Annotated in this window: 198 protein-coding genes and 6 pseudogenes; 44 read left to right on the top strand and 160 right to left on the bottom strand. The window is 55.0% G+C overall.

Annotation, left to right across the window (positions count from 1 at the left end):
* The first annotated feature begins 31 nt into the window (after window positions 1-31).
* The 6 genes from FHS18_RS15650 to FHS18_RS15625 all read left to right on the top strand — a co-directional run bounded on the left by FHS18_RS15650 (window position 32) and on the right by FHS18_RS15625 (window position 6,439).
* Window positions 32-1,207, top strand: coding sequence for a winged helix-turn-helix domain-containing protein (locus FHS18_RS15650; protein ID WP_183601000.1), 1,176 nt, complete (start codon window positions 32-34; stop codon window positions 1,205-1,207).
* A gap of 265 nt (window positions 1,208-1,472) precedes the next feature.
* A complete protein-coding gene (locus FHS18_RS15645) occupies window positions 1,473-2,246 on the top strand; it encodes an ABC-2 family transporter protein (RefSeq protein WP_183600999.1) in 774 nt (257 codons plus the stop codon).
* Window positions 2,243-3,037, top strand: coding sequence for an ABC transporter permease (locus tag FHS18_RS15640; protein WP_183600998.1), 795 nt, complete (start codon window positions 2,243-2,245; stop codon window positions 3,035-3,037). Before FHS18_RS15645 ends, FHS18_RS15640 begins: the two co-directional genes overlap by 4 nt.
* 35 nt (window positions 3,038-3,072) lie before the next feature.
* The gene (locus tag FHS18_RS15635; protein ID WP_183600997.1) at window positions 3,073-4,050 is read left to right on the top strand and encodes an ABC transporter ATP-binding protein; all 978 of its coding nucleotides are present in this window, start codon (window positions 3,073-3,075) and stop codon (window positions 4,048-4,050) included.
* 229 nt (window positions 4,051-4,279) lie between these two features.
* Window positions 4,280-5,404: a permease gene (locus FHS18_RS15630; RefSeq protein ID WP_183600996.1), complete on the top strand. Its 1,125-nt coding sequence runs from the start codon at window positions 4,280-4,282 to the stop codon at window positions 5,402-5,404.
* Window positions 5,405-5,446: 42 nt separating this feature from the next.
* Window positions 5,447-6,439: a TIGR03943 family putative permease subunit gene (locus tag FHS18_RS15625; protein WP_183600995.1), complete on the top strand. Its 993-nt coding sequence runs from the start codon at window positions 5,447-5,449 to the stop codon at window positions 6,437-6,439.
* A gap of 135 nt (window positions 6,440-6,574) precedes the next feature.
* On the opposite strand, the gene FHS18_RS15620 is transcribed toward FHS18_RS15625, so the two are convergent.
* The 16 genes from FHS18_RS15620 to FHS18_RS15545 form a co-directional block, all read right to left on the bottom strand.
* Window positions 6,575-8,623: a methyl-accepting chemotaxis protein gene (locus FHS18_RS15620; protein ID WP_183600994.1), complete on the bottom strand. Its 2,049-nt coding sequence runs from the start codon at window positions 8,621-8,623 to the stop codon at window positions 6,575-6,577.
* Window positions 8,624-8,847: 224 nt separating this feature from the next.
* On the bottom strand, window positions 8,848-9,417 hold the full coding sequence (locus FHS18_RS15615; protein WP_183600993.1) for a beta-class carbonic anhydrase: 570 nt from the start codon (window positions 9,415-9,417) through the stop codon (window positions 8,848-8,850).
* 123 nt (window positions 9,418-9,540) lie between these two features.
* Window positions 9,541-10,272: a LutC/YkgG family protein gene (locus tag FHS18_RS15610; RefSeq protein ID WP_183600992.1), complete on the bottom strand. Its 732-nt coding sequence runs from the start codon at window positions 10,270-10,272 to the stop codon at window positions 9,541-9,543.
* The gene (locus FHS18_RS15605; RefSeq protein WP_183600991.1) at window positions 10,265-11,776 is read right to left on the bottom strand and encodes a LutB/LldF family L-lactate oxidation iron-sulfur protein; all 1,512 of its coding nucleotides are present in this window, start codon (window positions 11,774-11,776) and stop codon (window positions 10,265-10,267) included. The genes FHS18_RS15610 and FHS18_RS15605 overlap by 8 nt, the downstream gene beginning before the upstream one ends.
* A complete protein-coding gene (locus FHS18_RS15600) occupies window positions 11,773-12,501 on the bottom strand; it encodes a (Fe-S)-binding protein (RefSeq protein WP_183600990.1) in 729 nt (242 codons plus the stop codon). Before FHS18_RS15600 ends, FHS18_RS15605 begins: the two co-directional genes overlap by 4 nt.
* Window positions 12,502-12,517: 16 nt before the next feature.
* Window positions 12,518-13,285, bottom strand: coding sequence for a DeoR/GlpR family DNA-binding transcription regulator (locus tag FHS18_RS15595; RefSeq protein WP_183600989.1), 768 nt, complete (start codon window positions 13,283-13,285; stop codon window positions 12,518-12,520).
* Between the two features lie 19 nt (window positions 13,286-13,304).
* Entirely contained in the window at window positions 13,305-14,783 is a 1,479-nt protein-coding gene (locus FHS18_RS15590) for a rhamnulokinase (protein ID WP_183600988.1), read from the bottom strand.
* A gap of 24 nt (window positions 14,784-14,807) precedes the next feature.
* Entirely contained in the window at window positions 14,808-16,070 is a 1,263-nt protein-coding gene (gene rhaA / locus FHS18_RS15585) for an L-rhamnose isomerase (protein WP_221401341.1), read from the bottom strand.
* An 18-nt stretch (window positions 16,071-16,088) separates the two neighbouring features.
* Window positions 16,089-18,158, bottom strand: coding sequence for a bifunctional aldolase/short-chain dehydrogenase (locus FHS18_RS15580; protein ID WP_183600987.1), 2,070 nt, complete (start codon window positions 18,156-18,158; stop codon window positions 16,089-16,091).
* A 655-nt stretch (window positions 18,159-18,813) separates the two neighbouring features.
* On the bottom strand, window positions 18,814-20,073 hold the full coding sequence (locus FHS18_RS15575; protein ID WP_183600986.1) for a hypothetical protein: 1,260 nt from the start codon (window positions 20,071-20,073) through the stop codon (window positions 18,814-18,816).
* Between the two features lie 9 nt (window positions 20,074-20,082).
* Window positions 20,083-20,949, bottom strand: coding sequence for a hypothetical protein (locus tag FHS18_RS15570; RefSeq protein ID WP_183600985.1), 867 nt, complete (start codon window positions 20,947-20,949; stop codon window positions 20,083-20,085).
* Entirely contained in the window at window positions 20,946-21,635 is a 690-nt protein-coding gene (locus FHS18_RS15565) for an ATP-binding cassette domain-containing protein (protein WP_183601170.1), read from the bottom strand. The genes FHS18_RS15570 and FHS18_RS15565 overlap by 4 nt, the downstream gene beginning before the upstream one ends.
* A 16-nt stretch (window positions 21,636-21,651) precedes the next feature.
* Window positions 21,652-22,050, bottom strand: coding sequence for a GntR family transcriptional regulator (locus FHS18_RS15560; RefSeq protein WP_183600984.1), 399 nt, complete (start codon window positions 22,048-22,050; stop codon window positions 21,652-21,654).
* 213 nt (window positions 22,051-22,263) lie between these two features.
* Entirely contained in the window at window positions 22,264-23,142 is an 879-nt protein-coding gene (locus FHS18_RS15555) for a DUF4261 domain-containing protein (RefSeq protein WP_183600983.1), read from the bottom strand.
* A gap of 24 nt (window positions 23,143-23,166) precedes the next feature.
* A complete protein-coding gene (locus tag FHS18_RS15550; protein ID WP_183600982.1) occupies window positions 23,167-24,051 on the bottom strand; it encodes a cyclic di-GMP-binding domain-containing protein, MshE-related in 885 nt (294 codons plus the stop codon).
* Window positions 24,051-24,431, bottom strand: a complete 381-nt coding sequence (locus FHS18_RS15545) for a response regulator (protein ID WP_183600981.1) — start codon at window positions 24,429-24,431, stop codon at window positions 24,051-24,053. Before FHS18_RS15545 ends, FHS18_RS15550 begins: the two co-directional genes overlap by 1 nt.
* Window positions 24,432-24,606: 175 nt before the next feature.
* Between FHS18_RS15545 and asnA the strand changes: the two genes are divergently transcribed.
* The gene (asnA, locus tag FHS18_RS15540) at window positions 24,607-25,620 is read left to right on the top strand and encodes an aspartate--ammonia ligase (RefSeq protein WP_183600980.1); all 1,014 of its coding nucleotides are present in this window, start codon (window positions 24,607-24,609) and stop codon (window positions 25,618-25,620) included.
* A gap of 62 nt (window positions 25,621-25,682) precedes the next feature.
* Here the strand turns inward: asnA and FHS18_RS15535 are convergent, their stop codons facing one another.
* A complete protein-coding gene (locus tag FHS18_RS15535) occupies window positions 25,683-26,537 on the bottom strand; it encodes a manganese catalase family protein (protein WP_183600979.1) in 855 nt (284 codons plus the stop codon).
* Between the two features lie 201 nt (window positions 26,538-26,738).
* Between FHS18_RS15535 and FHS18_RS15530 the strand changes: the two genes are divergently transcribed.
* A complete protein-coding gene (locus FHS18_RS15530; RefSeq protein ID WP_343060547.1) occupies window positions 26,739-28,025 on the top strand; it encodes an MFS transporter in 1,287 nt (428 codons plus the stop codon).
* A gap of 68 nt (window positions 28,026-28,093) precedes the next feature.
* Window positions 28,094-29,515 carry an amino acid permease gene (locus tag FHS18_RS15525; protein ID WP_183600978.1) on the top strand — a complete coding sequence of 474 codons (1,422 nt, stop codon included), beginning with the start codon at window positions 28,094-28,096 and terminating at the stop codon, window positions 29,513-29,515.
* Here FHS18_RS15525 and FHS18_RS15520 read toward each other — a convergent pair.
* Both FHS18_RS15520 and FHS18_RS15515 read right to left on the bottom strand, forming a co-directional pair.
* Complete coding sequence (locus FHS18_RS15520; RefSeq protein WP_183600977.1) at window positions 29,456-30,091, bottom strand: LysE family transporter; 636 nt, start codon at window positions 30,089-30,091, stop codon at window positions 29,456-29,458. The two genes, FHS18_RS15525 and FHS18_RS15520, sit on opposite strands and share 60 nt — an antisense overlap.
* Window positions 30,092-30,233: 142 nt before the next feature.
* Complete coding sequence (locus FHS18_RS15515) at window positions 30,234-31,331, bottom strand: aminotransferase class I/II-fold pyridoxal phosphate-dependent enzyme (protein ID WP_183600976.1); 1,098 nt, start codon at window positions 31,329-31,331, stop codon at window positions 30,234-30,236.
* Window positions 31,332-31,418: 87 nt separating this feature from the next.
* On the opposite strand from FHS18_RS15515, the gene FHS18_RS15510 reads away from it, so the two are divergent.
* Window positions 31,419-31,928 carry a DUF3231 family protein gene (locus FHS18_RS15510; RefSeq protein ID WP_183600975.1) on the top strand — a complete coding sequence of 170 codons (510 nt, stop codon included), beginning with the start codon at window positions 31,419-31,421 and terminating at the stop codon, window positions 31,926-31,928.
* A gap of 50 nt (window positions 31,929-31,978) precedes the next feature.
* Here the strand turns inward: FHS18_RS15510 and FHS18_RS15505 are convergent, their stop codons facing one another.
* The 3 genes from FHS18_RS15505 to FHS18_RS15495 form a co-directional block, all read right to left on the bottom strand.
* Window positions 31,979-32,497, bottom strand: coding sequence for a DUF3231 family protein (locus tag FHS18_RS15505; protein WP_183600974.1), 519 nt, complete (start codon window positions 32,495-32,497; stop codon window positions 31,979-31,981).
* Window positions 32,498-32,634: 137 nt separating this feature from the next.
* Complete coding sequence (locus FHS18_RS15500; protein ID WP_183600973.1) at window positions 32,635-33,276, bottom strand: LysE family transporter; 642 nt, start codon at window positions 33,274-33,276, stop codon at window positions 32,635-32,637.
* Between the two features lie 112 nt (window positions 33,277-33,388).
* Window positions 33,389-34,159 carry an AraC family transcriptional regulator gene (locus tag FHS18_RS15495; protein WP_246427677.1) on the bottom strand — a complete coding sequence of 257 codons (771 nt, stop codon included), beginning with the start codon at window positions 34,157-34,159 and terminating at the stop codon, window positions 33,389-33,391.
* A gap of 178 nt (window positions 34,160-34,337) precedes the next feature.
* On the opposite strand from FHS18_RS15495, the gene FHS18_RS15490 reads away from it, so the two are divergent.
* The gene (locus FHS18_RS15490) at window positions 34,338-35,141 is read left to right on the top strand and encodes a phytanoyl-CoA dioxygenase family protein (protein ID WP_183600972.1); all 804 of its coding nucleotides are present in this window, start codon (window positions 34,338-34,340) and stop codon (window positions 35,139-35,141) included.
* The gene (locus FHS18_RS15485; protein ID WP_246427676.1) at window positions 35,119-35,994 is read left to right on the top strand and encodes a sugar phosphate isomerase/epimerase family protein; all 876 of its coding nucleotides are present in this window, start codon (window positions 35,119-35,121) and stop codon (window positions 35,992-35,994) included. Before FHS18_RS15490 ends, FHS18_RS15485 begins: the two co-directional genes overlap by 23 nt.
* 78 nt (window positions 35,995-36,072) lie before the next feature.
* Here FHS18_RS15485 and FHS18_RS15480 read toward each other — a convergent pair whose 3' ends face one another.
* Together FHS18_RS15480 and FHS18_RS15475 are read right to left on the bottom strand one after the other, a co-directional pair.
* Window positions 36,073-36,315, bottom strand: a complete 243-nt coding sequence (locus tag FHS18_RS15480) for a diguanylate cyclase domain-containing protein (protein ID WP_343060555.1) — start codon at window positions 36,313-36,315, stop codon at window positions 36,073-36,075.
* A 19-nt stretch (window positions 36,316-36,334) separates the two neighbouring features.
* Window positions 36,335-36,922, bottom strand: coding sequence for a biliverdin-producing heme oxygenase (locus FHS18_RS15475; protein ID WP_183600971.1), 588 nt, complete (start codon window positions 36,920-36,922; stop codon window positions 36,335-36,337).
* A 225-nt stretch (window positions 36,923-37,147) separates the two neighbouring features.
* Here FHS18_RS15475 and FHS18_RS15470 point away from each other — a divergent pair, with 225 nt between their 5' ends.
* The 6 genes from FHS18_RS15470 to FHS18_RS15445 all read left to right on the top strand — a co-directional run bounded on the left by FHS18_RS15470 (window position 37,148) and on the right by FHS18_RS15445 (window position 42,606).
* The gene (locus tag FHS18_RS15470; protein WP_183600970.1) at window positions 37,148-37,396 is read left to right on the top strand and encodes a hypothetical protein; all 249 of its coding nucleotides are present in this window, start codon (window positions 37,148-37,150) and stop codon (window positions 37,394-37,396) included.
* Window positions 37,384-38,484, top strand: a complete 1,101-nt coding sequence (locus tag FHS18_RS15465; RefSeq protein WP_343060546.1) for a GerAB/ArcD/ProY family transporter — start codon at window positions 37,384-37,386, stop codon at window positions 38,482-38,484. The genes FHS18_RS15470 and FHS18_RS15465 overlap by 13 nt, the downstream gene beginning before the upstream one ends.
* Window positions 38,484-39,887, top strand: a complete 1,404-nt coding sequence (locus FHS18_RS15460; RefSeq protein ID WP_183600968.1) for a spore germination protein — start codon at window positions 38,484-38,486, stop codon at window positions 39,885-39,887. Before FHS18_RS15465 ends, FHS18_RS15460 begins: the two co-directional genes overlap by 1 nt.
* Window positions 39,788-41,089: a Ger(x)C family spore germination protein gene (locus FHS18_RS15455; RefSeq protein WP_343060545.1), complete on the top strand. Its 1,302-nt coding sequence runs from the start codon at window positions 39,788-39,790 to the stop codon at window positions 41,087-41,089. Before FHS18_RS15460 ends, FHS18_RS15455 begins: the two co-directional genes overlap by 100 nt.
* Window positions 41,090-41,177: 88 nt before the next feature.
* Window positions 41,178-42,278: a mechanosensitive ion channel family protein gene (locus FHS18_RS15450; protein WP_246427673.1), complete on the top strand. Its 1,101-nt coding sequence runs from the start codon at window positions 41,178-41,180 to the stop codon at window positions 42,276-42,278.
* A 133-nt stretch (window positions 42,279-42,411) separates the two neighbouring features.
* Window positions 42,412-42,606, top strand: a complete 195-nt coding sequence (locus FHS18_RS15445) for an asparagine synthase (protein WP_183600965.1) — start codon at window positions 42,412-42,414, stop codon at window positions 42,604-42,606.
* A 132-nt stretch (window positions 42,607-42,738) separates the two neighbouring features.
* Here FHS18_RS15445 and FHS18_RS15440 read toward each other — a convergent pair whose 3' ends face one another.
* The 6 genes from FHS18_RS15440 to FHS18_RS15415 form a co-directional block, all read right to left on the bottom strand.
* Window positions 42,739-43,755 (bottom strand): NAD-dependent epimerase/dehydratase family protein, encoded by a 1,017-nt coding sequence (locus tag FHS18_RS15440; RefSeq protein ID WP_183600964.1) that lies wholly within the window; start codon window positions 43,753-43,755, stop codon window positions 42,739-42,741.
* A 168-nt stretch (window positions 43,756-43,923) separates the two neighbouring features.
* Entirely contained in the window at window positions 43,924-44,106 is a 183-nt protein-coding gene (locus FHS18_RS15435) for a hypothetical protein (RefSeq protein WP_183600963.1), read from the bottom strand.
* A 106-nt stretch (window positions 44,107-44,212) separates the two neighbouring features.
* On the bottom strand, window positions 44,213-45,130 hold the full coding sequence (locus FHS18_RS15430; RefSeq protein WP_183600962.1) for an aldo/keto reductase: 918 nt from the start codon (window positions 45,128-45,130) through the stop codon (window positions 44,213-44,215).
* Between the two features lie 203 nt (window positions 45,131-45,333).
* A complete protein-coding gene (locus tag FHS18_RS15425) occupies window positions 45,334-45,735 on the bottom strand; it encodes a rhodanese-like domain-containing protein (RefSeq protein ID WP_183600961.1) in 402 nt (133 codons plus the stop codon).
* Between the two features lie 46 nt (window positions 45,736-45,781).
* The gene (locus tag FHS18_RS15420) at window positions 45,782-46,171 is read right to left on the bottom strand and encodes a rhodanese-like domain-containing protein (protein ID WP_183600960.1); all 390 of its coding nucleotides are present in this window, start codon (window positions 46,169-46,171) and stop codon (window positions 45,782-45,784) included.
* 262 nt (window positions 46,172-46,433) lie between these two features.
* On the bottom strand, window positions 46,434-49,166 hold the full coding sequence (locus FHS18_RS15415) for a glycoside hydrolase family 78 protein (protein WP_343060544.1): 2,733 nt from the start codon (window positions 49,164-49,166) through the stop codon (window positions 46,434-46,436).
* A gap of 184 nt (window positions 49,167-49,350) precedes the next feature.
* Between FHS18_RS15415 and FHS18_RS15410 the strand changes: the two genes are divergently transcribed.
* The gene (locus FHS18_RS15410; RefSeq protein WP_183600959.1) at window positions 49,351-50,271 is read left to right on the top strand and encodes an AraC family transcriptional regulator; all 921 of its coding nucleotides are present in this window, start codon (window positions 49,351-49,353) and stop codon (window positions 50,269-50,271) included.
* 25 nt (window positions 50,272-50,296) lie between these two features.
* On the opposite strand, the gene FHS18_RS15405 is transcribed toward FHS18_RS15410, so the two are convergent.
* The 8 genes from FHS18_RS15405 to FHS18_RS15370 all read right to left on the bottom strand — a co-directional run bounded on the left by FHS18_RS15405 (window position 50,297) and on the right by FHS18_RS15370 (window position 59,080).
* Entirely contained in the window at window positions 50,297-52,927 is a 2,631-nt protein-coding gene (locus tag FHS18_RS15405; RefSeq protein ID WP_221401338.1) for a putative bifunctional diguanylate cyclase/phosphodiesterase, read from the bottom strand.
* A 307-nt stretch (window positions 52,928-53,234) separates the two neighbouring features.
* Entirely contained in the window at window positions 53,235-54,143 is a 909-nt protein-coding gene (locus FHS18_RS15400) for an ATP-dependent DNA ligase (RefSeq protein ID WP_183600957.1), read from the bottom strand.
* Between the two features lie 131 nt (window positions 54,144-54,274).
* Window positions 54,275-55,210, bottom strand: coding sequence for an ABC transporter permease (locus tag FHS18_RS15395; protein ID WP_183600956.1), 936 nt, complete (start codon window positions 55,208-55,210; stop codon window positions 54,275-54,277).
* Window positions 55,203-56,132, bottom strand: coding sequence for an ABC transporter ATP-binding protein (locus tag FHS18_RS15390; protein WP_183600955.1), 930 nt, complete (start codon window positions 56,130-56,132; stop codon window positions 55,203-55,205). Before FHS18_RS15390 ends, FHS18_RS15395 begins: the two co-directional genes overlap by 8 nt.
* A gap of 33 nt (window positions 56,133-56,165) precedes the next feature.
* Window positions 56,166-57,242 (bottom strand): DUF4097 family beta strand repeat-containing protein, encoded by a 1,077-nt coding sequence (locus FHS18_RS15385; RefSeq protein WP_183600954.1) that lies wholly within the window; start codon window positions 57,240-57,242, stop codon window positions 56,166-56,168.
* Window positions 57,243-57,244: 2 nt separating this feature from the next.
* Complete coding sequence (locus tag FHS18_RS15380) at window positions 57,245-57,988, bottom strand: hypothetical protein (protein WP_183600953.1); 744 nt, start codon at window positions 57,986-57,988, stop codon at window positions 57,245-57,247.
* Window positions 57,989-58,702, bottom strand: coding sequence for an ATP-binding cassette domain-containing protein (locus tag FHS18_RS15375; RefSeq protein WP_183600952.1), 714 nt, complete (start codon window positions 58,700-58,702; stop codon window positions 57,989-57,991).
* Between the two features lie 3 nt (window positions 58,703-58,705).
* Complete coding sequence (locus tag FHS18_RS15370) at window positions 58,706-59,080, bottom strand: GntR family transcriptional regulator (protein ID WP_246427672.1); 375 nt, start codon at window positions 59,078-59,080, stop codon at window positions 58,706-58,708.
* Window positions 59,081-59,293: 213 nt separating this feature from the next.
* Between FHS18_RS15370 and FHS18_RS15365 the strand changes: the two genes are divergently transcribed.
* Window positions 59,294-60,844 carry a GGDEF domain-containing protein gene (locus FHS18_RS15365; RefSeq protein ID WP_183600951.1) on the top strand — a complete coding sequence of 517 codons (1,551 nt, stop codon included), beginning with the start codon at window positions 59,294-59,296 and terminating at the stop codon, window positions 60,842-60,844.
* Between the two features lie 43 nt (window positions 60,845-60,887).
* Here FHS18_RS15365 and FHS18_RS15360 read toward each other — a convergent pair whose 3' ends face one another.
* The 7 genes from FHS18_RS15360 to FHS18_RS15330 form a co-directional block, all read right to left on the bottom strand.
* Entirely contained in the window at window positions 60,888-62,960 is a 2,073-nt protein-coding gene (locus FHS18_RS15360; RefSeq protein WP_183600950.1) for an alpha-glucuronidase family glycosyl hydrolase, read from the bottom strand.
* Complete coding sequence (locus FHS18_RS15355) at window positions 62,957-63,973, bottom strand: endo-1,4-beta-xylanase (protein WP_183600949.1); 1,017 nt, start codon at window positions 63,971-63,973, stop codon at window positions 62,957-62,959. Before FHS18_RS15355 ends, FHS18_RS15360 begins: the two co-directional genes overlap by 4 nt.
* Before the next feature lie 74 nt (window positions 63,974-64,047).
* Window positions 64,048-64,896, bottom strand: a complete 849-nt coding sequence (locus tag FHS18_RS15350) for a carbohydrate ABC transporter permease (RefSeq protein ID WP_246427695.1) — start codon at window positions 64,894-64,896, stop codon at window positions 64,048-64,050.
* A 147-nt stretch (window positions 64,897-65,043) separates the two neighbouring features.
* Window positions 65,044-66,015 (bottom strand): ABC transporter permease, encoded by a 972-nt coding sequence (locus FHS18_RS15345; protein WP_183600948.1) that lies wholly within the window; start codon window positions 66,013-66,015, stop codon window positions 65,044-65,046.
* Window positions 66,016-66,187: 172 nt separating this feature from the next.
* A complete protein-coding gene (locus tag FHS18_RS15340; protein WP_409348552.1) occupies window positions 66,188-67,894 on the bottom strand; it encodes an ABC transporter substrate-binding protein in 1,707 nt (568 codons plus the stop codon).
* A gap of 730 nt (window positions 67,895-68,624) precedes the next feature.
* Window positions 68,625-70,376: a sensor histidine kinase gene (locus FHS18_RS15335; RefSeq protein ID WP_183600947.1), complete on the bottom strand. Its 1,752-nt coding sequence runs from the start codon at window positions 70,374-70,376 to the stop codon at window positions 68,625-68,627.
* Between the two features lie 30 nt (window positions 70,377-70,406).
* Complete coding sequence (locus FHS18_RS15330; RefSeq protein ID WP_183600946.1) at window positions 70,407-71,981, bottom strand: response regulator transcription factor; 1,575 nt, start codon at window positions 71,979-71,981, stop codon at window positions 70,407-70,409.
* 195 nt (window positions 71,982-72,176) lie between these two features.
* Here FHS18_RS15330 and FHS18_RS15325 point away from each other — a divergent pair, with 195 nt between their 5' ends.
* Window positions 72,177-73,634, top strand: a complete 1,458-nt coding sequence (locus FHS18_RS15325; RefSeq protein WP_183600945.1) for a sensor histidine kinase — start codon at window positions 72,177-72,179, stop codon at window positions 73,632-73,634.
* Between the two features lie 69 nt (window positions 73,635-73,703).
* On the opposite strand, the gene FHS18_RS15320 is transcribed toward FHS18_RS15325, so the two are convergent.
* The 3 genes from FHS18_RS15320 to FHS18_RS15310 form a co-directional block, all read right to left on the bottom strand.
* Window positions 73,704-74,348, bottom strand: coding sequence for an EcsC family protein (locus FHS18_RS15320; RefSeq protein ID WP_221401337.1), 645 nt, complete (start codon window positions 74,346-74,348; stop codon window positions 73,704-73,706).
* A gap of 187 nt (window positions 74,349-74,535) precedes the next feature.
* Entirely contained in the window at window positions 74,536-75,093 is a 558-nt protein-coding gene (locus tag FHS18_RS15315) for a helix-turn-helix domain-containing protein (RefSeq protein ID WP_183600944.1), read from the bottom strand.
* Between the two features lie 159 nt (window positions 75,094-75,252).
* Window positions 75,253-76,377: a Gfo/Idh/MocA family protein gene (locus tag FHS18_RS15310; protein WP_183600943.1), complete on the bottom strand. Its 1,125-nt coding sequence runs from the start codon at window positions 76,375-76,377 to the stop codon at window positions 75,253-75,255.
* Between the two features lie 241 nt (window positions 76,378-76,618).
* Here FHS18_RS15310 and FHS18_RS15305 point away from each other — a divergent pair, with 241 nt between their 5' ends.
* Both FHS18_RS15305 and FHS18_RS15300 read left to right on the top strand, forming a co-directional pair.
* A complete protein-coding gene (locus tag FHS18_RS15305; RefSeq protein WP_183600942.1) occupies window positions 76,619-76,915 on the top strand; it encodes a LapA family protein in 297 nt (98 codons plus the stop codon).
* A gap of 186 nt (window positions 76,916-77,101) precedes the next feature.
* Window positions 77,102-77,290: a hypothetical protein gene (locus tag FHS18_RS15300; RefSeq protein ID WP_183601183.1), complete on the top strand. Its 189-nt coding sequence runs from the start codon at window positions 77,102-77,104 to the stop codon at window positions 77,288-77,290.
* 65 nt (window positions 77,291-77,355) lie between these two features.
* On the opposite strand, the gene FHS18_RS15295 is transcribed toward FHS18_RS15300, so the two are convergent.
* The 25 genes and pseudogenes from FHS18_RS15295 to FHS18_RS15185 all read right to left on the bottom strand — a co-directional run bounded on the left by FHS18_RS15295 (window position 77,356) and on the right by FHS18_RS15185 (window position 113,625).
* Window positions 77,356-77,928 (bottom strand): YiiX/YebB-like N1pC/P60 family cysteine hydrolase, encoded by a 573-nt coding sequence (locus FHS18_RS15295; protein WP_183600941.1) that lies wholly within the window; start codon window positions 77,926-77,928, stop codon window positions 77,356-77,358.
* Window positions 77,929-77,951: 23 nt separating this feature from the next.
* Window positions 77,952-78,848 carry an aldo/keto reductase gene (locus FHS18_RS15290; RefSeq protein WP_183600940.1) on the bottom strand — a complete coding sequence of 299 codons (897 nt, stop codon included), beginning with the start codon at window positions 78,846-78,848 and terminating at the stop codon, window positions 77,952-77,954.
* A gap of 194 nt (window positions 78,849-79,042) precedes the next feature.
* Window positions 79,043-79,198, bottom strand: coding sequence for a hypothetical protein (locus tag FHS18_RS15285; RefSeq protein ID WP_183600939.1), 156 nt, complete (start codon window positions 79,196-79,198; stop codon window positions 79,043-79,045).
* Between the two features lie 97 nt (window positions 79,199-79,295).
* The gene (locus tag FHS18_RS15280; RefSeq protein ID WP_183600938.1) at window positions 79,296-82,292 is read right to left on the bottom strand and encodes a family 78 glycoside hydrolase catalytic domain; all 2,997 of its coding nucleotides are present in this window, start codon (window positions 82,290-82,292) and stop codon (window positions 79,296-79,298) included.
* A 25-nt stretch (window positions 82,293-82,317) separates the two neighbouring features.
* Entirely contained in the window at window positions 82,318-84,981 is a 2,664-nt protein-coding gene (locus FHS18_RS15275; protein WP_183600937.1) for an alpha-L-rhamnosidase, read from the bottom strand.
* Between the two features lie 52 nt (window positions 84,982-85,033).
* Window positions 85,034-86,434 (bottom strand): glycoside hydrolase family 2 TIM barrel-domain containing protein, encoded by a 1,401-nt coding sequence (locus tag FHS18_RS35395; protein WP_425497310.1) that lies wholly within the window; start codon window positions 86,432-86,434, stop codon window positions 85,034-85,036.
* 354 nt (window positions 86,435-86,788) lie between these two features.
* Window positions 86,789-87,151 (bottom strand): annotated as a pseudogene (locus tag FHS18_RS35390) (hypothetical protein); the annotation flags it as partial.
* 66 nt (window positions 87,152-87,217) lie between these two features.
* Window positions 87,218-87,640 (bottom strand): annotated as a pseudogene (locus tag FHS18_RS35385) (glycosyl hydrolase 2 galactose-binding domain-containing protein); the annotation flags it as partial.
* 329 nt (window positions 87,641-87,969) lie between these two features.
* Window positions 87,970-89,877, bottom strand: a complete 1,908-nt coding sequence (locus tag FHS18_RS15265) for a DUF2961 domain-containing protein (protein ID WP_183600935.1) — start codon at window positions 89,875-89,877, stop codon at window positions 87,970-87,972.
* A gap of 129 nt (window positions 89,878-90,006) precedes the next feature.
* Complete coding sequence (locus FHS18_RS15260) at window positions 90,007-94,533, bottom strand: chitobiase/beta-hexosaminidase C-terminal domain-containing protein (protein WP_221401336.1); 4,527 nt, start codon at window positions 94,531-94,533, stop codon at window positions 90,007-90,009.
* Between the two features lie 219 nt (window positions 94,534-94,752).
* On the bottom strand, window positions 94,753-96,087 hold the full coding sequence (locus FHS18_RS15255) for a glycoside hydrolase family 140 protein (protein ID WP_246427671.1): 1,335 nt from the start codon (window positions 96,085-96,087) through the stop codon (window positions 94,753-94,755).
* 169 nt (window positions 96,088-96,256) lie between these two features.
* Window positions 96,257-98,038, bottom strand: coding sequence for an extracellular solute-binding protein (locus FHS18_RS15250; protein WP_183600934.1), 1,782 nt, complete (start codon window positions 98,036-98,038; stop codon window positions 96,257-96,259).
* Window positions 98,039-98,135: 97 nt separating this feature from the next.
* Complete coding sequence (locus tag FHS18_RS15245) at window positions 98,136-99,062, bottom strand: carbohydrate ABC transporter permease (RefSeq protein ID WP_183600933.1); 927 nt, start codon at window positions 99,060-99,062, stop codon at window positions 98,136-98,138.
* 20 nt (window positions 99,063-99,082) lie between these two features.
* On the bottom strand, window positions 99,083-100,036 hold the full coding sequence (locus FHS18_RS15240; RefSeq protein ID WP_183600932.1) for an ABC transporter permease: 954 nt from the start codon (window positions 100,034-100,036) through the stop codon (window positions 99,083-99,085).
* A 1,132-nt stretch (window positions 100,037-101,168) separates the two neighbouring features.
* Window positions 101,169-102,980 carry a sensor histidine kinase gene (locus tag FHS18_RS15235; RefSeq protein ID WP_183600931.1) on the bottom strand — a complete coding sequence of 604 codons (1,812 nt, stop codon included), beginning with the start codon at window positions 102,978-102,980 and terminating at the stop codon, window positions 101,169-101,171.
* Entirely contained in the window at window positions 102,977-104,599 is a 1,623-nt protein-coding gene (locus FHS18_RS15230) for a response regulator (RefSeq protein WP_183600930.1), read from the bottom strand. The genes FHS18_RS15235 and FHS18_RS15230 overlap by 4 nt, the downstream gene beginning before the upstream one ends.
* 76 nt (window positions 104,600-104,675) lie before the next feature.
* On the bottom strand, window positions 104,676-104,825 hold the full coding sequence (locus FHS18_RS15225; protein WP_183600929.1) for a hypothetical protein: 150 nt from the start codon (window positions 104,823-104,825) through the stop codon (window positions 104,676-104,678).
* Between the two features lie 51 nt (window positions 104,826-104,876).
* On the bottom strand, window positions 104,877-105,830 hold the full coding sequence (locus FHS18_RS15220; protein ID WP_246427670.1) for a phosphotriesterase family protein: 954 nt from the start codon (window positions 105,828-105,830) through the stop codon (window positions 104,877-104,879).
* Between the two features lie 20 nt (window positions 105,831-105,850).
* Window positions 105,851-107,644, bottom strand: coding sequence for an L-fucose isomerase (locus tag FHS18_RS15215; protein WP_183600928.1), 1,794 nt, complete (start codon window positions 107,642-107,644; stop codon window positions 105,851-105,853).
* Between the two features lie 21 nt (window positions 107,645-107,665).
* Complete coding sequence (locus FHS18_RS15210) at window positions 107,666-108,517, bottom strand: sugar phosphate isomerase/epimerase family protein (RefSeq protein ID WP_183600927.1); 852 nt, start codon at window positions 108,515-108,517, stop codon at window positions 107,666-107,668.
* Window positions 108,514-109,458, bottom strand: coding sequence for a phosphoglycerate dehydrogenase (locus FHS18_RS15205; protein WP_221401335.1), 945 nt, complete (start codon window positions 109,456-109,458; stop codon window positions 108,514-108,516). Before FHS18_RS15205 ends, FHS18_RS15210 begins: the two co-directional genes overlap by 4 nt.
* A 24-nt stretch (window positions 109,459-109,482) precedes the next feature.
* Window positions 109,483-110,061: a glucose-6-phosphate isomerase gene (locus FHS18_RS15200; RefSeq protein WP_183600926.1), complete on the bottom strand. Its 579-nt coding sequence runs from the start codon at window positions 110,059-110,061 to the stop codon at window positions 109,483-109,485.
* A gap of 14 nt (window positions 110,062-110,075) precedes the next feature.
* On the bottom strand, window positions 110,076-111,032 hold the full coding sequence (locus FHS18_RS15195; RefSeq protein WP_246427669.1) for a shikimate dehydrogenase family protein: 957 nt from the start codon (window positions 111,030-111,032) through the stop codon (window positions 110,076-110,078).
* 19 nt (window positions 111,033-111,051) lie between these two features.
* Complete coding sequence (locus tag FHS18_RS15190) at window positions 111,052-112,560, bottom strand: xylulokinase (RefSeq protein ID WP_183600925.1); 1,509 nt, start codon at window positions 112,558-112,560, stop codon at window positions 111,052-111,054.
* Window positions 112,561-112,578: 18 nt separating this feature from the next.
* Window positions 112,579-113,625, bottom strand: coding sequence for an alcohol dehydrogenase catalytic domain-containing protein (locus FHS18_RS15185; protein ID WP_221401334.1), 1,047 nt, complete (start codon window positions 113,623-113,625; stop codon window positions 112,579-112,581).
* Between the two features lie 191 nt (window positions 113,626-113,816).
* Between FHS18_RS15185 and FHS18_RS15180 the strand changes: the two genes are divergently transcribed.
* The gene (locus FHS18_RS15180; protein WP_183600924.1) at window positions 113,817-114,614 is read left to right on the top strand and encodes a DeoR/GlpR family DNA-binding transcription regulator; all 798 of its coding nucleotides are present in this window, start codon (window positions 113,817-113,819) and stop codon (window positions 114,612-114,614) included.
* Window positions 114,615-114,745: 131 nt separating this feature from the next.
* On the opposite strand, the gene FHS18_RS15175 is transcribed toward FHS18_RS15180, so the two are convergent.
* Window positions 114,746-115,768, bottom strand: a complete 1,023-nt coding sequence (locus tag FHS18_RS15175; RefSeq protein WP_183600923.1) for a Gfo/Idh/MocA family oxidoreductase — start codon at window positions 115,766-115,768, stop codon at window positions 114,746-114,748.
* Window positions 115,769-116,706: 938 nt separating this feature from the next.
* Here FHS18_RS15175 and FHS18_RS15170 point away from each other — a divergent pair.
* Window positions 116,707-118,095, top strand: a complete 1,389-nt coding sequence (locus tag FHS18_RS15170; RefSeq protein WP_343060553.1) for an RtcB family protein — start codon at window positions 116,707-116,709, stop codon at window positions 118,093-118,095.
* Between the two features lie 136 nt (window positions 118,096-118,231).
* A complete protein-coding gene (locus FHS18_RS15165) occupies window positions 118,232-119,488 on the top strand; it encodes a polysaccharide deacetylase family protein (protein WP_183600922.1) in 1,257 nt (418 codons plus the stop codon).
* 76 nt (window positions 119,489-119,564) lie between these two features.
* Here FHS18_RS15165 and FHS18_RS15160 read toward each other — a convergent pair whose 3' ends face one another.
* The 9 genes from FHS18_RS15160 to FHS18_RS15120 form a co-directional block, all read right to left on the bottom strand.
* Complete coding sequence (locus tag FHS18_RS15160; RefSeq protein ID WP_183600921.1) at window positions 119,565-120,641, bottom strand: hypothetical protein; 1,077 nt, start codon at window positions 120,639-120,641, stop codon at window positions 119,565-119,567.
* Between the two features lie 140 nt (window positions 120,642-120,781).
* Window positions 120,782-121,456, bottom strand: a complete 675-nt coding sequence (locus FHS18_RS15155) for a suppressor of fused domain protein (RefSeq protein ID WP_246427667.1) — start codon at window positions 121,454-121,456, stop codon at window positions 120,782-120,784.
* A 169-nt stretch (window positions 121,457-121,625) separates the two neighbouring features.
* Window positions 121,626-121,805 carry a hypothetical protein gene (locus FHS18_RS15150; protein WP_183600920.1) on the bottom strand — a complete coding sequence of 60 codons (180 nt, stop codon included), beginning with the start codon at window positions 121,803-121,805 and terminating at the stop codon, window positions 121,626-121,628.
* Window positions 121,806-121,960: 155 nt separating this feature from the next.
* Complete coding sequence (locus FHS18_RS15145) at window positions 121,961-122,725, bottom strand: hypothetical protein (protein WP_221401333.1); 765 nt, start codon at window positions 122,723-122,725, stop codon at window positions 121,961-121,963.
* An 11-nt stretch (window positions 122,726-122,736) separates the two neighbouring features.
* The gene (locus FHS18_RS15140; RefSeq protein WP_183600918.1) at window positions 122,737-123,660 is read right to left on the bottom strand and encodes an ABC transporter ATP-binding protein; all 924 of its coding nucleotides are present in this window, start codon (window positions 123,658-123,660) and stop codon (window positions 122,737-122,739) included.
* Window positions 123,657-123,863, bottom strand: a complete 207-nt coding sequence (locus FHS18_RS15135) for a PLD nuclease N-terminal domain-containing protein (protein ID WP_409348550.1) — start codon at window positions 123,861-123,863, stop codon at window positions 123,657-123,659. The genes FHS18_RS15140 and FHS18_RS15135 overlap by 4 nt, the downstream gene beginning before the upstream one ends.
* 186 nt (window positions 123,864-124,049) lie before the next feature.
* A complete protein-coding gene (locus FHS18_RS15130; RefSeq protein ID WP_183600917.1) occupies window positions 124,050-124,247 on the bottom strand; it encodes a hypothetical protein in 198 nt (65 codons plus the stop codon).
* 144 nt (window positions 124,248-124,391) lie between these two features.
* Window positions 124,392-125,888, bottom strand: a complete 1,497-nt coding sequence (locus tag FHS18_RS15125) for a UxaA family hydrolase (RefSeq protein WP_183600916.1) — start codon at window positions 125,886-125,888, stop codon at window positions 124,392-124,394.
* Window positions 125,881-127,380: a tagaturonate reductase gene (locus tag FHS18_RS15120; protein WP_246427666.1), complete on the bottom strand. Its 1,500-nt coding sequence runs from the start codon at window positions 127,378-127,380 to the stop codon at window positions 125,881-125,883. Before FHS18_RS15120 ends, FHS18_RS15125 begins: the two co-directional genes overlap by 8 nt.
* Window positions 127,381-127,774: 394 nt before the next feature.
* On the opposite strand from FHS18_RS15120, the pseudogene FHS18_RS35380 reads away from it, so the two are divergent.
* A pseudogene (locus FHS18_RS35380) lies at window positions 127,775-128,298 on the top strand (transposase); the annotation flags it as partial.
* A gap of 324 nt (window positions 128,299-128,622) precedes the next feature.
* On the opposite strand, the gene FHS18_RS15110 reads toward FHS18_RS35380, so the two are convergent.
* The 5 genes from FHS18_RS15110 to FHS18_RS15090 are packed head-to-tail and all read right to left on the bottom strand — an operon-like array spanning window position 128,623 to window position 130,990.
* Window positions 128,623-128,922: a spore coat protein gene (locus FHS18_RS15110; protein ID WP_183600915.1), complete on the bottom strand. Its 300-nt coding sequence runs from the start codon at window positions 128,920-128,922 to the stop codon at window positions 128,623-128,625.
* Window positions 128,919-129,128, bottom strand: a complete 210-nt coding sequence (locus FHS18_RS15105; protein WP_183600914.1) for a hypothetical protein — start codon at window positions 129,126-129,128, stop codon at window positions 128,919-128,921. The genes FHS18_RS15110 and FHS18_RS15105 overlap by 4 nt, the downstream gene beginning before the upstream one ends.
* A 43-nt stretch (window positions 129,129-129,171) precedes the next feature.
* A complete protein-coding gene (locus FHS18_RS15100) occupies window positions 129,172-130,308 on the bottom strand; it encodes a zinc-dependent alcohol dehydrogenase (protein ID WP_183600913.1) in 1,137 nt (378 codons plus the stop codon).
* Window positions 130,305-130,691 (bottom strand): spore coat protein, encoded by a 387-nt coding sequence (locus FHS18_RS15095; protein ID WP_183601150.1) that lies wholly within the window; start codon window positions 130,689-130,691, stop codon window positions 130,305-130,307. Before FHS18_RS15095 ends, FHS18_RS15100 begins: the two co-directional genes overlap by 4 nt.
* Before the next feature lie 50 nt (window positions 130,692-130,741).
* Window positions 130,742-130,990, bottom strand: a complete 249-nt coding sequence (locus tag FHS18_RS15090; RefSeq protein ID WP_183600912.1) for a spore gernimation protein GerQ — start codon at window positions 130,988-130,990, stop codon at window positions 130,742-130,744.
* A 171-nt stretch (window positions 130,991-131,161) separates the two neighbouring features.
* Here FHS18_RS15090 and FHS18_RS15085 point away from each other — a divergent pair, with 171 nt between their 5' ends.
* Complete coding sequence (locus tag FHS18_RS15085) at window positions 131,162-132,037, top strand: AraC family transcriptional regulator (RefSeq protein ID WP_343060543.1); 876 nt, start codon at window positions 131,162-131,164, stop codon at window positions 132,035-132,037.
* A gap of 107 nt (window positions 132,038-132,144) precedes the next feature.
* On the opposite strand, the gene FHS18_RS34385 is transcribed toward FHS18_RS15085, so the two are convergent.
* The gene (locus tag FHS18_RS34385) at window positions 132,145-132,336 is read right to left on the bottom strand and encodes a hypothetical protein (RefSeq protein ID WP_246427664.1); all 192 of its coding nucleotides are present in this window, start codon (window positions 132,334-132,336) and stop codon (window positions 132,145-132,147) included.
* 20 nt (window positions 132,337-132,356) lie between these two features.
* Window positions 132,357-133,145, bottom strand: a complete 789-nt coding sequence (locus FHS18_RS15080; protein WP_246427663.1) for an MFS transporter — start codon at window positions 133,143-133,145, stop codon at window positions 132,357-132,359.
* Window positions 133,146-133,149: 4 nt separating this feature from the next.
* On the opposite strand from FHS18_RS15080, the gene FHS18_RS15075 reads away from it, so the two are divergent.
* The 4 genes from FHS18_RS15075 to FHS18_RS15060 all read left to right on the top strand — a co-directional run bounded on the left by FHS18_RS15075 (window position 133,150) and on the right by FHS18_RS15060 (window position 136,064).
* Window positions 133,150-133,347 carry a MarR family winged helix-turn-helix transcriptional regulator gene (locus tag FHS18_RS15075; protein WP_183600911.1) on the top strand — a complete coding sequence of 66 codons (198 nt, stop codon included), beginning with the start codon at window positions 133,150-133,152 and terminating at the stop codon, window positions 133,345-133,347.
* Between the two features lie 71 nt (window positions 133,348-133,418).
* Window positions 133,419-134,618, top strand: coding sequence for an ROK family protein (locus tag FHS18_RS15070; RefSeq protein ID WP_183600910.1), 1,200 nt, complete (start codon window positions 133,419-133,421; stop codon window positions 134,616-134,618).
* Between the two features lie 272 nt (window positions 134,619-134,890).
* Complete coding sequence (locus FHS18_RS15065) at window positions 134,891-135,517, top strand: chromate transporter (RefSeq protein WP_183600909.1); 627 nt, start codon at window positions 134,891-134,893, stop codon at window positions 135,515-135,517.
* Window positions 135,518-135,527: 10 nt separating this feature from the next.
* On the top strand, window positions 135,528-136,064 hold the full coding sequence (locus FHS18_RS15060; protein WP_183600908.1) for a chromate transporter: 537 nt from the start codon (window positions 135,528-135,530) through the stop codon (window positions 136,062-136,064).
* A gap of 98 nt (window positions 136,065-136,162) precedes the next feature.
* Here FHS18_RS15060 and sdaAA read toward each other — a convergent pair whose 3' ends face one another.
* Both sdaAA and sdaAB read right to left on the bottom strand, forming a co-directional pair.
* Window positions 136,163-137,038, bottom strand: coding sequence for an L-serine ammonia-lyase, iron-sulfur-dependent, subunit alpha (gene sdaAA, locus FHS18_RS15055; RefSeq protein ID WP_183600907.1), 876 nt, complete (start codon window positions 137,036-137,038; stop codon window positions 136,163-136,165).
* Between the two features lie 22 nt (window positions 137,039-137,060).
* Window positions 137,061-137,615, bottom strand: a complete 555-nt coding sequence (sdaAB, locus tag FHS18_RS15050; protein ID WP_343060542.1) for an L-serine ammonia-lyase, iron-sulfur-dependent subunit beta — start codon at window positions 137,613-137,615, stop codon at window positions 137,061-137,063.
* Between sdaAB and FHS18_RS15045 the strand changes: the two genes are divergently transcribed.
* The 3 genes from FHS18_RS15045 to FHS18_RS15035 are packed head-to-tail and all read left to right on the top strand — an operon-like array spanning window position 137,571 to window position 142,061.
* On the top strand, window positions 137,571-138,443 hold the full coding sequence (locus tag FHS18_RS15045; protein ID WP_183601182.1) for a CdaR family protein: 873 nt from the start codon (window positions 137,571-137,573) through the stop codon (window positions 138,441-138,443). The genes sdaAB and FHS18_RS15045 overlap by 45 nt on opposite strands.
* Before the next feature lie 38 nt (window positions 138,444-138,481).
* Window positions 138,482-140,230, top strand: a complete 1,749-nt coding sequence (locus tag FHS18_RS15040; RefSeq protein ID WP_183601148.1) for an ABC transporter ATP-binding protein — start codon at window positions 138,482-138,484, stop codon at window positions 140,228-140,230.
* The gene (locus FHS18_RS15035; protein ID WP_183600905.1) at window positions 140,214-142,061 is read left to right on the top strand and encodes an ABC transporter ATP-binding protein; all 1,848 of its coding nucleotides are present in this window, start codon (window positions 140,214-140,216) and stop codon (window positions 142,059-142,061) included. Before FHS18_RS15040 ends, FHS18_RS15035 begins: the two co-directional genes overlap by 17 nt.
* A 78-nt stretch (window positions 142,062-142,139) precedes the next feature.
* Here the strand turns inward: FHS18_RS15035 and cysI are convergent, their stop codons facing one another.
* The 4 genes from cysI to FHS18_RS15015 all read right to left on the bottom strand — a co-directional run bounded on the left by cysI (window position 142,140) and on the right by FHS18_RS15015 (window position 146,956).
* Window positions 142,140-143,858 (bottom strand): assimilatory sulfite reductase (NADPH) hemoprotein subunit, encoded by a 1,719-nt coding sequence (cysI, locus tag FHS18_RS15030; protein ID WP_183600904.1) that lies wholly within the window; start codon window positions 143,856-143,858, stop codon window positions 142,140-142,142.
* 27 nt (window positions 143,859-143,885) lie between these two features.
* On the bottom strand, window positions 143,886-145,703 hold the full coding sequence (locus FHS18_RS15025) for an assimilatory sulfite reductase (NADPH) flavoprotein subunit (protein WP_183600903.1): 1,818 nt from the start codon (window positions 145,701-145,703) through the stop codon (window positions 143,886-143,888).
* A gap of 236 nt (window positions 145,704-145,939) precedes the next feature.
* Window positions 145,940-146,251 carry a hypothetical protein gene (locus FHS18_RS15020; RefSeq protein WP_183600902.1) on the bottom strand — a complete coding sequence of 104 codons (312 nt, stop codon included), beginning with the start codon at window positions 146,249-146,251 and terminating at the stop codon, window positions 145,940-145,942.
* A 264-nt stretch (window positions 146,252-146,515) separates the two neighbouring features.
* The gene (locus FHS18_RS15015; RefSeq protein ID WP_183600901.1) at window positions 146,516-146,956 is read right to left on the bottom strand and encodes a hypothetical protein; all 441 of its coding nucleotides are present in this window, start codon (window positions 146,954-146,956) and stop codon (window positions 146,516-146,518) included.
* Window positions 146,957-147,130: 174 nt separating this feature from the next.
* Between FHS18_RS15015 and FHS18_RS15010 the strand changes: the two genes are divergently transcribed.
* Window positions 147,131-147,916 (top strand): SDR family NAD(P)-dependent oxidoreductase, encoded by a 786-nt coding sequence (locus tag FHS18_RS15010; RefSeq protein WP_183600900.1) that lies wholly within the window; start codon window positions 147,131-147,133, stop codon window positions 147,914-147,916.
* Between the two features lie 373 nt (window positions 147,917-148,289).
* Window positions 148,290-149,261 carry a phage baseplate protein gene (locus tag FHS18_RS15005; protein WP_409348554.1) on the top strand — a complete coding sequence of 324 codons (972 nt, stop codon included), beginning with the start codon at window positions 148,290-148,292 and terminating at the stop codon, window positions 149,259-149,261.
* 67 nt (window positions 149,262-149,328) lie between these two features.
* On the opposite strand, the gene FHS18_RS15000 is transcribed toward FHS18_RS15005, so the two are convergent.
* From FHS18_RS15000 to essC, 11 genes are all read right to left on the bottom strand, one after another.
* Complete coding sequence (locus FHS18_RS15000) at window positions 149,329-150,075, bottom strand: hypothetical protein (RefSeq protein ID WP_183600898.1); 747 nt, start codon at window positions 150,073-150,075, stop codon at window positions 149,329-149,331.
* A 20-nt stretch (window positions 150,076-150,095) separates the two neighbouring features.
* Entirely contained in the window at window positions 150,096-152,042 is a 1,947-nt protein-coding gene (locus FHS18_RS14995; protein WP_183600897.1) for a serine/threonine-protein kinase, read from the bottom strand.
* Window positions 152,032-152,418, bottom strand: a complete 387-nt coding sequence (locus FHS18_RS14990; RefSeq protein ID WP_183600896.1) for an EsaB/YukD family protein — start codon at window positions 152,416-152,418, stop codon at window positions 152,032-152,034. The genes FHS18_RS14995 and FHS18_RS14990 overlap by 11 nt, the downstream gene beginning before the upstream one ends.
* On the bottom strand, window positions 152,411-153,241 hold the full coding sequence (locus tag FHS18_RS14985) for a PP2C family serine/threonine-protein phosphatase (RefSeq protein WP_183600895.1): 831 nt from the start codon (window positions 153,239-153,241) through the stop codon (window positions 152,411-152,413). The genes FHS18_RS14990 and FHS18_RS14985 overlap by 8 nt, the downstream gene beginning before the upstream one ends.
* A gap of 11 nt (window positions 153,242-153,252) precedes the next feature.
* Window positions 153,253-154,005, bottom strand: a complete 753-nt coding sequence (locus FHS18_RS14980) for a VWA domain-containing protein (protein WP_183600894.1) — start codon at window positions 154,003-154,005, stop codon at window positions 153,253-153,255.
* Between the two features lie 96 nt (window positions 154,006-154,101).
* Complete coding sequence (locus FHS18_RS14975) at window positions 154,102-154,377, bottom strand: WXG100 family type VII secretion target (RefSeq protein ID WP_183600893.1); 276 nt, start codon at window positions 154,375-154,377, stop codon at window positions 154,102-154,104.
* Between the two features lie 218 nt (window positions 154,378-154,595).
* The gene (locus FHS18_RS14970; protein ID WP_183600892.1) at window positions 154,596-155,138 is read right to left on the bottom strand and encodes a DUF5381 family protein; all 543 of its coding nucleotides are present in this window, start codon (window positions 155,136-155,138) and stop codon (window positions 154,596-154,598) included.
* Window positions 155,135-155,941, bottom strand: coding sequence for a hypothetical protein (locus FHS18_RS14965; RefSeq protein ID WP_183600891.1), 807 nt, complete (start codon window positions 155,939-155,941; stop codon window positions 155,135-155,137). Before FHS18_RS14965 ends, FHS18_RS14970 begins: the two co-directional genes overlap by 4 nt.
* Before the next feature lie 14 nt (window positions 155,942-155,955).
* Window positions 155,956-157,170 carry a glycine zipper domain-containing protein gene (locus FHS18_RS14960; protein ID WP_183600890.1) on the bottom strand — a complete coding sequence of 405 codons (1,215 nt, stop codon included), beginning with the start codon at window positions 157,168-157,170 and terminating at the stop codon, window positions 155,956-155,958.
* Window positions 157,171-157,205: 35 nt separating this feature from the next.
* The gene (locus FHS18_RS14955; protein ID WP_183600889.1) at window positions 157,206-157,520 is read right to left on the bottom strand and encodes a WXG100 family type VII secretion target; all 315 of its coding nucleotides are present in this window, start codon (window positions 157,518-157,520) and stop codon (window positions 157,206-157,208) included.
* Window positions 157,521-157,524: 4 nt separating this feature from the next.
* Complete coding sequence (gene essC / locus FHS18_RS14950; RefSeq protein WP_183600888.1) at window positions 157,525-161,517, bottom strand: type VII secretion protein EssC; 3,993 nt, start codon at window positions 161,515-161,517, stop codon at window positions 157,525-157,527.
* 431 nt (window positions 161,518-161,948) lie between these two features.
* On the opposite strand from essC, the gene FHS18_RS14945 reads away from it, so the two are divergent.
* Entirely contained in the window at window positions 161,949-163,364 is a 1,416-nt protein-coding gene (locus FHS18_RS14945; protein WP_183600887.1) for an arsenic transporter, read from the top strand.
* Between the two features lie 80 nt (window positions 163,365-163,444).
* Here FHS18_RS14945 and FHS18_RS14940 read toward each other — a convergent pair whose 3' ends face one another.
* From FHS18_RS14940 to FHS18_RS14920, 5 genes are all read right to left on the bottom strand, one after another.
* Window positions 163,445-164,425, bottom strand: a complete 981-nt coding sequence (locus tag FHS18_RS14940; RefSeq protein ID WP_183600886.1) for an aldo/keto reductase — start codon at window positions 164,423-164,425, stop codon at window positions 163,445-163,447.
* 135 nt (window positions 164,426-164,560) lie between these two features.
* The gene (locus FHS18_RS14935; RefSeq protein WP_183600885.1) at window positions 164,561-165,709 is read right to left on the bottom strand and encodes a glycoside hydrolase family 88 protein; all 1,149 of its coding nucleotides are present in this window, start codon (window positions 165,707-165,709) and stop codon (window positions 164,561-164,563) included.
* Window positions 165,710-165,716: 7 nt separating this feature from the next.
* The gene (locus tag FHS18_RS14930; protein ID WP_281378770.1) at window positions 165,717-166,289 is read right to left on the bottom strand and encodes a carbohydrate ABC transporter permease; all 573 of its coding nucleotides are present in this window, start codon (window positions 166,287-166,289) and stop codon (window positions 165,717-165,719) included.
* Between the two features lie 26 nt (window positions 166,290-166,315).
* The gene (locus FHS18_RS14925; protein WP_183600883.1) at window positions 166,316-167,344 is read right to left on the bottom strand and encodes a Gfo/Idh/MocA family protein; all 1,029 of its coding nucleotides are present in this window, start codon (window positions 167,342-167,344) and stop codon (window positions 166,316-166,318) included.
* A gap of 36 nt (window positions 167,345-167,380) precedes the next feature.
* Entirely contained in the window at window positions 167,381-168,226 is an 846-nt protein-coding gene (locus tag FHS18_RS14920; protein ID WP_183600882.1) for a sugar phosphate isomerase/epimerase family protein, read from the bottom strand.
* Between the two features lie 173 nt (window positions 168,227-168,399).
* Here FHS18_RS14920 and FHS18_RS14915 point away from each other — a divergent pair, with 173 nt between their 5' ends.
* The gene (locus FHS18_RS14915) at window positions 168,400-169,317 is read left to right on the top strand and encodes a helix-turn-helix transcriptional regulator (RefSeq protein WP_183600881.1); all 918 of its coding nucleotides are present in this window, start codon (window positions 168,400-168,402) and stop codon (window positions 169,315-169,317) included.
* A gap of 102 nt (window positions 169,318-169,419) precedes the next feature.
* On the opposite strand, the gene FHS18_RS14910 is transcribed toward FHS18_RS14915, so the two are convergent.
* The 5 genes from FHS18_RS14910 to FHS18_RS14890 form a co-directional block, all read right to left on the bottom strand.
* Entirely contained in the window at window positions 169,420-170,652 is a 1,233-nt protein-coding gene (locus tag FHS18_RS14910; RefSeq protein WP_183600880.1) for a cation:proton antiporter, read from the bottom strand.
* 372 nt (window positions 170,653-171,024) lie between these two features.
* Window positions 171,025-172,584: a glycine betaine uptake BCCT transporter gene (locus FHS18_RS14905; RefSeq protein ID WP_183600879.1), complete on the bottom strand. Its 1,560-nt coding sequence runs from the start codon at window positions 172,582-172,584 to the stop codon at window positions 171,025-171,027.
* Between the two features lie 160 nt (window positions 172,585-172,744).
* Window positions 172,745-173,608: a glycine betaine ABC transporter substrate-binding protein gene (locus FHS18_RS14900; protein WP_183600878.1), complete on the bottom strand. Its 864-nt coding sequence runs from the start codon at window positions 173,606-173,608 to the stop codon at window positions 172,745-172,747.
* 13 nt (window positions 173,609-173,621) lie between these two features.
* Entirely contained in the window at window positions 173,622-174,455 is an 834-nt protein-coding gene (locus tag FHS18_RS14895) for an ABC transporter permease (RefSeq protein WP_183600877.1), read from the bottom strand.
* Window positions 174,452-175,651: a betaine/proline/choline family ABC transporter ATP-binding protein gene (locus FHS18_RS14890; protein ID WP_183600876.1), complete on the bottom strand. Its 1,200-nt coding sequence runs from the start codon at window positions 175,649-175,651 to the stop codon at window positions 174,452-174,454. The genes FHS18_RS14895 and FHS18_RS14890 overlap by 4 nt, the downstream gene beginning before the upstream one ends.
* A gap of 233 nt (window positions 175,652-175,884) precedes the next feature.
* Between FHS18_RS14890 and FHS18_RS14885 the strand changes: the two genes are divergently transcribed.
* Complete coding sequence (locus FHS18_RS14885) at window positions 175,885-176,445, top strand: GbsR/MarR family transcriptional regulator (protein WP_183600875.1); 561 nt, start codon at window positions 175,885-175,887, stop codon at window positions 176,443-176,445.
* Between the two features lie 90 nt (window positions 176,446-176,535).
* Here FHS18_RS14885 and FHS18_RS14880 read toward each other — a convergent pair.
* The 19 genes and pseudogenes from FHS18_RS14880 to FHS18_RS14790 form a co-directional block, all read right to left on the bottom strand.
* Window positions 176,536-177,395, bottom strand: a pseudogene (locus FHS18_RS14880) (Cof-type HAD-IIB family hydrolase).
* Between the two features lie 111 nt (window positions 177,396-177,506).
* The gene (gene ndk / locus FHS18_RS14875) at window positions 177,507-177,908 is read right to left on the bottom strand and encodes a nucleoside-diphosphate kinase (protein ID WP_183600873.1); all 402 of its coding nucleotides are present in this window, start codon (window positions 177,906-177,908) and stop codon (window positions 177,507-177,509) included.
* Between the two features lie 76 nt (window positions 177,909-177,984).
* Complete coding sequence (locus FHS18_RS14870; RefSeq protein ID WP_183600872.1) at window positions 177,985-179,109, bottom strand: PAS domain-containing sensor histidine kinase; 1,125 nt, start codon at window positions 179,107-179,109, stop codon at window positions 177,985-177,987.
* Window positions 179,102-179,755: a response regulator gene (locus FHS18_RS14865; protein ID WP_183600871.1), complete on the bottom strand. Its 654-nt coding sequence runs from the start codon at window positions 179,753-179,755 to the stop codon at window positions 179,102-179,104. The genes FHS18_RS14870 and FHS18_RS14865 overlap by 8 nt, the downstream gene beginning before the upstream one ends.
* 34 nt (window positions 179,756-179,789) lie before the next feature.
* Window positions 179,790-180,248 carry a hypothetical protein gene (locus FHS18_RS14860; RefSeq protein WP_183600870.1) on the bottom strand — a complete coding sequence of 153 codons (459 nt, stop codon included), beginning with the start codon at window positions 180,246-180,248 and terminating at the stop codon, window positions 179,790-179,792.
* 135 nt (window positions 180,249-180,383) lie between these two features.
* Entirely contained in the window at window positions 180,384-181,100 is a 717-nt protein-coding gene (locus FHS18_RS14855; protein ID WP_409348551.1) for a Crp/Fnr family transcriptional regulator, read from the bottom strand.
* A gap of 209 nt (window positions 181,101-181,309) precedes the next feature.
* A complete protein-coding gene (gene pflA / locus FHS18_RS14850; protein ID WP_183600869.1) occupies window positions 181,310-182,041 on the bottom strand; it encodes a pyruvate formate-lyase-activating protein in 732 nt (243 codons plus the stop codon).
* A 36-nt stretch (window positions 182,042-182,077) separates the two neighbouring features.
* Entirely contained in the window at window positions 182,078-184,348 is a 2,271-nt protein-coding gene (gene pflB, locus FHS18_RS14845; RefSeq protein WP_281378756.1) for a formate C-acetyltransferase, read from the bottom strand.
* A gap of 33 nt (window positions 184,349-184,381) precedes the next feature.
* Entirely contained in the window at window positions 184,382-185,059 is a 678-nt protein-coding gene (gene mobA, locus FHS18_RS14840) for a molybdenum cofactor guanylyltransferase (protein WP_183600868.1), read from the bottom strand.
* 172 nt (window positions 185,060-185,231) lie between these two features.
* Entirely contained in the window at window positions 185,232-187,838 is a 2,607-nt protein-coding gene (gene adhE, locus FHS18_RS14835; protein ID WP_183600867.1) for a bifunctional acetaldehyde-CoA/alcohol dehydrogenase, read from the bottom strand.
* Between the two features lie 343 nt (window positions 187,839-188,181).
* Window positions 188,182-188,802 carry a hemerythrin domain-containing protein gene (locus FHS18_RS14830; protein ID WP_246427661.1) on the bottom strand — a complete coding sequence of 207 codons (621 nt, stop codon included), beginning with the start codon at window positions 188,800-188,802 and terminating at the stop codon, window positions 188,182-188,184.
* A gap of 70 nt (window positions 188,803-188,872) precedes the next feature.
* Window positions 188,873-189,355, bottom strand: a complete 483-nt coding sequence (locus tag FHS18_RS14825; protein ID WP_183600866.1) for a hemerythrin domain-containing protein — start codon at window positions 189,353-189,355, stop codon at window positions 188,873-188,875.
* Window positions 189,356-189,502: 147 nt separating this feature from the next.
* The gene (gene nirD / locus FHS18_RS14820; RefSeq protein WP_183600865.1) at window positions 189,503-189,835 is read right to left on the bottom strand and encodes a nitrite reductase small subunit NirD; all 333 of its coding nucleotides are present in this window, start codon (window positions 189,833-189,835) and stop codon (window positions 189,503-189,505) included.
* A gap of 23 nt (window positions 189,836-189,858) precedes the next feature.
* Window positions 189,859-192,315, bottom strand: coding sequence for a nitrite reductase large subunit NirB (gene nirB / locus FHS18_RS14815; protein ID WP_183600864.1), 2,457 nt, complete (start codon window positions 192,313-192,315; stop codon window positions 189,859-189,861).
* Between the two features lie 110 nt (window positions 192,316-192,425).
* Window positions 192,426-192,581 (bottom strand): hypothetical protein, encoded by a 156-nt coding sequence (locus tag FHS18_RS14810; RefSeq protein WP_183600863.1) that lies wholly within the window; start codon window positions 192,579-192,581, stop codon window positions 192,426-192,428.
* Window positions 192,577-192,869 (bottom strand): annotated as a pseudogene (locus FHS18_RS14805) (QcrA and Rieske domain-containing protein); the annotation flags it as partial. The gene FHS18_RS14810 and the pseudogene FHS18_RS14805, both read right to left, overlap by 5 nt.
* An 81-nt stretch (window positions 192,870-192,950) precedes the next feature.
* Window positions 192,951-193,991 (bottom strand): hypothetical protein, encoded by a 1,041-nt coding sequence (locus tag FHS18_RS14800; RefSeq protein ID WP_183600861.1) that lies wholly within the window; start codon window positions 193,989-193,991, stop codon window positions 192,951-192,953.
* Between the two features lie 125 nt (window positions 193,992-194,116).
* Window positions 194,117-194,482 (bottom strand): DUF3147 family protein, encoded by a 366-nt coding sequence (locus tag FHS18_RS14795; protein WP_183600860.1) that lies wholly within the window; start codon window positions 194,480-194,482, stop codon window positions 194,117-194,119.
* A 16-nt stretch (window positions 194,483-194,498) separates the two neighbouring features.
* Window positions 194,499-194,861, bottom strand: a complete 363-nt coding sequence (locus FHS18_RS14790; RefSeq protein ID WP_183600859.1) for a DUF3147 family protein — start codon at window positions 194,859-194,861, stop codon at window positions 194,499-194,501.
* A gap of 241 nt (window positions 194,862-195,102) precedes the next feature.
* Here FHS18_RS14790 and FHS18_RS14785 point away from each other — a divergent pair, with 241 nt between their 5' ends.
* Window positions 195,103-196,437 carry an MFS transporter gene (locus FHS18_RS14785; RefSeq protein ID WP_183600858.1) on the top strand — a complete coding sequence of 445 codons (1,335 nt, stop codon included), beginning with the start codon at window positions 195,103-195,105 and terminating at the stop codon, window positions 196,435-196,437.
* Between the two features lie 142 nt (window positions 196,438-196,579).
* On the opposite strand, the gene FHS18_RS14780 is transcribed toward FHS18_RS14785, so the two are convergent.
* The 7 genes from FHS18_RS14780 to FHS18_RS14750 are packed head-to-tail and all read right to left on the bottom strand — an operon-like array spanning window position 196,580 to window position 203,066.
* Window positions 196,580-198,106: a nitrate/nitrite transporter gene (locus FHS18_RS14780; protein ID WP_183600857.1), complete on the bottom strand. Its 1,527-nt coding sequence runs from the start codon at window positions 198,104-198,106 to the stop codon at window positions 196,580-196,582.
* A gap of 42 nt (window positions 198,107-198,148) precedes the next feature.
* Window positions 198,149-198,508, bottom strand: a complete 360-nt coding sequence (locus FHS18_RS14775; protein ID WP_183600856.1) for a group I truncated hemoglobin — start codon at window positions 198,506-198,508, stop codon at window positions 198,149-198,151.
* A gap of 24 nt (window positions 198,509-198,532) precedes the next feature.
* The gene (locus tag FHS18_RS14770) at window positions 198,533-198,718 is read right to left on the bottom strand and encodes a hypothetical protein (RefSeq protein WP_183600855.1); all 186 of its coding nucleotides are present in this window, start codon (window positions 198,716-198,718) and stop codon (window positions 198,533-198,535) included.
* Between the two features lie 7 nt (window positions 198,719-198,725).
* Complete coding sequence (locus FHS18_RS14765; RefSeq protein ID WP_183600854.1) at window positions 198,726-199,235, bottom strand: QcrA and Rieske domain-containing protein; 510 nt, start codon at window positions 199,233-199,235, stop codon at window positions 198,726-198,728.
* Window positions 199,219-199,800, bottom strand: coding sequence for a 4Fe-4S dicluster domain-containing protein (locus FHS18_RS14760; RefSeq protein WP_183600853.1), 582 nt, complete (start codon window positions 199,798-199,800; stop codon window positions 199,219-199,221). The genes FHS18_RS14765 and FHS18_RS14760 overlap by 17 nt, the downstream gene beginning before the upstream one ends.
* Window positions 199,778-201,922 (bottom strand): formate dehydrogenase subunit alpha, encoded by a 2,145-nt coding sequence (gene fdhF / locus FHS18_RS14755; RefSeq protein WP_183601144.1) that lies wholly within the window; start codon window positions 201,920-201,922, stop codon window positions 199,778-199,780. The genes FHS18_RS14760 and fdhF overlap by 23 nt, the downstream gene beginning before the upstream one ends.
* A 7-nt stretch (window positions 201,923-201,929) precedes the next feature.
* Window positions 201,930-203,066 carry a hypothetical protein gene (locus FHS18_RS14750; protein ID WP_183600852.1) on the bottom strand — a complete coding sequence of 379 codons (1,137 nt, stop codon included), beginning with the start codon at window positions 203,064-203,066 and terminating at the stop codon, window positions 201,930-201,932.
* Between the two features lie 116 nt (window positions 203,067-203,182).
* Between FHS18_RS14750 and FHS18_RS14745 the strand changes: the two genes are divergently transcribed.
* Complete coding sequence (locus tag FHS18_RS14745; protein ID WP_183600851.1) at window positions 203,183-203,971, top strand: Mrp/NBP35 family ATP-binding protein; 789 nt, start codon at window positions 203,183-203,185, stop codon at window positions 203,969-203,971.
* A gap of 100 nt (window positions 203,972-204,071) precedes the next feature.
* On the opposite strand, the gene hmpA is transcribed toward FHS18_RS14745, so the two are convergent.
* From hmpA to FHS18_RS14720, 5 genes are all read right to left on the bottom strand, one after another.
* Complete coding sequence (gene hmpA, locus FHS18_RS14740; protein WP_343060541.1) at window positions 204,072-205,364, bottom strand: NO-inducible flavohemoprotein; 1,293 nt, start codon at window positions 205,362-205,364, stop codon at window positions 204,072-204,074.
* A 90-nt stretch (window positions 205,365-205,454) separates the two neighbouring features.
* On the bottom strand, window positions 205,455-206,735 hold the full coding sequence (gene ric / locus FHS18_RS14735) for an iron-sulfur cluster repair di-iron protein (protein WP_183600849.1): 1,281 nt from the start codon (window positions 206,733-206,735) through the stop codon (window positions 205,455-205,457).
* A gap of 205 nt (window positions 206,736-206,940) precedes the next feature.
* Window positions 206,941-208,407 (bottom strand): S-layer homology domain-containing protein, encoded by a 1,467-nt coding sequence (locus FHS18_RS14730; RefSeq protein ID WP_183600848.1) that lies wholly within the window; start codon window positions 208,405-208,407, stop codon window positions 206,941-206,943.
* A 141-nt stretch (window positions 208,408-208,548) separates the two neighbouring features.
* Complete coding sequence (locus FHS18_RS14725; RefSeq protein WP_183600847.1) at window positions 208,549-209,250, bottom strand: response regulator transcription factor; 702 nt, start codon at window positions 209,248-209,250, stop codon at window positions 208,549-208,551.
* 7 nt (window positions 209,251-209,257) lie between these two features.
* Window positions 209,258-210,736, bottom strand: coding sequence for a sensor histidine kinase (locus FHS18_RS14720; protein WP_183600846.1), 1,479 nt, complete (start codon window positions 210,734-210,736; stop codon window positions 209,258-209,260).
* Window positions 210,737-210,963: 227 nt separating this feature from the next.
* Between FHS18_RS14720 and FHS18_RS34380 the strand changes: the two genes are divergently transcribed.
* Together FHS18_RS34380 and FHS18_RS34375 are read left to right on the top strand one after the other, a co-directional pair.
* Window positions 210,964-211,695 (top strand): PDC sensor domain-containing protein, encoded by a 732-nt coding sequence (locus FHS18_RS34380; protein WP_246427660.1) that lies wholly within the window; start codon window positions 210,964-210,966, stop codon window positions 211,693-211,695.
* Between the two features lie 14 nt (window positions 211,696-211,709).
* Window positions 211,710-213,017, top strand: a complete 1,308-nt coding sequence (locus FHS18_RS34375; RefSeq protein WP_343060540.1) for a methyl-accepting chemotaxis protein — start codon at window positions 211,710-211,712, stop codon at window positions 213,015-213,017.
* Between the two features lie 51 nt (window positions 213,018-213,068).
* On the opposite strand, the gene FHS18_RS14710 is transcribed toward FHS18_RS34375, so the two are convergent.
* The 12 genes and pseudogenes from FHS18_RS14710 to FHS18_RS14655 form a co-directional block, all read right to left on the bottom strand.
* Window positions 213,069-213,215: a helix-turn-helix domain-containing protein gene (locus FHS18_RS14710; RefSeq protein ID WP_183600845.1), complete on the bottom strand. Its 147-nt coding sequence runs from the start codon at window positions 213,213-213,215 to the stop codon at window positions 213,069-213,071.
* Window positions 213,216-213,234: 19 nt separating this feature from the next.
* Window positions 213,235-213,450, bottom strand: a pseudogene (locus FHS18_RS34930) (GntR family transcriptional regulator); the annotation flags it as partial.
* 256 nt (window positions 213,451-213,706) lie between these two features.
* Window positions 213,707-215,233: an ABC transporter substrate-binding protein gene (locus tag FHS18_RS14700; RefSeq protein WP_183600844.1), complete on the bottom strand. Its 1,527-nt coding sequence runs from the start codon at window positions 215,231-215,233 to the stop codon at window positions 213,707-213,709.
* A 104-nt stretch (window positions 215,234-215,337) separates the two neighbouring features.
* Window positions 215,338-216,936: a response regulator gene (locus tag FHS18_RS14695; RefSeq protein WP_183600843.1), complete on the bottom strand. Its 1,599-nt coding sequence runs from the start codon at window positions 216,934-216,936 to the stop codon at window positions 215,338-215,340.
* Window positions 216,937-218,703, bottom strand: a complete 1,767-nt coding sequence (locus tag FHS18_RS14690; protein WP_343060539.1) for a sensor histidine kinase — start codon at window positions 218,701-218,703, stop codon at window positions 216,937-216,939. It lies immediately after the preceding gene.
* 522 nt (window positions 218,704-219,225) lie between these two features.
* Window positions 219,226-222,117, bottom strand: a complete 2,892-nt coding sequence (locus tag FHS18_RS14685; protein WP_183600842.1) for an alpha-L-rhamnosidase — start codon at window positions 222,115-222,117, stop codon at window positions 219,226-219,228.
* Window positions 222,118-222,147: 30 nt separating this feature from the next.
* Window positions 222,148-223,413, bottom strand: coding sequence for a family 1 glycosylhydrolase (locus tag FHS18_RS35165; RefSeq protein WP_183600841.1), 1,266 nt, complete (start codon window positions 223,411-223,413; stop codon window positions 222,148-222,150).
* An 18-nt stretch (window positions 223,414-223,431) separates the two neighbouring features.
* The gene (locus FHS18_RS14675; protein ID WP_183600840.1) at window positions 223,432-226,272 is read right to left on the bottom strand and encodes an alpha-L-rhamnosidase; all 2,841 of its coding nucleotides are present in this window, start codon (window positions 226,270-226,272) and stop codon (window positions 223,432-223,434) included.
* 30 nt (window positions 226,273-226,302) lie between these two features.
* Complete coding sequence (locus FHS18_RS14670) at window positions 226,303-227,193, bottom strand: carbohydrate ABC transporter permease (protein ID WP_183600839.1); 891 nt, start codon at window positions 227,191-227,193, stop codon at window positions 226,303-226,305.
* Window positions 227,194-227,208: 15 nt separating this feature from the next.
* A complete protein-coding gene (locus FHS18_RS14665; protein ID WP_246427659.1) occupies window positions 227,209-228,177 on the bottom strand; it encodes an ABC transporter permease in 969 nt (322 codons plus the stop codon).
* A gap of 292 nt (window positions 228,178-228,469) precedes the next feature.
* On the bottom strand, window positions 228,470-229,540 hold the full coding sequence (locus FHS18_RS14660) for a Gfo/Idh/MocA family protein (protein WP_183600838.1): 1,071 nt from the start codon (window positions 229,538-229,540) through the stop codon (window positions 228,470-228,472).
* Window positions 229,541-229,575: 35 nt separating this feature from the next.
* Complete coding sequence (locus FHS18_RS14655; RefSeq protein ID WP_183600837.1) at window positions 229,576-230,367, bottom strand: sugar phosphate isomerase/epimerase family protein; 792 nt, start codon at window positions 230,365-230,367, stop codon at window positions 229,576-229,578.
* Between the last annotated feature and the right edge of the window lie 319 nt (window positions 230,368-230,686).

Genomic DNA, 230,686 nt, shown 5'->3' with positions numbered 1-230,686 from the left:
CGTCCTACGTCATAATCGAGGTGATCTTCCTATGTCCGCCATTGCCATCACGAAGCAGCAAGCCAGGCAGTTCCTCTTGTTCTATCAAGGGCTTACGCCCCACGCCTCTTTCACCGGCAAAAAAGGCATTATGACCTTCATTAAGCGCGTCGGATGCATCCAATTCGATCCGCTCAATGTTGTCGGCATGAATCCGGAGCTCGTGCTGCAGTCCCGGATCGCGCATTTTGACCGCAAGCAGTTGTACGAGCTGATCTATCAAGATCGGCAGCTATTCGATTATTGGGACAAAATGATGTCCATACTGCCGATGTCGGATTGGCCGTATTTCGCCAGAATGCGTGGGCAATATCGACGTTGGTGCGAAGCTAATCCCGAAGTAACCGAGCGCGTTCGGCAGGAAATCGCAAACCGCGGGGCGTTATGCTCCGGCGACCTGGATGATAACGAGAAAGTGAATTGGGCATGGGGGCCGACGCGGTTATCCCGTGCCGCATTGGAAGGGATGTATCATGGAGGCCAACTCGTCATCGCCAGCAAAATCGGCACCCGCAAGTATTATGATCTTGCGGAGCGGGTCATCCCTAAGTTGCTGCACACGCAGCCTGATCCGTTCGAGACGGTCGAGCAGTATTACGAGTGGTATGTGCTTCGCCGGATCGGCAGCGTCGGCCTGCTCTGGAATCGGCCAAGCGACGCGTGGCTCGGTATCCCGGGCATGAAGACAGCCGAGCGGCATCGAGCATTCGCCGGCTTGCTCGCCAAGCAGCTGATCATGGAGGTTACCGTCGAGGGGCTCGCGGCTCCTCTCTATATCCGTACGAGCGATGTCGAGCTGTTACATTCATCACTCGCCCTGGCTGCGCCGGCACCTCATGCCAGCATAATTGCCCCGCTCGACAATTTGCTGTGGGATCGCAAGCTGATCCAGGCCATTTTCGATTTTGAATACCGATGGGAAGTCTATAAACCTGCAGCGGAGCGGCAATACGGTTATTACGTGCTGCCCGTCGTATACGGAGACCGGATGGTTGCCCGATTCGATCCGGTCAAGCAGAAGAAGCAGGCGCCGCTCGCCATTCACAATTGGTGGTGGGAAGCAGGCATTGAGCCGGATGACGAGATGAAGCGGACGATCATCGACAGCTTGGAGCGCCTCGCCGCCATGCTCGGTACAAGCTATGACCCGGACGCCTTTGTCTACTGACGGCAATACGCATCACTTTCACCCCTCCGGAACGCCAAAAAAAAGCTGTCACGCAAGCCGTGACAGCTTCTTCATGTTTAAAACAAAAAAATCGACTTCCTCAAATACGAAGTCGTAACCTAATTTTAGATAAATTCTAAGCTAGAGACGTGTGTCCTCGCCTTTCATAATAGTAGTATACCCCCCGGTAAAGAAACAGTCTAGTCTTTTTCCCAAATTTTCCTTATCCTAGTTGAGCCGCTACTAATATCGCAGGAGGTGCTTCGTGTTCTCCCTTACGATTGCCCGCAAAACCTATGCCCAGAACCTGCAATACCGCAGCGCAAATCTGATGCGGACGGCTGCCAGCATCATCATCGGTTACGTCTATGCCTGCATATGGCTAGGCGTTAGCGACCGGGAGGCGCTCGGAGAATATGGCGCTGCCGGCATGCTCAGCTATATCGCCTTCAACCAAGCGTGCCTGTGGACCGTCTTCACAACGAACAGCCTCGGCATCGACGCGTTGGTGCGAACCGGCCAGATCTCGGTGGAACTGATGCGCCCGCTCCACTTCTTCCGCTACATGGCCAGCAAGGAATGGGGCAAAATCGGGTATCAGTTCCTCTTCTGCTCCGTCCCCATCTACCTCGTTTACTGGCTGTTGCTGCACATCCGGCTGCCTGAACATCCCTTAACTTGGGCCTACACCTTGCTCGCCCTCTTCCTCGGCGCTTACATCTCCTTATGCATGAGCTTCATGATCGGAATCGTCGCACTATGGACGACGGAGTCGCGCTGGCTATGGCAGCTGAATTGGTCGGTCAATGTGCTGCTGTCCGGCTTCTTCATCCCGATTGAATGGCTGCCGGGGTGGCTGAAGCATATGAGCCAATACTCGCCCTATCCGAGCATTCACTACATCCCGACGCGACTGTATATGGAGCTTAGCGGGCCTGCGACGATCCTCATTTCACTCGGCTGGGCAATTGTGCTGACGCTGCTCTGCTTCGGATTAACGCGCGTGCTGCGTCGGCATCTGGAGGTGCAAGGCGGATGAACTGGATTCGGCTGTATATTCGGCTAGCCGGCGCAAGCTTCCGGGCGCAGATGCAGTACAAATTCAACTTTGCCTTCTCGTCGCTCATGGCCTTCGGCATGTTCGGCATTGAGTTCCTGACCGTCGGTACCGTCATCTACAAATTCGGCGGCGTCGGCGGCTGGGGCGTCTATGAAGTCGGCTACCTGTTCGCGCTTATGATGTTCAACCGGGCGCTGTACCGCATGTTCGCTTCCGAGATTAACGGCTTCGAGAAATATCTCGTCGAAGGATTGCTCGATCAGCTGCTGCTCCGCCCCGTGCCCGTGCTGCTCGTCCTGATGACGCGGCAATTCCGTCCGATGCTCGGCGAGCTGTTCTTAGGCGGTACGATCCTGACGCTAAGCCTGCAGCAGCTCGATGCAGCCGGCCAGATCGTCTGGTACACGGCCTTAGCCAAGTCGTTCGCAGCCATCCTAAGCGGAGCGATCTTTACCTTCTCGTTCGGCGTGCTGACGGCAACCGTCGGATTCTGGACGCATCGCATCGATGACCTGCGACGCATCACCGACGACGCAACGACGAACGCCTGTTATTATCCGCTCACCATTTATCCCGGCTGGATGCGCATGATGCTGCTTACCGTGCTTCCGATGGGCTTTACTAGTTACGTTCCCGCACTCCACATCATTCGAGGAGAGATCGGCGTATGGGTGCTGCCGGCGACCCTGCTCTTTGCCCTTCTCCTATTGATGGGAGCGCTGCGATTCTGGCGGTTCGGCATCGCCCATTACCAGAGCACGGGAACCTAGACGCGAAATTCCGAATACGACCGGGAGGGCTTCAATTGATAATCGTAAGCAACGTGAGCAAGACCTTTAAGATTCCTATCGCCAAGGAAGGCCGTTTCAAAGGCATCCGAACGTTATTTTCGCGGGAATATCGCGCCGTTCAAGCCGTGCGCCATCTGCAGATGCGCATTGAACCCGGGGAGTTCGTCGGCTACATCGGACCTAATGGCGCAGGCAAATCGACCACGATCAAAATGCTCAGCGGCATCCTGCATCCGACCTCCGGCGAAATCCTGATCGGCGGCGCCAATCCGCAGAGGCAGCGCGAGCAGGTCGTTCGCAAGCTTGGCGTCGTGTTCGGACAACGCACCCAGCTGTGGTGGGACCTGCCCGTCTCGGACTCGTTCGATATTTTGGCCTCGATGTACAAATTGGATGCCCGTACGTATAACGAGCAGATGCGCACGCTGACTGGTGTGCTCGGACTTGATGAATTCATCGACACGCCAGTACGCAAGTTGTCGCTCGGGCAACGGATGCGCGGCGATCTCGCGGCTGCCCTCCTGCACAATCCGGACATTCTGTTCCTCGATGAACCGACGATTGGGTTAGATGTCGTCGCAAAGAAGCAAATTCGCGCCTATCTCAAGCACTTGAACACGGAATGGGGCAAAACGATCCTGCTGACGACGCACGATATAGACGATATTGAGCAATTGTGCTCCCGGGTCATCGTCATTAATCACGGCCAGTCGATCTACGACGGCAGTCTCGATACGCTGCGGGATCGGATCGGCTTGCCTTCTATTATGAAGATTGCCTTCAACGGCATCATCGAGCCGCCTGCTGAAGAAGAGCTGGCCTCCCTCCCCTTTACGATCACGGAACGGCGGGACCAGATCCTGACCATTACATGCAACCGTAACGAAGTGACCGCCATGACGGTGCTGCGCCATGTCAGCGAATGGGGCGATGTGCAGGACGTGCATATGGAGGAGCCGGATTTCGAGGACGTCATACATCGGATCTATTAGCAGGAAAGCCAAGCCCTGCCGCTGAGCGGTGGACTTGGCTTTCTTCGTGCTTCTGTTACGTACGTTTAATGATGCCTACCCCGTCCGGAACGCGTACCATCAGACGTTTATGAACAATGTTTGACGGTTCGCGTTTTACCCGTTTTAGATTTTGACAGGGCTTGTCCGCACCCTCTATAATCAAGTTGACTCATTTCGTAATTATTACTAATTTGAAGGGGGTGCATGTTTGACTAGCCCGCTTGGTCGATTGGCGCTGAATACGGTCACCGTTGCGCTGATCATTGGTCTGTTCGCCGTGTTAACCGGCCATGAGCCGTGGTCGTTCCGCAGCTTCGCGATGACGAGTGAACATTGGCAAAGCTTGAAGACCGTCGCGGTCAGCATCTTTCTCGAGGCGCTCCCCTTCCTGCTGCTAGGCGCGTTCGTCTCCTCCATCCTGCATCTCTATGTGTCGGAACAGACGCTGCGGCGATTCCTGCCGCGCAATCCGGTGCTAGGCGTCATCTACGCCTGCGCGCTCGGCATCGTGCTACCCATCTGCGAATGCGGCATGATTCCGATCGTAAGAAGGCTGATCCAGAAAGGGCTGCCCGTCTACGTCGGCATCACCTATATTCTGGCCGCTCCGATCATTAATCCTGTCACGTATGCGGCAACCGCGCTTGCTTTCCGCAGCGATCCGTCGATGGCCTGGCAGCGTCTGACATTCGCGTTCTTCGTCGCAGCCGTTATCGGGCTGCTGCTCTATGTCTCGACCCGCAAAAAACCGTCCGCTTATTCGGGTACGAGTCTGCTGCTTCCGGACGCGCGGCACGAGCCGTCAAACCGCGCCTTCCACTCGTCGCATCCGACGGAATTAGCCTCTCATCATCACGCGCATTCAGCCGACGAATCGCTTCATGCGCATGGACGCGAAGAGAGCCATGACCACTCGCAAGATTCACATGCGCGGAAGCTGGTCCGCGTATTGACGCATACGGCCGACGACTTCTTCACCATGGGCAAATATTTGCTGCTCGGCGCCGTTGCGACCGCATGTCTGCAGACGTTCGTTACGCGGGAGGAGCTCGTATCGCTCAGCGGAGGAGATATCGGAGCCCATGCGTTCATGATGGTATTTGCCTATGTGATCTCGCTATGCTCGACATCGGATGCCTTCATCGCCGTATCGTTCATGAGTACGTTCCCGAAGAGCTCGCTGCTCGCCTTCCTTGTCTTCGGCCCGATGGTCGATTTCAAGAATACGCTCATGATGCTGGCCGTGTTCCGGTCACGCTTCGTCTTTCAGCTGATCGCGCTTATTGCAGCGGTTGTATTCGTATCGTCATTGGTGCTATATCGGACCCTATGACCCGCTTAATGGACTTTCGTTTCGGAAAGGAGCATCTCTGCCATGCACTCGCATTCGGACCGCCGGATGGCGATTCACCCGATCCTTCGCGCCATGATCCTGATCGGGATCGCCGTCTATGTGGCCTACCTGCACACATCCGGCTATTTGTCGCTCTACATCGCGCCGCGAATGGCGCTCTACGTGAAGCTTGGCGCACTGGCGCTCTATGTGCTTGCCGTCGCGCAGCTGTATGAAGCCTATCGCCTCTGGATAGAGGCTCGAACGCCTGATTGCGGCTGCGAGCAGCCATCACGCCGGCCAATCATGAAACAAGTCATGACCTATAGTCTCTTCATCGTTCCCCTCATCGCTGCATTCGCCTCACCGAGCACGATGATCGGAAGCGTGATGGCCGCCAACAAGGGTTTCACGCTCAGCGCAGCAGAAGCGCTCCGCCTGCCGGAAGGAAGCGTAACGCAGGCCGCCATCGCGACTGCGGTAGTCGTGACGGAAGATAACTCTGGCTCCGGGCAAGTACCAACTGAGACGGATGGAGCTGGTTCAACGATTTCCTCGTCCAACGACCTGAATTACGGGAAGCCCGCCAATCCGCTCGATGCCTTGTTTCCAGCCGATGAATATACGCAGAGCTATGCCAACCTGGGCAAGAAGCTATATCAGCAGGACGGCATAACCGTAGAAGAAAAAGGTTATATGGAGACGCTGACTGCGGTAGATCTTTACCTGGATCGTTTTATTGGCAAGGAGCTTACGCTCGAAGGTTTCGTCTATCGCGATGGGACGCTGACAGACGACCAATTCATCCTCGGCCGCTTCACGCTGCAATGCTGCGCAGCCGACGCGATGCCATATGGCGTCATGATTGAATCATCGGACGGGATGAACTACGAGAACGATACTTGGCTGCGCATGACCGGCACGATCAGCCGCACTTCCTACCACGGTAACGATGTCGTACTTCTGGAAGCCAGCGAGATGGAACAGATCGAGCCTGCCCAAGATCCTTACGTGTATCCGAACTACGATTTTTGATCGCACGGATGGCGTCTACGCCGTATGCCCTTCGCTTGGCAGGAGGCTGAAGCACATTCGGAACTCCCTTCATCATGCTAACAAAACAAGCCTTTGCCTGATTCCTGACGGATCCAGTCAAAGGCTTGTTCCTTGTTATACCTTGAATTGATTGATGACTTCCTCGAGATCCTTCGTTAGCTGCATCAGGGCGGCCGACGAAGCCTTCACGTTCTCCGCGACGGCAAGTTGACTGCCCGCGGATTGCTGGACCTGCGCCGTCTTGCCGTAGGCTTCTTGCGCCAAATGGCTCATCTCGTCGCTGCTGGCGGACAGCTGCTCGGAACCGGCCGACATCTGTTCCGATGAGCTGGAGATCTCCAGCATTCGCTCATTCACGCTTTGAATTTCGCCCACGATATGCTGGAATGCCGCACCGACATGCTTCATCGTGTCGGTCCCGCTCTGCACGTCGGTAAGCCCTCTGTTCATCGCCACGACCACGGATGCCGTATCCTGCTTGATCTCCGTGATGATCTCGGTAATCATCTCTGCGGAGCGCTTCGACTGATCGGCCAGCTTGCCGATCTCGGCAGCGACCACGCCGAAGCCCCGGCCATGCTCGCCGGCTCGCGATGCTTCTATACCGGCATTGAGCGCCAGCAGATTCGTCTGTTTCGTAATGCCCGCAATGACGTTAATGATCTCCCCGATACGGTCGGAATGGTTCTCCATCCGGCCGACGGCAACGGACACTTCCTTCACCGACGCGTTAATGACATTCATGTTGCTGATCGCTTCGCCGACGACGCTCCTGCCTTGGTCGGCACGGATGGACATATCGCGCGTAATCACGGCTACTTCGGAAGCCGACTCTGCGATCCGCTGCACGCCGACGTTCAGCTCATTGAGCGAGGTGGCGCTGTCCACGGTACTCTTCAATTGAAGCTGCGCTCCCTCGGACATGAGCGTAATATCGGATACGACCACATTCGCTGCGCCGCGAGCAAGTTCGGCATCGCGACCGAGTCCTTCCGCCGTAGAGGATACGATCATCGACTTCGCTCCGACTTCTTGAATCGTATTCTTGATGCTGACCGACATGCGGTTGAAGTTAGCCGCGAGCGTGCCGAATTCATCCTTGCTCGTAAGTTCGAGTTTGTGCGTGAAGTCTCCGTCCGCCATGTGCATCGCGATATCATTGATTTTCTTAATGTTGCGCGTCATGTAGCGAATGAAGAGGTACAAGATTGCCGCAAGAATCAGGATGACGGCAACGCCGATCGCAATCGAGGAATAGACCTGATTATTCAATTCCCCCATCAGCTCCGACATGGGCGCAACCAGGCTGACATACAGGTTCGTATTCGGAATTTGGTGATAGAATACCCCTAGATCCCCTTCACTGCCAGCCAGAATGCCCATCCCCCGGCCGGAAGCCAGAATCGCACTAATCTTCTCCATGGAATCCTTGGCATCCGCTTCGGCCATATCCCGCGTCGTCTGACCATTGCCGGAGGCGATGATCTGTCCGTTCTGATCGATCAATGCCGCATACCCGGTCTTGGCGACCGACGTTTCCTTAATCAGGTTCGTCACAGTCGTCAAGTCCATATCGGAGTTGGTAACCCCGATCATCTTGCCCTCGGCGTTATAGATCGGCGCGGCAGCCGTCAAGGTATAGATGTCTAACCCCTCGTCGTAGAAAATATCCGCGAACAAGAACGGCTGATCCGTGTTTCTCGCTCCGGCGTACCACGGTTGGCTAGGGTAATCGTATTCGGCGGTGTTGTATTCCTGCGTAGTTGCGATGCTGCCTCCATCCCGATAAGCGTATGCGGAAAAATATGGTTGGCCTTGTCGATACACATTCGGCTCGAGCCACATGCCGACCCCGAACGTATTCGGATCGGATTCGATGAATTGGCGTGACAACGTTTCGTAGAAACTTAAATCGTATTGCTGCAATTGCAGTCCTTCCACGATTCGAGCAAAATTCACCGCTGTATGCGCTGGCTTCAGGATATCCTGCTCCAGCATCCCTGACACTGCTTTCGTCTTCTCGGTCATAATCTCTTCGATATCCTTATCCATCGTATCATGCAGGACGAGATTCGAATGGGTAACCAACCCGGCCATGCCGATGACGAGCAATGGGACGATGAGAAAATAAGCGGTTCTGCCAATGCTCTTAAATTGAAACATCTATCCTGTCACCTCTTCTTGTCTAGGTAGTATGAGCTCATGGGAAGACGGGTCACGTGTCGCCATCCGAATACTACTTATGCCTAATGATAGAGTTATCGGATAACAACAGACGAGACTGCACAGTTATATTTTGGGGATACCTTGGAGCTGGCAGCAAAATAAAAAGCCCTCCACCATTGAAAGTGAAAGGCTCTGCTATGCAGCTTGCAGTAGGAAACGATTTATTTGTCCTCGCGGTAATCTTGCACGATAACCTCAAGTTCGCCTGTTTCCGGATGGATGACGAATCCATGTACGGGCACGTCTTGCGGGAACAATGGATGCTTGCGGATCATCTTGACGCTGTGCATGACGCCTTCTTCCGGATTCTCGAAGCCGCGGAGGAAGCGATTCATCTCGATGCCTGAATTCTCAAGCGTCTCGATTGCCTTCGGGTCGATGCCGCGGTCGATGAATTTGTTCACCAACCCTTCGGTGTTGAGCTTCGTCATGCCGCAGCCGTGATGGCCGATGACGAGTACCTCGCGCGCGCCAAGCTCATAGACGGCGACCAGAATACTGCGCATCGCGCTGCCGAACGGTTGGGTCAGTACGGCGCCGGCATTCTTGATGAACTTGGCGTCCCCGTTCTTGAAGCCGAGTGCCTTCGGCAGCAATTCGATCAGGCGTGTATCCATACAGGTCAACACGGCGGCCTTCTTATCGGGGAACTTATCGGTCAGATACGTCTCATATTGCTTTTGCTCTACGAAATTGCGATTAAACGATAGAATTTCAGGTACGATAGACATGGTATGGTTCCTCCTAGGCGTTAATTTTTTATCTAATAGTTTATCACGAATGCGAGCAAGTTCATAGAAAAAAACGTTCCACCTCGTAAGTGGAACGTCTTCATGTACGCGATCACACCCGTGCTAGCTCTCCTTATAGATGAGCGCGTAGACGACGCCCGGCCCGTGAACGCCGATCGTCAGGTCATTCTCGATATCGGCCGAACGGCTCGGACCGGAGATGAAATGGATGCCCGCCGGGAGATTCTCGCGGCCCATCGTGTCGAAGTCGGGCAAGATCTCGCCAAGGCGCGTCTTCAGCCGGCTCTCCGGAATGAGCACGAACAGTACGGTCGGCAGCAAACTGACGGAACGCCCTTTGGTTTTGTCGGACAGCACGGTCACCGATCCGGTATATGCAGCCGCGTAGTCCGCTCTGACGATACCGAAGTCCGCTTCCGCAGCCTTGGCCTTCCAGTTCACGTCCTCTTCGCTGTTCCATACCCGAATGCTTGCCTCCGGGAGCGCTTCCTCAAGCGCCAGGCTTGCCAGCTCCTCCTGATCCTGACGGACAATGTACGCGGCGCTCATTTCATTCGCCTTGCTCACGATGAAGCTGCGGACTTCATCCAGACCGGATAGATGGAAAGCATGGCCGCCAGCTGCCTTGTAATTGTTAATGAACTGCTCGATCTTCTCTTCCAGCGTCCAATTGAAATCTAGCCAGAATTCCGGCGCGCCGCGGAACGGCTGGACCGGCTTGCTCAGGACGCGCGGCCGATTCAGCTTGCCGGCGATCTCATCCATGAACGCCTGCTGCCTGGTCTTCGAGGCTGCTTCCAGACGTTGCAGCAGCTCTTGATGCGTTTCAGCCATGTCCGTTACCTCCTTGGCGTTTCTGCTGGAACGCTTCCATCCGCGCTTTCATCGCAGGGTCCATTGCAGGTGTGTCTTGCTTCACTTCTTGCTGCAGCTTATCCCATTGATCCCGGAATGACTTACTCGGCAAGCTCGGCAGAACGCGATACGTATTCCAGCCTTTAAGCGGACCGATCTTCAGGCGGATTCCCCCGTCACGCGCAACCAGCTTCGTCCCGAGCTGACCTAGCTTAATCGCGGTAATCAGCCGCTTCGATTTGCCGGCAACGGCCGCGAAGCCTTTCATGCCGATCGTCTCCATCTTGTTGTCGTAACCGGCTTCTACTTTGCGTCTGCGCAAGAAGACAAGCATATCGTGAAGCGGAATTTTCACTGGGCAAGCTTCATAGCACGCCCCGCATAGACTCGAAGCGTTCGCGATGTCATCCCATTCGCCTACATTGCTCTGCAGCGATGGCGTGAGCACCGCTCCGATCGGACCGCTATACGTACCGCCGTACGCATGGCCGCCGATATGGCGATAAACTGGGCATGCATTCAAGCATGCTCCGCAACGGATACAGTTGAGCAGCTCCTGGAACTCCGGATTGCCCAGCTGATTGGAGCGTCCGTTGTCGACGATGATAATATGCATCTCTTCTGGACCGTCGGCATCTGCCGAACGTTTGGGTCCGGTAATGCCGGACATGTAGACCGTCAACTTCTGCCCGGTCGCCGAACGCGGCAGCAAGGTTGCCATCACCTCTAGGTCCGTCCAGGAGGGAATGATCCGCTCCATGCCCATTAAAGTAATCTGCGTCTTCGGTACGGTCGTGACCATCCGCGCGTTGCCTTCGTTCTCGAATAACACCATCGAGCCCGTCTCCGCGATCGCGAAGTTACAGCCCGTCATGCCGATATCCGCTTCGAGGAATTTCTCCCGCAGCTTCTTCCGCACGAAGCCCGCGAGAATCGTCGTATCCGGCGCGAGTTCTTCGCCCGCTTCCTTGGAGAGCAGATCCGCGATCTGATAGCGGTTCTTATGAATCGCCGGAATGATGATATGCGAAGGCGTCTCGCCCGCCAGCTGAATGATGTATTCGCCTAAATCCGTCTCGATCGCCTCGATGCCGACTCCTTCGAGCGCATGATTCAGATGCAGCTCTTCGGAGACCATCGATTTCGACTTGACGACCGACTTGGCCGATTTGCTCTGGGCAATCTGCAGCGAGATCTGAACGGCTTCGGCACCGGTCTGTGCAAAATGAACATGAACGCCGTTCGCCCGCGCATTGTTAGTGAACTCGTTCAAATAATAGTCGAGATGAGCGATCGTATGCAGACGGATCTGACGGCCGCGTTCGCGCCAGTCATCCCAATTGCCGTGCTGCTCGGCGGCTTGAATCTTGCCGGAGCGAAGACGCTCTGTCGTAAACTTGACCGCTTTGCGCAGGAATTCATCGTTCAGCGCCAGATCGGCGCGTTCTTTGACGCTTGAAGCTTGACCACGGGCTGCACTCATGCTTCCTTCACCCCTTCATACAGCAGCTCGGCCAAATGCATGACGCGGACCGGCTCGTTGCGGTATCTCAAATTGCCGGCAATGTTCATGAGGCACGCCATATCGAGGCCGACAAGCACTTCCGCTTCCGACTCCTTGATATGATCGACTTTCTCGCTGACCATCGCGCCGGAGATATCCGCCATTTTCACCGCGAACGTACCGCCGAATCCGCAGCAGTCGTTGGCGAAAGGAAGCGGCTTGAATTGCAAGCCGCGCACATGCTTCAGCAGCTCCATCGGTTCATCCTTGACGCCGAGCAGTCTGCTGCCGTGACAGGACGGATGATACGTTACCTTATAAGGGAAGGATGCCCCCAAATCGGTAACGCCAAGCACTTGTACGAGAAATTGCGTAAATTCGAATGCCTTGCTCTGCAGCTGTTCCGCTTTCTTCAGGTAGGCCGGATCATCCTTGAACAGATCCGGGTAATGGTGAATCATATACGTGCAGGAGCCGGATGGGCAGACAACGAAATCGCTGTCGTCGAAGGCATCCAGTATCGTTCTTGCAGTGGCGCGGGCTTCATCCCAATATCCGCTGTTGTAGGCAGGCTGTCCGCAGCAGGTTTGCACCCGCGGAAATTCAAGATGAACTCCGTATCGCGCAAGAAGCCGAACCATCGCTTCGCCGACACGCGGGTAGAAGGCATCGCTTAAGCAAGTAATGAACAATGAAACTTTCATGATGAAACCTCGCTTCCTATACGAGCGTTAATGACTGGCACCGCTGGGAGATGCGATCCCGCAGCCGGGCATCCAGCCGCTCGTCGCTGATGACATGATCAATCTGCGACCAATCCCCCACATGGGCAAAAGCTTGAACGCCGAACTTGCTTGCATCCGCCAGCAGAATCGTCTGATCGGCGATCTTCAGCATATTCTGCTTGATACGCGCCTGCGATTCATTCGATTCGCTGATCCCCCGGTCAGGGTGGACTCCTTTGCAGGAGACGAACAGTTTATTAACATAATACGTCTCGAGCGCTCTCTCCGCCAGAGGACCAACGAACGATAGCGATTGCTGCGCAAGCGATCCTCCGGTTGAGATAACGTCGATTTTATCTTTCGAGGCGAGCGTGACAGCTACTCGAATGGAATTCGTCAGCACGGTAAGCGGAATATCCGGTAAGCTGCGCGCCATATACCAAGCCGTCGTGCTGGCATCCAGCAGAATCCGATCCTTCGGCTCAATCAGCTGCACCGCCGCTTCCGCGATCTGCTTCTTATGCTCCACGTTCTGGATCTCGCGCTCCGCATACGAAACTTCCACCTGCGCGACCGGCTGATCCTTCACGCTCACGGCGCCGCCATGCGATCTTCGAAGCCGGCCGAGCGTCTCCAGCCGGTCCAGATCCCGGCGGATCGTCTCCTCCGTCACCTGGCATAGGCTGCTAAGTTCAGCAACCCGGATACTTCCACGCTCGTTCACCAGTTGCACGATTCGCTCGTACCGCTCCGCGATCAACATGTCTCTCGCCTCTTTTCGATCAATTGGATGAACTACCGGTTACTTGGAGGAATCGACGGTAAGCGTCGTCCCACGCCGCAACGTCTTCAGGCTTGTAATCCGTTACCGGGAAAGAGTCGCGAATGATGCGCCGCGCTTCCCATATATCTTGAATCTCGCCCTGCGCGATCCACTGGACCGCCAGGTTGCCAAGCGCGCTGCCCTCTGCAGGGCCGGCCCATACCGGCTTGCCAAGCGCATTCGCCGTCCATTGGCACAGCAGCGTGTTATGAATGCCGCCGCCTACCATATGAAGGCCGCTGAACGTCTGGCCGGAGATCCGCTCCGTCAATTCCAGCACGTTCCGGTACGTGAAGGCCAGGCTTTCCAGGATACAGCGGATGATCTCACCCGGCTGTTCCGGAACGGCTTGCCCAGTTCTGACGCAATAGTCTTTGACCCGCTCCGGCATATCGCCAGGAGCCAGGAAACTCGGATCGTCCGGATTGATGAACGATGCGAACGACTTGGCTTCGCCGGCGAGCCCGACCAATTCAGGGAACGAATAGCTCTTGCCTTCGCGTTCCCACTCTCTGCGGCATTCTTGCAGAATCCACAGGCCCATAATATTTTTCAGCAGACGGAACGTGCCTCCGAAGCCGCCTTCGTTCGTGAAATTAAGCCGCTGCGCTTCTTCGTTAATGATCGGCTGGTCGATCTCGGTGCCGAGCAGCGACCACGTGCCGCAGCTTAAGTAAGCGAAAGACTTCTCGAGCGCAGGCACGGCAACGACCGCAGAGCCTGTATCGTGTTCGGCAACGGCGTACACCGGAATCGGGCCAACGCCTAACTCTTCCTGAACGGATGGCTGCAAGCGGCCTGCGAGCGCGCCCGGTTCCAACACTTCGCCGAACCACTCCACCGGCAGTCCGAGCCTCGCGATCAGCTCCGCATCCCATTGTCTGGTGGTCGGATTATACAGCTGCGTCGTCGTAGCATTGGAGAATTCGTTATATTTCTCACCTGTCAGGAAGTAGCGCAGCAAATCCGGAATCATCAGGAAATGAGCGGCTGCCCCAAGTTCCGGCGACTGATTCTGCTTGCGGGCGTACAGCTGATAGATCGTGTTAAAGGTCAAGAACTGAATCCCGGTCCGCGCGAAAATTTCTTCGGCCGGAATCTCCGCGAACAACTGCTCCATCTTGCCTTCCGTTGCGCGGTCGCGATAATGGAGCGGATTGCCGAGCAAGCTGCCGTCCTCCGCGATGAAGCCGTAATCCACGGCCCAGGAATCGATGCCGATGCTGCTCAGCTCGGCTCCGTTATGCTTGGCTTTGAGCAGACCCTGCTTGATCTCGTGATACAGGCGGAGGAGATCCCAATAAAGGCGATCTCCCACCTGCACGGGGTCATTCGGGAAGCGGTGAAGCTCCTCCGTCGTAATCTTGCCGTTAACCAGCTTGCCGAGAATCGCTCTGCCGCTGCTAGCGCCAAGATCGAATGCGAGTATATCAGACAAACGAATGTCCCCCTCGTCCTCTAATTAGCCGCGCGGCAGCAGAACTTCCTGCTCGTAGGCTTTGACATCGGCGATCCATTGCTCGCGCACCGGCACGCCTTTGGATGCGCAGTAGTAATCCCAGATCGCGCCGAACGGATACGATTTGAACTCTTCCGTAAGTGCCAGACGAGTCGTGTAATCCCCTTCAAGCTCGGCCTTCTTAAGCGCTTCGATCGGTTCGAGCATCGCGCGCAGCAGCGCCTTGATCGTGTTGCGCGTACCGACGACCCATGCCGCGACGCGGTTGATGCTGGCGTCGAAGAAATCGAGGCCGATGTGCGTTACGCCCAGCAGGTCGTGGCGGACCAGCTCGCGGCCGATCTCGATCAGCTCGTCGTCCATAATGACGACATGGTCGCTGTCCCAACGCATCGGACGGCTGACGTGGAGCAGAATGCCGCTTGTGAACAAGGCCAGCGAAGACAGTTTGTTCGAGATGACTTCCGTCGGGTGGAAATGGCCGGCATCCAGACAGATCAGCTTGTCGTTCTGTACGCCGTAGCCCATGTAGAACTCGTGCGAACCGACAACGTACGCCTCGGAACCGAGTCCGAACAGCTTGCTCTCGACGGCGTCCAGATTGTGCGCCGGATTAAGTTCTTCCGCGAATACTTCATCGAGCGAAGCCTTCAGACGTTTGCGCGGCGTCATGCGGTCGACCGGGTTGTCCTTGAATCCGTCCGGAACCCAGACGTTCGTAACGCAAGTCTGGCCGAGCTGTTCGCCGAAGTAAGCGCCGATCTTACGGGACGCTTTGCAATGATCAATCCAGAACTTGCGAATCTCCGGATCCGGATGGCTCAGCGTGAAGCCGTCCTTGGATTTCTCATGCGAGAAGCAAGTTGGGTTGAAGTCAAGGCCAAGACCCTGCTCTTTCGCCCAAGTCACCCAGCGCTCATAGTGCTTCGGTTCGATCTGATCGAGCTCTACGCGCTCGTCGGTATCGGTATAGATGGCATGAAGATTCACTTTATGTTTGCCCGGGATCAAAGAGAACGCTTTCTCCAGATCGGAGCGAAGCTCCTCCGGCGTTCTTGCCGCACCTGGGTAGTTGCCTGTAACGGAGATACCGCCCGTCAATTCCTGATCGCCATTAAGAAAGCCCTTAACGTCATCGCCTTGCCAGCAATGCATGGAGACCTTAATGGTCTCCAGCTGCTTGAGCACGGCATCCGTATCGATTCCATGTTGCGCGTACAGCGCCTTCGCTGCTTCATACGCTTGTTTCACATTCGCCTCGATCATGCCTGATATCCCCCTTAATTAGCGCGTGAACGCCGCCGGCACGCCGCCGTCGATTGTCAACATGCAACCTGTCGTCTTATCCGATTTGGAAGAAGCGAAGAACGCGATGCCTTCGGCAATATCCCTCGGGTAGATGTTCACGAGCAATGTCGTACGCTTACGGTAGTATTCTTCCAATTGATCCGGTTCGATGCCGTAGGCTGCAGCACGCTCATTGCGCCATGATCCGTTCCAGATCGCCGAGCCTTGCAGAATCGCGTCAGGCAGAATCGTGTTGACGCGGATGCCGAATTCGCCGCCTTCAGCCGCGATGCAGCGGGCCAGGTGTGCTTCGAGCGCTTTGGCTGCGCTGTATGCGGAAGCATTCTTGCCTGCGTACACGGAGTTTTTCGAACCGATGAATACCATGTTTCCGCCGATGCCTTGTTGTTTCATCTGCTTGAACGCTTCGCGCGCTACGAGGAAGTAGCCCGTGCCGAGCACGTTAATGTTCAGGTTCCATTCTTTGAGCGATGTTTCATCGAACGGGCTCGAAGTCGCAAGGCCGGCATTGTTCACGATAATGTCGACGCCGCCGTAAGTAAGCGCAACCTCTTGATAAGCGTTCTGTACCGCTTGTTCGTCCGTTACATCCATTTTTACAGCAAATGCGCGATTCTCGCCATACTTCTCGTTAATTTCGGCCGCAACTTTCTGCGCGCCTTCGAGATTCAGGTCGGCCAGGACAACGTGCGCGCCTTCGGATACCAGACGACGAGCCGTTTCGGAACCGATACCGCCGGCGCCGCCCGTGATGAAAGCGACTTTGCGGGTAAACTCGGCTTCAGCCGGTGCAAGCGACAGCTTGTAAAGCTCAAGCGGCCAGTACTCCACGTTGTACGATTCGTTCTCGCTAAGCGATACGAATTCGCCGAGTGCCGTTGCGCCGCGCATTACCGCGATTGCGCGGTGGTAAAGCGCGCCGCTGACTTGCGAAAGCGCCCAGCTCTTGCCCGTGTTCACCATACCAACGCCTGGGATGAGGATGACGCGCGGCGCTGCTTCGAACATCACGTCGCCTTCATGCTTGTTGCGTTCAAAGTAAGCTTTGTACTGTTCTTTGTAAGCGGCAACGCCTTCAATTAACTTCGCTTTCAGACCTTCGATATCCTCTGCGTTCGGCGTCCAGTCGATGTAGAGCGGCACAACTTTCGTATGCACGAGGTGGTCCGGGCAAGCTGCGCCTACTTGCGACAGCTCGGCAGCGTCTGCGCCGCCGACGAATGCCAGTACATCGGCTTGATCGTCGAAGGAAAGGATCATTTTCTTCGCATCGGATACGGCACCGCGAATGGTCGGCATGACTTGCGCTGCGATTTGACGGCGAACATCTGCTGGAAGCGCCGCATGTTTCACGCCGCCGAACAATGTTGCTTCATTCACGCGAGCTTCGATGAACGCTTCTGCTTCCGTGATGATCTTAATCGTTTGTTCGTAGCAAGCTTCGGACGTCTCGCCCCATGTGACGAGACCATGTTTTTCCATCAGGACGAGCTCGGCGTTCGGGTTCGCGAATACACCTTCTGCGATCATCTTCGACAGCGTGAATCCAGGGCGTACATAAGGGACCCATACGAAACGGTCGCCGAAAATCTCTCTTGCCAGCTCTTTGCCGTTGTCTGCACAGCAGAGGCTGATGATCGCGTCCGGATGCGTGTGGTCTACATGCTTGAACGGAAGAAACGCATGGAGCAAAGTCTCGATCGAAGCGCGCGGATGCTTGCTGTCGATCATACAGTTGCCGAGGTAAGCGACCATCTCTTCATCGGTCATCGCTTCGCGTTCGATCAGCGGACGGATATCGTCCATGCGCAGGCCGGTGAAGTTGCCCGCTTTCATCGTGCCGAGGTCGGAACCGCTGCCTTTCACGTACATAACCTCTACTTCGCGTCCGCGGAAGTCCGTTACCGTTGTTTTGGTGGACGTGTTGCCGCCATAGATATTACAAACGCTGCGGTCTGCGCCGATCAGGTTGGAACGATAGACCAGCTGATCCAGACCGTTCGTGAATTGTTCCGCTGCCGAGGAAACCCATAAGCTCTTTACCATTTGTTTACCTCCGAATATTTTTGTTTTTGTTTGATGAGTAGATAATATCACGTTTATTTGGATTTGAATAGTAGTTTTTTAAAACCTCCCCCTTCCCCCTCCATTGGAGGGGAACCAGAGGGCAACCGCCCTCTGGACGCCCGTAAGAGGCGAGGTTCGGAACGCGGCCGTCTTCGATCTGTCCTTTCGGCGAGGGACCGCTTTTTTACTAGCAAACTAGCCGTATGTCTGATGGACATACGGCTAGTTTGCTAGTAAAAAGCTCTGTTTTTGCGCTTCTTTCGCGGCTTTGATGCCTTGGGAGCAGACTTGATGGGATATCGCACCAATGAGGTAAGTGTGCTGACCCTCGCTTGACGTCCACCTTGTGGACACGCTTACACATTTTTAGGCTTAGTGGAGACTCATGCTTTAGTCGATTTAGCTGACAACGTGAATGACAGATGTTTCGTTCTGTAATTAAGACTGTTCATATACGGGAATTCTGCTTTTTCATTTTGGATCCATCTTTGTTTTATGTTTGTTTTGTTTTTGTTTCTGTTTTTACAAAGATTATAAAACAAAAAGCCACCAAACCCGAATAAGGAGAATTCCGGACTTGGTGGCTTTATGGCTTTGCGGTTGATATGAAGCGATTGATGCGGTGACTGACATTTTACTTCAGCGTATACACGAGTTTATCCGCACGGAACTTGCGACTGCTAAACATCTCTGCTAAATCCTCATCGCCTTTTGTCTTCAACTTACCCCGGTACAGCACTTTGCCGCTTGGTAAATCTGCGATGACAAGCTGCAGTTCCAGCTTCGTCTCCGATCCAGCGAGGAAAGCAAGATTATTGCCATATGCCGAGATTAGGGAAACCTGATCGCCGCCATGCATCTGATTGGATAACGTATAGCCAGGTTTCATTGCTGCCGTCTCCACGTCACATGAGGTGACGATCAGTTTATCGCCATTTTGCTGTAATTGATAAACGCTTCGTCCGTCAAAGGCATATGTCGCATCCGGCTGGTTTTTCCAAATCGTCGACAGCTTCTCCGGAAGCGGCTCCGCAGTTCCGGTTCGCATATCGTAACGTAATAAGTTTGCTTTGTGGAACGGCTGTATCGAAATAGAACTATTCTGAAGGTTTTCTTCGTATTTCGATTCCGTGACTTGCAAAAGAACAAACGGATTCGGCCCCCTAACGCCGTGATCCGATATCTTTTGTGCACTGATCTGCACCCTGTCCTGACTTGCGGGCAGAAGCTTAACGACACTGCTCTGCATGGCTTTGCCTGATTCCAGATCAATGCTTATTGTCCATAGTTCCGGAATATTCTCCTGAATCACATCGCTAGTTGTACCGTTAACTGCAATGCTTATCCGTCCGTCCAATAGCTGTACTTCAAGCACGGTAATCCAAAAATAGGCTGAGGCGTCCGAAAGCTCATGCCGATAATCTCGCGTTCGATTCGTATTTCGGTCCAACACTTCAACAACCAGTTCGTATCGATACTTCATCTCCTTCTTATCGAATATTTTGTTCAACTGCGTATAAGCAAGCGCATTATCATCAGCGTATACATTCGAAGCATTCTGTTTGCCTCTCATGAATCCGGACTCCGATTCCAACAACTTTCTAGCATCAGGGTCCAGATATCTCTGATACTGCGACTCATCCAGCGTTGTGTACAATGCACTTCTCTTCGCCACATATTCAGTGCCACTCAAACCGATCATTACCCTGTCATCACTGCGACCGGGCTTGCTGTATTCAGCGTCTAGTTCCCAACCTTCCGCCGCAGACTCGTCCCCTTCTACCTTCTCGAAATAAAAATCCGGCCATGGTACCCTGTTCGCTTGCAAGTAATAGGCGCTAACGCTGAATGCGATGAAGATTATTAATAAGACCGATCCTATGTATCGTTTCATTGCGCCCTCCTATACCGTAATTTTGTGCTTCATCAGATAGAGGCTGAGCCACACGGACAGAGCGCCGACGACAGCTACTAACCCGCTCTGAAGCGTAATCAGTTCCCATGGATATAAAGCCATCCAATACACATCGATAATCGCCGGCAGGAACAGTAACAATCCGATAATGGCCGGCAGGAACAGTAACAATCCGATAATGGCCAAATAGACTAGCATTCCGGCTATGCCTCTAACGATCTTGTAACTCCGTTCCAGCAATACGCATGCATATAGCACCGCGACTCCTGCCATTCCGAACCCATAGTACAGCAAGAAATCCTTCCAGTTGAACGGCAGCACCAGCGTCAGTAATTCAATTTCGGAAGCCAGCTCCACCGCCGTGACCGACTCTCGCAGTTCGTACGGCACAGACGCCGCAAAGGCAGCGGACAAGAGCGGCAGGATCGCCATTTGGAAGGCGACTAGACTGAAGACAAGTAACAGAACAGTCGTCAGTTTGGCAAAATACAGATCGCTTCGGGCAGAAGGCAGCATGAGCAGCCGATAGATGAACATGTTTTTGCCCAGCCAATCCCGATACCACAGAAACAGCGTATAGAGTAACAGAACAACGATGCCGAGTACGATTGGCGCAGTGAACAGCATATTGTCCATCATCACGTCGTTAAAGCTAATTCGTCCGATTTTCTGCACGAATGTCGCAACGCTCATTTGCTGCTCCTCCAGATAATTGCGCTTCACGAATGCAACCCTATTCCGAGTTAAGTACACCACTATTGCGAGCTGCATCACAAGCGTCAGCCCCATCAGCGCGGCAAGCGGCTTCCATGCCCGGCCAAGCTCCATATGGACTAGCTTCAAGTAACGGTTCATGCCTGGTACACCTCCCTCATCACGTCCAGTACCGACTTGCCCTCGCGCTGCCGGATGTCTTCGCAGTAGAATTCTTTGGCAATCACGCCTTGATCTAACATAACCACCTTGTCGATCAAATGCTCGACATCCTGAATCTCGTGCGTCGTGAACAGGACGCCGCGATCCTCGATCAGTTCGCTCGCGAAGACGCTGGCAATATGCTCCCTGCTGAATAGATCGATGCCCGAGAACGGCTCATCCATCAGCACGTAATCCGCGTTAAGGCCAAGACCGAGCACGAGATTGAGCTTCGCCGCGGTACCTTTGGACAGCGAACCTACGCGTGATGCCGGGTCTAGCTTGAAGAAGGCGAGCAGCTCTTCGCCCCGCGCGGCTTCCCAGCTCCGGTAGAAATCCTGCATGAACGTCATACACGCTCGCACCGTCATGCCCGGCGGCATCGTCAGCGTATCCGGGATGAATGCCACCTTCTCATACATCCCATGGTGGAACGCTGCGCCATCGACTTCGACTCGCCCGCCCGACAGCGGGGTCAATCCCATGATTGCCCTGAGCAGCGTGGATTTGCCGGAGCCGTTCGTACCGACCAGACACGTAATCTCGCCCCGACGTGCTTCCATGCTGATATCCCGAAGCACCTGTTTGCGGCCAAAACGCTTGCGTACGTGTTCCACTCGAATCATCGCCTCGTCCATATCGTTATTCACCTTCCTTAGGGGCTTCGTATGCAGCCCTTACGATCTCGACAAGCTCGTCTGTAGGCAGTTGTATGGGGCGAATGGTGGCAACGAATGCCTCTACCGCTTCACGGACAAGCTCAGCCCGGATTGCCCCCAACAGCTGGGCATCATGCGTGACCCGACTCGGGGAATTGCCTTCGGTTATGATCAAACGCTGCTCCTCCATTTCCTTGTACGCTTTCTGCGCCGTGTTCGGGTTAATTTGCAGCAGAGCAGCCAGCTCCCTACGTGAAGGGATCGTCTGGCCAGCCTCTAGTCTGCCGGTTGCGATCAGTTCCTTAAAGTGACGCACGACCTGCAGATAGACCGGGTCTCGGTTGTTGAATGCGGCGATAGGGGGAAATATTCCCGCTTGCATAGCTACCATCTCCAGATTGTGGTGTGTGTACTATGTGGTTCATACACCTGTAGTGTACTATAGGTTTAATACACCTATATGTCAACCATATTGTGGAAAAATTGGGACGCAAGAAGCATAACCGCGTTGTCGCCTAAACATAAAAAGGACTTGCGCTCAATTCGCAAGTCCCTTGGCACCAACCTATTTGATTCCTAGTGCCGTTATCCCACTTTAGCCTTCCCGGATCGCGTATTGCCCTGGAACAATATCAATCACGTTCCGCTTCGGCTCCATTAAAGCGATATCGCGGCTGCATGTCCAACGTTCGCCGCCAAGCCCTTCCAGCGTGCCGCCGTCTGGAATGACATCCCCGTTCGCGTAGAGTTCGTCCCCATATGCATAGAGTCGTTTGGCCATCTCGGTTACTTCAGCTCCCTTATATTGCACTTGCAAATCGGGTAGCCCGATCGAAGCGAGGCCGAGCGTATCCATAACGATCTCCGACTCTGCCCCTTCCATTCGGAATAACCGCACATTCAGGATACCGAGCAGAATATCGTAGTCGGCAGCTCCGGGGTTGTTCGACAAATAGTCTTCGCGAGCAATGAACTGTTCGCTCAGCCGAAAGTGAACCGCTTTGCAGTCGCATGCCTCCACGATCGCATGGAGCGCCTTCTGGAACAGCTTCATCCGCAGTTTGTAATCCATGCCTGCAGCCATCAGGTCGGTAACGAGCATGCAGGTTTTGCAACCATCGACGGTGCTATGCGCCTCCTGCCAACGCCACGATTGGGACAAGGATGCTTCGAATCCCCGCTCCTCGTGCACCTGGTCGTACGGCAGCATGATCGCAATTTGTGCCGGAAGCTCTCCTTCGGCGAAGCTGACCTTGTAGTCCCGGAAGAAGAAAAGCTGCAGATGATCCTTATTGACCATGTCTACGTCGCCGCATTCCGTTCTAAGACGTTCTAAGATCCGTTCGGACGGGATCGTAGGATGTTGCTCGAATAGCAGCTCCACGCCGAAGTTCCGGGCAAACATGTGCTTCAGTTCATCTTCCTGTTCGCCAGCCGCATCCATGATGTCCGGATACATGTCCACATTAGCCATTCGTTCGAGTCTCCTTCCGCCGCATTATCCTCTTGGCGCTACGATCAGCTCGAATGAGCCCTCCGACATGTATACGGTGATCAGATAGGAAGTAGCTAGCGCAGGCAGCGCCGCCCGATGTTCGATCTGCTGGGGTTTCAACCCAAGTTCGATGCCCTGATTCGACATGCTCACGAGAAACAAGCCATTGTGCAAGTTCAAGAATTCACCCACGGAAGCCTCTGCCAACTCGCCAGGAGCTTGGATCTCCTCTTGCGCGTAGGCAGACGCGGTTCGCAGGAACGCGCCTTCGTTCATCGACAGCGCCGTGAACAACGTAACCGTACCTTCGATATTTTGCGAGACGAGCCACTCGGACTGATACCCCTGGGGTACCGCATTCACCTCCAGATAGAGCATCGGATCGATGAAACGGATCATGTTCTTCGCGAACAGGGACAAATATTCGCGGAACCATGGTTGATCGATCGAGGCGTCCAGCTTCAGCACGGCGGCGATGAGCTCTTCGATGTTGCCGTTCTTGATCGCCTCGAACTGATCGTCTGAGAGCAGATGATCCGCTTTATATTGCTCTAGCGCCGCCGTGAATTGATCCAGCGTTATCGCGCCTTGATCGATAAGCGCTTGCCCCAGAACGAGATGGCCTTCTTTCTGCATGCCGAGCAGCTGCTCCAACTGCTCTTCGGTCATATAGCCCCGTTCGACCGCGATCTCGCCGAAGCGCTTGTCCATTCGGGCTTGCAGCTGATGGACCTCTTCCGCCCTGGCCGCGCTCATATAGCCTGCATTGACGGAGAGAACGCCAAGCTTCACGCGGGTGTTCTCAAGCTGCTCCATCGCCTCTTGCAGCTGAATGAGCGACACGATGTTACGATTGAGCAGATAATGGCCGAAATATTGCGTGAACATTAGGCTCCTCCTCCCGCGCTAGCCTTCTCCATCACGCGCGCAATCGCGTCTTGCGACAGCGGTTTCTGGATAAAATCGTAGGCGCCTGCCTTAATCGCTTCTTTCAGATTGGATTGCGTCCCGACGGAGGAAGCCATAACGACCTTCGTCTCCGGCAATGCGGCAATAATTTCGCGCAACGCTTCGATCCCCGTCTTCACGGGCATGACGATATCCATAAATACGATTTGCGGATGCCGCTCCAGACTAATGGCAACGGCTTGCTCGCCGTCATGAGCTTCATGAATGTCCGCGTAACCCAGTTCTTCCAACGCCCCGCGAAGCTTCTTGCGGATTAAGACCGAATCGTCGCAGATCAGTATGGTGAGTTCCTTCTTCATCGTGTCAGCCCTTTCGTTAACCCCGGTATATGTCATAGTTTGCGTCTTTTTCCTCCATTTCATGAATGGCTGAAAGTCGCCACTTAGGAACACATGAACCCTGAGCTTAATAAGATACTGGGGTAACGAGGCTAAAGCCTAATATTCCGATGGTTATTGGAGGACGAAATTTAACATGTCGACGAATGTGATAATCCCTGCGAGCTACGAAACGAAGTTAAGCCCGATCCAGACTGAGCGCGCGATCCAGGCTGTGAAGACGACGTTCGAGCAAGCACTTGCCGGTGCTCTTCAATTAGAGAAGGTGTCTGCCCCTATCCTGCTGAAGAACGGCAACGGGATCAACGATAATTTGAATGGCATCGAACGTATCGTTGCCTTCGATTCGCCTGCTATCGACGATGCTGAACTTGAGATCGTGCAATCGCTGGCCAAGTGGAAAAGAATGGCGCTCGCCCGTTACGGTTTCCCGGTAGGGCAAGGATTATTTACCGATATGAGAGCCATACGCAGAGATGAAATTCTCGATAACCTGCATTCCCTTTATGTAGACCAATGGGACTGGGAGAAGGTCATCACTTACGATCAACGGACGCTGAATACCTTGAAAACGGAAGTATTGAAGATTTACGCCGCGATCCGCCAAACGGAAGCGCAGCTGAATGCGAGCTATCCGGAACTTACTCCTGTCCTCCCGGAACGGATTCAATTCATTACGACGCAAGAGCTCGAGCATCTCTATCCGGAGTTGTCGCCCAAAGAACGCGAAGATGCCATTGCCAAGCAATATGGCGCCGTCTTCGTCATGCAGATTGGCGGATTGCTCCGATCGGGCGAGAAGCACGACGGCCGTTCGCCCGATTACGACGATTGGAAGTTGAACGGGGATATCATCCTTTGGTACCCGGTCTTGAATCGTGCGTTCGAAGTTTCGTCGATGGGCATCCGCGTCGATAAAAAAAGCCTGCTGTCGCAGCTTAAGGAAGCCGGCGAGGAAGAACGCCAGTCGCTCGAATTCCACCAGGCCATTCTGAACGGGTTGGTTCCGTATTCGATCGGCGGAGGGATCGGTCAATCCCGCCTTTGCATGTTCCTGCTTCAGAAGGCCCATATTGGCGAAGTTCAAGCTTCCGTCTGGAATGAACGTATCGTGAGTGCCTGCCAAGAGGCGAATATTCGGCTTCTCTAAATGATGCCATAAAAACAAGCAGGCCCGCGAGGGACCTGCTTGTTTTGTTCCAGCTTCGCCAATTATCGGAACATATCCGAGATGCCGGGACTATGCTCGTTCGGCAGTTCCGGATTATAAGGAATCGGATAGCCTGCGGGAGGCGGAATAACCTGCAGCTCGCCGCCGTTGCGGCTCGGCGATTGGCCGCTGTAAATCTCGGCAATGCGCGTCTCGTCCAGCCGGAAATTGAATTGCGCATTATGGAAGCCCATATCGACGTATTTGCGGCATTCCGGATATTTGTTGATGTCGTAATTCGGAACCGGGAACAATTTGCCCCACTCGACGCCGAGTTTCTCCAGCGCCTTGGCGAACGCATTTTGATGCGCGTTATCGCGCACGATAAGGAACGCGAGCGTTTCGCGGAACGCTTTGTTGGAGCTCATCTCGTATATGCGCGATTTCTGAAGCACGCCCGTGGATTCTAGCACCAAGTTGTCCAACAGATCCGCGATCAAGTTACCGTGCGCATAGACATAGCTGCCTTGCCATGGCAAACCGGCCGCATCCACCGGCAGCGAGCTTTGAGCGCCTACGATAAAGTGGTGCGGATTCGCATGGCGGACGGATTCATCCAGCGGCGCGTCATCCATGCCGCTTGCGCCGGGCAGTTCCTCGCCGGTACCGGTAAGCAGCTGATTGATCGTATTCTGGACGAGCTCCACGTGGCTGATTTCTTCAAGGAACACGCCACGGATCAAGTCGCGGAATTCTTCCGCTTTGCCACGGAAATTGCTGCTCTGGAAAAAAAACTGCATCATGGTCCGCATCTCGCCGAAGCGGCCTCCAAGCGCCTCTTGAAGCACCTTGGCCGCAGCCGGGTCTGGCTTGTCCGGCACGATCATGTTAATCAGATCCGCTTTGTAAAAGTACATGTGACTCCTCCTATGTAAATGCATTTAGCGTGACGGTATATTTTGTCTGTGCAATCACCGACTTATCCAATCGAGATAAAAAACTGCCACTGCGCTGACGCACATAATGTGACCCCTCAATCGCCATTCTAGATACAGCGCCAGTTCAGTCTGTACAACAGAACTTCAGCGACGCATGTTATGCACAAGAGGAGGATCGACGTGACCTTGCGAAAAATCGCGGCTATTGCGGCGCTGGCTTCGGTACCATTAATGATGACGCTAGGTAATTCCATGCTCATCCCTATCCTGCCCGAGCTAGCCAAGCAGCTTGGCGTTAAGTCATTCCAGATCAGTCTTATCATCACGGTCTATTCCGTCATTGCGATCATTCTGATCCCGATCGCCGGTTACTTGTCCGATCGCTTCGGACGCAAGAAGGTCATCATTCCTTCTTTGATCATTGCGGCGATTGGCGGTGGGATCTCTGCTTTCTTTGCCTCTTCCGGCGACGGATCCTATATGATGGTTATCGTTGGACGGTTCGTTCAGGGCATTGGGGCCGCGGGTTGCTTCCCGATTATTTTCCCGTTAACCGGCGACTTGTTCCAGGACGAGAAAGAAGCCAGCAGCGTGCTCGGCTTGGTGGAAACATCGAATACATTCGGCAAAGTGCTCAGCCCGATACTTGGGTCGGCCATTGCCCTATGGGCGTGGTACATGCCTTTCTATGCGATCCCGGTCTTGAGCATTGTATCCTGCTTACTGATTTTGTTCTTCATACACGTACCTAAGACAGAGAATCAGACGGAAGAACCTGTCAAATTCGCCGCGTTCTGGAGCGGAATTAAAAAGATCTTCAAACAAGAAGGCAAATGGCTGTCAGCCGTATTCGTTTCCGGCGGCGCGGGCATGTTCGCCATCTTTACCACCTTATTTTATTTGTCCGAGCAATTGGAGACGCAATATCACTACAAAGGCATCATTAAAGGTTTGTTGCTGGCAATCCCGCTTACCGCCTTATGTCTTGCTTCCTATCTGTCGGGCAAATTCATCGGGGAGAAAAAGAACGTCATGAAATGGCTATCGGTCACCGGCATGGTGATGTTGGCCGTTTCTTCTTTGGCGTGCGCGATGTTCTCGCCGGATAGCTTGGTCATGTGGTTCGTCTGGATCGGTATCGGGTCCATCGGCATTGGCGTTGTTCTACCGTGTATGGACGCGCTGATTACGGAAGGCATCGAGAAGGAAGAGCGGGGTACGGTTACGTCGCTATATAGCAGCATGCGGTTTATCGGAGTAGCGGCAGGACCTCCGGCTGCAGCGCTATTGATGGATAGCGGCAGCGGTCCGGTGTTCTGGACGGTTGCGGCCGTCTCCGTCGTGACTTTGATTTCGATCCTATGGCTTATTCGCCCCAAAGCGTCGGATGAAGGCAAAGGGAATCCGAACCGCAGCGAATTCAAACCGCAAAAATCCGGCGCCCGAACGAGTAAAGCGACGAGCTAACGGATATGACAAAGGCCACGAGCAGCCCGTGGCCTTTGCTTTTACCTATTGCCCAAGGAGGAATCAGCATGGCGCAAGCAGCAGAGAAGAATAAGCAACAGGACAAGCAGATGAAATGGTGGCAGCTATCCCTTCTCGGCGTTGCCTTTACGATCGGTACCGGTTATTTTCTCGGATCGGGACTTGCTATCCAGATCGGCGGTCCGGCCGTACTTATCGCTTTCTTGGTAGCGGCAATCGGCACCTACTTCGTCTTCGAGGTTCTGGCCAAAATGACGGCCAGCGAACCGCTTGAAGGCTCCTTCCGCTCGTATGCGAAGAAAGCATTCGGACGCTGGGCCGGTTTCAGCAGCGGTTGGGTATACTGGGCGTCTGAGCTGCTTATTATGGGGAGTCAGCTGTCCGCGCTTTCTTTGTTCACGCGTTTGTGGTTCCCTAAAATTCCGATGTGGACGCTCGCCTCGGTATATGCCGCATTGGGGCTCATTATCGTCCTGCTGGGCAACAAGGGATTCCAACGATTCGAGAATATCTTCGCTGTTATTAAAGTGTCAGCGATTGTCGCTTTTATCGGCATAGCAGGCGCGGTACTAATGGGCTGGATTAACTTCGACCAGAACCCGCAGCCACTGCCGAATACATGGGGAGAACTGATCCCGACTGGCATGATGGGCTTGTGGTCCTGTTTGTTATTCGCTTTCTATGCATTCGGCGGTATCGAGATAATGGGAATTATGGCTACGCAGCTCGATCAACCGAAGAAAGCGCCGATGGCGGGCAAAATCATGCTTTCCGTGCTGACGCTCATTTATTTGGCGTCATTGAGTCTTGCCATGCTGCTCCAGCCCTGGAAACAGCTCAACGGCGAGAAAAGCCCGTATCTCGTGACATTAACCGAGCTGCATATTCCGTACATTCCCAATATTTTCAATGGAGTCCTGATCATCGCCGGCTTCTCCACCATGACGGCTTCCTTGTTCGCCATTACGACGATGCTCGTCACGTTGTCCAAGGACGGTGACGCCCCGCGCTTCCTCAGTAAGGAGAAGATGAAGCGTCCGTTATGGGCGATAGGACTGACCGCGGCAGGCTTGGTCGCTTCCATCGTATTTTCGCTGCTCATGCCGGGCAAAATTTATGAATACGTCACGACGGCCGCAGGATTGATGCTGTTGTACAACTGGATGTTCATTCTCGTTACCGCCGGCAAACTGCTCGATCTGACGGCATTCGGGAAGACCAAACAATTTGCCGGCATCGGCATTCTGTTGCTTGCCATTAGCGGTTCGTTATTTCATCACACCAGCCGGCCCGGTTTCTTCATCAGCCTCGGTTTCATCGTTGTAATCGCTGCCGTTACGCTCATTATGAAACATATTTGGAGCAAATCCGGCAATGACGGAGGCAACCAAATTCACCGAGCCTCCTTCTCATCGGGCAAGCAGGAGACGAAAAGCCTCAATGGCAAAGTACGCGCCAAAACCGACTAAAGAAATGCCGGAGATGAGCGCAATGATCTTCATGAAAGTGTCGGATAGAATTTTCCGGAAGAACCCGGCAAGACCGGACATCGTGATATCCCAGCATAAGACGCCGCAAATAATAGCCATGCTATAGACAAGCAGTTGATCTCCGCTGCTCTTGGCCGCTGCTTCTGCCAGAACCGACCCATAGATTCCGATCCAGAACAGGATCGTCAGCGGATTGGCAAGCGACATGAAGAAGCCGGTCGTCCATGCTTTCAGCAGCGGCGTCTCATTCATGTCGCCATTGGCCTGTATATGCAGATTGCGTATGCCGATCAGACTTTCAACGCCGGTATAGATAAGCACGAAGGCGCCGAACAGCCAGAGGAAGCTCTTCACGAATGGAACACTCATGAAATGGACGAATCCCATAAACACAAGCAGCATATAGATTAAATCCGCCGCTAACGCCCCCAGTGCCAAGAACCAGGCCGGCATAAACCCCCGTTTGATCCCGGTGTTCAATACAGCCGCGTTAATCGGGCCGATCGGTGCGGATAAGGTGATACCGAGTAGAAAAAAGCTGAGCAGCATACTCATGCGACAATCCTCCCATTATGATCACTACCTATATCAGATACTTGTACTACTCTATTCAGCGAGTCGGGCATGTACCACTCGATAGATCAAAAAACCGACCAAGATATCCGGTCGGTTTGCTGTCTTTCCTCGAAGGGTTATATTAAGCATGCCGCATAATGTCTTGGAGAAAGTTACGCGTCTCCGCAAGACCTTCGCGAAGCACCTCCGGCTTGCCTGCGCAGCCAATCCGCACATATCCCTCCATATGAAAGCAAGAGCCGGGGGTGAGCAATACGCCGGTTTGATCGAGCAGCCGTTTGCAAAAATCTTCAGTCGGTATCGGAAGCTCAAGCCGCAGAAGCGCCGCAGTTCCCGCTTCCGGCGGAATATAGGACACATGCGGAGAATCTGCTGTCCATGCGGACAAGTAAGGCACATTCTTGCGCAGCAGCTCTCTGCCTCGCTCCAGTAGCAAAGGCAGATGGTTCAACGCTTGCTCAGCCAATGTTTCATGCAGAACGCCGCAACTGATCGTCATGTAATCATGTGCCTTTTTGCATGCGGCGATGACCTCGGGCGGCGCCGCAATCCAGCCGATTCGAAGACCGGCAAGAGACAATCCTTTGGACAAACTGGACGTAGCGATTCCTCTCTCATACGCATCATAGATGGAGGGCACTGTCAACTTATCCTCCGTCCAGATGTGCAGGCACACCTCGTCGCATAGAATATATGCCCCGACGCCCCTTGCAATCTGCGCGATCTGTTCGAGCAGCCCCTGCTTAAGCAAGGTTCCTGTCGGATTGTTCGGATTGTTCAACGCGATCAGCTTCGTATCGGGTCGTATAAGCCTTCTAAGCTCATCCAGATCGGGAATGAATTGGTCCTCCGGACGTAACGGAATCAGATCGACTTTAGCACCTAACGCAGTCGGGTATTCATCGCCCGGGTTCAACATGGCCATCAGGATCAGGTGGTTCGCGCTTACCGCTCCATTCATCATGAGGATCTGGTCCGCGTTCCCTCTCCCGTACTGCTGAGCGGCCGCTTGCCTGAGCGTATAGGAGCCTAGGCTGTCCCCATAGGATAATGTCGTATGAAGCAGCTCTTCCAGCAGCGCATTCCGCTTGTTCTCTCCTCCAAGCCGCAGCAGCTCGTTTAATGTCATGCAATCGACGCACGTGTCAGCGAGATTATAGCGTGCTTGCTTGGAGAACTTGTCCATCCAGGCTTCGACAGCAAATAACGGCAGGTCCATGCATGTGCCTCGCTTTCCTTGATGGTTTCATTTGAGATTTAGTGGCAATACTGAGTGCTGACTTTATGTAGCGAAGGAGTGTAAGGAATGGGAGTATTGGATGGATATCCAAAGGATGAACCGATGCATTACGGGGAAATTTTTAACGTATGGGCATTCTCGGCCAAAAAGAAAGGCATTCGCTCCGTTTATCAGGCTTACATGTATCATGCCGGCGATCATGAATTGCAGCGATTAGTCGATAATTTGCATCGTCAAGCGGAAACGGAAGTGAAGGAATGTGACACAATCCTTCTTCATAATGGGTTCGTACCCTCTCCGGACTTGCCGGAGCGTCCTCCCGCTCAATGGGATGAGATACCCGTTGGCGCTAGATTCACCGATCATGAGATTGCAGCCCTGGTAGCCCAGGATATATCGACCGGACTTGTCCTATGCAGCCAAATCATCGGGATGTCGATACGCGTGGATATCGCCGCGCTCTTCTCCAAGTATTACGCGCTTCATCTCGCTTCAGCTTCGGCGATGCTCACCTTGATGAAAGAAAAAGGCTGGCTCCCGCTCCCGCCGCTGCAGCTTCAGCGTCCGGAGCATTAAGCCGTGAAAAGAGGAAGACAGCCCTTGAACAGGCTGTCTGTATCCGTGCGTTATACGTGAGCAAGCTCTGGGCGATGGATCTGAAGGGGAGGCGGCACCAGCCATCCCTTTTCCTTCGTAATTTGCAGCAGTTTAACCCCAGTAGCTGTTTTCGTTGCATGATACTTGGCGAACAGAGCGCCGATATCTTCGCGAATGGAGATACCCATCGACGTGCTGCAGGCTACAAGGCTAGCCGCCAGCGCTGCGGAAGTCATGGCCGCAATCTCAGGGTCCGTGAAGCGCGCGCCGACCGGAATCTCCTCCAGCTTCGCTTCCGGACGCTCAGGCAGGCTCGGCGATGGGGCAATGTTATTCGCGAGCAAAATTTGGTCAAGCTCCTTGACCTCGAGCTTCGCTTGCTGAATCACGTCGTCAAGCACATCGCGCAAATCTTTGTCGCCGGTATGAAATTTTAACGCTTGCGTAGAAGAGATGCTGCCTTTGGCAGACATAGATGCCTGCCATATGCTGTATACTTCGCCAAAATGTAAAGGCTCGTCCTTCGGATTGCCGCTTAATACGCCCATTCCCGATTTCCTCCTCTGGTCTGAATCCATATTCACTTGCAGTGAACGAGTAATAATATCTCCTGCAGGCATATGGCGCATTCCGCAAGGCTCTGCACAGATTTTCCCAAGCACATGAGGAATGGAAATGGGCTAGATCAAATCCCTTCGATCATAGCGGTAATACCCTGGTAACCGAAATAAACTCCGAATCCGATCAACGACAAACCCGAGAACACGGAGATCCCCGTTAAGCTTCGTTTGTTCAAGAAGCGCCGCATCCCTGTCGTTAAGGTCGCGAAGAAGATGTCCCATAGGGCTAGTCCCAAGAAAATCATACTGCTGTACAGCAATAAATGCGTCGTACCGTATGAAGTGGCCGTCTTCGCGAGGATCGATCCGTAGATGCCTAGCCAGAACAAGATCGACAACGGACTCGAGATCGATAACAGGAATCCCGACAGGAAGCTGCGCCACAATGCTTCCTTGCGGCGGGTTCGGTATTCCACGTCCACTTTGTTCGCAGAGGTAATGCTCTCGATTCCCGAATAGATCAAGATGATAGCGCCGAACAGCCATAAGTAGATTTGGATAATCGGGATGTTCAGGAATTTGGCTATTCCCAAGTAAATGAGCACCATGAAGATACCGTCCGCGATCATCGAGCCCGTCCCCACGATCCAGGCATGCCAGAATCCGTTCTTGATCCCCTTGTCCAACCGGGCCGAGTTAACGGGACCGATCGGGGCCGCCAACGTTAGCCCGAGGAAGATATAGCTGACTAGCAGTTGAACACTCAAATTGGATCACTCCCGCATCATAAGCATAGACTTGTACACTTTATGAGCGAAGGACGTATTTTAGTATCTTTGACCTGCTTATGTTGAGCGATCCACTGTCCTTGATAGCTGCTTATTGCTCCCTCTTAATTGCGGTCGGGCTTACGCCATATTGCCTGCGGAACAGAGCCGCGAAATGATTATAGCTATGGAAGCCCACATCATAAGCCGCTTCCGTCGCCGTTCTGCCCGCATGCTTCATTAGCAGCACGGCCTGCTCGACCCGCATGTTGTTCAGCGTATCGATAATCGATCTGCCAGTCTCGGCCTTGAACAGATGGGACAGCCGCGAGGCGGACAGACCGACTCTTGCGGCAAGCTCTTCGATCTGGACCGGTTCCTTCATCTGCGCGGACAACAGGCGGATCGTGTGGCTGACGCGCGGATCGAGCCGGTCCGCCAGCTGCTCGGCCATGAGCAGCAGCAAGCCGCTTAGCTGATTGTTGCACAGCTCTTGCCATAACGCGCCTTGTGTCCGAAAGTCAAGCAATAACGTCTTAAAGCCGCGAAGCACCCTTCGTTGCAACGAACCGACAGGCAGCCGGCAGATCAGCACATCTTCGGCAGGCAGCAGACTCGTCTCCGGCAGCCGACGAAAGTGCGACCACATAAAGTGCCAACTCTGCCCTTTGGCGGTGCCGTATGTATGAGGCACGTCCTTGCGTAGCAGCACGAGTTCTCCTGCCCGCAGCCGCTTCTCCACTCCCGGCGTCTGGCAGTATCCCTCCCCTTCTAGCGTGTAGAACAGCAGCCAATCCTCCATCCCGCCCAGTCGATTGACCTTATACGTTTCCGTCTCGCGAAAATGCCCGGCCACGACTCCGTTATTATGTGCATGCGACAAATCGCTTCCTCCCCCACAGTTAACCTATTGCCCTAACCATAGCCCTTTGCGCCTATATTGTCTATACCGACAGCAGAATCCAACCAGTATTGAGCAAATATGTGACTTCTTCTTATCACGTTCAACCCTTACACTTAAAGTAATTCGCAGGTTAATCCATCGATAAGGGGCGATTGAATTGGTACAGTCACGCAAACGATTAACGGATGAGCAAATGAAGCAATTCGAAACCGAAGGATATTTGATCGTACGAAGCGTGTGGACGCCTTCGGAGATCGCCGAGATCAAAGCGGAATTCGAAACGATCAGCAAGAGCGTCATCCCCGGCTTCTTCGAACCGGATCTGGCCGAGGATGTAACCGACCCGCTGCGGCGATACCCACGCGTCATGCATCCGCACCGCTTCAATGCATTGAGCAAGAGATATATGCTGCATCCCGAAGTCATCGCCATTATGGAGGACCTCTATGGCGAGGAAGTTTTGGCCGCACAGAGCATGTTCTATTACAAACCGCCAGGTGCCCGCGGCCAAGCGCTTCATCAGGATAATTTTTATTTGAAAGTGGAGCCGGGGAACTGCATCGCGGCTTGGGCGGCCATTGACGAATGCGACGAGGACAACGGCTGCATGCTGCTTGTGCCGAAGACGAACGTATATGATATCGTCTGCCCGGAGGTGTCGGATTCGAAGGAGTCCTTCACGACGCATTATGTGAAGCCGCCTAAAGAAGAGAAGCCGATAGCGGCGATCATGGCGCCGGGCGACATCCTCTTCTTCAATGGCAATCTCATTCACGGCTCCTATCGGAACAAGACGAAGGACCGTTTCCGCCGCTCCTTCATTTCTCACTACGCCAATGTAAGCGCGACCAAGATTTCGCATTGGTATAATCCATTGTATCGTGCAGACGGTTTTGAATTGACCTTGGAGAGCAATCCGGAGGGAGGTCCATGCGGCATTGAGACACCAGCCTATCACTAACGACGAGCAGCGTCTGCAGGTCCATATGTCCTGGTGGGGCATGACGGGCATCGCGGCGGATGGGAGACCGCTCGACGAAGAAGAGAAGTTTCAATGGATCGCCGGCGCCGGATTCGATGGCATCGATGCCTTCATCCCCGAGCCGGGCGAATCCGAACAGCGATGGCGTCATCTGTTGGAAAAGTATCGGCTGGCGCTCAGCGTGAATGTCTATCCGACTTCCGCTCAGACGATGAGACGCGAGATGGAACGCGCCGCAGCGTACGGCGGAATCAGCGCGGTCAATGTGCAGGTACTTACCCCGTTCCTGACCGGCAATCCAGCTGTTCAACTGCTATCCGAGCTTGCTTCGATGGCGGAGGAATATCGCATTCCCGTCAATATCGAGACGCATCGCGGCACCATTACGCAGGACCTTATCCGGACGGCATCCTATGCCGAGCAAATTTCTCATTTGCGCTTAACAGCCGACCTCTCGCACTATGTGCTGGCAGGCGAGATGCTGAATGTGTCTGAGGAAGCCCAATCCTATATCAATCCGTTGTTAGGCCGGACGGACTGCATCCACGCCCGCCTCTCTAACGGAGAACAAATTCAAGTCGATATTGGTCCGAACGGTTCGCATCCCATGCTGCAGCAATACGGCAGTTGGTGGAAGGAAGCGATGCGCAAGTGGCGGCTCACCCACCAAGAAGGCGGCAGCTTCCTCTTCATCCCTGAGCTCGGCCCTCCGCCCTATGCGATCACGACCGATGAGCCGACGGGACGGAAGACCGAAATTTCCGACCGTCCGCATCAAGCGTTATTCCTGAAAGATTACGCCCGCCAATTATGGCAACAAAGCGAATTGTGACATAAAAAATATCCGCACAACGAACAGGGATCCCGCGCTACCAGGGATCCCTGTTTTTTAGTTGGACATTTCATTCATTTAGATGGACACGACCCTATTCCTGCCGGATCGTTTTGCTTTCCGCAGCGCTTTCTCGGCAGCATGGATGAGATCCGCAGACCCATACGTCAGATTCGGCAGCAGGGTTGCCGTACCGAGACTAACCGTGACGTAATCGCTGTCGCCGGCGCCGCTCAGCGGAATTTGCATCGCTTGGATGCCCGATCGCAGCAGTTCGGCATGCGCGTTGGCCTGTTCGAACGTATAGCCTTTTCCTTGTATCTGGATGTCTTCCTCGTCATTATTCGGAGGCGTTCACCCACTGATCCAGGAGAATAAAAGTTTCCTTCGCCGCCTCGATCGTCTGGCTCGCGGCTTCATCAGAACCAGCCGTTTGTTCGACCAACGCTCTGAACTCGCCCCAACGTACGCGTACTTCTTCCCCGTAGCTGTTAAAGTAACGTCCGTTCAACTCTGTCTCAATCGGAAGGAATTTCTTCAGTTGCTTCGTGATAACCTGACCGCCCAATGTCGAGCCTTCGATCACATACAGATAACCAAGCGCTCGAGGGAAAGTTGATACGTCCGGCAATGCCCTGCTCCTTGGCAGCTGCGCGATCTGCTGCTCCGACAGTCCCAATTGACGCAAATCCTGCTCGATCAGAGGCGCTTTCCTGCGCAGGTCGAAATCAAAGCCGTTCGTTTCCCATCCCGGGAGCTGCGCAATGGCTTCTTCCACTGGCGCGATGAATCCGTAAAACTTCTGCAAATAAGTGATGTAGCCTTCTAGCGTCATCGTTTTGTCCATCATGCTCGCGGCATACGGATTCTTCTCGATCTGAATATGATACGGCGCGGTTTGTTCCTTCAAGTCTTGAAGCACATTCATAGGTTCCCTAGCTCCTTCCTAATAGGCAGACGGATGGATGCGAGGCCGCATAGCATCCCTCTTATGTTTAATCTATTACTCTATCATACCGCTTGCTGGCATTGTATGACAAATGCCTCACGTCTCGCAGCTGCTCCATCATTCGACATCGCCGACAGATCGATGCATATTTCTGTAACGGGATGCGCATTTTACCAAATAACCCTTTTCGAAAGGAGCATGCGCATGACAGCATTAGGGACCTTCGTACTCGCACTGACCGGAATACTGCTCATGGCCATGCTAGACACCTTGGTATATCAGGAATCATTGTTCCGTGCGCTTATGGGGTTGCTCCCCGATTCTACCCGCGGTCCGTTGGCCATGATCATTGCCGCTCTTCTCATCGCCCTGTGGGCTGATCTGAAGCAAACCGGCTGGATGAAGAAGGCGATGGCTCGACTGTCAGGATGGAAGAATGCGTGGAAGCCTTGAATGCGTCCAAACTCAGCCCCATTCATATCTATACAATTCAGCTCGTCTTCTTGCTCGGAACCTCGATTATATTCGGCACGCCCAAGTCGGTCCCCGATACTTGGCTGATCGACCTGATCTCGCTCCTGCCAGCGGCACTGCTATGCTGTCTCTATGCGGGGCTGGTCGATGCGAGCCATGAGCAAGGACTATACCCCCTGCTGGAAAAAGCTTGGGGGCGATACGCCGGCAAGCTGCTGACGCTGTGCTATGCTCTCTATTTTCTCTATATCGCGTCGCGCAATATCCGGGACATGACCGAGCTTGTCATGACGACGCTGCTTCGCTTTACGCCTAACGGCCTGCCGGTCGTCATGTTCGCCTTGCTGGTCGCTTATGCAGCCGCAGGCGGCTTGCCGGCTATCGGAAGGTTGTCCGTCATGATCGCGGCTCTCGTCATCCTGTTCTTCTTGACCTTGGCCTGGATGTTGTACTTCAGCCAATCCATCGATTTCGAACGGCTGCTGCCTTTCTTGTCCCAAGGGTTCGGCAAGGTCCTTCAAGCGTCGGCGAGCCAATCGATCTGGGTGCCCTATGGGGAGTTGATCGTGTTTCTTGTTTTCGTCCCCCATCTAGGGGCGAAGCGGGAATATCGCCGGATCAGCCTGATTTCGCTCGTTAGCGCCTGCGCAATCTTGACCATGTCGGACATCTTGCAGACGACGACGCTCGGGATGGAGAATATCAAGTTTTCCGTATTCGCTTTACTGGACGCCGCGCGTATGATCGATATATTTCATTTTATTACCCGCATGGATGCCCTTGTGGCGCTCATCATTATCTTCGGCGTCCTGCTCAAATGCGCGATCTTCCTCTATGCTGCGGTCAAAGGGGCATCCCGCGTGTTCCCAACCCAAGCCAAACACCTTCACTTGTCGTTTGCCCTGTTAGCCGGCGCCTTCTCCATGATGGTCTCGCACAACGGCGCCGAACATGTGGCCGAGGGACTTAAGTACGTGATCTACGGGCTCCATATTCCGCTGCAGTTTCTTCTTCCGCTCGGAACCCTGTTGCTTATCTGGATTCGTTATCCGAAAGGAGAACGTTAATGGAAAAGTCGAACGCATCGCATAGTGCCGCAAGCAAGATCGCCCGCATGAAAGAATCGTTGGAGCTGCAGTTCGGCCATTCGGATGACCTTGCTCTCTACCCCCTTCGGGTTGCCGGCCAAGAGGGACTCCTGTGCTTTCTCACCACGATGACCCGGTCGACCTCGATGATGGATAACGTCGTGAAGCCGTTGGTCATTCAGGACCTCTCCGGCATATCGCGGGAAGAGGATGATCTGATGACGCACATTCGCAAGCATGTGCTAGCCGGGTTAACGACACAACTGACGGATCGTTCTGAAGGCTTAGCCCAGAAGCTAGGCCTCGGCTTTGCGGCAATCGTGCTAGAAGGCGAGCCTAACCTCCTGCTTATCGATGTCAAAGACCTGGAAGTTCGCGCGGTATCGGAACCAACGACCCAGAACGTTGTCCGGGGGCCGAAGGAAGGGTTCACCGAATCCGCGACGACGAATATGAGTCTCATCCGCAGACGCATCATCAACGACAAACTTCGCTTCGAGAAATATGAGCTTGGCGAACAGACCCGAACGGAAGTCTATCTGACTTACGTTGAAGGCGAAGCTGATGAACGAATGCTAGATGCGGTAAGGCAGCGCTTGAACGCATGCAGTCTGGTCAGCTTGTTCGATTCCGGCAGTCTCGAGTCATTGTTAAGCCCTGAAGGCATTCAGCTCTTCCCGACGGTCTATAATAGCGAGCGCCCGGATGCGATCTGTTCGCTTCTGCTGGACCAACGGATTGGGGTTATCGTCAGCGGCAGCCCTTTCGTTCTGATCACGCCTGCGCTGCTGCACGATTTCTTCCAAAGTCCCGAAGATCGCTATCAATGGTTTGTGCTCAGCCACTTCGTGCGTACCATTCGATACATCGCGTTTTTCTTTTCCATATGCATGCCGGCATTGTATGTGGCCATTACCAGCTATCATCAAGAGTTGATACCAACGATGCTGCTCACCAGCATTGCCGCTCAACGGGAAGGGATCCCTTTCCCTGCCGTGATCGAGATTTTCCTGATGGAGCTGTCGTTCGAATTGCTCCGTGAAGCGAGTACGCGCATGCCGCGGATCGTCGGTCCATCCATTGCGATCGCCGGGGCGCTGGTGCTCGGAGAAGCGGCCGTTCAGGCCGGAATCGTCTCCAATATCAATGTTATCGTCGTCTCATTGGCTGCCATCTCGAGTTATGTGGCGCCGATCTATTCGTTTGCCTCGAACATTCGTTTATCGCGATATGCGCTCATCGTATTCGGTGCCTGTCTAGGATTATATGGGGTTATTGCGGGATGTGCCTTCCTCATGATTCATCTCTCCCGCATCGAAACGTACGGCATCCCTTATGTGTTCTCACGTTACCAACGAGCGAGGAACAAGACGACATGTTGAGATTCATTCCTTTAATACAACTCTTACGGACGCTCCTCCTCGCGGGAATGTGCGTTCCTCTTGCAGGATGCTGGGATATGATCGAAGTCAGCCGCTCCACCCTCATTACCGGGTTAGCCATCGATAAAGACGGCAAGAAGAACGATATCGTGACGTTCGAGGTGTTGAATACCTCGGAAGCGCAGCCGCACAACCAGAGCGGCGGAGCGCCCACTACGTTATACACGAGCGAAGGTGATAGCGTGGCGGATCTGGAGCGATTAAACGAGAAGCTTGAGCGGCAGATCGTCACCTCCCACAATCAGATCATCTTGATCGATGAGGATATTGCCAGGGAAGGCTTGAGCCAATACATCGATATTCTGCAACGCTCCAGATATGTACGCGAAGACGTCACTTTGCTAATCACGCATGATGTTCCGGCCTCCCGCCTGCTGAAGGTCGTCTACCCGGGGAATATGTATGCGAGCTTGAAGATCCGCTCCCAAGTCGAGAACTACCATGAGAGGTGGGGCGGCGTTCCGATCAGCCAATTGTTCAATTACACGCAAGCGACGTTGACGGAAGGCAATTCGCTGATTCTAGGCGCAATTACCGCGACAGGCGATCCGCAAGTAAGCCAGAATATGGATAGCGTCAAATCGCTTGTCCCCAAGTCCACGATCCTAATCACCGGGTCCGCGGTCTTCCGGGAAGACAAATTGATCGGCTTTATCGGGGCGAACGACACTCGTTACGTGAACATGATCCGCAATCAGCTAAGCAATACCTCCTTCGCCGTGCCTATTGCGGACGGGAAGAGCGCGGCCATCCGGTACAAGCATTGGGACACCGAACTGAGCGTCGTCATGAACGGCGATGTCCCGCATGTTAAGATCCACCTCTCTGGAGAAGGACAAATCGCCAGCATCCTCGGCGATGTGCCGCTTGATGAAGTAACCGGGTTTCAGCAGGTAGAGCAGGCGGCCGATCGATATCTCGCCGATCAGGTTCAAGCGACGGTCAACAAGATCCAGACCAAGTTCGGCGTCGATGTATTCGGTTTCGGCCAGCATCTGTACCGGCATCACTACCGCCAATACTTGCCGTTCAAGAAAGACTGGAACTCGGCCTTCGTTCGAGCCAAGGTCGACGTAACGGCATCGGTTCGGATTACGAACTCGGATCTGAAGACGTCGCGATTGAAGAAGGAGCCCTCCTGAACATTCATGCCGCAGGTAGTCTGTGGTTCGGCCACTCCAGCGTATGTTATAATGAATGTTCATTTTGCACGGTGGAGGTGGATTTGTTTTGGATTTTCGGAATTGGCTGAGCGATCTGGCGGCTAAGGTCCAGTGGTGGGATTTGCTCATCGCATTGGGCATTGCGGCGGTGTTCCTCATCTGCCGCAAAATTTTCGTCAAATACGTATTCAAGTTTCTTATACGTAAATTTCAGCGATATCAAAGCCTTGCCGCATGGATGCAAGCTTTCGAGAAGCCGCTCAGCTACGGGTTTGTCATCTTAGGCGTTTACTTCGGCTTGAAATACGCGCTGCCCTTGAAATGGGAGCTCGACTTGCAATTGATCCATTTGCTCCGCAGCGGCATCGTGATCCTGATCGGCTGGGGCATCTACAATGTATCCGCCGCTTCTTCTACCCTGCTCGAGCAGATCAGCCGACGGTTCGGGCTGGATGCCTCCAGTATGCTGATTCCCTTCTTGTCCAAGACGCTGCGGTTCGTCATTGTGCTCCTCATCGTGACTATCGTAGGGTCCGAATGGGGATTCAGCATCAACGGGGTCGTCGCCGGCATGGGACTTGGCAGCTTAGCGATCGCGCTTGCAGCCAAGGAGACGCTCGGCAATATGTTCGGCGGTATCGTCATCATCTTGGAGAAGCCCTTCGCGAAGGGGGAATGGATCTTGACGCCAAGCGTTGAAGGCATCGTCGAGGACATTACGTTCCGGAGCACGCAGGTGCGGACCTTCGCCGATTCGGTCGTCACGGTTCCGAATTCGATCGTGGCCAATCAGCCCATCACGAACTGGAGCCGAATGGGCAAGCGGCGCGTTTCCTTTAATCTGAAGGTGGCTATGGATTCCGACCGCATCAAGCTCGAGCGGGCCATTGCCCGACTGGAAGACCGGCTGACGACGGACGATCAGATCGACCCTGCCATGATTATGGTTCGATTCAATGAATTTCAAGAAGGCAGTTTAGGCATTTTCTTTTACTTTTTCACCAAAACAACGGTATGGAAAGAATATTTGGCTATACGGCAGGAACTGAATTTTGCCATCATGCAAATTCTTGAAGAGGAAGGCATCCGGCTGGCCTACCCGGTTCAGCAGCTGTTCGTGGAGACAAGTTCCGAAGCGGAGAAGCTGAAGGAAGCCGGCATTTTTTGAAACAGGCAGGTAAAATTCACGCCGTTCGCAAGAACAACCCAATTCGAATGTCGCATGAAATGGCGTCCTTGCAGCGATAATAAGCCTCGTAGTTCAATTCACATCACTGCACACGAGAGGGGCTAAGAACACGATGAGAGAAGGACTTATTCCTACCGTTCTAGGCACGGCGGTTACGGCAACTGGTGCAGCCATGCTCGGTAAAAGCCGCAATCGTCAACTTGCAACCGCCATTCTGGGCTTCGGAGCGGCTCACATCGTTCTCGGCGCGATTGATCTGGTCGAGCATCGCAAAGAGCAGCAACAGCAGCGGCAGGATCTGTATTGAACGACAAGATGAACTAGGATCGCAAGATCCGTTCTGACACTGGCATGAAACAACACCAGCCCGGACCGCTTGCCGCGATCCGGGCTGGTTGCTATTCACATGGAATGGATTGCGCGCCTGAAGGCACACTAATTAAGACGAGATTGCGCGAAGGGCCGATTGCAGGCTCTCGATCACTTTGTCGCACCATTGGTCGAATTCCGGATCTTCGGTCTGGAGCTCGGGATGGGCCAGAATATGTTGGATCGTTTCTTTGATCCCTTGGTCAAGCCTTGTCGTCGCGACAAACTCAGGAACGAGACGCTTCAGCTTCGAATTATCGAATACGACCGAATTCGCTTTGTCCCCGAGCAATCCGCCCCGGTAATCCTGCGTGCTGCAAGCAGCGAGGAATTCGGATGCGACATATACCGCTTGAAGCTTCACGCCAAGCGCATCGGCAATAATCTCGTAGATTTGATTCCACGTGACCGACTCGTCGGACGTAATATGTACGGACTCCCCGATCGCATGGATATTGCCCATCAGGCCGATGAACCCTTTGGCGAAATCCCGGTTGTGCGTCATCGTCCACAAGGACGTGCCATCACCATGAATGATAACCGGCTTATTGGCCAGCATCCGCCGCGCTACCTGCCACGTCCCCTTGTTGCCATGAACGCCGAGCGGGATGGAGCGTTCGTCATAGGTATGGCTTGGTCTGACGATCGTGATCGGGAAGCCGTTATCGCGGTATTGGCGGATCAGATATTCTTCGCAAGCGATTTTGTTTCTCGAATAACCCCAGTACGGATTGGATAAAGGCGTCCCTTCCGTAATCCTGTAGTCCGATAACGGCGTCTGATAAGCAGATGCCGAGCTGATGAACATGAATTGTTTCGTGCGGCCTTGGAACAAGCGGTAATCCCGCTCCAGCTGCGCCGGTTCGAAAGCGATGAAGTCGGCCACGACATCGAAGTTGTGCCCCTCGATCAAACTGGCGACCTGCGCTTCATCGTTAATATCCGCTTGAATGATTTTCACGTTCGCGGGAAGTCCCGCATTCTTGTTCCCCCGGTTGAGCAGATAGAGCTCATGACCGGCCTCGGCCAGCTGCCTCGTTATTGCTGCACTGATCGTTCCCGTTCCTCCAATAAAAAGCGCTTTCACAAAACCACCTCCAGGAGTATGAAAAAAGAAGAGCACGCTGCTTCTATACGATACCACGGCGCGTCCATGTAGAAAAGCCTTGTGCAATTTCCTATCAGGGAGAACGCGCACCTACGAATAATGAACAAAAGCTGCAACCGGTCATCAGCTGCAGCTCCTGCTTATGCATTACGTGGTGTATTTTTCGATAATGTCGTCCAATTCGGTCGCATGCTCTTGGCTCGCCGCTTGAATCTCCTTGTCGACCTTGTTCAAGCCTTGGATCTCGGCAGCGGCCTGAGCTTGCTGATTCAACTGCTCTTCGGCTTGTCCGAGGCCAGTCGCCTCTTGATGGTTTCTACTGGATGTCATCGTTATTTCCTCCTTCGCTTCATCGCATGCGGCTGTAACAATCCGCCCCAGTTACGATTCGCATTCGGTTGTGGAAATATACGACTTCCCCGCATTCCTTCAAAGGTTAAGGCAGCACATTGCCCGCCGCGCGGAAGATCTCGTACCATTCTTGGCGAGTGAGCGTGATCTCGCTTGCCTTGGCGCATTCGAGCAGACGCTCCAGGCTCATCGTTCCGGTCACCGGCTGCATGCGCGCCGGATGGCGGAGCAGCCAAGCCATCGCGATCGTAGTATTGCTGACGTCATATTTGGCCGCAATCTCGTCGATTTTCTGATTAAGCTCCGGGAACTTGTCGCTACCGAGGAACACGCCTTCGAAGAAGCCGTACTGGAATGGCGACCATGGCTGAATCGTAATATCGTGCAAGCGACAGAAATCGAGAATGCTGCCATCGCGGTTCACTGCCGATTCATTCGCCATGTTGACGTTGAAGCCTTGGGTGATCATCGTCGCGTTCGTAATGCTCAGTTGGAGCTGGTTGGCGACGAGCGGCTGCTTTACGTATTTTTTGAGCAGCTGGATTTGCATCGGATTCTGGTTAGATACGCCGAAGTGGCGGACCTTGCCCGATCGCTCCAGCAGATCGAACGCTTCCGCTACCTCTTCCGGTTCGACCAGCGTATCCGGACGGTGGAGCAGCAGAATATCGAGATAATCCGTCTTCAGACGCTTCAGAATGCCGTCCACGGAATCGAGAATATGCTCTTTCGAGAAATCGAACATGCCCGTACGAATGCCGCATTTGGACTGTAGAATCATCTTCTCGCGGATATCCGCGTTCATGTTGATCGCGTCCGCGAAAATCTCTTCGCACGCGCCTCCGCCATAAATATCGGCATGATCGAAGAAATTCGCGCCCGCTTCCATCGAACCGCGGACGAACCGTTCCGCCTCCGCCCGTTCTAGTCCGTTAATCCGCATGCAGCCGACGGCGATTACCGGCACATCGAGATTGCTGGTGCCCAGCTTTATTGTACGCATGATGAAAGTCCTCCCTATAGGCTTGTATGTATCGGTTACCACCCGCATTGTCTCACACGATTGATATCGATTTCAAGGCAGAATGATGACAAATTTACCAAGACCGCGCCAGATACCGCCGCCTTGCACAATAAAAAAAGCGAACACACCATAGGCGCGCTCGCTGCTTGATTCTCTTATTCCAGCTGAGCCGCTAACGTAAATTAGCAGACGCAGCATGATGGACAAACTTCATGGTTGCGGGCTTCCCGACCATAGTAGGCAAAGGAAATCGACCGGAACCCTTTCTTGCGCAAGAAACGCGAAGCCGCGTAGACTTCCGTGCGGTTCGCCCCGATCACCACGAGCGGACGGCTGCTGACCAAATGCCGCTTCCAAAAGGTGCTGAGACGTCCCAGCGACAAGTTAACCGCAGCATGATGATGTCCTTGCTCGAATTCCAGATAGTCCCTGACATCTAGCAATTGAACGTCCCCTGCGGAGGGTGAGGCCATGCTGTTAAGCTCCTCATACCCGATCTGACGCAACCCCCGAACCGGTACGAATCTGCGATAGGCCCATACGACGAGCCATAACGCCAGCAAACCTACAATTAAATTCATCATGAACGCTTCTCCTTCCGTTCGATCGGATTGGACTTGCGACTTGTTGCTACCACTTACTGAGTTTACCGCGCCATCCGCCAATGCCACCCTTCAGATGGGTAAGCCTAGCGTAGCCTTTGCTTCGGAGAACCCGCGCTGCACGCTTGCTTCTCGCGCCGCTCCTGCAGTACAGATAGACGCTGCGATCTTCCGGTATCTCATCCAGCCGCTTATTGAGCGCAGACAGCGGAATGTTCTTGGCACCCGGAATATAGCCGTCCTTGAATTCATGCGCTTCGCGGACATCAATAAGCACAGCGTCGCCGGATGAGGCAAGCGATTCCCGGAACGCCTCTTCGCCGAGCGTCTTAAGTCCTCGAACCGGTCCGAACTGCAAGTAGAGCAGCCAAATAATCAAGAGTACGATTGCTACATCAATAATAGAATTAAACGTCATTTGCGGGCCTCCATATGCATCTTGCGCGAATCTGCTACGAGTAAGAGTATAACCGATCATGCGTCAGATCGCGAACCGGTATTTCTCTCCCTGCTAGCGGACAAGAACGGCATAACCGACAACATTTTAATATTAGTGAGTTACTTAATTTTTGTCAACAAATCTGGTTCGACTGGCAATTCGTACAGTAACTTCATGCGAATAGCCTATGCGGCATTCGCATAGGCTTATCAACCGATCGTGCATGCACATTCTTCTTCAGCTAAGCAGTAGGCGTATCGACAAGTTCGGCAGTTGCGGCATCAACCTGGAAGGAATAGCGGCCGGACCCTAGTGCCAAGATCACTCCACCCTCTTGCTCCGTAGCCGACAATACGCCGGACCCTGCGTCAACGGTTAATCTGCCGGACTGCTGTGCCAGCTTCACGCCAGTAAGCGCAGCGCCGCGCAGTATAGCGGTTGCGGTCGTGTTCGGCGGCACTTCGAATTCATAGTGAACCGAGCCGTCCTTCTCCTTGCGCCATTCGCTGCGTATCGTGCCATACACCGACTCGTAGGAGGCCTTGGCGAATTCGAGCTGGGAGTCCGGACGCGGACGGAATAGAATACGCTTATAGGCGGGCTGCGCTTCATCCATGTCCAGACCCGCAACGGCCCGGTACAGCCAATCGCCTACCGCGCCATAGGCATAGTGATTGTAAGAGTTCATATCGTCGCTCCAGAATGAGCCATCCGGCTTGATTCCGTCCCAATGCTCCCAGATCGTCGTCGCCCCTTGGCGGACCGAGTACAGCCACGACGGGTATTCTTCCTGCTGCACCAGTTTCACGGCGATATCATGCAAGCCATTCTCCGTCAGCACATGAGTCAGATACGGCGTCCCGACGAAACCTGTCGTCAAATGATTCTTCTGTTCTTCCACATATTCGGCGAGCGTGCGCGCCAGTCGCTCACGGACATCGCCTTCGACGAGACCGAACATGAGCGGGAGCACTTGACCGGTCTGGGTATGCGCGGCAAGCCGTCCGCTCGGCGTCAGGAATTCGCGCGTGAAGGCGGCGACGATATTACGATACAGCTCCCCGTATTCCGCCGCATCGTTCGTACGCCCGAGCACCTCGGCCGTCTTCACGAACAGGCCGGTCGAATACGCGTAGAAGCACGTCGCGATCAAATCTCTCGGCGTTGCCCCGATATAGCTGCCGTCCTTCGCGTCCAGACCGAGCCAATCGCCGAAGTGGAATCCCGTATTCCATAGGTACGGGTCTGATCCCTGCTCGCGAATATAGTCGACCCAACCCTTCATGCTCCCATACTGCTCTTCGAGCACGCGCTTGTCGCCGTAGCATTGATACACCACCCATGGACAAATAACGGCAGCATCGCCCCATGCCGCAGAGGAGAAGGAATTATCGTCCAGTATATGCGGCACCACGAACGGAACTCCCCCGTCCTCGCGTTGATCGGCTTTCAGATCCCGCAGCCATTTGGCAAAGAAAGGCGCAACGCCGTAATTAAAAGCAGCCGTTCGGATGAACACCTGCGCATCGCCGGTCCACCCAAGCCGCTCATCCCGTTGCGGGCAATCGGTCGGTATGTCGAGGAAATTGCCGCGCTGACCCCAGACGATATTCTCCTGCAGCTTGTTCAGCAACGGATGCGAGCATTCGAACGATCCCGTCGTCGGCATATCCGAGTGAATGACATGGCCGGTGAAACGGTCAAGCGCCAGCGGCGTATCTTGCGGCCATCCGCTTACCCTTACATAACGGAAGCCTTGGAACGAGAACCGGGGTTCATAGCTCTCCCCGCCGCCGCGGCATATATATTCCACCGTCTGTTTGGCGCTTCGCAGATTGCCGGTATAGAAGTTGCCTTCTCGATCGAGTACCTCAGCGTGTTCCAGCTTAATGACCGTTCCTGCCGGAAGATCGAGGCGAAGATGAAGCCGCCCTACCATATTCTGCCCCATGTCGATCACGGTATCGCCCGCTGGCGTCTGCAGCAATTCGATCGGCGCGATCCGCTCCGTGATGCGTACAGGTTCATTCTCCTGCATGACCAGCATATCGAACGGATGCTGCAAGATCGCAGTGTCCTTCCAACTACTGGAATCGAAATCCCCCTGGCTCCAACCGCTCAGTTCGAGTCTCGCATCGTACCGCTCGCCATGATAGATTTCGGCCATCTGAATCGGTCCCTTAGCTGCCTGCCACGTATCGTCACTCGCCAGAATCTCGCTCGATCCGTCCGTATATTCGATATGCAGCTGGAGCAGGAGCGCTCTCGTATCTCCGTAGACCTTTACCTGATTGTTGAAACCGATATTCCCCTTATACCAGCCGTTCGCCAGCATCGCGCCGATCGCGTTCTTCTCCCCCGCTCGCAGCTGCCGCGTGACTTCATAGGCTTGCACCTGCAGACGGTGGCGGTAGCTGGTCCATCCCGGCGCGTATTGCAAGTCCCCTACACGCTCGCCATTGAGCTCAAGTTCATAGAAACCTAGGCTCGTCGCGTATATGGTCGCCTTGGCAACGGCCGATGCGACCGGGAATGCTTTGTGCAGCATGAACGCCTCTTCCGAATCCGGATCAATGGCATTGGGGTCCGGCGTAATCCAGGAAGCTTGCCAATCCGAGATGGCTAGCAGCCCCATCTCAAAGTAAGCCGTCTCGCTCCACTTGGACTCACGCCCCTTGTTGTCCCAGATGCGAATGCGATAGTAGTAGCGCTGCCCCGATTGCAGTTCAGGTCCTTCGTATTCCGCCAATATCGACTGTTCGGAATCGATCCGCCCCGTATCCCAGAGCAAACGATCCTCCTCCAGCGCCGCGGCTGATGCCGCCAGCTGAATCTGATAAGCGGTCTGCAGCACGTAAGGCGCATCGGAATCCAGCTTCCAGCTGAATCGCGGCTTGCCGCAGCCGAGACCGATCGGATTTTGTTCGTATTCGCACCGAATCTGTTTCATGGCAAGTTCCGGTTGGTTCATCATGCAATCCCCCTGTTCGGACATGTACGAGATAAGCGCATTTCGGCGTTCTCTACTCTTATTGTAGAAGCAGACGCTCATTCGTTTGGCGGGTGATTCGGACATTATTATAGGTGGATCTAGACATAAAGAAAGCGATTTCGTACAGTATCAGTAGGAATTCATCCGAATGGGAAAGGAGGACTGGATGAACATGAAGCGTCCCCCGATGATCATGACCGGTCATGATTTATTCGAAGCGGATATGCCCATCTTCGTCAATCGGGCCTATGAATCGTTTGACCTTAGGGAGCATGCGCACGATTTCATTGAAATCACGTACGTCAGCGAAGGCGAAGGCATGCACTATATCGATGGCGAAGCCGTTCCCGTCCAGCAAGGGGCCATCTGGTATATCCCCGAAGGACGTAGCCATGTCTTTCGGCCGCGGACGACGAAGAAGGACCGGCCGTTGATCGTCTACAACTGTTTGTTCAAGACGGCGTATCTCACCGAGCTTGGCGCTTCGATTCCGTCCTTCCAAGCGATCGCTGCCCAGTACGCGGCTCAAAGTCTGCAATTCTTCGAGGTGAAAGATACGCGTGGAGAATTCCACGCGCTCTTCCGTGAACTGTTCCGCGAATATAGCAGGCGTACCGAAGGCTTCCTTGCCATTATCACCGCTCTTCTTGTACGCATCGTTACCGGACTGCACCGGCAACGCGGACATCAACGAGTAGCTGATGGCGCTTCTCCGCCGAGCTTGCTGTCGCTTGAAGAGTCGATTGCTTATATCGACCGCCATTATGCCACGGAACTGCGCCTGCCTGATATTGCCGCGCAAGCCAGTTTGAGCGAACGGCAATTCAGCCGGTTGTTCCGCAAGCAGACCGGCATGAGCTTCACCGCTTATGTTCAGAATGCCCGCATGGAAGAAGCATGCCGTCTGCTGGCCGCAAGCCGGCTGTCCGTATCGGACGTCGCCGCTCAAATCGGATACGCGGACATGAAATATTTTCACCAGCTGTTCAAGCGGAAGACCGGCGTTACGCCGCGTGCTTACCGGGGCGCTTCATCACCGAACGGCAATCTGCCGCAACAACGCCAAGAAGCACCATTCCCCGATTGAGGAAATGGTGCTTCTGTCACTTTCTCTAGTCGCGCTTGCCATTGCGAACGGTCAGTTGCTTCGCGAAGTCGTCCAGCGGAACGGGTCTGCTGAACAGGTAGCCCTGCATCTCTTCGCACCCCATCTGCTGCAGCAGTTTCATCTCCTCTTCCGTCTCGATCCCCTCTGCCACAACCCCGAGCGACAGGCTGTGCGCCATCTGGATCATCGACTGGACGATGGCCGCCTTGCCGGCATCCGTGCTCATCGGCGATACGAACGACTTGTCGATCTTAATGCGGTCCGGGAGCACCCGGTGCAGCTGCCCGAAGGACGAATAGCCTGTCCCGAAGTCATCAATGGCGATACTGATGCCCATATCCTTAATCGTCGTGAGCCTTTGCATCGCTTGGTCCTCGTCCCGGATCAGGAACGCCTCCGTAATCTCCAGCTCCAGCTTCTCCGGCGGGAATCCCGTCTTCTCAAGCATCGCCTTCAGTTTCTCGATCAAGTCAGGTTCCTCCAACTGCCGCGGGGACAAATTGACCGCGATCGTAAGTTCAGGATAACCCAGCTTATGCAGCTGATCCATGGCCAAGAATGCTTGCTCCAGCACCCACTCGCCGATCGGCACGATCTGTCCGGTTTCTTCCGCAACCGGGATGAACCGGTCCGGCGGCACGATGCCCCGTTCGGTATGGTTCCAGCGGATCAACGCCTCAGCGCCGGTAATCGCGCCGGTCGCGCTGCTTACCTTCGGCTGGAACAGCAGCATGAACTCGTTGTGGGCGATCGCGTGATGAAGCGCATGCTCCAGCTGCAACCGATCAAGCGACTTGCGGTCTAACATTGCGGTATAGACGGCCGGCTGATGACCGCCTTTTTCCTTCGCATGATACATCGCCGCATCCGCCTGCCTCAGAACCATATCGATCGTCATGGCCGGATCGTTGCAGATTGCGATGCCGATGCTCGTCTTCACGAAGATCTCATGCGAATGCAAATAAATCGGCTTGCTCAGCGCCTCGAGCACATTGCCGGCAGCGGATTCCACCTCGCCCATTTCATCGAAACGCACGATAATAACGAACTCATCCCCGCCCAGTCGGTAGATGCCTTGATCCGGCAATGCGTTAGTCAAGCGCTGCCCGACCTCCAGCAGCAGCTGGTCGCCCGCGTGATGGCCCATCGAATCGTTCACCTGCTTGAAGCGGTCCAAGTCGAGCAGCAGCACGGCAATTCCCCTGCTGGCAGCAGCGCCTCTCAGCTCGCTAAGCAATTGCTGCATATCCACGTTAAAATGGAGGCGATTCGGCAGATTCGTCAGCATATCATAATGCGCCAGTCGATGCAGCTGCTCGGTCTGTTTCTGCAGTCGTTCATTCATGACCTGCGTTTCGTGGAACATGGCAAGCAGCTCGCCGGACATGGTCTGGAAGTTGGCGACCAGCCACCGCATCTCAACGAACGGCGACGTCGGCCAAGGAATATTTTTCTCGCGTCTTAGCCGTTCCGGCAACCCCTTGGTCATCGTGGCAAGCTTGTACAGCATGAAGAGCAAGTAGCGGGAAAGCAGCAGATTCGCTACTGCAGACAGTACAATGAACGCAATAACGATCGCATAGGTTAACGCTTGAATCTTCCGTTGGTCGATCATGCCCGATTCCGTCGGCTGCTCGATGACAAGATGCAGTTCACGCGGTCCGAGCGGTCCCCTATAGACGAAACTCGATTCATTCCATTCATTCGTCATGACCAATTTGGAGCCTTTAGCCGGCTGCCACATATAAAAGGACGGCCCTTCCTTCCCCCAACGCCCTGCTTGCAATTTGCTCCATTGCTGGCCGACGGGCTCCGTTTTGTCCGTGGTGTAGACGATATGCCCAGAGGCGTCGAGAATATAAATTCGGACGCCATGCAGTTCACTCATTCGCTGCATGCCGGGTTTCATCGGAGTCGGAATCGATAATTCATTCGGCAATGGTTCCATCGATTGCCACTGAATGTAATCATGACGCAAATTCTGATGAATCGTCGTGAGCTTCATTTCGTAGTTCTGCGTTACGTAGTTGCGATTGTGTATGCTGTAGATAAAGATGAAAATCATGAACGGGCACACGACCATAAGCATGCTGGTATGGAAAGCAAGCCGGTTAAGCGAAAGCTGGCCCCGTTCTCTTCCCTTAATCCCGGCAAGACGATGCAGCGGCAAATAGAACACGATAATCTCTGCGATAAGACTGTTGAAAGACGTATTAAGCACATATTTGAACAAGAAGACGAGCCAGCTGAGGCCCAATTCCCCGCTGTCCATGTAGAACGGTACTGCGATAATAATCCATCCGGGAATTAACCAGAACAGTAAATTGCTTAACAACAAATACGGGACCTTCATCTTGCGATATAGACCTGTAAACAAAATCATTAGGATCGCTAGAAAATATAAAAAATTGTTCCCGAACACAAATATAGTGGTCATGTACACGGCAATGGTAAGGAGTGCCGCCCGCTTCGTGCCGAATAGCAGCAGCGCAATATACAGAAACAACGAATCGAATAAATAATGGAGACCAAAACCGAGGGGAAGCGTGTATATGTTCGTTAACAAGGCGCAGATATACAGCACAATAGCCGCAAGAATAGGGCGTATTCTGCTAAGTAAGTGTTGAGTTGTCATCAGGATCGTTCCTATCTGGTTGAAGTGACTTCTCGTGTTGAATATAAGATACCGTTCGTAAATTCGACATTGAGAATCATTTTTCGACATGGCATTCTTATATTCCTGCTTGCCCTTGATGGATTTCATCTAAATTTAGGACTCCTGCATGTTTCTTGTGCGCAAAAATAGCCCGCAAGCCATGGATGTTGATCATCCGTGCCGCGAGCCTTCTCCTTGCTTAACGGGCTTAACCGCCTAGTGCCTGCTGACGCGGGATCCAGCGATACCCAGCCATGCCGGCCCCACGTTCACTCCTTCCATAACCTTAATACGACCAGGAACAGTCCTCCACCCGCTTATCGAAGCGAAAACCGATGAACTCCGTATCTCCCAGCTGATGCGTATCGGAACGGTCCCGATATTGAATGGTGCACACAAGTAACGGTTCCAGCCATTGCGTGCGCCCGTCCGATGAAGTATGCAGGGGATGGGCAAGCGCCAGGAATTCCTTTCTGGCTGCTTCACTGATCCCCGATTCGACTATGCCAACCGGCTTGTTGCGGACCGTTCGAAAATGCAGCCCAATAACAAGCCCGAACCGGGGCTCCGTGCGATAGCCGAGAATGATCGCGTCAATGCGCTTGGCATGCTTGATCTTAATCCAATCTTGCGAGACGGTGTTCACCTTGTAGCAGGACGACGCGCGCTTGGCGACGATGCCCTCCATCTCCTGCTCCCGCGTCCATGCATAGAGCGCCCGGCCTTGCTCTGCGATATAAGCAGACGGCACGATCACGTTAGAGACGGTCAGCATAAGTTGCAGCCGCGCTTTGCGCTCCAATAACGGTTCCTTCAGATGCTCTATCGTCGAGCGCAGCACATCGAAGACGACGAAAGTTGCCGGATGCGTAGTGAGCGCCGATCGGATTTTCATAGCGTCGCTTAACCGGCACCGATAGGCAAAATCATCGAACGCCGAGCGGCTCCCGCGCAAACATACGCCTTCACAATCAAGCACGGCCGTATGTCCGCCGATGGCGGCGGCTGCTTCGCGCAGTTCCGGGAACTTGTCCGTCACCAATCGGCCGCTGCGCGTATAAGCCTCTAGCCGATCCCCTTGCTTGTGCAGCAGCAAACGGATGCCGTCCCACTTGGGTTCGAACAGGAATTCGATGTCGTCGAACGGTTCTTCACCGCTTGTAAGAAGCATCGGCTTGATGGGCGAGAATAGCATGGGCGGCTCTCACACCTTTCTGACTGCAATCGTGTTATTAGGATCGACGGATATGGGAATATCATAACATCGGATACGCAAAAAAAGCCCCGCAAGGGAGCTTTTTCAAGAAGAAACAATGGCGCTATACGTTAAGCTGCTACGTCTCTGCGCGTGAATACGAGCCATGAGACCAGATTGAAGAGAATGAAATACAACGCCAGCACGATAACGGAGAATGACAGCGTCATGCCATCTTGATAAGGCCGCCCGCTCAAATACTGGGACAGATCGAGATTCGCGAAGAGCAAGTACTTGCTCCATTCATAGCGCTGCAGCAGCTCGAGCACGATCGTGCCGGCGAACAGCGAGAAGATCGAGATTCCGATCGCCATGGCGCTGCTGCGGAAAGCGGATGAGATCATGAACGCCATCGTGACGAATATAATCGTAGATACGCCGTTCAGAAGATAGGTCTGCCACAGATTGGCTACCATACTTTTCTCCACGACGACCCCCTCGCCATTCACGGTCAAGAGCGGCAGATCGATCGCCTTGAATTGATAGAGCAGACCATTCACGAGCACCGAGACGACGAAGAGGATAATAAGCAGCCCGAAACCGAACAGGATCATCGATAGATACTTGGAAATCAGAATCTTCAGACGGCTAGCGGGGCGAATGAGCAACAACTTGATCGTCCCGGCCGTGAATTCCCCGGCTAAGCTATCTCCGGCGACGATGACCGTGAATAACGTAATTAAGATGAAGAGCGAGGCCGAACCGTTGATGCCGTCCCACATCGTGCCCGGCTCCGGCCGAATGTCATGGGTGAGACGATAATCGATAATCGCAAGCTGATCTTTGTAGTAGACCTGCGATTCCGGATCAAGCTCAGGGTCGCTCAATACCGCTTGCATGTCCTGCTGCTGCTCGATAACATCGTTACGCCAGCTGGCGTCCGAACTGTCATAATACCATTCGACGAAACTGCCCACCAAGACAGCCGCGATCATGAAACCGACCATCACCCATGTCCGCCAGCGGCGGTACAGCTTCATATTCTCGTTGCGGATCAAATTAACCAACCTGCTCACCTCCAGTAATCTGCAAGAACCTGTCTTCCAGCGATTGGCGAACAGCCCTGACGCCATAAATCTGAATATCTTGACGCATCAAATGAGCGAGGATAGCCGGAATCTGATCCCGCACGGCTGTCACCAGCAACCCTTCATCGGTCATCTCCACGCCTTGCACGCCTACGATCGCTTTGATTTCTCCCAACGCTTGTTCTGCCGGCGTCGCTTCGATCAAATAGGTCTGCGCCTGTTCGTTCCCGCCGATGAAATCGCCGATCGGTTTCACGTCGACCAGCTTGCCGTGCATCAAGATCGCGACGCTGTCGCACATCAGCTCCATCTCCGACAACAGATGGCTGGAGACGATAACCGTAATGCCTTCGGTTCGCGTCAGATGGCGCAAATAATCACGCAGCTCTCGGATGCCCGCAGGGTCGAGGCCGTTCGTCGGTTCGTCCAAGATAAGCAGCGACGGGCGATGGAGCAGTGCTTGGGCGACGCCAAGCCGCTGCCGCATGCCGAGCGAATATTTGCGCACCTTATCGTGAATGCGGTCTTCCAGCTTGACCAAGGCGATGACCTCATCGATCCGTTCCTTCGTTACGCCCGGCACCATCCTCGCAAAGTGAATGAGGTTCTGATAGCCGGTCAGAAACTTGTACATCTCCGGATTCTCGACAATCGCGCCTACGTGGCGGATCGCCTGCTCGAACTCGGTCTTAATGTTCTTCCCTTTAATCCTGATCTCGCCTTCGCTGATCGCCATCAACCCGACCATCATCCGAATGGTCGTCGTCTTGCCCGCGCCGTTCGGACCGAGGAACCCGAAGATCTCGCCTTGCGGCACTTCAAAAGTCAAGTTGTCGATAAGCGTCTTGCGGCCCACGCGCTTCGTCACCTGACGAAGACTTACGATCGGCTCATTAGCCATGTACCTCATCCCCCTAGTTAGATGGTCGATTGCCTATTCATTCGAAGCATGGTGAACGATAATGTTCGCCGCTACCGCACGGACTTCGACACGCTGCGACCCATCGCCAACCTTGCTTGTCATGCGTTCCTTATTCCCTTCTGTCTGCTCGCTCCCGGCAAGCGTCGTAATGATGCCGCCGTCCTGCGTCTCCAGCCAGAGCGCATAACCGATCTCGGCTGCCAGCAGGACCGTAATTTCTCCATCGTCAGCCTTCACTCGCATATCACTGCGTACGCCGTCGAGCAGCAGATCGGTGGCGAGCGACGTCATCGCCGCGGACCCGGCAATATCATGCAAGTTCACATAACCGTATCTCGAGTCGCTCGTTACGTCGCCATCGACGCGCTTAACGACCGACTGACCATTGACGGTCCTCAAGTCCAGATCGCCGGTAATCCCCTCGATCATCGCATCGCTGAAGTCGGTAGTCAGATCGATATCGCCTGTAATCCGGGTCAACAATACATTGCCGGAGTACGAACTCAAGTCAAGCTTGCCGCTCGTGTCCGATATTTCGAGCATGCCGCTCTTGGATACGGCTTCGATGTCGCTCTTCACGCCTTGTACGGAGACAATGCCGTATTCGCTGTTCACCTGCAGCTTCAGCCCTTCCGGAAGGAGCAGCTCATAATCCACCTGAACGGCGACCGAATCGACAGGTTTGCCGTCAGCCGATAACGTGAATGTCAGCTTGCCATCCTTCACCGATTGCTCGACCTGCACAGCCTTGCTCTTTAGATCCGCCGCTTCTTGCGTGGAGCCCGTAGCCGTGATCGCGGCCTTCAGTTCGATCATTCGTCCCGCCGCACGTCTTATTTCGACCTTGCCGGACGTATGCGACAGTTCGATGCCTGTAATCGTCTTACTGTCTAACTTCAGCTGCCGCTCGGATTGCGCCGTCATGGCGCGATGCGCGTCTTCATACTCATTCGTCCGCTGTTCATTCACGAACTGCCTTCCGACGCTCTCGAAGATTTCGAACTTCCTCACCGAGATGTCTACGACAAGACCGGCGAGGAGAACGGCGATTACGGCGATAAGCAGCATTTTTTGGGCCTGCGTTGTCATCCTCACACCTCCACGACCTTCTGGAATATATAGCCGTTCAGCCATGTAAGGACGATCGTGAAGAGCAGCAGCACCAGGAACGGGCCGCTATGCAAGTACAACACATCGTAATTCTCGCCCCCGAAGTAGACGTCCGGCAGCCATAGCAGCAGCTGGGATAGAAGCGGACTTACGCGGAGAACCAGCCTTAATGCAGCCAGGAAAGCACCGGTGACGACCAGCCATTTGAACCGATGAACGAGTTGGCCGCACAGGTAAGCGAACTGGATCAGGACGAGCACGAAGCAGACGAGCAGCGTGTAGATCCAGAAGCTGTTGGCCGTCAGGTTGAGAAACAGCGGGAATGATTCGAATATCTCCGCGCTCTCCTTGAATTCCGGCCAGATGGCGTGCAGCAGGATGATGGCGAAGCTTATTCCCGTAACAGCCAGCGTTAGCATCAAGGCGGTAAGGACCGCCGACAATTTGGCGACCAGTACAGCCCATCCCCTGATTGGCAAGGACAGGAGCAAATAGATTGAGTTCGTCCGCCATTCACTATGCAGTTGATAGTACCCCGTCCCGACCGCAAGCATGGAGACGAACAAGAAAGGCATGAACAAGGAGGTGATGAAGACGACGTCGTCATCCCATACGTTGGTTTTGGAGAGAATGAAGAAATGAAGAATAACGATGATGAGCGCGCATACGCCGAACACCGGTGCGATGCTCCTGCATTCCTTCCCATATAACCTGCGGAAAGCCATCTACGTATACACCTTCTCCCATATATTCTCGAGCGAGCATCCGTAGGTCGAACGGAGATTCTCTGCGGAATCGAACAGTTTCACGCGACCTTGATGCAGAAAAATAACATCGTCGAACATCGGTTCCGACTCGCTGACCGTGTGAGTCGATAACAGAATCGTCTGTTCCTCGGACTGAAACTCCGAGATGATGGAGCGGATAATCTTCGCCCTCGACGGAGGATCGATGCCGGAGAACGGTTCATCGAGCAGAATGAGCGGGACATTGCGGGCGAAAGCCGTAATCAGTTTCAACCTTGCGCGCATGCCCTTCGATAGATTGCGCATCTTCTGCTTGCCGTCAAGCTCGAGCGTTTCCATTAATGCCGCAGCTTTGTCCGCCTGCCAGTCGCTATAGAAACCGGAGAGGAAGCGCAGCGTCTCCGCGACCGTCATCCAGCCGTAGAGATGGTCAATCTCGGGCAGATAGGCGATATGCTTCTTGTTGTGCACGTCCGGCGTTCTCCCGGCGACTTGAATCATGCCGGAAGTGGGATAGATCAAGCCGGCGATCATCTTCATCAGCGTCGACTTGCCGCTACCGTTCGGGCCCAGTAAGCCGACGATGGTACCTGTACGGATTTGAAGATCAATATCGGTGAGCGCCTGTTTGAGCAAATAACGTTTATGTATAGCGGTGAGCTCGATCATGTATGGATTGCCGTCCGTCTGCACGAATTACCCCTCCTCCTCTTGGTACAGGTGCCGGCGCAGCATGCGCTCGGTCTCTTCCGGCTCTATGCCGAGCCCCTGCATCTCCTCTATGAATTGCCGCACGGCAGCCTGCGCCATCTCGGATCGAATATGGACGAGCAGCGCCGGATCTTTACGTATGAATGTGCCTTGTCCCCGCAATGTTTCCGTCAGTCCTTCCCGCTCCATCTCTTGATAAGCCCGCTGCACCGTATTCGGATTGACCTTGGATATCTGGGCTTGCTCCTTATGCGAAGGTATCTTATCCCCTGGCGACAGTTCGCCTCTGGCGAGCGCCTTCTTCACTTCATCCACCATTTGCGAATAAATCGGTTTGGGGCTGTTAAAATCCAGCTGCAATATGCCACCTCCCTTACTCCATTGAACCAGTGCACTATCTCACTAGTGCACTTAAACCATATAATCCTTCTCTCCGTTTGTCAATACGCATTGAAGTAGCTTCTCGGGACGTCAATAAATACCAATTGGAAATTGATTTACAATCGGTCTATTTCTCACCTATAATATCGGGTAATTAGACCTATAATTTAGTCATCAAGAAGGAAGTCGCATATGCCTTTGTTAGCATGGAGAAAGCCCCTTCAAGTTATTATCACCCTCTATATCTGCGTGACCATCTTGCTCATGCTGCAATATCCGACAAATCTCACCCTCAAGACGATTCTTCTCTTCATCCCTACCGTATTCGCGGTTGCGCTGAACGTCCTAACCGTCCGATACAAGCAAGGCAACTTTCGAAAATTCTGGATGTTCATTATGCTGGGATCTGCCAGTTATTCCTTGGCCAACCTGATCTATTACGCTAGCGTCTGGTTCAATTTACCCAGCGGGATCACGTATGGGGCGGACCTGCTGTGGAATATGCAGACGATTATGTTTTTCATGGCCCTCGTCCTGCTGCTGCTCCAAGAGAAAAACCATTTCCGAGGCATTCGTTTTATGTTGGACTCGGTCATTATGATGGTCATTCTAGTGACGCTCAGCTTGAAATTCATCATTATTCCGAATATCCAGCTGATGCTGACGAATATGACGATGCTCGGCGTCATTACGAATGTCATCTATCCGTTGTCGGACCTGGGCATCTTATTCTGCATCCTCCATGCGGTATACAGCTATCGGATCGTGACTAGGTACGAAACGACGGTTCTCGCCTACATTTTGACCGGCATGGTCATGTTCGTCGTCGCCGATGCCTTCTATATGTACCAACTGGCGGTCGGCACCTTCATCGCCGGCGGATGGCTGGACCTGATCTGGGATATCGGCATCTTGCTGATCGGTTTTGCGGGCTTGTACTCCTTCGATCGCCCTCGCGGAGAAACATCGTCGAGATCCGCTGGCTCTTCGACCCAGCTTAGGCGAAACAAAAGCGAAATGTATAATTTTAAGCGGGCCATTCTGCCGTATACCGGCTTTTTCTTCATGGTGGGACTGCTCGTCTACGAATATAAGCTGCACCGCGACCAACTGTTCATTGGCGTGCTCATCGCCCTGCTGCTCATGCTGCTCCGTCAAGTTGCGGTCATCAACGAGAACCGCATGCTCATGTCCAAACTTCAGTTGGCACTCGGTCATACCGACCATATGGCCAACCATGATGAGCTGACCGCATTGCCGAATAGAAGGATGTTCATCCGCCAGCTTGATCATGCCGTCGAAGCAGCCTCCGCGTCTGGCGAACAGCTTGCCGTCATCTTTATCGATGTCGATCATTTCAAATCCGTGAATGACCGCTATGGACATGGTATTGGGGACCGGCTCATCTATGAGGTATCCAGGCGGCTTAGCCGAGCTGTCAAAGGGCAGCAGGCGCTCGTATCGCGATTGAGCGGGGATGAATTTACGGTCATGCTGCGTTATGTTACGAACAGCGGGCTAGAGGAAGTGCTTGCGAGCATTGTCACCGAGCTGGCTGCTCCTTTTGAGCTGGCTCAACATTCGGTCCATGTGTCTGGAAGTGTTGGGGCGGCCAGCTATCCGCTGCTCGGGCGCACAAGAGAGGAACTGCTGCGCCATGCAGATGCTGCCATGTATTTGTCCAAGAGTCTCGGCGGCAATCAGTATCAGGTGTATTGCGGAGCCATTATAACGGAAAAATAAATAACGGCCTCTCTCGTTCCGTATGGCGAGAGAGGCCGGTTTGTTAATAGATTTTCCTTCCCCGCTCATCCGCTATGCCGGATTTGCGGTAGAAGTAGGTGTTGATGACATCGCGCCAGTGAGTAGCGTGTGCAGCCTGTTCCTCATGCCGGGATTGCACGCGGGCATAGGTCTCCGAATCGATGAATCCTTCGAGGCCAGTCCACGCTTGGAGCAATTGAGCGGCTGCTTCTGCGCCTTCGAAATGCGTATCGTAGATATGCTGAATGATCGTTTTCCCACTGTGAAGCCGATGCTCGTACGGCACATGATGGAAGAATAGCAGCAGCTCATCCGGGCATGCTGTGACCGACTCATAGCCGGAACGATGAGGCTCGCGATACTGCGCCGTATAGCCGGTGCCGTTTGCTGTCGTACGATTCACGCCGATTCCCGACCTGTCCGCAAAGTGATAGGTCCCCCATCGCGAATATTCATAACCGTCGACGTCCGGACCGTAATGCGTATGCGGCGTCACCATCCAGCCGACGCCGAGCGGCGCCGTGTAACTTTCGTAGATCGGCCACGAGCTCATCAGCATCTGATGGATTACGGTCCGCGCTTGCTCCGACGAGCCGAACGTCAGCTTAGTCCATTCGTCTGCAATCTCCTCGGAGGTGAGCTGCGGATTCCAAGCCAGTCGGCCATAGCCGTATAAGTTCGCCTGCGCTAGCGGATGCCCCGTCCAGAAAGCATCGTCGCCAATATTGGATACACTCGCGATACCGCCAAGCGGCCGGTTATGCAGCTGTCCACTGACGGCACGACTTACGGTTGAGCCCTCGCCTTGGGCATACGTTTCGAACGACAAGGCTTCCTTCCATTGCGGGACGAGATAACAGAGATGCCGCTGCTGTCCCGTATATTCTTGAGCCGCCTGGAATTCAATGATCTGATTCGTGCGGGGCATCGCCCCGAGCAGCGGCGAGACCGGCTCCCGAACCTGGAAGTCCATCGGTCCGTTCTTGATCTGCAGCACGACATTGTCCCGGAATCGCCCATCGAGCGGGGTAAAATGGTCGTAGGCCGCCTTCGCCCGATCCGTACTCCTGTCTCGCCAATCCTGCGTGCAGTTGTAAACGAAGCAGCGCCAGACGACGATCCCGCCATGCGGAGCAAGCGCATCCGCGAGCATGTTCGCGCCGTCGGCATGGTCCCGCCCGTAAGTGAACGGGCCTGGGCGATGCTCGGAATCGGCCTTGACGAGGAAGCCGCCGAAATCCGGTAACATGGCATACAGCTCTTCGGCGCGTGCAGCCCACCAGTTGCGAACATCATTTTCGAGCGGGTCAGCTGTCCTCAGCTCGCCAAGCTCAACCGGGCTCGCGAAGTTGACGCTTAAATACAGCTTGATGGCATAAGCCCTGAAGATAGCTGCGATTCGCGCCATCTCCGGCATCATGTGCCGTTGGATAAACGTCGTCTCGACGGCGTGGACGTTCACATTATTGATCGAGATGCCGTTGACGCCCACCGACGCGAGCAGCCGGGCATAGTCCCGCACGCGGCTCAGATCTGCATGGATCCGGCCTTGCTCATAGAAGATGGAATTGCCCGCATAGCCGCGTTCGATCGAGCCGTCGGCGTTATCCCATTGATTCATGAGCCGTAGCGGGTTCGCCGGCCGTTCGACGAGCTGAAGCATGCTAACGTCTTCCCCGGCTAGCAATAGACGGATCACATGAAAAGTCCCATACAACAATCCGGCTGGCGAACCGCCAGTCACGGTCAGTCGACCTGTTTCTTGACCGATACTCGTTGCCGATAACCGATATCCTTCTTCGCCGAGTAACGCTTCTTCGTTTGGATTGAAATCGCTCGTATCCGATACGGTCAATCGAATGCCTGCTCCCAGCTCAGCACTGCTCGCTACGACTGGCGTTATCCCGAATCTCGCTTCCGCGAGCTTCTTCAGTTCATCAACAGCCGTCGCAGCAGCCGGATGGGAAGTCAGCGTCAGATCCGTGATAACAATATGAGACAGCAGCTTCTCATAGCATCCTTTAAGTTCGGTGGACAGTTCCATCCGATTCAATCCTTCAACTTGCAGCCAAGCCTGATAACCATGTCCGTTCATGGGCGGACCTCCCCTTCTGCCCCGGCTGCCCGCAGCACGCGCCAATAAGCTTCCTTCGGCTGATGGTTGGCATCGAACAGCATCGGCCAGTTTTTGCGCTCGCGCACCGGGAAGTAGTCCAGCCAGGTGTAGTCGTCCGCGGCCCCCCAGAAAGTCACCGAAGTCAGTACGTCGCGGTATTCGCGGAACAAGCGGAAGATCTCTTCGTACCGCTCAGCTTGCAGCTCCAGCATCTCCGCTGTAGGAGCCGTAAGATCGGTTCTGCGGTCATCGAAGGCGAACATCGACAGGTCGAGCTCCGTAATTTGCAGCTTAAGCCCAAGCGATGCATAGCGCTCGAAGGCTTCTCGAATCTCGTCGATCGGCGGACCGTACAGATTCCAGTGCCCTTGCAGTCCGATCCCATGGATCGGCGTCCCCTGTGCAAGTAGCGATTGCACGAGCTTGAAGATTTTCTCCCGCTTCGCCGGGTTCGTCTCGTTGTAGTCATTATAGAACAGCAGCGCATTCGGGTCCGCTTCATGCGCATATTCGAACGCCTTGGCAATGAATGACTCTCCGGTAATCTCGAGCCACTTGCTCGAACGCAACAGCTCGGGACCCTCATCCGCAATAACTTCATTCACGACATCCCAGCAGTAGACATCGGACTTGTATCGGCCAACCACGGTCTGAATGTGACCGCGCATCCGAGCCAGCAGCGTATCATGGTCAGCTGCGCCATCGCCTTGCTCGAATACCCAGTTCGGCGTCTGGTTATGCCACACCAGCGTATGCCCGCGCAGCTTCATCCCATGCTCCCGCGCAAAAGCAGCAATACGGTCCGCTTGCTCGAACGTGTAACGATCCTCATCCGGATGGACGAGCTCGAACTTCATTTCATTCTCAGCGGTGATACTGTTATATTGATCTGCAAGCAGCTTCTGCTGCGACTCAATCGTGCGCACGTTCACCGCTGCGCCAATCAAAAAATCGCCAGCAAATGCTTCACGAAGCTTCGGTAGATTCATCATGGTAAATGCCTCCCTATCAAGATTAAGAAAGGGGCTGCATTCCTGCACGCCCCTTTGCATGATTTGCCTTGTTCTTAGCCTTTTACGCCGCCTACCGTCATCCCTTTGACAAAATACTTCTGCAGGAACGGGTACACCAGAATGATCGGCACGCTGGCCACGATCGTCATCGTTGCGCGAATCGAGAACGGCGTCACCATGTTCGCATTGGCATTATCCGCATTGGCGAACGCATCCCCCGCGCTCTTGGCGCTCATGGACGCATTGGAGTTCTGCAAAATTTTCTGCAGCTCATATTGAAGCGTGCTGAGCTTAATCTCCGACGAGTTGTACAAGAAAACGTCGAACCAGGAATTCCACTGCCAGACTGCCGTGAACAGCGCTACCGTTGCGAGCACCGGAAGCGAGAGCGGCAGCACGATCTTGGCGAATGTCGTAAAGTCGCCGGCGCCGTCGATCCGGGCCGACTCAAGAATACTCTCCGGCAATCCTTCGATGAACGAGCGGATGATAATCAGATTGAACACCCCGATAATGCCGGGAATGATGTAGACCCAGAAGCTGTTGATCATGCCAAGGTCGCGGATCAACAGGAAGTTCGGGATCAGACCGCCGTTGAAATACATGGTCAGAATAAAGGCGATCGTAATGAACTTGCGCAGCACGAAGTCCGGACGGCTGATCGTGTAAGCGACCATCGCCGAGCAGAAGACCGTTACGATGGTGCCGATCACCGTACGCATGATCGAGATGAACGTCGCGCCGAGAATGGTCGCTTCGTTGAACACATAGCTGTAGTTCTGCAGCGTGAATTCCCTTGGCCAGAGATAGATGCCGCCTCGGATCGAATCGGTCGCGTTGTTCAGGGAGACGGCGAGCGTATTCACGAACGGATATAAGGTGACTACCATCAGCAGCAGCATAAAGATGATGTTGCACGTATCGAATACTCGGTCGCCGAGGGAGCCGTAACGGCCTCCCCCGCGCAAGCGGCGCTTCTTGCCTTCCGTGCTTGCGGTATTGCTTGTCATGATGTTCGCCATGCTAGCGGACCTCCTTTGTCAGACGAATTAGAACAGCCTGGATTCTCCCATCCGCTTGGCTGTGTAGTTGGCGGCGAACAGCAGAATGAAGCTGATCACGGTCTTGAACATGCCGGCGGCAACCGAGAGGGAGAAGTTGCCCATTGCGATGCCATATTTGAGGACGAAGATGTCCAGATTTTCCGAGTAATCCACGTTCATCCCGTTACCGAGCAAATACTGCGGCTCAAAGCCAGATTCCAGCAAGTACCCGATGTTCATGATCAGCAGTACGATGATGACTGGTTTAATGCCGGGAAGCGTGATATGCCAGATCCGCTGGATGCGGCCTGCGCCATCGATCTCCGCGGCCTCATACTGGGCCGGGTCGATCATCGTCATCGCGGCCAGGTACACGATCGTGTTCCAGCCGACGTTCTTCCATACTTCACTCAGTCCGTTAATGCCCCAAAAATATTCCGGAATCCCAAGGAACAGAATCGGTTCCTTGATTACGCCCAGCCACATCAGGAGTTCATTGACGATGCCGTTATCCGGCGAAAGAGCGGTCGCGATAATGTTCGCGGCGACAACCCAGGAGATGAAATGCGGTAAATAGCTGACCGTCTGCACGAGGCGTTTGAACAGTACGAACCGCAGCTCGTTCAGCAGCAGGGCAAGGACAATCGCGGTAACGAATCCGAGCACCAGATTGATCGTGCTCATCGCCAGCGTGTTGCGCAGCACCTGAATGAATTTCTCGTCTTGGAACAGCATCTTGAAGTGCTCGAAGCCTACCCATTTTTGGTCGGAGAACGATTTGGCCGGCTTGAAGTCCTGGAATGCGATCGTCCAGCCCCACAGCGGCAAGTATTTGAAGATGAACAGCCAGATTAGGAACGGAGCCGACATCAGCAGAAGCACTCGCTGCTGAACCAGCTTTTTGAAGAATAACGGTATGTGCGACGTCTGCGGTTTAGGCGTAGTCGTTTGAATGCCTGGTGATGCTTCTTTTGCCATTATGTTCTCTCCCTTCTCTCTCTAGGTCAGCGGTTTGCGTGCATGGTCGCAAGACCAGGAAGCCGCATGGACCGACCAATCTGATGGCTTACAGCTGCTTGAAGGTATAGGAAAGGCCGGCCCGGTCGCTTCATGCGCCGTCCGGCCTCTCCTAGCTAGCGCCTACTTGCCGTTACTTCGTTTGCGCAAGCTCAATGCGTTTCTTCACTTCATCCGTCGTCCACTTCTCATAAGCGGCGGTATCCAGCTTGCTGAATTGATCCAGATATTCGGTCCACATCGACTCGAATTCTTCCGGCTTCGCCAGTACCAGCTTAGGGAAGTATTTCTTCGTCAGCTCGTCCTTCTTCGTCTCCCAGATTTGGGCGTCGGATCCTTGCTCCTTGGAGAAGCTCCATGCCGGGAACCACGGACGGTCATCCGGAGCGGCGAACAGGTCCGCATACGTCTTCGCGCCGTATTTCTCGAGAATCGTCTTGTCGCCTTCGGTCAGCGACATCTGGAACACTTCCGCCTGGCGGCCAGGCGCTACCGAGTTACCGTCAGGCAGCGAGGAGCCGTTGCCGTATTTCGGCCAGTTCCACTCGAAGTATTTGAACCCGAACGTTTCGCGGAACGATTCGTCGATCTTCGCGATCTGCTCTTCCGTGCGGTAGAAGCGGCCGTTCTCGTCCACTTCATACGTCTCGCCTTTGATACCCCAGTTGGACAAAATCTGATTCTCGTCCGTCAGCAAGTTGTCCAGGAATTGCATGATGCGCTCCGGATCCTTGGCGCTGACCGTAATGCCGATGCCGCGGTTGCTCGTGAAGCCCGGAGGATCGAGGTATTGATCCTTCGTGTTCGCGTCGAACGTCACCGGAAGCGGGAAGTAGCGCAGATCGTCGTTGCCCGCATCTTTCAGCGCGTTCGTCGCATTGCCGACTTGCCAGCCGTAATCGAAGAATCCGACGACTTTGCCGCTGGTCAGCTTGGCCAGGTATTGGTCGTAGTTATCGACGAAGGACGACTTGTCGAACAGCCCTTGCGCGTTCACGTCGTTCAGCTTCTGCAGCCATTTCTTCGTCGAATCTTTGTCCGCGTACACTTTCGCGTCGAACGTGCTCATGTCGATCGTGACGTTGCCGTCGTTCGGGAAACCGGCCAGATGCATCGGCGGGTTGCTCGTCGCGAAGAAGCGCCAGTCGTGCGTCAGCGAGATGAAGCCGGTCAGGTTCTCGTCCTTATGCTTCTCCACGTAGTTCTTGACCATATCGAAGTACTCGTCGAGCGTTTTGATCTTCGGATAACCGGCTTCCTTCAGCACGCGGCGCTGTACCCAGAATGCGCCTTGGTCGATGGATGGGCTTGGAATATATTCGCCGACGACGTTGGAGAACGGAATGAAGTAAATGTTGCCGTCGGCTGCTTTCATTTGGTTCATATATGGGCCGTATACGCGCTTGATGTTCGGGCCGAATTTATCAATAAGGTCGTTAAGCGGGATGAACGCGCCTGCGTCGATGACTTTGTCGATCGCCGCATCCGGGATCAGCAGATCCGGATAATCGTTGGAAGCGATCATCGTTCCGATCTTCGTGTTAATGTCGCCGACCAGATGTTCCATCTTGAAGTTTACGCCTGTCTGTTCCTCGAGCAGTTTACCGATTGTCGTTTCGTTGGAGTTGATGTCCTTGGCAGCGCCTGCTGCGTTGAAGACGCTGAACGTGACTTTCTCTTGTACCTTCGATTGTTCCGTTGTGGTCGCGGCTTGATTGCCGTTGCCCCCCGAATTCGTTCCCGCCTCCGTGTTGTTGTTCGTGCCGGAATTATTGGAGCAGGCCGTCACGGCCGTCATGGCCACGATCATTGCGGTAAGCAGAAGTCTCTTTTTCTTGATCAAGCTTGTGTTCCCCTTTCCGAATGTAATCCCTTACATTTCTTAGTATAGATAGGATTGGCGACTTCGCTAACCCAACAAACTTTAGTTTCTACTCCAATAATTATAGATTGTGGGCCTCGCTTTTCTACTCCCGGGGAGTAGAGCCAAAGGGCTGGCGCCCTCTGGACACCCAGGAACCAAGGGCTTCGCCCTCTGGACACCTAAAGGACCAAGGGCTTCGCCCTCTGGACACCCAGGAACCAAGGGCTTCGCCCTCGGAACACCCTAAGGACCAAGGGCTTCGCCCTTGGAACACCCTAAGGACCAAGGGCTTCGCCCTTGGAACACCCTATTTCGGCTACACCAAACCCTTTACTTCGCCTCCCCCTTCCCCCTCCATCGGAGGAGAACCAGAGGGCAACCGCCCTCTGGACACCCGTAAGCAGCGTGACTCGGTACGCGGCCGTCTTCGATGTGTCCTTTCGTGGTATGCCCGCTTTTGTCTGTGCAGCATATCGCATGGTGTAGAACACGCGATCTGCTGCAATAGACAAAGCTCTGCTTTCGGGCTTCGTTCGTTACTTTGTTGCCTTGGGGTGGTGACTTGGTGCGTTTGCGCTTGTTGCGCTTCCCTGTGCTGACTCTCGCTTGACGTCCACTTTGTGGACACGCTTACTTCAACCTTTTATTTGGCCTGCGGCCAAAGCAAAAGGGATTGCCTGTCTTAGCAATCCCTGAATGATTATTTTCATTGTTCGATTTCGATCGGTATGCCTAACGTAATGCGCGTTCCTGCTCCCGGTGCACTTGCTACTTGGAATTCGAAGCGCTCGCCGTAATACAGCTTCATTCGATAGAGGACGTTCTGCACCCCGATGCGCTCGCCCATCGCTTCCTCCTGCTTAAGATAGCGGAGCAGCTGCGCGACCTTGTCCTCGTGCATGCCTGCACCGTTGTCTTCGATGACGAAGTGGAGCATGTCGCCTTCGCGTGTGATGGCGATGGCGATTCGGCCTCCGCTCTTGAGCGATTCGATGCCGTGTATGCTCGCGTTCTCGACGAACGGCAGGAACGTCAGCTTCGGCAGCGTAATTCCGTATACTTCCGGCGATACGTTGATGTCGTAGCGCAGCTTGTCCTCGAACCGGTACTTCTGAATTTCGAGGAAGCAGACCACCAGCTCGAGCTCTTCTTTGACCGTGACCCGGTCTTTGTTCCAGGTAAGGGAGTTACGGAAGATTTTGGCCATATTATGGATGATCTTGGCCGTCTCCTTCTCCTCCTTCATCAAGCTGCGCATCCGGATCGTCTCCAGCGCATTGAACAGGAAGTGCGGGTTAATCTGGCTTTGCAGCGCATTCAGCTGCGCCTGCCGCCGTTCGAGCTCGAGCGATTTGCGCTGAATATCCGCCACGTACACATCGTCGATCAAACTCTTGATCGTAAAAGTCATCCGGTTGAACTGGGCGGCCAGCTGGCCGATCTCGTCCCTGGCCTCGACATGCGGGATCGGCTCGAAGCTTTGCGTCTGCACCCGCTTCATCTGCTTCAAGATTTGAATGATCCGCGCATTGACCGAACGCGTCGTCCAGACGATGATCAAGGTCGGGAGGAGAATGATCGCGAAAGCCGACCATACAATGAAGTTACGGGACTTCTGCACTTCGCGCAGCACTTCGTGTTCCGCAACCGTCGCCACGATCCGCCAGCCGTTCAGCAAATTAATATACGCGTAGTCCGCTTGGACGACGATCGTATCCTTTGGCATCGCAGACGGATCGAATTGTACCTGCTCCGTAGCCCAGGTCGATGCCGGATCGGTGCTGAAGGCGACCTCATTCCGTGGATTCAACAGATACAAGTTGCCTTGAAAATTGACGTTCGTAAAAATTTTCCGCACCGCATCCGTCCGCAGATCCACCTTCAGCACCTTATTGTCCGCCTTATGCGAGGAGTAATAATCCATCTCGCGAATGATGCTGAACGTATCGAGCAGTTCCGGATTCGCGCCCGTCTGCACGAGAAGCGGTTGAGACAGCTTGCTGCTCGCGGCAAGCCGGTACCAATTGGAGCGCTTCACCTCATCGGACATGAACGCAATGCCTCCGGAATAGAGCAAGGTTGTATTGTCGACATAAATCGTGACCGCTTGCACGGAGTGATACACGGGCGTGAAACTGTTCAAGATACGGCGCAAATAGGAATCGTACGCTTCGATATAATCCGCGGGATTTTCGTATTTGGCCTCGATAATTTCATTGAGCAGATGGTCGGTATAGAAACCGGATGAGATGGTGACCGCATCCTCTACCTCGGAACGGAATTCGTTCTTAACCTGCTCCACGCTGCGCTCGATCTCGGCCATCCGCTGCGCCTTGACGTTGCTTGCCGTCACACTATAGAAGATATAATCCGTTATGATCAGCGGCGCGAATACCGCAAGACAGAAGACGATCAGCATCTTATTGCGAAGTCGTACATTGTCGAGTCCCAAGTTCATGTCGGCTGCGTCCCTTCGACTAACGTATGGTTACCGCAGCAGTGTCGCACGGTATTCGCTCGGGGTCATCTGCTCGAGTTTCTCGAACTGGGTGACAAAATAGTCCGAGTTGCTGAAGCCGACGCGCTCGGCAATTTCATAAATGCGGCAATCGGTCTGGCGGAGAAGACGCTTGGCCTCGTCAATCCGCAACCGCAGGACGTAGTCGTTGAAATATACGCCGTACGTCTTCTTGAACAACTGGCCCAAGTAAACCGAATTGACGAAAAAAGCGGCCGCAATCGATTTCAGGCTGATCGAGTTGCTCGCATAGTGGGCATCGACATACGCTTTCACCTTCTGGATATTCCCGCGCCCTTGATCCTGCCGCAAAGCGCCCAGGCATTCGGCCGCTTCGTTGCCGAACTGTCCGAACAACTGCCTAAGCGCGCCGAGCGTCACATTCTGGTCTTGCCACTGGGCAATGACGGGAAGCGTGGGCAGCGTCCGTTCGTCGCCGCCCATCCGCTTGATGATCGAGGCCGCTCCAAGCACGCATTGATGGATCGCCGCCTTAACCGCTTCCGGAGCGAACCGCTGCTCGGCGAACGACTGGAAGATCGCGTCGCCCGCTGTCGCGAGCCCCTCGCGATCGCGTTCTTCGAGCCGAAGCAGCCAGGCTTTGAACAAGCTTTCGTCCAAATGCGTATAAGCGAGCGACTGCGACTGAATTCGCTCGTACGTAACGGTTTTCGCCTGGTCTGCCTGGAACTTGTAGGTCAGCGTTTCTTTGGCGCTGATATAGGATTCCTTCAGGTCAATCAGTTGCGCGACCTGTTTGCCGGCATAGACGAACACCGTCTGGCCCAGTCGTTCGCTTAGGTTCGCTTGGAGCTTCCGGACGTACCATTCGATATCGCCGTTCCAGGCGGTCAGATCGGACCCGGCAATGAAACCGTATCTTCCGTGGTGCTCATACAGATACGGCGGACGTTTCAGCCCAAGGCTGTCCTGTATGGTAAGAGCAATGAGGTTTCGTTCTTCTCCCGAAGCTGTAATCGTGTCTTGTCCGGTCAATGTGAGCAGCCGGTCATTCAGCTCCACGAATACATACCGAGCGCCTCGCGAGCTATCCAAGCCAGCTGCTGCTGCCCATTCCGCAGTCTGATGCGAATCCGCTTCTCCGCGGATGAGGCTTTCGATCATCCGCTGGTTGCCCCGCTCGATCTGCTCGGTACGCTGCCCGATCGCTCCTTCGATTTTTTGGCCGACGCGGAGCAGTATCTCGGTCAATTCATCCTGATCGATCGGCTTCAGGATGAATTCGTGTACGCCGTACCGGCAAGCCTGTTGGGCATAGCTAAAATCGTTGTATCCGCTTACAATAATAAACGCCGTATCCGGCAATTCTTCTTTCACCAGACGAATCAGCTCCAGCCCGTCCAGCACCGGCATCCGGATATCGGTAATGACCAAGTCCGGCCGCTCGGCGCGAATGATCGCCCACGCATCTTCGCCATTATCGGCTTCAGCCGCAACCACATAGCCGCAAGCCTCCCAGTCGATCAGACTGCACAACCCTTTGCGCACGTATGGCTCATCGTCGACCAGCATTACTTTCAGCATTCGTCACCCTCCTTGCATTCCTATCGCTAGCATCGGATTTTTACCATTGTAAACGCTATATCGACTAGCCGTAAAGAGTCTACAGACCAAGCAAGTTTAAAAAATTAATCTCCCTTTTATCTTTATTTCAGCTTCCTTTCAGCTTTGACATCCAATATGAGGGTATTCGCGCATATTGGGAGGTCTTGGAGATCCTTGACGATTCGACTACGGATTACATTATGGTATATGGGTCTTCTCATTCTCGTGCTCGTCATTCTTTGTTCCGCGTTATACAGCTACGTCCGTTATACGACCGGTCAAGATATTAAGAATACGATCGACCGTACCGTTCAAGACATTCATATTACGCAATCGGTCGACTTCTGGAGAAGCCTGCAGATCAATCTGTCCCCTCGCATCGAGAACAAACAGGTCATCATTCAAGTCGTCGACTATATTACCGGACAGGTCCGATATACCAGCAATTTGGCCGATTCCGGCTACAACTTGGCTTATCCGGAACCAGACAGCAATCTTCAAGCCGCTTACAGCAAAGTAGATATTAACGGTTCACCGTTTAAGGTGCTTAGCGTTCCGATTACGTTGAAAGATAACAGCCTAGTCGGCTTGCTACAGGTCGGCGTCTACACGGGCAAAGAAGAACAAATCCTCGGCAATCTCAGGCTGATCTTGGTGCTGGCCTCCGTGAGCGTGCTCTTGATCGCGTTCTTGCTCGGCCTGTACGTTTCGCGGCAAGCGCTCAAGCCGTTGCACCGTGTCACAGTCGCCTCAACCCGGATTGAAGGCGGGCAAGATCTAGGCATCCGGATTCCGCGCGGCAAAGCGCAAGACGAGATCGGTACGCTGACCGATACGCTCAACGGCATGTTGTCACGGCTTCAGCAAGCCTACCTGGACATGAATCAATCGTACGACACGCAGCGCCGCTTCGTCGCCGATGCTTCGCATGAACTGCGAACGCCGTTAACGACGGTTCGCGGCAACAGTGATTTGCTGAAGAAACTTTGGGTTAAGCTGTCGGCTGACCGGGTGGAGCAGCATCATATCGACTTATCGCTGGAAGCCATTCAAGATATCTCGGATGAATCGGAACGTATGACGCGCCTCATTACGGATCTGCTTGCGCTCGCAAGGGGCGATGCCGGGCAGATCGTCGTGAAATCGCCCGTGGAACTGTACCCTATCGTTGCCGAAGCGGCCAGAAAAGCGGCACTCCTGCCAAGAACGGCAGGATGGAAGAACGAGCTGGATATTTTCCGTACCATCGTCATTGAAGCCGACCGTGCTTACCTCCAGCAGCTGCTGCTGATCCTCATCGAGAATGCCTTCAAGTACACCCCTTCCGGAGAAGTCCGATTATCGGGGGTCCGGCGTGACCACGCTGTAGGTATTAAGGTGCAAGATACGGGAATCGGCATTAGCGAGGCGGAGCTGCCCCATATCTTCGACCGATTCTATCGGGCCGATGTCTCAAGGGGACGGACGGCAGGATATGGACTGGGACTCTCCATTGCCAAATGGATCATCGATGAGCATCATGCCTCCGTTGAGGTCTATTCGAAGGAAAACGAGGGATCGACGTTCATCGTGTGGTTTCCTATTGCGGACCAATCGCTCACGGTACGGGTTGAAGAAGATGATAGGGAATAATTTAATGCTTTAGCAACAAAGAAGAGGTGTCCCCTATTAACATAGGGACACCTCTCTTACATTTGAAACTTACACTGGCACGCCGTCCGGACTTCCTTGGAGGAACAGATTTTTGGCTACTTTACCGATTGTGGCCGTGGATATCCCATCCGCCGTTCCCCCGATGATACCGCCAGCTAGCGGAATCATTTTCCCCAGATTAATAACGCCCTTTGTACCGAATTTCGTCAGCAGGCGGAAGCCCACTTTTTGATTGATCTTGGTAATGACCGTTCCGGAGATGCGATGGATGGCTGCCTGCGTTAATTTTTGGCCGACAACGATACCTACGTCTTTGATAATATCTTTTAACCCGTTCCCGCATAAACACATAAATACAAAGGTTTTTACTTTATCGTCACGCAGATCGTATCCGCCCATATGCGCGATCGCGGCAATCATTCTCAGCTGTACATACAGCACGCTGGCCAGATTCGCCGGTATGGCTACGGGAAGCGTGACCAAGCCGCCCAGTCCCGTCAAAAAACCGGATGTAGCGGATTTCGAAATCTGCCAGTTGATGAGCGAGTTTGCCGCTTCTTCCAAAGAAGACGATTTGCGCATGTAGTTTTCTGCAAGCTCTTGCGCAGTTTCCGCGCCTGGCAGACCGTTGACTGCTTTTTCATAAGCCCAATCTAACGCTTTGGTAATTACCTCTTGATTCATCTTTGCCATGATCCCTGTCCTTCCTGATGTTGAATTGAGAATTATGTACTAGGTCGTTATTCGCGGATAACATCCGAATTCCTTCTTCATTTAAGAAATTATGGATAATGAATAGATCTTTTGAACCAACTTAATTCAATCCGTTCGTCCTTGAAGTGAAAAAGAGGCAGCCATCCGTCGGCCCCCCCTCTCCTACCTATAAAAGCACGTCGCTGCGCTCATCGTGTACGAGCACCAGTTCATTCGTCAGATGCTCATACACTTCTACCCAATCCCGCTCGACGAGAATCTCGCTGAGCTCTTCATCGCCCAGCTTCCCTTCGCGGCGCAGCTGAATGAGTTCGATCAGCTGATCTAGCGTAGTCGCTTCGCCGAACTCCATGCGGTTCTGCTCGCCCAAAAACCGTCCTCTTACATGTTGCGATGCATTCGCCATGCGCATGACGTCGAACTGCATGGCCAAGAACAGCATCATTTCCTCGAGCGCCTCCCCGTACGTTCTCGGTTGCGCAGATTCAACATTCCGCTGCATGATCCCTATTTGCTGGACAAGGTCCAGAATCGTTTTCTCCGAACCGGACAGCTTCTCGTCCGTCCAATATTTCAATTCGGAAGCCGGGATCTCCCAGCTGCCGCGCTTGCCGCGCCGATTGCCCTTCAGCTTACCCGTAGCCAGCCAGCGGTAGACGGTCCCCGCATCCTGCTTCAGGATCATCGCCGCTTCTTCGACCGTGAACAAATTTTCACTGAGCATAGTACACACTCCCTTCACGATGAACATCCGATTACTAGAGTCTATGAAGGGTTGATAGATTTCATGAACGGCAGCAGCAAATAAAAAATCACCGCCCGGCAGTGGACGGTGACTCCTTATCGTCGTTCTTCGAGAACGTTGTCTTTCGCAACCTGCTTCTTACATCGCCAAGTCCTGCGGAGCGTTGGCAGCAGTAGCTTTCACATCCGCAGGCAACTCGACCGATACTTCCCGCTTCGACTCGGCCGAACGCAGAATACCGTCGATAATCGCCTGCTGGATGACGATCTCGTCGCCCGGAATCGGCGCCGGCCGGTTGTCGCGGACCGCTTCGGCGAAGTCGCGGACTTTCTCGTCGAACAGATTGAGATTGTGCCCGATCAGCGGCACTTCGGTCGCAGTGTGTCCGCCGAACTCATCATGGAACAGCGTCATTGCGCCGATTTTGCCATCCCAGACGCCGGACCAAGGCCCCGTTCCATGAGGGAGCACCTTCAATCCCGCATCCGTGCCGAGGAACATCGTCGCCCCCAGCGAATCCATATGCATCGCCCAGGAAATCTTGAACTGGAGCACCATGTCATTCTCGAATCGGACCATCGCCGCGCCGAAGTCTTCCACCTCGAATTGGTGCGCTTCCTGGTGATAGAGCGGATTGCGGCCAAAATGGTTCGTCGTAAACGCCGAAACCGCGACCGGTCTCGGATAGCCCATCGTATTGAGCGCCATATCGAGCGAATAACAGCCGATATCGGCCATGGCCCCTGCACCGGCAAGGTCCTTGCGGATGAAAGTCCCGCCCGGCATGCCTCGTCTGCGTCCGCCGCCGGTCTCTACATAGTAGACATCCCCCAGCCGGCCGCTCTGCACGATGCGCTGCAGCAGTTTCATGTTCGGATCGTAACGTGGTTGGAAGCCGATCGACAGCATACGTCCGGACGTCTCGGCCGCTGCCACCATCTCCAGTCCCTCTTGCAGCGTAACCGACATCGGCTTCTCCAGCAGCACATGTTTGCCCGCGCGAAGCGCATCCACCGAAGTCCGGCAATGCGACGCGTTCGGCGTACAGATGCTGACGCCATCCAGCTCCAGCTTCAACAGCTCGTCAGGATGATCGAACGGCTGCGTATCCGTCAGACCATGCTTCTCTATGAATTGCGCGGCACGACCGGGAATAATATCCGCGACGGCAACAATCTCGACGAACGGGAGTTTGCGATACGCGGCCGCATGAGCACCGGCGATTCCTCCGCTGCCGATAATGCCTACTTTGATAGTCTTCATAAACCATGCTCCTTTGCCGAAAGTTTAGGCGTTTCTTCAATCGCGTAGAGCTGCTTCTTTACCTGAATACAACGTATCACAAGCCCCTGCCTCAAAAATAGGTGCGAACCCGCCATTCATACTGCGACATTGCGCCAATGTAAACGCTGTTAACCGGATGAAGCGGCCCTTTTGCGATGTTTGCCCCCGTGGCTTTTGGTGTATCATGGATATAGCTTTGAATAGAAGAAGGAGGAATCCTATGAGAACGCAATGGTCCATTATACTATCCTTATTGTTTGCCCTAGTCATCGCGATCTTCGCGGTCGTGAACGTCGAATCCGTTCCCGTGGATTACGTCTTCGGGCACGCGAACTTCCCGCTTATTCTCGTCATCCTCGGTTCTTCGCTGCTGGGTGGTTTTGCGGTCGGCATATTCGGAATCGTGCGCCAATACAAGCTGACGAGGCGGATCCGCAGCCTAGAGAAACAGCTAAGCCAATCGGAGAACGCCTCCAACATCCCGCCGGAACTAGTCGATGATCACCTGAACCCGTGACCGGCGAATCAGTGTCGTGACCATGGATTCAGAATGCCGGCCCTTGTGGCAGCTTTGAGTACACCTTAAGCCTCATTTTCGCCCGCTACCCTCTCAATTCATGGGACAAGCAACGAACGTTATACGCACAAGTACATGAAACGTTCAAGCGAGTCAGCCATCATGAATAAGGGAGCGGGATTGACGATGACGATTGTAGATCTGAGGAAGAAAATGGAGCTCGTCGCTTACTTGGGGTTCGATGAGATAAAAAAAATGTGGGTGTATTCGTTCAAAGATATTTACGAGCGTACGCGCACGTTCGGCGTGCTTGCCGGCCAACTGAAGGTCATCGAGCTGCTGACCCTGCAAGGTCTGAACCTGTGCAAGCAGTAGGCGGCTTGGCTCATCCACTATAAATAACGGCAGCCCGTCGGGGGCTGCCGTTTCTTCGTTTGGCTTCATATAAGCTTATACAACAGTTCCACGTCCGGGTCCTCGCCGATATGCTTCGGCAGGACGAAGCCGCCGCTGCTGCCGAAGGCGATGTTGTTCTGCGCGAAACATTCCGCGACATATTCGGAGCAGATGTAGGCATCGTCCTCATCCCGCTTGCCGAGTCCGGTCGTTAGGCGCAGCGCGATCTTGGACAGATCCTCGGTATCGTATCGCTTGCCCATCAAGTCCAGCGCGCGATGCATGAGCCGATCCTTCGCATCTTTGGTGCTGTCTTCTTGCTCAAGCTGCCTGTTCATGACGCGATGCCTCCCGATGTAGACGTCCCCGTTATAAGGCTTGCCGGAATTGTCGTAGTCCGCGATATAAGAGGACAACGGCACCATTCTCACCCCGACGTCCTCCACGCTCTCCAAGACCATAAGCCGCTCATGAATCCACATCACGAAAGCCGCATGGCTGAAAGAATAATCGGATATGCGGCGGATAAGCTGGCTGATCACGTAATTGCCGCTGCAGAACAGCAGATCGCCATTGTGTATGCAGCCACGGACCTCTTCATAGCGAGAACGTTCCATCCTTGTCTCCTCCTCGAACCCGCTCAGCCTTTGCCGAACCAGTCCGCGCCAGCCTTCGCCTGCCATTGCGCCCGAATCGCCTCATATTGCTCGGCGGGCAGCAAGCCCTGCTCGAGCAGCTTGGCATTCTCGAGCCATCGCTCCGGCTTGGCCGTTCCGACAATGGCCGTATGCACGCCCGGAACCGTCAACGTGAACCGAAGCGCGATCGCGATCGATACTTGCACATCGCCGCGGAGGAAGTCGTAGTCCAGCTGCCGCAGCCGCTCCCAATAAGGGACATGGTAATCCGAGGCCGGCTTGGCGCCCGTCTTCCAGGCCGCATTGGCGATCGGACGTTTGACCGTAACGCCCATGCCGCGCTCCAGCGCATCCGGCAGCGTCAATGTAATCGCCTCTTGGTCGGCGATGTTGAGCGAGGTTTCGAGGGAATCGAATGCGCCGCATTGCACGGCATACCGCGCTGCGAGATGATCGCCGCTATATCCGATGAAGCGCGTCTTCCCCTTCTCCTTGGCCCGCTTGAGCACGTCGATCACATCGCCTTGGCGCAGCAGCTCCTCGGAGCAGCTATGCAGATGAATGACGTCGACATAGTCGGTCTTAAGTCGGCTTAAGCTGCGGTCGATACTGGCCTCCAGCATAGCGGGATCCCAGTCCGGTTGATCGAATCCTGAAGCATGGCCGCATTTGGTGAACAAGTAATAATCGTCTCGGCGATGGGAGACCGTTCTGCCGATCAATTCCTCGCTCGTCGCATAGCATTCCGCCGTATCGATGACATTCAAGCCCGCGTCGAGCGCGCTGCCGAGCAGCTTGTCCACTTCCGCCGCCGTAGCTCCCTCGAAGCCGATCTCGGCTCCGCCGAAACCCAGTACGCTAACGTTCATGCCGGTCTTGCCATACTGTCTCTTCTCCATAATGCCGCCTCGCTTTCATGATTGTTAGCCATCCACCAACTTCCATTATAGGACGATCGCTTCCTCCGGTGAAGAAGTGAACTCGAACGCTATTGCTACACTCGGGTATAGTAACTATCGGCGAAAAAGCAAACGCCGATCCAAGGAAGATCGGCGTTCGTTATTTAACTTCGCATGAGTCCGAAACGGTGCCATTAATGAAGCAGACCTAGTCGGCGCGCCTGCTCTTCGGTCAGGATGAACTCCTCATTGGGCCACATTTCGTCATCGTCGGTGCGGCCGAACATGGCCATCACGTCGGTCCAGATTTCACGTTCGATCGCTTCGGTTACGGTAATGATTACCTTCATCGCTGCCATCTCCCTTCAGAGCGTCATACTTCTATTGTACCCTTCGAATAGGATGGACAAACCGCAATGGACTGCCGGTCGGAATCGGCCGAAGGATTCATGAAGAGCCGATTCGTTCCACCTTCGTCGTACCGTTCCACCCTTCCGGCAGCTCGATATCCAGCTCCAGGTCCGCCGGAAGACGAACATGCAGGTCCAATGCCGAGTCGCCGATAATACGCCACGCAACCTCCACTTGCCCGCCCTGCGGGAGCGGCACGCACCCTCGCGCCCAGGCCAACCCCGACGGTTGGGGAGCGACGACGACGCGCTTCCAGCCTTCCGCACCGCTGCGGACGCCAAGCACATTCGCGCCGAGAAAATAGCCCGGGGCTGCCGACCAAGCGTGACAATGGCTGCGCGTCAGCTGGTCCGGATTAGCTCGGTTCTCCGCGAAATTCGGATACATCTCCCAACAGGTCGTCGCGTCATGCTCGACCATCTGCCCGTAGTGCTTCCTCATATCTTGAACCATCAACTCATGCTGCCCTAGCTTCACCAGCGCCTCGTAATAGAAGAACGACATGAACGGGCTGCCGATCTGGACGAACGATGGCGGAGGGGCGATGATATACCGCTCGAGCGTTAGCGCCCGATCGCCGGCCGCTATGCCGCACAGATAGGCGACTACTTGCGTCTGCATGCTGAGAACGTCCGATGCGCGGCCATCCGCATGAATGCAGTCCAAGTAAGCTTGCTCGGTTTCCGACCACAGATGTTCATTAATGGCCGCCCGCAGCCGTTCTCCCTCCTCGGCAAAAGAAACGCCTTCTTCCGCTGACCCGGCTATGCGTGCCAGTTCCGATGCCGAATGGAGCGTGCTGACCAGGATGGCGTTCTGATGCGTGACCACGCCATCGCCTGGCTGATCGATCGGCGCCCAATCCAGCAGGTTCCAGCCCTTCATATGGAGCAGCCCTCTGTCATCCAGCTTGCCCAAGTAATGCGTCAGCGTGAACTTAACATGCGGCCAGATCGACTTGGCGAACTCGCGGTCTCCGGTATGCTCCACATACTCGGCGCAAGCCTTCGCCCAGAAGAAAGTCCAATTCGGGATCACGCTGCTCCATCCGCTCGGCACCTGGTCGGCATAGAACGGCGATTGTTCCCGGGAACCGGGCACCAGCTGCAGACAGCGCTTCACGATGTCCGTCGCGCCGAACACGTAGTAATTAACAAGCGCTTCATTGCGGCTGTCGCCTACCCAGAACGTTTGCTCATAAGCCGGGCAATCGACGAACGTATCCTCCATGCATAAGCGGGTCGTGTGCTTGCTGATCTCCCAGATCCGATCCAAGAGCGGATCCGAGCATTGGAATCTACCGATTTCCGCAATCGGATAATTGCTCTGCAGCATGCGCACGCCATGCAGCTTCACCGGCCGCGCGGCGCCTCGCACCGTCACCATCAGGTACCGGAAGCCACGCCGAACCGCCGACGTATAGGACTGCCGGCCTTCCTTGCAGCGATAGCGGAGGGTATTATCAAGCCCATAGGTATCTTGCCGGAAGCCGCTTGCCATGTATTCGAAACCGTAGCAATCGACGATCGTGCCTGCGGGAGCGTCCAGCTCCAGCTCAATGTAACCGGACAGCTCACGGCCAAAATCGATGATGAGTTCCGTGTCCTTGCCTTCATAGCTTGGCACCGTCCCCGCAAGAGCGTTCGGCATCACCGCTTGCTGCAGCTCGTAGGGAACCGGTCGTTCCTGCCGGCTGCGATGCCATACCGACAAGGCGAATACCGAATCTCGTCCGACGAGTTCCGTCGGGAAATCCCGCAGCAGATGCGCGAAGGAGGCAAGCTCTGCGGCCGTAGCCACTTGCTGAAGCTGCTTATAATCGTCATATCCGGCAAAAGCTTGCTCATCCAGCTCCCGGCTTCCATGGAATCCGACATAATCCATGAGCGGCGAAGTATTATCTTGATGATCGATCCATTCGAACGTCGCGAACGGTCCGATACCCGCGAATGGAGACGCATCATGTTGGGATGATTCCAACTTGGTCGGCGAACAGATCTCCACGTTAACGTCCGCATCGATGCCAAGATGAAGCCCTTGGCCGTGCTCCGAGCCAGCGAGCTGCAGCCAGAGCAGATTGTCGCCCTGCTTGAAGCTCACGTTCCAATACCGTTCCGGGCTGACGCCATCCATTTCGCCCACACGGCATAGGTTCCCATTGAGTCCAAGCTGAATAAGGGGCGAATAGCCGTTCGGAAACCCGATCGTTCCCCTTCCGTCCCGATCCGCCCGTATGACGGCGTACACATAACCGACATACCCCATCGGATTCGCATGACGGATGCTGTCCGGGGCCATAAAAGCCCGTACATCCAAATAAAACGTATGTGCCACCGGCTCCACGGCATGAAGCGAACGAATACGGACAGGCCACATCGGCTCTTCCGTCAGCGGCGGCAATTCGGAAGGGACTACCGTTGTCCAAGGCTCCATCCCGGGTTCGCCCAGCTCCCGGGCTTCAAGCCAGCTGCCTTGAAGGCAGCTTACGATCGTCCAGGCTTCATCCCAGCGCTCGGCATCAACGCGTTCCGTGAATGCGAGCTGGCACGACATGCGCGAAGCATGCCGCTCGTAACCCTCATGAATTGAAGTGCGCCAATTCCGGTCCGTCCCGATCGTGAACGCCGGATTACCATCTTGGAAAACATCGAGCTGCGCCAGCAATCCCGGACGCCCGAGCGTGTAAGAGAACGTGGCGACGCCAAAATGCATGACAAGGACGGCGATCGTATTCGTAGCGCCGGCCCTCAGCAGATAGCCAACCTCATGCTTATCGCAGCTTTGTTCGAACGTCCACGAACGGTTCGGTCCTCTGCCCAAGCGAACTCCGTTCACGTAGACGATATATCTGGAATCGGCCGTGATGGACAACGCCGCCGATTCGAAACCCTCTTCCGGCATCGTAAAATCGCGGCGGAAGCATCGCCATTCATTGCGGCTGCTCTCCTCCAGGCCGCCCCATATCCAGCGCGCTTGCCATTGCACGCCGGAAGGTTTGGCAAGTCCTGCGTTGTGCTGCAAATTCCCGTTCATTCGCAATCGTCTCCCTGTCACAAAGTCACCAATCAACGACAATTACTTGATGGCCGAATGCCAGCTTTTGATCATGCAACATGTCGGAACTGCCATGCGCGGTAATCCGGAGGCTGCCCTTCACTTGTTCGGGAATCGTAATATCGAGAACCAGTCGTCCCTCTTCCTTGCGCCAAGCGGCTCGAATAGTTCCTCTTACCGTGTCGATCGACGCTTCCGCCGCTTGAAGACCATCCGGAATCGACGGCTGGATGAGGATCTCTTCATAGCCCGGCGACAGCGGCCGAATGCCGGCCAACCGCGTATAGAAGGAGGCTCCGATTCCTCCGAACATCGCATGATCGTGCGAATGCATCCCGCCTTTGAAGCTCCACTGTTCCCACAGCGTCGTCGCGCCGTTCGCGATCTGATAACCGAAACTCGGATACGCCGTCCGCGTCAACATCGCATACGCAAGGTTGATCTGCCCGTGATCCGCCAAGACATCCATCAGGTATCGCGTGCCGTAGATACCCGTATCCAGATAGCCGCCCTTGGCTGCGACTGCTTGCACGAGCCCCGCCACGGCTTGCGCGGTCTGATCTTCCGGTACCATGCCAAGGGCGAGCGGCATGAGCTGCGCCGTCTGGGAACCGTTCCCGTATATGCCTTCTCCACGGTAGAACCGTGCATGGAATGCCCGATTAATCTCCTCCGCCAATACCCCGTACCGCTGCCGTTCATCTTCCTTGCCGAGTACGCCAGCTGCTTTGGATACCGTTAACGCCTGCTGATAATAGAGGGACGTATTAACGATCTCGACCTCTCGAAAATACTGCTCCCAGCCGTCCTCGTTCGGCGCGCACCAATCGCCGAAACCTTCCTTCACGATTCCGTCCGGCCACGCGGCCTTCAGATGATCAATGTAGGCTTGCATCGACTCATAATGCTCGCGAAGCGGTTCCGCATCGCCGTAATACCAATACAAATGCCACGGCAGCGTTATTTTGTCGCCAGCCCAGTCGGGGTTCGTCATGCTGTCTTGAATGTCGCGCAGCCATTTGCGGTAATACAGCCGCATATCGAAATTATGGATCGCAGCTTCCTCGACGACGGCTGAATCCATCAAACACGGCGTCCGCTCGTCGCGCTGGCAGCAATCGGTCGGAATACTGACGAAATTGTTCAGCATCGACCATCGGATATTGCGCTGAATCTGGTTCAGCAGTTCGTCCGAGCTTGCGAAATGACCGGCCTCCCTCACGTCAGCATGGATCGGAACCGCTTTCAGGTCAAGCAGTTCGCCAGTCCCGCTCGCTTCCACATACCGGAAGCCGTGATACGTGAACCGCGGCTCATACGTCTCGATCCCTTGCCCGTTCAAAACGTAGCAATCCTTGGCATGCGCGTTCCGGTTCGTCCACGGATCGATCCTTCCCTCGTCATCGACCAGCTCGCTGTAGCGGAGCGTCAATCGGCTTCCTGCCGCGCCTTGGACGGTCGCGCTTACCCATCCGGCGATATTTTGGCCGAAATCATAAATCGTTCGATCGGCGAAGGCAAAACTGCGCACGGGAGCCAGCCTGTCATGCGGCCTGACCGGCGGTTGCATGTTCGGTTCAAGAAGACCTTGCGGAGACTCCGCCTCTGTCGCGTTCGTCCATCCTTCCGCCGAATAGGAGCTCGTGTCCCAACCGGGATCGTTAAGGCGCGCATCGTACAGCTCCCCGTCATAGATATCGTTCAGGAGCAGCGGACTGCCTGCCGTCTGCCAGGATGAATCGCTCACGATCTGCCGCCGCGTACCGTCGGTCAGCGTCAAGTCCAGCTGCAGGATGAAGGCTTTATCCCGCTTCCACTTCCAGCCCCAACGGGAGTAATTCATGTTATAGCCATTGCCGAGCCACAGGCCTATCGCATTGCCGCCTTGATTCAGCAGTCCGGTCACGTCATACGTGTCGTATAGCATCGTCCGCTCATATGGCGTATTCGCCGGCGCAAGCACCCGGTCATCCGCTTGGCGGCCATTGAGGCGAAGCTCGTACCAGCCCAAAGCGTAAACGCGAAGCGCTGCATGCTTCACCTCGGACGCAAGCCGAAACGTCGTGCGGAATCTCGGGCTGTCGGCCGGCACCGGCTTGTCGCACAGCGACAGTTCGCGTTCGCTAAGCCGAAGGCCGCTGCCGGAGGGATGGATCGACCCTGCGGTGAACTGCAACGTCGACGGATCGTAGAAGCGGTTCACGTATAACGCGCGCCCCTGCACGTCGTATACGCGAAGATCGCGGATGACCGCCGCTTCGCCTTCTTCATTCCTGAACCCTATCGTGCCTGCTCGTATTGCGCCGGCATCGGCGGACAAGACTAGCCTCTCGCCGATGTAAAGGCAAACTTCCGTACCGCTCCAAACAAGCCGAATGGCATGCGCGGCGGGAGCGAGCGCAAGCTCTGGTGCCGGCGCTCGTTCCAACTCCGTATGAATGCCATGCTCGATTAAGTTGAAAGTCACCTCTTGTTGATCCGAATCCAGATGGCAGGCGCAATAGCGGCCGCTGCCTTGAACGCCGATCAACAGGCTCGTGCCCTTCGATTCGATGACGACGCTGGCTTCCACGGTATAATTTTTCCATTCGAGATGGTCAGGCGCAGGCCTCGTTATCCACTTCGCTGCCCAGCCGCCGAAATGACGTTCTTCGTTGCGTGTGGTCAAGATGAATGTCCCTCCCATTTAAACGTAGCACTTTCTTGCCGCGCGATATACTTCATGATTGCGCCAGTGTAATCCGGGCCGTGTTCCAGCCTCCCAGCGTAAGTCCTGCCATAGATTGTCCGCTGCCTGCCTCGAACCCGATCACCCGCTCTTCTCCGGGATACAAGCCGAAGTCGTTGTCGGCCAAGTAACAGTCCCAATCCTCCGGAAACCCTTCGATGATGACTCGTATCGCCGGGTACGGTCCGATATTGCGAACCTTGATCGTACCCCCGGTCTCTTGCTGCTCCATCGTGCCGATCAGTTGCGTAAGAGGCAGCTGACGCATCGGTGACGAAGGCAAGTTCGCGTATCGTTCGAATGCTTGCACCGCCAGCTCGCCGGGATATTCGTTGTCGTTATGGGTATGCGCCTGCTCGAACGCAAGCAATTCTTCCGTCTTGGGCTGCGCGTTGAACCAGTACCACTGGCCGGCGATCAGCTTGCCCTGCTGTGCATGCAACGAGACGGCAAGCAGGAACGGTTCGATCTCGGATGCGGCGGGCAGCTTCACGGATATGGAATCAAGCGCAGTCAGACGATTGGCCTCTATCGTAATCCCGTCGTACTCCTGCGACCACAGCTTCTTAAACCGGCTGTCATACAGCACCGCGCGAGCTTTGGCTTGCTGGAGGGGCTCCAGCGTATCGTTCGCGATATGCAGCGAGGCCGTGAACGTCTCGCCTGCATGCCATCCGTTCATCTTCTCGTAGAAGGCGAACACGGATTGCGGCCTGGATGTCTGCATCGCCCGATAATAGGACAGCTTGGGCGTGCCGTAATAATCGACGACGGCCCAGGAATGGCCGGGGAACAGATCGGTGAATTTGTAGTACCAGAATCCGGATGCCGTCTCTCCCGCTCCGGCGCGCTGCATCTCCGCGGTGTACCGGATCGACTCGCCTTGCGAGGTTTGCGAATACGCGATGTAATCGTCCCAGTTCCGGATCGGGCCGTAAGCGCCGTAACGCATCACTTTGATCGGATCCTTCAGGCTGAATTGGTGAAAATGCGCTTTCCAGCCCCGGCTCTCTTCGGTCGGCGGGAACTCGCCAAGCGCTTCCTCCGGCATATACTTCAAGATGCTGGAGCGATTCGTCATGCTAGGGATGCCATATTCCCCGACCATAACGGAAGGCATCGCGCGAGTTGAAGCGTCGAGCGGCTCTCCCCCGTGATAGACGTTCCAATTATGCACGCTCCCGCCCCACGGATCGGTCCGATGGAAGGGGCGCGACGGATCGAATTGCCGGCAGCGTCGTCCGGCGAGGAACAGCCCCTCGTCCGCGCCGCCATGCGGCCCGTTCTCGTTGCCTCCGCCCCACATGATCAGCGACGGATGGTTGCGGAGCCGCTTCACCGTCTGCGTTACTTGCGTGTCGATGACGGACAAATCGGTATAAGGGGCATCCATCGGTCCCCAGCAGAACGGGAACTCCTGATAGACCATAATGCCTTTCTCATCGCATATCCGGTAAAAGAAATCCGGTTCGATGATACCGCCGCCCCAAGCGCGGAGCATCTGAACGTTGGCGCGGCGGGCAAGCTCCAGCAGCCGCTCATATTTGGCTTCCTGCTGCTCGAGCATCGGGTCCGGCCAGCACCAATTCGCTCCCTTGACGAACATCGGCACGCCGTTAATGACGAACTGCCAACGGTAGTCTGCCTCCGGCGCCGACACGGACAGCGGCCGCATCTCGATCGTGCGGATGCCGAAACTCAGCTCCGCGGCGTCCAGCCTTTCCTGCATGACCGGCTGTTCCCGATCATCTTGCTCCTCTTCGGCTAACCGGCTCAACTCAAGCGTCATCGTGTAGAGAGACGGGTCCCCGTAACCGAGCGGCCACCATAAGGCGGGACTAGGAACCGCCACTTCCGTTCGCCATACGCTAGGTCCGCAGCCGATTTCCATCACATTGCGGAACCGAAGCGCCTCTTCGTCCGTTCCCGCCCCTTTGCGGTCAATTTCGCCCGTTACGAGCACCTTGATCGGCTGCGCGAGCTGGCTATTTATGGTGTACTGAACCAGCAATCTTGCTTCTTCGGCTTCGATATTCCGCGTGACCACGTAAGGGTCGATAATCGAAATCAGTAGCTCCGCAGACAGCCACACATCCTTCCATATCCCCATCGAGATGAGATGCCCGTAATGCCAGCCGAATCCCGGACTGCCCTTAAGCAGTCCATTCCAGGATTGCGGCGCCGGGTCGATACGGACGACAAGCTCATTCACGCTTCCAAATAGAATCAGGTTGGTCACGTCATGCTCAGGACCGCCGAACATACCCTTGTGGTGGCCGAGCGACATCCCGTTCAGGAACACCGTTCCGGAGTAGTCAATCCCGTCGAACCGGAGCGTTAGCCGCTGCCCCTGCCATGCCGAAGGAACTTCGAACGTCTTGGCGAACCACCAGTCCCGGCGCTCGGCGCGCGTGCGGCGAAACCAGACCGGCAGCTCCTTAGGCTCGCCGTGCGTATCCAACTCGTCGATCGTGTTCGTATCCCACAATGGATCTTCCAGCTCGCCAAGCGTGACCAACGCGCGCTGCACCGTCGTCGGCACTTGCACCTCATGCCAGCCGCTCCGGTCGTATCCCGGTTCATACCAGCGTTCCGCCATGCCCGGACTATTCGTCGCCTTGCGACCGAACCAGCCTGTCGCCGGCGCGGGGTCGCCAGGGAACGCCGGGTCGCAATCGATCATCCGCCATGCGCCCGATAGACTAATCCTCTGCTTGTTCACGGCTGCCGTATCTGAGCCTGCTTCCGTCGGCGCGGCCTGTACGTCCCTGACCGGAAGGCGGCTCTCCGCCTCCAACATTGAATTGCCATGCAGGGTAGAGCGGGCGTAGGCTTCGTCTTGCAGCTCATCGAGGTACCGGACGCCATCATTCGTGCGATAGTACGTAACGTCTCCCATGCTGATACCTTCTCTCTTTTATTTGTAAGTTAGCGGATCGAATAGACCCAGTAATAGAACTCGTTCCAGGCACGCGTCTCGCCGCAAGGTACATACGCCAGACGGATCACGAGATCCCGTTTGCCAGCCGTATACTGCGGCGGAATGTCGAATTCGTCCTCCAACCAGCGTTTGTACGGATTGCGGTCGGCCGCATACCAGTCCCGCTCCTCCACAAGCATGCCATCGACATACACGCGAGCGCGCTGTCTGCCGGTGATCTGGTCCGACCTTCGCCGCAGCCGCACGCCGCGATTATCCGGATCGACGCTGATGACGAATTCGCTCCACCCTTCCGTCTCATGGCCGACGTCTTGCACGAGCAGCTGATCCTCACGCCCCTCGTAATAGCTCGCGAGCGTGTAGCAGCCGCGGCTGCCTGAGCTGCGGTAACGATGAATGCCTTCCGAAGCTCGGTTGCCGATATCCAGCTCATCCGTCAGCGCCATGCCGGGAGCATCGATGCCGTAATAGAACAGCAAGCCCGAATGGCGAATGTACTGGTTGTTGAACTCGCCGGACTCGATGCCGAATACGAGCTCCGTCCGGAACGGATACCAATCGCCGGCGCACATGCGGACCATCGACCACGGATTGTCGGGAAGCCCGTCATAGGCGCTCGCCGGATTCATCTCCGGGGGCGTCGGGAACCCCCACCCGTAGCACACCCAGCTCTCCGAGCCGTCGCTTTCCACTTGCGGCGTGCCGTTCCCGTCGATATAGACGCGCACATCCCCTTCGCAGCTAATGACGCCGGGCTCGCGGGTGACGCCGGTGATCGTCCCTGCGACGAGATGGCCGCTGCCGGTCAATCGGCCGATGATGCTGTCGGAAGCGTGCGTCGCCTGAGGCGGATAATAGGGCGAAGCGCGGAAATATCCCGTCTTTCCTTCTTCGAATGCGGCATTATAATCGGTCGTTATATGTGTCTCCCAATAGGGTAACGACACGCTGTCGTCACCCCGATTGATCAGCTCGATTCTCGCCTGCTTCCAGTACGGCATCGGGAAATAGCAATAGAATTGGCCGCTCGCCAATCTGCCGTGTGACAGGACGCCAACGGCATTAAGCCCAAGTTCATTGCCGAAGAAAATGCCGATCGGACACTCCACATCCGGCGTCTGATGATCATCCCACGTTGCCCGGATCCACAGCTGCCGAAGCCCATGCTCGCTCGCGGGCGCCAGTTCAGCCAGAATCGATACAACGCTCCCTTGCCCGGACTGTTCCAGCACGATCGCCGAGTCCCCCGGTGCAATCTCCAATTTCTCGGCACGGCATGCCGTTGCATGTACAAATGGTTTCGGATCGGAGCCGACTGCCCCCCACATCTGCAATACGCGATCATAATCTTCTTTCCCGGTGAAGGTCTCGATGCCTTCGGACGTCGGATAAGCGTGGTAGACGACGTGGCCCCAACCGCCATCCCCTTTGGCATGGCCTTTCAGTCGGATATCGGTCGTAATCTTGCACGATCGCCTATAAGGCATCGGCACGAAGCTGCGGACGACTCGGATCGGCCCCCTCCCGTTATCCTCCGGTCCCAGGTACGCATCGGCAAGCGGCTGAACGAATGGTGCCTTGTTACCGAATTCCGATGGTTTGATCACGAACGAAGGATCGCGCTCCCCGTCAAAATAAAAGCGGAACGTCGGCTCCTCGCTGTCCGGATACCGATGCTGCACGAAATTGTAGATGCAGCCGGGTCCGTCGACATCGAAGATGACCCATTCTTCGCGGTCCTGATAGAGCCACCAGTCCCAATCCGCATTGAAGCCTTGCTTGTCGATGCTTCCTTCGTAATGAACTTGCACGCCATCCCGCAGAATCGGCAATAAATCGAATCGTTCCAGATTGGCAAGCCCTCTCGGCTGAATCGCCGATATTCGTTCGGACACGAACAACACTCCATTCCCAATCGCCGGCAATACGGCGTATCTGTGTGGTAACTCCGTATGACAAAGCGGATCAAACGCGCCGGTTGGCGCGTTTGATCCCGAATCCCTAATCGATCGGTCGCTTACCGCTTAATTCAATTTGGCGATATTCGCTGCGTCCACGAACGCCGTGCTATCCCCTGTCGTTGCCGTTCCGACGAACGCGATCGTCAAGCTTCTGCCCGAAGGTACTTCGAACGGCTCCGTGGCGTAAGTCTGGAACTCGACCGTATCCGGCGCGAAAGTTCCGATCACCGCGTCGCCTGCACGCACTTCAATCGTCTGCAAGCTGTTATATCCGCCGCGCTTCGCGGCTTGGAAGCTGATGGTATACGTGCCTTTCGGGAAGAACAGCGTCTGGCTGAACTGCCCGATCTTGCCGTCTTTATTCTGGAGAAGCCCCGTCTGCTCGCCTTCCGGCGCAGGAGCGGCACCGAACGCGCTGCCGTTGCGCTGCACGCCCGCGTTGGCATTGAACACCCAGCCGTCCGTCATGTTGCCGCGAACGGAGGTCACCTTCGGCGACTCGAATCCCGCATTCGCGAGGATAGGCGCAGCCTGCGGCACCGGATCTCCGATCGTAACCTGGTCAATGAAAGCGGTATTGTCGCCGCTCGTCGTCGTGGCCACGAAACGGAGCGTATGCTGCCCGGCTTCCACCGTGAACGCATCGGTCGTATAAGCGGCATAAGTAGAGGTCCCCGGAGCGAATGATCCGATGAGGGTATCGTCGATCAAGACATCGAACTGCTGCTGGCCGCCGAAATCCCTGCGGGCCGCTTGGAACGTTATCGCGAATGTGCCGTCCGGAAGATCCAGCGTTCGGCTGATCGTTCCCTGTCCTCCGTTCGTATTCAAGTAAGCGGCCTGCATGCCCGAAGGCGCCGGCTTCTGTCCGAACACGCTGCCGTTGCGGACGATGCCCGAATACGTGTTGAACGACCAACCTTCCGCCGTTCCGCCGATCTTAACGCCGTTAGCCGCCGTGACGGCAGGAGATTCAAAGCTGCCGTTCGGTATCACGGGACCCGTGGGAGCCGTATAAGGCACGATCGTTACGGCATCGATGAAGGCCGTATTATCGCCGGTCGTCGTAGCCGCCTTGAAGCGGATCGTATGCTTGCTTGGCTTCGCGATCGTAAATCCGTCCGTCTTATACGATTGGTAAGCGCCCGAATCAGGCGTGTACGCGCCAAGCAGCTGGTCATCGAGATAGACGTAGAAGGACTGCTGCCCGCCGAAGCTGGTACGCTTCGCCGATTGGAATTGCAAGGCATAAGCGCCGGCCGGGAATACGAGCGACTGGCTGATCACGCCTGCAATCCCTCCATTCGTCTGCAGCAGTGCCGATTGCGTGCCTTCCGGGGCGTCGGAAGCGCCGAACGCGCTGCCATTGCGCTGTATGCCTGCCCGCTCATTGAACGTCCAGCCGTCTCCGCTGCCGATGACGCCGCTTGTGTTCGTAATGGTCGGCGCTTCGAATCCGGCATTGGCGAGCTGCGGGAATTCCGGTATCGTTATTCGTTCGATCGTTACGGCATCGATGTAGGCAGCGCCCTCTCCGGAAGATGCCGCCGCAACGAACTTCACGTCATAGCTGCCGGTCTCGACCGTGAAGAATTCCGTTTGATACGAGCCGTAAACGGATGCTTGCGGCGAATAGGTCCCGACGAGCTGCTCGCCGACATAAACTTCGAAGCTCTGAGGCTGGGCAGCGTCTTTGTTGGCCGCCCGGAAACCGATGGCATAAGTCCCTGCCGGGAATTCGACGGTCTGGCTGAACTGGCCCGGCTCGCCGTCGGTCGACTGAAGCAATCCGGCCTGCACCCCGAACGGCGCGGACGGCTGGCCAAGCGGGCTGCTATTGCGGAGCGCGCCTGAGGCTGCGCTGAACGTCCAGCCTGACGTAACGCCGGTGACTAAACGATCTTCATCGGTCGCTGCAGGCGATTCGAAGCTGGCGTTCGCGATATGCGGCGCCTCATCCGGCTTCGGCAGCGTAATGCGTACATCATCGATGAAAGCCGTGTTATCGCCGGTCGTGGTCGTAGCCGCGAACGTAATCGTATGGCGTCCGCCATCGGTCGCGAACGGTTCGGTGCGATAAGTCGCATATTCGCCTGAGGTCGGCGCGTAAGAACCGATGACCATGTCGTCGAAATAAACGTCGAACGTCTGCGTGCCTCCGAAGCTCGTGCGCTTCGCGGCTTTGAATTCCATTTGATACGTGCCCGGCTTAAAGTTGATCGACTGGCTCAACACGCCGGATACGCCGCCGTCGGTCTTCACATACCCCGTCTGTACGCCTTGCGGAGCTGGCGTCGCCTGGAACGGGCCGTTATTGTGCTGCACGCCCGTGCGGCTGTTGAATACCCAGCCGTTCGTCATCGGACCCGGTTTGGCCGATGTCGTGGCCGGTTTCTCGAACCCAGCGTTGTAGAACGTGACGACCGGCATTTCCTCCGGAATGTCGAAGCTTACGAAGCAGCGTTTGTCCGCGCCCGGATTCGGATCCCCGAAGAACTCCGCGCTGCAAGTGACGCCGTTCTCGAAAACGCCGTAATTGAACAGGCCGTCCGCGCCGAACGCCACGATCGCTTCGCCTTCGAAGTAGCACTCTCCGCCTTCATACATGCAGAACTCGTAGCCGTCCGGCGCATTGCTCACGTCGTTGATCTGATACAACGCCGATTGGTAACCGGATGGTTTCATCCCTTGCTTGAACGCCTTGGCCTTATAGAGCGCAAGCGATGCGTTCTTCAGGATGATCGGCCGCGTATAGAGCGGGGATGATTCGGTCGGCGTGCTGCCATCCGTCGTATAGCGAATCTGCGCGCCTGCGGTCGCGGTTTCGAGCGACAGCGCTTCAGCCGATGGATAGACGCCGGACTTCAAGCTGAAGGTCGGTACTTCCACTTTGTTCGGAACCGATTTCGGCAGAACCTTGACTAGAACGACGCCATAGCTGGAAGGATCGCTATTGCTGGTTGCCCGAATCGCGATATAGCGCTCGTCATCTACTTGCGGCGCGTGATACGCGCCTGTGTTTTTGTTGATGGCACCGTTGTTCTTGCCGACGATGCTCCATGTAACGCCGCCGGTGTTGTCGATCACCTCGGAGGTGAGCTGTACCTTATCGCCGGACTTCACGGTTGGATTGAGCGGAGCGACAGCTACCTGCGTCTCCGGCGCATCGGTGGTATAGACCGCGACGTTATAGTTACCGTCGATCCCCGCGTCGCGGAAATCCGTATCCGCCGCGAAGCTCGCCGTTACCCGAGGAAGCAGGCCGTTGCCTTCTTTGACCACGTTGTCTTGGAAGTTCAGCTTGCGGAACGTCTTGCCGATGTTCAAACTTCCGAAGTCGAACGTGACATCCTTCGCCGCTCCTGCCTTCGTCTCGAGCAGAATCGTGTATTCGCCATCCGCCGAGCGGAATGCCGCCGCCCGCACGTCAGGAGAATCCGTATCGACTTCAAGCACTTGGCTATGCTCCGGTATGTACCGATTCAACATCCCGGTAATGTAGAACGTCTTCCGGACATCCAGTCCGAGCACGACGGAATCCCACATCGTATAGACGCCGTTCGTGCCGCCGTAAGGGTCCGGGCTCCACACGCCGTTCAGCTGCCAGACGAGCGCGGATTTCACGCCGCTGTTCGCCGCTTGGATTACGGAATTCGCGTAGCCCGCGTCCCAATTGCTCGCGTTGTCGTCCGCCCAACCGAATTCCGTCAAGTGAACGGGCTTGGTTCCGACGTATGCTTTGCGGTCGGCGAACGCTTTGCCCAATCCTTCGTATGACTCGCCGTACACATGGAAGCTGTAGCCGTCGATAACGTCATCGGCATGGTCCTTCATGTATTGCGTCCAACCGAGCGCGCCGGTTTCTTCCGGTCCCCAGATCTCGATCTGTTCCCGCAGTCCATCGGTCGACAGCCGCTGGCTGACCTTACGGACCATCTCGGCGTAATAGGCCTGCTGATCGCCTGGCGCTTCGAAATCCCAGCTTCCGTTCGGCTCGTTATAGAAGGTCAAATACTTGACATTATCATAGCCGCGTTCATGGATCAGTTCCTGCAGCAATGCCGAAGTCGAAGCCGCATACGCATCCAGGTCCGCCGGCGCGCTCGTCCAGGGGTCAACGCCCGGAATGTTGAACCAGTCGTGAACCTTAGATCCGATTTTCCAACCCATATTCAATTCGATCTCGGTACCGGCTTCCTTGAAAGCGTCCAAATATTGATAGAAGGCCAGCATCTCGGAACTGTCCCAGGTGTAGACGCCCTTCTGCGGTTCCATCCAATCGATCTGGAACCAGACGCGCGCCACCTTGGGCTCGACGGTGTTGATCCGCTTCCGGTCGATTTCGAAATGCGCTTGCGTGTAGCCTTGCCGTGTCGTCCCGTCCATCAAGCCCGTCGGGATGACATTGACGCCTACGCCGAGGAAGTCTTCTTGGATGATGTGGTTCGGGTTCATGCTGACGGTTACCGATTGCGCCGCTGCCGGCTCCGGCGTCTCCGCCGATACGCCTCCCGCAGGCAATGCCATCGCGGAGGCCAGCATGAATGCTGTCATGCCTGCCGCGGTCGATCGCTTCCATATATTCTTCATTCCCGCCGCTCCTTTGCCATCGATTCAAGTTGAAGCGCTGCCTTTATCCCTCGTTCCCCCTGGCTCCGACCACCTCCTCCATCTAACTCCATCGTAAAAGAACGTAAGCGCTTACGGTATGAAAGATCTACCGATTCGATTGAACTGTTTACGACAGTCGGTTAACTCGTAACCAAGTTGCCTTGAACAAATTTAGGAAAAGGTTGAACGCCCCTGCCACTACTCGCAGAAGTTCATCGCCAGCACCCAGTCTTGCCCTCTGCCGCTTGTCGGCGGCCGGAAATTGGCGGTGCCTTCTTCCGCGTAATCGCCGGCTTCCCGATAAATTCCCGTACGCGGATCATACCAGGCTGCAGCCATTCGTTCCCCGCAGAAGATATCCGCCGAGACCGTAATTTCCACGCCATTGGGCGAATAGACCAACGCGCAGCGTTCTCCTTTCATGGCGACCATACGATTCGCCCCTTCGAGGTTGGAAGCAAGCACACTGTCATCCGGCGCCATTCCGCATTCGGAGTATGCTTCCATCAATGCTCGCAAATGCTGCATTTGCGCAGCGCCTGGACGGTGAAGCGCCTCCTGCCAGCCATAGAGAAACTCGGCGCCCCCTCCTTCCCTGGTCATGGACCACACGCTGTGATGGCCATAGGTATGGCCCAGCGCACCGGAGAATACGGCATAATAAGCGGCACGTCTGACGTCTGACGCGTCAAAATATCCATTGCGTGGATCGAACCCGATAGGAATATCCTCGTAGCAAGGCTCGCCATCCAGCGTCGGTTTCGCTGGCATCAACCGATAATCCGCTTGCACGCGAGCATAATTCGTAATTTCCCGCTCCCCATGCCCGGATTGGATCATGTTGAAATCCAGCCATGCCTCCCGGTGCACATTCAGCGAGGAAGACCGGGCCCCTGCCGGATGGAAGCTCATCAGATGCGCGCCGCCATCCCCTTCTTTCAACCCCTCCGCCATGCCGCGGATGATGGCAAAGTGCTCGTATTCCTCCATCGGCCGGTCGCCGCCCAGCACCCAGATGATATTCGGGCAATCGCGATAACGCGCTCCGAGCCACTTCCCGTATTGACGTGCGTTAGACGGCGTGAAAATGACCGGTCCCTTGCCATGCTTCACGTTGAATTTATCGCCCCAGGTCGGCAGCAGCGCGACATAGATCCCTAGCTCAGCTGCCTGTTCTATGATGTAATCCATGTGATCCCAATACGAGTAGCCTGACGTATCCGGGAGGGACGGATCGTACGCTCCCGCATCATTCATGAGCAGCGGCGTGCGGCCGTACGCGTTGCCTTCCTCCAAGCCATCGAGCTCTGCCAGCGCCACCGCTTGCACGACATTGAAACCAAGGCTTTCACGCTGCCGCAAATAATGTTCGGCTTCCTCGCGCAACAGCTTGTGGAACAACTCCCACGCCGTATCGCCGAGCCAAAAGAATGGCTGTCCGTCCGCCGTCGTTAACCTGCGGCCGTCTGCGCTTACCCGCAGCAGCTGCATGTTTTCTTGCATATGCGAGTCGCCTCGTTCATTCCCGTTCATTTCCAATCCTCCTGTTCGATTCGATCGGCTTCGAGCAGCTTGATACAAGAAGAGCCAAAGCGCGGATACGCTTTGGCCCGTTGAACTTGATTCCTTGCTGCTAAATCCTGGCTTGCCTGTTGTTAGCTCCTTGCTTGTATGAGCTTCTGACACCTTGCTTGCCTGCTGCTTACAGTCCGTGAGCCGTTCTCAGCTTCGTGACTTCTTCGTTGTAGAATTTCGTGAACTCGTCGGCGCCGGCTTTCTTGAACGCCTCGATCGCTTCCTTCTTGTTCTTCGCGAATTCCGCGTCGTCCTTGGACAGAATGATCTTCGCCGCTTGGCGCGCAGCCAGTTCTTTGAGCGAAGCCTCGGTCTTCTTCAGATCCTCGGTCAGCGTCACGCCAGGAACCGTGTTGCGCTTCAAGATCTCGTCGTCGGACATGCCGTCCATCCACGTCGTGAACGTGGTCAACTTGCCTTCGTCGATCTGTTTCTTGAACACCTCACCCGAATAGCTCGCGCCGTAATGGGAGGAGAAATCTTTCTCGAGCGGCGTCGCCGCCTTCGCAAGCGCCTCCTCGGAGGAGAACAGGTCAAGCGGCTGGCCGTCGTTCGGATTGACGACGCCGTTGCCAAGGCCGATGATGTTGCGGTCGAGCGACAGGCCGGTCGATTCGAAGTCGAGCCCCCCGCCGGCTTTGAGCGCGAGCGTCTCTTCCGTCAGCGTCGGCTTGCCGTCCACCACGGTCCATTGGCCGCCTTCAACACCGTTATACATCGTTCTTGCGCCTTCGTACGAATAGATGTAGTTCAAGAATTCCATCGCTTTCTCCGGATGCTTCGAGCTCTTGGAGATGCTGTACGATTTGTCCTGCCAGCCGAGCGGGCGAACCTCGCCCGTCCAAGCCATCTTGCCGGCCGGCACGACGATATAGCCTTTGCCGTCGTTCGCATGTTGGGTGTTAAAGTCGCCCATCGCCCATGTAGCCGGGCCGACGACGATCTGGCCTGCCGTTGCTTTGGCCATATAATCATTGTTCTTCATCGTCAGCGAATCCGGGTCGAGCAGTCCCTTGCGGTTCGCCTTATTATAGAAGTCCATCGCCGTCCAGAAGTTCGACGACTCATCCGTCAACGTGCTGATGAACGTGCTGTCGCCGACTTGCGCAGCCGTAAGATCGCTCGTCGCGCCGGACGACTTCGTGAAGACGATCGGCGGAATAAGATAAGGCCACAGCCCCCAGTCCTGCCACATCGAGACGCCGTATACTTTCTTGCCGTCGTCCGTGGTCGGATGCTTCTGCACGATTTGTTCCACCGCGCCGAGAAGATCATCCATCGTATCGAGCGCCGGCGTGCCGATCTCCTTATACCAGTCCCAACGAATCGTTGCCCCGATCGTCACCGGCGGAATCGCCGTACCCGGCTTCGGCTGCACTTGCGGCGGGAGGAAATAAAGCTTGCCCGTGCCGTTGCTCCAATTCTTCTTGCTATAGTCCACGACCGTGCCGATATTGGCCGTAATGTCTTGGCCATATTGGGTCAGCAGATCGTCCATCGGTATGATCAGCTCGCCGTCGATCAGCTGCTTCTGAAACTTGTTTACGTCCGAGCGGACGATATCAGGAAGATCGCCGCCGGCCAGCAAGACGTTGAATTTGTTCTCGTCGGCTTCTACGTATTCGATCTTGACCCCGATCTTGTCCGCGATCGCCTTGGCGACGACGCTGTCCTGGTACTTGTTCCATTTGGTCCCCGGCTCCATGACGAGAACGCGAAGCGTGACCAGTTCTTTGGCGGCTTCCGTATCGGTGTTCGTGCCCGCATTCGTCGACGACTCGGCCGTCGTATTCCCACTTGTATTCTTGGAGCCTTCATTGGTGTTCGCGGCATTGTTCGAACAAGCCGACAGCAGCGAGGCGACGACCACCGTGGCGATCGCAAGGTTCGGTAATGCTTTCTTTCTCATTCCATACCCCTCCTAAGATAGTAGAAGCTATAATTATCGGCGATAATAGCCGGATAATCCAGTAGATTGTAGGTATTCGCGTGCCGGTAAGGCGCTGTTAGCCTTTGACCGCGCCAAGCATGATGCCTTTGACAAAATAGCGCTGCAACAGCGGGTACACCAGCACGATCGGGAGCGTCACGAGCATCGTAATCGTCATCCGAATCGATTGCGGGGTCAGCGTGCGGACCAGATCGCCCCGAGACAGCTGATCGGTCGTCATATTGGATAAGTTGCTGGACTGGTTCAGCAGGTTGTAGAGCACCAGCTGAAGCGTCTGCAACTTCGGATTCTCGACGAGAAAGTAGTTATCGAACCACGTATTCCACTGCCCGACGGCCGCGAATACCGCGATGGTCGCAATGATCGGCATGGAGAGCGGGAAGATGACGCTCGTGAAAATTTTGAAGTACCCCGCGCCGTCGATCTTCGCCGATTCCTCGAGCGACACCGGCAGCTGCTCGATGAACGTCTTGATCAGGATGACGTTGAAGCCGACGAGCGCGCTCGGCAGGATGTAGAGGAGGAAATTGTTTTGCAGCCCATAGGCCTTCATCGTCAAGTACCAAGGAATGAAGCCGGCGTTGAAGTACATCGTGACCAGCACGAAGCGGTAAATCCACTTGCGGTAAGGCAGTTCGTCCTTGGTGATCAAATAAGCGAAGAACGAACAGCAGCATACGGTGAGCACGGTGCCGAGCACGGTACGGGACAAGCTGACCAGCGCCGCATCCATAATGCCAGGCAGCGCGATCGTCGTGCGGTACGACTCCAGCGAGAAACCGGCCGGCCAGAGGAAGACGCCCTTCTGCGCCTCGATCGAATCGCTGATGGAGTAGATGAAGATGTAATAGAACGGATAGATCGTGACGATGACGAGCACCGACAAGATGAAGTAGTTGCAGGCATTGAAGGCCAGATTCTTCCAATCGAGGCTTCGTTTGCGGGATGCCCCCGATTGGCTTGCGATGGTTCGGGTACTCATAGGGATGCTCCTTTCTCGCTTTATACGATGCCCTGTCCGCGGAATTTCTTCGACAGGAAGTTGACCGTGAACAACAGGATGATGCTGATGACCGATTTGAAAATCCCTACGGCCGTCGAGTATGAATAATCGCCGGTTACAAGCCCGAGCCGGTATACGTACAGATCGAGCACCTCGATCCGGTCGGCGATCATGACGTTGCTGAAGACGAGATATTGCTCGAAGCCTGCCGACAACAGATTGCTGACGGAGAGCAGCAGCAGTACGATGAACGTGGGCATAATGCTCGGCACCGTGATGTGCCAGATCGTACGCAGCCGGCCTGCCCCGTCGACGCGCGCGGCATCATACTGCTCGCTGTCAATGCTGACGATCGCCGCCAGATAGATAATGGCGCTCCAACCGACCGACTTCCATAGCAGGAGCAGCGTCTGCACGGTCCATACCCGGTCGTAGTTGCCGAGCACGTTGACCGGCGTATCGCTTAAGCCCAGTTTGAAGAGGATCGAATTGACGGCTCCCTCCGTGCTGAACATGCTGAACGCCAGCGAGAACACGATGATCCAGCTGATGTAATGCGGCAGCGTCGAGGTCGTCTGCACGAGCCGCTTGAACCATTCGCTCTTGACCTCGGACACCATAATGGCGAATAGCATCGGAATCGGCGCCGTCGCGATCGACAGCAGGCTGAGCGCGAGCGTGTTGATTAATACCGGTCCCATCCGGGGATCGCTGAACATCGTCCGGAAGTTCTCCAGGCCGATGAATTCCGTGTTGCTGAGCGGGATCCCGGGCCGATAGTCGAAGAACGCGTAGATCCAACCGAATAACGGCACGTAGCTGAAAGCAAATGCGAGAATGACGAACGGCAGCGCCATGAGCAGCAGCTTGATGCCGTCTTTGCGGTAAAGTTTGGATTTGCGCGCAGCCTTGCGGGCTGCTTTGCGTTTGGTTGCGGGTTCGGTAAATTCCATGGCTTTTCTCCTTTATCCGTTGTGCTTGCTCTCTCCTTATGGCTTAATGATAGCGCTTTATCGCAGGCGGCCGAATGAACGATCTTATGACTTAATTGAAAAAAACGATGGGCGCATCGTGGCGCGATTGAACGATTTTACGATTAGGTTGAAACAAAGGGCTCCGCCCTTTTGAAACCCCTTTTACTCGCCTCCCCCACACCTCCATCGGAGGGGATGCAAGGGCCTCGGCCCAGCCTATGCTTCCGAAGTGAGTTTTCCTTTGGAAAACTCTGAGCACACCCGAAATTGGCGTGACTCGTAACGCGGCCATCGTTGATGTGTTCTTTCGATGTGGGCTTGCGTTGTCCGCTGTGGATTGATGGATTCAATCCGCTGAGGACAAAGCTCTTGTTCGAGCTTCGTTCGTGACGGGTTGCCTTGGGGAGCAGACCTGTAGTTACGCAGCGTTATGTATGCTTCCAGCGATTCCTCGCGTTGTCCGCTTGCGCGGACAAACTTACGTTTTTTCACGAGCGTAAACGTCATGTCCTGCAAATGAAAAAAGGACAGCCTTGGCGGCTGTCCTTCAGAGTGTCGAGAAAGTCCTATGGACTTTCCGACACTCTTATTTTTATAGGGTGGTTCTCATCTTTTTAAGGATAAAATCGTTTTAAACAGCTCTGAGAGCCAAGTTATCGAACTACATTGGGGTCTGTTTTCGGTGTCTCGGAAAAACAGGGGGGTTCGACAGCCTGGCGTTACAGGGTCTTATCCCTGTTGCTTGACGGCCGCCTTGCCCCAGACGAAGGTGTACCGGTTGGCATTGGCTTCAATCTTGGTTCCATCGACGAAGTAATGCATTCGCAAGGACAGTTGGTCCTTGGTATATTTTTTGTTTTTGAAATTTTGAGTAGGGTTACCTCAAACGGAGAGGTCGCATGATTCTGGAGAAGCGTAAGCGTTCGCCTTTGTGAGCGGATTCCTACCTTCACCCATTTCATTCAGGGAATCCGGGAACAACAGCGATCGGAAGAACATGCGACCACGCAGTGGATGCGGTAACCAAAATATTGCATTTGAACAAAGAGGTGTCCCAACGTCATCTATTTGATGACTTTTGGGACACCCCCGTCAATTCGTATTTAGCTTTTCAAGAAGAATGAATCGATGGCAATCTTACGACAACCTCTGCCCCTTTGGCACGAGGTACGAAGTGAAGGCCATAATCCGGGCCGAAATACAGCTGAATCCGTTTGTTCACGTTGGCGAGGCCGATGCCGCTGCCCCCGCTTGACGATTCCGTGCCTTCGCCGGATTGCAGCTTGCGGTTCAGCTCTTCCAACTGCTCGGGATCGAGTCCTGCGCCCGAGTCCGTCACCTGGATAACCAGCTGCTCGCCCTTGACCTGCGCGCGGATGCCGATGAAGATGGCATGGTCTTCGACCTGGCGGCCGGAAGCGATGGAGTTCTCGACCAACGGCTGCAAGATGAATCGCGGCACCCGGCAGTCCCAGGACGGCTCGTCCACGTCGATGTCGAATTGAATGCTGTTATTGAAGCGCATATTCGTAATGGTCATGTAATGCTGCAGATAGCTGATTTCGTCGCGCAGCGAGCACATCGGGTCCTTGCTCGAGAACACCGGCCTAAGTATGTTGCCGAGCGCGACGATCGTATCGACGATATTGTCCGCCTTCATCATCGAGGCCATCCACCGGACCATGTTGAGCGTGTTGTACAGGAAATGCGGATTGATCTGGTATTGAAGCGACTCAATCTCCAGCTCCCGCTTCTGCTCCTGCATCTTATTGTTCTTCTCGAGCAGGTCGACGATGCTGAGCGACATCTCGTTGAATCGCCGGATGACCGTACCGAATTCGTTGTTCGGCACCTGATCGAAGGTGACGCCGAGCTCCCCGCGGCTCATATCCTTCATTTTGCCGGCCAGCAGATGGAGCGGACGCACCATCTTGTTCAACCAGAACGCCGAGATGATGAAGATGACGAGCAGGCTGAGCAGGAACACGACCGCAATCGTACGCTGCACTTTATAGATCTGCGCGGAGTAAACGTCGAGCGGGATCTCCTTCATCACGTACCAATCCGTCCCTTGAAGCTTATAATAGACGACCTGCACCCGCTCGTTGCCCTTGTTCATGTCGCGGCTTCCATACGTCTGCCCATCGGCGGGATCGGGCATATACAAGCTTGGCGATCCGATACGCGCCGTGCTGCTCCCGGACAGAATGATGCCGTCCCCGTCCGCGATATACATCTCGCCGTCATTGGCATCGAGCGAAGTCGCGTAGATGGAAGCCAAATACCGTTCGTCGATGTTGAAAATAAGCGTCGCGCTTATTCGCGGGTCATAGATCGCTCGCGTGCCGCGCATGACGCTGATGACTGCCCCGTCCTTCTCGCCTGACATATACGGATTGAAGAACGACTTTTTCATCCGGCCTGCGACGATATATTCCGGATAGGCAGCCACCGTCCGCTCGTACAGCTCCGAATCGAAGAAACTCTTCTTCCACTCCTCAACCGGCTGCACCAGGGTCGTATCCCCGCTTCCGCCGATCGCCCCGTGATTCTCCGCGGTAATGTAGATGGAATGCACGTAGTTGTAATTATCGATGAACAGCTTGATCCGCGAATGCAGCGTGTTCTGATAGCTCAGGAATTCCAGTTGGCTCTTATCGGTCAAATTGAGCAGCAGCTGCTGCACCTGCTCGTCGTTCAAGAACAGCTTCTCCAGGCGGTCCACGTCGGCGATGAGTCCCTGGATATTATGGTCGATCTGCTGAAACTGCTGGAAGAGCAGCCGTTCGTTCTGGTCCTTGACCGTGCCGAGCATGAACGAATAGATGTAGTAGGAACCGGCCGACAGGACGACCAGGCTGATGACCATGAAGGAGATGATCAGCTGCGTCCGCATGCTGCGGAATCGGGACCATCCTTTCATTCGTCCACCTTGGCCCCTAGCATCCACTGCCTGCGGAATTCATTGGGATTAAGGCCCGTCATCTTTTTGAACACCTTGCTGAAGTAGGTATATTCCGGCGAGAAACCGACCTGCACCGCGATATCGTACGATTTCATCTGCGTGCTGATGAGCAGCTCCTTCGCCCGTTCGATGCGATACCGGTTCAAGTAATCGACGAACGTGATCTGCAGTTCTTTTTTGAACAAATTGCTCAAGTAGCTGAAACTTAAATTGACGTGGTCGGCTACCGTCTGCAAGCTGATGTTCTCATGATAATGCCGCTTCATATATTGCAGCGCCTTCGACACCTCGTCGCTCATATGCAGCCGATGGTGCGCTTCCTCCGCGATTTCGGACAGGAACACCTGCACCTGCTGCAGCATATCCGGCAAGCTGTCGCATTGTTCCAGCTGCTCGGTGATGTTGAGGAGCAGCGCCTTCTCGCTCTGATTGTCTTCGTAGACATTCGTGCTCACCCATTGCACGAACTGATACACGAGCGTCTCGACCGTCTTCCGATTCTCGCCGAGAGCGCTCGCGAAGTAATCGAGGTAACGCTCGTATTCCTTCTGTTTGGCAGGCAGCAGCATCGCTTTAATCGAGGTACAAGCGCGCAACTCCGCCAGCTGAGCGTGAAGTCCGGTCAAATCCGTTTTATCATCACCGGCAAAAATCTGACCCGCGCCGGTCCAGAATTTGCGGGCAAGCGCGCGCTCCGCATCCGCATACATCCTTGGAAGCGCTTTATATCCGCTGTGAACGCCGCTCATGCCGAAGGACACCGAGCCGCTGAAATACGTCTGCATCACTTCTTGGATATGGTGCAGGATCGCGGCCGTATCCTGACCGATCGTTTGCTCGGAGTGGACGTCGTCATAATGCAACAGCAGCAAATAGCGGGTCTCGTCGATGTAGAACGCCTCTCCGCGCTTATGCACCGACGTGATTTCGCTCAATATATTCAGCATCGTCATTTTGATCAGATGGCCATGCTCATCTTTGAACTTGCGCTTCACCTGATGGATATGGTCTACCTCCATCAGGCAGGCCACGAGGCGGGCCGGCGATAACTTCAGGCCGCTCTGCGAGACGAAGGATTGGAATTCGGCCGGACTTAAGATGCCGTAGAACAGAAAGTCCTTTAGCATTTTTTCCTTGATCAAATCCAAATCGCGCGAGGCGAGCGGCGTCCCCTCAGCGGACACCGGCCGGCCTCCCTGCTGCTGGAGTTCTTCCTTCAGAGCGCTCAGCACCCCTTCGATCTCCGGCTCGGTCATCGTCAGCTTCAGAATGTAATTCGAGACGCCGAGTCCCATCGCTTTGCGCGCCAGTTCGAATTCCTCCAGACAAGACAGGACGACGATTCGGGTCGATTTGTTCTGATTCCGAATCCGTTCGATGAGCTGCATCCCGTCCATCTTCGGCATCCGGATATCGGTTATGACCACATCCGGCTTCTCGCGCTGGTAGTGCTCCCAAGCGGCTTGCCCATCCGGCAGGTCGGCTACCACTTCCATATCGAATTTCGCCCAATCGACCGAATTTTTGAGCCCGATCCGGACGAGCATCTCGTCTTCCACAATCGCTACCTTATACATTCATGCCCCTCCGTTCCTTCTGCAAGCTGATGACGGCCAAGAGATGCACATCGCAGTTACGTGTCGTAAGCATCGGCTAATATGGTATGCCTACTTCCATTCTCCCCAGTTGCCGGTCATCCGTCAACGAGTATGTTGCGCCGGCGGAACGCTCTTCCACGACTTCGCCGCTCAATGACGCATACTCAATCTCATGATTGTGAACGCAAACCAATGCGCTGATCATGACGCAAAAGCCGCCCCTCGGCTTCAATGCCAAGTGGACGGCTATTCCCTCTTATTTGCCCAGCACGAATGCTTGTGCTGGATTGTCGATCATCATCTTGCGAATCTGCTTCTCCGTCGCGCCGAACTCGCGCAGCATCGGCAGGAAGACCATCGCCATATGCGTCAGGCCGATCGCGCCGCCGTAGGATCTCAGCCGAGCCCGTGTCGTGTCGAGTCCGAGCAGCAGCCGGTCTTCATGCCCGCTCTCCAGCATGCCGCTGATCCACTTGGCTTCCGCCTCATCGCTGTGGTATTTGTAACGGCCGATCGTATCATATTCCAGATAAATGCCGCGATCCGCCAGCTTACGGTGCACCTCGGGACGGTCGAGTTTCCTGTCGAGATGACAAATAACGATCTTCTCCGGCGCGATGCCGTGGCTCTCGTAATAATCGCACAGCCATTCCGCTTGCTCGGCCGACTCGATATGGCAGAGCAGCGTGGCGCCTGTCGCCTTCGCGGCGTCGGCCGCCGCTTCGAACCACCTTTTGTCGGGATCGCGCATCCGCTCCGCATCAACCGCCGTCTTGATGATCCCCGCTTTGCCTGTGATGCGCTGGCCGGGATCCGACGCGTCGGTACCAACGAACATGCCCGTCGTCAATTCGCTGGTGAACACGTCGCGAAGCTCCTCCGTCGTATACCGGTGAATCCAGTGCCCCTCATCGTATAACAACAGCTTGTGGAAGCCGGTCGAGGCGACGATATGAATCCCCGTCTCTTCCGAAGCGCGGATCAGCTCCGACTCCATTCGTCCGCTGCCGAGCGGCTGCGCATCTATGATCGCTTCTCCGCCCGCTTCGCGGAAGGCGAGCAATTCTTGCACCGTAAGCGCATAATCGTCGATGCGCAGATCCGGATTCACGGTTGCCGGATGACCTTGCGCAAGGAACAGATGTTCATGACTGTGGCAGAATCCTAGCTTCTCTTGGGGCAGCAGGCCCCTTACCGTCTGAATGTTCAAAGCCGCACTCCCCCTTATGTTTATGAATACAACGGACCATAGGCGGCGCAGGCCCGGAAGTCGGCGCCTTCGAGATCCTTCGTGCCGAATGCGCTCCACGCGCTCGGGCGGAAGATCCGCCTTGCGCTTACGTTATGCATATGGACCGGAATGCGCAGCATGCTGGCCAGCGTGATTAGATCCGCCCCGATATGGCCGCAACTGACGGCGCAGTGGTTCGATCCCCAATGCTCCATTACCGAGTAGACGTCGTCGAAGACCGGATCTCCGGGAACGAGGCTTGGCGCGAACCAGGTCGTTGGCCATGCCGGCGTCGTGCGGGCGTCCAGTTTGTCATGCACCTTATCCGGCAATTCGATCGTATAGCCTTCCGCCAGTTGCAGCACCGGACCGATCCCCTCGACCAGATTCAGCCGCACCATCGTCGCCGGCATCCCGCCTTTGGTGACGAAGTCCGTCGAGTGTCCGCCGCCCGCGAACTGGTCCATATACGTCGGACGCCAGGAAGTCGCCGCCAAACAGCGGTCGATCTCCTCCTCCGTAATCTCCCAATGCGGCTTCATCGCGGGCAAACCGTCTTGCCCTGCCTGTTCCCCGGTGCCATCGAGCGCTGCGGGACCCGAATTGATCAGATGCAGGATGCCCGCGGCGGCGTGGCCCTCGAGCCGATAGCCGGTGACCCGCTGAACGGATTCGGGGCTCCAGTAGGTTCGAACGTCAGCGAAGATCTGCGCCGTGTTCGTCAAATAGTGGCCCAGCAGCATCGTTACCGCGTTCAGATTATCATTCTCCGTTGCCACGATGTACGGCTCCCGCGAGCCGTTCCAATCGAAGGAGCTATTCAGCACCGCCTCGAGGAAATCCGCGCTCGGCCGATGATCCGTCCACTCCCGCTGCCCTTGGAACCCGGCGGCGATCGCGTTGTTGCCGTAAGCTTCCTCCTCGTATCCCATGGCGGCGAGCTTCGGATTGCCGATCATCAGATCGCGGACGATGAGCGTCATCTTCACAACGGTCTCCCAATCCTGCGACTTCTGATCGTCCGGAATCCGCATATCGATCGGATTCGGGTCAGGTCCGACGACGCATTTCTCGCGAACCCAAGCCAACGCCTGCTCGAATTCCGCGGCGTCGTATATCCCGTTATCGATACGCCGCGATACCTCGGTCATATCGACGTACGCGTTCTTCATCCCCAGATACTTCTGGAAGAAGCGATCGTCAACGATACAGCCCGCGATCCCCATCGATACCGAGCCGATCGACAGATACGACTTCCCGCGCAGCAGCGCCACGGCAAGTCCGGCGCGGCCGAACGCGAGCAGCTTCGCCTGTACGTCTTCCGGGATGGATGTGTCATCGATGTCTTGCACGTCCCGCCCATAAATTTTGAACGCCGGCAGCCCTTTCTGATTATGGGCGGCATGAAGCGCCCCCATATAGACCGCGCCCGGGCGCTCGGTGCCGTTGAAGCCCCAGATCGCATGCGGCAAGACCGGATTCGTCTCCATCGTCTCGAGCGGGTAACACCAGCCGAGCGCGACGGTTATGATGACGCCGACCCCTTCCTTCGCAAAACGATCGGCGCATTCGGCAGCCTCCCGGAAGCCGGAAATACAAGTCTCGTTCACGATGCATGCCACCGGAGATCCGTCCGGATAGCGCAGATGCTCCGTCAGCAGCTGAGCGGTATGAAGCGCGAGCTGCATCGTATTTTCGTTCAACGCCGCCTTGACGAGCTTGCGCCGGTCAATGATGGGCCGGATGCCGATCTTGGGAAATCCCGCCGCATACCGATGTGTCTGATCCGCCATTCTACTGTCCTCCCGGTATCTTCACGATTGTAAGCCGTATTTGCGCATGAGTCCACGTATATAAGCGACGCCTTCGCGCACGAGCGTATCGCCGTCCGGAGCAAGCTGGCGCCATACCCACGTCTTCATGTTATCCGTCGTATCGACGAAAGACTCGAGTGCCGCGTACCCCCGATAATCCAGCTCGCCGAGCGCTTTGAAGATCGAATTCCAGTCGACAAGGCCCGTTCCCGGTATCCCGCGGTCATTCTCGCACAGATGGTAATGGATGAGGTCGCCTCCCGCCGCCTTGGTCGCCCCGTAGAAACTTTTCTCTTCGATGTTCATATGGTACGTATCCAGATGGAGGCGGATATTCGGCTCGCCGATCATCCGTTTGAGCGCCAGCGCCTGCTCGCATGTATTGATCAGATTCGATTCATAACGGTTCACCGGCTCAAGTCCGATGAGCACGCCGTATTCCTGTCCGATCTTCGCCGCTTCCCGAAGCCCTTCGGCCGCCAATTCCCACTCGCGGGCCGTAGGCCGGTCGTTCGTCTCCTTCACATGTTCCGCATAAACAACCCCTGAGAAGCTCGTAAGCCCCATCGCCGCCGTCGCCCGCACGCAATCCTTCAAGTATGCGATCCCGTTCGCGCGAACGTCCGCATCCGGACTCGTAATATCGGTTCCCCGGAGCAGCACCGTGGAGGTGACCGCATCCAATCCCGCATCCGCGAGCCTTTTCTTGACCGCGGCGGGATCGAAACGGTCCAAGGTCATCAGCGGAATTTCGATAAAATCAAGTTCCAGTCCCGCCGTCCGGTCGATCAAACCTATCGTCGCATCGCTCCATTCCGAGCACCAGGCGTACGCATGTATGCCAAGTTTCATCGTGATCCTCCTTCGCACAAATAGTGGATGACGCGCTCCGACGCCATCAGTCCCATATTGTCGATCGCCTGTACCGTGGAAGCGGCGCAATGCGAGCCGATCACGATATTATCCAGCGACAACAGGCCCTTGTTCTCGGGCGGCTCCTGCTCGAAGACGTCCACGCCCGCTCCCCATATCCGGCCTTGCCGCATGGCGTCAAGCAATGCCCGTTCGTCGATCAAGCCGCCTCGAGCGGTATTGACGAGCACGGCCGTCTCCTTCATCAGCGCGAATTCCCGTTCGCCGATCATATGGCGCGTCGAAGGCAGCAACGGAACGTGCAGCGTGATGAAATCCGCCTCGCGCAGCAGTTCATCCAAGCTGGCGGTATACTTCACCCCGTGCTCAGCGGCAAAATCCGTGTCTTGTTGCGCGTCGTAAGCGATGACGTTCATCTTGAATCCCGCCGCCCGGCGGACGACGGCCTTCCCGATATTGCCAAGGCCCACTAAGCCGAGCGTTCTGCCGTACACGTCCACCGTCGTGATTTTCTTCCAATCGCTCTGGCGGCAGGCGCGGTCGATCGGCACCATTTTGCGGGCGGCGGCCAAAAGCAGCGCGAACGTATAATCCGCGACCGCCTCCGTATTCGCTCCGGCCGTCGTCGTGACGGCAATCCCGCGGCTTGCCGCATATTCCATATCGATGTTGTCCGTCCCAACCCCGTACTTGGCGATCAGCTTGAGATTTCCCGCCTCCGCGAGCACGTCGCGATCCAGCGGATCCACGCCCACGATGACGGCATCCGCGTCCCGGATCAGCGCCCGCATCTCCTCCCGCTCCAGAATGCGGCCATGCGGGTTGAACACGACCGTCAGCCCGCTTGCGCGCAGCAGCTCGATCGGCGCGGCGCTATGCTTGCCGAAGGAACGCGGCGTGACCAGCACTTTCATAGCCATGAACCGTCACCTCCTGCTCCACTCTTAGGTCCAATGCGGATTGTCGATGATCGCAGGCGCGCCATCGCGTTCGACGACGATTTTGCGAAAGCCCTTCGTCTCGATCGAGCCGTAGTCGTGACCCGCATCCGAACGGAAGACGTAGAAGGTGATGAGCGGTTCGGTTCCCGTATTGATGCTGCGGTGGGCATACCCGCCCGGCACGTAGACCGCCTTCCCGGGCGTGAACGGCTCCCCGATCCAATCGCCTGCTTCGTTCTCCATGAGCATGAAACCTCTTCCACCAATGCAATAATAGACCTCCGCCGTATCGCGGATCGTATGGTAATGGCCTTTGGTCATGTAATATTCGTCGCCGACCTTGCCCGGGTACACGATGCTCGTGCCGAATGCGAGGCTGCCTTCGGATTCCTTCACGCCCAGATCGTAGAATTCATAGAGCAGCGGATCGCCCCCTTCCAGCATTGCCGCTTGCGCCTTGCCATCCGCATACATCCCTTTCATGTTGGATAGATGCCGCTTGAGCGACGGCGCCGTATCCGACAATCCGTTATTGAGGCTAAAATAAACCGAGAATGGGTTGGTCCCCAATGCGTGCGTCATACGTTTGCTTCCCCCTATGATTGAATTTGCCCTTGCTGCAAACGCAGCGCGATATCGGCAAGCCGCCTAAACGCCGGCGGGTCGATGCGGAGATGGAACACGTCTTCGATCACCTGCGTCCAGCCATGCAGAAAATAGACCCAGCCGTCCTCCACATGAAGATGACGGGCTTCCTTCTGACGGTTCGCCTGATGCATGAACCGCAGGTCGCCGCGATAGTTCAGTTCCCAGACGAGGCTGCCCGCCGGAAACTTGGCCGCATCCGTCAGCGGTGAACCCGGCCGATCCTTCCCGAGTCCGGTCGCGTTCACGATCAGCGAGCGCTCCGGCAGTGAAGCCAGCACGGCGCCGTTCTCCTCCGGCGTCGGACAAAGAACGTATTCGAAGACGACCGGCGTATCGATTCGGCTCAGCAGCGCCTGCGCGGAAGCCAGTCGTCCTTCGCTGCGATTGCTGATGACGATTCGCCTAGGCACGTTCCCGCCGTGCGACTTCCGGGTCAGGTAGGAACTGATCGCAAGCGCGCTGCCGCCGGCTCCCATCAGGAACGCATCGCCTCGACCCTCCCAGTATCTCTCCGGAATAAAAGCCTCCATCGCCAGCCCGCTCGAGATCGGATCCTTCGCGCGCCCGACCAGCTTTCCGTCTGCCTTGGAGATCGACGATAGCTCCTCGAACATGACCGCGTAATCGTCCAACTCGTCGAACAGATCCTTCGCGGCATGGTACAGATCGATTTTGTGCGTCGTCACGAGCGCGCCGAGCGAATGGGGATCCTGTTTGATGAACGATACGGCATCGCGGTACACCTGCGGATCCGCGTGAATCGGCAGATCCATGCCGCGAATGCGGACATCGCCCAGCTGCAGCGCTTCCGCCCATAATGGAAACAACCGCATAATCGAGGATTGCCCGGTCGTCACGCCGATGAAATAAAAAGTCGGTTTATCGTTCGGCTCGTAAGCCATCATTGATCATCCCTTTCTTCGTTCACGATTGATTCATACGGCCATATAATTGAGCCATTCCTTCCACGGCTATCCGGTAACGAGCAGCATGTCTCTCGTATTCCGCTCCGCAGGTTGTATCGGGCAGGAATGTACGGTCATAGCTTACGAACGATTCGGCTGCGCCTGCCAGATCATCGAACAAGCCGATGCCATACCCGGCAATTGCGGCATTCGCGGTCAGCGCGCTGTCTCCGTGCGTCAACGTCCGGAGTTCAATGCCTAGCACATCGGCCTTAATGCGGTTGAACAGTTCCCCTTTGGCGCCTCCGCCAACGACCGTCGCTTGCGTAAGATCGACGCGTCCCGCCAGCCGACCCAGAATTTGCACATAGTGCTTGTATTCATAGGCGATCGCTTCCATGATGGCCCGGTACATCGCTCCTTGGCCATGCGCCCAATTAAGCCCCGCCCAACTGCCGCGTAGCTCCGGGGTGTTCGGGCAAGTACGACCGTTAAAATGCGGAATGAACAATAGGTCGTCGCAGCCGGCCGGCACCTCTTCGGCAAGCGCATTCAGCTGGTCGAACGTAATGTCGGCGGAACCGACAAGCCTGCGGTACCAGGCGAGGCATTCCCCTCCTCCGTTCACATAAGCGAGCGGAGCCCACAAGTCCGGCAGCACCGAACGGGCGTAGATCAATGTTTTCGACTCCGTATCCGGCGTGTAGCCGTTCACCGCGCAAGAGAGCACGGAAGCCGTACCGGCGATATCGAGCAGACGGCCGGGCCGCACCATTCCCGCGCCGAAGGCAGCCGCTGCCGTGTCGCCGCAACCGGCTACGATCGGCACCCCTTCCGGCAGCCCGCTTAAATCCGCATAGGGGCGCTTCAACCGACCGATCACTTCCCAGGGAGGAACGATTCGCGGCAGCTTGCTTTTATCCATGCCGAATGCACGCATCAATTCTTCGGACCAAGCTAACCGTTCCACGTCCGCGAAGCCCGAGAAATGCAGATGCGTATGGTCAATGAAAGCCTCCTTTGCTTTCAAGCCCGCCAGCTTTCCGGCGACGTAAGCGCTCGGCACGACGAATTTGCCGATCCGCTCGAACATCTCCGGTCGCTCGCGTTTCCACCATAGCTTCTTCGGACCGTGCGCATAAGTGACGGGGCAGCCCGTGATCCGAATAATGGCTTCCTCGCCCCAAGCCTTCATGCCAGGCATCTCGCTCTCGCAGCGGGCATCGAGCCACGAATCGTAAGACGTGACCGGATTCCAGTCCCGGTCGATCCCGATTACGCCCGCCATCTGGCCCGCTAATCCGATGGCCGCGACTTGCGACCTCGGCACGGTTGACTGGTCCATTGCGCAGCGGATGCCTTCCAGCACGGATTGGAACATCTCGTCCGGACTTTGCTTCACTACGCCTCCGGCCCGGCGAATAAGCGTCGATGGCTGGAACGACGTTGCGATTATTGTCCCTTGCTCGTCTATAACGGCCGCCTTCGTGCCCTGCGTGCCGATATCCGCGCTAATGAAGTATAGCAATGCCTATTCCCGCCCTTCTTACCCGGTTGTCAGCAGCGTCTTGATCCCTTGACCGCCGCTTGCCGCAGCCAGCGCTTGATCGATTTGGTCCAGCCGGAAGCGTCCTGTGATGAGCGGTTCGACCTTTAGCATGCCGCTGGCGATGAACTGCAGCGTTTTGCGAAAATGATGATTGTTCGCTTTCGTCGAGCCCGTCGCGATCAGCTGCTTATAATGGATCAGATTCGTATTGATGGCCACTTGCTCGCTAGCCTTAGGAAGTCCGCCGAAAAAATTGATCCGTCCGTTCATCGCCGTCAGTTGAACGGCCAGCTGCTGCGCTTCCGGTGACGGATTGGCCGTGACGCACACGTCAACGCCGCTTCCGTCCGTCTCCGCATAAATCGCCTCCGTCAATCCCTCAAGCGGGAGCGTCCGCAGCTCCGGGTCGATATCCCTGCACAACCGAAGGCGTTCCGCGGATCGGTTCGTAACGAAGACCTTGCCCGCTCCCGCCCGCTTGGCTAGCTGCGCATACATGATCCCGATCGTGCCGGCCCCGATGATGAGCACATTGTCGCCCAGAGCAATGGGACATTGCAGTATACCGTTGTACACGCACGATAACGGCTCGATCAGCGCCGCTTCCTCGAAGCCCACATGGTCGGGCAGGCGCACGATGTTACCCGAACGGACCGCCTTCTCCGGGATCTTCACGTATTCGGCGAATCCGCCGTCCAGCTGCACGCCGAGCGCCTCATAGTTCGGGCATAGATGCACGTCGCCCTTCACGCACTGACCGCATATGCCGCAGCCCATATTAGGCGCGATCGCGACGCGGTCTCCTGACCGGTAGCCTTCGACGCGCTCGCCAACCGCCGCGATGACGCCGCTGATTTCATGGCCGAGCGAACGCGGCGTGTTCGGTCCGATGCCGGGATAGCCATTGTTGATCATCCTCAAGTCGGTTCCGCATATTCCGACTGCCTTCACCTGCACGAGAACCTCATCGGCGGATAGGTCCGGGATCGGCGTGCGCTCTACTCGCACGTCGCCGGCCCCGTACATTTTCACAGCCTCCATCATCGGTTCTTCACCTCGCTTCTTCCCCATGGATTGCAATGTTGTTTTCTATCCTGTCACGATACTATGCCATGGCAAGGTCGTTTCCAATGAACTATTTTTCGATTTAGTTGCCATGTTGTTCTCAAATAACAACAAATGATATAATTCGATTACAACTGCTAGTCGATTGCGAGAAGGAAAGGAAGCTTCTTATGACCGATAGAAATACGGAGATCTTGTTCGCGGAAGAACGGCGGGCTGATATCGTGCGATGGATTAACGAGAAGAAGAAGGTGCTCGTGCCCGAACTCATCGAGCATTACAAGGTGTCGCCGGCCACCATTCGCGGCGATCTGCGGGATCTGGAAGCGTCGGGCTTGATTAAGCGGACGCATGGCGGGGCCATCCCGGGCGATGCCGCGAAGGCCGGATTCGAGCCTGACGCCGCCGCGAAGAACGTGTCGCATCTGGCCCAGAAACGCGCGATTGCGGCAGCCGCCGCCGAACTCGTGGAAAACGGCGATATTATTATTCTGGATACCGGCACGACGACGCTCGAGCTTGCGAAGCTGCTGAAGGACCGGAACAATGTGACCGCCATTGTGAACGACTTGGAGGTCGCCTTATGTCTGGAGCAATTCGACGGGGTCCAAGTGATCGTGATCGGCGGGACGCTGCGCAAGAAGTTCCATTGCACGGTAGGTCCGTTCGCCACGAATTTGCTGGCTGAGCTGAACGTGGATAAGGTATTCCTCGGCACGAACGCATTCAGCGCGCAGAAGGGCTGCACGACGCCGGACATCAATCAAGCGGAGATAAAGAAGATGATGCTCCGCATTGCGACGCAAGTGTACATCCTGTGCGACAGCAGCAAAATCGGCCATAACTCGTTCGTTCCGTTCGCCGGCCCGCAAGATATCGATACGATCATAACGGACAGCCACATCAGCCAGCGCCTGCTCGAAGAGCTGACGGACTCTGGGCTCGATGTTCGTCTGGCCGGGGTTTAACGTGAGGTTGTAAAGCCGACACACGCCTGCGATTCGCGAGCATTCAAGACGCGATATGTCGGGAGTTCGGCGAACACGAACAAGCTTAGCAAACGGATTGACGATCCGTTCGCTAAGCTTGTTGCGGTTACTTACGCTTTCAGTTTGACGACCTCGCCACTTGTCAAAGATCGGTTGCCGGCCTCAACTACTTTCACCGCCATCTTCCCGTCATGTCCGCTTACGCTAGGCGGCCGATCCTCCAGAATGCACGCGATAAAATCCGTATCCTCGGCGAGGTACGCCTCCTTGAACAAGGATCGCCAGCTGTTCATGAACGGCCTTGTCAGCGTCTTGCTCCTATTGGCCGTAACGATCGTCCGCTCATGCGTCTGCCCTAGGAAAATGACCCCTTCCGTCCCCAGAATTTCGACCCGGCTGTCATATCCGTACTGGACCCCCATCGCCCCGTCAATGCTGCCCGTCTTCCCGTCCTGGAATTTGACCGTCATGGTGACGTTGTCGTAGAAGTCGGGATACGTCTCCCGGATATCCGGGCAGCGATAATTACCGCCAGCGGCGTACAATTCCGTTATCTCCGAGCCAGCGAACCAGCGGAGCGCATCGATGTCATGGCTGCTCACTTCGGCAAGCGGCCCGTTGCTCTTCTTCAGATCATACATCCACGGCTGCGGCGTACTCGGCCCTCTCGTAAGCGACTTGACCAGTACGACATCCCCGATTGCCCCATCTTCAATGACGCGTTTCGCTTCCCGGAAGCTCTCGTCGAATCGCCGCATGAAAGCCAGCTGCAGCTTCACTTCCGCCTGCGCGCAAGCTGCGATCATATCGTCGCATTCCCGTTCGTCCATGGCCATCGGCTTCTCGCACAGGACGTGTTTCCCCGCCCTTGCCGCCGCCACGACGATCTCCCGATGATAGACCGTCGGCGTCACGACGACGACCGCATGGATGCGATCATCCGCTAATGCCTCTCGATAGTCCGTGTATACCCGTTCAATCCCCAGCTCTCTGGCCGCTTCCTCTGCGGCTGCACGATTCGGATCCACGATCGCCACTAGCTGCGCATACGGAACGCTCTTCCTGTAATTCACGGCATGAATGCGTCCGGCTCTACCCGCTCCGATAATACAAACTCCGACTTCGCTCCCCATCTTAGCGCCCTCCCATTATTCATTATCGTATGTTATTGTATTCTGTTATTTATTATCATGTCAACAACAAATGATAGTTCAATCGATCATACGAGAGTGTTAATCTCCTTCTCCCTGGGTATTGAATGACGCTTGTCTTTTTCCGTTACTTGTTTGTTCATGTTTTCCCCCTTGTAATAGAGGTTTTGCGCGGAGCGCGTGGGGTTCGCCCTCCCCGGACGGACGAAATTGGATTTTGGTACGTATAAAGATCACTAAGTTGCCCGCTTCAACTAGATAAGAAAATAGCTAACTAAGCGGAGATAACGAAACGATATGCGCGAATCAAAACTGGAGAGCGGCAGTCGGCCGAAAAGAAGGTACGTAACGCGGGCCGACGTGGCAGCATGCGTCGAAAGTGCGCCGCAGTCATGCGACTGGGATGAGAACACGTGTGTTAACAAGTATATTGATTAAAAGTATTTGTAGTTTGCTCTAAGCTCTTATCGATTTAAGTCTTTACTCACTCTCTCTCTCTCGCCACTTAGATGCATTAAAGCATCTATGCAACAACGCTGTAATGCAAAAACGTCTAATCGTACCTGTGCACCTTCCTTTTGTATCTGCGACGGCAGCGATCATAATAGCGAGTCCGATGCAAGTTCGGAGCCGATCCCATATACATTCGAAATCCTCACGGTCCTACACGCGTACCAATCCACTTCAGGACAAAACAGCTCCGCGATGCTATAGTGGAAGTATTGAACATAAAAGGAGTGATGTGTCATGTCATGCATCTCTATATATAGCCCTACTGCTGTTAAGTCTCTAACGCTTATCAAATCGATAAAGGATGGACGTATCTGAACAATAACAACCCTGTACCCGTTCGCTTTTTCGCCAACGAAGCAATCAAGTTCGAGAAAAATGCGATCGAGGAATTAAATCGATTGCTTACCGTGAACGAATCCTTACAGCAACTGCAATCGCATGTGCCCGATTATTTTGCGAACAAGCATGCCGCCATTCAAGAAGTGGCGATCACGCCCGACTTTCACAAAGGCAGCGGGATTCCGATCGGCACGACTATGTTTACGCAAGGATTCGTCATCCCTCAAGCAGTCGGGAACGACATCAACTGCGGCATGCGTCTTTACACGACTTCCCTGAACGAAGACGATATTCGCCGTAACCTGAAGAAGCTGGAATCCGATGTCCGCCACATTTTCTTCGAGGGCGGACGCGACATTCCGATGACGAGACTCCAGCGGGAGGCCATTCTTAAAGAAGGGCTGATCGGCATTCTGGATAGCCAGTCTTCGCTTGGCGGCAAGGGATTGTGGAGTTTCTACGATTCGAAGCAGCAAGCTGAGGACATTGCGAAGGTCAATCGAATGGGCTCCTTTTTAACCGATGAGGTCATTGGACTCGATCGTTACCTCGGCAACGAACAGATTTCGTACGACAGCCAAATCGGCTCGATCGGCGGAGGCAATCATTTCGTGGAAATTCAGAAGGTCGTGAGGGTACGGGACCATCAGATCGCGGGCCAATGGGGGCTGAAGCAAGGTCAGATCGTCGTGATGATCCATACGGGCTCTGTCTCGATCGGGCATCACGCGGGCCTGAACATTCGGGAAATGCTGAAAGAAATCTACCCTGCGTCGCTCAAACATCCGGAAAACGGCATCTATGTACTGCCGCAAGCCGAACAATTTCAAGCGGAATGGAATCGTTATTGGTCCCTCCTCCATAATGCGGCTAACTTCGCGTTCGCTAATCGGCTGTTCTTAGGGTTAATGCTGCAAAAGGCCCTGAATGGAGTAGCCGCGGATTTTGAATATAAACTTCTGTACGACGCCCCCCACAATTTCGTATGGCAGGAGTCCATCGATGGCGTTGACGGTTTCATCCATCGCAAAGGGTCCTGCACGGCCAAATCCGCCGAACAGATGCAGCATACGCCTTTCCAATACACGGGAGAGCCTGTCTTTATTCCGGGTTCGATGGGAGCGAAGAGCTTTATCCTGGCAGGCCTCGGGAACAGGGAAAGCCTATATAGCGCAAGCCACGGTGCGGGCAGGAAGCTCTCTCGCGGCGATACGCTCAAGGTCGATGAAGCGAAGTTCAAGAAATTCGTATCCCGGTTCAACATCGTAACGCCGATCGATCCCTGTCGACACGATATCAAATCCCGGCAAGACATTCTGAAGAAGTGGGAAGACGAACTGAAGAAAGATGCTCCATACGCGTATAAAGACATCAATCCCATCATTGAAACGCACGAGACCCACGGCATGGCTCGTGTCATTGCGGAAGTAGAACCTATCCTGACCATTAAAGGTTAACCAATCGCTATGCCTCCTCTTTTGGAGGCATTTTTTTGTTTTCGTTTTCAAATTTTTCATGCCAAATCTTGCAACTTTATGCTGTCATGCGTCGTCTAACATTGGAACTCATTTACATAAAGGATTGGTTATACAAATGATACCCGTGCGCTTGCGAGACCAGAACAATCTCCCGCTCCATACACAAATACATCCGAAACCAACGCTAACTATAAAGTCCAAAATCAGTCTAATTCTCGCTATTCTGCTGCTCGTGTTGTTCCCATACGGCCATGAAGCGATCGCGATTCAGACCTACTTTAACGGGTGGGAAGCTGAGCTGCACCACCGGCCTTTCGAGCGATCCGGAAGCCTCTACCTCTCGCTTGACGATGCGGTTTCCCGCTTCGGGCTAGAGCTGGAGACGTTGCCGGGAGGCGTAACGCTTCACGCCAACGAGGCATTGCCGGCGGAATCGAAGGCGTTAAATTTCAAGCAGGCGGAACTCATCCAGCGCAAAAACACGCTCTATTTTCCCGTCGATAAGCTGATCGGCTTCGGTAATTATTCGGTGAACTGGAATCCGCTCACGCACCGGCTGAGTATCGCCAATAACGGTGAGCGCTATAGGACGGAGAAGGACGCGCTGCCGATTCTGATGTACCATCATTTTCAGACGAATCAGAACGCTTCTACCATCGTCCATCCGAACATGCTGGAGAAGCAGCTCGCCGCGCTGTCGGAGAACGGGTATATGACGTTGTCTGCCGCGGAAGCGCAAGCGTATCTGGAGGGGAAGCGGCTCTTCCCGCTGAAGCCCGTCTATCTCACATTCGATGACGGCTACGAAAGCAACTATGCGCTGGCCTACCCGCTGCTGCAGAAATATAACGTCAAGGCGACGATTTTCGTCATTGCCTCGATGATGCGCAAGGACGAAGGCGTCCAACAAGGCGATGACGCCGCGCCGAAACTGACTTGGGCCCAGATTGCCGAGATGTCGGCTAGCGGACTCGTCGATATCCAAAGCCACACCTACGACTTGCACCGCAAAGGCCGGGTTCGCGGTTCAAAGGACGAACGCGGTCTCGTAACGGCGCCAGCTTATGTCGGGAAACGGCCCGAGACGAAGGCGCAATTCGAGCGCAAAGTGCTGGACGATTTTATCCGGTCGAAAGAAATGATCGAGCATTATACGCATCGTCCCGTCTTCGTGCTCTGCTACCCATTCGGCGATTACAGCCAAGCGAGCGAATCGATCGCCCGCAAGGCAGGATTTACGATGACGCTGCTCGTCAAGCCCGGCCAGAATGTCCCCGGCGCCCAGCCGAGCACCCTCCGTCTGAAACGGATCAATATGACGAATACCGACGTCGGCGATGTCTTGTTGCAGAAGCTGGAGCAAGTGCGTTGATGGGGTTATTATTGAAAGAGAAAGAGCGACGAGTTCGGAAGTTCTTCCGGATCTCGTCGCTTTGTTGTGCCCGGGTTTACCGCATCAACAAATCCTCAGGAGGTAGCGTCCAAGATCGAGCTAGCTCAAGCAGCATTTCTTTCGCACCTGGAAGTTTCTCCGTCCCCGAACTTATGAACAGCGTTAAAGCGAGCTGCCGATCTTGTTGAAGCAACGCCGCAGCGGCGTCTTCAAAGGTCGCTACAAGACAATATTCGTATTCCATTTCACCGTTGTAGCGGCTCTCTTGCCTGTCATAGTGATCCCGCTCTATCTCGAGATAATAGAGCGTTCGTTCATTTATAGATACGGTTTCCAGCCTCACGATTCCGGCATGGTTGCCGATCAACATTTCGAAATCTGGTTTCCCACGGTATGTGGTCCAAAGATCTCTAATGCCAAGGCTCACATCCAAACCCTTCCAGCGATACTCGGCTAAACCAATTTTCTCTACTACATTCCCTTGTTCTGGCAGTAATAAGGTGTGGAATCTCTCCCAGATATGAATTGTTTTTGGCGATGTCAGATTTTTTATCCGCCGTTCATGTTCGAAGGACAGCTTTTGGTCCCCAAGAATGATATAGGACTGGCCATTCTCAAATTGCGCATTTTGGTCATCTGCGTCCGGTACATAACGAACCGTATAGTTTGCTATGACGACCTCTGCCCTGCCTAACAACGCATCACCAAGCTCCACCTTCAGCGCTTCTTTCGGGAACCGATATCTAACGGTTAGATTTGCTGCATTGTCAGCAACTTGAGGGAGCCGTTCTCTGGATGTCTTATCCGGGTAAAAGTACATTTCCCCTTCGTAACCTTGATAATAATATCCCTTCAATTTCAGCTCGCCCTCCAACTCCATAAGGAAGTATGGCATCGGTGACGTACCGCTTTGTATGGACAGGACCTTCATTCCAGCAATCGTATCGCCAATGCGAACTTCTTCAGGGCTAAAGCGAGGTGGATGGCTTTTCGGTAATCTATTCTCCTCAATAATAGTCGCGTCTCGAACAGTAGCCGATATGTGCTGGCGTTCTACTAAGAAAAAGGCTAGTAAAATCAAGAGTATGCTGCAAGTGATAGATAACCTTCTGGACTTTTCTTTCCGATCCATGATTTAACCCCCGTTATTCGCCGCATCGCGCATTCGAAGGATAATTTACCCAGACGATTTTCGAACTATCCTGCTTTTCATTCAACAATAACAACCGCTCATTAAAGAACGGTTGCCAAGGTGTCAGCTTTGTATGTTATTTACAAATAGGACTTCGTTCGCTTCATATCTGTAATCAAAAATGGATTGTCCTTCTTCATATTTTCGATCAACCTTCCAATCTGATTGCGGTCCTCTCTTAACACTTCTAACTCTCGTTGGGTAATGCCGACTAATTGAACAAAATCCACCTTCCCATGGACGGTATCTATGCCTTCCACTTCCGTGTCATTAACCAGTAATAACGCCGTTATCGCTGACTCAATGTCAGTTCGAATGGACGTTCCTCTGCCAGCCACAAATTGAAGCGGCTCTAAGTCCCGCTCTTGTGTGTAGGTGTAGTACGCAAGATTAGAAAGCATATTAATTGCCCATAGGCACTCCTCGATGGAGTCCTCTTTTAGTTTCATGGTCATTTCATATCCCCATCGACTCCACTCTCCACCGACAGCTTCCTCTTCAACGTACAGTTCAGTCATGCCATACGTCACTAAATGCTTGTATCCATTTGGCGAGTCGTAAATACTATAGCCATCCAGATAATTTTCTCCGCCAAAGACAGCGCGTTGATGTAACTCGGTCCCATAATGAACCGGCGTCTGACCTGGATAGAGTCGTTCGAATACTATATCAATTGCTTCCCACCCCGGTGCCCAATCTTCCACTTCGGATGCCCGGTTCCTATACTCTTCTAGCTTCATTCCATGACCATTCAATCAAATTCCTCCAGTAACATCCCGGCTAGATGCTACTATCAGCATACAAAAAGGTACCCTTCACATAAACACTTTTTTGTAAAGTGTCCCGTGTATGGGTACCTACTTCCCTTTGGATTCAATTGGAGACATCCAACCCTTTCCGCTTTTCAAGAACAATCAACACGCATCAATTCCGAAAGAATGGCGGCGAGTATCCCGCCTTTTCCTGAAACGCCTCTTCCTCTGAAGGACCGTACGCAACTTCGTCGAGCGCCAGATTCGCCTGCTCGGCTTCCAATTGTTCCTGCGTCAGCCCATTCGCTTCCGTCTCGGCCTGTCCTTGCTTGTAGTCCGAACGCCGTTCCATGCCATCTTCCTCCTTATGAATACGCTAGCCTTTGTCTGGTAGTATATCCAGTTGAGCGACGTCTCTACTCTGGCATCAATCCATTGTTGCTCACTTCCCACGTAGTCATGATTGATGATCTCAGCAATAATTCATATTTTCGCATCTCATGTCTGTTATACGTTGGATTTCCTTATCTTCACTTGATAAGCTGCGATCATGAAAAAGAAGATCATGCACATCAAACAAAGGATCGCCGCGCCAAAGGCACCCGCAGGCGCATCGCTTGCCTGCAGCCACCGCACCGAAATTTGCGGCAAGGAACCGGGGCTGTAGGCCGTAAACCGTGGCAGCCATCCCGAAGCCATGGACAGCAGTATGGCCGCTCCAATGCTAACGAAGGCGATGCCTGCCGCAGGATTCAGGAGAGAACTCATGAGCAGCGTGAGCGATCCGGTAAACCAAAGCCACAGCAAATAGAGTAGTCCTGCTTTGACGGCTGCCCCGGTCTCGACGTTTCCGATCATCTGCATCGTATAATACCAGGCCCCCGCATAGCCGAGTACGAAGGATGCGGTGACGAGAGACAGCATGCTTGCCCACTTGGCCGCCGCATAGGATACGTAAGACACCGGCTTTGCAAAAATCATCTGCGAAACGCCGCTTTGACGTTCACCGGAAATCAGGGTCATAATGGACAGCACCAAGATCATGAGCCCGACTGAGTTGTATTGACCAAGCGTCTGCGCCATCACTTCCGATCCCGAAGGTGGCTCGATCGTGATCGTCATGCCTTTTGGCAAATTGCCCGAGGATTCCAAAATTTGCGGCATAAAACGCGTTACCACGGGCTGTATGATCCCCAGCATCAAAAACACGAGCGGCACCCACAGCCATTTAAAGCTGCGCCTCATCTCCATCATTTCTTTGCGAAAGAACAATAAGAACTGCCTCATGCTTGCACCACCTTTAAGAACAAGTCTTCGAGCGTGCTATGGCCCGCTTCCAACGAACGGATCATGATGCGGTGGGATACTGCATCGGCCATGAGCGCACGGGAAGCTTGCTCGACATTCGCCACCTTCATCTTCGCACGTCCTCCGGACACCTCCGAATGGATGACAAAATCTTTGCCGCAGGCAGCGGTCAGCCAGGACCGCGATGCCTCGTCTCCCCCCACCTCCAGCCTGATGACCGGCTCGCTGTAAGTTCGGCGAACATGATCAAGGCTTCCTTGGAGGGCGATATCGCCATTGCGAATCATAATAATTTCATCGCAAATCTCTTCTGCATCATGCAACACGTGCGTGGAAAACAGGACCGTCGTCTCCCGGCGGATGCGTTGGAGCAGAGTCAGCACATCCTTACGCCCCGTAGGGTCAAGCGCTGACACCGGCTCATCAAGAATGAGCAGCTTCGGTCGGTGAATGAGTGCCTGAGCAAGCCCCAAACGCTGTTTCATGCCGCCTGAATAACTGCCGATCCTGCGCTTGCCCGCCTCCCGAAGGCCCACTGCCTCCAGCCACTCGCCGGTCTCGCTCTTGACTTCACGGCTTGTCAACCCAGCAAGCTCTCCGGCATAGAGCAGAAACTCAACCCCGGTCATCCATGGATAGAACACGGGCATTTGCGGCAAAAATCCGATGTAGGGCCGCCGATCCGTAGTCGGGCTTCCGTTCACCAATAGCTCGATCGATCCCCCCGACGGCTGAAGCAATCCAGCCAGCATACTGATCGTCGTCGTTTTGCCTGCACCGTTCGGACCGAGTAGAGCCGCGCAGCTGCCTTCGGTGATATTGAACGATATCCCTTTGACGACTTCGCGCTCCTTAAAGCGCTTGGATAACTCCCTTACCTGCAGCAGCGTCCGGGTCATGAGGCATCCTTCCTTCCGAAGACAAAATAAACGACCGACCCCGGAATGTTGCCGCACAGAATGATGATGACCCACAACCATTTCGGTCCGCGTGTGGCTTCCGCTTTATATAGAGAAAGTAATCCCACCACAGCCAAAATCAGCTGCAGGACGATTAAAGGCATGATCAGATTCCAAGGTATGCTTGAATTCATCGTGTCCATGAATGTTTCCCCCTAAGTTTCCTTATGACCACATCAGTCCGTACGCGACTCATGCAATCAAACATGTGACGAAGAGGTTCATGAAATTGTTCACTGAAGCGTAAAAAAACTTTTAGAGTATGACGTTCCATGTTGTTGTCTGCATAAAAAAAGGAAGCCTGCACCAATGGCGCAGCTTCCTCACAATCAATTATAGACAATAATGCGACGATCCTGCGTTGCGCCGGTTAACGTTTCGATCTGGTCCTCGAACGACCTCGTCTGCATGTTTAACTCGCTGCGCAGCGGCGCAATGACATTCGCCCACATGAACCATGCGGCGATCAGAATAACGCCGAGCAGGATAAGCCGCGCCGTATGATGACGCCACGATACGATATTCACCTGCAACCCCTCCCCTTCATGAATCTGACACCATCATAAGCCAAGTACGCCTGCTGTCAGAAGTGACGGCAGCCATGATGACAGTCACTAAAATGATGACATGTTTGTCATGTTGCCATGAAGGATTGAAGGATTCAGGGACGCTTACAGAATAACGCCGTCTTTGAAAATCGCGATCTCCCGGAAGCCGTTGCGCTCATTGTTCGTCTGACGTTCGCCGGATGCAATCGCAATGAGCTGCTGCCACAACGTCTCGTTCATCTCGCCCATCGACTTGTCCTCCAGCAGCTGTCCGGCATTATAGTCGATCCAGTTCTTCTTGTGCTGCGCCAGATCCGAGTTGGTCGCGATCTTCACCGTCGGTACCGGTCCGCCGAACGGCGTGCCGCGGCCGGTCGTGAACAGGACGATATGCGCGCCGGCTGCCGATAGCGCCGTCACCGACACCAGATCGTTGCCCGGCGCTTCCAACAGATTGAGCCCGTGCTTGCTTACGCGTCCGCCATAGCTGACCACGTCGTGAACGGTGGCGCGTCCGCCCTTCTGCGTGCAGCCGAGCGACTTCTCTTCGAGGGTGGTAATACCGCCCGCCTTGTTCCCCGGGGACGGATTCTCATAGATTTCTTGACCATGCCGGATAAAATATTGCTTGAAATCGTTGACGAGGCAGACGATATCCTCGAATACGGCCTGGTCGGCCGCGCGGTTCATCAGGATCGTCTCGGCGCCGAACATCTCCGGCACTTCGGTCAGAATCGCCGTACCGCCGTTTGCGATCAGCCGGTCGGATATCGTTCCGACGAGCGGATTGGCCGTAATGCCGGAGAAGCCGTCCGATCCGCCGCATTTGAGCCCCAGCTTCAACTTGGACACGGGAACCGGCTCCCGCTTGAATGTACTGGCGTAAGCGATCAGCTCATCGATCAGTTCAAGCCCCTTCTCCAGTTCATCCGCTTCCTCTTGCGCGCTCATGAACTTGACCCGGTTCGGGTCCACTTCCCCGATCGCTTCCCGGAAGGAGCCGATACCGTTATTCTCGCAACCGAGCCCGATGACAAGGACGCCGGCCGCATTCGGATGATTCACGAGCGAAGCGAGCAGCCTCTGCGTGTACTTCAAGTCATCCCCAAGCTGCGAGCAGCCGAATGGATGGCTGAAGTGGAACACGCCGTCGACACCATCGCCGCAGCGGTCATTGCCGCGCTTGGCTAAGATTTCGCATGTTTTGTTAATGCAGCCGACGGTGTTGATGATCCAGATCTCGTTGCGGATGCCGACCTCGCCATTAGGGCGAACGTAACCTTGGAAGACCGGTACGTCCGCTGCGGGCGCCGCCTGAATGACATCCGAATCCGGCTCATATTGATACTCGAGAATGGAGCCAAGACCGGTCTTCAGGTTATGCGTATGCACCCAGGAGCCAGCTGGAATATCCGTCTTGGCAAGACCGATCGAGTAACCGAATTTGTAGACATGCCCGCCAGCGGCTACCGGAACCGTGAGCAGTTTATGCCCCTTCGGTACGTCCTCCAACGTCTCGATAGCCTGGCCATTCTCCAGCTCGAGCGTCTCGCCCTTCACGAGCGGACGCAAGGCGATCACCACTTGATCGCGATCCGACAAGCGTACCCAATCATTCATGGAAATCACCCCGCTCCAGCTGTTCCATCTGCCGTGCGACGGCTTCCGTCAGACCGTTCCATTCGGACAAATCCTGCCCCCACAGTTCAACGTCTGCGAGCAGCGACTTCACGAGATCATCTCGCTGCGATTCGGCGACTCTAGCACCTTCCCAATGCGCCTCTATCCGCGCAAGCGACTTCTCATCATCGCGTACCGCATAAGTCTCTCCGTTCAAGCTAACGCCTTGATAGACGCCGTCTTCGTTCCGCGAGACGTTGTAGTAGCACAGCAGGGCAGCCAAGCTTAACGTCAATCCAGCCGGGATTTGCTTGCCTGCAGCCGCGTAATAGGCGAAGGACGGCAACAGCCGCGTCTTGAATTTGCTCACCGAATTCATCGCGATATCCGCAAGGCGATGACGGATGTACGGGTTACCGAAGCGGTCGAATACCGTGGCTGCGTAAGACTTGAGCTCCTCTTCCTCATATGGCAACGTCGGCAAAATATCCTCTTGCACGATATCGCGCACCTTCGCTCCTAGTACAGGGTGTTCGAGCAGCGCTCGGACATGCTCGACGCCGTGCAGCAATCCGATCGGCGCCATCCACGTATGCGCACCGTTCAGGATTCGCACCTTCCGCTGTTGGAACGGCGCGAGATCATCGGTCCAATGCACGTTAAGCCCTGCTTTCCGCAGCGGTAGAAGCGCTTCCATTTCCGCTCCGGCTTCGATCGCCCACAGATGATACGGCTCCGCGGTACACAGCATCGCGTCACGATACCCCCATTCCGCGAACCAGCTCTCCGCCTGCGACTCTTCCGGATACCCGGTAACGATGCGGTCGACGAGCGAGTTCAAGAAACGGTTGTGCTCTTGCACCCACGCACAGAAGTCAGCGGAGAACCGCCAATCCTTCGCATAACGGAGCACGGCGTCCTTCAGCACATCGCCGTTGCGCTCGAGCAGCTCGCACGGGAGCAGAATGAGTCCTTTGGACGGGTCGCCTTGGAAGGCTTGGTAGCGTTCATGCAGCAAGAATGCGAGTTTCCCCGGATAGGACAGGATTGGTCCGTCTGTTAATTCTTCCGGCCGATAGACAAGGCCCGCTTCCGTCGTGTTGGAGATGACGAACTGCAGATCGGGGCTGACCGCAAGCTCGATCAGACGCTGCCATTCCGAGTACGGGTCGAATACGTGAGCGAACACGCCGATCGTTTCTTTGCGCATGACGGTCTCTCCGTCCTCGAGCCCTTGCGTCACGAGCGTGTAGAGACCGTCTTGCCCAGCCAGCTGTTCAATCTTCGGCTTACCGGACGGTCTTGGCTGCGTTACCGCTACGCTTCCCGCGAATAGGCCTTGCCCGCGCAGCACATGTATCATCCAATCGGCGAATCCCCGCAGGAAATTGCCTTCCCCGATCTGCAGAATTTGTACCGGCGATTGCTTGAGCGATTCAATCACATCCTTATTCTGCTCCGAAAGCGTCGTCATTTCATTCGATAGCGTCATCGTGTATCCAGCTCCTTTTTCGATTGCCTCACCTTTTCTCCATTATAGGGTATCAAAATAGACAATCATATTGCTCCATTTTGCACATATATACTCAAATTTGATATATTCCGAACCTATCCCCATCGCTTATGGCTCATAGCAAAAAGGGGCTGTCTCATAAGTCATCATAGATGACGGTTGGGACGGCTCCGGTTCATTTTAAATCAGGTTAGGTTACCAAATTCACTGTGCAGTCAAATGTTCTTCCACTCGCTGTTGTTCAGGGATTCCTTGAATAATAAGCTAAGGTGGGAATCCCTTCACAAAGGCGACCGCTGGCGCTTCTCCAGAATCATTTGACCTGCTCCGTTTTGGGTTAACCTTCAAAACTTTAAAAGCAAAAGAATATACCATGGACCAGCTGTACTTGCCAATGGACTTGCAAGAAGATATTCCTCAAAACCATCTCGTCCGCATCATCAATGACGCCGTCAACCGTTTAAGTATGATCCTCTTCACCAAAGCTTACCCCGGCGGCAGCCGGGACAGCTTTCACCCTAAGATGCTTATGAAAGCATCATCTATGCGTACATCTATTCCTCTCGCCAAATCGCCAAAGCGGTGCGCGAGAATATGATGTTCATGTTGCTTGCCGCTAGACAGCGTCCAGATTTCCGTACCATCAATCGCTTCCGTTCCGAGCGAATGAAAGACGTGCTGGAGTCCGTTTTCACCACCATTCTTCAGTTTCTCGCCGAAGAAAAATACGTTAATTTGGAACACTACTTCGTCGATGGAACCAAGATCGAAGCTGAGAAGCAGGAGGAGGCTGCACTGAATGGCCTAGATCTCAGTGACCCTGAAAAAGCCGCGGCCATTACAAGCGAAAAGCTTGACCAAGCAGTTAAACAGCTTGAGGCCAAAGGAAATCGTAAAATACAAGTCAGCTTGAACTACCTACATATTAAACGGAAAGCCCGAGAACACCTGCATGAACCTGAGAGTGTGTTTGGGCAAATCAAAAACAACCGAGGATTTCGAAGGTTCCTGTTTCGGGGCTAGCTAAAAGTGCGCCTGAGGTCGGGTGGCTTTCGCTTGCCCACAATCTGCTGAAGAAAGCAGCAACAGATAAAATAGCAAAAGTGACCGTGCAGGTTTAGGACCCGCTCGGTCACTTTTTTGTTCAGATATCGAGCTATTTTAGGATTCACAAGAGTGAAAGTGAATCCTTATGGGTCAGCCCCTGCCGCTAAGCGTCGGCTAGAGCATGGGGACTTTCAGCGCCGTCTCGATGTTCTGCTGATCCAGACGGAACTGTTCCTCTATGTTCCATGGATGATACCAGCCGCGCTCGATCATGTAATTCATGATCCTCTCGTGCATGTCGATGGATTCTTCCAGATGTTTTGTCAGCATCGCCTTAACCTCCGGCGTACCGGATTCCGTAACCGCCATCGCGTAGTTGCGCACTCCGCTCTTGGCATTAATCAGCAAGTTCGTCGCGACGACCTGATCGGTCAACGTACTCATACCGGTCAAATGTTCAATGATCGTGTTCATGGCGCCACTCCCGCTTGGACGTAATTCGCCAGCACGGAATTCAACTCCTGCAGTTGCACATGCGTAAGCTCGACATCCTGCTGCATAATGTCTTTGAGCTCCGGGTCGGACACGAGGGCGCGCATCGTCTTGGATGTCGTCAGACAGATCGTTTTGAAGGCGGCAAGCTCATGGACCTCCAATGTCTCATGCAAGGCACTCTTCATCGTTTACCTCCTAGGTAACATCAAGCCATGCTCTTCCGCCAGACTAAGGCTTCAGCACGACCTTAATGCAGTTATCGACTCGCGTATCGAAAATTTCGTAGCCCTTCTTCGCTTCGCCGAGCGGCATGACATGCGTAACCACATCGCCCGGATCGACCTTGCCGGTGTTGATCAGCTCGTACATATAAGGCATATAATGAATGACCGGCGCCTGTCCGGTCCGCAGATTGACGTTCCGCTGAAAAATATCGCCGAGCGGGAAAGCGTTGTACCTTCCGGCATACACGCCGGTAACTTGAATCGTACCGCCTTTACGTACCGCCTGCGAAGCGATAACAAGGCCGCCCATGGCGCCGCCGTGCAGCTTCAATCCGGAGGCCAGCGATTCCATCGGGGTCATCTTCCCGCTCATGCCCGTGCAATCGATGACGATATCGGCCCCGCCCTTCGTCATTTCCTTGAGCACGTTGCCGACGTTCTCATGCGATCCGGCATTGACGACTTCGACGCTGTTCGTCCGCTTCGCATGCTCGAGCCGGTAATCCAAATAATCGACCGCGATGACTCGGCTTGCGCCTTTGAACCAGGCGAACTTCTGCGCCAGCAGGCCGACTGGCCCGCAGCCAAGTACAATAACCGTCTCTCCGCCTTTAACCCCGGCATTATCCACGCTCCAAAACGCCGTCGTCATCGCATCGGAGATCAGGCATAGCTTCTCGTCGGGATGTTCGCAATCTTCGGGAATTTTGAAATGAGTGAAATTCGCGAACGGCACGCGCAGCAGCTCCGCTTGGCCGCCCGGGAAGCCGCCTGTCGTACCCGAATAGCCGAAGAAACCGCCCATCTCGCCATTCTCGTTGGAGTTGTCGCATTGGCTTTCCAGATGATTTTGGCAATAAAAGCAATGTCCGCACGCAATGTTGAACGGAATGATGACTCTATCGCCTTTCTTCAGGTTGGCCACGTCAGGGCCGACTTCTTCGACGATGCCCATCGGCTCATGGCCAACGACGTAATCCTCCTGCAGATTCGGCACCATCCCATGGAACAGATGCAGATCCGACCCGCAAATCGCCGTCGTCGTCAGGCGGATGATCATGTCGTCGCCCTTCTCAATCTTTGGATCCGGCACGTCTTTCACAACGACGTTCTTGATGCCTTGATAGGTAACGGCCTTCATGCTTCGCTGCCCCCCATGTGTGCGTCCGGCGTGCGATCGAACATGCCTTTTCGAGACGTATCATCCGGGAAGAAGCGTTGTTTGCTTATCTCAAGCGTGTTCTGAAGGGACAGCATGTCGAGCTGGAACTGCTCCTTGAGCCCATAAGGATGGAACCATTTTTTGCGAATCATCAGCTCGCTGATCTCTTGATGCAGCGCAATGCCTTGGCGGAGCTGAGTCCGGAGCAAGGCGCGGAGATCCGGCGAGACCGACTCGGTCAGCGCCACCGACAGATTGCGAACCCCTTCCTTGACGCGCGAGAGAAAATCCATCGCGAACGTCATATCTGCCATCTCCGGCATATTCAGCGCATTGGCGGGATCTAGGTAATCCATCTTGATCGGATCGGCTTGCTGCATGTTCATGGTGTCTTCGAACTCCTTTGTCCGCATTAATTAAGAATTGGCGTCGGCCGAAATTCCGGTACAGGCGCATGGAAAGGAGCTTTCGCATAGACAGCCTGCAATTCCGCGATCGCCTGCTGCGTCTGCTGCACATCCTTCTCCATCAAGGCCCTCAGCTCCTGGTCGAAAACAAGCCCTTGCATCAGCTTCGACTTGGCGAGTCCCAGCGTCTTGAAGTTGATGATCTCGTGCAGATCGATCGCTTCATGTGCCGCCAATAGCTGCTGTTGATCCATTCCGTCATTCTCCCTTCAGAGCTGTTGTTCTTCGATAGCGTCTGTTATGACAATCCTTTCTATACCATTCACATGCTGACAGTCGTATTACCGTACGAATCGAACAGGAATTGCGTATTTATACGTTTTCTTGCTATGGTAGAAAGGTGAAATTAACGACGGGAGACGATTATGATGGAGCCCTTCCGCAAACCTTTTATTGGCGATCCGCTCTTCCCTTTTCATATTACGCATAAGACGCTCAAGCTCCCGCAATTCGAATTGCCCGACCATCTGCACGATCTTTACGAATTGGTGTACGTCTACGAAGGCAGCGGCACCTTCTTCATTGATCAAACGCTATACGACAAGAAGCCGGGCAACTTATTCCTCATTCCCGGCAATACGGTGCATCGCGCCAACCCGGAAGACGTTAACCCCATTCTGTCGAGCGCGATCTTCTTCTCTCCCGCAATGGCGGGCGCCGGCGCGTATGACGATTCTTATTCCTTGCTCCAGTGCTTCGATCTGGCACGCAAGCGCCGCTGCTTCAAATTCGAGCCGCCGGAGTATCTTCGCGACATGCTGGAGAGCACGCTACCCTATCTCCACGAGGAATACGAACGGCAACAGCCAGGTTATCGGGCCGCTATCCGGTTGGAATTGGGCCGTCTGTTGCTTGCGCTCAACCGGTATCTGAGCGAGCAATTCACCGACCGTCCGCTTGAGCATAAGCCAGGTCCGTCCTGGATCATTAGCACGCTCCATGATATCGATGCGCATCCCGAGCAGGATCACAGCCTGGCCGCCTGTTCGGCCAAGGCGGCCGTCTCGCAAGCGCATTTCTCCAGGGCATTCAAGCAATTCACCGGCATGAATCTCACCGACTACGTGAATGCCAAACGGATCATTCGGGCGAAGGAACTGCTGCTCGCTTCCGATGAGAACGTCTCAAGCATAGCGGAGAGATGCGGTATTTCGAGCCTCCCGCATTTTCACCGGACATTCAAGCTGCTCACCGGCTTCACGCCTTCCGCTTATCGGAAAACGACGACCCGCAGCGGCTAATCCGAGATGCCAACTGCCTGTATCGGCAGACGGTTCAGGCCGATGCCGATGCCATGGAACAGCAAAGAGAGCACCGCTATTGGTGCTCTCCGAGTTCCTCTCTTTCACTAAGACCGTTTCCGGCTAAACAACACATAGACGATACAGAACAGCACGACCACGAAGAAAGAATATCGATACATCGCTGCATAGCTGCTCGCTTCCGCAAGCCGACCGAGGATCAAGGCGCCTCCGCCGATCCCCAGATCGAATGCCGAATAGAACGTCGCATTCGCAGGACCTCGCCGCGCCGGTTCCACTCGGTTCAATACCCATGGCCTTAGCGGTCGAACAGCCTCCCGGAGATAAACCGGACGATGAGCAGACAGACGGCATTCAAGGTAAAGAAAAGACCGACGTTGCCGATATCGGCTTCTTCGCCGAACAGCGTAATGAAGCTGACGATCCCGCCGTAGACGATGCCGATCAGCAAACCAAGCATCGAAGGAAACAACGCCCGCGGCTCGAATAGCTGCGAACGGAAGGAAGGCTTCTCTTGTACCGGCTCCGCTCTGCCTATGCGAGAATCGACCGGTCTAGATTGTCTCTTCACGCCCCATACGCATAACAGCGATAACATCGTGCTGACGGCTGCGACGCCAATAACGCTAGGCATCCGCCATTCTCCGTTCAACAGCGCAAGCCCGATCGCCGGGGCCAACGCCATGGCCAGCGTGCTCGCAAGCCCGAAGAATCCGATGCCCTCTCCCCGCCGGCTTGCCGGAATCACATCCGAGGCGATCGTGCTCGACGTCACCGTAACGATTCCCCAACCGACGCCGTGAATGCACCGTGCCAACAGGAGCATGGCGACCGTAGCCGTCCAATGATAGGACGCAATAATGACAAAGCATAGGATAAGTCCTGCCGCGAGCCAGCCTTTCTTGTTCTGGCCCATAAGCGCGCCGACCAACGGCCGGGTGAACAAGGCGAATACGGTGAAGATGCTGATGATCAATCCGACGGCCGTATTGTCTCCGCCCAAGTCCAGCATGTAGACCGGCAACGTCGGCAATAACATTTGGAACCCGAAGAACAGGAAGAAGCTGGCTGCCGTAATCCGCGTCAACGCTTTGGAGCAAAACGGACTTCTTCAGCGCACGATCGACCCGAAGGATCGGCGCGCGACCATCCTAACGCTGACGGATAAGGCCAAGCCCCATATTCGGACGATTCGCGCCGTCACCGCGGAGATTTCCGAGAAGCTCATGGGGAAGCTCACCATCGAGCAGCGCCGGCAGCTGAAGGTGATGCTGCACGCGTTAGTTTAGCTTTATCCGCTCATTTTCATCATATATAATGGGTTTATCCTATGTCCTTACTTGGAAAATGAGGTATGACCATGACGATTCTTCCCTCCTTCCCGATCGCTTCTCCCAAGAAGCTCATCTATACGCATATTGCCCGTCAGGGAGTGACCTCCAAAGCCGAGCTGATGCCGCTGTCCGGCATGACCAGCAGTTCGTTAACCCGTCTGCTTGAGGAGATGGTGGCGGACAAGCTGCTTATCACCGGATATGGCCCATCCAGTGGAGGGCGAAGACCTATTCTCTATGAAGTGAATGCAGATTACGGCTATTTCTTCGGCCTGGATATCTCGCGTCGCACCTCCACGCTCGGGTTCTTCGATGCCAAAATGAATTCGAAAGCGCTCCTCCGCTGGCGCATGGACGAAGCGATGACCCCGGAGGCCTTGATCGACTATGTCGTGTTGAATATTCGATCCATCATGCTGGACCACCATATTCAACCGCATCAAGTCGTCGGGATCGGCATCGGAGCCGTCGGCCCGCTCGATCGGAAGACGGGCGTGATTATCGAACCATCCAACTTCCCCGCGCGAGGTTGGAATCAGGTGCCGATCTGCAAGCTGCTGGAAGAGCGGACCGGCATTGCCTCCCGGCTGGGGAACGGCGCGGATGCGGCTCTCATCGGCGAGCATTGGTCCATGCGCAGCGAGAATCTGCAGCACATGCTCTACGTGCATGCGGGCGTCGGCCTACGTTCGGCCATGATGTCGGGCGGCCATATCGTTCACGGCAGCGTCGATATGGAAGGCGCCGTCGGCCAGATGATCATCCAGATGGACGGCCCTCGGCTGCATGATCATGGCAACTACGGCGCTTGGGAAGCGCTTGCTTCCGTGCAAGCGTTGGAGAAACGGGCACGTGCGGTGGCCAAGACCGGCCGCGCCGATATTCCCGGCGCCGGGCAAGTTCCCCCGGAGCGCCTAACGTACGACGTGCTGCTGCAAGGCCTGCATAGCGGCAATGCCTATGCCCGCGAGATCTTCACCCAGTCCGCCGTCTGTTTCGGGATCGGGCTCGCGAATCTCATTAATGTGCTGCACCCGGAGTCCATCGTGCTCGGCGGCCCGCTTATTAACTCCCATGAGCTGTATTTCCAGACCGCGATCGATACCGCTAAGCGCAATATTTACTATTATCCTGACTATGTGCCGAGCTTCTCGAAAGGGAAGCTGCAAGAGGACGCCGTTGCCGTAGGTTCCGCCATGATGGTCTGGTCGAACATGGTCGTATAAGGAAGTGAACAACTGACAGACTGAAGCTTGGGATTCGTCCCCCATGCTTCAGCCTTTTTAATATTTTCATTTTGAAATAAAGTCCTCGGAATCCGATCTGATCTCCGCCTATTCCATAGCGTTCGCACCGGAATAATAACCATAAAACCGTCCAAACACCCCTCTTATAAATCTAATAAGGTTAATTGATAAATACGTCAGCTAAAGTTTATTTCAATTTGGATAAAAGCTGTTATACTTAGAGAAAAAGCTACCAAGGAGAGGTGGCAGCTATGAACGAACAGCTTCCAACAAGATTATCCGTATTGCTTCATCTATTCTGGATTTTCTTCCGGATCGGCCCTTCCACCTTCGGCGGCGGATACGCCATGATTCCGATTATCGAACGGGAGATCAGCCTGAAGCGGAATTGGATCGATCAACAGCAATTAAGCGACCTCATGTCGATGGCAGCCGCGGCGCCGGGAGGCGTCGGCGTCAATGCCTCGGCCTTCATCGGATACCGGATCGGCAAAGTGCCTGGCGCTATTGTAGCGACACTCGCGATTACGCTGCCCACCTTCATCATCGTCTTCCTGCTTAGCGCTTTGTATGCCGCATTTCAGCATGAACCGAAGGTGCAGGCGGCTTTCCAGGGGATTCACGCCGCGATTATCGGCCTTATGGCCGTCGCCGCCTACAAAATGGGCAAACAAGCGTTATTCGACCGGACGACGATCGCGGTTGCCGCATGTACGGTTGGCATCATGCTGATAACGGGTATCAACCCGACGGTGATGATCGCTGTTGGACTCGCGCTCGGGATCTGCCTGATCCGCCTGAAGAAGGCGCTCGGCCTTTCCGTGCAGACGGAGCGAACGACTCCGGATAATCAACCTATCATCGAATACTACATTTAGGAGTGATCGCATGCTGCACTGGCAGTTATTTCTCGCCTTCTTAAAAATCGGCCTTCTGTCCTTCGGCGGCGGCTATGCGGTCATCCCAATGATTCAATATGAATCGGAACGTTACGGCTGGCTGCCCGGCGAAGAGTTCCAACGGTTGGTTGCTCTTGCCGGCATGTCGCCCGGCCCCGTCGCTACGAACAGCGCGACACTGATCGGCTACGAGGCGGGCGGTTTGCTGGGCGCTATCGTCGCAACGGCCGGTATCGTTCTGCCTTCGCTTGTTATCGTCATCGTCATTGCCGCCTTCTTTTACCGCATGAACGCGAATATATGGGTCAAGTCATCCTTCTACGGTTTGCGCCCGATCATTACGGGATTGATCGTCTATGCGGCCATCCACTTCGGTCTCTCCAATCATTCGGATACGATCTACCATTGGTCTACCTTCGCGACCTTGCTGATCGGCGTCCTGGCCTTCCTCGCGATCGTCAAATACAAGCTCCACCCCTTCGGCGTCATTGCAGGGGCGGCCATTCTCGGCATTGTCCTCTTCTGAATGAATGTCCACGCAACCTTCCTCTTTTCCGCGAGACAACGCAAAAAAGGACCGTCCGCGCCTTTCAACCGGCGGACTGCCCCTTTCGCTACACGTATTCATCGTTTGCGCAGATTGTTCATGATCGCTTTCCCTGTCGGTGTTTGCGCCAGTCCACCGCCAGCCGTCTCGCGATGCTTCTCCGGCATGCTGGAGCCTACCTCGAGCATCACCTGAACAACCTCATCGGACGGGATGACGCTTCGTACGCCGGCCAATGCCATATCCGCCGCGGCGAGCGCCGTTACCGCGCCGAACCCGTTGCGGACGATGCACGGAATTTCCACTAGCCCTCCGACCGGATCGCAGATGAGGCCGAGCGTGTTCTTGAGCGCAAGTCCGACGGCGTGGATCGACTGAGCCGGCGTCCCGCCCCGCATATCGGTTAGCGCGCCGGCCGCCATTCCGATCGCCGAGCCGACCTCTGCCTGGCAGCCGCCTTCCGCCCCGGAGACAAAGGAGTTATTGGCGATGACGTATCCGATCGCGCCCGCTGCGAACAGGCCGTACACCATATGCTCGTCGCTCCAGCCGAACCTCTCCTGGCAACTGACGAAGACCCCGGGAATAATCCCGGCCGAACCGGCCGTCGGCGTGGCAATGATTCTCCCCATCGAAGCATTCACCTCGGACACTGCCAGCGCGTAAGCCATTGCGTCTCCTGCGGCTTTGCCGAGACTCATCTCCTGCCCATCGCCGAACGCCATGACCCGCTGCGCATCTCTGCCGGTCAGCCCGCTGCGGGAGGTTGTGTCTTCCGTCAATCCGCGTTTCACGGCTTCCTTCATCACGTTATAGTATTGCGCCATCAGTTCGAACTCCTGCTCCGGCGACTTGCCCGATTCCATCGCTTGCTCCTTGAGCATCAACCGCCCGATCGTGACTCCGCGTTCAGCGCTCAATACCGCCAACTGCTCCAGGCTGTGAAAATTCATGCTGTCTCCTCCTCTATACGCTCTAGCCTTTGCTCAAATCCACTTGGCGAATCGCCTCCACGTTATCCAGAGCGGACAACTCTCGCAGTAACGCTTCATCCAAATCCCCATCCAGTTCCAGCACCGTTAACGCATCGCCGCTTCTCGCCTTACGGTCAACCGTCATATGCGCAATATTGCAGGCATGCCGGCGCATTACATCCGAAACGCTGGCAATAATCCCGGTCCAGTCTTTATGACGGACGGCGATCGTGGGATAGTTCCCCGACATTCGGACCGTGAAGCCGTCGATCGCGATAATTTCAATATTGCCTCCGCCAATCGACACCCCTGTCATCGTCAGTTCTTCTTGGTCTTCCCCATCTCCGCTGGAAAGAATCAGCTTCGCCGTGTTCGGATGAGAGAACAAGCCTTTCCCCTCCCGGAACGCGATCGCCATGCCCGATTCCTCCGCCGCTTCCAGTGCCCGCGGGATACGGGGATTGTCCGTCTGATAATCGAGCAGCCCGCCGATAATCGCAACGTCGGTCCCATGGCCTTGATACGTCGCCGCAAAAGATCCGTAGAACAGCACCACGACCCGATCCGGCTGCTTCCCGAACAATTGGCGGGCGGAGCGGCCGATACGCGCCGCTTGGATTCATGCCATTCTGATGAAGTTGTCGCTCAAGAACAAAGGCACGACCGTCATTATGCGGGCGTTACCGCGGCTAATCCCCGCAATAAGACGTTCATCTCCATCGCTTCGGTCGCCCAGCGTTTTGCCTCCAAGCGCGAGCCTGCCGCCTACGATGAGGAGACGTCTGCCGGCACGTTCAGCCGGTATATCGTCCCGATTATAGCCGCCGACGCTTGCCTTGGTTATGTCGTCATCGAACTGAAGCGCGAGCTCAATACGCTCGACCGCCTCATTCTGGAACAAGGCCGATCGATCCTCTCGCTGGAGATGGTTCATAAGAAATCCCAAGCCGATTATTACTACAAGAAGGCATACGACCGGTTCAACGAGCTGCTCTCGCTGCAGGATCTTGCCATTCTTCGGCGCAAAGCTGGCGAGATGGGATTGGACGACACCCAGATCCTGTCCGCCATCTTGTTCGATCTGGTCCCTCTGTCGGATTTGCGCCTTACGAACGTCCAGATCTATCGGCTCGTCGCCTTGGTCAAAAAAAGTTGCCAAGATAAAGCGGCCGTCGTCTTCGCATTGGGAAGCCGAGTAACGGCGCTCGTCCAAGTCAGCGATCCCGCCGGGATGAAGGATCTGAAAGCGAGCCTAGCGGCTTTGTTCAAAGAATGGGAACATAGCGGAGAAGGAATGCTGCGGGCAGGCGTTAACGGGGACCAATCCCATCTTTTTCCGTATGAAAAGATGACATTTCGCCAGAATGGGAGTATCTTTCAATAGAGAGGTTCACCACGGAACGGGAGGAGCGTGTCATGGAATTGGCTTTTATGAAAAAATATGTAAAACGGCACTGGAAGCTGTTTCTGGTCGCCGTATTCTTCGTCATGCTGGAAGCGCTTGCGGATTTGCTGCAGCCGACGATCATGTCCTACATACTCGACCATGGCGTAGCTGAAGGCCGGATGGATTACGTCCTGCGCATGGGCGGGCTCATGCTGCTGATTACCGCATTCGGCGCGATTGCCGCGGCGATCCGCAACGTCGTCGCATCCCGGGTGTCGCAGAAGTTCGGCATGGAGCTTCGGGCGGATTTGTTCGCCAAGATCCAATCGCTATCGTCGCGCAATATCGACCAATTCGAGCGGGCATCGCTCATTACGCGTCTGACGAATGACATTACGCAGGTGCAGAACTTCGTGAACGGGCTGATGCGTATTTTCGTCAAAGCCCCGATCTTATGCATCGGGAGTCTGATTATGGCGGTACGGCTCAATATGCATTTGTCCGTGGTGCTGCTGGTGGTCATCCCGATCGTCGTCCTGCTCGTAGCCCTGAACTTAAAGATCGGGTTCAGCCGTTTCGTGAAAGTGCAGCAAGCGCTCGATAACGTGAACCGCATCATTCGCGAATATCTGTCCGGCGTCCGCGTCGTCAAAGCGTTCAACCGATTCGACTATGAAACCGATAAGTTCCAGTCGGCGAACCTCGATTATCAGAACCAATCGGTCCATGTGAACCGCCTGCTCGCGATCTTCAACCCGTCGATCCTCCTTACCGTTAATTTCGGGATCGCAGCCGTCCTCTGGCTCGGCGCCTCGCGCGTCAATGATCATCAGATGCAGGTCGGACATATTGTCGCTTTCGTAAACTACATGACGCAGATTTTGTTCGCTCTCATGACGATCTTCCTCGTATTCAACATGTTCGTCCGCGCCAAGGCTTCCGCGCTGCGCATCGGCGAAGTATTCAACGAAGTGAACCGGATTACTTGGGATAACGCCGCAACTCTGCCTCGCATGGAACAGGCTGGCCGCATCGAATTCGATCAAGTCTCCTTCTCCTACGAGGGCGCCTCAGGCGAACCGGTGCTGAGGAACATCACATTCGCTTGCATGCCCGGCGAGACAATAGGGATTATCGGATCTACCGGCTCCGGCAAAAGCACTTTGGTCAACCTGATCCCCCGCTTCTACGACGCGGATTCCGGGAGCATCAAGGTCGACGGAGCCGATATCCGCAAGCTGGATCCGGCCAAGCTGCGCGAGCGCATCGCCATCGTGCCGCAGAAGACCATTCTGTTCAGCGGTACGATCGAAGAGAACCTGCGATTCGGTAAGGACGAGGCCACGCAGCAGGAGATCGAACTGGCAGCCAAGATGGCGCAGGCAGATGCTTTTATCACCTCCTTCCCCGAAGGGTACCAGACGTTGCTCGGACAGCGCGGCGTCAACTTGTCGGGCGGCCAAAAGCAGCGGTTATCCATCGCTCGCGCGCTGGTCCGCAAGCCGGATATTCTCATCCTCGACGATTGCACCAGCGCCGTCGATACGGAGACGGAAGCGAATGTCAAAGAGGCGTTGGCGCAATATGCCAGCGGCGTCACTTGCCTGATCATCGCGCAGCGGATCAGCTCCGTGATGGATGCGGACAAGATCGTCGTCCTGGATGAAGGCGAAGTCGCAGGTGTCGGTTCGCATGCCTCGCTCATGGCCGGCAACCGTATCTATCGGGAAATATTCCAATCGCAATACGGGAAGGAGCTGCTCGTCCATGCCGACCACGAATGATAAGTCTAGCGCGCAGCAGCCTTCTGCCGCTGCCGCCATGCCTAGTCCGGGACAGCCGCGCGGCGGACGCGCTCCCGTCGTCAAACCGAGGAATTTCAAAGGTACGCTTCGACGTCTCTGGTCTTACATGGGTACGGAGCGTAAATGGTTGACCATTGTTTTCCTCTTCATCGCCGCTAACTCAGCCTTGACGCTTGCGGGTCCCTATCTCATCGGGGTAGCCGTCGATGCGATGGCAGGCGGACAAGTTGACTACTCCGTGCTCAACGTGACGATGATTGCGCTCATCAGCACCTATGTAGCGGACGGCGGGCTCGCTTTCCTCCACAGCTGGATTATGGCCGGCTTGGCCCAACGCGTCGTGATGCGTATGCGCCAGACGATGTTCGCGAAGCTGCAGAAGCTGCCGCTCGCTTACTTCGACGGCCGTTCACATGGCGATATCATGAGCAGGCTCTCGAACGATATCGATAATGTGAGCAACTCGATTTCGCAGTCGACGAGCCAACTGATGTCCGGCGTAATCGCCATTGTCGGTTCCTTCGCCATGATGCTGATCCTCAGCCCTTCGCTTACGCTGGCAAGTCTGATCACCGTGCCGCTTGTGTTCTTCTTGGCCAGGACGATTACGAAACGGACCGGCAAGTTATTCAAAGATCAGCAGGCGCAGCTGGGCAAGCTGAACGGGCATATCGAAGAGACGATCTCCGGCCTCTACGTCGTCCAAGCGTTCAATCGCGAACAGAGAGCTGTTGCGGATTTCGACGCCGTCAATGAGCGGCTGTACGACGTCGGCCTGAAGGCTCAAATCTGGTCTGGCTTCCTCATGCCGATGCTTAGCGTCATCAACAACATTGGTTTTGCAGCAGTAGCGATCGTCGGAGGCGTCCTAGCAGTGCAAGGCGACATAACCGTAGGGATCATTGCCAGCTTCCTCAGTTATTCCCGCCAATTCGTGCGTCCGCTGAACGATCTGGCCAATACGTACAATATTCTGCAGTCCGGCGTCGCAGGCGCCGAGCGTGCCTTCGAAGTGCTCGACGAGGCCGAGGAAGCAGCCGATGAGCCAGGCGCGGCGGAGCTTGTGAAGCCAAGAGGCGACGTCGTATTCAAGAACGTTACGTTCGGCTATCGTTCCGATGTTCCGATCCTTAAAGATGTCAGCTTTCGTGTTCCGGCCGGAGACAGTCTCGCGCTCGTTGGCCCAACCGGAGCCGGCAAGACGACGATCGTGAACCTCGTGACGCGCTTCTACGAAGTAACCAGCGGATCGATTACGATCGACGGACGCGATATTCGCACCTATTCCCGCGACAGCCTGCGCCGCAGCTTCGGTATCGTTCTGCAGGATACGTATCTGTTCTCCGGCACGATCAAAGAGAATATTAAATACGGCAATCCGGAAGCGACGGACGCCGAAGTGTATGCCGCAGCGAGAATGGCCAACGCCGACGTCTTCATTCAACGCCTTCCGAAGCGCTATGATACGCTCCTCTCCGAGAATGGCGGCAATCTGAGCCAAGGGCAGCGTCAGCTTCTCGCGATTGCGCGCGTTATCCTTGCGAACCCGTCAATCCTCATCCTCGACGAGGCGACGAGCAGCATCGATACGCGTACGGAGCTTCATATTCAAGAAGCGCTGCTCTCCATTATGAAGGGACGCACCAGCTTCATCATCGCCCATCGGCTGAACACGATCCGGGATGCGGATACGATCATGGTCATCGACCGCGGCGAAATTGCCGAGCAAGGCAGCCACGGCGCATTAATGCAGCATGAAGGCAAGTACCATCAGATGTTCGCCAATCAGTACAAAAATATCGAAGCATAAAACCATGCAAAAAGGTCCACGGGAAGCGAGCTGGAAACTCGCCTCTCGTGGACCTTATTTGTATGCATCATTAACTTCTTATTCGTGGAAATTGGTACCGTCGGTCGTCGCGGCGATAACGCCTGCGCGAATAACGAAGTCGCCAAAGTGTTCGCCGTTCTCGCGTTCTTGCGCATAGCGAGGAATCAGCACCTGGAGCTCGCGGAGGATCTCGTCCTCACCGATATTCTCCCGGTACATCTTGCTCAAGCGGCTGCCATTGAAGGCGGCGCCCAGATACATATTGTATTTGCCCGGCGCTTTGCCGATGAAGCCGATCTCGCCGAGCGCGTGGCGCGCGCAGCCGTTCGGGCAGCCGGTCATGCGGATCGTAATTTCTTCGTCCCGCAGTCCGTTCGCGTCCAGAATGTCGTCAATCTTATCCACAAGCACCGGCAGGTAACGTTCTGCCTCAGCCATAGCCAGACCGCATGTCGGCAACGATACGCAAGCCATCGAGCTGCGGCGCAGACCGGAGAAGCGCTTGCCGTCCGTCAGGCCGTAACGTTCGATCAGTTCGCTGATCTCTGCCTTCTTCTCAGGCGTGACATTGGCGATAATCAAGTTCTGATTTGCCGTCAAGCGGTAGTCGCCCGTGTGAACCTTCGCGATTTCGCGCAAGCCTGTCATGAGCGGATAGTCGGCGTCATCCGTGATCCGGCCGCCTTGCACGAACATGGTGTAGTGCCAGCTGTCGCCTACGCCCTGTACCCAGCCGTAGCGGTCGCCGTTATCGTTGAAGTGGAACGATTTTGCTTTTTGCAGCTTCCAGCCCAAACGACGTTCCAACTCGGCCTTTACGTTCTTAAGTCCGAGACGGTCCACCGTATATTTGAAGCGGGCGTTCTTACGATGCGAGCGATTGCCGTAGTCGCGCTGTATCGTAATGATTTTCTCGGCCACGTCCACAATCTGTTCCGGCTTACAGAAGCCGATAACCTTCGAGAGCTGCGGATACGTTTCCTTGTCGCCATGGGCCATCCCCATACCGCCGCCGATAGCAACGTTAAAGCCGACCAGCTTGCCGTCTTCGACAACCGCGATATAACCCAAGTCCTGCGAGTAGACGTCAATATCGTTGGAAGGCGGTACGGCAATGCCGATCTTGAATTTGCGCGGCAGGTAGAGCGGACCGTACATCGGTTCGACTTCATCCTGCTCGGGGCTCGAAGCGACCTTCTCTTCATCTAGCCACAGCTCATGATACGCGCGCGTCCGCGGCAGCAGGTCGTCGCTAAGCCGTCTTGACCATTCGTACACCTCTGCATGGACGTCGGACTGATACGGGTTCGGATTGCACATGACGTTCCGGTTAACGTCCCCGCACGCTGCGATCGTATCGAGCATCGACTGATGAATCTCTTGAATCGTCTTCTTCATGTTCCACTTCAGGATGCCGTGCATCTGGAACGTCTGACGCGTCGTCAGCTTCAACGTGCCGTTGCCGTACTTGTTCGCCAATTCATCCATGACGAGCCACTGTTCCGGCTGCGCCACGCCCCCCGCCATACGTACGCGGAGCATGAACTGATAGGCCGGCTCAAGCTTCTGCTTCTGACGCTCGTTGCGCAGATCGCGGTCGTCTTGCAAGTAGCTGCCGTGGAATTTCATCAGTCGGTTATCGTCATCGGAGATGCCGGAGCTAAGCGGCTCGAGCATCGATTCGGCCAAGGTTCCGCGCAGATAGTTACTTTCATGCTTGATACGTTCAACATCGCTCGGAGGTCCATCCGGCCTGCTTAATTTTGTAGTTGCCATGCTAAGTAATACTCCTCTCCATCCGAATCAATACACGTCGCGCTGGTAGCGCTTGTTCTTCTGCATCGCCGCGACATATTCCTCGGCTTGTTCACGGCTCACGCCGCCTTCTTGCTCGACGATATCCACCAGCGTACGGTGCACATCACGAGCCATTTGCTTCTCGTCGCCGCAAATATAGACAGCTGCGCCCTGCTCCAGCCAAGCGTACAATTCCTTGCTCTGCTGCAGCATACGGTGCTGGACATATACTTTATCTTCCGTGTCGCGCGAGAATGCCACATCCATGCGGGTGAGGACGCCGTCTTTGATCCAGCGCTGCCATTCGGTCTGGTACAGGAAGTCGGTGACGAAATGCTGGTCGCCGAAGAACAACCAGGACGGTCCGCTTGCTCCAGTCTCCTCACGCTCCTGCATGAACGAGCGGAATGGCGCGATCCCCGTTCCCGGTCCGACCATGATGACCGGCGTTTCCGGATTCTCCGGCAGCTTGAAGTTCGTGTTCTGCTGCACGTAGACCGGGATCTTGTCGCCAGGCTGCAGCCGCTCCGCGGTGTAGACCGAGCAGACGCCTTTGCGCTCGCGGCCATGCGCCTCATAACGAACTGCGCCGATTGTCAGGTGCACTTCCTCCGGATTCGCCGCCAGGGAACTTGCGATCGAGTATAGACGCGCCGGCATTTTGCGAAGCAGCGACACGATATCCTGCGCGCTTCCCTGCAGCGGGCCGTATTCACGAATGAAATCGAGCAGATCGCGACCTTGAATATAAGGTTTGAGCCGATCGCTTGCGAGCAGTTCAAGTGCTTCCTTGTTCGCGGCAAGAGGCGTCAGCTTCTCCAGCAGCGATTTGGACAACACCGTAATATCGAAATATTCGATCAGCGCTTCGCGCAGCTGTCGTACTTCGCCCTGCTTGTTGATCGTCACCTGTTCTTCCGGATTCCATTGCGTCGCGGCAAGCAGCTCGTCGACAAGCGCCGGATCGTTCTGCGGATAGACGCCAAGAGCGTCTCCCGGCTGATAATTCAGTCCGGATCCCTCAAGCGACAGCTCGAGATGACGCGTCTCTTTGTTAGAGCCGCGTCCGTTCAGATTCAAGTTCGCTAGTACCTCGGCCTGGAACGGATTCGTACGGGAATAAGCCGATTCCGTAGTTGCAGCGGCTGCCGCCGTCGGAACAGTAGGCGCTACCGCGCCCGAACCGGCTTGAGCCTGGTTCAAGCTTCCGACAACACCTTGCAGCCATTGCGCTGCAGGCTCGTCAAAGTCGACGTCGCAATCTACGCGATCGAATAGACGTACGGCTCCGAGTTCTTCAAGCCGCTTGTCGAAGTCTTGGCCCGTCTTGCAGAACAGCTCGTACGAGCTGTCGCCGAGCGACAGCACCGAATAACGCAATCCATCGAGCTTCGGCGCGCGCTTGCCAAGGAGAAATTCATGGAACGAGATTGCATTATCGGGTGGTTCGCCTTCGCCATGCGTGCTGACCACGACGAGCAGCTGCTCCACTTTCTTCAACTGATTCGTCTTGAAATCGCTCATCGACGACAACGTCACCTGGAATCCGCTTGCTTCCAGCGTCTTCGCCGTTTTCTTCGCCAGCCCATGCGCATTACCGGACTGCGATCCGAATAGAATGGTTACTTCTTTGCTTGCCGCCGGAGCTGCGCTCGTCGCCAGCGGCGCCGCCGCTGGCGCACCCGATGCCGCTTGGTTCTGTGCCGATGCGGCGAGGAACCCGCTTAGCCAGATCCTTTGCGTATCAGTCAAGCTCGGAAGAAGTCGATTCAGAAGGTCGACCTGCTCCTGATTAAACGGACTGTTGTTTACCTGCAATTGCAACGCTTCCACCTCACAATGAATTCGAACTACGAATGAATGCCCGGGCCTAGCCGACAACCTATACCCGCAAGTTTATCTTACCTTTTGAAAACTATACCATACTTCGAAACCAATTTGAGCGACGAAATGATAAAATTCGTCTTAATCCGATAAAAAATATGGGATTATCCTGTAGCACGAAAAAAATCACCCCTCAATGCTGACTCCTGAGAAGTGATTTTGTGTTTTTAAGTGGTTTAAAGTTTTGTGATCGGCCTGTAGGTGAAATCTTTGGCCAGCCGCAGCACCTTCAAATTCCGAAGACCTTTGGGCTGAGGGTTGGTCACCTTGAATTCCATATAAGGCGTGAAGCTTTTAATTTCGGTATCGACGCGGAAATGATCCTTAAACAGCCGAATATAATCGCCGACCGTCGGTTGCTTCCCCTTCTCGAGGAACAAAGGGATTTGCTCGCTTTTCACTTCATAATAATCGGTCGCCTCAACCAGGGCGTAATACTTATCCTTGGAGACAATCGCTTCATCATCATTCAAAAATTCTTTGCTCATCCTGTTGTTTCCCCTTCTCTGACTTAAATCGGCTGCTCCCTGCTCCTAATACAATATCCAATGCCTACCTTGTCAATTCATTGGCATGGGCTGCGGTAGTCGGACGTTAACAGCTATCCATCGCTTTAGTCTATGGAAGGCAATCTGCTCATCATTGCGGTGTTGCCAAAGCCCTAATAACCTTATGAAAAGGGCGAATGAATATGACCTTCGATAGCGTGGACCTTAACCATACCATACTGAAACATGGAATGAAACTTTCGACTACAGTTTGTCAATAGCTTTCGCGAATTTCGCGTCCAGTAATGGAATTTCTTTGTTGGCGGACCAGTAAATGACGACGATATTGCCCTTTTGACGAAGATTCGGATACAGGTCTGCCATCCGCAGTGAGGCAAGATCTTGCGACCGGCCGGCAGTCTGTCTTGCTATATCCGTTTCGTATTCGTAGACGAAGACATATTCGGGCTTAGCCATATCCGCCGTAGGCAGAGCAAGTTCGAACGCCTCCGGATGGACGCCGCTTAGTTGCAAAGAATCGCCATCTTCCCCGCCCTCTGCGACGGCTACATCAATTTGGGTTGCTTCGAGACCTTGTCGCTCAAGCGCATGCTGTACGTCCTCAGCTGTGATCCTGTCCGCGCTGCATGCGCCTAGAACAATAACGGAGAGCGCCAGACAGCCTAGCCTTATTAGTCGATTCATCCTCTATCCCTCCCAGTGCGTCGATTCTTCTAACTTTCTGACGCATGGATAGGCGGGTTAGTGTGCACAATCAACCAAAATCACCCGTTCGGGTAATAGGCGGATTCCGCTCCTGCCGTTACGATTAATGATCATGACATCAACGTGCGATATGACAACTAAGGAGAAATTAGCATGCCACATAACATTTTAATAACCGGCGCCTCTTCCGGGATCGGCCGATCATTCGCGAAAGCGCTCGCCTTAAGAGGCCATCACGTCATTCTGGTATCGCGTGACAAAGCAAAACTGGAACAGCTCGCCAATGAGCTGAGTGCCGCGCATGGCGTGGACGTAACGGTCATTCCGATGAACTTGACGATTCCCGGAGCGGCAGCAGCCTTGTATCAGGAAACCGAAGCAATGGGAATATCGGTCGATTGGCTAATTAATAATGCAGGATTCGGTTTGAGCGGCGAGTTCCTCAGCCATACGGCCGAAGAATATCAACAGCAGATTGCGCTTAATATAGGCGCCGTTGTGGAACTGACTCACCTGTATTTGCCCGGAATGGTCAATAGAAAGCAAGGTGCCATTATTAATGTAGCCTCTTTGCTCGCCTTCCTCCCTTTCCCCTACTGCTCGGTGTATAGCGCCTCCAAAGCCTTTGTGTTATCCTTCACCGAGGCGCTGTGGGAGGAATACCGCCATCACGGCATTCGCGTGTTGGCTCTATGCCCGGGTCCGACCGACACACGCTTCTTCGAGCAAGCGCGCGAGGTCGAGACGAAGAACAAACGAACGCCCGAACAGGTCGTCGCTACCGCGCTCGCGGCGCTCAAACACAACCGCAGCTTCGTCATCGACGGCGCTTCGAACCGAATGTTGGCCTTCATGGGGCGCATATTCTCGCGAAGCGGCCTAGCCAAGATGCTGGGAGCTCAAATGCGCAAATCGATTGCGGCTAAGCCAAAAAGATAACGATCAAGAAACCGGATTGAGCCAGTTAGAGGGCTCAATCCGGTTTTTGGTTATATCCGCTTATTATGCGGCACTCTCTCCGCCGTTAGCGCGAAACTCAAAGACAAGCTCGCTCGATGCTTCTTCAATATTCGCGTACGCCCAGTGCGACTTGCCTACACCGGACCATGTTGTCAAATATACGATGCGGCCAGATGCCTAACAAGCAATAAATACTGGCAGGAATGGCGAATGATTCGGCTACTAGTTTCCATACAGAACTTTAATATTTTTTGGGGCTTCAAGGCTATTCATCGCGTGCCCGCAAAGCATGCATAATCTAGTTGTGTTTCATAGATATCCAAGGAGGGAATTTATGCGTTTCGCCAGTTCAATGCGTCTTGTTCGGAAGCCCGCACGCGTCCTCTCGTCCGTCGTTCTCGCATCGCTCATGTTCGGAATGACCGTTCTGCCCGCAATCGCCGCTACGCCTGTGAAGACCGTCAATGCGTCAGCCACCCTCGCCTACGATCTTAAAGGATTGAAGCACAATCTGGCCGTGCAAAAAGCGTACATCGCGTCCAAGTACGTCTACGTCACGCAGCGTTCCGGGGGAACCGTCTATCTATCGCGGCTGCTGATCGATGGGACGAACGCCACCTATGTGGATGAGATGACCATCACCAATTCCGGCCATGGGCAGACCCTCGACATGTACACCTACAATGGCATCAATTATTTCTATTTCAGCTCCAAAGCCGATCCTGCCACGACGTATTACTGGTCGCTGCAGGTAGCCCGATTGCAATACTCGGCTGGCGACACCGTCGATTATACGGACCTTCATCGCTTCACTTATATGAATTACGCGAATACGGCCGGATCGCGATTAGGCGAAACCTATCGGGTAGATGGCGGCGGCAACAGTACCTATACGGCGTTCCGAGTTCAAACTGCCGAAGGAACCGTGACGTGGTCCATTTATGACACGGTCAAATTGAACCAGCTGCTCGATAGCAATGAACAGGTACGAATGGACAGCACCGCCGCGGTTAATGCCTCGGTGGCCAGCTTCACGCAATCCGGCGACGCGATCGTTAGGCCGAACGGTTCTTTCCAAGGGATGGATATGTTAAGCAACACGGAAATCTATACGTCCGGCGGCGCGGAGGGCGAGACGCCGCAGATCGCAATGCTGTCGAATACGGGCGCCTACAAAACGTTGGTGAAGATTACGAATGTGGGGACGCATGAAATCGAAGGCGTTCAGACCAAAGACGGCAACGTCTATTTTACGATCGTGACCGATCCGGACAGCAAGCAAAACACGCAAAAAATCTATTACGTGCCAGACAGCGTCTTCTAATCGCCTGATGACAATATGAAAGGGAGCCGTCAGTTCACGGCTCCCTTGTTCTATCGATGCGTATCTATTATTTGATAAAGACCGGATCAAGCATCGCGAATTCCGAGGTTTCCGCAGCCGAGCCCGATACGGCAAAACGAACCTTATCGACATAGCGGAGCGGAATCGAGATGTTCGCGGAACGTTTGTTCACGGAGAAGATATACGATTGGTAGAGCGTTTCCTTGCCCGCCTCATCCGTCGTATACACTTTGAGGGTCACAGCCGAAGTAGGCAGTGCCGCCTGCTTCTTCTTCACGATGCTCACCTTCGTATTGAACGATCTGAACTTCTCCTCCGGCTCGAAGGTAACCGAGCTCTCCGTCTTGGAGACCTCTTCATTTTTGCTCAGCAGAAAATGAATATAATTGCCGTATTTTTTGCCGTCATTGGTTGCAATCAGATCATTGCTCTCGTAAGCGACATTCACGGTGCCGCCGGAGCTGTTGATTTGCTTCGCTTCAATAAATGGCTTGCCCTCTGCCATATTGTAGCCGTTCTGCGGGTAGAACGCCTTGCCGGTTTCCTCCAGATAGACGATACGGCCGTCAGCGGAACGCGATGGCTTATAACCCATCTCCGTCAACATGTAGCTAGGCACATAGGCATAGCCTTGGAACGTGAACGGCTTGTTCTTGCTCTGCGTCGCCAGCTTCTCCCCGTTGACGAACACGGCATCGATATTAAACAGCACCCCTTTCAGATCGGATGCAAATACGGATGCACCGCCGAACAGCATGCCGCCGATTAGAAAACCCGCAATAAACTTCTTCATGAATGATATCCCCCTCTATTCTATTCGCCAGTCAAATCGCGCAGCATCTGCGATGCAAGCGCATTGTCGCTATCGATCCGCTTCAGTTCCTTGGACAGACGGATGACTTTCTCCGTATCGTCCTCTACGTTATAGGCGCTCATAATCGCTTCTTCCAGCTGCTTGATCCGCTTCTGCAACGCTTGCGCTTCAGCGGCTTTCTTCTTCACAGCCTCGGCTGCAGCTTTGCGGGCCGCCTCTTCCTTTGCTTTGGCGGCGGCTTCCGCTCTTGCTTCGGCTTCGGCTTTTGCCTTGGCTTCCGCTGCTGATTTAGCCTTAGCTTCTGCCTCCGCTTTGGCCAGCGCTTCCGCCTTTGCCTGCGCTTCCGCCTTTGCCTGCGCTTCGGCCTTGGCTTGCGCCTCTGCTTCTGCGTCCGGCGTAGTTGTAGGCTCCGCAGTCCCCGACGCCGGTGTTTGCGACGTGGACTCAGCCGGAGTGTCTTGATCAGCCGAAGGTTGCTCCTCGGCCTTCACGTTCGTTGCATCCGAATTCGCATCGGACGTCGCTGCTTCCGCCGTCTGTATGGCTGTCGGCGGCGTAAGCGGCTGATCTCCATCGCGTGACGCCCATGCGCCGACGCCGAGGCCGAGCATGACGACAGCAGCCGCGGTGACACCAATCAGCATGGTTCGGTTACGTTTCCGAGGGGCCACAATCGGCTGTTCAGCCTGCTTGGGAGCGGATAATTGCCGGTCCAGCGCTTCCTTGACCGCTGCTCGCGCAGCTTCGATCTCGATGCCGAGCGGCGAATGCGCCGGCAGCCGGGACAACAGGGAAGTATATGCTTCGAGCGCATCAGGCAGCTGGCCTCTCTGCTGCAAGATCCGGGCTTCCTCCAACAAGCGAGGATCCCAATCGGATGGGAGCGCCGCCGCTGCCGGAGCAGAAGAACCGCCTGGCGCGGAAGACGACGTCCCCGCTGTCCCTTCCGGCTTTTGTTCCATTTTGCTCGTAAGCTTGCTATCATCCTGTACCACGATCGCTTCCGGCCGTTCCAGCCGTTCCTTCAATGACGACAACGACATAAACCATTCGCCGAATGTCGGGCATTGGTGCAGTTCGGTGCTGCGCCAAGCTTTGGCGAACAACGCCGCGATCTCTTCGCCGCAAGCCTCCTCCAGCACGCGAAGCATGATCGACGAACGCGTATCGTCCCGCTGCATAAGGTCCGGATCGTAATAGCTCTCGCCCCATGCATGGTTACGTATGTCCGGATGGAACCAGGTCAACATCTCGGCCAACAATACGGCTCCGGCAAAACGGTCCGCATATTTGCTCCACGCAGGTTCGCTTGCGGTTCGGGCGAACGCGTACCCCGGCGAACCTTTGGACAACTGCTCCGGCCTCGTGAAAGAGCTCGCGTACATCTGCTCCACATCGACGAGCTGTACCCAAGACTTCACCGACGGCTTAATATCATGCAGCATGCCGGGAATCAGCACGTTCGGTCCGGACAGATCGCAATGCGCAAGTCCCCGTTGTTCCATCGAAGAGAGGACCTCGGCGAACGCGAGCGCCGTATGCAGTCCCGACGCAAACGGAAGTTCTTTCTTATCGAGGACGACATCCATCCATGTAGGCCCTTCCACCCATGGCATGACGACCGCATACAGCAGATCGGGATTGGCGCTCAATAGCGTCATGTCCTGCTGCGGCGTGAGCACGCTCCGCCGGCAAACCTGAAGCCCTTCAATCCGGGACAGCGGCTCCAGCAACTCGGACAAGTACACGGAATCCGGATGCCGGAATGCGCTGCGGAATACTTTGAGCGCTCTGGCTTCGCCGTCCTGAACGGACGCTAACTTATATACGGTGCCTACTCGCCCCTCCTGCCCATAAGGCATGGCGGGAAACGAAGGATGGGGCGCAACGCGATAGACCTTGCCGCCCATGATCAGCTCATCCCCCGCCTTAGGGTCAAATCCCATCTCCACCTCGCTCCTTTACTTGTTCGGTATTATGCGATCCGGACGGTTCGAACAACGGAACCGTTTCGGTAAAATGCGCCTGTTGCCGCTCTTGCGAGGCGGTGGAATAAGAGATCGTCTGCGTAAGCCGAAGCTGCATGCCATCCAAGATTCCTTCCTCCACCAGCGTCGCTTCCTCTCGAAGCAGCCGCCAGTTATCACCTTGAAGGCTCGCTTCCGCCCGGCAGCCGACTTGCCCGTACGGATACGTATTCCATTCCTCCATGCCCTGCAAAATGGCTTCGCCAAGCTGGCCGATCGGCAGATCCGCCGGAACGTCCAGATCGAGCTCCTTCCGGGAGGGAAGCGCAATGACGGTAATTTCGGTCCTATTCAATTACTCTTCCTCCTTTGGTGCCGCCAGGCCAGTCAACATGCAGCACGGTGATGTCGTCGCTGGACGGTTCGGCTGCAGCTTCTTGCAACACATGCTGTATGTGAGCTAGATCAGGCAAGGACAACCCGGCATCCAGATTAGATCCGCCGTCGGTGTAGACGAGCAGCCGGAGCGAGTCCTGTTCTTCCCACGTTAGATGCAACTCCATGGGCGAACCTCCGATTGCCCCGCGCAAGGTCGACCACCGCTGGTTGGTTTGATACGTCGGATCGCCTTGCAACGCGAGCTCTTGGCCCTCTTGCCACAGGCGAACCCGAATATCGCCGGACCAGTATAGCGACAATTTCCCTTCGCGCCCCTGCCGCGGAAACATGAGGCTGCCGCATGCGAACATCGCTTCACTTCCGCTTGCCCTTTTCTCTTCCAGCACGGAGCGCAGCATCGGCACGGTGTCCGGAGGCAGGGGAAGCTCACGAGTCAGCCTCGTCGCATCCTTGGTCCACTCCAGCAGCTCTCGCTCTAGCTGCCCGAGAGATAAACCAAGGGGGGACGGATGACCGCACAACCATTCATGCAGTCGCTTACCTAAGAAGCGGGCTGCAAAACCGCCTTGGAAAGACATCCCCACACCGTCGCACACAGCGAACGTCAACTGCTCGCCGTTTAAGCGATAGATCAGATAGTCCTGGCTTGGATCTCCATACGACCGGGTTTCGAAAGCTCGGATGAAGGCATGGTGGGCCGTACATCCGCCGAGCTTCGCCGCTTCAAGTACCGGAATGTCGCCGCCTTGGTCCGACCGGAACAACCATTCGTTCTGCATGCCGGCCACCATTAGCGCACCGGCGTGGCCGCCGACATCTGAAAACCTAGCGATATCAGCTCTTTGCTCGTACCCGGCAGCAGCATCAAGGCCCCTTCCTCGATGTGGAAGGAGGACTCCACCATCATCTCGCGGTAGCTCTCAGGAATCGTCGATGACATCCGCTTAAGCTTCTCGGCGAACGGATCGGATAGCGGCGTATCCGGCTTAATCCCCGGCCATGCACGCAAGTCGCCTGACGAAGCTTCGGCGACCGCTTCCGAGATGAAAATATTCTCGACCAGCACATGGCCGTCCGCCACCGCAAGCTCCATGATCCGTCTGGCAAACGGCTCAGGATCGTCGCCCGTATGCGCGCCATCGGTCATATGGCAGACGAGCGGCGCAGGGCAATGCTGCATATTAGGCAGCTCGTTCATCAACAGCTTCTCCGCCTGCTCGAACGCTTTCGCCGTATCGGTGAATTGATGCGGGGTCAGTTCGGGCAATCCGCCCATTCCCGCGATCTCGCCGATCGTCTTCACCCCGCCGAGCAGATCGTACACCTGATCGCTGTAAGCGAGCATCGCAACGCGGTAACGGGGCGACAACCGGCTGCCTTTGGTCGAACGGAAGACCATCTGCCGCAGCGCGGTCTGCAGCGCATGCATCACGATATCCATTTTGCGGCGGCCGCCGATCTCCAGCGTCATTGACAAGCTTGTATCGAGCAAGTAAATAATAAGCGCCGGCGCGCTCTGTGAAGCTTGCAGCGTGTAAGGCATTCTCGAATCCAACTCCGTCGTTATGTATAGTCAAACAGCAAGCGAAGACCAGACAACAGTTGCCTGGCCTTCGCCCACAATCGAATTTACGTTTGCTTAGCCCTGTTGGTCCGCTTGACGGAAGCGGTTAGCGATGGTGTTCAGTTCGGTCTGAATGCGGAGCAACGTCTCGTTGAACGTTCTCATCGTCTGCTTGGCTTGCTGGAAGTCCTGGAAGAAGCGCTGCTGCGTCATCCCTTCCCATTGTCCCTGCATACCCTCGATTTGGGCGTTCAAGCGAGTGATCAGATCTTGGCTCTGCTGAGCCCCTTGCTTGAATTGATTCGCGACTCCGTCCATTTGATCCGGGGAAATTAAAATACGTTGTGCCATCTTTGTCAATCTCCTTTTCTAGTAAACTTCTAAGCGCTGCCCATTCAAGCAACAACATCTTACTAAATAACTCCACATTATGTAACATATAATCCTAAAAATAGTTCAACAGTAAGAATTACCCTCTAAAATCGCTATTGAAACAGCTGTGTAAGATGAGACGATAGACCTGTAAGATTCGGTCCGATCACCTATGAAGATCGTCATGGATCGGAACCTTATCCTTTGGCGTTCTCATCCGCGCCAAACGGCGTCTTCCCCTCAGTGGCTTCCCAACTCTCCCGGCATGCCGCTGTTGCATAGGGCAAAATATGCTGCCTGACGACAAGATCGATCTCTTGCTGGGAGACCATGTTGTACGTGCTGAAGTAATACCGGTTGTTGCGAACCGTGCGCACGACGAGAGCCTGGAACACCATCCCCGAAGGCCGATCCGTATGCCAGCCGTAAGTCAGCTCATCGATATCGGTTAGCGCGACTTTCTTCCGCTTGTTCTGCAGATAACCGCTGCGCACCTCGAAGAGCGGCTCCTTACTCCGGACGACGGACAGCACCTTCAGGAGAGCGCCGCCGAAGAATAATGCGCCGATCACGCCCACGATCCCATATAGAATGCCTTTTAAGATGAACATATCCTTGGCAAAATAGAGCAGAACGGCGGCGCCCGCCAGCATCAAGACGCAGACCGATACGAAACAGCCCGCATCGAACTTCGCCGGAATGACTTCGATCCCGCTCTCGGTCTCCCGCAAGCTCTTCATGCGTTCACCTTACCGCCTTGTTTATGCGCAAAAGACGGGATCGTCTTCGACAGCTTATGGACAAGCGCTTCCTTGCTGCATGTCTGTACAAAGAACTGCTCATCGGTCTTGGCGACCATCCACGACGCGGACGAATCGCCGAGCATCATCAGCATTTCGGCGACGATCGGCTCGTTGTTCGCATCGAATTCGAAGCCGATTAGCGTATTCATCCTGCCCTTGCTTGCAGTCAGCGCTTGCAGGAACTTCTCCTTCTGCTTCTCGGCGCCTGGCAGATTCGAGGCATACTCCGCAAGCTCCTCCGGTTGGCCGTCGATGAGCGATAGCAGCGTCTCTAGCTGCACCTGCGTCAACTTGGTGACGGATTCGCCGGCGGAAGGCAGCTCAGGCAAGTCGAAGAAGCTGCCCAATCGTTCCGCCGCTTCGCCCTCCTCGAGCCGCTCCACAACATGGACCTGCCCCTCATAGCGAAGGAAGTGGGCGTACGTCCCGCTCTGCGCAAGATGAACGGACAGCGTCTCCTGCCCCCCTCCTTCTCGGAACTTCGAAGCCTGCAGCGAATGATCCGCATGATGCAGCACGCCGATCATCGCGGCTACTTCCGGCTTAAGCATAAATTTATGATTGCTGTAGGCCAAATAATCCTTTGCCAGCAGCGAACGGCACGTGACTTGCAGCAGCAAATCCATTTGCTCGTCGCTCAGCTCTTGGAAATAGGTCGCTTTCAGCGCATTACCCTGCTCGAACAAACCCTCTGAATAAAAGGCGTAAATCAACTCTTCCAAGCTGAGTGTAATTTTCATCGTTTGCTATGCTCCTACGCCCAAATTGGTTTTGAGAATAACGATTTGGCGCCGTTCCATAACGACGATGCCGTATCTTTCACATCGCCGGCGAAGTCCTTCACGGCACGTGCGCCATCGGCGACCGTCTCCGTCACGGCATAGACTTGATCCTTCATCTTCACCGACAGGTCATCCACGAATTGAGGCGTATTCTCGGCCAGCTTCTCGCCGATAAGGCTGCCTACGAAACCGCCGACGTGCGCGCCGATTACCGTGCCGACCGGTCCGCCAAGACTGCCGATCGCTCCGCCGAGCACGGCTCCCGCGCCGGCCGCGACGGTCACGACGCCCGTTTTGTAGATCGCTCTTCCGACTTCCTTGGCGTTCTCCCGCTTGAGCACTTCGACGTTGTTGCCGTATTTACGGTAATTCTCGGCGATCTTGATGCCGGCGCCGATCGTCTCGCCGCCCGCCGTCAGCGCGAGCGCAAGCAGCGCATTCGACTTGCCAAGCTTGGACGCGCCTTTGAGCAGCGTGCCGGCGTTGCTCTTGATTGCGCCGAATACGCCTCCGGCCGAGGTCGCGCTCTTAATGCCGGATTTTAGCGCGTCCATCGCGGTCGACACCTTGATCGCATCGCTGGCAAAATGCTTCGTCAGCGATTTGAAGATCAGATCGGCCATTCCCTTATCCTTGTACTTGAATAACGTCATCGGATTGATCAGGAAGCGCGCTACCGGGTTCGCCCGGGAACCTTCCACCCAGTCCACCGCCTGCCGAATTCCGTTACGCAGCACGACCGTGTATTGGCCGTTCACCTTCACGAACTTCATGCCTGTCGAATAATGGAGCAGCGGAGCGAACATCGCGTATTTGCCGTATTCCAGCAAATTTTCCCATCGGCCGACCGTGTTGCCATACGTCTCGTACAACTCGCTGACGGTAAGCGGAATGCCGTGAAAGTTCATATCTTGCTTGGCGAATTCGGTCGCCGCCTCGCGGATGGCCGACTCGCTCTGGTTCAGTTTGCCGATGAGCCGCGAGCCGGATGCTTGCGACTGGTCGCCCGACAGCGCGCCGCTGACGCAGCCGAAGAATCTCGGATCTCCGCTGTAAGATTGGGAACGGAGCTCGGACAGCTTCGCGTTCATACGTCTGTGCAGTTCTTCCATTTGCGTAATTTCGCGCACGTGGTCATTGGCCATCCGGCTGACGCGATCGAAATCCATCGCAATTGTCTTGGTCATTCTTATTGTCCCTCCAACAACTGATAAGCTTATCGTTACTTCGCTTCTCTGGCGCGGCGCTCCCGTTCCTCGCGTTCGCGCCGCTCCTGGCGTTCGATTTCGCGCTTCAACTCATCGATCTTGTCGGCCGCTCTCCGCAGCTGTTGCCCGGTATGGATCAAATCGTGATAATACGTCCGGTAAGCGGACTGCGTATCCTCGTAATCGCTCGTAAACTTATCCCGAAGCTCGCCCTTCCAATGCGGGCCATTGTTGGCAACCGTCTGCTGAACCCGGTTCTGGCTCTCCTGCACGCGTCCGGCCGCTTCCTCGTATTCGGATGCAAGTTGACGATAGCGGCTTGAATCCATAGTCTCACCTCCCTTGCAGCGCGGTCTGTCCGGCTGGTACCGGCATAGCCGCCTTGATACGGGTCATCTTGCGTTTGATGTAAAATCCTTCGCCGGCCGGAAGCTGCTTGCCGGTCTGCTCATATGGCAGCCGGAGATTAAACAGCTGGGTATCCGACACATCCGTCGAGCCCAGCAGGAACCCGGTCTGCGGCATCTTCAGCTCCTTCAGCCACGTATCCCAGCTCTGATGCAGCTCGCCGGCCTGGCCCGCGGCGAATACGGTAAGACCGAGGTCTCGGCCGTTCCGCAGAATGTACTCCAGCTGCTGCGTAATCGTGAACGAAGCGGATATCCGTTTGGCGAGCAGGTCCGCATCGTCAATCAGGAGCAGCAAGCGGGGCTGCCCATCTCCCGATCCTCGGGCCAGACGCTGATCGATCTCTTGCCTGAGCCGGTCCAGCATCTCTTCCAGGCTTGTTTCATCCGCCGCGAAGCCCTTCGTCTGCGGGAAGTGGACGATCCCCAGGAGACCTCCGCTCTGGCGGCGGAAATCGCAGCCATATAGAGCAAGCTCTTCTGTCCCATAGCAGCTTGCGGAAGCTTGCGCGATAGCGGTGAGCATGGACGTCTTGCCGCACTCCATCGGTCCGGCGATCAGGAAATATGGCCCATCCGACAGCTGCAGGGCGAACGGCTTCAAATTCTCGGCCATTAACCCGATCGTTAGTCCATCCGACCGATCCGGCGCGGCCGCAATCTCACTTAGCAGCACCGCTTGCGGCAGCGTGCGGATCGGCTCCGGCTTGTCGCCGTGCCACGCGGCAGCGAGCTCGCGGTACCTGTCCCGCTGCAGCCGCGCGCGCTCGGATTCCATGCCTCCGCCCGCCGCCAATGCGATCTGGAAGGAGAGCGGCGGTATCTTGCCTTTGACGAAGCCTCTGCCCGGCGGCAATTCGCCCGGTGTCTTCGCAAGCCGCCCGACGGCGTAATGATAGTCGCTCGGATCAGCGAGCTCGAATGCGAGCGCGTTCGGGAAGCTGCTCCGTACCTTCTCCATCAAGTCGGATACTTTATTGCAGGTTAGGACGAAATAAATACCAAGGCTCGCGCCCTCCCGCACGATGGCCTCGAGCTGTTCGTGCTCGGTCTCGAAACGGTTGCGGAAACTCGGATAACCGTCAATGACAGTTATGAGCGCCGGCAGCTGCAGCCCGGTTTCCCGGCAATACGCCAACCTCGATTTGGTGCCGCTGTCGGCAAGCAGCTGCTTGCGGCGGGCTACCTCTTGGGATAGACGGCCAAACAGCCGCGTCACCTTCTCCTCGTCTTCTTCCTGAATCACGTCCCCGACATGGGGAAGCAACTGGAGGTCTTTGAGCATCCGGCTGAAATCCAGCACGTAGGCGTGCGCCTGTTCGGGCGTGCTCGACAAGGCCAACGAATAGAGGAACGTCTGGATGAACGTCGTCTTGCCCGTCCCGGGCATCCCGTACACGATCCAATGGCCTTCATCCACATCGATCGCGAGCGGGATCTGGCGTTGGTTCGCCACATCGTCGACCAGACCGACTTCAGCTGCAAGCCTTATCGAGCCGGCAGGCTCAGCTTGCGAAGGCAAGTCTTCGAGCGTAAGGATCTGCGGCAAGGGATTCAGCCAAGGGCCCCGCAGCCTTGCGATGCCCGCCCGCTCCGCAGCTACGGCGCAAGCGTCGATCAGCACGCCTAACTGCTTGCCTCCTCGGATCGTCGCATCCGCATCGCCGGCAGGCACATCATCCGCCCGTTGCCCGGCCTTTAGTTCCTTGCGGCGCCCATCTAGCTTAATTCCTTTAATGACAGTATGGTGGGACCGCGACTCGCCGGCCGGCTGGTATGGAGCGCCGCTCCAAGCGTACTGAACGGTCTCGAACAACTCGTTCGTGCCAACTTGCAAATACCCCCGTCCGGGGTTCGTTATGTATGCGGCATCGGGAACCTTCAACATCTCCCGGCTATCCGCCTCGTCCTGCACGCGCAGGCATATCCGGTACCTGGAGTTGCTCCAGATGTTATCGTCGACGACGCCGGCAGGCTTCTGCGTCGCCAGAAGCAGATGGACGCCTAGCGTTCTGCCGATTGCCGCGATGCTGACCAGCTCGCTCATGAATTCGGGCTGCTCCTTCTTGAGCTGCGCGAACTCGTCGATGACGATGATCAGATGTGCCAGCGGCTCCCGCTCGCGCCATGGTGTCTCGTAATACTCGTCGATATGCTGGACGTTACCCGCGGCGACGAACAATTTTTGCCGCCGCTCCAGCTCCGCTTTGAGCGACATTTTGGCCCGCTCGATCAATCCTTCGTCTTCCAGATTCGTGATCGAAGCGACTACGTGCGGCAGCTTGGCGAATGTATTCGACATGCCCCCGCCTTTATAATCGATCAGCATGAACGTGACGTCATGCGGATGATACGTGACCGCGAGCGAAGCGATCAGCGTCTGGATGACCTCGCTCTTGCCGGAACCCGTCATACCTGCCATCAGGCCATGCGGACCGTGCCCTTGCCGCTCGATTTTGTCATGAAGATTCAGCATCACTTGCTTGCCGCCGCCCTTCACGCCGACGGCAGCCGGCAGCGAATCGGGGAATCGGCGCTCCTGCCACCGCTGCTCTGCCTCATACGTCTCAATGCGGTCAATGCCTAGCAAGTCGAACAGCGTAAGCACGCTCGGGATCTCGTCGGCCGATGATTTGCGAAGACGGTATGGGGCCATCGATCTTGCCAACCGCTGCGCATCGGCAAGCTCCACCTGGTCGGCCGCGAACGGTTGCCCCGCCGCCGTTACGTTTCGATTCGCTCGATCGGTCGAGGAATCTCCCTTGGAAGTCGTATGCCGGATGACGCTCTCCTGCTGACTGACTTCTATGACGAGCTCGCACTCTTTCGGCAGCTGCTCGACGCGCGGTGCGATAACGATCGTGCACGCGCCCGCTTTGTCGGCTTCATGGAGCAGAAGCGAATAGGCGCTTTCTTGCTCAGTCTGGGCGCTATGCGGGACGATGCACACATACCTAGGCACAATCCGCACCCCATCGTGACTCGGAGCGGATTTGGCAGTCAGCACCCTCCGCTGCAGGACGGCCATGAAGTGGTCCATGAGCGGCGCCGAGTAGACCGGGCCTTCGAACATATAACGGAATCTGCGTTCGTCGTCCCACGCATGCGGCAGCCATCTCAGCCAGCTCCACGACTCTCTCTCCGATTGGCGGAAGAACGCCGCAATCTTGACCTCGTCCGGAGAGTGATGTACCGCAAGCTGCACCATTAGCGAACGGATCAACGACTGCACGTGCTCAGCCTCTCCGACGACGCCGATTACCCGGTGCATGTTCAAATCAACCGTCACCGGGACATCCGTAAGCGTATGGAACTCGGCGGCAAGCTGCTCTGCATTCGTAATTAGTTCGTCCTTATCAATACCTTCTTGCCGAGGCGCATGAATGTGGATGCCGCTCGATGCCCAGCCGATTCCGCACCGGAGCTTCAGAAAATCCGGATCGGACGGAATTCGCGACCAGACGGACCTGCTGCGGGAATCCACCATCTCCAGGCAATCCGCATAGGGCGGATTCGTGTCGATCAATAGCTGCGCACGGCGCTGGGACAAGGCCTCGAGCATCGCGCGTTGGTCCGCTAAATATTGGGTATATTTCATGGTCCGCTCCTGCGTCTCTTTGCGGAACTTCTTCTTGTTCTGCAGGTGCATTAGGAACGGAATCGAATACGAGCCGGCAATGGTCGACATCGACACAAGCTGCAGCAGCACGTAACTGCTGCCGCTCGTCTTCGGAATTAACATAAACATGGCGGCAGCCCCGGCTGCCGTAATCGCCACCGGTATGACGATCGACACATAGCTGAACGACAGCTCGGCTGGCGCGGCTGGCGGCCGGTGCAGTTCGATCTCCGCAAGACCGGGATCACTGTGCATTCGAGGTGAACGCTGGTAGTAGAACATGCTCACAGTAACGACCATCTTTCGATATCATAATGAAAGTCTCATCTGGGGATTTATGGGTAGTTGATTCTACAGATCGTAACATGCCGCAGTCCGTAGGCATATCCGACTACATGCATAATTTTATCTGCCATAAGCCTGATTTTTGTTCCGGCAAGATAGATAAGGCAAATATTCCCTTTTGTACTTACCCGGTATTAGGCCGGTTCAAACGGGTTGAAACAAAGCATTTAGCCCTATTTTTCTGGTACCAACGATCTAGATTCTGCTTAACAAGATTCGTAAGCGTATTCGCGAATATCGACGTTTACTTCTATATTATGCAGCGCATATAATGCTTGTAGTTATTGTAGACAAGCCTTGTCTGACCGGCAGTGTCCAGCCTCTCTCCCTATAGAGGAACGACTTGCCGCGCGAACGCCATTATATGCAATGAATCGGGAGGAAACATGCTCGCACTAGCTTCATTATTATTTCTCGTCACCCTTATTTTCGTTATCTGGCAGCCTCGGGGCTTAAGCATCGGCTGGTCCGCTGCCGGCGGCGCCGTCATCGCGCTGCTATGCGGCGTAGTTAATCTGACCGACGTATGGGACGTGACCCAAATCGTCTGGAATGCCACGCTTACGTTCGTCGCGCTCATCATCATTTCATTGATTCTGGAAGAGATCGGATTCTTCGAATGGGCGGCGCTGCATATGGCCCGAACCGCAGGCGGCAACGGCCGATTAATGTTCATCTATGTCATCTTGCTCGGAGCAGCGGTATCAGCCTTGTTCGCCAATGACGGCGCCGCTCTGATCTTGACGCCGATCGTGCTTGCCATGGTCAGGGCATTGAAATTCGATGAACGTATGATCCTGCCGTTCATTATGGCGAGCGGATTCATATCGGATACGGCATCGCTGCCCCTCATCATCAGCAACCTGGTGAACATCGTCTCCGCCGACTTCTTCTCCATCTCGTTCGCGGAGTATGCGAGTCGAATGATCGTGCCGACTTTGTTCTCGATTGCGGCAAGCCTGATCGTGCTGTTTCTCTTTTATCGCAGCCACATCCCGTCCCAGTATGACGGGGAGCAATTGAAGCAGCCGCGCGACGCGATTAAGGATCATCGGTTATTCCGCTTGTCCTGGTACATCTTAAGCGCGCTCCTAATCGTCTATATGGTCAGCGAGTTCATTCATGTTCCCGTCTCCATCATCGCCGGGGCCGCAGCCGTCTTGTTCCTGGTTTTTGCCAGGCAGAGCGAAGCCATTCACACGTGGAAATTGGTCAAAAGCGCGCCTTGGACCATCGTCGTCTTCTCGATCGGCATGTATGTCGTCGTCTACGGCCTTCGCAATGTCGGGCTCACGAATGAACTCGGCCAGGTATTCCAATGGCTCGGCGAGCAAGGGTTGTTCCTATCCACCATCGGTGCCGGATTCATCGCCGCCATACTGTCTTCTATTATGAATAACTTGCCGACCGTCATGATTGACGCCTTAGCGATTCAAGGCACTTCAACGGAAGGCATCATTCGGGAATCGTTGATCTACGCGAATGTCATCGGCTCGGATCTGGGTCCCAAGATCACCCCGATCGGATCGCTGGCTACCCTGATCTGGCTGCATGTTCTGTCCAAGAAAGGCATTCACATCGGATGGGGCACCTATTTCAAGGCAGGAATCGTATTGACGGTGCCAACCTTGTTCATCACGCTAGTCGGTCTGTACCTGTGGCTGCTCGTGATCGATGCGGTCAGCGTGAATATCTGGATCATCATCGCCGCAATCGGGCTGGCTATCGTGTTGGGGTTGCTGCTTGTGAAGCTCATGCGAACGGACAAAGTGAAGAATGCGGAACGAGGTTTGGCCGAATAGAATTCTTCTGAATAAAAACAAAGGCAGCCGTTCAGTTCAACTGATGGCTGCCTTAACTTTATCTAAACATCGATTGATTGTTACAGCGCCCCGACGACGCGATGTGGAACATACAGCTCCTCGAGCGACTTAATCTCGTCCTCCGTTAACGTCACCGCAAGCGACCCTACAGCCTCTTCGAGCTGCGCGTTGCTCGTCACGCCGAAGATCGGCGATGTTACCGGTTGTTTCTGGAGCAGCCAGGCAAGCGCGATATGTACGCGAGGAACGCCGCGCTGCTCCGCGATAGCCGTCACGCGATCCGCGATGACGCGGTCGATCTCGGCCGTTGCCCCGTATTTCATCTGCTGAGCCTGATCGGTCTCGGAACGCTTGGTCACTGCGGACCATTCGCGAGCCAACCGGCCGGAGGCGAGCGGGCTGTACGGAATGACGCCGATTCCCTCTGCCTTGCACAGCGGCATCATCTCCCGCTCCTCTTCGCGATAGATCAGGTTAAGGTGGTTCTGCATGGCGACGAAACGGGTCCATCCGTTGCGCTCTGCCACATGCAGCGCCTTCTGGAATTGCCAAGCATACATCGCCGAAGCCCCGATGTATCGGGCCTTACCTGCTTTGACGACGTCATGCAGCGCTTCCATCGTCTCCTCGATCGGCGTATTGTAGTCCCAACGATGAATTTGGTACAGATCGACATAATCGGTACCGAGCCGTTTCAGGCTGTTATCGATCTCGCTCATGATGGCCTTCCGCGACAATCCCGCGCCGTTCGGGCCTTCTTGCATCCGGAAGAACACCTTCGTCGCGATGACGACTTCATCCCGGTTGGCATAATCCTTCAGGGCACGGCCCGTGATTTCTTCGCTCGCCCCGGTCGAATAGATATTCGCCGTATCGAAGAAATTGATGCCCAGCTCAAGCGCCCTCTTGATGATCGGACGGCTGTTCTCTTCATCGAGCAGCCATGGATGCGTCCACCGATTGACATCGCCGAAGCTCATGCATCCCAGACAAATCCGGGAGACATCCAATCCTGTATTGCCCAGTTTCACATATTCCATCGTTATCCCCGCTTTCCAAGTGAAATCATCCTTCGCGAACGTACCTCATGATGATCGACCTGCAGTCACGATGTATTATCTCACTTAGAGTTTACTCGAAGTCAAGCGATATGGAATATTTCCCCGCTTGCTCGATTAACGGCGCTCGTACCAATATCCCGGAATGCCGCGCTCCAGCCGCAGCAGCGCTTCCAGATAGTAATAATCGCCCCATATCATATAGCCATCCAAGCCAAGCCCGCCGCGGACATGATAAGACCCGTGGTCGAGCAGGCCTTCGGCCTCCTCCCCGACCGTCGCATAGCCGTTCATGAGGGCGTCCATCGTTCGGCTGACCGCTGCTTCTAACCTTTGGCGGCCGTGATCCGCTTCAGGCAGATGCGTCAGAATTTCCAGCATGCCGCAGGCCGCAATAGCGGAGGCCGAGCTGTCCCGGCTCGTATTCTCCCCGAGGGGAGCATGGAAATCCCAATACGCAACCCCGTCTTCAGGCAGATGCCGGATAAAATAATCCGCAAGCCGTTTGGCCGTCTCGAGAAACTCGGCTTTCCCGGTGTAGCGGTACGACAACGCAAACCCGTAGATGCCCCACGCCTGTCCTCTCGTCCATGTCGAGCCGTCGTTGTACCCTTGATGCGTGCCGCCGCGAATCGGCTCCCCGGAAGCCGTATCGAAGTAAAATGTATGGTAGGACGAGTCGTCCCCTCTCACCAGGTAGCGTCGCGATAACTCGGCTTGCTTGAGCGCAATCTCCTTGTAGGCGTCATTGCCGGTTGCCTCTGCGGCCCAGTACAGCAAAGGCAAATTGAGCAAACAATCGATAATGATCCTCCCGCCGTTATCGGGATCTCCTTCAGGTCCCCAAGCTTGGATATAACCTGCGCCTCGCCAGCGTTCCATCAGAAGATCTGCCGCTTGGATGGCCAGTTCGCGATGATCCTCCTTTCCTTCCACGACCCAGCCAGCGAACGCGGACAAGCCATAGAGGAAGCCGATATCGTGATGATCCAGACAGATCCGCTCCGTAAGCCTTCTGCGGAAATCATCGATCTGCAGATTGGCTTGCCCCCGGAAATAGTCATCTCCCGTGTACTCGTAGCATAGCCAGGCAAGCCCGGTATGGAAGCCCTCGATCCAATCTTCATTCGCTCCCCAATCATATCGTTTGTCGTTCGTAATATGCGGGAAGCTCTGCCCGTTACGTTCGAGGTTCCTGCGTACTTTGGCCACGGCATCCTCAATGGCTGCCAGCCTCTGCGAGGCTTGGGCTGCGATTCGGTTCATCTGTTCCTCATCCTTTCACCGCGCCTACGGACAGGCCGGAGATGAAATATTTTTGGGCCGCGAAAAAGACGGCGATGACAGGAAGGAGCGAAGACACCGCGCCTGCCATGATCAGATTGAATTCCGACGCGAACTCGCCGTTTAGCGCCGCCAATCCGAGCGGAATCGTCTTCAAGCGATCGTCGTTCAGATAGATCAGCGGCGCCTGGAAGTCGTTCCATACCCAGGAGAAGCAGAAGATCGTCAGCGTCGCGATCGCGGGTTGGGCCAGCGGGAGTATGATCCTTGCGAAAATCGCGAACTCGCCGCAGCCGTCGATGCGGGCCGCCTCCGATAACTCGCGGGAGATCGAGATAAAGAATTGGCGCATCAGGAATACGCCATACGGGCTGAAGATCTCTAGGAAGATGAGCGCCCAATGCGAATTGACAAGCCCCAGTTCCTTCATGGTGAGATATTGCGGAATCATGATGACTTGATACGGAATCATGTACGAAACGAGATAAACAAGAAACATGCGGTTGCGGCCGGGGAACTCCAATCTGGCGAAGGCATAGCCGGCAAGGGAGCAGGTGAGCAGCTGCCCGAAGGGGACCTGACGTTACGTTATTGACCTGACGCCAGTTGCAGCAGAACCCATTCCGAAGCGCGATCTGCCGAATGCTGCTCGGCTTCGATAATCTTCAAGCTTCCCGCCGCGCTGTCCGCCGGGCAGACGAGATTCGGCTCACCGCTCCGAATCGTGTGCATATAGGCGCGTATCATCCGGTAATAGCCGGTGTCGCTGGACAGTTCCGGCGTGTAGGCTTCGCCCGCGCTTGGGTAGACGCGAACTTCGCCTCGCTCGAACACGATCATGCCATGCTCGAAGTTGACGCGGTAGCCCATGATGAAGCCATGCTCCCCCGCATACGTCCAATCCGCTTGCGCGTCGATCAGCTTGCCGTCAGGGTACGCGTATTGGGTACGGACGATGTCATAGCCGCTGCCCGCGATGACATTCTTGCCCGCGGCGGACACCCGGTCCGGCATGCCGAACAGCCAATGGATCATGTCCGTATCATGAATATGCATATCGAGCAGGCAACCGCCGCTCAGTTCTCCGTTCAAGAACCAGCCTTGTGGCGACTCGGAGCCGCGGTAGAACGTGCCGGCATGGACGCCGCCGAACCGCTGGTCGTCGACGCAGTCCTTCAAGAATTCGTAGGCCGGCCAGTAACGCAGGCATTGCCCGATCAGCAGCTGCCGCCCGGTCCGTGAAGCCGTCTCAGCCATCCGAACCGCTCCCTCATAGGTGCGCGCGATCGGCTTCTCGCACAGGACATGATAGCCGCGTTCCATCAGCCTGCAGCTCAAATCCGCATGCAGCGGCGTCGGCAGCGTGATGTCGATGACGTCCAGCCGTTCTGCATGAAGCATCTGTTCGATGTCCTCATACAGGTTGAACGCCGACAAGTCATAAACCTCCCGATCGGTCGCGATATTGCCGGGCGCCTTGCTGTTCTTCAATTCATGGATGCGAATATCGCATATGGCCGTTAATTGGATCGGTTCCCCTTCAGCCATCAAGCGAACATAATTGTCCATATGCATCCTACCCATGAAACCGAACCCGATCAATCCTATCTTGAGCATAATGCCGCCTCCCTCTCCCTTCGATAGTGAACCATGTTATCGGCCCCGTCCCAGAATCGCATCGATCGATGCGGACGTGTTATAGATGATCTGCTCCGCGTGATGCGTGTAAGGCGGGATCATCTCCGCGGTGACATACCCTTCATAGCCCACTTCATGCAGAGCCTCGATGACGGCCGGATAATCGACATCGCCTGCCAGCAGGTCGACGAATCCATGGAGCCCTCCGGCGCTGCGGCGGTAATCCTTCAGATGTACCTTCTTGATCCGATGGCCCAGAATGCGCACCCATTGCTCCGGATATCCCACGAATACGACATTGCCGACATCGAGATAGGACCCGACGTAATCGGAACCGACCGCATCGATGAAGCCGCGCAACTCGAGCGGCGACAGCAGGAATTTGTTCCATACATTCTCGATCCCGATGTTCACGCCGGTCTGCTTGGCTTCTTCCGCCAAGATCGCGATCGCTTCCAGCGCCCGATCATAAGCGCGGTCGTAATCGACGACCGGATGGTCCGGGATAAAATCGACGCCGACCGCGCCCGGAATGACCAGGATCGTATCCGCTCCCAGCAAGGCGGCGGTCTCCAGCTGTTTCTTGCCGATATCGATCGCCTTGGCGCGGATCGCGGCCGAATCGCTCGTCATCGAATAGGTCCAGTACAGCCCCGTCGCCAGCCCGCATAATTCCAGTCCGCTCTCCGCCAGCCGCGACTTGATGCCGAGGAGCTCCTTCTCGGTCGCTTCCAAGCTAAGCTCGCCTTGCTCGTTCAAGGCGAGCTCGATGCCCTCGAATCCTGCCGACTTGGCAAGCTGGATACATTCCGCGATCGGCATGCCTTCGCGGAAGGACCAGATGTTGATGCCTTTTTTCATTGCATACGCCTCCTATTTGCACAATTGTGTTCGATATGGATTGGTGAAATACGGGTGACGAATCAAGTAATACCTATAGTATAATGGGATCTAAGCTTGACGTAGTTAGCGTATAGCGCGACTACTTGGACTTTTCCTGCCATTATCGTTGGAGATGAAGGAGCGGTAGACTAATGAAGGAGAACACGGCGGACAGCATAACGATCCCTTACGTCCGACAGATGCGGCCGTATAGGGAATGGTCGCCCGGCATTCATTACGCGCAAGCCCAGACGATGCCGACCGGCAAATTGAATTGGCGAAGACTCTACGACTTCGAACTGCTCTACGTCAGCCAAGGCGCAGCCGTAACCACGATGCATGACGCGGCCTATCCCCTGCAAGCCGGACAGATGATCCTGCTGCCTCCGGGGGTATGGCACCAGAATGAGGTACTCTCCGAGCCGCATGCCAAGTTCATCGGCATTCATTTTGACTTTTTGGGCGAGATGGATGTGCAGTGCGAGGATGATATGGTGGTCAATGAAAATCATGTCCAGCCCCGCAAATTTGCCGTGGAAGCCGTATCGGACGAGTTCAGCCCGCTCTCGGACCACTTGGTCTACCATCCCTCCCCTGCCGTAGTGGAATGGATGGAGCAGCTCATTCAGGAATTCTCCATGCGCAGTCCCGGATACAAACTGATCTGCAAAGGATTAATGCTGAACATTCTAGTCAGCCTGCTCCGCACGCAAATGGCGCGCCGCATAGCCAAATCTACGCCGCACGGCCCTCAGATCGCCGCATTGATGCAAGCGGTCGAGGCTGATCCGTCGCACGATTGGAGCAGCAGGTCGCTGGCCAGCCGAGCGAATATGCATGAGGATCATCTGGCGAAGCTGTTCAAGCGGATTGCCGGCAAGCCACCAGGAGAATTCGTCGCCGATATCCGCCATCGCGAAGCCAGACGGCTGCTACGGGAAACCGAACAAACCGTGATGGAGATCGGACAACAGGTCGGCTATGAAGACCTGCATTATTTCAGCAGAGTGTTCAAACGTCATGAAGGCATATCGCCTCGGGAGTACAGGAAGCTGGCCCGGATGTTGTAATCTTTGCCCCGCAAAAAAAGTGGAGAAGACCTCATTGCCGTCTTCTCCACCGCCGCTTAGTCTAATCCGGAAGCCTATGCTTCACACTTGGCAGATCCCATCCTATTGCCTGCTTCCTTTCTTCTCGCTCAGCCCGAGCTTCAGCACGAGCGGCTTGATCGTCAACCCTTGGATGAGCAAGGAGAACAAGACGACGCTGAAGGTCAGGACGAGCACAGTCTCTCTCCCTTCGAATGAAGCGGGCAGGCTCAAGGCGAGTGCGATCGACAGGCTCCCCTTCAGACCGCCCCAGTTCAGAATCGCCTTCCAGCTGCCCGGGAAGTTGCGAAGCATCGAGACGCTCGCATAGAGCGCGACCGTTCGGCCGACAAGGACAATCAAGATCGCGCCTGCGATCACAAGCCATTTGTCGGAGAAGTCGATCTGTTTAATCTCAAGACCGATCATTAAGAAGATGAGGGAATTGGCGATCAGCGTAATGACATCCCAGAACGAATGAATGTTCGTTAGCGTCGTCTCCGACATGCCGATCTTGGCGCCGTAGCTGCCGAAGATTAAGCCGCCCACGACAACCGCAATAACGCCGGACACATGGAAGTGCTCGGCAATGAAGTAGCTGCCGAAGAATAACAGCATCGAGAAGCCGATCTCCAATGGATAGTCATCATAGAAACGGATCAGCTGGGAGAACAAATAGCCCATGACTGCGCCGACCGCGATCCCGCCAAGCGCGAACTTGAGGAACAAGAGCACGCCGCTTCCTACGCCTGCAATCCCCATCTCCATGTAAGAGAGCAAATAAATCGATGAGATTTGGAATAACACGACGGCAATCCCGTCATTAAACAGCGATTCCCCTTCGATGATGGTGACGATGGACTTCGGTACGCCTAACGACTTGAAGATGGAGATGACGCTGATCGGATCTGTCGCGCTCATCAGCGAAGCGAAGGTAAAGGCGACAACAAGCGGCAGATCAAGCAGATAGTAACCCGCCGCTGCAATGACGAAGAATGACAACAGCGTTCCGCCGAACGCAAGCGCCAATACGGGCTTGCTCTGCTCTCTGAGATGAGAGAACGGCAGCTTCAAGGTCGCGTCGCCAAGCAGAATCGGCAAGAACAACGAGATGATGACCGCTTGGAATACATGAGATTGCGTGATGTACGTTTCCGCCTCCTCCAAGAACGGAACATTCGTAATGCCGAGCACCAAGCCGACAATGACGAGTGCGATCGAATAGGGTTGATTCAATTTCTTGGCAACGGCAATGACGAACATGGAGACCGCGAGCAGAACTAAGAGCTGAATAAAAGTTTCGTTGAACAGATGCATATCGATTTCCTCCTTAGACTTAATATGGTTCATTGTTACAAAAAACAACAAAAAGAGCCGCATCATCCGAGACTGCCGCGCATAATGACACAGCGATCCGGTTGACGGGCTCCTCCATGCGTAAAGATGACGCGTTCATCGCCATACTTCCCGCAATAAGCAACAAGGAGCCCTTGGTGACAGGCTCCTCCGGTAATTCACGTTATTCAGTTAATTCCTTGTCATTATACCCGAATTTTTCCCAGGAGTAAACCGTGGTTTGCCGCTTAGCCCAGCAGCAACTGCCTGTCAGTCATCAGCGCATGCCAAGCTTATTCCTAATATGCAGGTATACTTCGTGATGTGTCATCTTCTTCAACGCAGCGTCGCGAACTAGACTTTCACCTGAGAAGACTCTTCAGACGCGGTCTCTCGTTCCAGCAGTTTTTGCAATCGGATGCGCTGCTGCCGCTCCCGCTTCTTGAGAAGTTTGTCTTCCTCGCTTAATGCCTTATGTAAAGAAACGCACATCCCGATCAGGATGACGGCAAACGGCAGCGCCGCAGCAATAGAAGCGGTCTGTAACCCGTTCAATCCCCCGCTTATAAGAAGCACAAGCGCGATGGAGGACTGCAGGATGCCCCAGGTAATCTTCACCTTGTTCGTCGGATTGAGATTACCATCTGACGACAACATGCCTAGCACGAATGTCGCGGAATCGGCCGATGTGACGAAGAACGTAATAATGAGCAGCGTCGCGATCCCCGCGATGATCGTTCCTAGCGGCAGCTCTTCCAACGTCAGGAACAGGGCCGAGGTGACGTCCTCCTGAACGGCCTTAGCCAGCTCTACATGATCGAACATTTCCAGCTGAAGCCCAGTCCCGCCGAAGACGGCGAACCAGACAAAACCGAAGGCGCTCGGGATAAGCAACACGCCGAGCACGAATTCCTTGATCGTCCTGCCCTTCGATACCCGGGCGATAAAGGTGCCGACGAACGGCGCCCAGGCGATCCACCACGCCCAGTAGAAGAGCGTCCATGAACCTACCCAAGTTCCTTTGGTAAATGGTGTCAGACGCAGGCTCATCTCGATTAGATTTTGCAGGTAACCCCCGAGCGACAACGTGAAAGTATCGAAAATAAACGAGGTCGGCCCCATTAAGAGCACGAACAACAACAGAATGACGGCTATAAGGAGGTTCGCATTGCTGATCATCCGGATTCCCTTATCCAGACCGGTCGTAGCCGACAGAAGGAACAGCACCGTTACGATGACGATAATGCCGACCTGCGCCGTTACCGACATGGGCAATCCGAACAGATGATTCAGACCTCCATTGATTTGAAGCGTACCAAGACCAAGCGAGGTCGCTACACCGAAGGCGGTCGCAATGACCGCTAGGGTATCGATGGCTTTGCCGACGCCCCCTTCAACCAGTCTGCTGCCCAGGAGCGGTATGAAGGTTGGGCTGATTAAGCCCTTATAGCCTTTGCGGAATTGAAAATAAGCGAGCGACAGCGAGATGACGGTATAGACCGCCCAAGGATGCAATCCCCAATGGAAGAAAGCATATCGCATCGCCAGGCGAGCCGATTCCACCGTTCCTCCAGTTGCGCCTTCAGGCGGACTCATATAATGGGAGAGCGGTTCCGCGACGCCCCAGAAGACGAGCCCTATTCCCATGCCGGCGCTGAATAACATAGCGAACCAGGATATATTCGAATACTCCGGTTCATCATCGTCATCCCCCAGCTTGACCTTCCCGAATCGACTGAACGCCATATATAAGGCAAAGACGAGGAACATTAAGGTCGACAGCAAGTAGAACCAGCCGAAATTACCGATGGAGAAGGCAAAGGTCCGGTCCGCCACGGCCGATAATTGATCCGGGGCAATCGCACCCCATAACACGAACAATAAAATTATTACTAAAGATATTCTAAATACCATCTTTAACCTCTTTTCATAACTTGCATGGAATCGCATGTTCCCCGTTCATTGTTTGTAGATCTTCTCCTCCTTATGCAGAAAAAGGGAAGGCCTACTCCCGCCGATAACAAGGCAGTCAGAAGCCTTCCTTCTCTATTCCTTCATGTACCCTCGAACCGAGTTATTCAATCCCGGCCAGCCATGCTTTCACTTGGTCTTCATGGCTGTCCACCCATGCTTTGGCCGCTTCTTCAGGGGATTTCCCTTCCTGAATGGCTACCATCACCTCTGCCATATCGTCCGGGGTCCATGTAAACTGATCGAGCAGCTTGTAGGCGTCAGGCATATCCGATTGCAAATCTTTGCGCGCCATCGTATGGATCTGCTCATCGCCGCCGTACACACCTTTCGGATCCTCCAGATATTTGAGGTCCATCTTGGCGAACATCCAGTGCGGCGTCCAGCCTGTCACAATTATTGGCTCCTTCGCTTCATAGGCCTTCTGGAGCTCGGTCGCCATCGCCGCCGAGGAGCTCTCCACCAGCTTCCAATCCGAATCGAGCCCATAATCTTTGAGCGCCTGGTCGGTCGACATCATGATCCCGGCGCCGGGTTCGATGCCGATAATTTTATGTGCGACATCACTGCCAGCGGTCTTCAAATCTTCGATCGAGCTGAGTTCCATATAGGAAGGGACGACCAGTCCGACTTTCGTTCCGCTCAAGTTCTCTCCGAGATCTTCCATATCGGCACCGTATTTCTCCAGATAGGAAGCATGCGTCGATGGCAGCCAAGCCGCGACCATCGCATCCGCGCTGCCGTCGGCAATCCCGGCCCACATCGGTCCGGCATCGACTTGCAGCAGCTCGACTTCATAATCCAGCTTGGACTCCAGCACGTATTTCACCACGTTCGTGCTGGCGATCTCGGAATCCCAAGCGACGTAAGCAAGTTTGATCGCTTTGTTATCTCCAGCGTTCGTACAACCTGCAAGTCCTGCTGCAATGATAACGGCGGATAAGGCCAATCCCCACTTCTTCTTCATTATTCATTCACCTCTAGCGTTTATTTTTCTTCATGACTCTCGACGTCAAGCGATCGAGAAGGATGGCTAGTACAACGATCGCCAAGCCAGCTTCGAAGCCTTGACCGGTCTTCGTCTGCGTGACGGCGCGATAAACATCGGCGCCGAGCCCTTGCGCGCCGATCATCGACGAGATGACGACCATGGACAACGACAGCATAATCGTCTGATTGATACCGGCCATCATGGTTGGCAGAGCCATCGGCAACTGAAGTTTCAATAGCTTCTGGTTCGGCGTCGATCCGAAGGCGTTCGCCGCCTCGACAAGCTCGGCAGGAACCTGCCGGATACCGAGATTCGTCAGACGAATCGTCGGAGGCACGGCAAATATAATAGAAGCGATAACGCCGGGCACAACCCCTAGGGAGAAAAATGACACGGCCGGCAGCAAATAAACGAAAGCAGGCATCGTCTGCATGAAGTCCAGCACCGGGGTCAATACATTCTGCGCCACTCGGCTTCTGGCGCATAAGATGCCGACCGGCACGCCCACTAGAATCGAGAATAGCGAGGCTGCCAGCACAATGGCCAAAGTTTCCATCGCATGCTCCCAATAACCTAAATTATCGATTAACAAAAGTCCGATTAATGCGAAAATTCCGATTCTCCATTTGCCAATCAACCAGGCAATCAGGGTCAGCACGAGCAGCATCACCAATGAAGGTCCGAGCATGAGTACGCTGGCGAGGAAATCGACGACGGAACCGATAATGACTCGAATAAGTTCAAATAAAGGGTCAAAATGATTCTCTAACCATGCTTCCAATGTTTCGATCCAATCGCCCAATGGCAGTTTTGGCAAATTCATCGTGCAGCACCTGCTTCCGGTACGGTGTTCCCTGCTAGCGCAGCCAGGACGGAGCCTCGAATAATAATGCCGAGCAGCCGCTCCGCCTCATCGATAACCGCCAAAGGCACATGCGAAGAAGACATCGGATCGAACAATTCATGGAGGAACGTATCTGGCGCGACCTTCGGAATATCGCGGACCAGAATATCTTCAAGCAATAATCCTTCCTTCAAGGCAGCCGAAGCACCTTCAGCCGTAATGACCCCGAGCAGCTTCTTGCCTTTGTCCGTTACATACAAGCTCGAGACGCCTTGTTCGCGCATGAGCTGCAGCGCGACCCTCGGTCCCCGTTCGAGCCTGATCGTCTCCGGCCGAATCATGACATGAGCGGCGGTCAACACTTTGGAGAGGTCAACATCCTCAATAAACCGCTCCACGTATTGATTCGCGGGCTCCATTAATATTTCTTCAGGCGTTCCGATCTGGACGATAACGCCGTCCTTCATGAGCGCGATTCTATCCCCTATGCGCAGCGCTTCATCCAGATCGTGCGTAATGAACACGATCGTCTTCTGCATCGTGGATTGCAACTGCAGCAGCTCATCTTGCATATCTTTGCGGATCAGCGGATCCAGCGCGCTGAATGCTTCATCCATGAGCAGCACGTCGGGATCGTTGGCCAACCCGCGAGCAAGACCGACGCGCTGCTGCATACCGCCGCTCAGCTGATCGGGATAGCTGTCCTCCCAGCCTTTAAGGCCGACCAGCTCCAGCGATTGCTGCGCCATCTGCTTTCGAGTTGTTTTATCGATACCTTGAATTTCAAGCCCATACTCGACATTCTGAAGAACGGTCCGATGCGGGAATAAGGCGAATTTCTGGAACACCATCCCAATCTTCTTCCGTCTGAATTGGCGCAGCTCCTGCGCATTCATCGTGACCACGTCACGCCCTTCGAACAACAATTGGCCGCTCGTCGGCTCGATTAATCGATTCAGCAGTCGGATCAGCGTGGACTTCCCGCTGCCTGACAAGCCCATTATGACGAAGATTTGCCCGGCTTCAATCGTGAAACTTGCTTGATTCACCCCAATGGTATGCTTCGTTTCCTTCAGAATCCGTTCTTTCGTCCACCCTTGCTGTAGCAGCTGAAGTGCTTTGTCTGGGTCGCCTCCGAAAATCTTGGTTAGTTGTCTGGCTTCAATGATGGACACGTTGTTCCCTCCCTTGCTTGTAGCGATTGGTTACAAGTTTAGGCGGTTAGTCCTGTTTAGTCAACAGTTAATACGGTTTATTAATTACGTACAGTATAAACTGTACAATATGTTTGCTGCTGTATACGCCTATTTCCTAACTAATTCTCCTTCCAATGAATGCTTTACTTTTATTTTCAGATAGGATTACAATAACATCAGAAGTTGGACTTGGTGACCTTTAGGAGGCAATTATGAACGAGGAATTAGACGGATTAACGCCTGATCAGTTGGGGTCGCTGCTCAAATCCCGCCAGCGTGTCATTGATTCAATCGGTAAGAACATGGATCTTTACGGCATAACGTTGTCCATCGGACACTTATACGGATATATGTACTTCCAGGATGGACCGGTCACCTTGGATCAGATGAGCCAGACCATGGGCATGAGCAAGACGTCGATGAGTACGGGCGTAAGGACCTTACTGGATTTGAAGATGATAGACAAGGTATGGGGAAAAGGCTCGCGGAAAGATTTTTACGAGGTGGTGCCCGATTGGCATCAGAACTTCAGCGACTTCTTCTCGATCAAGTGGCGCAAAGCCGTCGACGGCAATATGTCTGCATTGGAGCGGTCGCTCAAGGAGATACGGGCATTGCGCGAATCCGACCCGGACAACGAGCAGCTGCACAACCTGACCCTGTTCGACGAAACTAAAATCATCGAAGCGCTGAAGTACTACCGCTGGTTGGAGCGGCTGATCGATTCGCTGGAATCCGGAGACATATATAACTTTATTCCTAAAGAAGAATAGGACGAAACGTGAAAAAAGGATTCAAAAATAGAACGAGGCAGGGGATTTCATCCCTTGCCTCGTTTTTTGCGTCTTCGTCTAACCAAACGTTCACAGTACGAACTTCTCAAGCGCTACAGCGACACCATCGTTATCATTGGATTCGGTAACGTATCTCGCACAATCTTTTAGTTCTGTTATCCCATTCCCCATTGCGACCGGAAAACCGCACATCTGGAAAAGTCCCAAATCGTTAAAATCATCTCCGAACACCATGACATTTCCGGATTGACCCCGATGTCATTTAATACCGATTTCACTGCATTTTCTTTTGAGGCTGATTTATGCATGATTTGCACCAATACTTCTCCATCGGTTGCGATTACGTTAACCTGGTCACCGAATCTCTGGCTAACATCCCTCCAATTGCTATAACCGAGAGCTAATATTTTGGTCGGGGAGATTGAACGGATAAAATCGTAATCGACTACCTGTGGTTGAGCATCATTCGAACGGGCACCGAACTGAGCACTCTCTGTCTCGGGCACCGGCGTGCACGTATACCATAGGTCATTTACTTCATACGAGATTGTTGACTGAGGCTCATTCAGCCTCATGAATTCGTTTATCTGCTCACTAACTTCTATTGGGATACTGATGTGCTGTTGCGTCTGCTTGGATTTGCATTTTACCAGGGCACCATTGTAGAACACCAAATAGTCTACAAAAGGAAGTGACTGTACGAATTGTTCAGCGATTCTAGGCGGTCGCGCAGTAGCAACAATAATATGAATACCGGAATCGTAACACCTTTTAACAGCACTATAATTTCGAGGAGATATAGACTTATGACGATCTAGTAAGGTACCGTCCAAATCTAATACAATTGCCTGAATTTCTGTCACTTCCTTCCCTCCCGCAGATTGATTTTTTCCAATTATACACAAGTGACTACGAAAGTGGCAGTACATTATCAAAACAAAAAAGATACCTACACGCAAACCACTTGAATTCCAAGTGTCCGCACATAGGTACCCGCTTCGCCTCTTCACGTTCTATACATTCATCTATCTATCATTCATCTATTTGAAAAATCGATCGATTTCCATCGCCGCATTATCCGGCGAATCCGATCCGTGGATGACATTCTCTTCGACGGTCAATCCGTAGTCGCCGCGAATCGTGCCCGGGGGCGCTTCGGCCGGATTGGTCGGACCGATCAGCGACCGGGAGTTCTTGACCGCTCCTTTGCCCTCCACGATCATCGCGAACACTGGTCCGGACGTAATATAATCGACCAGTTCGCCGAAGAATGGCTTGTCCTTCAAATGTCCGTAATGCGCTTCCGCTGTCTCATGCGAGACGACTCTTAATTCTGCGCGTACGAGCGCCAATCCCTTCTCCTCGAATCGGCACACGATCTTGCCGATCAATCCGCGTCTTACCCCATCCGGCTTAATCATGACGAAAGCTTTTTCACTCATTGCTAACATCTCCTTTTGAGCGTATTTTACCCCGATCGGGCTAGTTTGATTGCGTTCAAGTTCCATGCGCCGCGCGTTACATCTCCGGCTTCGCAGCAGGCAGCCATAGCGTTACGACGGTCCCTTCGCCCGGCGAGGATTCCACCGACAGCGTTCCGCCCGCGATGCGCGCCCGCTCGGCCATACTCGATTGGCCGACGCCCGTCGAAGCCGCCATCGTATCGAATCCTCTCCCTCGGTCGGCAATTCGCGCAGTCACCTCACCGCCTTGTTCGAAGACGCTGACCTCGACTTCGTCGACATCGGCATACTTGGCGATGTTCGTCAACGCTTCCTGAACGACGCGGTAGATGACCGTTTCGTAGTCTTTGCCCAGCCGGCCGCGCAGTCGGCAATCGAAAGCGACCTTAATCCCGTAATGGGAGACGTAATTCTCGATGTACGTCCGCAAAGCCGGCACGATCCCCAGATCGTCCAGCACCGACGGCCGCAGTTCCCACGCCAGGCCGCGCACCTCTTCGATGATGCCCGCGACCTGCTCGCGAATCATGGAGAGATCCCGTTTCTCCGTCGCTTCTGCAGAGATGACACGATCCAAGCCAATGAGAAGCGAGAACAGGCTTTGCCCGATGCCATCGTGAAGCTCCCGCGAAAATTTGCGCCGCTCTTCCTCTTGGACGGTCATGACTTTGGCAAGCGTCTCCTTCAGTTCTTCTTCGACATTCTTCAGCCGGGTCACTTCGTTGCGGATAGCCAGGAACTGGTATGGTTTGCCTGCTTCATCCACGAACGGAACGATCGTCGTATTCACCCAATAGAACGTACCGTCCTTCGCCCGATTGCGGATATCTCCCATCCATACTTTGCCCGCTAATATGGTTGACCACAATTCGTGCATGAATGACTGAGGGTGGTAGCCGGAATTCAAGATGCGATGATCCTGCCCGAGCAGCTCGTGGCGGGCGTATTTCGAGATCTGGCAGAACTTATCGTTCACGTATTGAATTTTGCCGCGATGATCCGTGACGGCAACGATCGAGGAAGCGTCGAGCGCTAATTTCACGTCGGCCAACTGCTTCAGCGATTGTCTCAAATCATCGCGGAATCCGCCTTCTTCCAGCTGCGCGTCGAGCTGGGACAGCAGCGTATCGACATGTTCGGCAATGACGTCGCGCTCGGGGTAGCGGGAATCGTTATTCAAACTGCAGCAGCCCTTTCTTTATCGCGTATTTAATCAGCTCCGGCCGCGTCTTCAGACCCAGCTTATCCATGACGTTGCTCTTATGAGTCTCTACCGTCTTGACGCTAATAATCAGCTGCTCGGCGATTTCCTTGTTCGCGTACCCTTGCGCCGCGAGCGCCAGCACTTCCTTCTCCCGCTCCGACAGCGTGTCGAATACATCCGTGCTCTCGCCGCGCTTCATCCGCTCCATATATTCATTCATAAGCCGCTTCGTGGCGCTCGGGGTGAGATACGCGTCTCCCTTGGCGACCGAGCGGATCGCGGTCAGCAATTCCTCGTGCGGAGCGCTCTTGAGTACGTACCCCGCCGCGCCGTTATGTATGGCCCGGAACAAATATTCATCATCGTCATGCATGGTCAAGATGAGCACGGCGATCTCTGGCATGCGTACCTTGAGTTCCGCCGCGGCCGTCAGCCCGTCTTTGCCGTGCGGCATGCTAAGGTCCATCAAGACGACATCCGGACGAAGCGATTCTGCCGCGCGAATGCCTTCATCTCCTTCGGATGCCTCTCCGACGACTTCGATATCGTCCTTGCCTTCCAGCAGCATCCGCATGCCGGATCGAACCATGGCGTGATCATCCACAATTATGATTCTGATCATTCGTTTCCTCGCTTTCTTGAACTTAAGCCGGCTCTTAGCCTATCGTGCCGCCATTCATGACGGCCGTAAGCCCTGACAGCCAGGATTGTTCCCAGATTCGCGCAATCCCGCTTCGCTCATAGCTATGCTCCCCTCGACTGCCGAGCAGGAGGATACCGTCAGCCGATCCGCTGCCGTTGCCTAGCAAAGGACACGCGAATCCCGCTTCCAACCGTTCGGCGAGCATGACGGGACATTGGGCCAGCAGTTCAGCATTTTCCCTTTCGCTAACAGTGTATACCGTTCCGTGCCGCAGCACCATACCGCCAATACCGATACCCGGCTTGATCGCCATCCGCGAGACTCTCCCGTTGCGGCTGCCGAGCACGATCTGCCAGCGCATGGCCAGATTATCCGACGCCGGTAGCGCGATCGCGGCAAAATCGCTGCCGCTGCTTTTGCGCAGCCGTTCCAGCTCCAGCGTGAGCCGCTCTCTTATATGCGCACCATGCATAGGTTCATCACCTTTCTTTCCACCCGGTAACTATAGGTTCCCTATTGCCCGCCATGTGAGGGTTCGTAGCGATATGCGTTCAACGGGAATTCCCTTAGTCGCAGCTAAGGGTTCTCCCTGGGAACATGCGCCCTGTTACATCCGGCAAATCTCCTTCGGGCAGTTCTCGCAATGGCAAACGTCCCGCAGGTAGTTCAAGTCTTTGATGGTGAAATGACCGTCGGCATACTCGATGACGTCCGCTTTCTTCATATCGCTCAGCATGCGGTTCACGCTCTCCCGCGTCGCGCCGATCATGTCGGCCATCTCGGTGTTGTTGATCTTCAAGTCGATGTAGATCCCGCCGTCCCTCTGCTTGCCATACGAATTGCTCAGCCGGATCAGCAGCGAACACAGCGCGCCGGTCTTGCCGAACAACATCAGATCGCGGAATTTGCTCTGCGTCAAGCGATGCATCATGCCCATCCATTTCATGAACTCCACCGCCAGATCGCCGTGCTGCCACAGCAATACTTCAAGGTCTTTGCGCTGAATGACGCCGACCTTCGCGTCATGGGTCACTTCGGCGCTGAAGCTGTGCACGGAGTCGTTGAACGGATCCATCTGTCCGACTAGATCGCCCTTTTGATGCAAATACAGGGTCAGCGCCCGCCCGCTGTCCGAAGTCTTGGTCGTTCTTACCCGACCGCTGAAGATGAAGAACAATTTATCCGCTTTGTCGCCTTCCCAGAACAAGCAGCTGCCTTTCTCGGCGTTCTTCATGTACATGATGCCTTGAAGGAGTTCGAAGCTCCCGGCCGATAATACCGGTTCCAGGCCCTCCACGCGATTGTTCATTACTTCCATCTTCATCCGTCCCCTTTCCTAAGCTCACCGAGCTTCCTTGTTGATTCCATCATACCGCACCGCGAGCAACGCCGAACATCGGGGACCTCACCGATTTTTATAAGGGGGAATTCCCTTAGCGAAAGGGATTCCCTATAGGAGAAACCCCCTGACGGTAAATGCGGTATATGCAAAAAAGGCGCCTATATGCGCCCTCTTCGCTTCGTTGCCCGGAATTATAGCACGATATGATTCTTGGCTCTGTCTATGATCTCGCGAGCTCGCCGGACATCCCGGTCCGTCGGGGTCGGTACTCCTTCAAGCGGGTATTCGCGGCCCAAGGCCTGCCACTTATAGACGCCCATTCGATGGTACGGCAGCAATTCAACTTTCTCTACGTTGGTCAATAGCGAGATGAATTCGCCCAAAGCGTTCAAATCCTCAGCGTTATCGGTATAGCCCGGGATAAGCACGTGCCGGATCCATGCCGGCTTGCCGATCGATGACAGCCAACGGGCGAACTTCAAGATCCTGTCGTTCGACTGACTCGTCAGCAGCTCGTGCTTCTTCTTGTTCATCTGCTTCAGATCGAGCAGCACCAGATCCGTATACTTCATGAGCGTTACCGCGTGGGTCGGTTCGCAGAAACCCGAACTGTCCAGCGTCGTGTGCAGACCGAAACGTTCTTTGCACGCCTTGAAAAGCTCGGCGACGAAAGGAGCTTGTAGCGTCGGCTCGCCTCCCGTTACCGTAATGCCGCCGCCCGAACCTTTGTAGTAAGGTACGTAAGGTTCGATCTCCGCCAATACCTCTTCCACCGTTACTTGACGGCCTCCTGCCGTATCCCATGTATCCGGGTTATGGCAGAACTGGCACTGCAGCGCGCAGCCCTGCATGAACAGGACGAAGCGGATGCCGGGACCGTCCACGGTCCCGAATGTATCCATTGAATGTATGCGGCCTTTCATGCGGGCCACGCTCCTCTCTCCTCTTAAGCCTTGTTGTCAGATTTCCCCGTGGAACGTGCGGTTAATGACGTCTAGCTGCTGCTCTTTGGTCAGTCGGATGAAGTTCACGGCATAACCCGAAACCCGGATCGTCAACTGCGGGTACTTCTCCGGATGCTCCATCGCATCAAGCAACTGTTCGCGGTTGAACACGTTCACGTTCAGATGGTGACCGCCGCTTGCGGTATAACCGTCCAGCAATGCTGCCAAATTAGTAAAGCGAGCCTCGTCTTCCCGGCCGAGCGCCTTCGGAATGATCGAGAACGTATTGGAGATGCCGTCCAGGCTGTGCTCGTATGGCAGTTTCGCCACGGAAGCGAGCGATGCGAGCGCGCCTTTGCGATCGCGGCCGTGCATCGGATTCGCGCCCGGCGCGAACGGCTGGCCAGCTTTGCGTCCGTCCGGCGTGCTGCCGGTTTTCTTCCCGTACACGACATTGGACGTAATCGTAAGCACCGACATGGTCGGAATCGCGCCGCGGTAAGTCTTATGCTGGCGCAGCCGGTTCATGAAACCTTCGGCTAGCTCTACGGCAATCGCGTCTACGCGGTCATCGTTGTTCCCATACATCGGATAGTCGCCTTCGATCTCGAAATCGACCACGATGCCTTGCTCATTGCGAACCGGGCGAACCTTGGCGTATCGGATTGCGCTCAAGCTGTCGGCCACGACCGACAGTCCGGCAATGCCGCAGGCCATCGTGCGGACGATATCCCGGTCATGCAGCGCCATCTCGATGCGCTCGTAGCAATATTTGTCATGCATGTAGTGGATGACGTTCAGCGTGTTCATGTACAACTTGGCAAGCCAGTCTTGGACGATATCGAAGCGGGCTTTCACTTCCTCGTAGTCCAGCACTTCCGATGTAATCGGCGCAAGCTTAGGTCCGATCTGCGTACCCAGCTTCTCGTCCACGCCGCCGTTGATGGCGTAGAGCAAGGTTTTGGCCAAGTTGGCGCGCGCGCCGAAGAATTGCATTTGCTTGCCGATCCGCATGGCCGAGACGCAGCAGGCAATGCCGTAGTCATCGCCGAAATACGGGCGCATCAGGTCGTCGTTCTCGTATTGAATCGAGCTTGTTTCCGCCGATACCCGCGCGCAGTATTTCTTGAAGTTGTCCGGCAGCTTCGCCGACCACAGAACCGTCAGATTCGGCTCTGGCGCAGGTCCCAGGTTGTAGAGCGTGTGGAGGAACCGGAAAGAGTTGCGCGTCACGCGCGTCGTCCCGTTAAGCCCCATGCCGCCAACGGACTCGGTTACCCAGGTAGGGTCTCCGCTGAACAGTTCGTTGTAATCCGGCGTGCGCAGGAATTTCACGATTCTCAGCTTCATGACGAAATGGTCGACCAACTCTTGCGCTTCGCTCTCCGTGATCGCGCCTTCTTCCAGGTCGCGCGCAATGTAGATATCGAGGAAGCTGGAGACCCGGCCGAGGCTCATGGCCGCACCGTTCTGTTCCTTGATTGCCGCCAGATAAGCGAAGTACAGCCATTGTACCGCTTCCTTGGCGTTAACGGCCGGCGCCGAGATATCGAAACCATACGAAGCGGCCATCCGCTTCAGCTCGCCGAGGCTTCGAATCTGCTCGGACAGCTCTTCGCGCAGCCGGATCACGTCTTCGGTCATCGCGTCCGCCTCGATCTCGAGCAGCTCCGATTTCTTGCCGGCGATCAGTCGATCCACGCCGTAGAGCGCTACGCGGCGATAATCCCCGATGATGCGTCCACGGCCATAGGCGTCCGGCAACCCGGTAATGATACCCGCTTTGCGCGCTGCCCGCATCTCTGTCGTATAGGCGTCGAACACGCCTTGGTTATGCGTCTTGCGAATGTCCGTGAACAGCCGGTCGAGCTCCGGATTCAGCGTATAGCCATAGGCTTCGCAGGCGTCCGCCGCCATCCGGATCCCGCCGAACGGCTGCACGGCCCGCTTCAGCGGCGCGTCGGTCTGCAAGCCGACGATCCGTTCCCGCGCCTCGTCGATATACCCGGGTTCGTGCGAAGTAATCGTCGATACCGTATCCACGTCGATATCATGAACGCCGCCGCGCTCCCGCTCTTCCTTCAGCAGCTCGCTTACCCGTTCCCATAACGTTAACGTGTCCTGCGTCGGGTCCGCGAGGAACGTCTCGTCCCCTTCATATGGCGTGAGGTTAAGCTCGATGAAGGCGTTCACGTCGATCCGCTTCTGCCAGTTCCCTTCCGCAAATCCGCGCCATGCCTCGTTCCGTTTCAAGCCTTCCTTGATGTCGTGTTCTTTCATCGCCATCTTCCAACACCTCCGTTGATCTATGTCTCTAAGTTACCTGCTTTTGACCCGCTTCACTATGACATTACTCACAGTCCTGCGGGATTTTAATGGATGCGTCCGTCTGGCGACTGTCGCGCCGCGTTCTGCGGAGAGGCGTTCCCAATCCGCCTTCGATTGAATCGCGCTTACGAAGCCCCCGTCTATGCCATGCTCGCGCAGCTCCGCTTCCTCCATGTGCTGCCAGCTGATTGCTTTCAACAAGTCGGCTTTCGTCGTGCAGCCTTGGCTCAGCAAGGCTTCCAGTCTTCCGGCGCAGTCGCGGTTATAGATACCGTGAAGCGGATGAGGCGCGTCTCCGATCCAGGGGAAAATGGCGTCCATCCCTTCGAGTTTGCGCTCATGTAACAATTTCGCCGCGGCTGCCGAAGGGAACGGCATATGGCAGCCCAGCAGCCAGACGTGCCGGTTCTTCGCGAGCGCCAAGCCGGCATGCATGCCGCTTAAGGGACCGCTAACCGGATAATAATCGCTGATAATGCGTATGCTCCGGTCTACCGCGCGAAGGAAAGCCCCCGGCTGATCGGTGACGATCGTAACTTCGCTGCAGCATGCCTGCATCTCCCGAATTTGTTTGTGTATAAGCATTTGCCCTTCCAGTTCGTAGAAGGCTCGGTTCTCTCCTTGGGTAGCGGCATGCCCGCCCCCAGCCAATATGACGCCGGACAGCATAGGGATCAATCCTTCCTTGGTTAAATGGCAGCGTACGCTTGCCTTACTATTACACCATGCGCAAGGGCATTCCCGCAGTGAGATACATCACGCGCGAATCGCGGAACCTTGCAATCGCCGAAATCAAAAAGCTGCCGATAGTGAATCGGCAGCGACGCGATACGGATTCGGATCAGAATTTGCCGTAGAAGGCATTGCGGTACACGTCGGCCAGCTCCGTTACGAGCGGCATCCGCGGATTCGCGGTCGTGCATTGATCCTCGAAGGCACGGTCGGCCAGACGGTCGACCTTGGCCTCGAAATCGGCCGGATCAAATCCGAGATCCAAGAACGTCTCCGGAATGCCCAGCGATACGTTCAGCTTGCGTACCGCCTCGATCAAGCTGTTCACGCCTTCTTCCGTCGTGCGGGACGGCAGACCCAGCATGCGGGCGATCTCGGCGTAGCGCTGATCGGCCACGAAATGGCTATATTTCGGGAAAGAAGCGAATTTCGTCGGTTTCTGCGCATTATAACGGATGACATGCGGCATCAGGATCGCATTCGTGCGGCCATGGGCGGTATGGTACTGGCCGCCCCACTTGTGCGCCAAGCTGTGGTTGATGCCCAGGAACGCATTGGCGAACGCCATGCCCGCGATCGTCGAAGCGTTGTGCATTTTCTCCCGCGCCACCGGATCCGCCTCATGATAGGACTTCTCCAAGTTCGCGAACACGAGCCGGATCGCATGCAGCGCCAGGCCGTCCGTATAATCGCTGGCCATGACCGACACATAGGCTTCGATCGCATGCGTCAGCACGTCCATGCCCGTGTCGGCTACGGCGGTCTTCGGCAAGCTGTAGACGAACTCCGGATCGATAATCGCCACGTCCGGCGTCAGCTCGTAATCGGCCAGCGGATATTTGGTCTGCCCTTCCTTCTTATCCGTGATGACCGCGAAGGAAGTGACCTCCGAACCCGTGCCGGATGTGGTCGGGATGGCAACAAACTTGGCCTTATCGCCCAGACGCGGATACTTATAGACGCGCTTGCGGATATCCAGGAACTTCTGCTTGAGCGAGTGGAAGCTCGTGTCCGGATATTCGTAGAACAGCCACATCGCCTTGGCGGCATCCATCGGCGAGCCCCCGCCGAGCGCGATAATGCAGTCGGGCTTGAAGCTGTCCATCAGCGCCGTGCCCCGTTCGACCGTCTCGACCGACGGATCGGGCTCGACATCGGAGAACACTTCGATCGCTACCGGGTTCGTCCGTTTGCGCAAGTAGTATTCGAGCTTCTCGACGTAACCGAGCTTCACCATCATCGCGTCCGTCACGACCAGGACGCGGGAGATATCCGGCATTTTCTCGAGATATTGCGTCGCGCCTTTCTCGAAGTAGACTTTAGGCGGAATCTTGAACCATTGCATATTCACCGTGCGGTAAGCGACGCGCTTCACGTTGAGCAGGTTGACCGCGGAGACGTTCGACGTGGTCGAGTTATGCCCATAGGAACCGCAGCCGAGCGTTAGCGAAGGCAGGTTCGTGTTGTACAGATCGCCGATCGCCCCGTGCGTGGAAGGCGAATTGACGATAACCCGTCCGGTCTTCAGCCGGCTGGCGAACGCTTGAACAACCGCGTCGTCGTTCGAATGAATGACCGAGGAGTGGCCAAGTCCGCCGAATGCGACGACTTCGGCTGCCCGGTCGATGCCTTGCTGCGCGTTCTTGATCTTATAACAAGCGAGCACCGGGCTAAGCTTCTCGGCCGACAGCGGGAACGCGGCGCCTACGCCCGCAAGTTCGGCAACGAGTATCTTCGTCTCGCTAGGGACTTGAAGGCCGGCCATCTCGGCGATCTTCACGGCGGACTGGCCGACGATGACCGCGTTGACGGCGCATTTGTCGCTGTTAATGACCAGCTTGGATACCGCTTCGGCCTCGGCTTTGTTCAGGAAATAACAGCCGTTGTCCTTCATCAGCTTGCGGACTTGATCGTAGATCGGCTCTTCGATAATGACCGCTTGCTCGGAGGCGCAGATCATGCCGTTATCGAACGTCTTCGACAGGATGAGGTCCGTTACGGCCTGCCTGAGGTCGGCGGATTGCTCGATGAAACAAGGCACGTTGCCCGGCCCTACGCCTAGCGCCGGCTTGCCCGTGCTGTACGCGGCCTTCACCATGGCGGATCCGCCCGTTGCGAGCACGAGCGCCACATCCGGATGGTTCATGAGCAGCCCGGTCGCCTCCAAGGATGGCGTCTCGACCCATTGCACGCAATGCTCCGGCGCTCCGATCGCGATGGCCGCATCACGCAGCGTACTGGCAGCTGCCGCGCTGCATTTCTGCGCGGACGGATGGAACGCGAAGATGATCGGATTACGCGTTTTCGTAGCGATGAGCGTCTTGAACATCGTCGTGGACGTCGGATTCGTCACCGGCGTTACACCCGCGATGATCCCGACCGGCTCGGCGACCAGCTTGTAGTTCTCGAAGGCGTTCTCTTCGATAACCCCTGCCGTCTTGTCATGCTTGATGCTGTGATAGATGTATTCCGTGGCGAAAATATTTTTCGTGATCTTGTCTTCGTATACGCCGCGGCCCGTCTCCTCCACGGCCATCTTGGCTAACGCCATGTGTTGATCCAGCCCGGCCAGCGCCATTGCCTGAACGATGCGGTCGATGTGTTCCTGATCCATGCGCAGATAAGCTTCCTGGGCCTGCTTGGCGCGGGCTACCAGCCGGTTCACTTCCTCTTGTGCGGAATGCCTAGCGTCGAGTTTGCTTTCTTTTACAGCCATGGTCTACTCCTCCTTGGAGAGCGGTTTGGTATATGCTCCTCCCTGATGGCTTAATCTTACGGCTTCCATGTCTGCCAAACTATGACATTACTCACAACGCAGAACCTAATTTCGCAAACACCTTTCGCGGTGATCTGATCACATGAACAAGGCCCGCCAAGTGCATAAGCACAAGCGGGCTTACAGGCATATGGCATCATTCCTGTTCATGCATGGTCCTGGTCTGCTTCAGGCGGCTGCTTCGGTTCGATGCGGCAGTCCAAGCAAATCCAGCTCGATCCTGGCGCCCCCTCTCCGGTCGTTCTTCCGCAATAATCGCAAGTAATCAAAGTTCATCTCTCCTTTACGAGAACAAATAGTCCATATCCGTCAAAATCTCTTCCGCCATCGGATAGATAAGCTCTTCCTCCATCTGAAAATGGCTCGTCAAGATCAAGCAGCCCTGCGTCAGATCATCGCAGCTGTGCTTCACTTCCGATAACGAGGCGCCTAGTTCCTCCACGACCATGAGGCCCATCAGCGAATTGCTCGCCTGAAGGAATGACGCGAAGAATTGGAGCGCCAGTTCATGATCCTTCTCGAGCACCCATAGCGACGGCATAATCGTCGGCTCCATCTTCAGCTTGTAATAGCGCGAGAAGTAAGGGAATAGCTCCTTGTCCTCCCACCTCGAATGGCGCTCCAGCTGTCTGAGCAGCGTCGACGTATGTCCGCGCAGTTCGGTCAACATCGGAATCGCGCCGGCTAGACTCGTGCTGGCGGCGGTGCGGCTGCTCAGCTCGCGCAGCGCGTCGCATTGGTGCTTCAGCTGCTCGTGCTCGCGCGCAAGACGCATCGCCAGCTCCATGAACGCGCTCGATCTGGCCGAATTTTCGGGTTCCAGTATCACGGCCTTGTTCGTGGCCGCAGGCATGCCTTCTTCCCGCCGCCGCTTCAGCCCTTTCATCCCTCTAACTCCCTTCATCTGCTTCACTCTCCCGTTCCCGATCAAGATGCCGCCGCGTGCGGAATGCTTAGCGACGACGTGAATTAAATCACATACTAGTCCGCAGTTCGCACATGGGGATCAACAGTTCCGTCTCTTCTTCCAGCTGTCTGCGGACCAATCGGCAGACATGGATCAATTCCGTCATTCCTAGCCGCAGTAATTGTTCGTCCCGCAGCTCGCAATAAGCTTGCATATCGTGAACATAAGCGCGATAACATTGATCGGCGGTCTGATGCGCCTTCTCCAACATCCATAGCGACGTAGGCAAATCGGGATGGCGCTCAATCGGGAACAGCTCCGTCAAGAGCGGGAATAGCTCTTCGTCTTCCCACTTCCCATGCCGCACGAGTTCAGTCCCTAGCTCCGCCGCGCATTGCTCGACTTGCCGGATTCGCGTCCAGTCTATCGCCTCCGGGCAGTTCTTCACCGCGTCAGCTAACCGGAATGCCCGGGCAGCCGCTTCGCGAAGCTTGCTGTGGTCATCCCTTAGCCTGCCTAGCGATAATTGAAGGTTCGCCTTGGTTGTCATCCACTTCCCTCCTATTGCTTCCATTCGTCATAAGCAGCGTCGTTCAAGGTGGAACGGCTGACGCCGTCTTTGAAAGCGCAGCGCTTTTCATTCCTGAGCAATAGAGGATGCATCCTCCAGCGCGGCATCCCCTTCGCGCGATCTGATTTATGCGGGCACTTCGATGTGCACGCATCCGTCCTTGATCTTGACCGCGTACACCTGCGCCTGCCCGGTATCCGGCTCCTGCACGCGTCCGTCCCTGACGTCGATCTTCAAGTCCCTCAGCGGACAATAGATGTAATGCCCGCTCACGATCGCTTCGGCGAGCGGTCCGCCCTTGCGGTGCGGCGTACGATTCTCCAGCGCGTATACGCCGCCGTCCGCCATGCGGAAAACGGCCAGTTCATGCGTGCCGATCCGCACTTCCTTCCCCACGCCGGGGGGGAAGGAAGTTAACGGGCCGACCTGATGATAAACGCTTTTTACCTGAATGCTCATAGCGATAGCCTCCTTATGCCGTACTAGTCTTGCGTCACTTCGATTCGCTGGAAGTAATCATTCCGCAGCTTGCCGCTCTCGATAATTTCCCGCCAAGGATCTTGCAGCTGTGCAAGCGCGGTCTCCACGCGATCGATAAGCGCCTTCCGGTTATCCATATCTTCGATAACGAACTTGCGCACCTGCTCAAGGCCGATCCGTTCGAGCCAATCCGACGTCCGCTCCGCATAGTTGCCCGTTTCCCGGTAATACTGAATGAAAGCTCCGCAAATATCTACCAGTTCTTCGTCGCCCTTCACCTTGCACAGCAGTTCGGCTTCTTTCATCTTGATGCCGCCGTTGCCGCCTACGTACACTTCCCAGCCACCGTCATTGCCGACAATACCGAGATCCTTCGTGCCCGATTCGGCGCAGTTGCGCGGGCAGCCGTTGACGGCCATCTTGAACTTGGCCGGCATCCAGAGCCGCTCGAATTTCTGTTCGAGCAAGACGCCCATGCCGATCGAATCCTGCGTGCCGAAGCGGCAGAAGCGGTTGCCTACGCACGTCTTGACGGTGCGGAGCGCCTTGGCGTAACCGTAACCCGACGGCATGCCGAGTTCCGCCCAGATCGCGGGCAAGTGCTGCTTCTCGATGCCGAGCAAGTCGATCCGCTGACCGCCGGTCACCTTCACCATCTTGGCGCCGTACTTATCGGCGGCGTCGGCAATCTGGCGGAGTTGCTCCGAAGTAGTCACGCCCCCGTACATCCGAGGGATAACGCTATATGTCCCGTCCTTCTGGATATTGGCATGCAGCCGCTCATTGACGAAGCGGGAATTCCGGTCATCCTCATACTCGGACGGCCACGCCATGCCGAGGTAATAGTTCAGCGCCGGCCGGCACTTCGAGCAGCCATCCGGCTGCTGCCAGCCCAGCACCATCATCACTTCCTTGACGCTCGTGAGATGCTTCTCCTGGATCGCGGCTACAATCTCTTCCCGCGAGCAAGTCGTGCAGCCGCAAATCCCTTGCTTAGTCTCTTTCTTGTCCTGATATTCACTGCCCAGCACGAATTGCAGCAGCTGCTCCACGAGCGGTTTGCATCCGCCGCAAGACCGCGTCGCCCCCGTCTTGAATTTAATCTCGTCGACGGTGGACAGACCGTCTTCGCGGATGACGCGCACGATATCGCCTTTGGTGACGCCGTTGCATCCGCATACGATCTCCTCGTCGGCCATGCCCTGAACGGCGGACGGCTTGCTGCCGCCACCGCCGCCGCAGCAACCCGTGCCGCCGCCGAACAGTTCCCCGTAGAGCTCGTCGGTCATCATGCCGCCTTCCCGAACCAAGCGGGTCAACAGCGGCGCGTCATTCACGTCGCCGTACATGACGGCGCCGACGATTTTCTTCTCGCGCAGCAGCACTTTCTTGTAGATGCCGCGCCAATCGTCGTGAATGCGCAGCACCTGATGATCCGGCGCATTCTGATATTCGCCGGCAGAGAACACGTCAATGCCCGAAATTTTCAGCTTCGTGGATACAGACGAACCTTCGTAGGGAGCCGTGTTGACCCCTGCGATCGTTTTGGCGAGAACTGCCCCCTGCTCGAACAGCGGAGCGACCAGACCGTAACATACGCCGCGATGCTCGCAGCATTCGCCGACCGCATATACATCCGGCGCGCTCGTCAGCATGTAATCGTTGACCTTGATGCCGCGTCCGGTCTCGATGCCGCTCGCCTTCGCAAGCGCCGTATTCGGAATGATGCCGGCGGACATGACGACCAGCTGAGCATCCAGCTCTTCGCCGTCGGCGAATCGAAGACCGCTCACTTCCGTGCCCCCCAGCACTTCAACTGTCTTCGTCCCCATCCGGAACTTAATGCCCTGCCGCTCAAGCTCCGCCTTCAGCATCCCTGCGGCCGTATCGTCCAATTGGCGCTCCATGAGCGTATCCATCAGGTGGATGACCGTCGTCTCCATGCCGAGCTGCACGAGCCCTTTGGCCGCTTCGAGCCCGAGCAGGCCGCCGCCGATAACCGCCGCCTGCTTCACTCGGCCTGCAGCATCGATCATCGCCTCGCAATCCGCGATATCCCGGAAGCCGATGACGCCTTTTTTGTCGGCGCCCGGTATCGGGAGCACGAACGGCTTGGAGCCGGTCGCGATGATCAGCACGTCGTAGTCCGCGGCGTCGCCGCCTTCGGTATAGATCTTTTTGGCCGCCGTGTCGATCCGCTCGATCTTCGTTCCCGTATGAAGCGCGATACCGTTCTCCTCGTACCATTCGCGGCTGTTCAATATAATATCGTCGATCGTCTTGCTGCCTTCCAGGACATAAGACAGTTGAATCCGGTTATAGTTGGGATAAGGCTCTTCGCCATATACGGTAATCTCGAATGTATTCGTCAGCTTCAGCACTTGCTCAAGGACGTTAACGCCTGCCATGCCATTGCCGATCAGAACCAGCTTGCGCCGCTTGTTGTCTGTTCCGGTCATTAGAATCACTTCCCAATCTGCTTGGTATGGGTTCATTATAATGAAACCGATCCGGCTTGCCTGTGATCAATATCACTCTCGCCGGCCTAACTTTATTTCGCTCGGCCCGCTCACGTTGCAGGGACCAATAACAGGTTCAAGCTCGCGAACACGATCGTCCGCGCATACCGCTCATAGAAAAAGGCATTCACGAACTGCCGCGTGAACACGATGCCGAGCAGCAGCACGAGACTTAAATGAATGACGCCCCGGTAACTACGTTTCATAATGCTTCACCCGGTCGCATAGATGACTCCCTGCGATACTTCGATCTCGATCTCCGGCAAAGGCCGTCTCGGCGGGCCGGCCGTCGGCTTGCCGGTTCGCACGTCGAAGACGCCGTGGTGGCATGGACAGAGCAATTCCCCTTCCGCCTTGTCCCAGAACACCGGACATTTCAAGTGCGTGCAGGCATTCTGGTACGCCTTATATTCGCCTTCGGACAGGCGCACCAGCAAGGCCGTCTCATGCTCGCCCGGATAGGCGAATTCCAGCGCCTCTCCTATCTTGAGCTCTGCGACCATGCCGACCTTGCTCTCGGGACGAGCTTCTCGCCATGGTGGTATTTGTTCGCAATCGGTGCTTTCACGGCGGCATTATCCTTTGGCATCCTGGTTCGCCTCCTTCACGCGGATGTTATGGGTAGGGATGCCCGTGAACCGGGACATCCGGTATTTCCTGCGGCAAGGCAAGCATAGCTCTGCCAAGTGGTCGCCTTCTTCCGTCTTGAATTCCATGTTGCTTAGCTTGAGCACGGCTACGACGTCTTGCGACTGTTCGGTTGACACGAATGCCATCCCGCACACCTTGCACGCTTTCGGTGCCGTCTGGCCGTAATGGTCGCGGTAATTCCTTGCCAGCACGCTGAGCGGACGCATCGGAATATGCGCCAGCTTGCCGAACGGCAAATAGTTCAGCGTCAAAATGACGGACCATTGATGAATGATCGACATGACCGGATGCCCGAAGCCGTGCAGGAACAAGTTGCTGAAGGTCAGCAGCAGCCCAGTTACCGAGATGAACAATAACAGGTACAGAGGCAGGAAATCATAAGCAAAGCTCTGTTCGGCTAACGCCTGCTTGTTGCGAATCCGTCTGTACAGCGCCATGCATACGCCGCCGATCACCATGAATGCCGTAATGTTGAGCGCATTGTAGAACAGGAAGGCGATCCAGCCGTCCGCTGACACCCGCATCAGATCGATGCCGAAACCGACGACCGTGTATGTGCCGTTGTCCGACATGGTGAAATACATCCACCCGAACACAAGCGGGAACGTAACGAATGCGGACAAGATGCAGCCCCAGCCCAGCAGAATATGCTGCATCCATCGGTACCAGCCGCGATTCCAGATGAATCGGTGAACGACCAGATGATCCGCCGCGACAACGGGCGTCGATCTGCGCAGCAGCAACCGTATCCCCTTGCGCAGCAGGAATCGGGTTGGCGGCCGCTCAGCCCATGCCATAAACCGATAATAAAAACCGCCGATGAAGACCACGGTGCCGACCATGTACCCATACAGCGCCAAATCCAAATGCGTAAAGAAACGCGAACCTATGTACATGAGAACCGCAAGCAAACATACCGTGGCGAATACGTTCCTCGCCCATCTTGAAGCAAACGCTTGATTCATATTCATTGCCTCCGCTTCCATCGTTTCTGTATGTAGTAGATCACAATGGCCAAGCGCCCCGTTGTGACAAATATCACTAGCGAGGCGCGCCATTCTCCATGCGCCGTTCGAATGCTGACGCTAAACTACCGGTGAACCCTCGTCTGGAACCTCGCGCGGATTTTGTAGATCGCCATCGCGCTGATGAACCAGACCGCCAGCCCAAGCAACAGACTAAGCGACCAGAGACCTGTCAACTGCAAAGCGTACAGCACCGTCACGACGCAGACCGCGCATCCCGTCATGCCATAGACGGAACCTCTGGCGATCGCGGCGGCCTTGTCCGAGCCTTGGCTGATCCCCATCATGAGTACAGCCACGATCATAACTGCGGGGAAGGCGGCGAATATGCCGCCGAGCGCTTTCCATGGCAGCAATGCCGAAGCAACGTAGCTAAGGACGACGGCTAACCCGCCCAGGAAGAAGCGGAGCAGCAATTCTTGCGGTTTCATCGTAATTCCCCCTTGGTTACACGCTGAATATCAAATATGAGATAAAGACCGACGTGATCAGCCAACCCAGCACGGATAAGGACAACCCTTTCTTCCATCCTTTGCTCGTGCACAGCCAGCCAACGGCGATTGCGCATGCCACATTGATCCCCATGCCGATCAGCGCGCCCTCGGACAGATCAATCGAACGGGCAATCAGTTGGTCGCCGGCATGATCGAACCGGATCGTAAGCAATGCGGCCAAGAAAACAGCCGGGAACGCGGCGAATATGCCGCCGATCGCTCCGCCGGCACGCTTGGATATGAGCGAGGCTGCGGCGACGGCCGCTCCGCCGAGGACGAATCGCAGAATGATAGCGGTAAGCGATAAATGAAGCATGATGAATCTCCCCCGTTACTTCGTGAAATTTTTCACTTAACAATTAATGGCTCAAGCATAGCAGCTGTCTGCCCTAGCGACTGTAATGTAGATCACACCCTGTTCTTTGTGAAAGATTAACAATCCTCTGTGATTTATTTTACAGTGCCGCGCCATCTTCCATTGCTATACTGAGGCCATCAAGCAACGGTGGAGCCCGAATCAAGATGAACTAGGCTCACATCCGACAGGAGGCACGATTATGGCAAGAATCAACAAATGGGATCCCGAGAACGCGGAATTCTGGAGTCAAGAAGGAAAACGTCATGCAACGCGCAATCTATGGATATCCGTCCCATCGCTCATGCTCGCATTCATCGTCTGGCAAATTTGGTCCGTCGTCGCCGTCCGGCTGAACGATATCGGCTTCCAGTTCACGGAGAGTCAACTCTTCACGCTGGCCGCTATTCCCGGCTTGGTCGGGGCAACGCTCCGGTTCGTCTACACGTTCGCGGTCGGCATTGTCGGCGGTCGCAACTGGACGGTCATCTCGACTGGGCTCTTGCTCATCCCGGCGATCGGAATCGGGATCGCGGTTCAGAATCCCGATACGTCTTACTCCGTCATGCTGCTGCTCGCCGCGCTCTGCGGCCTAGGCGGCGGGAGCTTCTCCTCGTCGCTGTCCAACATCTCGCTCTTCTTCCCGAAGAAAGAGAAAGGCACGGCGCTCGGCCTTAACGGCGGACTCGGCAATATGGGCGTATCGGTCGTCCAATTCGTCACGCCGCTGATCATCACGACCGGCACCTTCGCCGCGCTGTCGGGCGACGGGCAGCTGCTGAAGGACGGGCAGCAGCTCTGGCTGCAGAACGCCGCCTTCATCTGGGTCATTCCGATCGCGCTTATGACCGTAATCGCCTTCTTCGGCATGGACAATCTGCCGGGCGCCAAGCAAACGTTCTCCGGTCAATTCTCGATCGTCAAACGCAAGCATACCTGGATCATGACTTATCTGTACGTGGCTACCTTCGGTTCCTTCATCGGGTTCTCCGCGGCGTTCCCGCTGCTGCTGAAATCCCAGTTCCCGGAGCATGTCTCGCTCGCCTTCCTGGGCGCTTTCATCGCTGCGGCCGCCCGTTCGTTCGGCGGTTACATCTCGGATAAATTCGGCGGCGCCAAAGTTACCGCCATTACGCTGTTCGCCATGGGCCTTGGCTCGCTCGCCGTCATCTATTTCATCCAGCAAGGCAGCTTCGCCGGCTTCCTGATCTCGTTCCTGGTCCTGTTCCTGGCCGCAGGCACGGGCTCCGGCTCCACGTTCCAGATGATTCCGTACATCTTCCCTGTGAAGGAAGCGGCGCCGGTGCTCGGCTTCACGGCGGCATTCGCGGCATATGGCTCCTTCTTCATTCCGAAGCTGTTCGGCTGGTCCGTCAATACGACCGGATCTTACGTAACCGCCTTCTACGTGTTCATCGGCTTCTACGTCGTGGCGATCGTGCTCAACTGGCTGTTCTATCAGAGCAAACGCGCCGAAGTGACGACTTTCGTGACCGTGAAGGAACCGGCGGAACAGCCGAAAGCCGCGGCGCATTAAGACGCCATGGGCAATCGATTCGCTTCATAATAAAAAGGTTAGTGCCGCATCCGATTGCGGGCACTAACCTTTTTTGTTACGAGCTAGGCAAAATATCGCATACAAGAAAAAGGCAGCCCCTGGAGCTGCCTTCCTACCCGAGTTATTCCTTGATCGGTTCTGCCTTGATCTTGCCCGCCTTCCTGGTCAAGTCGCTGAACATGCCCGAGTACAGCATCACATCGCCCGCATCGTTCTTCACCGAGCTGATGGTGAGCCATTCTTGGTAGACGTCGCCGCCCTTCCTGCGGTTCCAGATCTCGCCCTGCCAGGAGCCGTCCTGTCTTAACGAATCCCACAATTCGCGGTAGAAGTCCTCGCCTTGAATGCCTGATTTCAGAATGCTCGGCGTCTTGCCCACGACCTCATGCTCTTCGTAGCCGGTGATCTGCGTAAAGGCTGCGTTCACGGAGCGGATATGGCCCGTCGTATCCGTAATCATAATGCCTTCCACCGCATTCTCGATGATTCGGGCCGACAGCCCCAGTTTCTCCTGGAAGAACATCCAGACGATCAGAATCAGGCAGGCAAGCGCGACTTCCGACATGGCCATGAACCCGATCGCGTAGTGACCCGTCAGCTTGAACAAGAACGCCAGCATCAACGGCGGGAAGAAGCCGCCCAATCCGCCCATCGCGGAGATGATCCCGTTCGCGATCCCCGCTTGCTTCGCAAAGTACATCGGCACCAGCTTGAAGATCGTCCCGTTCCCTAGTCCCGCACACAGCGCGATCGTCAGGCAGCTAATCGTGTACCATAACATGGAAGGCGCGAACGATAGCAACACGCCTGCCGCGGTCAGCCCGACGAACACGAGCATGAGAATCTTGAACGGATTGAACTTGTCGCCCAGATAGCCGCCGAGCGGCCGCATGAACGTAGCCAGGGCGATAAAGCCCGCGGTGCGCAAGCCCGCGTCCACCTTCGTCAGTCCGAAGCTGCTCACCAGGAAATTCGGCAAATAGACGGTGAACGCAACGAACGATCCGAAGGTTAGAAAATAAAAGAGACAGAGCAGCCATAGCTTCGAGTTGCCGGCTACTCCCCTGATCTGATCCATTAAGGAAGCGCGAACAGGCGTCTCCTCCCGATCGCCGAGCAGGAACATGACGACCGCCATCACAATCAGCAGCGCGCCGTAGGCCAATATGGTCTTCGACCAACCGATCTGATTGGCAAGAACCGGCGCGCCGAAGGTCGAGATCGCGGTGCCGAGGTTCCCCATGCCATAGATCCCGTTCACGAAGCCGTGGCGGCTTTTCGGATAATACTTAGGCAGCGACGTCACGCCTACCGAGAATACGGCGCCGCCCATCCCCAGGAATAGCCCGCCTATAATCAGATCGCCGAACGAATCCGCTCGGCTGAGCCAATACACCGGTAATAGTAGCACGATGAAGCTGAGCGTGAACAGTTTTCTCGCCCCGAAGCGATTGGTCCAGTACCCGACGGGCACCCGCATGATGGACCCGAATAATACAGGGGTGGCCGTCACCCAGGTCAGCTGGGAAGGGCTAAGCGCAATGCTTTCTTTAATGAACGCAATAAGCGAGGATAGGATCACCCACACCATAAAGCCGAGCGTGAGACTGCCGGTCTGCAAGGGAAGCTGAATGTTCGAGCGATTCATGTTGTCTGCTGCACCCCCGTCTGGTCTACTCGTCGATATTAGCTAATGCTGCACGATATGCTGCCGATACCCGGAGATTTGGTCGACCGCTTGGTTGAGCGCTTGTTGCGGGATCCGATGCTCCTGCAAGGTATCCTTAAGATGTTCGACTACCTTGTCGAAGTGCCCATGACCGGCCTGAAGCTTGGCATGCGCGCCAGTTAACAAGCGAGCATCGTAGTCTTCTCCCGAACCGAAGGCCGCTCCCAGAAAATGCGACATATGCTGTTTTTGCCTATCCATATCGCTATTCTTGAAGAAATGGTTGACTTCGTTATCCGCAATGACCCGATCGTAAAAATCGTGGACGATCCGGGACATGCCCTGCTCTCCGCCCAATTGTTCATATAGCGAGTTACTCAACTTGCACCGCTCCTATCTTCCTATTCATTTGGCCTCGTCGGTACGCGTGAAAAACCAAAAGGCAACGATGCCAAGCACCAGCATAAAGCCCAACGCCCAGACATAGCTCCACATATCCGATCTGCCGGCCGCATAATCTTCGAGCAATTCCTGCATCAGTATGATGGAGACCGATATCAGCGAGATGAACACCCACCATCCCATTCTCATCCTGGTATCAGGCTCCCTTCACGAGGCCGACGGCGAACACGCCGCTGCGTCTGACGGTAAGTTTGACCGTCGTTAAGGGACGAGGCGGCGGACCGGCAATGACCGAGCCGTCCAGAACGGAGAAGATTCCGTTATGGCAAGGGCACTTCAATTGCTCGGAAGGCTTGTCCCAAAAGACCGGGCAGCCTAGATGCGTGCATTTGATCTGGTACGATCTGTATTCCCGTTCCGAGAGCCGGACCAGAATCGCGGCGTCCTCTTCTGTCGGGAAGGCAAACAGCTTGCTCTCGCCGATCGCAAGCTCCTCCGCTTCCGCGATCTTCAGCGGCTCGATACGTTGCTCGGGGGCCTCCTTGCGCTGCATCGCTTTGATGGTGAACGGGAAGGAAGAGAGGAACAACCCTCCGAGCAAAGTTAATGACGCTGCAATGAACCCCCTGCGATTAAGCACCAGTTCCCGGTCCCGTTTGATATTGAATGTGACTTCCCGCCAGTAATTCTCAAGTTTGTCCCACATAAGGATCGCTCTCCTCGGCATCATAATATCCATATTTATGTCCGGCCAGATCCGGTAGCCCGATGACCGTCCTTGTCTCGATCTCCGTCGCGCCGAACTGCCACTGATATTGAACCGGCTTGCTGTTCTTCAGCTTGACGACCTCTTCGTCCACATACTGGATCGTATCCGTCGGACAGACGCTGACGCACATCGGCGGCCGGCCTTTCGATGTCCGGTCATAACACATGTCGCACTTGTACATCAGTTTCTTCGCTTCGTCGACGCGAGGGATGCCGAACGGACAAGCATAGGTGCAGTTCTTGCAGCCGATGCATTTCTCATGGGAGGCCGACAAGACGACGCCATCCATCACTTGAATGGCCTGCACCGGGCAAGACTCCGCGCACAGCGGCGTGTAGCAATGCATGCAAGGGGTCGGCGAAGTCGCCACCGTCTCGCCCGGCGTCAATTCGTCGACGAACATCCGCGAGAGATGGTCGTGACCGCTGCACTCCTCGCAGCCGATGACGCAGGCGCGGCAGCCGATACAGCGTTCGAAATCAATATAGAGCACTTTGGGCATGCTTGATATCCTCCTCACCCGCTTTTTCGATTTGGACGGCACAGACCTTGAACTCCGGGATTTTGGACTTCGGATCCAAAGCCGGGTTCGTTAATCGGTTGATGCCGAGCTGCTTGCCCCAATGATAAGGAACGAAGAGGGAGTCGGGCCGGATAATCTTGGTAATCTTGGCGGGGACGGTTATGTATCCTCTTCGGCTTGATATCTTCAGAAACTCGCCGTTCTTGATATGGAGCTGAGCGGCGGTATTCGGATGGATCTCGATGTACGGATCGGGACATAGCTTGCGGAGCGCTTCGATCCGCCGAGTCTGGTTGCCGCTTAAGTAATGGTAGACGACGCGGCCGGTCGTCAGGATGAACGGATAGTCCTTGTCCACCTTCTCATTCGGCCCCGTGTGCGTGAAACCATGCAGCTTCGCTTTGCCATCCGGGAATTTGAATTTCAAGTCCTCGAACAGTCGCGGCGTCCCTTCATGTTCAAGACTTGGGCATGGCCAGAATACGCCATCCATGCGGTCAATCTTGTCGTACGTAATGCCGTAATAATCGGCCACGCCGCCTCTGCTCGCTTCGCGGAGCTCATTGAATATGTCTTCCGGGCTGCCATAGTCGAAATATTGGCCGCGGCCCAGCCGCTTGGCGATCTCGCCGATAATCTCCCAATCCCGCTTGGATTCCCCCGGCGTCCGATCGATTCCCTTAATCCGGATGACCCGTCCTTCAATGTTGGTCGTTGTGCCGTTATCCTCGACCCATACGGTAGACGGCAGGACCACATCCGCCAATTCGGCCGATTCAGAGAGAAACATGTCGATGCAGACGAAGAAATCCAAACTGCGCATCCGCTCCTCGATATCGCCGATGCTCGGCGCAGACACAAGCGGATTGCTGCAGATCAAGAGCAGTCCCTTGATGTCCTGCCCTAGCGATTTGAGCATCTCGTAAGCAGAAATGCCGGGACCCGGAATCTCGCTCTCGTCGACTCCCCATACTTTCGCGACATGCGCTCTTGCAGCTGGATCGGTAATGACCCGATAACCTGGCAGCTGATCCGCCTTTTGACCATGCTCGCGGCCGCCTTGACCATTGCCCTGACCGGTAAAGGTAGCGACACCAGATCCTTTGCGGCCGATTTTGCCCGTCAGCAAACTTAGGTTCACGTAATTCGAGACGTTGTCGGAGCCAGTCGCGTGCTGCTCGATCCCTCTGGCAAACATGACCATACCCTCGCGAGCCTTGCCGAACATATGGGCGGCTTGTTCAATCTTGCGTTGGTCCACCCCCGTAATCATCTCGGCGTGGTAAGGGGTGAATTCGGCGACGGTCTCCTTCAGCGCCTCGTACCCGTTCGTATGCGCTTCGATAAAGGCGTGGTCGACCAGATTATCGCGGATCATCACGTGAATGATCCCGTTGACGAGCGCGATATCGGTCCCCGGGCGAAGATCGAGATGCAAGTCGGCGACCAACGCCGTCTTCGTCTCGCGAGGGTCTACCACGATGAGCTTCGCTCCCCGGTCTCTCGCCCCCCAGACGTATGGCATCGATAACGGATGGCATTCCGCCGTATTCGATCCGGCGATCAACAGCACGTCGGCGAATTTGATGTCCGACCACGGATTCGTCGACCCCCTGTCCATCCCGAGGCTTTGCTTGAATCCGGTTGCCGCAGCAGCCATGCAATACCGGCCGTTGTAATCGATGTTTTTGGTCCCGAGGCCGATCCGAGCGAACTTGCCCATCACGTAGCACTTCTCGTTCGTCATGGAAGATCCGCTGTAGATGCCGAAGGCATCCTTGCCGTGTTGCAGTTGAATCTCCCGCATCTTGGACGCCACCAGATCCAGCGCCTCGTCCCAAGTCGCCCGCTCCAGCTTGCCATTGCGCCGGATCATCGGATAGAGCAGCCGTTCCTCATGCTCCACCTGCCTGTAAGCCGAGACGCCCTTGGGACATAACCTGCCCCCGTTCATCGGGAAATCGTAGCGGGGCTCGACGCCGAGCACTTCCTTGGTGTCCGGCTTGAACCGAATATTCATGCCGCATTGCATGCCGCAGAATGCGCAGTGCGTCGCCACCAGTTCTTCGCCCTCGCGCGTAATCGCGTCGAACTCCCGCATGGCGTAATCAATGTTCTGGATGTGTTTCAATGAGCGGTTCTCCTTCCTTTAAGGCCGTCAGCCCGTTATGTCCATTCCCCTGTACCCATACGCCGGCTTGAGCGAGGCCCACCTTCATTCTGCTCGCGGACAACCGATTGGAGATACGTCTGCATTGCGAGCACAGATCGGACATATGCAGCGGCGTATGCTCGATCGGTACGGACAGATCCCGTTTGGAGAGCGCCGTCTGCACATCCTGGATCTGCATCGAAGTGGCGTACTCCACGCCGCAGCGCGCGCATTTCTTTTGCTCGGCTAAGCCATGGTAGGCCGGAATTACCACCGCCAGGAAGCGGAGCGGGATATGCCAGAACTTGCTGAACGGCATATAGAGCAGGAAGACGATGACCACGATCTCATGCGACAACGAAATGCCGTAATAGAACTCGCCTTCCATCCATAGCGCGGAGACGGTCAGCAGCGAACCCGTAATGGAGATCGCCATCAGCAGCACGAGAGGGAAGAGATCGTACTCGTCGCGCTGTTCGACAAGCCGGTTCTTCTCGTATACTCGCCGGATCATCGCCATGGCGCAACCCGCAATGACGGCGATTCCCGTCCAGTTGAGCCCATGATACAACGCGATCGCAAGCCAGGATTCGACTCCCATCCGGAAGAGAGGAATACCGAACATAACGACCTCGTAGGTCGTAGGCGCGACAAGTTCGAAATGCATCCAGTTCAACACGAGCGCGAATGTAATGCCGAACGAGAACAAAACTCCCCAAGATATAAGCAGATGCTGCGCTCCGCGGAACCAGGAGCGCTTGACGATAAACTTCTGCGTGCCGATGTTCGTGCCGAGCGTGTGGAATAAAAACTTCAGCCCTTTGGCGCTCGTCATCATCTCGAACCCTTGCCGCCAAAGTCTTCTCGTAGGCGGACGAAGCGACCATGCCGTAATCCGCATCGTGAAGAAGAGCAGACATAGTACCGTCGCGACCAGATAGCCGATTAACGCCAGGTCGACATGATGAAACTGCTCCGATCCCAGATAGACGGACACGAATATAACGATTGCTGTAATGAGGCTGTTGATAAGCGCCTTCCTCAGAAAGGAGCCCCGGTAGACCACCGGCGGCTGCACCGCTTCCTCTTTCATCTTATCCGCCCTCCAATTTCATAACTTGCCAGTTACGTCAAGTAGTATGGGTTATCCATGTTGGAGTTATTCGACTTTTATGCATGTTGCCTATTCGGGGAGTAGTTCTCCTGATATTGGGAAGAATAGCGATCATTACGCATGAGGAGGCGGTATCTATCAGCAGCCAGACGCAGCCGAAGTATCTATCTATCGTGAGCGGCAAAGGCGGGGTGGGAAAATCGACGGTCGCCGTGAATCTGGCCGTTTCCCTTGCCGAACGCGGCATGTCCGTCGGTCTTATCGACGCGGATATCTACGGCTTCAGTATCCCGAGCCTCATCAATATGCGGGCGGAAGCACGTTCGGACGAGAATCGCATCTTCCCGATCGAACGGTTCGGAGTGAAGTGGATTTCGTCAGGATTTCTGCGGACGGATAACCAGCCCGTCATTATGAGAGGTCCGATGCTGGGGAAGATTATCCGAACTTTTCTGGAAGACGTCGAATGGGGAACGCTTGATTATTTGTTGTTCGACCTGCCTCCGGGCACAGGCGACATTCCGCTCGATCTGCATCAGTTCCTCGGATCCATGAAGGAGCTTATCGTGACTACGCCCCATGATACCGCGGCGGAAGTCGCTTTTCGGGCAGGCGCGATGACGGAGCGCACCGGCCATGACCTGATCGGCATCGTTGAGAACATGGCTTACATGCAATGTCCAAGCTGCAACGGCGCTATCCATGCTTTCGGGCATGAGGGCGGCAATCGGCTGCAGGAAGCGCTCCAATGTAACATTCTGACCCGTTTACCGTTAGAACGACCCGGCGATCAAGCACCGGCGCCAGGCGTATACGATTCCTCTTCCGAAGCGGGCATGCTGTTTAGGCAGTTAGCGGATCACGTGATCCAAGTGACCCATTAACCCATTCGCGAAGACCAAAAAGCACTCCAATGAAGGGGAGTCTTCCATCCCCTTACTGGAGTGCTTCTTCTATACCGTTATACCCGGCTTGCCCAGCGCGCTACTCGATGTTGCCGAACGACCCGAAGAATTCATAATGCACGCGATTCGCGGGAACGCCTAATTCCTTGAGCTGTTTGTGAACCGCATGCATGAAGGAACGCGGACCGCAGAAGTAGTAGTCCGTATCCGCTTGAAGCGTCAGCGCGGACTTCAACCATTCGGATGTGATATGCCCTTCCTGATCATAGGATTTGGCAGCCTGATCCTCTTGCGTGGGCTCCTGATAGATCACGAACGACTTGACCGACGGATGGGTGTCGGCTAGTTGCTTCACATGTTTCCCGAACGCGTGAACCTTCCCGTGCCGGGCAGCCTGGATCATTGTGACCTCTCGCGTCGGATTGACGGCTGCAATCGTGTTCAGCATGCTTAACAATGGCGTGATCCCTACGCCGCCGCTAATGAGGACGACCGGCGTGTTGGCCGCCACATCGAGGTAGAAATCGCCGGCTGGCGCCGTAATCGCGATCGTATCCCCTTCTTGAAGCTTGCTATGCAAGTAGGTGGATACCACGCCTGCAGGATCGCCATCATGCGCATCTTCGCGCTTAACGCTGATGCGGTAGTAGCTTTCGCCGGGACGGTCGGATAGGCTGTATTGCCGCAAATGCGTATGCTCTTCCCCGGGGATATCCGCCTTCAGCGTAATATATTGACCCGGCAGGAACTCGACGAGCGGCTTTCCGTCCGCGGGTTTCAGGTAGAATGAAGTGATGACGTCGCTCTCCGCTACCTTCTTGTCGACGACAAAATCCTTAAACCCGGCCCAGCCGCCGGGCAGATTCTCCGTCGTCCGGTACATGGCGTCTTCCATGCGGATGAATACATCCGATATGACATCGTAGGCGTCCGCCCATGCATCGAGAATTTCGTCCGTCGCCGCGTCGCCGAGCACGTCTTTGATCGCCCCTAGCAAATGTTCGCCGACGATCGGATAATGCTCCGGCTTGACTTGGAGACTCCGATGCTTCTCGCCGATCCGTTCGAGCACCGGCATGATTTTCGACATGTCCTCAATGTTGGCGGCCGCCCCGTAGACGGCATCTGCCAATGCTTTGGGCTGATGGCCCGAGCGTTGATGCGACATATTGAATATGTTCTTGAGCTCCGGATGCTTCTCGAACAACCCTTGGTAGAATCGTCTCGTAATTGCTTCGCCATGCTCTTTGACGACCGGCAGCGTGGCCTGGATCACCTTCAGCTTGTCGGGTCCCAGCTGCTTGATCGTTTGCAGCGCGTTTCTCCATTTATTCTTCTCTTCTAATAATTGCGTTAATGCGGTTGTAGTCACAACTTTCCCCTCCTGCTTCATTCTTCCTTAGTAGAATGACCAGGATTCCTCCAACGGAACCAATGTAATAGTTACCAATCGATAGCGTTATTATCGCTGTTCCAAGGCGGGGAACAACAGCGAATTCTCCAGATGGATGTGCGTGAACATATCGGCCTCCAGCTCCTCCAGCTTGCGGAATGTCAGCGAGTACGTCCTGCAAGCGCCTTCCGGCAGTATATAGTCCTCCGTCACCTCGCGCATGCGCTGCAACAGTTCTCCTGCTCCTTCATGTTCGGCCTCAAGCGTATCCAGCAACGCCCGCGCCTGCGTGAATGCCTCGTCCGAACCTTCCGCTTCCGCCCGGATGATCGCCGGGAACAGCTGTTGTTCTTCTTTATTCAAATGCTCCAGCAGCTCGTCTGCCAGTTCACGGTACAACTGCTGCAATTGGAGCAGCTCCCGGTGCTCTTCGCCGTGCACTCTTGCTACCTTATTAACGAAATCACGCAGCACGGGAAGTTCCTCGCGCAAGAATTGATGATGCGTCGCGGTAATATGGGCAACTAATTTGGCCAGTTTACGTTCATCCTGCTGCCAATCCAGCGGCCAGGCGGGACGTATGGCCGTACATACTTCGTTCAGCTTCGTCAGCAGTTCTTCCTCCGGCAACTGTTTCTTCTTCGCCGCTTCAGCTACGGTCTGCTGCCCTCCACAGCAGAAATCGATGCCATAAGCCTTGAACACATTGCTCGCCTGCGTATATATGGACACGATATCCCCTACTCGCTGCTCGCTTCCGATTACCTTATTCATACCGTTTCCCCCTTCAGCATCGATTCGTTCGAACTCATCCGTCAGCAGCTTGATCTCTTCTTCCGTCAGCATCGTATTGGCCATCGGGAACAACGCATGTTCTTCCTTGCAAAAATGCTCCATTAATATAACGACCGCTTCGGCGGCGAATCCCGCAGCTTCCCGGATCTCGGATACATCTGCTTCATCCGATAGCCCCCTGCTTCGCTCGAAGAAGGTGCGAAGGTGCTGCTTGGCGAGATCATGCTCGAATTCCATGACGGCAATCGGTCCGGTATCCCGTCCGATATAGCGGGCCATCATCGGGAACAGCAGGTCTTCTTCCTTGCCCGAATGGCGCAGCAGGTGAGAATCGAATGCCTCCACGATCAACATCAGTTCCGCGAACTGCTCTGCTTCGTTTGCGCCCTCAACCTTGCCGATTTCATCCGCCCTTCGATATATGTCATCCATCTGCATGCGGAGCGGACTATGTTCCTCCAGCAGCTGCTGAAGCGGAGGCTTAAGCACCGGCATGTTTTCGTTCGCCGCTTCATAAGCGGATTTCAATCGTTGTTCATCCATCTTCGCGTTCATTGTGATCTGCCACCTGCCTCACTGAGAATTAATCTCAGTATGACGCAAGATGAGCGCGGACGAGGTGATCACAATCACATCAGTTATGGAAGAATTGTGAAGCCTTCGCTATTGGGTACCGGCAGGCAGCTAAGCTACGGCATATAATCGAAAAAAAAGCCTACCATTATAATGGTAAGCTTAGATAAAACATTCACGTATTCAGTTATTTCACATCAAACTTAACTGCGCTTGCCGTCGCCCACGTTCCGACTGGAACGACCTCATACGTTACGCCGGCAGCCAGTTTGCCGCCATTCTGAAGATCGAAAATACCGGTCTCCCCTTTGCGGGTCTGCACTCTGTATTGAGCCGTCAGTTCCGATCCGTCGCTGCCTTTCAATTTCACCGAGCGGTAGGCGAACAGCTCATCGCCTGGGTCCGCCGTAAGCGAGACCGAGATGGAAGCGCCGTCGATATTCGCCGCGGATGCGATCGTAAGCGGCTCGATCGTGCCAGCAGTAAACGTATTATTCTCAAGCACGAACCAGTCGGACGTCACCGTATATTTCACGCCGGATTGAAGCGTCGTGCCCGCTGGCAGACGGAATTTCGGTTCTTGCTTGCCGTCCGTCGATTGCGTGAAGCCGACGTAGTTCACCGTGATCGGCTGGCCGCCTTCCGGCGTCAGAACCGCTTGGCGAGTCGCCAAGGAAGAGATGATCTGAAGCGGTTGACCGTTATACGTGTTGTCTTCCTCCAGCACGATCGCATTTGCCCCGCGGCCTCCCGCATAAGCCGAGATGACGTAGCCGTAGTCGATCACGCCGTCCTCACGCAGGGAGCTGACCTCGAAGGTGTCGTTTGTCACCTGCTGAACGTTTTTCAGACGGATGGACTCTTCGCCGGACGCAATGCTGAACGTTTGGTTCCCTTTATAAGTCAGCGAGAACGTCTCGCCTGTTTTCATCGTTTGGATAGGCACGATATAGGTTGCGATCGATCCCGTCTTGAGTCTTGGCTGGTTGACGAGTTTCAATCCGTTGCTCAGCACGAAGTTCGCCTGCGCCGTTGCCGTTGTCTCGTCTTCGAGCGTCATCGGACGATCGAACGTGACTTCGAGCGTAATTTTGTTCAACGCCTTCACCGACACGATCGCCGCGGATTCGCTGCGGACGGCTTGCTGCGCCAGAACGAGCAGTTGCGCTGCCTCGCCGCGCGTTAATTTATCTTGGCCGATCTGAAGTTCGGTCATCCAGTATTGCACGGATTTCACGTCGCGCTGCAGCGCTTTGGCAATCATCGAAGCGAGGTTGCTGCCCTCAGCCGGTTGATTCGCTACGAACTTCGCGTCTTGCGCAATCCATCCGCTTGTAAGAGCGGCACTCACATAAGCGTCGTACCACTTGGCTTGCGGGCGTTCGGCAGCTGCCATATCCGGCGTAAGACCAAGCGCGAGGACGGCCATCTTGATGAATTCCGCATTCGTCAGCTGGCGTTCCGCATGCAATGCTCCGTTACCCGAGCCTTGCAGAATGCCTTGCTCAGCCAGTTGCGCTACCGCTTGCTGGATGGTTACTGACGTGCTATTCACGGTAGCGGCAGACGCCTGCGTATGGAATGGCAGCAATGCGCCTCCTCCGATCAGGACCGCGATTGCGATTTTGGCAGCTTGTTGGTTCGTCTTTTTCATATTATTTATCTTCCTCTCGGCTATCGGTTTTTGGCGTTTCCCTTTGACAACTTCATCATAAAGGACGGCCTTAAACCGGCTTCTAAGAAAGTTTAAACATTTTATAAACGAAGACGAAACAATGTTCGAACTCCCATTTCGTTAGATGGTGAAACGGTAACCCGCTCCCCAGACCGTTCCGATGTACTGCGGATTCGACGGGTCTTCTTCAATCTTCTCGCGAATCCTCGATATGTGGACGGCGACCGTCGCGATCTCGCCGCTGGACTCCAGCCCCCATATACGTTCGAACAGCTCTTCCTTGCTGAACACGCGGTTCGGATGCTCCGACAGGAACAGCAGCACCTCGAACTCCTTCGCGGTGAGCGTCACTTCGCGATCATGCACGAAGACGCGGTAAGCGGCTTTATGGATGGCAAGCCCGCGGATCTGAAGCACCTCCGAATCGGGTTTCTTCTCTGGCCCCCGTTCACGCGTGTATCGCTCGTATCTGGCCAGATGCGCCTTCGCCCGCGCGACCAGCTCGCTCGGACTGAACGGTTTGGTTACGAAATCATCGGCGCCTAGGCCGAATCCGCGAATCTTGTCCACTTCCTCGTTCTTGGCCGATACGATCAGCACCGGAATGTCGAGCTTCGCTCTCACCTGCTTGCAGATGTCGAACCCGTTCGCCCCAGGCAGCTGCAGGTCAAGGATGATCAGGTCGAATTCTCCGCTCAGCGCCCGATCAAGTCCCGCGTTGCCGTCATGCACGATATCCGCATCCATGTCATGCAGCCCGAAGTAGTCCTTCTGCAGCTCGGCGATATAAGGATCGTCTTCAATAATCAATATTCGTTTCATCTTCTTATCACCGGCGTTTCTGTAAGATTGGCAGCGTAAAACAAATCTCCGTTCCATGTCCTTCTTCGCTCTTCGCGGTTATACGCCCATGATGGCCTTCGACGATTTGCTTGGCGATCGCCAGGCCCAATCCGCTTCCTCCGGCTGTCGGCGTCCGGGAATCGTCGGCCCGGTAGAACCGGTCGAACACGAGCGGCAGCGCTTCTTGCTTGATGCCCGGACCATTATCGGCAATCGATACATTGAACGTTTCTTCCGCTTCGTTCACGCGCAGCGCAAGCGTTATGATCTTGGGTTCGCGGACCATGAATTTGATGCTGTTGGAAAGCAGATTGCCGACGACGCGCTTCAGCTTCTCCCGGTCGACCAGGACGGGAACGGGCCCATCCGGCAGAGGCAACCAGTTCACTTGAATGCCTTCCCGCTCGAAATCGATCGCATGCTCGTCTATGAGTCCGCGCAGCAGCGCGATCGCATCGGCTTCCGCAAAGGTGAACGGTTCTTGGCGCAGGTCGAGCTTCGAGTAATAGAACAGCTCCTCGACCAGCCGTTCCATGTCGGCTGCCCGCGTATGGATCGCGCGCGCATATTGGTCCAGCTTCTCCGGCGTTCGCGCGACGCCGTCCCGGATTCCTTCGGAATATCCTTTGATCGTCGTAATCGGCGTCCTGAGATCGTGCGAGATGTTGGCCAGCAGCCGCTTGCGGTTCTCCTCGTATTGGAGCGCCAGTTGGATCGAGGCCTGTAGCTGGCGTCTCATCTCGTCGAAGCTCAATACGAGCTGCCCGACTTCATCCTTGGAGCTTGCCCGCAGTTCTTGGGTCAAGTCGCCTTCCTTGATGCGTTCGGCGGATTGGCGCAGCCGCTCGAGCGGCAGGACGATTTTGCGCGTGACATAACGGTAGAGCACGATTCCGGTCAGCAGGACAATAAGCGCGAACAAGCCTACCAAGACGGGCAGCGTCTTGCGGACGATCTCCGCGAACGGGCTTCGTTCCCGAATGACGAAGATGCTTCCCTTCTCGTCGGTTGCGGCATCGTAATGGAAATCGAATTTCGCGTAGGCAAAAAAGCGGCTTCCCACGTTCATCGTATTGCGGATCGAATAGTTGCCCATCTCGTAGTCCGGCAGCGACGCCGTGAATTCGGCCTCCTGCATGTTGGGCGTCTCGTACAGCAATTCTTCGTCTTTGCGGACGAGCAAGCCGGCCTGCACCATTTTGAGCTGACTGTCATAATCCTTCAAGAGCGACAGGTCCGTCAGCTTGGACGGATCGTTCTTGGCCAAATATTTTAACTCGAGAAAGATGCTCTCTTCTTCGTCAGACAGCGGATGGAGCGAGTAATGGATCGTGTAGAAGCTGCGAACGCTCTTGTAATCGCCCGTTACCGCAACCGACAACAGATAAGTCGCAAGCATGAAGAGCATCACCGAGACGATGACCACAGATGTGAATGATAGCAATAAGCGAAACCGAATCGACATAGTCTCTCCCTCCTCTCCTTGTTGCGATTAAGCCATCACCCTTAAACGCAATGTGTTTATTCTAGCACAGGAGCCGCTGCGCAACGAATCAATATGATTCGAGGCGATCGATGGAACTCACGGCAGTATTTACTAGTCCGCAGTTTGCCTTCAATGTATTGTCGATTGAGGCCTTTTCGTCGATATCACATTAAAGAAATTAATTATTAAATAAAGGAGCTATCAAAATGAAAGCAACCATGCTGCAGCGCATGCAGCATATGTCACTGCGGAAGAAGCTCCCCTTGATGATCAGCGCGCTCGTGATCACCATTCTTGTGGGATCCAACGTGTTTGTATACCTCATGGGGTCCTCCATGATCATGGAAGAAAGCAAACAAGCGATGAATGATAATGCCGACCGTCTTAGCGAAGGTCTATGGACGGCTGTGCAAATGGCCGAGCAAGCCGCCTACCTGACATCGGACCACAGCACATTCCGAGATCTTCTCCATCTTCGAGCAGCAGGAACAATGTCCGACGAAGAATTCCTTTCTTCCAAGAACCCCCTGTACACGAAAGCGAACCAAACCTTGGCTTCCAGCTTCCAGGGCACGCGAGGCAACGATTCTTTCGTCCTCATGGATACCAATGGTACGATTATTGCAAGTACGAATCCGAATGTAATCGGTCAATCCCGGGCTGATCGTGATTACTTTGCCGCCAGTATGACGGGACAATCCTTCATCAGCGATGCCCTTGTTGCCAAGGACAGCAAGAAGCTCATCTTCGCTTTCTCCCACCCGGTTAAGGATGCGTCAGGCAAGATATTGGGCGTTTTTGCAACGGCGGTGACTTCGGACTATTTCACCAACAAATTCAAGGATATCAAAGTCAACGATGAAGGCATGATTACGATTCTCAGCCGTACGGGCGTCGTGCTGTACACAGCGTCAATCCCGACGCGATCGGCACTATGATCGAGGATCCCGGCGTGCAAGCATTAATTCAAGACCGCGCGCTAGGCGAGATGAAGACGGGCAACGCGGATTACGGCGGCCAATTCGTACGATATGCCAAGATTCCATCGGCGGATTGGACGGTGTCCGTGATGGACAGCTATGCGGACATTCAAGCTCCGATCCAAGACTTGGCCATGGGTATGCTTCTGATCGTACTGGTTGCGATCGTGGTGGCCGTTGCGGTCGGATTGCTCTTGTCCCGCAGCATTACGGTGCCCATTAAGCGTCTGACGGAACGCTTCCGCCAATTGGCTACCGGCGATCTGACCGTTATCGCAGACGGCACGTACCGCAGCGAATTCAAGGATCTGGCGAGCAGCTTCAACATCATGGTGGAACAGAATAAAGAACTGATCATGAACATGAACAAAACGATCGCCGTGCTCAAGGACAGCACCAATCACCTGGATGAATCCGCGGCCCAAACGTCCCGCTCCATCCATGAAACGACGACAACCACGCTCGAGATCTCGACCGCGATGGAATCGCAGGCTGAGGATACGGAGATGATCGTGGACAAATTCTACAGCTTCGGGGAGAAATTCGCGGGCATGAGCGGCAAAGCGCAGTCGGTCAAGAACCGCGCCGACGGCATCATCGAGGTATTCCATACGAGCGGTGAGGTCGTAAAGGAACTCATCAACATCAACGAGAAGAACGAGAACGAAGTGCAGAAGATCTCTGAGGTGACCGGCAAGCTGCAGGAGAGCTCCGCGCAGATCAGCACGATCACGGTGGCGATCAAGGATATCGCGGGCCAGACCAACCTGCTCGCGCTCAATGCCTCGATCGAAGCCGCGCGTGCCGGCGAGCATGGCAAAGGCTTCGCCGTCGTAGCCGACGAGATTCGCAAGCTGGCAGAGCAGAGCTCCCGTCAGTCCGAACAGATCAACGCCATCATTAGCCAGAACCTCGCGTATGTCGAAGAGAACAACCAGAGCGTTCAGGAGATCCAGCATATTTCGCAGCTGCAGGACGAGTATGTCGCGAAGACGAGAGAAGCGTTCATGACGATCGCTAATCACGTCAACGACATTACCGAACAGATTAAGAGCATGGCGGACGAAATTAGCCTTATGGAGGAAGATAAGGATACGGTGCTCGAATCCGCACAGACGCTATCCGCGTCCGGCGAGGAAGTATCCGCGTCCGTACAAGAGGTAACCGCTACCCTGCAAGACCAGAACGCCATGGTGCAGCGACTGGCGCAGATGGTCAATGCGATAGATCTGTTGAGCAAGGAGCTTGCGGCAGCCGCCGGCAAGTTCACCATCGAATAGTAGCAGCAATAGCACGAAGCAAGGGATGTCCCCTGCCTCGTGCTATTTTCATTATCGGTCCAGCAATCGCTTGAAGAGGAAGGCAAACTTGAGCCGCAGCAGGCTCCCGGTCTGCTTCAACTTCATCCCGAGCAGCTTCTCCAGCTTCTCCAGCCGATAAACGGCCGTATTCCGGTGAATGTACAACCGCCTGGCCATCTCGTTCGAATGAGCCCCGATACGGTATCACCGTTACCAGTTTCTCCATCGCTAATCGTTGCAGGACGTTGCGGATTGGCGTACGACTCACCTGGAAGGCTTCCGCGAGCGCGTCTTCGATCAATTGCATGTTCGGAAGCAGCCTATGTTGCGTAATCGCAAGCTTGATCTCTTTGTAGCTTTCCGACTCCTTCTTCTTGGACACAGCGTTCCTCCTTGTCTGGATGAATAACATGCTTACGCGACACTCATGTTAGCTATACTGACATTGTAGTCTTGCGACTGCCACAGGGTCAATGAATAGGCGGCATTTTCGTCACGACGCATAGGAAAACGCTTACAACACTAAGTTTGGATTAATCGTTATCTTAATCCGAGCAAAGCCGGTGAGTAAGAAAAGCCGCCAGGAGGCGGCTCCAACTCGTAAACTCAAGACAGCAGAAAAAAATCGCTTACCGGGTGGGGTAAGCGATTTTCGCGTGAAATTGCGATTATTTCTTGTTCGCGGCAAGCCATGCATCAAGCTGTTTCTGCTTCTCGGCGATAATCTTGTCAATGCCGGCTGCTTTTAGCTTTTCATTGAACTGCGGAAGGATCTTGTCCGGATCCACGCTGCCGGTTTCGAGCGCCGCCACGTACTGAGCGGTCACGTTCTTCACGGCTGCGAGTTCTGTCTTCACCGCATCCAGGTTCGCCGTGAAACCAAGTGCTGGCGAATCCACAGATATCGCTTCGAATGCTGCCGCATCGCGGGTACTCTCATCTTGGCCTTCTTCCAGATACGTGAGCGCTACGTCACCGAACATGAACGATTGATGCAGCTCATAGCCGCTGTTCGCTACGCGAGCGATGACGTTGTCGCTCTTCTTCGTATAATGTTTGCCCTCGATACCGAAATTAATCAGATTGACGATGTCTGCGTCCGTATAGGTCAGGTTCAAGAATTCCATTGCTTTCTCGGGATTGTCCGAGTTGTTCGCCGGAATCGCCCAGTCGAGGCCGAGCACGTCTTGCGTTCTGACGAGCGGCTGCTGCATGGACACTCTCACCATTTCCATACCTACGCTTGCCGAGCTGGTTTTCTCTTTGTTTGGGCCGTCGGAATCGTACAACGAGAACGCTTTGCCCGATTTCATCAAATCCGTATTGTTGACCTTCGTATTGACGGCATCTTTCGGAACGTAGCCCGCTTCGTACCACGTTCTCAGTTTTTTCAGCGCATCCACATAAGCTTGCGTCTCGTACAAGTTGACGACCTTCGTGCTGTCCGTCGAGAGATCGAGTACGCCCAGGCTGTCCGTCAACGTATCGATGTTAGCCAGGCCTTGCACGAGCGAAGTCATCGGCATTGTGCCCGTTGGCGTAGGCGCAATGACTGCCAGATCCGGGTTCTTCTCGTGAACCGTCTTGAACAGGTTGTCTAGATCGTCGGTTGTCTTAATGGTGCTCGCGTCAATGCCGGACTGATCCAGGATATCTTTGCGCATATAGATCGCCGAGCCGCCGAGCGGAAGCTGATTAACCGGCGTCGCGTAGATTTTGCCGTCGATGCGGGCTGCTTCCAACTTGTCACCGAGCGCGGTCTTGATGCCTTGCCCCTGCTGTTCGATCAGATCGTCGAGCGCCAGCAGCTGTTTACGAGCTACCATGCCGCTATATGCGGAGAAATCCGTCAGCATGATATCCAGCTTCTCGCCGCCGGTCAGCATCAGGTTCGATTGCTGCGCCCACTGGCCGATCGGAATGGCGGCGAACTTCACCGTCGCATTGATTTTCTCTTTCGTGATTTTGCTAATTTCCGCTTCGACTGCTGCAAGATCCGCAGGAACGTTGCCCAGTACCGGGAAGCCGAAGACGATCTCGTACGTTTCTGCCGAATCGGTCTGCTCCGTGGATGCATTCGCGTTGTTCGCGCCTGCTGCATTCGTATTATTCGTTGCTTGGTTCGAATTGCACGCTGTCATTAGTGCCATTGCTGCGATCAATGTCAACCAGGTTGCTTTCTTTGCTCGTTTCATAACGCTACCCCCAAGACTGGTTTGTTTTGAATCTGTTCTTAGTGTACAGCGTTTTCATAGGGGCGACCGCTCGAATCTCGACCTGATGACAACACAATTTCGACCTAATGGATCGGATCCTGTACGGGCTTCTGCTGCCGATACTCATTGGGATTCAGGCCCGTATGTTTACGGAAGTTCTTGGCAAAATGCGACAGGTTCGAATACCCGATACTCGCCGCAATGACGGTCACGGGCTGATCCGTGCCGGCGAGCAGTTCCATGGCGGCATTCATTCGTTCGTGCTGCAGGAATTCCGTCATGGACATGCCGGTCTCCTTCTTGAACATCCGGTTGATATAATCGGGATGAAGGAAGAAGGAAGCCGCAATGTTTTCCCGGTTCAGATCCTCTTGTATATGCTTCGATATATACGCTTTTACTTTATCCACGATCGAACCCGACGCTTCGAGATCTGCCGCGTAGTCGAACGACTTGTCGATCAGATGCTGCGCCCACAGCTTCAGATCCGTGATCGAACCCGATGCGCGCTCCAACAACTCAACCGAGCTGCGATCTTGGAACAACTGATGGGCCTGGATCCCCTTGTCGTGTAGAATCGAATAGGCGATCTGCAGCATATTCTGCACGAATTGATGCAGATCCGCTGAAGTTACGCCTGGCGTGGAACGAAGGGTGTCCAGAAAATCATTCACCTCCAGATGAATCTTCTTCCGGTTGCCTTCTTCCAGATGAATCCGCCACAGCTTCATATTCGGCCTCGGAATGGCTCCCGGCGCCCCGGCTGCCTTGCTCTGCAGAATGAGCGCTTCATTGTCGCTCGCCACATGATTCCGCTGCAGTTCTTCCAAGCGCCGACGCAACTCCGGCAGCTCATCCACCGGTGCACCCGCATCGCTGATATAACACGAAATATCGCAATAGAAGAACTTCCTGCAGCTCTCAATATAGGATTCCATGAGTACTTTGATCTCGGGTCCGTCCAAGGTCAGCTCGGTCAGAATAGCCAGCAGCCGTCCCCGCTCCAACGGCACGACCCCAACGCTCCGCCCGACGCCTTGCACCATTTCCTGCAGCGAATTCATGAGCGCGTACTCCAGGATCTTCTCATCGCGCAAGCTGAGCTGCTTGTGCCAGCGCCGTACCTGGATGAGAATCGGCATGACCTGCATATCGGCCGGCAGCTCGATATTCCGTTCCTTGGCGGCTGCTTGAATCGCGGCAGGATTCGAAGGAATCGCACGGCTAAGAATATCCAGCCAGAATCGTTCGAGGAACAACGGATGATGCTTTACCCAAGATTTGCTGCGCTGCTTAATCTCATCCTCTACCGTCCGCTGGCTGACCGCCTTACGGATCGCGGCCTCCAGATCTTCCGGCGGGATGGGCTTGAGCAGATAGTCCAAGCTGCCGAGCTGAATCGCCTTCTGCGCAAAAGTAAAATCCGCATGGCAGGTGAGGAAGATCGTAGCCGTAGTTGGCGATTGCTCCTTCACCCATGCCAGCAGCTCAATGCCGCTTTCCTGCGGCATCTCGATATCGCATAGCATGATGTCAATCTCATTCGTTTCGAATAGCTGTTTGGCTTGTTTGGCATTGCCTGCCGTCAAGACATTGTCTATGCCGACGCCTTCCCAATTCACGGCATTGACGACGCTTCGAATCGCAAGCGGCTCATCGTCAACGATCAATAGCTGTTTCATCTACGATACCTCCCCGGTTGAGCCTTCCTGATACAACGGAAGCCTGATTTGAACGATTGCTCCTTGCGGTTCATCGTTCCAGAACGCCATCTCTGCTTGATTACCGTACAAGAGTCTGAGCCGGTGCCAAATATTCCATACGCCGATATGCTCGCCTTGTTCGTCCACCACCCGCTGGCCCGCGTTCAGCAGCTCAAGCACATCCTCGCGGAACCCTTTCCCTTCATCCCTAATCATCAGGCGCATATATTCGCCGTGCTCCGTCTCATCCAGATCGATCACGACCTCGATGACCGGTACGGTTTCTCCATCGGGATAGGCATGTTTAAGCGCATTCTCCACGAAAGACTGAATGACCAGAGGCGGGATCGGAGCCTGCAGCAATGGATCGGCCACTTGAATGCGGGTCGTTAATTGCTGTTGGTAACGAAGCTCATGAATACCGATATAGTTGCGGACGTGTTCAAGCTCATCTTTCAGCGGCACGAAAGTCAGATTGCTGCGGAACATATAGCGGAAATATCGGACCAGGCGCAGCGTCATTTCTTTAATGAGCTCATAATCTCGATCAAGCGCCAGGCTGTAGATCAGATTGAGCGTATTCATGAAAAAGTGCGGATTGATCTGAAGCTGCAAATGTTGGAGCTCGGCCTTCTGCTTATCGAGTTGCTCTTCGTACACGTGAATCTTCAGTTCCTCGATCTGCTCCATCATCCGGTTGAACATCGTATGGACGATCGTGAATTCCTCCGACGTCCGGATCGGCTCAATGCGCGTATTGACGTTCCCGTCGCCGATTCGCTTCATCGCCGCTACGATCCGGTTAAGCGGAACAAGCACGACTTTGCGGATAAAGAGGAAGAACGCGGGCAAGAGCAGCACCCCGATAACCGATATGAAGACGACGATCCGATTGAGATACGGAAGATTCTGCAGAACGGTAGCCGTCGGAATGACGGCCGCCAAGCTGAAGTCACCTTTGGCCGAATGCTCGCTGACGACCAAATAGTCCTCATCGTCTCCGGCGGTCAGGAATGTCTCCTTCTGCTCTCCCGTCAACGCCAGCCGATGCGACTGCCAATAACCGATGTCCGTAAGCGGCTGATTCTGTTCGTTCAGGAAAAGCGAGGCTCCGTCGGCCCCCAAATTGACATAGGCCAGCGGGCTCTTGAGCGTCTGCATGTTCACCCAGGCGCCGACCCACACATCTCCAGAACGTAAGACCCGGAACAAGTAGTGGTTTCCTTCAATATTCCTAACGAACCATGCTCGGCTTAAACGGCCTTCTTGACCACTCGTGAACAACTTGTCTTCGATGTATTGGACGACCTTGTCGTATTCATCCATATCCACTTCGTCAACGGCATCGGCGGCTATCCTCTCCCGTTCCGGGGAATAGACGAATATCGAATTTACCATCGTCTTGTACATGAGCAGGTCGGTTGTTAATTGGTTGGTGAGCGAAAGCTGCGACAAGACGAAATCGTCCTCTGACCGCGGCCTGTCCAAAATCTGTACATTGTAGTTGGAAGCCGCAAGCCCAACGAGATACTGATCCACGTTACCAAGTCCCGTGTCGATCTCTTGCATATAGAGCGAGATCATATTCCGGTTCGAGATGGAGACTTGATTATGTACGACACTCGCCGCGTAGTAATTGTAAAAATGCAGAAGCGCGATAAGCGGCCCGATTGTGAGCAAGCCGCCAAGCGCCAGCTTCATGCCGATAGAGTTTTTTCCCATCCAAGGGTATGGAAACCACTTCACTTTTTATGTACCTCCCCCTTAGGTTCCCCTCGCCCCATCGTTTTTCCCCCTCGCCCCTTCCCCCTCCGCCGAGGGGAACAAAGGGCAACCGCCCTCTTGACACCCGTAAGTGGCGAGACACGTAACGCGGCCGTCTTCGATCTGTCCTTTCGGCGGTGGGCCGCTTTTGTCCTGACGGAATGATCGCATGCATATGAGGCATGCAGCATTCCATAAGGACAAAGCTCTGAGTCGAGCTTCGTTCGCAGCTTTGATGCCTTGGGAGGTGACCTGAGCGTTTGCGGATATAGCATTTCAACGTGCTGACTATCGCTTTTGTCCGCAAGCGGACAAAGCTTACTTTTCTTTTTCAAGACCACTAAATTCAAAAGACCGCCATGAAATCTGGCGGTCGATATCGTTATATCATAGCAAAAACGAGTGGATGAGCCCAATAAGTTCCTGCTTAAAGTTTCTCATCCTATCGGGAGGACTATGCAAGGAATGAACCTTCTCCGTGAAAAAGGCAGCCCATTGACCGACTTAACCAACAACCCTGTTCAGTTCCTGGAGCAGCTTCGCCACTCTTTCTGCCGTGATCCCTTTTTGCGGATCCTCGGTCAGCTGTTTCAGGCTTAACTTGCCGACGTAGAACTTCAGCGGCGGGCGCTCGATTTCAGGTAGATGACGAGACAGGATCGCCCGGTCTTCTTCGTATGCCAACATGTCGCGGATCAACGTGTTTTCCGTGAAGACGACTTGGAACAGCAGATCATTCCGATACGTGAACGTATAGTCGCCTGAACCCACTTGGAGGTACAAACCTTCGTTTGACTCGTCGCCAAGTTTAATACCATCCATCGTATCTAGCGCTTGACCATTCACCCGCACCTCGGACGCCGATGCGCCATGCAGCCGTACTTCTGCTTGCGTGTTGGCCGGGATGCGAACGGTTATCTCGATCTGACCGCCCTCCACCCGCCAGCCCGAATGAATCTCGCCGTACATCGATTCGAAGGACGCCTGCGCATAACTCATGCCTCTTATCCCGAGCTTCGGATGGATGCGGATCTTCTTATAAGCCGGGGCCGACTCGTCCATATCGAGGCCGGCTACTCTACGGTACAGCCAATCGCCGATCGAACCGTACGCGTAATGGTTGAAGGAATTCATATTGTCGGACCAGAACGAGCCGTCCGCTTTGATGCTGTCCCAATGCTCCCAGACCGTCGTCGCGCCTTTCGTAATCGGATACAGCCAACCCGGGTAGCTTTCCTGCTGCAGCAGTTTCATGGCTGTCTCATGGTAGCCATTGCCCGATAACGCGAAGCACAGATAAGGCGTGCCGACGAAGCCAGTCGTCAGATGGTAGTCGTTCTCGACGATCAGCTCGTTCAAGTCACGTGCAATCCGCTCGCGGATCGGACCTTCCACCAAGTCAAAGACGAGCGCGAGTACATGAGCGGTTTGCGTAGGCGACGCCATGCGCCCGAACGGCGTGACGTACTCGCCTCTGAATTGCGCGACGATCCCATCTAGCAGATGTCCATAATCCGTGGCATCCTCAGTCTTACCCAGAATTTCCGCACTGTTCCGCAACAGCCGCGTGGAGTAGGCATAATACGCCGTTGCGACGAGATCGCGCGGCGTCGCGCCGACATAGCTGTTCTCTTTGGCATCCAGCGCCAGCCAATCCCCGAATTGGAAACCGGTGTTCCAGGCATGCTCGTTCGTTCCTTGCGCCCGGATATAATCCACCCACGCTTTCATGCTGTCATATTGCTCTTCCAGCAAGCGCGTATCGCCATAGATTTGGTACAGCGTCCACGGAATAATGACCGCCGCATCGCCCCAGCCGGCCGCAGAGTCCCCGTTCATGACGTTCGGGATGACGAAAGGCACGCCGCCGCCCGGCAGCTGATCCGCTTTCAGATCGCGCATGTATTTGGTGAACATCGGGCCGCCCTGATAATTGAACAACGCCGTCGCGACGAACACTTGCGCGTCCGCCGTCCAGCCCAGCCGCTCGTTGCGCTGCGGACAATCCGTCGGCACGTCGAGGAAATTCCCGCGCTGCCCCCAGACGATATTCTGCTGCAGCTTACCCACGAGCGGATCGGAGCAAGCGAAGCTGCCCGTGCGGGTCATGTCCGTATGCAGCACTTGGCCGACGAAGTTATCGATCGGCAAGATGCCGCCAGCCATCATCGGATACCCTTCGACTCGCACATACCGGAAGCCTTGGAACGTAAACTTCGGCGCATACGCTTCCGTCCCGTTCCCGCTGGCGATATATTCGATCTCCTGCTTGGCTTCCTTCAGATTGCCGAAATAGATATTGCCATCCTTATCGAGCACCTCGGCATGCCTCAGCACGATGCGAGTACCGGCAGGAGCTTCGACCGTCAGCCGGATGCGTCCGACCATATTTTGCCCCATATCCAGCACGGTATCGCCATTCGGCGTACGCAACACCGCAACCGGACGAATTTCTTCGGTCACGCGAACCGGCTCATTCTCCTGAGCGACGAGCTTATCCGTCGGTCCGTCGATCGTTTCGACCGCTCCCCAACCGGAATCATCGTAACCGCCGAGGCTCCACCCTGCTTGTTCTAAGCGGGCATCGTATTTCTCCCCGTTATAAATATTGCTGTACACGACCGCGCCCGTGCTCGACTTCCAGCCGGAATCCGAGCCGATCCAAGCTTCCGAACCATCCTCGTAGGAAATCCACAGCTGCAGAATCCCCGCGCGGCGATCGCCATAGCGGAACCGGCTGTCGCCCATCCCGCCCTTGTACCAGCCATCCGCCAGCATGAGGCCAATACCGTTCGCGCCGGACTGCAGCAGCTCGGTTACGTCGTACGTTTGGTACTGGGTCCGATGTTCGTAACTGGTCCAACCCGGCGTAAGCTCTTCGTCACCGTGACGATTGCCGTTCACATACAGCTCATATAGGCCAAGCGCTGATACGTAGGCTCGCGCAGCCGCAATCCGTTTGTCGACGGCGAAGCTTGTTCGCAGCAGGAAGGCTTCCTCTGCGTCCGGGTCGATTGCGTCCGCAGCTGGCGTGATCCAACCCGCTGTCCAGTTGCCCGTATCCAGCAAGCCGTTCTCCCACCAGGAAACTTCGCTCCAGTCCGACTCGCTTCCGTATGAATCCCATACCTTCACCCGATAGTAATAACGGGTCTGCGCCGCTAGTTCGGAGCCGGCGTACTCGACATGAAGGGACTGGTCGGATTGGATCTGGCCGCTGTCCCATTCCGGACTTCCGAACGAGATGTCCGACGACGCTTGGATGCGGTAAGCCGCCTGCATCGTGTTATGGCGGTCGGAACGGATTTTCCAGCTCAGTCTGGGCTTCCGAACATCCAACCCCAGCGGATTAATTCTATATTCACAGGACAGGCCGAATGCCTTTACCTGACTCATACGATTCATTCCCTTCTTAGATAGCGACTTCTAACCTTCCAGCGTCTTCGACTCGGCAAATCGGCCTAAGTAGCGCGCGCTCTCCTTGACCTGTCGCTCTTGCGTTGCGCGGTCAACCGCAATGAGACCGAAGCGCATGGAATAGCCCGCATTCCATTCGAAATTGTCGAACGTCGTCCAGTGCAGGTAGCCCCTGGCGTCAATGCCATCCTCGATGCATGCATGCACGCCTTGAAGTCCGCGCCGAATGAACTCGACGCGTCGCTCGTCATCATCCGTAGCTACGCCATGCTCTGTGATGAAGATCGGCAGCTTGATCGACTTCGCGACTTTGCGAAGGACTTGCCCGAGCGCTTCGGGACAATACTCGTATTTCATCTGGGTCAGCTCGGCATCCGGTTCAGGCTTCATCCGGCCTTCCGGACCATATACTTCACGCGTATAATTTTGCAGACCGAAGAAATCATCACCCTCGATCGCCGGCAAATATTGTTCAAAATATTGCTGCCACTTCGCAGCTGCGATCTCTTCCCCGCCAGGAACGGACTGAATATCGGACAATGCCATGGACAGCCCGACCTTGGTGTCCGGCTGCAGTTGCTTGATCACTTGTCTGGCGCGGCGATGCGCATCCTTGAGCAATTCGATCTTCTTCTCGTCCGAAATCATATGGAACGTGATGTAACGATCTACGGTCGTACCGCACAGTTGTGCCGCAGACTCTCTCCATTTGGGCGCTGCCCATGCCTTTCCGGCAATGCCGACCGGCGGGATCAGCCCGATATTGCTGAACACCTCGCGAAGCATGACCGGCAGATTCACCTCGTTAAAGGTGAGCACGTACGGAATGAGATCACCAATCTCGCGGAACACGAATTCGCAATAGTTCGCGAACCGTTCGGGCGTATCTTCGCTGCCCCATCCGCCGAACCGCATGAGCCACTGCGGCGACGAGAAATGATGCATCGCCACAAAAGGAGTAAGACCGTATTCGTAACAGGCGTTCAGCACATCCCGATAATGAGCAATCGCCGACTTCGAGTATTGCCCGGGCGCCGGTTCCACGCGCGCCCACTCGATCGAGAAGCGATACGCTTTCAATCCAAGGCTCGCCATAAGCGCAATATCTTCCCGATACAGCCGGTAATGGTCGATCGCATCGCCGGATTTGTCCGCATAAGGAGAACCTTCCGCATGTTCTTCTGCCCAAAAATCGCTATTCGTATTATTGCCTTCCACCTGATACGCAGCCGTCGCGGAACCTACGATAAAGTCCTTCGGAAAGTTCGTATTCACAGCAATCACTCCTAATCGTTAGTTGTCATAATCGACAGCGATCTGAATGGCTTTCAGTTGGACATCGATCGCTTCGAGCTTCTCTGCCGACAGCTTTAGGAACGGTTTGTGCACATGTTCCCTGAGCGAATTCTGGGCCAACATGCTTGGAAGCTCGAGGAGCTGAGGCAGATAATCCGCCAGGGCCGCATGCGTCCGCTCGTCCTGTACGAGCTCCTTAATCAGCATATCAACGTTGTAATACTTGATATAAGGCTCCGTCGGCATATAGCCGAATTCGTACGTGCCGCTTACGACTGTCACATGCACCGACTGTCCAACCTGCTCGGCTGGCAATCCCGCTTCCGACAGCAACTTCCCGTTGACCGAGACCTGTTCCAACAGGGCATCAGGCAATTTTACGGAAGCTGAAGCATTGAACGGGATCACGAAGCGGAATGACAACGATCCGTCTTCTTGCAGCTTCCATTCGCTCTCATACCGTCCCGAGGCGGAATCCAGCGCAGCCTTCACGAATTTCATCCGGTAATCCGGCTTCGGCGCGAGTCTCACCTCTCGGAATCCCGGCTTATCCTCAACGGGATTAATGCCCGCCATTGCGCGGTACATCCATTCCGCGATCGAACCGTAAGCGTAATGATTCAGCGAATTCATGTCCGTGCCGCTGATCTTGCCGTCCGGCAGAACGGAATTCCATCGTTCCCAGATCGTCGTCGCTCCCATCGTGACCGCGTACAGCCAACTCGGATAATCCTTGTTCAGCAGCAGCGTATAAGCCAGATCATTGCAACCGTTATCCGACAGAACCCGGCATAAGTATGGCGTACCGACGAACCCGGTCTTCAGATGGTTGTTGTCCCGCATCAGTCGTGCTCTCAGATCGCTGACGATTCTTTCACGGTGCGCGTCCGGTACGAGGTCTATAAACAACGCCAGCACGTAGGAAGTCTGCGTCTGCAGGGCAAGCCGTCCCGTTACGGTAAAATACTCCTCCCGAATCGCGGTGCGAACCGCGTTCGACAGCTCTTCATATTCCTGCGCTATCTCCACGTTCCCGAGCGCACGTGCCGCTTTGGCCACTAGCCCAGCGGAATAACAATAGTAAGCCGAAGCGATGAACGCCCGATCCGTGCCGCCCATCGGCGAATTCGGGTCATCGCCGTCCAAGGCCAACCAGTCTCCGAAGTGGAAGCCGACCGTCCACAAACGTTTCCCGCCGGATTCGTCGTCCGCGCGTTTCATATAGTCGACCCAAGCCTTCATGCTCGCGAACTGCTGCTTCAAGATGGCTTTATCGCCATATTGCAGATAGACCGTCCATGGAATGACTGTCGCCGCGTCGCCCCATGCGGAAGAACCGCCTTCTTTCAAGTTGAAGCTCGGCACGACCATCGGTACCCGGCCATCGGCAGCCGCCTGCTCTTGCCACAGGTCATAGCCGTATTTCGCGAAGAACGCGTACGTATCCATGTTGAAGGTCGCCGTCCCGGCGAACACTTGCGCATCTCCTGTCCAGCCCAGACGTTCATCCCGCTGCGGGCAGTCCGTCGGCACGTCCAGGAAGTTGCCCTTCTGACCCCACATCGCATTGAGGAACAAACGGTTAACGAGCGGATTGCTCGTCTCGATATGCCCGGTCGTATCCATGTCGGAATACAGCACGCACCCGGTAAAATCTTCGGCTTTCAGTTCACCGTGCCAGCCGGACACCTTCACATAGCGGAACCCGAAGAACGTAAAACGCGGCCTTACCGTCTGCTCGCCGCCGTCCGAAATGAAGCGGTATTCCGCCAGTGCGGTACGCAAGTTATCCCGATAGAAATTGCCCTCTTGCAGCAATTCGCCGTATTGCAAAAGGATCTCCGTCCCTTGCGGCGCTTGAGTCCGGAACTCTACCCAGCCCACCATATTCTGGCCGAGGTCCAGCACCGTCTCTCCCGCCGGCGTATGGAGGACTTCGATCGGAGTAAGTCTCTCTTTGATCACAACCGGCAAACTGAGTCTCGCTGTCAGTTTCTCATATCCGATATCTGCAACGGTTACGCCGTACCGGCTCGTATCCGCGAACGTGGCATCGAACACTTCCCCGTCATACAAGTTGCTCGCCTGGATCGCGCCCTTCCTGGCCCGCCAGGTCTCGTCGGTGCTGACGATTGCCGTCGTTCCGTCCGCATAGGCGATGACGATCTCGCATAACGCGGCGAACCGGTCGCCGTAGAAGTCGCTCTCTCCGCCGTTGAAGCCGAAGCGGCCCTTGTATAAGCCATTGCCCAGCGCAATCTCGACTTGATTGTCTCCCTTTACAAGCAGTTCCGTGACATCGTAGGTTTGATATTGCAGCCACTTGTCATAGGCGTTGAAATTCGGGGTTAAGTATTCGTTCCCGGCTTTGCGGCCGTTCAGTTCCATCTCATATAAACCTAAGCCGCACACATAAGCTCTGGCGCTCTTAATTTCGCCTTCCGCGCGGAAGTTCTTCATCAACACGGGATGAATCTCGGGGTCAAGCTCCGGCGCGATCCACTTGGCCTGCCAGTCTTCCTCCATCTTGGCCGTTTCGAACCAAGCGGTATCGCTCGTCGCGGTATCGCCGTTATCCCCCCATACGGTCACCTGCCAGTAATAGCGGGTCCGGGCCGCAAGCGTAACCGGAAGCTCGTAAGCAAGACTGTCGATCGATTCGCTCTTGCCGCTGTCGAAGACGATATCGTCGAACGTATCATTCAGCGCGACGACGATCTGTGCCGCGATTTGTTTGGTCGCAGCCGTATCCATAACCACATAGGACAGCCGAGGCTGTCCTAGATCGAATCCGAGCGGATTGATGATTCGGTTTGTTTTCATATTCGTAATGCGCATGGATCGGTTCCCCTTTGCGTTCAAGTTCGATTAGCCTTTGACCGCGCCGCCTGCGATGCCCTTCACGAAGAAGCGCTGGAAGAACGGATAAGCGATGAGAATCGGAAGCGTGCCGATGACGGCGATAGCCATACGAGCCGTTTCGCCCGGCAGCTCTACTTGGGCAGCACCGGCGCCATACGCGGAGTTCGCGTTTTTGAGCGCGTCGATATTCTGCATAATCTGGTTCAGCAGCATCTGGATGCTGTACAGATCCGGGTTCGTAATGTAGATCAAGCCATTGTTCCAGTCGTTCCAGTACATGATGCCGGTGAACAGACCGATCGTCGCCATAATAGGCAGCGCGAGCGGCAAGACCATCTGGAAGAAAATCCGGTACTCCCCGGCGCCGTCGATCCGCGAAGACTCGAGCACCGGCGCCGGAATGGCGGTCATGAAGAAGGAGCGCGCCAGCAGGACGTTAAAGCCGTTCATGAGCAGGCCCGGAACGAGCAGCGCCCAGATCGTATTCTTCATATCGAATACTTGCGTGTAGACCAGGTACGTCGGTACCAGACCGCCGTTGAACAGCAGCGTGAAGAACACGAGGAAAGCGTAGATCCGGTGTCCGGGCATGTCCTTTTTGGATAACGCATAACCCAGCATAGCCGTCATGAGCAGGCTCACGGACGTACCGACGACCGTGACGAGTACGGTGATGCCATAAGCTTTGCCAATCGTCGAAATGTTGCCGATCAGGTAATTGTAGGCGTCCAAGCTGAAGTGCTTCGGAATGAAGCCGTAGCCATCCGTCAGAATGTCATTCTCCGTGCTGAACGAAGCCGAGATCAGAAGGATGAATGGAATGATGCACAGGATACATAATACAGACAGCAAGATATGGGAGATCCACTGCCATAGTTTCGAGTCATTGTTGTTCATGCATCTCACCTCGTCTTAGAATAGTGCGTTATCTTTGCTGAATTTGCGAACCGCGTAGTTCGATAGAATGACCAGGATGAATCCGACGATCGATTGATAGAAGCCGGCCGCGGCGGACATGCCGATATCGTTGTTGACGAGCAATCCGCGGAATACGTAGGTATCGATTACGTTCGTCGTATCGTAGATCATGCCGGAATTCATCGGCACTTGATAGAACAAGCCGAAGTCGGAGTAGAAAATCCGTCCGATGGCAAGCAAGGTCAGCGTAATGATCGTCGGCGCGATAAGCGGAATCGTGACCGTACGGAACTGCTGCCATTTGCTCGCGCCGTCCAAAGTCGCCGCTTCGTAGTATTCCTGATCGATGCCGATAATGGCAGCCAGATAGACGATGCAGTTGAAGCCGACCGACTTCCACAGGCTTACGATGGTAAGAATATAAGGCCAGTATTTCGACTCCATGTACCATGAGATGGGCTCAAGACCGAGCATGGGCAGAATCGTATTGTTCAGATAACCTTGCTCGCTGCCGAGGAAGCCGAACACCAGATAGCTCACGATGACCATCGAGATAAGGAACGGCAGCAGGATGACCGTCTGATACGCCCGCGAGAAGAAGCGGTTCTTCACTTCATTGAGCAGAATCGCGACGCCGACCGACAGGATCAGGCCGAGTACGATGAAGGTGCCATTATACAGCAGCGTGTTCCGGGTAATAATATAGGCGTCCGTCGTTTGGAACAGGAACTTGAAGTTGGTCAGCCCGTTCCAGTCGCTGCCGAGGATCCCCCAGATCCCGCCTGAGTAATCGATATCTTTGAAGGCGATGACGAGTCCGAACATAGGTAAGTAGTTATTGATGAGCAAGTAGATCATGCCGGGAAGCATCATCACCAGGATCGGCAAGTAAGGTTTGAATTTGCGGCGTGTTTTCCGAACCGCTTGCTGCGTGTCAGAGGACGCGATCGTTTTCGTCGTCATAGTGGTTCTCCTTCCGGTCTTAAGCAAGTTTGTACATTCATCATAAAAAAATGCGGTCCCCCTCACTACTCTGTATTCGACTTCGTAACAACACAATTTCGACCTCTTCGATCACGTCATTCAGGCGCATAACGCAAAAAACGACCACCCCCGATAGAATCGGCAAGTGATCGTTGTATATTCCTATTCAGCCAAGAATCAGCCAGTTCGAGCAATTCAACCCTCTAACCGTGCGAGCACAACCCCGCTGCCCCTGCAACGCCTGCGTCTTTAAATAACTCGGCCTCTTCCGCTACCTTGCGCCTACTAGATTTGGTTGGAACGTAACCGCCCGATTCTCTGCTGCCGACCGATAGAACGCGTCGACGATCGACATGAAGTAGACGCCGTGTTCCGCGGGCGCCAGAGGCTGACGGCCGGTGAGAATGCAGCCCGTGAAATGCTCGAATTCATTCAGCCGCTTCACGTTCGGATTCAGCTTCGGCTGCATGTCGATGCAAGTATCGAACTGCTCGGTGAACAAGCTGAGCTTGCCGTTCTCGAATTTAACGCCGCCTTTGGTTCCGATCAGCTCATAGTAAGCGCGATCCTGCTCAATATTGGACGCCCAGCTGAATTCGAAGCTGACCGATGCGCCGTTTGCAAGTTTCAGGAAGCCGACCGCGCTGTCTTCGACGTCGAATACCCCTGCCGGATTGCCTTTGTATCCGTTACGATTGCGGGAATCGGTGTTCGTAAAGGTCTGTCTGGTGTTCCCCGCGATGTAGGCAGGTTCCGGCATGCCCATGAGGTACAGCACCAGATCCAGATAGTGGACGCCAAGGTCGATCATGACGCCGCCGCCGGATAACGCGCGATTCGTGAACCACGTGCCGCGTCCGGGAATGCCGCTTCTGCGGATCCAGCCCGCCTTGGCCTCATAGATATCGCCCAGCAAACCGGCGTCGATATACTGTTTCACCAACACCGCTTCGTTCGTAAAACGGTTGTTCAAGCCAACCATCAGCTGCTTACCGGATCGCTGCCTGGCCGCCAGAATCTCGCGCGCTTCCGCTTCGTTGACGGCGAGCGGCTTCTCGCAGTGAACGTTGACGCCTTGGCTCAGCGCGTAGATCGAGATTTCCGCGTGCAGGAAGTTCGGCGTGCATACGCTTACAACATCGAGCTTCTCCCGCTCCAGCATCTCTCTGTAATTCGTGTAGACGGCCGGAATATCGTATTTATCCGCCAGTGCTTGAGCCGCAGCCGGATTCACGTCGCACACTGCCGCCAGTTCGACGTGTGGCAGACCGCGGTAACCCGCAATATGTTTCTTCTCGGCATTGCTGCCTGCCCCGATCAATCCGTATCTTAGTTTCTCCATCCTCATGCCGCCTCCTTAGTGGTCGATCCGATCATCTATCCCCGGAACAAAAGCTCGTTCATATAGCGAATCGTATACTGAATGCCTTGTTCCCCCAGCTCCCCTGTCCATACCGGAGAATGAGGTTCAATGCTGAGTCCGCCCGTGTAGCCCTTCACGCGAAGCAGCGACAGGAACGTCTTCCAATCGGTCTGATCCAGTCCTGCCGGCGGATCGTCGACGCGCTGGCCCCCCACGATCATCGAACCTTTCAAGTGGACATGCCGGTACCGATCTCCCCAATCGAGCGTCTCTTGCAAGTAGTCTCCGCCAAAATAACGGCTGTGCGATGGATCGAACTTAATGCCCAGTTCCTTCAGATGGCCGTGAATGATCGTCCATGCTGCAGGATTATGGACGAAATTCACCTTACGGCAATTGTAAGTGGAGATATGAACCCCTTTGCCTTGCGCATACTCCATGAGCATGGTGAAAAATGCAATGGCAGACGTACAGTTCTCGTAATAGGAACGTTCCTCGACGTAATTGCATCCAACGACCACATTCTCGCAGCCGAGATCGCTGGCTGTATCGATGAGCTTACGGCAGATCTCGAGCTCGCTCGGAATTACGCGGCCTTCCTGATCGATCCGGACCGATTTCCAACGGCCGACCGAGGCGATCTGCTGGCCATATACTTGCATCCATTCCTTGATCTGCGCTCTGCTGCGGTAGAAGTCTTCGCCGTCGTTTCCTTCATTAATGCAGAACTCCAGGAACTCCAATCCCATACGCTGCGCCCGATTGAAGCTTTCCTCGACCGGCTGCGCGATAATGCCTAGCTTCATGCCTGCCACTCCCTTTGCGGTATCTCTAACCTGCATTTATATAAACCATTTACATAGAGTTAACCCTTAACATGATGATAACACATCTGATTTCAACCTGCAACGAAAAAAGTTCACGCGCCAAGATCGTAACGAGCCTCTTTTAATGTAGCACGCGCGATACATCCATCGTAAATACGCCCCAAAATGCACGAAAAAAAGACTGCCGAGCCATGCTCAGGCAGTCAGGCTGTCGAGAAAGTCTCGACAGCCTTTCTTATGCTCAATGAATTTAACACGACACCGCGTTAATGTTGTATAATGGAAGTAACCATTAATA

This window comes from Paenibacillus phyllosphaerae (genome assembly GCF_014192105.1).
GTDB lineage: Bacteria > Bacillota > Bacilli > Paenibacillales > Paenibacillaceae > Paenibacillus_Z > Paenibacillus_Z phyllosphaerae.
The sequence above is the reverse complement of the archived record's forward strand: the minus strand, read 5'-3'. Positions and strand labels throughout refer to the sequence as shown.

What these genes read in the sequence shown, in the direction of transcription:
- FHS18_RS15650 (WP_183601000.1), top strand. Translation starts at nt 32, where the DNA reads ATGTCCGCCATTGCCATCACGAAGCAGCAAGCCAGGCAGTTCCTCTTG.
- FHS18_RS15640 (WP_183600998.1), top strand. Translation starts at nt 2,243, where the DNA reads ATGAACTGGATTCGGCTGTATATTCGGCTAGCCGGCGCAAGCTTCCGG.
- FHS18_RS15625 (WP_183600995.1), top strand. Translation starts at nt 5,447, where the DNA reads ATGCACTCGCATTCGGACCGCCGGATGGCGATTCACCCGATCCTTCGC.
- FHS18_RS15620 (WP_183600994.1), bottom strand. Translation starts at nt 8,623, where the DNA reads ATGTTTCAATTTAAGAGCATTGGCAGAACCGCTTATTTTCTCATCGTC.
- FHS18_RS15615 (WP_183600993.1), bottom strand. Translation starts at nt 9,417, where the DNA reads ATGTCTATCGTACCTGAAATTCTATCGTTTAATCGCAATTTCGTAGAG.
- FHS18_RS15610 (WP_183600992.1), bottom strand. Translation starts at nt 10,272, where the DNA reads ATGGCTGAAACGCATCAAGAGCTGCTGCAACGTCTGGAAGCAGCCTCG.
- FHS18_RS15605 (WP_183600991.1), bottom strand. Translation starts at nt 11,776, where the DNA reads ATGAGTGCAGCCCGTGGTCAAGCTTCAAGCGTCAAAGAACGCGCCGAT.
- FHS18_RS15600 (WP_183600990.1), bottom strand. Translation starts at nt 12,501, where the DNA reads ATGAAAGTTTCATTGTTCATTACTTGCTTAAGCGATGCCTTCTACCCG.
- FHS18_RS15595 (WP_183600989.1), bottom strand. Translation starts at nt 13,285, where the DNA reads ATGTTGATCGCGGAGCGGTACGAGCGAATCGTGCAACTGGTGAACGAG.
- rhaA (WP_221401341.1), bottom strand. Translation starts at nt 16,070, where the DNA reads ATGATCGAGGCGAATGTGAAACAAGCGTATGAAGCAGCGAAGGCGCTG.
- FHS18_RS15580 (WP_183600987.1), bottom strand. Translation starts at nt 18,158, where the DNA reads ATGGTAAAGAGCTTATGGGTTTCCTCGGCAGCGGAACAATTCACGAAC.
- FHS18_RS15575 (WP_183600986.1), bottom strand. Translation starts at nt 20,073, where the DNA reads ATGAAACGATACATAGGATCGGTCTTATTAATAATCTTCATCGCATTC.
- FHS18_RS15570 (WP_183600985.1), bottom strand. Translation starts at nt 20,949, where the DNA reads ATGAACCGTTACTTGAAGCTAGTCCATATGGAGCTTGGCCGGGCATGG.
- FHS18_RS15565 (WP_183601170.1), bottom strand. Translation starts at nt 21,635, where the DNA reads ATGATTCGAGTGGAACACGTACGCAAGCGTTTTGGCCGCAAACAGGTG.
- FHS18_RS15560 (WP_183600984.1), bottom strand. Translation starts at nt 22,050, where the DNA reads ATGCAAGCGGGAATATTTCCCCCTATCGCCGCATTCAACAACCGAGAC.
- FHS18_RS15555 (WP_183600983.1), bottom strand. Translation starts at nt 23,142, where the DNA reads ATGGCTAATGTGGACATGTATCCGGACATCATGGATGCGGCTGGCGAA.
- FHS18_RS15550 (WP_183600982.1), bottom strand. Translation starts at nt 24,051, where the DNA reads ATGTTCACGCAATATTTCGGCCATTATCTGCTCAATCGTAACATCGTG.
- FHS18_RS15545 (WP_183600981.1), bottom strand. Translation starts at nt 24,431, where the DNA reads ATGAAGAAGGAACTCACCATACTGATCTGCGACGATTCGGTCTTAATC.
- asnA (WP_183600980.1), top strand. Translation starts at nt 24,607, where the DNA reads ATGTCGACGAATGTGATAATCCCTGCGAGCTACGAAACGAAGTTAAGC.
- FHS18_RS15535 (WP_183600979.1), bottom strand. Translation starts at nt 26,537, where the DNA reads ATGTACTTTTACAAAGCGGATCTGATTAACATGATCGTGCCGGACAAG.
- FHS18_RS15525 (WP_183600978.1), top strand. Translation starts at nt 28,094, where the DNA reads ATGGCGCAAGCAGCAGAGAAGAATAAGCAACAGGACAAGCAGATGAAA.
- FHS18_RS15520 (WP_183600977.1), bottom strand. Translation starts at nt 30,091, where the DNA reads ATGAGTATGCTGCTCAGCTTTTTTCTACTCGGTATCACCTTATCCGCA.
- FHS18_RS15515 (WP_183600976.1), bottom strand. Translation starts at nt 31,331, where the DNA reads ATGGACCTGCCGTTATTTGCTGTCGAAGCCTGGATGGACAAGTTCTCC.
- FHS18_RS15510 (WP_183600975.1), top strand. Translation starts at nt 31,419, where the DNA reads ATGGGAGTATTGGATGGATATCCAAAGGATGAACCGATGCATTACGGG.
- FHS18_RS15505 (WP_183600974.1), bottom strand. Translation starts at nt 32,497, where the DNA reads ATGGGCGTATTAAGCGGCAATCCGAAGGACGAGCCTTTACATTTTGGC.
- FHS18_RS15475 (WP_183600971.1), bottom strand. Translation starts at nt 36,922, where the DNA reads ATGAATGTGCTTCAAGACTTGAAGGAACAAACCGCGCCGTATCATATT.
- FHS18_RS15470 (WP_183600970.1), top strand. Translation starts at nt 37,148, where the DNA reads ATGACAGCATTAGGGACCTTCGTACTCGCACTGACCGGAATACTGCTC.
- FHS18_RS15460 (WP_183600968.1), top strand. Translation starts at nt 38,484, where the DNA reads ATGGAAAAGTCGAACGCATCGCATAGTGCCGCAAGCAAGATCGCCCGC.
- FHS18_RS15455 (WP_343060545.1), top strand. Translation starts at nt 39,788, where the DNA reads ATGTGCCTTCCTCATGATTCATCTCTCCCGCATCGAAACGTACGGCAT.
- FHS18_RS15445 (WP_183600965.1), top strand. Translation starts at nt 42,412, where the DNA reads ATGAGAGAAGGACTTATTCCTACCGTTCTAGGCACGGCGGTTACGGCA.
- FHS18_RS15435 (WP_183600963.1), bottom strand. Translation starts at nt 44,106, where the DNA reads ATGACATCCAGTAGAAACCATCAAGAGGCGACTGGCCTCGGACAAGCC.
- FHS18_RS15430 (WP_183600962.1), bottom strand. Translation starts at nt 45,130, where the DNA reads ATGCGTACAATAAAGCTGGGCACCAGCAATCTCGATGTGCCGGTAATC.
- FHS18_RS15425 (WP_183600961.1), bottom strand. Translation starts at nt 45,735, where the DNA reads ATGATGAATTTAATTGTAGGTTTGCTGGCGTTATGGCTCGTCGTATGG.
- FHS18_RS15420 (WP_183600960.1), bottom strand. Translation starts at nt 46,171, where the DNA reads ATGACGTTTAATTCTATTATTGATGTAGCAATCGTACTCTTGATTATT.
- FHS18_RS15415 (WP_343060544.1), bottom strand. Translation starts at nt 49,166, where the DNA reads ATGATGAACCAACCGGAACTTGCCATGAAACAGATTCGGTGCGAATAC.
- FHS18_RS15410 (WP_183600959.1), top strand. Translation starts at nt 49,351, where the DNA reads ATGAACATGAAGCGTCCCCCGATGATCATGACCGGTCATGATTTATTC.
- FHS18_RS15405 (WP_221401338.1), bottom strand. Translation starts at nt 52,927, where the DNA reads ATGACAACTCAACACTTACTTAGCAGAATACGCCCTATTCTTGCGGCT.
- FHS18_RS15400 (WP_183600957.1), bottom strand. Translation starts at nt 54,143, where the DNA reads ATGCTATTCTCGCCCATCAAGCCGATGCTTCTTACAAGCGGTGAAGAA.
- FHS18_RS15390 (WP_183600955.1), bottom strand. Translation starts at nt 56,132, where the DNA reads ATGGCTAATGAGCCGATCGTAAGTCTTCGTCAGGTGACGAAGCGCGTG.
- FHS18_RS15385 (WP_183600954.1), bottom strand. Translation starts at nt 57,242, where the DNA reads ATGACAACGCAGGCCCAAAAAATGCTGCTTATCGCCGTAATCGCCGTT.
- FHS18_RS15380 (WP_183600953.1), bottom strand. Translation starts at nt 57,988, where the DNA reads ATGGCTTTCCGCAGGTTATATGGGAAGGAATGCAGGAGCATCGCACCG.
- FHS18_RS15365 (WP_183600951.1), top strand. Translation starts at nt 59,294, where the DNA reads ATGCCTTTGTTAGCATGGAGAAAGCCCCTTCAAGTTATTATCACCCTC.
- FHS18_RS15360 (WP_183600950.1), bottom strand. Translation starts at nt 62,960, where the DNA reads ATGAACGGACATGGTTATCAGGCTTGGCTGCAAGTTGAAGGATTGAAT.
- FHS18_RS15355 (WP_183600949.1), bottom strand. Translation starts at nt 63,973, where the DNA reads ATGATGAATCTACCGAAGCTTCGTGAAGCATTTGCTGGCGATTTTTTG.
- FHS18_RS15350 (WP_246427695.1), bottom strand. Translation starts at nt 64,896, where the DNA reads ATGCTGCTGCTGATGGTAGTCACCTTATATCCGTTCGTGAATACGCTC.
- FHS18_RS15345 (WP_183600948.1), bottom strand. Translation starts at nt 66,015, where the DNA reads ATGGCAAAAGAAGCATCACCAGGCATTCAAACGACTACGCCTAAACCG.
- FHS18_RS15335 (WP_183600947.1), bottom strand. Translation starts at nt 70,376, where the DNA reads ATGAACTTGGGACTCGACAATGTACGACTTCGCAATAAGATGCTGATC.
- FHS18_RS15330 (WP_183600946.1), bottom strand. Translation starts at nt 71,981, where the DNA reads ATGCTGAAAGTAATGCTGGTCGACGATGAGCCATACGTGCGCAAAGGG.
- FHS18_RS15320 (WP_221401337.1), bottom strand. Translation starts at nt 74,348, where the DNA reads ATGGCAAAGATGAATCAAGAGGTAATTACCAAAGCGTTAGATTGGGCT.
- FHS18_RS15315 (WP_183600944.1), bottom strand. Translation starts at nt 75,093, where the DNA reads ATGCTCAGTGAAAATTTGTTCACGGTCGAAGAAGCGGCGATGATCCTG.
- FHS18_RS15310 (WP_183600943.1), bottom strand. Translation starts at nt 76,377, where the DNA reads ATGAAGACTATCAAAGTAGGCATTATCGGCAGCGGAGGAATCGCCGGT.
- FHS18_RS15305 (WP_183600942.1), top strand. Translation starts at nt 76,619, where the DNA reads ATGAGAACGCAATGGTCCATTATACTATCCTTATTGTTTGCCCTAGTC.
- FHS18_RS15300 (WP_183601183.1), top strand. Translation starts at nt 77,102, where the DNA reads ATGACGATTGTAGATCTGAGGAAGAAAATGGAGCTCGTCGCTTACTTG.
- FHS18_RS15295 (WP_183600941.1), bottom strand. Translation starts at nt 77,928, where the DNA reads ATGGAACGTTCTCGCTATGAAGAGGTCCGTGGCTGCATACACAATGGC.
- FHS18_RS15290 (WP_183600940.1), bottom strand. Translation starts at nt 78,848, where the DNA reads ATGGAGAAGAGACAGTATGGCAAGACCGGCATGAACGTTAGCGTACTG.
- FHS18_RS15285 (WP_183600939.1), bottom strand. Translation starts at nt 79,198, where the DNA reads ATGAAGGTAATCATTACCGTAACCGAAGCGATCGAACGTGAAATCTGG.
- FHS18_RS15280 (WP_183600938.1), bottom strand. Translation starts at nt 82,292, where the DNA reads ATGAACGGGAATTTGCAGCACAACGCAGGACTTGCCAAACCTTCCGGC.
- FHS18_RS35395 (WP_425497310.1), bottom strand. Translation starts at nt 86,434, where the DNA reads ATGGATGCCCCTTATACCGATTTGTCCGTCATCGACACGCAAGTAACG.
- FHS18_RS15260 (WP_221401336.1), bottom strand. Translation starts at nt 94,533, where the DNA reads ATGAAGAATATATGGAAGCGATCGACCGCGGCAGGCATGACAGCATTC.
- FHS18_RS15255 (WP_246427671.1), bottom strand. Translation starts at nt 96,087, where the DNA reads ATGAACGGGAATGAACGAGGCGACTCGCATATGCAAGAAAACATGCAG.
- FHS18_RS15250 (WP_183600934.1), bottom strand. Translation starts at nt 98,038, where the DNA reads ATGAGAAAGAAAGCATTACCGAACCTTGCGATCGCCACGGTGGTCGTC.
- FHS18_RS15245 (WP_183600933.1), bottom strand. Translation starts at nt 99,062, where the DNA reads ATGAGTACCCGAACCATCGCAAGCCAATCGGGGGCATCCCGCAAACGA.
- FHS18_RS15240 (WP_183600932.1), bottom strand. Translation starts at nt 100,036, where the DNA reads ATGGAATTTACCGAACCCGCAACCAAACGCAAAGCAGCCCGCAAGGCT.
- FHS18_RS15235 (WP_183600931.1), bottom strand. Translation starts at nt 102,980, where the DNA reads ATGAAAGGATGGTCCCGATTCCGCAGCATGCGGACGCAGCTGATCATC.
- FHS18_RS15230 (WP_183600930.1), bottom strand. Translation starts at nt 104,599, where the DNA reads ATGTATAAGGTAGCGATTGTGGAAGACGAGATGCTCGTCCGGATCGGG.
- FHS18_RS15225 (WP_183600929.1), bottom strand. Translation starts at nt 104,825, where the DNA reads ATGATCAGCGCATTGGTTTGCGTTCACAATCATGAGATTGAGTATGCG.
- FHS18_RS15215 (WP_183600928.1), bottom strand. Translation starts at nt 107,644, where the DNA reads ATGGCGGATCAGACACATCGGTATGCGGCGGGATTTCCCAAGATCGGC.
- FHS18_RS15210 (WP_183600927.1), bottom strand. Translation starts at nt 108,517, where the DNA reads ATGAAACTTGGCATACATGCGTACGCCTGGTGCTCGGAATGGAGCGAT.
- FHS18_RS15205 (WP_221401335.1), bottom strand. Translation starts at nt 109,458, where the DNA reads ATGGCTATGAAAGTGCTGGTCACGCCGCGTTCCTTCGGCAAGCATAGC.
- FHS18_RS15200 (WP_183600926.1), bottom strand. Translation starts at nt 110,061, where the DNA reads ATGACGCACGCATTGGGGACCAACCCATTCTCGGTTTATTTTAGCCTC.
- FHS18_RS15195 (WP_246427669.1), bottom strand. Translation starts at nt 111,032, where the DNA reads ATGATGGCTTACGAGCCGAACGATAAACCGACTTTTTATTTCATCGGC.
- FHS18_RS15185 (WP_221401334.1), bottom strand. Translation starts at nt 113,625, where the DNA reads ATGATGGAGGCTGTGAAAATGTACGGGGCCGGCGACGTGCGAGTAGAG.
- FHS18_RS15180 (WP_183600924.1), top strand. Translation starts at nt 113,817, where the DNA reads ATGACCGATAGAAATACGGAGATCTTGTTCGCGGAAGAACGGCGGGCT.
- FHS18_RS15175 (WP_183600923.1), bottom strand. Translation starts at nt 115,768, where the DNA reads ATGGGGAGCGAAGTCGGAGTTTGTATTATCGGAGCGGGTAGAGCCGGA.
- FHS18_RS15165 (WP_183600922.1), top strand. Translation starts at nt 118,232, where the DNA reads ATGATACCCGTGCGCTTGCGAGACCAGAACAATCTCCCGCTCCATACA.
- FHS18_RS15160 (WP_183600921.1), bottom strand. Translation starts at nt 120,641, where the DNA reads ATGGATCGGAAAGAAAAGTCCAGAAGGTTATCTATCACTTGCAGCATA.
- FHS18_RS15150 (WP_183600920.1), bottom strand. Translation starts at nt 121,805, where the DNA reads ATGGAACGGCGTTCGGACTACAAGCAAGGACAGGCCGAGACGGAAGCG.
- FHS18_RS15140 (WP_183600918.1), bottom strand. Translation starts at nt 123,660, where the DNA reads ATGACCCGGACGCTGCTGCAGGTAAGGGAGTTATCCAAGCGCTTTAAG.
- FHS18_RS15135 (WP_409348550.1), bottom strand. Translation starts at nt 123,863, where the DNA reads ATGGACACGATGAATTCAAGCATACCTTGGAATCTGATCATGCCTTTA.
- FHS18_RS15125 (WP_183600916.1), bottom strand. Translation starts at nt 125,888, where the DNA reads ATGAATGATTGGGTACGCTTGTCGGATCGCGATCAAGTGGTGATCGCC.
- FHS18_RS15120 (WP_246427666.1), bottom strand. Translation starts at nt 127,380, where the DNA reads ATGACGCTATCGAATGAAATGACGACGCTTTCGGAGCAGAATAAGGAT.
- FHS18_RS15110 (WP_183600915.1), bottom strand. Translation starts at nt 128,922, where the DNA reads ATGAACACGATCATTGAACATTTGACCGGTATGAGTACGTTGACCGAT.
- FHS18_RS15105 (WP_183600914.1), bottom strand. Translation starts at nt 129,128, where the DNA reads ATGAAGAGTGCCTTGCATGAGACATTGGAGGTCCATGAGCTTGCCGCC.
- FHS18_RS15100 (WP_183600913.1), bottom strand. Translation starts at nt 130,308, where the DNA reads ATGAAGGCCGTTACCTATCAAGGCATCAAGAACGTCGTTGTGAAAGAC.
- FHS18_RS15090 (WP_183600912.1), bottom strand. Translation starts at nt 130,990, where the DNA reads ATGGATCAACAGCAGCTATTGGCGGCACATGAAGCGATCGATCTGCAC.
- FHS18_RS15085 (WP_343060543.1), top strand. Translation starts at nt 131,162, where the DNA reads ATGATGGAGCCCTTCCGCAAACCTTTTATTGGCGATCCGCTCTTCCCT.
- FHS18_RS15070 (WP_183600910.1), top strand. Translation starts at nt 133,419, where the DNA reads ATGACGATTCTTCCCTCCTTCCCGATCGCTTCTCCCAAGAAGCTCATC.
- FHS18_RS15065 (WP_183600909.1), top strand. Translation starts at nt 134,891, where the DNA reads ATGAACGAACAGCTTCCAACAAGATTATCCGTATTGCTTCATCTATTC.
- FHS18_RS15060 (WP_183600908.1), top strand. Translation starts at nt 135,528, where the DNA reads ATGCTGCACTGGCAGTTATTTCTCGCCTTCTTAAAAATCGGCCTTCTG.
- sdaAA (WP_183600907.1), bottom strand. Translation starts at nt 137,038, where the DNA reads ATGAATTTTCACAGCCTGGAGCAGTTGGCGGTATTGAGCGCTGAACGC.
- FHS18_RS15045 (WP_183601182.1), top strand. Translation starts at nt 137,571, where the DNA reads ATGGCCTTGATACGTCGCCGCAAAAGATCCGTAGAACAGCACCACGAC.
- FHS18_RS15035 (WP_183600905.1), top strand. Translation starts at nt 140,214, where the DNA reads ATGCCGACCACGAATGATAAGTCTAGCGCGCAGCAGCCTTCTGCCGCT.
- cysI (WP_183600904.1), bottom strand. Translation starts at nt 143,858, where the DNA reads ATGGCAACTACAAAATTAAGCAGGCCGGATGGACCTCCGAGCGATGTT.
- FHS18_RS15020 (WP_183600902.1), bottom strand. Translation starts at nt 146,251, where the DNA reads ATGAGCAAAGAATTTTTGAATGATGATGAAGCGATTGTCTCCAAGGAT.
- FHS18_RS15015 (WP_183600901.1), bottom strand. Translation starts at nt 146,956, where the DNA reads ATGAATCGACTAATAAGGCTAGGCTGTCTGGCGCTCTCCGTTATTGTT.
- FHS18_RS15010 (WP_183600900.1), top strand. Translation starts at nt 147,131, where the DNA reads ATGCCACATAACATTTTAATAACCGGCGCCTCTTCCGGGATCGGCCGA.
- FHS18_RS15005 (WP_409348554.1), top strand. Translation starts at nt 148,290, where the DNA reads ATGCGTCTTGTTCGGAAGCCCGCACGCGTCCTCTCGTCCGTCGTTCTC.
- FHS18_RS15000 (WP_183600898.1), bottom strand. Translation starts at nt 150,075, where the DNA reads ATGAAGAAGTTTATTGCGGGTTTTCTAATCGGCGGCATGCTGTTCGGC.
- FHS18_RS14995 (WP_183600897.1), bottom strand. Translation starts at nt 152,042, where the DNA reads ATGGGATTTGACCCTAAGGCGGGGGATGAGCTGATCATGGGCGGCAAG.
- FHS18_RS14985 (WP_183600895.1), bottom strand. Translation starts at nt 153,241, where the DNA reads ATGCAGAACGAATGGTTGTTCCGGTCGGACCAAGGCGGCGACATTCCG.
- FHS18_RS14980 (WP_183600894.1), bottom strand. Translation starts at nt 154,005, where the DNA reads ATGCCTTACACGCTGCAAGCTTCACAGAGCGCGCCGGCGCTTATTATT.
- FHS18_RS14975 (WP_183600893.1), bottom strand. Translation starts at nt 154,377, where the DNA reads ATGGCACAACGTATTTTAATTTCCCCGGATCAAATGGACGGAGTCGCG.
- FHS18_RS14970 (WP_183600892.1), bottom strand. Translation starts at nt 155,138, where the DNA reads ATGAAGAGCTTGCGGGAGACCGAGAGCGGGATCGAAGTCATTCCGGCG.
- FHS18_RS14965 (WP_183600891.1), bottom strand. Translation starts at nt 155,941, where the DNA reads ATGAAAATTACACTCAGCTTGGAAGAGTTGATTTACGCCTTTTATTCA.
- FHS18_RS14960 (WP_183600890.1), bottom strand. Translation starts at nt 157,170, where the DNA reads ATGACCAAGACAATTGCGATGGATTTCGATCGCGTCAGCCGGATGGCC.
- FHS18_RS14955 (WP_183600889.1), bottom strand. Translation starts at nt 157,520, where the DNA reads ATGGATTCAAGCCGCTATCGTCAACTTGCATCCGAATACGAGGAAGCG.
- essC (WP_183600888.1), bottom strand. Translation starts at nt 161,517, where the DNA reads ATGGTCGTTACTGTGAGCATGTTCTACTACCAGCGTTCACCTCGAATG.
- FHS18_RS14945 (WP_183600887.1), top strand. Translation starts at nt 161,949, where the DNA reads ATGCTCGCACTAGCTTCATTATTATTTCTCGTCACCCTTATTTTCGTT.
- FHS18_RS14940 (WP_183600886.1), bottom strand. Translation starts at nt 164,425, where the DNA reads ATGGAATATGTGAAACTGGGCAATACAGGATTGGATGTCTCCCGGATT.
- FHS18_RS14935 (WP_183600885.1), bottom strand. Translation starts at nt 165,709, where the DNA reads ATGAACCGAATCGCAGCCCAAGCCTCGCAGAGGCTGGCAGCCATTGAG.
- FHS18_RS14925 (WP_183600883.1), bottom strand. Translation starts at nt 167,344, where the DNA reads ATGCTCAAGATAGGATTGATCGGGTTCGGTTTCATGGGTAGGATGCAT.
- FHS18_RS14920 (WP_183600882.1), bottom strand. Translation starts at nt 168,226, where the DNA reads ATGAAAAAAGGCATCAACATCTGGTCCTTCCGCGAAGGCATGCCGATC.
- FHS18_RS14915 (WP_183600881.1), top strand. Translation starts at nt 168,400, where the DNA reads ATGAAGGAGAACACGGCGGACAGCATAACGATCCCTTACGTCCGACAG.
- FHS18_RS14910 (WP_183600880.1), bottom strand. Translation starts at nt 170,652, where the DNA reads ATGCATCTGTTCAACGAAACTTTTATTCAGCTCTTAGTTCTGCTCGCG.
- FHS18_RS14905 (WP_183600879.1), bottom strand. Translation starts at nt 172,584, where the DNA reads ATGGTATTTAGAATATCTTTAGTAATAATTTTATTGTTCGTGTTATGG.
- FHS18_RS14900 (WP_183600878.1), bottom strand. Translation starts at nt 173,608, where the DNA reads ATGAAGAAGAAGTGGGGATTGGCCTTATCCGCCGTTATCATTGCAGCA.
- FHS18_RS14895 (WP_183600877.1), bottom strand. Translation starts at nt 174,455, where the DNA reads ATGAATTTGCCAAAACTGCCATTGGGCGATTGGATCGAAACATTGGAA.
- FHS18_RS14885 (WP_183600875.1), top strand. Translation starts at nt 175,885, where the DNA reads ATGAACGAGGAATTAGACGGATTAACGCCTGATCAGTTGGGGTCGCTG.
- ndk (WP_183600873.1), bottom strand. Translation starts at nt 177,908, where the DNA reads ATGAGTGAAAAAGCTTTCGTCATGATTAAGCCGGATGGGGTAAGACGC.
- FHS18_RS14865 (WP_183600871.1), bottom strand. Translation starts at nt 179,755, where the DNA reads ATGATCAGAATCATAATTGTGGATGATCACGCCATGGTTCGATCCGGC.
- FHS18_RS14860 (WP_183600870.1), bottom strand. Translation starts at nt 180,248, where the DNA reads ATGCATGGTGCGCATATAAGAGAGCGGCTCACGCTGGAGCTGGAACGG.
- FHS18_RS14855 (WP_409348551.1), bottom strand. Translation starts at nt 181,100, where the DNA reads ATGAAGATGGAAGTAATGAACAATCGCGTGGAGGGCCTGGAACCGGTA.
- pflA (WP_183600869.1), bottom strand. Translation starts at nt 182,041, where the DNA reads ATGAAAGGCCGCATACATTCAATGGATACATTCGGGACCGTGGACGGT.
- pflB (WP_281378756.1), bottom strand. Translation starts at nt 184,348, where the DNA reads ATGGCGATGAAAGAACACGACATCAAGGAAGGCTTGAAACGGAACGAG.
- mobA (WP_183600868.1), bottom strand. Translation starts at nt 185,059, where the DNA reads ATGCTGTCCGGCGTCATATTGGCTGGGGGCGGGCATGCCGCTACCCAA.
- adhE (WP_183600867.1), bottom strand. Translation starts at nt 187,838, where the DNA reads ATGGCTGTAAAAGAAAGCAAACTCGACGCTAGGCATTCCGCACAAGAG.
- FHS18_RS14830 (WP_246427661.1), bottom strand. Translation starts at nt 188,802, where the DNA reads ATGAAGGGAGTTAGAGGGATGAAAGGGCTGAAGCGGCGGCGGGAAGAA.
- FHS18_RS14825 (WP_183600866.1), bottom strand. Translation starts at nt 189,355, where the DNA reads ATGACAACCAAGGCGAACCTTCAATTATCGCTAGGCAGGCTAAGGGAT.
- nirD (WP_183600865.1), bottom strand. Translation starts at nt 189,835, where the DNA reads ATGAGCATTCAGGTAAAAAGCGTTTATCATCAGGTCGGCCCGTTAACT.
- nirB (WP_183600864.1), bottom strand. Translation starts at nt 192,315, where the DNA reads ATGACCGGAACAGACAACAAGCGGCGCAAGCTGGTTCTGATCGGCAAT.
- FHS18_RS14810 (WP_183600863.1), bottom strand. Translation starts at nt 192,581, where the DNA reads ATGAAACGTAGTTACCGGGGCGTCATTCATTTAAGTCTCGTGCTGCTG.
- FHS18_RS14800 (WP_183600861.1), bottom strand. Translation starts at nt 193,991, where the DNA reads ATGAATCAAGCGTTTGCTTCAAGATGGGCGAGGAACGTATTCGCCACG.
- FHS18_RS14795 (WP_183600860.1), bottom strand. Translation starts at nt 194,482, where the DNA reads ATGAAACCGCAAGAATTGCTGCTCCGCTTCTTCCTGGGCGGGTTAGCC.
- FHS18_RS14790 (WP_183600859.1), bottom strand. Translation starts at nt 194,861, where the DNA reads ATGCTTCATTTATCGCTTACCGCTATCATTCTGCGATTCGTCCTCGGC.
- FHS18_RS14785 (WP_183600858.1), top strand. Translation starts at nt 195,103, where the DNA reads ATGGCAAGAATCAACAAATGGGATCCCGAGAACGCGGAATTCTGGAGT.
- FHS18_RS14780 (WP_183600857.1), bottom strand. Translation starts at nt 198,106, where the DNA reads ATGAATCGCTCGAACATTCAGCTTCCCTTGCAGACCGGCAGTCTCACG.
- FHS18_RS14770 (WP_183600855.1), bottom strand. Translation starts at nt 198,718, where the DNA reads ATGAGAATGGGATGGTGGGTGTTCATCTCGCTGATATCGGTCTCCATC.
- FHS18_RS14765 (WP_183600854.1), bottom strand. Translation starts at nt 199,235, where the DNA reads ATGTGGGACAAACTTGAGAATTACTGGCGGGAAGTCACATTCAATATC.
- FHS18_RS14760 (WP_183600853.1), bottom strand. Translation starts at nt 199,800, where the DNA reads ATGCCCAAAGTGCTCTATATTGATTTCGAACGCTGTATCGGCTGCCGC.
- fdhF (WP_183601144.1), bottom strand. Translation starts at nt 201,922, where the DNA reads ATGCGGGAGTTCGACGCGATTACGCGCGAGGGCGAAGAACTGGTGGCG.
- FHS18_RS14750 (WP_183600852.1), bottom strand. Translation starts at nt 203,066, where the DNA reads ATGAAAGAGGAAGCGGTGCAGCCGCCGGTGGTCTACCGGGGCTCCTTT.
- ric (WP_183600849.1), bottom strand. Translation starts at nt 206,735, where the DNA reads ATGAACGCGAAGATGGATGAACAACGATTGAAATCCGCTTATGAAGCG.
- FHS18_RS14730 (WP_183600848.1), bottom strand. Translation starts at nt 208,407, where the DNA reads ATGAAAAAGACGAACCAACAAGCTGCCAAAATCGCAATCGCGGTCCTG.
- FHS18_RS14725 (WP_183600847.1), bottom strand. Translation starts at nt 209,250, where the DNA reads ATGAAACGAATATTGATTATTGAAGACGATCCTTATATCGCCGAGCTG.
- FHS18_RS14720 (WP_183600846.1), bottom strand. Translation starts at nt 210,736, where the DNA reads ATGTCGATTCGGTTTCGCTTATTGCTATCATTCACATCTGTGGTCATC.
- FHS18_RS34380 (WP_246427660.1), top strand. Translation starts at nt 210,964, where the DNA reads ATGAAAGCAACCATGCTGCAGCGCATGCAGCATATGTCACTGCGGAAG.
- FHS18_RS14710 (WP_183600845.1), bottom strand. Translation starts at nt 213,215, where the DNA reads ATGGCCAGGCGGTTGTACATTCACCGGAATACGGCCGTTTATCGGCTG.
- FHS18_RS14700 (WP_183600844.1), bottom strand. Translation starts at nt 215,233, where the DNA reads ATGAAACGAGCAAAGAAAGCAACCTGGTTGACATTGATCGCAGCAATG.
- FHS18_RS14695 (WP_183600843.1), bottom strand. Translation starts at nt 216,936, where the DNA reads ATGAAACAGCTATTGATCGTTGACGATGAGCCGCTTGCGATTCGAAGC.
- FHS18_RS14685 (WP_183600842.1), bottom strand. Translation starts at nt 222,117, where the DNA reads ATGAGTCAGGTAAAGGCATTCGGCCTGTCCTGTGAATATAGAATTAAT.
- FHS18_RS14675 (WP_183600840.1), bottom strand. Translation starts at nt 226,272, where the DNA reads ATGCGCATTACGAATATGAAAACAAACCGAATCATCAATCCGCTCGGA.
- FHS18_RS14670 (WP_183600839.1), bottom strand. Translation starts at nt 227,193, where the DNA reads ATGAACAACAATGACTCGAAACTATGGCAGTGGATCTCCCATATCTTG.
- FHS18_RS14665 (WP_246427659.1), bottom strand. Translation starts at nt 228,177, where the DNA reads ATGACGACGAAAACGATCGCGTCCTCTGACACGCAGCAAGCGGTTCGG.
- FHS18_RS14660 (WP_183600838.1), bottom strand. Translation starts at nt 229,540, where the DNA reads ATGGAGAAACTAAGATACGGATTGATCGGGGCAGGCAGCAATGCCGAG.
- FHS18_RS14655 (WP_183600837.1), bottom strand. Translation starts at nt 230,367, where the DNA reads ATGAAGCTAGGCATTATCGCGCAGCCGGTCGAGGAAAGCTTCAATCGG.